We start from the raw sequence: 219873 nt of genomic DNA, 5'->3' as shown, positions 1-219873 counted from the left end.
TGGCCTTGATTCGGTCGGCCACCTCGCGCGGCATATAGTTCTCGTCGTGCTTGGCCAGGACCTGGCTGGCGTGGAAGGTGCGGTCCGGGCCGAACGCCCCCTGGGCCACGATCCCCTGCCCCTCGCGGAACAGGTCGGGCAGGTCGCCGTGATAGACGACGCGGGTCGCGCCGACGTTGTCGGTGACGGAAAAGGCCACGACGCCGTCGCCCGACCTGTGCACGCTGCCGACCTCGACCAGCCCTCCCAGACGGATGTTGCGTCCCTCCGGCGCCTTTTCGGCGGTGGCCTCTGACGGGGAATAGAAGAAGGTCACGCTGTCCTGCATGGCCCACAGCGACAGGCCGACGGCCAGCGCCAGGATCGGCGCCACGGCGGCGACGACCCACAGGCGACGGCGCGCCTTCGGCGATTTGGGCAGCCAGCTCATGCGACGGACCTTCGAGGTTCGACGGCGTATAGCCTCGCGGCCCCACACGACCAATGCGTCATTGAGCCATGCCTTTGGGCGGCCTCGCCTCGGGCAGGCGGCGCTCCAGGTCCTGGCGACGCGGATCGGCGGGATCGAGCGCCGCGATCAGGGGCGCCCACAGGCCGCGCGCCGCCGCCCGGTCGCCGCGTCGCAGCGCCGCCTCGCCCAAAAAGAAGCGCGCCCCCAGTTGGCCGGGGTCCAGGGTCAGCGCCTGGCGAAAGGCCGCCTCGGCGTCCCCGCCGATCTGGTTGTCATTGGCCACGACCAGGCTTTCGCCTAGCCGCGCCCAGGCCTGGGCGTCCTTGGGATCGAGGTCGATCAGCCGGCGAAAGGCCGAGGCCGCCCCCAGCGGATGGTCGGCGGCGAAGCGCGCGGCGCCCAGCATGGCCAGGGCCTGGCGATCGCCCGGCCGTTCCCGGGCGACGCGGGCGGCGACCGCCGCCAGCTGCGTCGGGGCCAGTCCCTCCAGATCGGCGGACCAGGCGTCGACCCGCCGCTCATAGGCCTGATCCGGCAGGCCGGGCGTTCCTGTCGCGACATAGAGGCCCAGGGCGCCGGCCACCGTGACGCCGATCCCGGCCAGCACCCACAGCCTGTCCCTGGCGCCCGCCACGGGCGCCGTCGTCGCGGCCGTGGCCAACAGCCGGCGTCCCGCCTCGGCCCGCGCCGAGGCATGGGCGTCGTCGTCCAGCAGGCCGCGCGCCTTCAGCCGATCCAGCGCCTCGATCTCGCGCGCGCCGGCTTGCGTCTCCACGCCCGACGCCGGTTCGGCGCCGCGCCGCGCGCCGGCCAGCACCAACAGAGCGGCCAGGGCCGCCGCCAGTCCCGTCATCATCCAGAAGGCGATCATGATCAGGGTCTAGCCGAACAACGAGCGTCGGGCGAGACGCTCCTTCGGCCCTCATTGCGGCAGCAGGGCCGTTTCCGCCGTCGCCGCCCGCCGCCGGATCGCGCGCGCCGCCTCCAGCGCCTCGATCGTCGTCAGGAACCGCGCCGCGATCCCGACCAGCCGCAGCGCATGGTCGGGATCGTCGACCTCGCCGTCCGCCACCCCGTCCAGCGCCTCGTTGGCCCAGGCGGACAGATAGTCGGTCATCTCGGTCTTCAGCGCCGCCCGGTCCGCCTCGCAGCCGAAGGTGACAGCCGCGCCGCGCAGGGCCGACACCGCCGCCAGCAGGGCCGCCGCCGCCTCGATCGGCTCGCCCTCCGCCGGCGCCTCCAGCCACGGGCACATCCGGGTCATGCGGCCGGCGATGGTGCGCCGTTTCATCGGCAGGGCGGCCTGCACCGCCGCCGCCGTCGACTTCATCAGGCCCGACAACTGGCCCGAGACCTGCACCCGCGCCATCCGCGCCGTCTTGCCCCAGCTGGAATCGGGCCGGATCTGCAGGGTCATGTCCATCTCGGCCAGGACGCCGGCGCACCAGCCGACCTGTTCGACAACCGTCCGCATGGCGTCCTCGGCCAGGGACGACCGAAGGGCCGCCACCTGCCGCACCCGCGCCTGGACCGAGGCCAGCAGCCGTTCGACGAAGACGCCCATCTCCGAATGGCTCAGCGTCACCTCGCGGTCGGCCAAACGGCTGGTGCGCGTCACCACCCGCAGCATCCGCTCGGCGTCCGCCACATGGGCGAACAGGATGTCGATCATCCGCCGCCCACCGTCGGGCGACACGGCCAGACTGTCCTGGATCAGCAGCCGCAGCCCGGCCAGTTGATTGTCGTCGGGCCGCTCCAGCCAGACCGACAGGCGCGGCAGAGCCGTGCGCGCCAGGGGCGTCAGGTCGAAACAGCCCGCCAGTTCGGACGGGGTGCAAGGCGGCGCCCCCTCTGGCGGGCGCTGAAAGTCGGGCCAGACATCGCGCGGGCGATCGCGCAGCACCGCCGCGGCCCGCGCGCACAGCCGGTCCGCCGCCAGGGTCCATTCGCCGTCCGCGGCGCCGGCCCCGTCCAGCAGCGGCAGGAATGCCTCTTCCCCGATCACCGCCTCGCGCCATACGCGCTTCAGCACCGCCGGCGGAAAGGTCAGGGCCGGCACGCCATCGGCGCGGGGCCGAAACAGCGGCGTCAGCGGCGCGAAGGCGGTGGCGCGTCGGGCGCGGTCGCGCGCTTCGTCGCCCACGATGACGGCCAGTTCCGACGCCTTGTCGCCCTGCAGCGCCGCCACCGCCCCGCCCAGCTGCGCCAGCGACGCATCGAGACAGGCCTCGACGACCGCCTTCAGGGCGGCGCGGTGGGCGGGGGACAGGGACGACACGCGAAGCTCCCGTCGATGAAATACAGACCGTCAGGGTGCGCCATTCGGGTTAACAACGGCTTGGCGGGCGCGCCTGCCCCTTGAGCGACGGTCAGGGCGCGCCATATTGCCGCCACGCCCGGCGACGCGCCTTGGCGCCCGCCACGCCAGGAGCCTTTATGCCCGTTATCAAGATCGACGGCCTGACCAAGACCTACAAGTCCGGGCTCCAGGCGTTGAAGCGCATCGACCTGAGCATCGAGAAGGGTGAAATCTTCGCCCTTCTGGGTCCGAACGGGGCGGGCAAGACCACCCTGATCTCCATCATCTGCGGCATCGTCACCCCCTCGACGGGCACGGTGGTCGCCGACGGTCACGACATCCAGTCCGACTTCCGCGCCGCCCGCACCAAGATCGGCCTGGTGCCGCAGGAACTGACCACCGACGCCTTCGAGACGGTCATGGCCACCGTCACCTTCAGCCGGGGTTTGTTCGGCAAGGCGCCGAATCCGGCCTTCATCGAACGCCTGCTGCGCGACCTGTCGCTGTGGGACAAGCGCGACGCCAAGCTGCGCACCCTGTCGGGCGGAATGAAGCGTCGGGTGATGATCGCCAAGGCGCTGAGCCACGAGCCGGACATCCTGTTCCTGGACGAACCCACGGCCGGGGTGGACGTCGAACTGCGCCGCGACATGTGGGCGATGGTCAGGAGACTGCGCGAACGCGGCGTCACCATCATCTTGACCACCCACTATATCGAAGAGGCCGAGGAGATGGCCGATCGCATCGGGGTGATCCTGAAGGGCGAACTGATCCTGGTCGAGGAAAAGACCGCCCTGATGAAGACGCTGGGCAGGAAGACCCTGACCCTTAACCTGGTCGAGCCGCTGGCCGCCCTGCCCGTCGAACTGGCCGATTGGGACCTGACGCTGAAATCCGACGGGGGCGAGCTGGAATACAGTTTCGACGCCAACGCCGACGATACGGGCGTGCCGTCGCTGATCCGCCGGCTCGAGGGGCTGAACATCGGGTTCAAGGATCTGAACACCCGCCAGAGCTCGCTGGAAGACATCTTCGTCAGCCTGGTCCACACCAACGGAGCCGCCGCATGACCTTCAACGCCTATGGGGTCTGGGCCATCTATCGTTTCGAGATGGCGCGGTCGCTGCGCACCATCTGGCAGAGCATCGTCACCCCGGTCATCACCACCGCCCTGTATTTCGTCGTCTTCGGCGGCGCGATCGGCAGCCGGATGCAGGAAGTCGGCGGCGTGCCCTACGGCGCCTTCATCGTGCCGGGTCTGATCATGCTCAGCCTGTTCACCCAGTCGATCTTCAACGCCTCCTTCGGCATCTACTTCCCCAAGTTCACGGGGACGATCTACGAGATATTGTCGGCCCCGGTGTCGTCGCTGGAGATCGTGCTGGCCTATGTCGGGGCGGCGGCGACCAAGTCGGCGGTGCTGGGCCTGATCATCCTGGCCACGGCGGCCTTCTTCGTGCCGCTGCAGATTCTGCATCCGGTCTGGATGATGGCCTTTTTGGTCCTGATCTCGGTGACGTTCAGCCTGTTCGGCTTCATCATCGGCGTCTGGGCCGACGGGTTCGAACAGCTTCAGATGATCCCGATGCTGATCGTGACCCCCCTGACCTTTCTGGGCGGGGCCTTCTATTCCATCGACATGCTGCCGGAGGGGTGGCGCGCCGTGACCCTGTTCAACCCGGTGGTCTATCTGATCTCTGGCTTCCGCTGGGCCTTCTACGGCCAGGGGGACGTGGCGGTCGGGATCAGCGTGGCGGCGACCCTGGGCTTCTTCGCCGTCTGCCTGGCCATCGTCATGTGGATGTTCAAGACCGGCTATCGGCTCAAGAACTGAGCCGTCACGAAACGGGCCAGATCGCCAGCGATTGAGGGACCATGTCCGACGACCAGAAGACCCCGCCCGAACCCGCCCGCCCCGAGCCCTTCGCCCGGAAGCCGGTGCAATGGGGACGCATGCCCGCGACCACCTTCCACGTCGGGCCGGTGCCGGTCGCGGCCAATCCGCTGGATCGCATCCCCAATCCGCCGCCCAAGGCGGCGTCGGCCCGACAGCCGCGCGACATCCGCGATCAGAGCCTGGCCTCGGGCGTCGCGCCCACGCCTGCCCGGCCCGCGTCGACGCCGCCTGCGCCCGCGGGGCCCAGGCCGCCGCGTCCGCAGACCGGAAGCATACTGGGCGGCTCGCTGATCCCGACCGCGCGCCCGGCCCAGCCCTCGACGACGCCCCGGCCCGCGCCGCAAGCCGCCCCGTCGCCTGACACAGATCTGACCGTGCGCCCGTTGCCGACGCCGCAGGCCGCGCCCGCCCCTACGCCGAAGCCCGCCGACGCCGCGCCGGTCGCGGGCAAACCCGTCGTCGCCCCGCCTGTCGCCCCGCGACCTGTCGTCGGGGCGCCTCCTCAAGCGACGCCCGGTTTCGCCCATGCGCCGGCCAGGCCTTCGCGCCTGCCGCTCTACGTCGGCGCGGGCGTCGCCGCCCTGCTGGCGATCGGCGGGGGCGTCTGGTTCGCCCTGCGCCCCGCCCAGCCGACCGCATCGGCCGAGACGGCCGCCGCGCTTGACGAAGCGCCGCTGACCACGCCTCCGGCCGAGACGGTCCCCACGGGCGCCGCCGGGGTTCAGGCCGAAACGCCGACGTCCGCCACCCCGGCGCCCGCCCCAGCGCCCGCAGCGGCCCCAGCCCTGACACAGACCGCTCCGACCCTGCGCGCGGCACCGACAGCGCCCCCGCCGGCCGCTCAGACTCGTCCGGCGACCGTTGCGCGGCAACCGTCGGCGGCTGCGGCCCAGCCTGCGCCGACGCCCGCTCCGACCGCCGCCCCCCCGCCGACGGTGATCGTGCCGACGACGCCGACGCCCGCCCCGACCGCCGCCCGCCCCACAAGCAGCGATCCCGACGCCCCGGTCGTGACGCGGCCGCAACCGCTGGATTGATCGCGACTTTCGCGCCGCCAGAGGTGACGAAACGGCCCGGAGCCCCTACCTAGCGTCCATGACCGTTCACGCCGCCCCGCCGCCCATCCTCGACGCCGCCGGCGTAGATGCCGACGAAGCCCTGTCGATCCTGAAGACCGCCCTGGCCGGGGCCGACGACGGCGAACTGTTTCTGGAGCGGTCCGAGAGCGAAAGCCTGGTCTTCGACGACGGGCGGCTGAAGTCCGCCGCCTATGACGCCACAGAAGGCTTCGGCCTTAGGGTCGTGGCGGGCGAGACGGCCGGATACGCCCACGCCAACGAGATTTCCGCCGCCGCCCTGCGCCGCGCCGCCGACAGCGCCGCCCTTGCGAAACAGGGCCACGCCGCCATGGTCGCCGACGGCCCGCGCGCCACCAATCAGAAACTGTATGGCGAGGTCGATCCCCTCGCCTCGCCCGCCTTCTCCGACAAGATCGCCCTGCTGGCCGAGATCGACGCCTGGGCGCGCGCGCGCGATCCGCGCGTGGTCCAGGTGTCCGCCTCCCTGATCGGGGAACGCCGGGCCATCGAGATCCTGCGCGCCGACGCGCGGGCGGTGCGCGATGTCCGCCCCCTGGTCCGGCTGAACGTCTCGGTTACGGTCGAGCAGAACGGAAAGCGCGAAAGCGCCTCGTCCGGCGCCGGCGGCCGGGCCGGATTCGAGGCCTGGATCGCCCCCGAACGCTGGCAGGCCCAGGTGGACGAGGCCCTGCGCCAGGCCCTGGTCAATCTGGACGCCGTCGACTGCCCGGCGGGCGAGATGGACGTGGTCCTGGGCGCCGGCTGGCCAGGCGTCCTGCTGCACGAGGCCATCGGCCACGGCTTCGAGGGCGACTTCCACAGGAAGGGCAGTTCCGTCTTCAACGGCATGATGGGCCAGCGCGTCGCCGCCCCCGGCGTGACGGTTGTCGACGACGGCTCCATCGCCGGGCGTCGCGGCTCCCTGTCGGTCGACGACGAGGGCACCCCGACCCAGCGCACCGTCCTGATCGAGGACGGGATAATGGTCGGACTGATGCACGACCGTCTGTCGGCGCGCCAGTTGGGCGTCGCCGCCACCGGCAACGGCCGCCGCCAGTCCTTCGCCCACATGCCCATGCCGCGCATGACCAACACCTTCATGGAGGGCGGCCGGGACTCCAAGGCCGACATGATCGCCAATACGAAGCGCGGCCTCTACGCCGCCAACTTCTCGGGCGGCCAGGTGGACATCACGAACGGCAAGTTCGTGTTCCAGTGCAACGAAGCCTATCTGATCGAGGACGGCGTCATCACCGCCCCGGTGCGGGGCGCGACCCTGATCGGGGACGGCGCCACGGCCCTGACGAAGATCCAGATGATCGGCGACGACTTCGCCTTCGATCCCGGCGTCGGCGTCTGCGGCAAGGCCGGCCAGGGCGTGCCCGTGGGCATCGGCCAGCCCAGCCTCAAGATCGGCGGCCTGACGGTGGGCGGCACGGCGGTCTGACCCGCTCGGAACCGGATCGCACGACCGGGTGTTTCTCCGCCACAACGGAGAGGAAGCCGCAATGCCCACCGAACGCACTGTCGAACACCCCGATGGCCGGGTCGAACGCATCACCGAAACCGGCGCCGCCCCGACCGTGGTCGAGCGTCGCGGCGGCGGCGCCGGCGCCGTCGTCGCGCTGATCATCGGCCTTTTGGCCGTGGTGGTGATCGGCTATTTCCTGATGAACATGAACCGCAACGACGCGGTCGAATCCAACGCCGTCGCGGGCGCGGCCGAAAGCGTCGGCAATGCTGCGGACAATATCGGCAAGGCGGCGCGCGACGCCGTGCCGGAACGCCCCTCGGCCCCGTAACGCCGAGCCGCGATACGATCAGGGCGGGGGCGCGCGCCAATCGGGGCCCAGCGGCTCCAGCCCTTGGGCCGCCAGTCGGTCCAGCACCCCGTCCGGTTCGGCCAGCAGCCTAAGCGGCGCGATGGCCACGGTGACGCCCGTCTCGGACAGGGCCTGGTCGGCCGCCTGGTTCCAGATGCCGCGCAGCCGTTCGCCCTGGCCCATCACCGACCAGTAGGAACAGGCGCCGACCGCCTGCTCCAGCGGCGAAGCCAGCACCGCCGGAATGCGCCTCAACCGCCAGTTCTCGGCCCGCCGGGCGCCGTCTTCCGGCCCCGCCTCGGCTGCGGTCGTGGCGGCCTCGATACAGTCGAGATAGGCCTGAGGCGGGGTCGTCAGCACCCTGTCGATCATCTCGTCGCCGCGATAGACCCCGACCGGCTCGGCCGCCTTCTTGTTGGCGCGGACGGCGCGCCGCACGATTTCGGAGACGGGCCGCGTCCGGCGGGCGTAGCCGCCATGCTCCATCAACTCCGCCGACAGCATCAGGAAACTTTTGCGGCTGGGACCCTCGCCGGTGATCCGCTCGACCCGCGCCTCCAGTTCCGGCGGCAGATAATCGGCGCTGGTCCGGCCGTCCGGCTGGCGCGTCAGGGTGCGAATGCGCCAGATCAGGCGGCCGACATCCGCCAGCGACGCCTGGCCCTGCACGGGGAACAACACCCGGTCCGCCCGTTCCACCGCCGAGACCAGGGCGTCGGTGCGCCATTCCATGTCGCGCGGCAGGCCTTCGATCGCCCCGACCAGGATCAGCACGCTGTCGCCGCGCCGCACCTCCCACATCGGCCCCTCGATGCGGCGGGCGGTGACGACGATGTCCTCGACCGCGTCCGAAGCCGCCGGCTCCTGCGCCGCCGCCGCCACGCCCGGCAGGACCAGAGCCGCAACCAACGACAAGATCAAGAAAGAAGAGCGCGCGTTCATTACAGCGTTATACACGCCTCTACTGTCATGAATGTAATGAAATCCCTGTAATGATGTCGCCGATTTAATCCACCTTGCCGCCTTGTAACTGGAGATGACGCAGGCGGATCGGCACACCTCTCGCCAACACACCGAGGGGAAGACCAATGACAAGAACCCTGCTGCTGGCCAGCACCGCCCTGCTCCTGACCGCCGTCCCCGCCTTCGCCGGCGACGGCCCCCAGGTCGCCGAGGCCCCCGTGCCGACCGGCCCGACCAGCCAGGCGCCCCTGGCCGACGCGACCCAGCGGGGCGTGCTGGTCTTCACGCCCGACTTCTTCGCCGCCCAGCGCCCGAACACGGCTCTGGACATGGTCAATCGGGTGCCCGGCTTCTCCATCGACGACGGCTCGGGCGCGCGCGGCTTCGAAGGCGCGGTCGGCAACGTCCTGATCAACAACGCCCGCCCCGCCTCCAAGAACGACGCCGGCTCCAGCGTCCTGAACCGCACCTTGGCCCGCCAGGTCGAGCGGATCGAACTGATCCGGGGCGGCGCGCCGGGCATCGACATGCAGGGCTTTTCCGTGGTGGTGAACGTGATCCTGAAAAAGGAAAGCACCCATCAGTCGATCCTGACCTGGAACACCACCCAGTTCGAGGGCGGCGGCCGCGACCTGCACGGCGGCAGCTATCAGTTCACCGCGCGCAACGGCGAGCGCAGCTGGGGCGTCACCCTGTCCGACGGGATCAGCATGAGCGATTCCAACGGGCCGGGTCACATCGTCCGCCGCAACGCCGCCGGCGCGGTGCTGCGCGACGAACAGACCGACACCGACGGCTATGGCGGGGGCGATTCGATCCGCGGCACCTATGCCGGCCCGCTCGCGGGCGGCAAGATCGACCTGACCGCGCGCTACGGCGTCAACGACTGGCAGGGCTATGACATCAACCGGTCCGCGACCGCCCTGCGGCAAAGCGCGGACGCCGAAGACAGCGACGGCGGCGAGTTCGGCGTCACCTGGGAGCGGCCTTTGAACGCACGCTTCAAGCTGGAAACCCGGCTGATGCACGAGTTCGGCAGTTGGGACGGCGCCTCGACCTACAATGTCGTCGACAACGGCGTGCAGGCCCCGGAACAGATCTTCGACTATTCGGGCAAGAGCTCCGAGACCATCCTGCGCGCCCTGATCCGCCACGAGCGGTCGCCCAAGCTGACCATCGAGACCGGCGGCGAGATCGCCTACAACATGCGCCAGACCGACCAGGCCTATACCGAGGGCGGCGTGGCCATTTCCCTGCCCAGCGCCTCGGTCAAGGTGGAAGAGACGCGCGGAGAGGCCTTTTCCAAGGCGACCTGGCGGCTGCACCCCGATTTGACGCTGGAGGCCGGCCTGCGGCTGGAAGCCTCCACCATCAGCCAGTCCGGCGACGCCGATCAGGAAAAGAGCTTCTTCTTCGCCAAGCCGCGTTTCCTGGCCACCTGGACGCCGATGCCCAACAACCAGCTGCGCCTGCGCTTCGAGCGCGAACTGGGCCAGCTCGATTTCTCGGACTTCGCCGCCTCGGCCGATCTGGAATCCGAGAACGTCTATGGCGGCAACGTCGATCTGGTGCCCGAGCAGCGCTGGATTTCGGAACTGATCTACGAGCGCCGCTTCTGGGGCGAGGGCGTCGTCTCCGTCGGCTATCGCCATGACGAGATCGTCGACGCGATCGACCGCATCCCCTTGACCGGCGGCCTGTCCGCCGTCGGCAACATCGGCGACGGCGCGCTGGACCAGCTGTCGCTCAACATCACCTTGCCGCTGGACAAGTTGGGCATGTCGGGGGGCCGCTTCACCTTCAAGAACGACTGGAACAAGACCGCCGTCACCGATCCCACGACGGGCGAGGAACGCGGCATCTCCGGCGTGCGCCCCACCCAGGCCAACATCGGCCTAGAACAGGACATCGCCAGCTGGAAGCTGCAATGGGGCGTCAACTGGCTGCCCTACCTGGGCCAGCCCAGCTATTCGCCGGACCAGGTCTCGAAATGGCGCGGCTCCGACTATTTCGAACTTTTCGCCGAGTACAAGCCGACCCCGACCCTGTCGATCCGCGGCCAGCTGAACCTGTGGGACGACTTCACCCAGACCCGCACGGTCTTCGCCGACCGCCAGAGCCGCGCGGTCGCCTTCACCGAGGACAGCACCATCGACCCGCGCACCTTCGCCTCGATCCGGGTGCGCAAGACCTTCTGACCGACGCTTCGGAGCCGAGAAAAAGGGCGGCGTCCGCGCGGACGCCGCCCTTTCTTCTGCTCGATCCGTTCGGGATCAGCCGGCGGTGGAGGTCCGGGGCGCGGCGACGTTGCCGTCCTCCTGGCCGCGATCGGTCAGCGCCGGACCGGGATGGTCGTCGCCGTTGTTGGCCCCATGCGACCAGCCCTTGATGAAGAAGCTGACGACGATGAAGGCGACGCCGATGCCCATGCCCCACAGGCCCAGCATATTGAACACCTCGAGCGAGGTGCGCAGCGCCAGGCCGGGGTTCAGCACCTGGCCGCCCACGGTCTCGGTTCCCGCCAGGCCGGCGATCCAGCCGCCGACGTATTGGGCGATGGAGCTGGCCAGGAACCAGACCGCCATCATGAAGCTGACCACCTTGGCCATCGACAGTTTGGTGATCTCCGACAGGCCCACCGGCGACAGGAACAGCTCGCCCGTCGTGTGGAACAGATAGAGCAGGCCCAGCAGCAGCAGCGGCATCTGGAAGGCAGAGTCGGCCATGCCGGCGCCCCACACCACCACCATGAAGCCCAGGCCCACCTGCAGCAGGCCAAGGCCGAACTTCATCGTCGGATTGGGGTCCAGTTTGCGCTTGGCCAGGAAGGCCCATAGCGCCGCCATGATCGGCGCGAAGATCAGGATGAAGCCCGCGTTGAACGACTGGGTCTGGGCGGCCGTGATGGTCGCGTCGATCCACAGACCGCTGGGCGTCAGGCCCGCCGCGGCCAACTGCGCGGGCGTGCCCACCGTCATGCCCAGGAACTGGAAGGCGTGCGGCGTGATGGACAGGTCCACGTTGCGGTCGGCGAACAGGTTCAGCGAGGTGCCGGCCTGTTCGAACAGGGTGAAGAAGACCACCGAGCCGAAGATCAGCACCAGGGCCAGCATCATCCGTTCGCGCTGGGCCTTGCTCTCGCAGACCTTGACGATGACGTAGAGGATGAACAACAGCGAGGCGACGGTGGCGGCGCCCAGCACCCAGCCGACCAGGGCGTTGCGCTGAACCATGAACCAGACCACGCCGACGCCCAGGATGCTGGCCAGATAGATCGACCATTCGCGGTTGATCGGCCCCAGCACGGGCTTCTTCAGATCGGCGCCGACCGGCGGTTCGCCCTTGCCCTGCAGCAGGGGCTTGCCCAGCACGAAGACGACCCAGCCCAGCGCCATGCCGACCCCGGCCAGGCCGAAGCCCGCCCACCAGCCGACGGTCTGGCCCAGCAGGCCGCAAAGGACGGCGGCCCAGAAGGCGCCCAGGTTGATGCCGTAGTAATACAGGGTGAAGCCGGAATCGCGTCGCGGATCGCCCTGCGGATACAGTTGGCCGACGATGGTGGAGATGTTGGGCTTCAGGAAGCCCACCCCCATGATGATCAGCGACACCGCCAGGTAGAAGACGTTCACCCCCGCCATGTCGCGGGTCGTCTCGATCCTGTAGTCGGCGGTCGGGATGACGGCCGGCAGGGTCGAGGTCGCGGGCAGGCCCTGGATGGCCAGGCCGTTCTCGGCGGGTTCGAACTTGTATTTCTGGCCGTCGACGACGATGGCGACATCGCGGGCCGCGCCGCGCCCTTCGGCGTCGATCTGATAGGTCTGGCCGGCATAGGTCAGGGTTTCCGTCGCCGGACGCCCCTCGAAGGCCATCATGCCGTGACCGGCGACCAGCAACAGGGCGCCGAAGGCCACGGCCTTGCGCGTGCCGATGAAGCGGTCGGCCATGATGCCGCCCAGCAGCGGCAACAGATAGACCAGCGAGGTGTAGGAGCCGTAGGTCGATCCCGCCGTCGCGTCGTCGAACAGGAAGTGCTGCGTCAGGAAGAAGATCAGGATGCCGCGCATGCCGTAGTAGGAGAACCGCTCCCACATCTCGGCGAAGAACAGGATGATCAGTCCGCGCGGGTGGTTCTTGAAGATCTGCATCATGACCGGCACGCCGGTCGCGAAGGTTATGATCAGCCCGAGGGCGACGACGATATTCATCCCGTCACCCCGCGTCCAAGCCCGTCAACCCGGCGCGCAAGTCGCGCGGCCCCCATGTCCGTCCTGATCAACGGCTCGCTCCCAACTGCTGCGCCCTCTCCGACGCACGAAAGGCGCATAAGCAGCACGGCCGGGAAATCCGAACAAGTGTTAAGGCCGTCGTGGGACAGCGTGCCGCGAGCGTCCGCCGGGACATGCAACCTATGATGATCATCCCTGGCGCCTGTCGTGCAATCGTCTTGGGCGAACACGGCGCCGGTTTCATTATGGGAAGGACCGTCCGATGGCTGTTCGGCCGATCATCCGATCCGATCACGACGACCTGAACCGGCTTCACCGCGAGGTGGGGTGGCCCGAGCGATCGGCCGCGGGCTGGCGCTGGCTGGAAAGCCATCCGGGACGCGCGGACATCGGGGCGCCCGCCGGCTGGGTCATCCCCGACGCCGACGACCGGCCGGCCGCCATGCTGGGCAACTTCGTCCAGCGGTTCCGCCACGGCCCGCGCGTCCTGCATGGCGCGACCGGCTTCTCGATCATCGTGCCGCCCCGCCTCAAGGGCGCCAGCCGCCCCCTGATCCGCGCCTTCCTGAAACAGCCCGGACTGTTCGCCCGCTATACGTTCAACGCCAATGCGCGATCGGCGCCGCTTTACGGCCTGTTCGGTCTGAAGCCGTGGCCGGAGCAGACCCATGCGTTGAAGCTGTCCTGGACCGCCGACCGTCTGGCCTGCGCCCAGGGGCGGGCGTTGCGGATGCTGCTGGGCCGCACCTCGGCCGAGACGGCGGCGCGGCTGGGCGAACGGCTGATGAACCCCAGGGTGTTCGGCCGCGCCGAACTGGCGCTGCCGGACGGCGTCGCCATCCTGCGCGACCTGTCGGACGCCTCGCCCTACGCCGCCTTCTGGACGCGCCTTCGCCAGGAGGACCGGCTGCTGGCGGATCGCAGTCCGGCCAGCCTGCGATGGCGGCTGTCGGATCCGGACCTGACCCTGGCGCCCCTGCTGCTGGCCTGCGTGCGCGGCGGCGACGTCGTCGGCGTGGCCATGGGGCAGATGACCAAGACCAGCCTGATCGAGCCGCCCTGCCTGGACATCGTCGATCTGGTCGCGCTGGAGACCGCGCAGGACGCCCTGCCCCTTCTGACGCGCGCCCTGATCGACAACGCGCGCAGCCTGGGCGCGGCCAAGGTGCGGCTGCAGATGACCACGCCGCGACTGCTGGCGGCGCTCGGCGATCTGGCGGGGACGGCGCGACGCGAGGGCGGCTGGGGGCACTGTCACGCCATCGTCGACGATCCGGCGCTGGCGGCCGCCTGGGCGCCGACGCCCTTCGACGGCGACTACGGCCTCTGCGCGCGCAATCCGCCCGCGCCCCACGCGCGTCGCCGCGTCGCCGCCGTCCGGCCCGCGTCGCGCGGGCGGGCGGCCAAGGCCTGATCAGCCGTTCGGCCGAGCCTTCAGTTCGTCGCGAATCTCGGCCAGCAGGGCCTCGGTCGCCGTCGGGGCGGCGGGCGTCGGATCGGGCTTCGCCGCTTCCTGACGACGCAGGACGTTGATGCCCTTGACCACTAGAAACACCACCCAGGCCACGATCAGGAACTGGATCACGGTGTTCAGGAAGGCGCCGTACTGGATGGAGACCTTCTCGACCGCCTCGGTCGCCGGGTTCTCGGCCCGCAGCACCCACTCCAGCTTCGAGAAGTCGATCCCGCCGGTCAACAGCCCGATGGGCGGCATCACCACCTGATCGACCAGGCTTTTGACGATGCCGTTGAACGCGGCGCCGATGATCACGCCGACCGCCAGGTCGACGACATTGCCCTTGACCGCGAACTCGCGGAATTCAGAGATCAGGCTCATGGATTCGTCTCGCTCTCGGGGGTTGGGCGGGGTCAGGCGTCGCCCGAAGCGTTCAGGCGCTCGCGCAGCTCCTTGCCGCTCTTGAAGAAGGGCACCGCCTTGGCCGGCACCTCGACCGCCTCGCCCGTGCGGGGATTGCGGCCCGCCCGCGCCGGGCGCGCCCGCACCGACAGGGCGCCGAAGCCGCGCAGTTCGACCCGCCCCCCGTCGGACAAGGCCGTGGTCATGGTGTTCAGGATGGCGTTGACCAGCCGCTCCACCTCCGCATGGGTCAGGTGGGTGTTCTCCATCGCCAGCTTTTCGATCAGCTCGGACTTGATCATCGGCGTCCCCGGTCAGGTCGTGAAGACGGGCCGCCTCGCCCGCCTCGGTCCAGATGCGGCACCCTAACCTCCGACCGGCGTTCTAAAAAGCCCTTATCCGCCAGGGAGACGGCGCGGACGCCGGAAATACGTCCGACAGCGGACACAGGGCCGTATCGGACAGAAAAAAGGGCGGCGGGATCGCGCCCGCCGCCCTTCGTCCCTGGCCGTGAGGCCGGGATTAGTCCTTGGAGCCCGCGTTCTTCAGCGCGGCGCCCAGGATGTCGCCCAGCGAAGCGCCCGAATCGGACGATCCGAACTGCTCGATGGCTTCCTGTTCGTCCTTCATCTCCAGCGCCTTGATCGACACCGAAATGCGGCGAGAGGCCTTGTCGACGGCGGTGATCATGGCGTCGACGCGGTCGCCGACGGCGAAGCGTTCCGGACGTTGCTCGTTGCGGTCGCGCGACAGGTCCGACTTGCGAACGAAGGCCGTGACCGGCGCGTCGTCCTCGCCGAACTTGACCTCGATGCCGCCCGACTCGATCGCCGTCACGGTGACGGTGATCTGCTGGCCGCGACGATAGGTGTCGCCCTCGCCGATCGGATCGCCGCCCAGCTGCTTGATGCCCAGCGAGACGCGCTCCTTCTCGACGTCGACGTCCAGGACCTTGGCCTTGACCATCTCGCCCTTGCGGTAGCGCTGGATGGCTTCCTCGCCCGACACCGACCAGTCCAGGTCGGACAGGTGGACCATGCCGTCGATGTCGTTGTCCAGGCCGATGAACAGGCCGAATTCGGTGGCGTTCTTGACCTCGCCCTCGACCGTCGAACCGATGGGGTGGTTGGCGACGAAGGCGTCCCACGGATTGTCCTGGGCCTGCTTCAGGCCCAGCGAGATGCGGCGCTTGGAGGCGTCGACATCCAGAACCACGACGTCGACTTCCTGCGAGGTCGAGACGATCTTGCCGGGGTGGACGTTCTTCTTGGTCCAGGACATTTCCGAGACGTGCACCAGGCCCTCGACCCCGGCTTCCAGCTCCACGAAGGCGCCGTAGTCGGTGATGTTGGTGATGCGGCCCGTGTATTTGGCGCCGACCGGATATTTGGCTTCCACGCCGTCCCAGGGGTCCGACTGCAGTTGCTTCATGCCCAGCGAGATGCGCTGGGTGTCCGGGTTGATCTTGACGATCTGGACCTTGACGGTGTCGCCGACGGCGAGGACTTGCGACGGGTGCGAGACGCGCTTCCACGACATGTCGGTGACGTGCAGCAGGCCGTCGATGCCGCCCAGGTCGACGAACGCGCCGTAGTCGGTGATGTTCTTGACCACGCCTTCGCGGACTTCGCCCTCTTGCAGCTGGCCGACCAGCTCGGTGCGCTGTTCGGCGCGGGCTTCTTCCAGGATGGCGCGGCGCGAGACGACGATGTTGCCGCGCGGACGGTCCATCTTCAGGATGGCGAAGGGCTGTTCCTTGCCCATCAGCGGGCCGACGTCGCGCACCGGGCGGATGTCGACCTGCGAGCCGGGCAGGAAGGCCGAGGCGCCGCCCAGATCGACGGTGAAGCCGCCCTTGACGCGGCCGACGATGGCGCCGTTGACCGGCTGGCCTTCGGCGAACACCACTTCCAGACGGGTCCAGGCTTCTTCGCGACGGGCCTTGTCGCGGCTGATGACGGCTTCGCCCAGGGCGTTCTCGACGCGCTCCAGGTAGACCTCGACGTTGTCGCCGACCTTGGGCAGCTTGCCGTCTTCGCCCTGGCCGAATTCGCGCATGGCGATGCGGCCTTCGGTCTTCAGACCGACGTCGATGATGACGATGTCTTTTTCGATGCCGACGACGCGGCCGTGGACGACCTGGCCTTCGCCGAAGTCGCGGCCCTGGAGCTGTTCGTCGAGCAGGGCGGCGAAATCGTCGCGGGTGGGGGTGAGGGTGTCAGTCATGGAGCGGTGAAGCTTCCTGTAGGGGCTATGGCGCGTGACCGGACGGTCCTCGCGCGGGGTGAAACCAAGGGATAGGCAGGTCATCAGGATGCGAGGGCGTTCAGAACGACCAGGACGCCCGCGGAAGCCGAGGGTCGGCGCGTTGGATTTGCGATGGCGGCCTCAAAGACCGTGTTTCGCGCGCGCCGCCTCGACGATACGGCGGGCCGCATCGAAGGCGGCCTCTATACCCATGTCGGTCGTATCCAGCAAGACCGCGTCTTCGGCCTGGGCCATCGGCGCGGCCCCGCGCCCGGCGTCGCGGTCGTCGCGCCGCTTGATATCGGCCAGCATGTCCTCGAACGATATGCCGATCCCGCGCGCGGTCAACTGTTTCCAGCGCCGCGCGGCGCGCACGTCCGGGGCGGCGGTGACGAACAGCTTGGCCTGGGCGTCCGGCGCGATCACCGTGCCGATGTCGCGCCCGTCCAGCACCGCGCCTCCCGCCTGGGCCGCGAACCTTTGCTGCAAGTCCAGCAGGGCCGCGCGGACGCCGGGATGCCCGGCGACGCGGCTGGCCGCCTCGCCCGCCTCGCCCGTGGTCAGGCCGGGGTCGTCGGACAGGCCCGACGCATCCAGCCCGCGCGCCGCCTCGGTCGCCGCCGCCTCGTCGTCCAGCGACCGGCCCTGCGCCAGCAGCCGCGCGCCCACGGCCCGGTACAGCAGCCCCGTGTCCAGATGCGGCAGGCCATAGGTCCGGGCCAGCCGCGCGGCGATGGTGCCCTTGCCCGAGGCGGCCGGGCCGTCGACGGCGATGATCAAGCTCATGCGATCCGTCCGCCCAGGCCGTTCATCATCTCCACGAAGCCGGGAAAGCTGGTGGCGATCATGCCCGGCTCGTCGACCGACACCGGCTGTTCGGCGGCCAGGCCCAGAACCAGATGGCTCATGGCGATCCGGTGGTCGTGGGCGGTGTGGACGGTCGCGCCGCCCCTCACCGGGCCGCCCGTCACGACGAAGCCCTCCGGCTCCTCCTCGACCTGGACGCCGCAGGCGCGAAGCCCTGCGACCATCAGGGCGATCCGATCGCTTTCCTTGACCCGCATCTCGCCCACGCCGCGCATGACGGTCGCGCCGTCCGCAAAGGCCGCCGTCGCCGCCAGGATCGGATATTCGTCGATCATGGAGGCCGCCCGCGCCTCGGGCGCCACCACGCCCCTCAGGGCGGAATGGCGGGCGGTGATGTCGCCCACGTCCTCGCCCCCGGCCTGACGCCGGTTCGTGATCGTCAGATCGGCGCCCATCTCGATCCAGGTGTCGAACAGGCCGGTGCGCAAGGGGTTCAGCATCACCCCCTCGACCGTCACCGCCGAACCCGGCGTGATCAGCGCCGCCGCCAGCGGAAAGGCGGCGGACGACGGATCGCCGGGCACGGCGACGACCGTCCCCGTCAGGGCCTGCCCGCCCTCGAGCGTGACCGTCCAGCCCTCGCCCCGGTCCTGCACCCGCACCTCGGCGCCGAAGGCGCGCAGCATCCTTTCGGTGTGATCTCGGCTCTTTTCCGGCTCGACCACCGTGGTCGCGCCTTCCGCGTTCAAGCCCGCCAGCAGGATGGCCGACTTGACCTGGGCCGAGGCGACCGTCTGCACATAGTCGATAGCCCTCAGCCCCCCGCCGGTCAGGGCGACCGGCAGCCGGTCCTCGGCCGTCGGCCAGCCGAACCGCGCGCCCATTTCGGCCAGGGGCCCCGTCACCCGCTTCATCGGCCGCTTTCTCAGCGAGGCGTCGCCGTCGAAGGTCGCCGTCAGAGGATAGCCGGCCGCCGCTCCCATCAGCAGCCGCACGCCGGTGCCGGCGTTGCCGCAGTCGATCACGGCCTGAGGGGTCGTGAACCCGCCCGCCCCCTCGATCCGCCATGTCCCCTCCCCGGTGCGCTGGACCTTGGCGCCGAACGCCTCGACCGCCCGGGCGGTGGCCAGGACGTCGTCGCCCTCCAGCAGACCCTCGACCTCGGTGGTCCCCGAGGCCATTCCGCCCAGGATCATCGCCCGGTGCGACATCGACTTGTCGCCGGGCGCGCGGACCTGTCCCGCCAGGGCGGAGGAACGGCTTGCGGTCAGTTGGGAAGGCATATTCACCCGCTTCAGGCTGCATTGGCGAAAGGGCCGCGCGGGCGGCGCGAAAGATCGCTTTTGACAGCGGCCCTAAGGGGTGGCAAGGGACCGCCCCGAATTCAACCCGTTGAAAGCATCCAACCGTGGCCAATCCCGAACTGGGCGCCAAGCAGGTCTGCCCCAACTGCCAGGCGAAATTCTACGACCTGAACCGCCGCCCGGCCCATTGCCCCAAATGCGGCGCGGACTTCGATCCCGAAGAAGCGCTGAAGCTGCGCAGCCGTCGCGCGCGTCCCGGCTATCCGGCCGACGACGAGGACACGGAAGATCAGGTCAAGGCCAAGTCGGCGGACGCCGACGACGAGGAGGAGGATGGCGAAGCCTCCACCCCCGAGATCGACGAGGAAGGCCACGAGCCGATCCTGACCCCCGACGACGACGACGATTCCCCCGCCGACGCCTCGGAAGAGCCGGGCATGGGATCGACGGACGGCGACGACGACGATCTGCTGGCCGACGACGATGACGATTCCGTGCCCTTCATCGAGGACGAGGACGACGACTCCATCGACGACGAGATCGCCAAGCCGTCGCGCGACGACGACTGATTTCCCGTTGCGCCCGCCGCGTTTCCCGATAGGAGAGGCGCGGCGGGACGGCCGTCATTTCAGCCGTTCGGGTTTGAAAAACCTGCGTATTTTCACTGTTGGGAACGCGGTGAAAATAAATCTCGAAACGGGCTTGATCGCAGAAAAGCCCTGACATAGTTTCCGCCGCCTCGCCGGGGGCCATCGCAAGATGAACCGGGCGGACCAGACCGACAGGTCCGGGGCTTTAGCTCAGTTGGTAGAGCGCTTGCATGGCATGCAAGAGGTCAGCGGTTCGACTCCGCTAAGCTCCACCAATCAGTCTCCCCCTTTCACCGGCCAGCCGGGGAAGGGGGAGACTGGCCACTCTTTTCAGACAGTTAGACGGTTAACCCGGACGCCAATCCCGCCGTGGAGAGGATTCCCGCGCGGTTTGGTCGGCTGTTCCCCGCCCCATTCTCCAGGCCCACATTTCCACTTCCGGGTTTGGCCGCCGGTGTTCGCGGAGAAAGGTTAGCCCGAACCGGGCCGCCGCCGGAGGACCGGCGGCGGGATTTAAGTCTCCGATCGTGAGGAAGGGTCGGGTCTAGCCGACCGCGCCGATGGCCATGAACAGCCTGCGCTGCTCGTTCCAGTCCATCGGGAAGGGGCGGGCGATCAAGGCGCCGAGTGACAGGGCCTGGGGCTGACGCCCCGCGACGATCTGCTCCACCAGGTCCGGCGCCATGTAGGCCAGGGGCAGGATCTGGCCGAGATAACGAACACAGAGATTCTCGGCCTTGGCCAGTTGGGCGGTCGATCCATGACGACCGGTCCTGAGGTCGGCCGTCCATCGCCTGGCCATGGCGACGGCCCTGACCAGGGCGCGATCGATCCGATTGGCCGCCGTTGGGGATTGTCCTTCCGCCTCGATCAGTACGGCGTTGTGCCGATGCTTCAGCCGCACGGGCAGGATCCATTCCGTCTCGCCATCGGCTCGCTCCTGTCGTTCAGCGCCCTGGATCATCCGGTCTCTGGGAATCGACCCCTTGGCCGTCAGGATACGAACCTGCGTCTCGCCGAGGGTGACCCTGGTTACGGCGCTCCTCAGTCGCTGGTCGGGATCGGCGTCCAGCCTCCAGGCTGGATCGAGCGCCGGTAGGATCCCGTTGGCGACAAAGGCCTCGATCACCCCGGCGGCGATTCGACCGACGCTGCCGACCTCGTCCTTCCTTCCATTTTCCAGGGCGACCGAGGAGTAAAACCGGTAACGCTGGCCAGCCTTGCCCTTGGTGTGGACCGGCCGCATCGTATGACCCCGGTCATCCTTCAGGATGCCGCAGAGTAGGCCGCTGGTTCCCCGGGCGCGATCCTCGGCGAGTGATTGGCTGCGCCGCGTCAAAGCCGCGTTCACAGCCTCCCAGGTCTCGGGAGGCACGATCGCCTCGTGCGCCCCCTCGACCAGCTTCTCCTTGTGCCTGAGCGCGCCCTTGTAGACGGGGTTCATCAGGATCAGCCGCAAGGCGCCGGGACTGATCACCGCCCCGCCCCGAACCTTGCCGGCCTTGGTCGTCCGGAGCTTGGATCGAACGCCCTGTCGCTTCAGTTCGGCCTGCAGTTCCAGGACCGAGCGCAGTTCGAGGTATCTCTCGAAGATCATCCTGACCGTGGGCGCCTCATCGGCGTTCGGGATCAGCCTGTGGTCCACGCCATCGTATCCCAGCGGCGGCGGCCCGCCCATCCACATGCCCTTGGCCTTGGACGCCGCGATCTTGTCCCGGATACGCTCCGCCGTGACCTCCCGTTCGAACTGGGCGAAGGACAGCAGCACGTTCAGCGTCAGGCGCCCCATGCTGTTGGTGGTGTTGAAGGCTTGGGTCACCGAGACGAAGCTGACGCCCCTGGTGTCGAAGGCCTCCACCATCTTGGCGAAGTCCGGCAGCGACCGGGTCAGGCGGTCCACCTTGTAGACCACCACGATGTCGATCTCGCCCTTGGCGATGTCGGCCATGAGTTGCTTCAGCCCCGGCCGCTCCATGCTGCCGCCGGAATAGCCGCCATCGTCATATTCCCTGGGTAGGGCCTGCCAGCCCTCGCCGGCCTGGGACAGGACATAGGCCTCGCAGGCCTCCCGCTGGGCGTGCAGGCTGTTGAAGCCCTGTTCCAGCCCCTCCTCGGTGGATTTACGGGTGTAGATGGCGCAGCGGAGGGCTTTCATGGCCGCCCCGCTTTCCTCTGACCGAAGAAGGCCGGTCCGTTCCACTTGGTGCCGGTGATGGCGAAGGCGACCTGACTGAGGGAGGCGAAATCCCGACCCCGGTAGTTGAAGCCTTCCTCCTTCACCCAGACCTCATGGCGTTCGCCTCGCCAGTCCTTCACGAAGCAGCTGCCGGGTTTGATCCTCGGAGCTTGGGACGGCTGGTAAGCCTCGTCCTCGGCGAACCGCTCGGCCAGCTTGGCCAGGCGCTGTTCCATCGTCCGGGACAGGCCACCCTCGCGGGCGACCTGTTCGCGATAGGCGATTTCCCGCGCCATCAGATCGCGGGATCGGAGCTTGGGTGGGGCGGTCATGAACTTCTCCCGCCACTCCGCCCGCAAGCCTTCCAGGGTCACTGTGTCTTCCGTCATCAGGCGGCCCTGATGCGATAGACGGTCAGGCCCTCGACCTTCTCGGTCGCGACCGTCAGGCCCAACTTCTTGCGAATCTGCCCGGCGATGGCGCCGCGCACGCTGTGGGCCTGCCAGCCGGTCGCCGCCATGATCTGAGCCGCCGTCGCGCCTTCGGGGCGGCGCAGAAGCGCGACCACCTGGCTGATCTTGCTGACGCGCGCGGGCTTCAATGCAGCTTCGCCAGCGGGTTTCACATTGTTCTCGTTCATCATTTCTCTCCATCCGCACCGTTGCGGTGGAGCGACCAACGCTTCCTTCCGCCGCCAAGTCCAATGGAAGAATGAGAAATCTCAGCCTTCGGATTCTGTCCGCCGGAGGAGTTCCAGGGCACGGGCTAATATGGCCGTCTCATCCGCGAGCGCCGCCACATCTGGCAGGGCGTCCATCACGTCGGAGGCCGTGGCCAGGTCCCCCGCCTGCTCCAGCCGCGTCCAGATCGCCGACAGCATGAGGTCTTCCAAATGCCGGGATCGGGGGTTCTCGTCTTCACTCTTGGTCATGGCCTCCACACGGCTTCCTTCGGTCAGGAAGTCGAGGGCGAGCCGCAGGGAAAGACGGGTTGGCGCCACCATCGGAAATTGGTGTCGCGATGCGAACCGGACCTTCAGACCGCGCTGTTGCCCATTAACCGGTGTAATCACCCCGGCGCTCTTCCTCCTGACGCAGGGTCTGCAGCGCGACCTTGTTCGATGTCGCCACAAATCGTTCGAAGAACCTCGCGCGACTCTGATCAACCGAGTCGTCCGGCGGTGGCGCCTCCGCCTTCAGAAAGGACCGAAGCAGCCGCCGAATGCTTGTGCCGTCGCGCTGGTCATGACGACGCAGCAATATCTCACGCGCCGCTTCTGACCCTGTTTCTTCCGCAAGTCGATTCGGCGCAAAAACCGGCGCTCGCCGTTCCGCGCTTCGCGCAATCAGGATCGTCCGAACGCACCACAACACTCTCTTGGCAAGTAGGGCTGAATTCAGATCATCCCCGAAATGCACCAAATACCAGCCGAGATCCGCCGCCCGTTGGATATCGTCTTGGTAACTCGCGCGAAAACTAAACGCCTGCTGGAGCTGCAGAAGATACCCGTCTGGATCGACGAGCGGCTTGGCTTCGTGAACGAGGTGGCAGACAAAAAGATCGCCCGTACGGGCGTCGTTTTCCAACTGGCGCCACGGATAGATGAAGAGCGAGAGATGCCCGGCTGACACATGGCGGGTCTCGTCTTCGAGATTGATCATCAACAGGTCGGTGTCGGAGCCCCCCGCGTGATCGGCACGCGCGAGGCTCCCGAACAATAGGGTGGCCGCTATCGCCATGACGGGCGAGTGACTGGTAGTTGGCGATCAGGCGTTCGTCGTTCTGCCATAGCGGTCAGTTCACCTGGGCCGCGCGAGCCAGCGCTTCGATCGACATTTGACGCGCCGAGGCCCGCGCTTGAGTTACCTCGTCTCGATTCAACAACACGATTTGTTGTTTTTCAGGTTTGAGAACGCCTGGCTCGACGTCGAGATTATACTCGCTCATCAAATAAAAGCTGAGGCTCAATCGACAAGGCCGCAACAGCCGACCGTCCGTCATGCCGTGCTCCGACGCCACAGCCGCTTGGCGCTCCGGTGACAGGTCTGGGTTGGGCCTGATGTCGAGGTTGATTTGATGCGCCCACTCGAAATCTAGGGTCGGGTCGATCATCGCAGGCCGCTGATCGCTGACGGTTTGGATCCGATTGAGATTGTAGTCCCGGAAATCATTGTGATCCTTCGACCAGGACCGGATGTACCAGCGCCCAGCGCTGTGGGCGAGCGCATGGGGAGCGATGGTCCTCGAGGGTTGCACTGAGCCGGTCAGGGAGGCGTAGGCGATATCGATTTCCTGTCGCTTGCGGATCGCGTCGAGCACGCGCAAGAGCACCGCCGGGTCCGTCGGGCGGCGTCCCAAGGTGACGACCTCCACCGGGGGTATGGTGTCGAACCAGGTGTCGTCCGGACGCACCCAGCGATTTTCAATCGCCACCAGCTGCAGCAGATAGCGCTCGATGGTGTCGCCGATGAAGGCTGGCGCGAAGGCCTTGGTGCGCGTGTAAGCCTTCTCGCCGCGATCATAGTGCAGATTGGCCGGCGCGATCTTCTCATATTGAGCGATATCGCCTGAGGCCTGCTGAGGCGAAATGCCGAAGGTGGCGGACAGGTCGCTCCGGTTGAACCGACCGTCCCAAAACAGCCGAAAATCGATGAACTCGAGCCTCCGACGCACGCCCCATCGCAGCCGCTCGCCGTCATTGTCCACAAAGAACTCTCCTACAAACTCGATTTTTCTGCCCATCTCACATCCAGTTACTTGACGCATGAGGGTACCATTCCCACATCTTATGGATGGACGGCGGCGGTAGCAACTTCGTCACAGCGGCGCGGATTGATGATGATTGAAAACAGCGAACAACAACAGAGACTTGGCCAACCCTACCGGGTACTGAGCCTAGATGGCGGCGGGATGCGGGGCATCTACACCGCCGCCTTTCTCGCGCGTCTCACCGACCAGTTCGCCAGAATCAGGGGTGAGAAGGCCCTCGATCTCGGCCGGGGGTTCGATCTGATCACCGGAACCAGCACCGGCGCGATCGTCGGTTGCGCGCTCGCGGTCGGTCGGCCGATGACCGAGGTGGTGACGCTCTACCGCGAACACGGCCCCAAGATCTTCCCGCACCGCATCGCGGGCAAACGCAGTGCGATCTACCGCGCCAGTCAGGGCGGCCGCTTCGTGCGCGAGGGTGATAAGGCGCTGCGCGAGGCTCTGCACGGCGTCCTCGACGATGTGACGATGCTGGACGTCTTCGAGGGGCGCGGGATTTCCCTCGCCGTCCCGACTGTGCTGATGAGCGAGCACCGGGCCTGGGTGTTCAAGAAGACGCCGAAGAGCGGGGTGCGTGATGATCGCTATGCGCTGGTGGACGTCTGCATGGCGACCAGCGCGGCGCCCATCTACCGTTCCCTGGCCGCCATCACTGACCCGAACGCGCCTGACGGACCCAAGCAGGTCTTCGCCGATGGTGGCCTGTGGGCCAACAATCCGATCATGGTGGGGCTCGTCGATGCGCTGACGGTTGCGCCGCCGGACCGCCCGATCGAGATCTATTCGCTCGGCACCTGTCCTCGGCCGGAAGGCGAGCATCTCGACGCCGAGAGCGCGCATCGGTCCATGCTCGACTGGTCTCTTGGCGCCGACGTCGCGCCGCTCAGTATCGCGGCGCAGGAGTTCGCCTTCGACCATATGGCGCGGCTTCTGACCAACGCCATCAGCAACTGCGGACGCTCGATCCGCCGGGTGCGGTTTCCCAACAAGCCCGTCCCCGCGAGCATGATGCCGTATCTCGCGCTCGACGACACCCGTCCCGAGGCGATGGATCGTCTTGTCGGTCAGGCCCACACCGACGCCGACCTGACCAAGAGCGCCTGCGACGATCCCAACAGCGAGGACGGCCGCATGATCTGCCGCCTCATGCATGACCTGCCGGCGATGCCGGCGACCGGCGCGGTCTGGACCCGCTCCGCCACCGACAACCAGAAAGGATAGGTGATGTTCGATTGTTCCAAAGACGTGCGTGCATATCACGATCAGGACGTGACGCTGCCGAAGACCGAGCAGGACGCCATGCGCGACCGCCGGGACTCCAACCGCAAGCGCCTGCGCGACGGGCTGGCGAAGGCCGGAAAGCCGAAGCCGATCGAGTTCGTCAAGCAGGGCAGCTACGCCATGAAGACGATGTGCCGCGACCCGGACAACGACTACGACATTGATGACGGCGTCTACTTCCACAAGGCCGATCTTGTCGGCGACCGCGGTGCCGAGATGACCACCTTGCAGGCCCGCCAGATGGTGCGAGACGCGGTCGATGACGGCCGGTTCAAGCGCGCCCCGGAGGTCCGCTCGAACTGCGTGCGTGTCTTCTACGAGAAGGGTTACCACGTCGATCTGCCCGTCTATCGGCGCGTGGTGACCGAAACCGCATTCGGCGAGGAGGTGCACTATGAGCTGGCGGCGAGCAGCGGCTGGAAGCGCTCGGACGCCCGCGATGTTTCGGACTGGTATGAAGACGAACGCGCGGCGTCCTCCGACGGGGTCCAGCTGCGCCGCGTCAATCGCGACCTGAAGAAGTTCGCCCGCAGCCGGTATAGCTGGCGCGGTTCGATCCTCAGCGGGTTCGGCATCTCGGTTTTGACGACCGAGAAGTTCCGGGCGAACACCAGCGAGGACCGCGCCCTCTACGACACCATGGTCGCCATCCGCGACCGACTGGACTGGAATCTCCAGGTGGCCCATCCGGTGACTCCCGGCGACTACATCACGAGCGGGCCCGACGACGCCAAAGCGCGCTGCTTTCGCGAGAAGCTGACCGAGGCGATCGACACGCTCGCCCCGCTCTTCGACGCCGACTGTACGCGCGAGAAGGCGCTAAAGTGCTGGGACAAGGTATTCGCCACCACCTTCTTCAGCGAGCGGCTGGAGGAGGAACAGCGCGCCTCCGTGGCCGCGCCGGCCATCATCAGCGCGGCCGCCTTGTTGAGCGCGACGGCGGGGGCGGCGCAGGCGGTGAGCAGCGCCGGCGGAGGTCGCCATGCCTAATGCGGCCCTTTCGCTGAGCTGGCGACAGGCGGCCCTTCGTCTTGAAACGGCGCTGCGCGAGCGTGCAGGCCAGGCGCCCGAGCGACTCGATCCGGCGACCATCGCCAGCGATTATCCCAGTCGCGACTGGATCGTCGCCGCCTGGCGCATCAACGTCCTCTTCTCCGACGGGGTCACGCGGCGCATCGATGTGGTGGCCGGCGCGAATTTCCCGACGACGCCGGTCAGGACCGCGCTGGTCGATCACCCCGAGCCGATGACCTGGCCCCATGTCGAGGGCGACGGCGTTCTGTGCCTCTTGCCGAACTTGGCGGAATGGGATCCTGACGACCCGTCGGAGGTCGCCATGGACCTTCTGAATCGCTCGGTCCGATTGGTTGAAGAGTTGCTGGAGGGCGCTATCGTCGAATGCGATTTCCGCGAGGAGTTCGTCACCTACTGGGGCTACAGGGCCCAGGATCGCGGCCAGACCCTGTTCAGCCTGATCACGCCCGGTCCGCCGTCGCGGCTCGTGCGGGTTTGGCGCGGCAAGGGACTTGAGGTCGTAGGCGAGGACCACGACGCCCTGGCCGAATGGGTGCATCGCCGCTTCGGCGACAAGGTGGCTGTAAAGACCGAGGCGGCCGCCTTCCTGTGGCTCGACCAGCCGCCGCTGCCCGCCGAATATCCGGAGACTGCGGAAGACCTCCACACGCTCGCCGGACGGATCGGCGAGGATACGAAGCAGGTTCTGGAGCAGGCTGCGATCGGCGAGCCCGACGAGGTGCTGGCGCTGCTGGGGGCCGTCGGACGTGGGGGCACCGCGCTGATCGGGGTGAAGGCGCCCAATCCAAAGCAGCGTAAGGGGCGGCCGCGCCCCCCGGCCGAGCCGCTTTCCGTGGGGTTCCGGCCGGGTCAGACGCCGCAGCCGCTCCTGTTGGGGCGCTTCTTCGGCGCCGTCCCGGTTGTTCGGGCCCTCGTGCAGCGCGCCGACGCCGCCTGGGTGCACGGACGCGGCCAGGATCCCCGCACGCGCCGGCTTCTCGGGGCGACGGTCGTGGTGGTCGGCTGCGGCTCGGTAGGAGGCCCGGTCGCCTGCGCTCTCGCCCAGGCGGGCGTCGGGCGCATCGTGCTGGTCGATCCGGAGCCGCTGAGCTGGCCGAACGTCGGACGCCATCCGCTCGGCGCGACCGACGTCGGACGCAATAAGGCCGAAGCCTTGTCCCAGCGCCTCCAAGCCGACTACCCGCATCTGCTCATCGAACATCGCGCCTGCACTCTGCATCACCTGATCTCGCACCACGCCGATCTGCTCGCTGAAGCCAATCTGATCGTCGCGGCGACCGGAAATTGGGTCGCCGAGAGCGCGCTCAACCGCTGGCATCTGCACCAAGGGCGCGTGCGACCCATCCTCTATGGCTGGACCGAAGCCCATGCTTGCGCGGGACACGCCGTCGTCGTCGGTAAAATCGACGGCTGCCTTCAATGCCATATCGGGCGCACCGGCGCCCCGGACCTCACGGTCGTCGAATGGCCGGATGGCGGTGACGCCAATCACGAGGAGCCGGCCTGCGGCGCCCACTATCAGCCTTATGGGCCGGTGGAACTGGCGTATGTGACGGCGATGATCGCCGAGGTCGCGCTCGATTCCATACTGCGTCCCCCGGAACAATCTTTCAGCCGGGTGTTTGTCGCATCGGAGCGACGCATCGCCGCCCTCGGCGGGCGATTGACCGCGGATTGGCAAGCCGCATTCGGCGGAACTGGCGACGGCGTTCGCACGGTCGACCGGCCCTGGTCCGCCTCAGCCTGTAAGGCGTGCGGAGATGCCGCTGAAAATGTGGCTGCTTAATCGCCTTAGTCAGTAGTTCTCTACGGGAGTTTGATTTGGCAACGCGGTCCGAGTTGCGGCCGTTGATGCAGGTGGGATAAGAGCGGCCTGCAAGCAGACCTATCCAACAGCCGCCACTAGGTGCCCATTCCAGTCGCCCTCACTGTCCAGAATCCGCAACCCTGCGTCACAGTCGGACGCACCGCCAGGCACGCCTCCCGGGTCCTGCTGGACTTCCACCGCGAATGACGGTCAGTGGCGGGCGTGGACACCCTTTCTCCAGCCCAGCGCTCCGAGCGCATGTCGCGGGTTCGATCGCGCGACACCAAGCCGGAACTATTGGTGCGCAAGCTGGTCCACGGCATGGGCTATCGATATCGACTTCATCGCAAGGACCTGCCGGGAAAGCCGGACCTGGTGTTCGGGCCCCGCCACAAGGTGATCTTGGTGCACGGCTGCTTCTGGCATGGCCACAACGATCCCAACTGCAAGCTGGCGCGAGCGCCCAAGTCCCGTGTGGAATTCTGGGGGCCAAAGCTCGCCCGGAACCGGGAACGTGACCGCGAGGTGGAACGACGGTTGAACGAATCAGGCTGGGAAGCTCTGATTCTCTGGGAGTGCGAACTGCGTGATCGTGCCGGATTGGAGCAGCGCATGAGGGCTTTCCTCGGATGAGATCGATCGAATTGTTCGCGGGAGCGGGAGGACTTGGCCTGGGCGTGGCCGGGGCCGGATTCGATCACGCGGCGGTGGTCGAGTGGGACCGCTGGGCCTGCGAGACCCTGAAGGACAATAAGCCCTGGCCCGTGACGCAGGGCGACGTGCGCCTGGTGTCCTATGACGGCCTGGGAACCATCGATCTCGTGTCGGGTGGTCCGCCGTGCCAGCCCTTCTCCCTGGGCGGCAAGCACAACGCCCACCTCGACCATCGCGACATGTTCCCCGAGGCCATTCGCGCCGTGAGAGAGCTCCGCCCCAGGGCCTTCGTCTTCGAGAACGTAAAGGGCCTGACGCGCGCGACCTTCCAGAACTATCTGAGCTACATCCGGCTGCAGCTCGCGCATCCCGAGGTTACGGCCCGTCCCGACGAGCCCTGGATCGACCACCTCGGCCGGCTCGAGCGTCACGAGACCAGCGGCTCCAACTCGGGCCTGCGGTATAATGTCGTTCTGCGCCTGCTCAACGCCGCCAACCATGGCGTGCCGCAACGGCGCGAACGGATATTCCTAGTCGGGTTCCGCTCGGACCTCGGCGTCGAATGGCGTTTCCCGGATGAGACCCATTCCTCCGCCGCCCTGGCCTGGTCCCTAACCCACGAGGACGAGTATTTCGACAGGCACCGCATTGGACGCACCGAGCGCCGACTGCTGCGAGACACCCTGCCCGCCATCAAGGGCGAGAAGCCGACCGCACGGCCGTGGCTCACCGTCCGCGATGCCTTCCTCGGCCTGCCGGACCCAGAGCTCGACCCAAGGGGAGCCAAGGGTATCCCCGACCACAGATTCATCCCCGGCGCTCGTTCCTATCCCGGTCATACCGGCAGCCCGCTGGATGCCCCGGCCAAGACCTTGAAGGCCGGCGTCCATGGCGTGCCCGGCGGCGAGAACATGTTGCGCCGTCCCGACGGCTCGATCCGCTACTTCTCGGTGCGCGAGGCCGCCCGGCTCCAGACCTTCCCCGACGACTTCCTGTTCCATGGGTCATGGACGGAGACCATGCGCCAACTTGGTAACGCCGTGCCCGTGCGCCTGGCCGGCATTGTTGCCCGGTCGGTGGCGGATCAGCTACATCGTTCGGATGAGCGCCCTGGTCCCCTACAATCCGCTGGAGAAGCGGCACCTGGCCGAAAGCGTGGCCAACGCCCTCCTGCACAGGCCCATTGAGCCGCTCGCGCCGGTCCAACCCTTCGAGGGTGCCGGCATCTACGCCATCTATTACACCGGCGACTTCCCGGCCTACTCCAAGGTCGCCGACAAGAATCGCGACGGCGCCTTCGCGCTGCCAATCTACATCGGCAAGGCCGATCCGATGGGTGGACGACGGGGCGGCGACTTCGACGCACCGCATGGGCGGGCGCTCTGGAATCGGCTGGCGGATCACGCCAAGTCCGTGGCCCAGGCCGACAATCTGCGATCCGAGGATTTCGCCTGCCGTTTCCTGGCCGTTGACGATGTTTGGATCCGGATGGCCGAGCGAATGCTGATCAGCTGGCATTTCCCGGTGTGGAACCTGGTGGTCGATGGGTTCGGCAATCATGATCCCGGCGGCCGACGCGCCACCCAGTATCGCTCACCCTGGGACGTGCTGCATCCGGGACGCACCTGGGCGGTTAAGCTGGCGGACAGCGGCGTCACGCCGGAGGATATCGCGGCCAAGGTCGCGGGACATCTCGAGACCCGAGAGCGCGCGGAACAGGAGCAAGCGGCGGCGAACGAGGCTTCCGCTCAAGCCTAAGGAAACGCCTCGAGCCTATCGACTGACGGGGATTCAGGCGCGACCATCTGGAGCGAAGGCCATGCGCGGTCGCCCTGGCGCTCCCCCGGGGGCCTTCGCGACGCGTCGGCTGCCTTGTATGTCGGGCATGATCAGCGGGTCGGGGGAAGAAAATGGCGACAGGTGGCAAGCTCGAGAATCTGACCCAGTCAGCCGCTGTCGAGAGAGCGATGGAGGAATTCCGCGTCCTGGGACGTGACGCCTTCATCGAGAAGTACGGCTTCAAACCTTCGCGCGATTTCTTTGTGATCCGTGAGGGACGTGCCTACGACAGCAAGCCCTTAGGCTCAGGACCCATTGATGTGAGGCGTGCGATCTGATTCAGGCTCCTGAGGAGTCTGGATCATGAGTGACCTGTATTGGCTGACGGACGAGCAGATGGCTCGGCTGGAGCCCTTCTTCCCCAAGAGCCACGGCAAGCTGCCCACGACCTACCTCAACGACGTGCGCTTCGATCTGCGTCAGGGCGCCGAGGGCGTCGCCTATATCACCGACAGCAACAACGAGGGGATCGGCGGCATCATCGTCATCGATATCGCAAGCGGGCGGGCGATCCGGCGCCTGTCGAACCATGCGACGACCAACCCCGAGCCCGGCTTCACCCCGGTTGTCGATGGCGCGGTGCTCATGAACCGCCCGGCTGACGGCCCCGCGACGCCGGTCACGATCGCAAGCGACGCGATTGCGCTCAGCGCCGACGGCAGCCTGCTGTATTACGGTCCACTGTCGGGCCGCACGCTGCACGCGGTGCCCACGGCAATGCTGCGCGATCCCGCGGTGTCCGAGGAGGCATTGGGCCGCGCGGTCCGCAGCCTGGGGCGCAAAGGCGCCTCGGACGGGATAGCCGAGGACGACAAGGGCCGCGTGTTCGCCGGCGATTACGAGAACAACGCGATCCGCGTGCTCGACCAGGGCAGCTGGACGACGGTGGTCAGCAACCCGCGCATCAGCTGGCCCGACACGCTGTCGATCGGCACCGATGGCTACCCCTACTTCACCGCCAACCAGCTTCACCGCCAGCCAGGCTTCCACGGCGGGCGGGACTTGCGCCGCAAGCCCTACGAGCTGCTCCGCATCAAGGTGGGCGCGGCTCCCGTCCTGTTGCGCTCGCGGTGATCCCGTCAGGCCGGGCTGGCTCGCGCGGGGCCGCGATCCGGCGAAAAATCAACAACTGACTTAAAGGAATACAGTCATGACCAACGGTATCGAAGGCAAAGTCGTTCTCATTACGGGCGGCAGCACCGGCATCGGCGCGGAAACCGCGCGTCTTCTCGCGCAACGCGGCGCCAAGGTGGCCATCGCCGCGCGGCGCAAGGATAGGCTCGACGAGGTCGTCGCGGACATCGCCGCAAACGGCGGCACGGCACGTAGCTACGCGCTGGACGTGACCGACAAATCGGCGGTCCAGTCCGTCGTCGCCGCAATCATTGCCGACTACGGCCGCCTCGACGTGCTGATCAACAACGCCGGGCTGATGCCGATCCGTCCGATGGCCGAGGTCAACACCGAAGAGTGGGACCAGATGATCGACGTCAATCTGAAGGGTACGCTCTACGGCATCGCGGCGGCCCTTCCCGGCTTTCTCGAGCAGGGCAGCGGCCACATCATCAACCTGAGCTCGGTTGCGGGCATCAAGGTCTTCGCACCGGGCGGCACGGTCTACTCCGGCACCAAGTTCGCCGTCAGCGCAATCAGCGAGGGCTTGCGCCACGAGGTGGGGGAAAAGGTCCGTGTCACGTCGATCGAGCCTGGAGCTGTCGAAAGCGATTTGAAGTTCACGACGTCTGGCACGGCTGCCGAGACGGTGCTCGACTTCTACAAGCAGGCCATCCCGGCGGCATCGGTGGCGCGTGCTATCGCGTTCGCTGTCGAACAACCTGATGACGTCGACGTCAACGCGATCGTCATCCGGCCGACCGCACAGCAGTTCTAATTTCGATGAGGAGGCGGGGCCGCGTGTGCTCTGCCTCATGGGGAACGTGCCGGCCGGCTCGTCCGTTACTCCGCCGAATGATATCTGTCCGTTTAACTTGAGGAGTCGATAATGCCCAAACTCGCGCTGTACGTGCCATTGAAGGCCAAACCCGGTAAAGAGAGCGATGTCGCCAATTTCCTGACCTCGGCATTGCCGCTCGTCCAAGCCGAGCCGGGCACTCTGACCTGGTATGCGATCGAGGAAGGTCCCGGTGCGTACGCGATCTTCGATACGTTCGACACAGAGGAGGATCGGCAGGCCCATCTTGACGGCAAGGTTGCCGCCGCACTGATGGACAAGGCAGAAGAATTGTTTTCTGAACCGCCGCAGATTCACAAGTTCACCCTGCTGGCCGCGAAGTAGCGGAGCGGTCATTACCTTAGCGCGTCGCTCTCATCGCCGCGTCCGGGGGAACTCGGGCGCGGCGGCGTGCATTGAACGGCTTTCCCCGAACTGCCACGGAGACACGCCATGCGCACCACCCAGACGCTCGACCTGAACGACGCGCGTACGATCATCGATGCGGGGATCGCGGAGGCCGAGCGGATCGGCAATCCGATGAACATCGCGGTGGTGGACGCGGGCGGCTGCCTCCTAGCGTTCGCGCGGATGGACGATGCGTGGCGCGGCAGCGTCGACATCGCGATCGGCAAGGCGTGGACGGCGCGCGCGTTCGACGTCGAGACCAAGGCGCTGGCGAAGCTCGCCCAGCCGGGCGCCGACTTCTACGGCATCCATGCCTCCAACGACGGCAAGGTGATGATCTTCGCCGGGGGCGTGCCGATCAAGGAGGGCGAGACGGTGATCGGCGCGGTGGGCGTGTCGGGCGGCACCGGCAAGCAGGACCAGGGCGTGGCCGAGGCGGCGGCGCAGGTGTTAGCGCGCGGCTGAGCCTTGGAGCGCGGTGCCGGGCGCGACGGACGGGCTCAGTCGACGGCGGCGGGCCCGTGCGCCAGGCGCGCCTCCCGCGCGGCGCTGGTCGTCTCCGTTTGGCACTTCATTCGGCCGTTCTGGCCCGGTCATTCAGAAAGCTGCGGTGAATCAATCCCAGGACGGCCCTACGGGACGGAACCTCTCAGGTAGCAGAAGGTTCAGTAAACTGAGATCACTTCGAAGGGTGCGATGTCCTCCGCCGTTGCGATAGACCGGATCATCACCAAGCTCTCGATTTGATGACGCGTTGAGAAGAGCTGCGAAAGGAAAAGATCCGTGAAAGCTGTCGTGTACAACGGGCCCAAAGATGTTTCCGTCAATACCATCGATGATCCCAAGATCGAAAAGCAGACCGATGTTATCATCCGGCTGACCACGACCAACATTTGCGGGTCCGACCTTCACATGTACGAGGGCCGTACCAGCTTTGAGAAGGGCAGGGTCTTCGGTCACGAAAACCTTGGCGAGGTCATCGAAGTCGGCGCTGCCGTAGATCGCATAAAAAAGGGCGATCGCGTGTGCATGCCGTTCAACGTCGGTTGCGGTTTCTGCGAAAATTGCGAACGCGGTTTGACGGGTTTCTGCCTCACGACCAACCCTGGAACCGCCGGCGCAGCGTATGGCTTTGCCGAGATGGGTCCGTGGCAGGGTGGTCAGGCCGAGTTGATGCGCGTTCCTTATGCGGACTTCAATTGTCTGAAGCTGCCTGAGGACGCTGAGGAGAAGGAGGATGACTATGTCATGCTCTCCGACATCTTCCCCACCGGTTGGCATGGCGTCGAACTGTCGGGTTTCCAGCCAGGCGAAAGCATCGCGATCTACGGCGCCGGTCCGGTCGGTTTGATGGCCGCGCACTCAGCCGAAATCCGCGGCGCCTCTCAGATCTTCGTGGTCGATTCTCACGATGACCGCCTGAAACTGGCCGAGGCGATGGGCGCTATTCCGATCGACATGCGCAAGGGCGATCCCGCCCAGCAGATCCTTGACGCGACGGGCGGCCTCGGGACTGATCGGGGGGTCGAGGCGGTTGGGTATCAGTGTTGCGATCGCCACGGCAAGGAGCGCAGCAATTACACGATGAACTGCCTCGTCAAAAGCACGAAAGCCACCGGAGGCATCGGCGTCGTCGGTGTGTTCATTCCGGAAGACCCGAACGCGCCCGACGATCTCCAGAAGGAAGGCAAGATGGCGTTCGACTTCGGCAACTTCTGGTTCAAGGGCCAGAAGATCGGCACCGGCCAGTGCAATGTAAAGCACTATAACCGGCGACTGATGAAGCTTATCGAGCAGGACCGGGCCAATCCTGCCCAAATCATCTCGCACCGACTGCCGCTTGATCAGGCGCCAGACGCCTATAAGCATTTCGATGCGCGCGATGATGGATGGACAAAGGTCGTGCTTAAGCCGACCACCTGACCGTAGTCTTCATCGGAATAGAGAATAGATTATGACGTTAGAAGGCAAATCAGTTGCCATTCTGATCGCACCTCGTGGAACGGAAGAACCAGAATTCTCGAAGCCCAAGCAAGCTGTCGAGGAGGCTGGTGGCAAAGTGACCGTGGTCAGTTTTGAACCGGGCGAGGCTCGCACGGTCAATAAAGATCTCGACGAGGGCGGCAGCTATACTATCGACAAGACGTTTTCCGATGTCAAAGCCGACGATTTCGACGGACTAGTTGTGCCCGGAGGGACGGTCGGCGCCGACAAGCTGCGCGGCAGCGCCGAGGCAATTGATTTCATCCGGGCTTTTTTCGATCAGAAAAAACCGATTGCCGCGATATGCCATGCACCCTGGACATTGATCGAGGCGGGCGTTCTTGAGGGTCGCACCTTGACGTCCTACCCGACGCTGAAGGTCGATATCGAGAACGCCGGCGCTATATGGACCGATGAGGAAGTCGTGGTCGACAACGGCCTTGTTACCAGCCGCGACCCCGATGATTTACCCGCCTTCTGTGCCAAACTCGTTGAGCAAATCGCGGAAGGTTCGGGCGCTGGGCCCGCGGCCGCGAACTAATATGGGACGGTTTCGACGAACCATGTGAGGGCGCGCTCCCTGGTGAAGGTCCACACAAAACAGGCGTAGCGGATGGCCGGCGATTGGCTGTCCGCTACGCCGCGTATCAGACGAAAACGGCGCACTTCAGAGCACTCGATCCCCAAGCCGCGTCAACCGCGGTGATACCTCGCCGGCTCCCGCTTCCAGATGCGACCCATTTCAGCGTGCGTGCGGTTGAGATACGCCTGATCGAACGTGCGTTCGGCCAGGTTTACGACCTACAGCGCCGCTTTGAGATAGGGGGCGGTGAGACTGCCTTCTGCTTCCGCAACGACGCCAGGGACGCCGCTGGCAACGATACGGCCCCCATCTTCCCCAGCCCCCGGTCCCAGGTCGATGATCCAGTCCGCCTGTGTGATGGCGCGCATGTCATGTTCGACGACGACGACCGTATTGCCGGCGTCGACGAGGCCCTGCAGGTGTTGCATTAGCCGGTCGCCATCGGAGGGGTGAAGCCCCGAAGTTGGCTCGTCGAGGATGTAGATCGTGTTGCCGCGTTGAGCGCGTTGCAGTTCAGTCGCCAGCTTGATGCGCTGCGCCTCCCCGCCAGACAGCTCGGTCGCCGGCTGACCGAGCCTCAGATAGCCAAGACCGATCTCCCGCAACACGTCGAGGGAGCGCATCACAGATGCCTCGCCAGCGAAGAAATCGCACGCATCGTCGACCGTCAGTTCGAGCACCTGGGCGATATTGCGCCCGTTCCATTCGACTTCGAGCGTTTGCGGGTTGTAGCGAGAGCCATGACAGGTCGAGCACGGGGCAAAAACGCTCGGCAGGAACAGCAGCTCCACCATGACGTATCCCTCGCCCTCGCACACAGGGCAGCGGCCTTGCGCGACGTTGAACGAGAACCTTCCCGGGCTGTAGTGCCGCCGGCGGGCGAGCGGCGTATCAGCGAAGATCCGTCGCACATGGTCGAACATGCCGCTGTAGGTGGATAGGTTCGAGCGCGGCGTGCGGCCGATCGGTTTCTGATCGACCCGCACCAGCCTGCGAACATGCTCCATGCCTGCGACAATGCGTCCTTCAGTGTCGTTCTGCGCAACATCGAGCAGCGGATCGATATCCTCCTCCTCGGCCACGGGGGAGCCGCCGAGGTGTTCCGTGACGAGCTCGGGCAGCGCCTGACTGACAAGACTGGATTTACCCGATCCCGAAACGCCGGTGACAGCGGTGAAGCAGCCGATGGGAAACTCGACGTCGAGACCATGGAGATTGTTCCGTCTGATCCCTTCCAGGCGTAGCCATGCCTTGGGATCGCGCGGTGTGCGCTCACTGCGGAGCGGCTCTGCGAACAGGTAGCGGCGGGTGATCGAATTGTCGACGTCGGCAAGCCCCTCTATCGGCCCGCTGTAGAGGACTTCACCGCCCTTTTCCCCGGCTCCTGGCCCGACATCAACGAGCCATTCCGCGCGGCGGATCACGTCGAGATCATGTTCGACGACGAACAGGGAGTTGCCCGCCGCCTTGAGACGCTCGAGGATGGTGAGCAAGGCTTCGCCATCTGCCGGGTGCAACCCTGCCGAAGGCTCGTCAAGCACATAGACCACGCCGAAAAGCTGTGACGACAATTGCGTGGCAAGCCGCAAGCGCTGCAGCTCTCCGGAGGAGAGCGTCGGCGTGCTGCGGTCGAGCGAAATGTAGCCAAGGCCAAGATCGATCAGCGGCTCTAGCCGCTCGATCAATTCGCAGGCAAGGCGTTGGGCGGCGATCCGCTTCTCGTCGGAGAGATTGGGCGTGCGGCGTACGTCGGGCGCGCTCTTGTGCGCAGAGCCGCCCGCCGCAACCCGTTGTTCAACCGCTGCATCGCGGGCTGCTTTTTCCAGAACATGGCCCTTTGAGGGGGCAGAGACCGCCCCATACGCGCCATGCGCGACGGGCATCAGCAAGTCCTTCAGCTTGAGCACCGTCAGGTCGCCGAACTCGGCAATGTCGAGGCCCGCGAATTTGACCGACAGGGCTTCGCGCTTCAGGCGCTTGCCGTCGCAGGTCGGGCACTCGCGGCCGATGATATATTGCGAGACGCGCTTCTTCATCAGCGCGCTTTTAGTGTTGGCGAAGGTTTCCAGCACATAGCGTCGCGCGCCGGTGAAGGTGCCTTGGTAGCTCGGCTCCATGCGGCGCTTGAGCGCCGTCCGGGTCTGTTCGGGCGTCAGGCCCGCATAGACCGGCACCGTCGGCGCCTCTTCAGTGAAGAGGATCCAGTCGCGATCCTTTTTCGGCAGGTCGCGCCACGGCGTATCGACGTCATAGCCGAGTGACACGAGGATATCGCGCAGGTTCTGGCCATGCCATGCCGCCGGCCAGGCGGCGACTGCGCGTTCCCGGATCGTCAGCGTGTCGTCGGGCACCATCGTCTCTTCGGTCGCGTCATAGACGCGCCCGATGCCGTGACAGGTCGGGCAGGCCCCCGCGACCGTGTTGGGGGAGAAATCCTCCGCATAGAGCATCGGCTGATGGCGCGGATATTCGCCGACGCGCGAATAGAGCATCCGCACCAGGCTGGAGAGCGTCGTCACGCTGCCGACCGAGGATCGCGCGTTGACCGATCCGCGCTGCTGCTGCAATGCGACCGCAGGCGGCAAACCGTCGATCGCGTCGACCTCCGGCACGCCGGCCTGGTCGATCAGGCGACGGGCATAGGGCGCAACCGATTCCAGATAACGCCGCTGGGCTTCGGCATAAAGGGTGCCGAACGCGAGCGATGACTTGCCCGAACCCGATATGCCGGTGAACACCACGAAGGCGTCGCGCGGTACATCGACGTCAACATTTTTGAGGTTATTGTGGCGCGCGCCGCGAACCTGCACGCAAGCGGGTGGCCCCGCATGCCCATGATCGGTGGCCGGCGTCGTCGCGTGTTTATCCTTGTCCTTCAATTCAGTCTTCCTGCCATATCCGCCCGTGCGGCCCGTGGTTCATTACGGTCGGGGTAACTGATGAATGCATTTCCGACTCAATACATCCAACGGTTAGGCTGGCCCGATGTTCGGCGCCTTTGAAATATTTTTCCAGCATCAGACAACGGTTACGACAAAACCATTTTCCCGTTGGGTCGCGCGACGAGGCCACACACACTCCGGTGGTAAGCGCTTGGGCCAGCCGGACTTGGCCCGTGCCGCTATCGGCATGTAACGACCGCACTTCGGCGCTTCTTACAGCATCGCGACGCGTTGCCCATTTGCCAGAGCGCGCGTCATCATGGCCGGGGTCGGGCCATGATGACGGCCGAGTTGTCGGTCCGAGCGCCTCGCGCTGCTTCGGATCGGCGGGTCAGTAGTGAATGACCGAGCGGATCGACTTGCCTTGATGCATCAGTTCGAAGGCCTCGTTGATCTCCTCCAAACCCATCGTGTGGGTTACGAACGGGGCCAGATCGATATCGCCTCTCATCGCGTCCTCGACCATGCCGGGGAGCTCAGTCCGTCCCTTGACGCCACCGAAAGCGGACCCCTTCCATACGCGGCCCGTGACGAGCTGGAATGGGCGGGTGGAGATTTCCTCGCCCGCGCCGGCAACGCCAATCACGATCGACTGACCCCAGCCACGGTGCGCTGATTCAAGCGCGGCGCGCATGACGTGGACGTTGCCGATGCACTCGAAGGTATGATCGATGCCCCAGCCCGTCATCTCGATCAGCACTTGCTGGATGGGCTTGTCATGGTCCTTGGGGTTGATGCACTCGGTCGCACCGAACTGGCGTGCCAGTTCGAACTTGGACGGATTGGTGTCGATGGCGATGATGCGACCCGCCTTCGCCTGGCGCGCACCCTGAATCGCCGCGAGGCCGATGCCGCCGAGACCGAACACGGCGACCGAGTCTCCGGGCTGGACCCTGGCGGTATTGTGGACTGCGCCGATGCCGGTCGTGACGCCGCATCCGAGCAGGCAGACATGTTCGGGGTTTGCCCCGGGATTGATCTTGGCGAGCGAGACTGCGGCGACGACAGTATATTCACTGAAGGTTGAACAGCCCATGTAATGATAGAGGGGCTGACCATTGTACGAAAAGCGGGTGGTTCCATCGGGCATCAAGCCCTTGCCCTGCGTTTCGCGGACAGCGACGCACAGGTTGGTCTTGCCCGACAGGCAGAAGTCGCACTTGCCGCACTCGGCGGTGTAGAGCGGAATCACGTGATCGCCCGGCCCAACGCTGGTGACGCCTTCACCGACCTCGACAACGATGCCCGCGCCCTCGTGGCCCAGAACCACCGGGAAAACACCCTCCGGATCACTCCCCGCCAGCGTGTACGCGTCGGTGTGGCACACACCGGTGTGCGTCACCCGTATGAGGACTTCGCCTTTCCGGGGTGGGGCGACATCGATCTCGACGATTTCGAGTGGCTTGCCTGGCTCGAAGGCTACAGCGGCGCGAGATTTCATGTTGGCATACCCTCGTTGATTGAAGCCGATTGCCGGTGCGAGGCCGTTGCGCCATCGCAAATTCGTCGACGTTCTCATACTGTCAGGGAGTATTTTTGTCATACTCCCTGCCAGTATACAAGAGGTGGTCGAGTGAGGATCTCGAACCAGAGAAAGCATGTAGGGGTGGCTTCGCTTCGCAGGCCCTAACCTCTGTGTGGCGCGGTGAAAAACGCCGGAGAAGGCGCTTGCTTCGCCACGCCGGCAACAAAATTCAAGCTCGGAACGCCGAAAGTCTGCGCTCTGATGACCAACAGTGGTTGGCTTGGATACGAGGCTTTTGCTCTAACTGCGGGAGAGCGCGGGCAAGAAGAGGAGCGCTGAAATCGTTACTTAAGATATGTACGCAGAATCTTCATTACGCCCTCCACGTCGTCCTCGTGATCGCTGCCCTCGCTTTTCACGGCCGGATCTGCACCGGCGCCGAATGTTTCCCTAAGGTGACTCTCCATCACTTCCGCCATCAGTCCATTTGTCGCGCCTCGCATTGCGACAATTTGCTGCAGGAGGGGGGCGCAATCGGCCCCGGCTTCGATCGCGCGTTCCAGAGCGTCCGCCTGGCCCTTGATACGCCGCAAGCGTGTGATGGCTCGCTTCTTGTCCTCTGATGAATGTGGCATCGCGCTTTCCCGAGAAATCGCTTCAGCATACTATACAGGGGGGGAGTTTCAATCCTGCGCAGAGACTGGCGCTTCTGCAATCAGGCGAGGTTCCCGGGTCGTTTCCAAAATTCGCGCCCCCCTGATGGCGCCAGACATGATAGAGAAAAAGGCCCGCCGCGCCGCAGGTCGCCCTCGCGCGTTCGACACTGACGCTGCGCTCGACAAGGCGGTACGGCTGTTCTGGCAGCGCGGCTACGAGGCGACATCGATGGCCGATCTGGTGGCGGAGACTGGAGTCGCCGCCGCCAGTCTCTATGCGGCGTTTGACAACAAGGCGGGGCTGTTCGCGGCGGTGATCGAGCGCTACGCCGCGACGTTCAGCGTCCATCTCTATGCGCCCATCAACGATCCGGCGTTGTCCACCTTCGAGGCCGTCAAAGGCCTGCTGGAACGAGCGGCGTCATCGTTTTCGGAACCTGGAACGCCGGCCGGCTGCTTCATGTATTCGGCAGCGGCAGCCGTTTCGCCGGCGTCCGCCGCCATCGAATGCCTGCGGCGCCACAAGCGTATCGCGGCGGAGGCTCTCCTGATCGAGCGTCTGCATCGCGGCGCCGTGCAGGGCGAGCTTGCGGCCGAAGTCGATCCGGCCGTCCTAGGCTCAGGACTCATAGCCAGAACAGGACGGTGGCGGCGAGGGCTATGGCGGACAGGAAGACGGTCGGACAGCGATCGTAGCGGGTTGCGACCCGCCGCCAGTCTTTCAGGCGTCCGAACATGATTTCGATCCGGTTTCGCCGCTTGTAGCGTCGCTTGTCGTAGCGGATGGGTTCGGTGCGGGTTTTGCGGCCTGGGATGCACGGCGTGATCCCCTTGGCCTGCAAGGCGTCCCCGAACCAGTCGGCGTCGTAGCCCCGGTCTCCCAGCAGCCACTGGGCGCGTGGCAGGCTGTCCAGGAGGGCGGCGGCGCCGGTGTAGTCGCTGACCTGACCCGCTGTCATGAACAGGCTGATGGGCCTTCCGTTCGCATCGGTCACGGCGTGCAGCTTGGTGTTCATGCCGCCCTTCGTGCGTCCGATCAGTCGCCCGAGACCCCCTTTTTTACCCGCAGGCTCGAAGCCGTGCGGTGCGCCTTGAGATAGGTCGCGTCGATCATGACAGTCCGACGTTCGGTCTGGGCGCCGGACAGCCCCTCCATCATCCGGATGAAGACGCCAGCCTCACTCCATCGCTTCCAGCGGTTGTAGAGGGTCTTGTGGGGTCCGTAGGCCGCCGGCGCATCTCGCCAGCGCAGGCCGTTGCGGTTGACGAAGATGATCCCGCTCAACACCCGGCGGTCGTCAACGCGCGGCTTGCCGTGGCTCTTGGGGAAGAAGGGCTCCAGCCGAGCCATCTGCTCGTCCGTCAGCCAATACAGGTCGCTCATATCCAGACTCCTCAGGAGCCTGAATCAGATCGAACGCCTCACATCAATGGGTCCTGAGCCTAAGCGAAGGATCAGAGGTTTTCGGGGCGATTTTCTTCAGCACGCGCTGCATTTGGTCGTTGGCGGACCACAGGTCTTTCAGCTCGTCGGTGTAGAGGCCTTTCAGATCTTCTGGCGTCGATATGGATGTTCCTGCTGGTTGAGTTGATTGGATGTCGTGCGGACGTTCGGAAAGCCGCTTCGGCCCCGTTAGCGATGAGCCAACCATCCGTTCCGGCGAATCCTCCTGTTAGCGCCGGAACAAGAACAGGCTCGATCGTGTTAGGCCCGCTGGAAACCCACGCGATCAGCGTCAGGGCTGAGGGCTGTATGCAAACGACAAACTACGAGTTCATCGGATGGGACGCGCTGCTCTATGAGTGGGCGCCCAAGGTGATCGGCGCTGTGCTGATCCTCTTCGCGGCTTGGTTTATCGGCAAGGCCGTGAAATGGGCCCTGGCGAAGGGGATCAATCGTATTCCTGGCGCCGCCAAGGCGAGCACCAGTGACAACCCGAAACACTCGATCGGCGCCAGCCTGGGAGATGTCGCCTTTTGGCTAATCCTCTTGTTCGGTGTCGTCGCCGCCCTCGGCGTCCTGAACCTGGGCCAGGTCGTCACGCCCCTGAACTCACTGCTCACGCAGGTCGCGTCCTTCGTGCCGAGCGTCCTCGGCGCGGTCCTGATCTTCTTCATTGGGTTTGTAGTCGCGACTTTGGCCAAGCGAGTCGTCGAGGCTGCACTGCAGGCCGCCAACGCGGATCGCTGGCTTGAGAAGGCCGGCCTGACCAAGGCGACGGGCTCGACTGGCGTCAGCACCGCGATCGGCACCCTGGTGTTCGTCCTGATTCTGATCCCCATCACGATCGCGGCGCTGGAGCAGCTGGGCATCGAGTCATTGACGGTTCCGGCGGTTGCCGTGCTGTCGACGGTCTTGGCTGCGATCCCGCATGTTCTCGCCGCTGCCATCGTTTTGGCGGTGGGTTGGTTCATCGGTCGCTGGGTCGCCCAGCTGATCGAACGCATCCTGCCGGCGACTGGGTTCGATCGCAGCATCTCGAGCCTGACGGCTCTGACCGCCACGACTCAGGCGCCGGCCGCGCCGAAGCCGACCACGGCTCCCTATGCCGGTGACGTGACACCGGCCACCGCAAGGGCTCTAGGTAGTGATGTGCCCAAGCCGATGACGCCGTCCAGCATCGTGGGCAAGATCGCAATGGCGGCGATCGTCGCCTTCCCGGCGGTCGAGGCCGCCAAGCTTCTGCAGTTCGGCACGATCGCCGTGACGCTGCAGGAAATCCTGGCCCTGGCCGGACATGTCATCGTCGGCGGGATCATCATCACCGCCGGCGTGCTGATCGGCGGTGTCCTCGCCAACCTGATCAACAAGGGTACTGGCGGCGCCGATGGCTTCGCCTCCACCCTGGTGCGTTGGGCCACGATCGCATTGGCGACGGCCATGGGCCTGCGCTTCATGGGCATCGCCGACGATATCGTCCTTCTCGCCTTCGGCCTGATCCTGGGGGCGGCTGCGGTGGCGGCAGCGCTAGCCTTCGGGCTCGGCGGGCGCGACGCCGCCAGCAAGGTGGCCCAGACGTGGGCCGACAAGGTCACGAAGACCCCGCCTCAGTGAGACCCGCGGCCGACGATCGACGAGATCGCCGGCCGCATTCTTTTCCCCATTTAACGACGAGTTCGACATGACCGATAACCGCGATCGCGACCCTCGCCTGACCCCAGTGGCCCCGGCCTGGCGCAAATACTTCCCCTGGATCATCGGAGCCGTCGTGCTCCTGCTGCTGCTACTCATGCTGACCCGCTGTGGCGACGACCGCGCCGCCATGGATCCCGCAGCGACTGACGACGCCGCCGTAGCTCCGACGACCGAGACGCCGGTCATGCCCCTCACAAATGCTTCCGTTGGGGTTTCGGGGCTGGACGCCTACCTCGCTGGCTCGGACGCCGCCCCGCGCACTTTCGCGTTCGAGCGCGTCAACTTCGACACCGGCAGCAGCACCATTCGGCCCCAGGATCGTCCCGAGATCGCGGCCGTCGCCGCTGTTCTGAGCCGCTACCCGAATGCCAAGATCCGCTTGTACGGCTATGCGGACGCGCGCGGCTCCGACGCCGCGAACCGAACCCTCGCCCAGGCCCGGGCCGACATCGTCCGTTCCGCCCTGACGGCAGCCGGCGTGGATGCCCGCCGGATCGAGGCGCTTTCAGGCGGGGAAACGAACCCCGTCGACAGCAACGCCACCGCCGGAGGACTGGCTGAAAACCGCCGCACGGAACTGGTCGTCGTCCAGCGCTAACCGCACAGGCCGGGGCTAGCGCCCGGGCCATCCACCTTCAGAGGAGATGTCATGAGCTTTTTCGGAAAAATTTGGGACAAGATCACCGGCCATAAGGCGCGTCCGACGACCCCTCAGGCCCAAGCGCCCACGAGCACCCCAGTCTCGGCACAGCCCGTTCCTGCGGCGCCCGCCACTCCCTTCACGCCTCAACCGGTCGATGTGGACCAGATACTCTCCCAAATGGCCGAGATGAAGGGCGGCGGCGGAAACTGGCGGACATCGATCGTCGATCTGCTCAAGCTGCTCGACCTGGATTCCAGCCTCGACGCCCGCAAGGACCTCGCCGAAGAGTTGGGCGTGCACGCTGGCTCTCATGGCTCGGCGGAACAGAACATCGCCCTGTCCAAAGCGGTCTGGCGAAAGCTTGCGGAGAATGGCGGCCAGGTTCCGGCCGGCCTGCGAGACTAATCGAACAGGTCGATGTCGGCTCAAGACACTGCTGCGATTCTCCTGCTCGCTCGCCACCTGGATGTGGAAGAGCCTTCGCCTGGGCAATCCAAATGGACGGGTATCAGGGCGGCCATCGATGGCCTGAGCGATGATCGCCTTGATGCATCGATCCGCTATTTCGGTCAGGCGGGCTCGCCAGTCACCGCCCGCGCGGCTGAGATGCTGACGGATTTGATGATGGCGAGGATGGTCCGCCTATTGGGCGTGTCGAGATCGGAGCGACAATAGCGCCTCGGACTGGCCGCGGCACAGAGGGTGTCAGTATCAAGAGCTTCTTGCGAGACAACGGCCTGACCCTAGGCTCAGGACCCATTGATGTGAGGCGTGCGATCTGATTCAGGCTCCTGAGGAGTCTGGATCATGAGTGACCTGTATTGGCTGACGGACGAGCAGATGGCTCGGCTGGAGCCCTTCTTCCCCAAGAGCCACGGCAAGCCGCGCGTTGACGACCGCCGGGTGTTGAGCGGGATCATTTTCGTGAACCGCAACGGTCTGCGCTGGCGGGATGCGCCGGCGGCCTATGGGCCGCACAAGACGCTCTACAACCGCTGGAAGCGATGGAGTGAGGCTGGCGTCTTCATCCGGATGATGGAGGGGCTGTCCGGCGCCCAGACCGAACGTCGGACTGTCATGATCGACGCGACCTATCTCAAGGCGCACCGCACGGCTTCGAGCCTGCGGGTAAAAAAGGGGGTCTCGGGCGACTGATCGGACGCACGAAGGGCGGCATGAACACCAAGCTGCACGCCGTGACCGATGCGAACGGAAGGCCCATCAGCCTGTTCATGACAGCGGGTCAGGTCAGCGACTACACCGGCGCCGCCGCCCTCCTGGACAGCCTGCCACGCGCCCAGTGGCTGCTGGGAGACCGGGGCTACGACGCCGACTGGTTCGGGGACGCCTTGCAGGCCAAGGGGATCACGCCGTGCATCCCAGGCCGCAAAACCCGCACCGAACCCATCCGCTACGACAAGCGACGCTACAAGCGGCGAAACCGGATCGAAATCATGTTCGGACGCCTGAAAGACTGGCGGCGGGTCGCAACCCGCTACGATCGCTGTCCGACCGTCTTCCTGTCCGCCATAGCCCTCGCCGCCACCGTCCTGTTCTGGCTATGAGTCCTGAGCCTAGGGAGCCATCACCGCAGGCTTCCTTGCCAAATCAATTCTGTAGCTGGCGGCGCCTACTGCGAGCGGAATCGGCTCGAAGCCATGCGTCTCCCATTCGGAAAGGAAAAGTTCAGCCGCCGCATCCCCTTGAATGCCGCCGTCGATCGGACAGGTGAAGTTCACCAGGAGACAGTCGCCTGACGGCGACAGGGCCTGCCCGACCCGCTCGGCCAGTTCCACGATTTCCCGGGCGCTCAGAAAGTAGAGGACTTCCGACAATACGATCAGATCGAACACGCCGTCAGGCCAGGCGGCGGGCAGTTCCGCCTGCTGATAGCTGATGTTCGGCAAATCCGCCGTGCGCCGGCGCGCCTCCTCAAGCGCGATGTTGGATACGTCGACACCCAGTAGGTGGTCGCAACGAGAGGACAGCAAGCGCGTCAGCTCGCCGATGGAACATCCGACTTCCAACCCGCTGTTGTAACGGTCTCGCGGGAGAGCGTTCAGCGTCGCCTGATACTTCTCCCGCTCATAGGCGGAGGCGGCGAAATTCCATGGGTCGATGTTCTCGGCATAAAGAGCATCGAACCGATCGCGGCGCTCAGACATGGCCGCCTCCTCGGATGAAAATTTCTGGGCTTTCAAGGAAGTGCTGCTGCGTAGAGGCGTCCATCACGAACCCGTCCGGATCGTCATGGATTAGGCGTGTCATCTGTGAGCGGTGCGCCGCCAGGGCGGCCCGCTTGCAGCGACCGAATTCCCCGACCTCGAAACGGCGGATCGCTTCGCCTCGTCGCAGGCCTCGCTGCGTGAATCGGCCCCAGACCGGAAACCGCCAGAGCCGCAAGCGGGGCCGCTCCGTAACCACATCAATGGCCAGCCGGGCGGCGCGGCGATGATCGACGTGAGGGTCGCCTTCCCACGTGGTCCACAGAGCGGAAACCGCTTCGTCATCGACAAGCCTCACCAGCTTGTCGGCATAGGCGCGGCGCTGGCCGACGCTCAGCGGACCCTGGTCGGGGTGATTGAGATGGACGACGCGGCCATGCCCCTGTGTGAGTTGGGACACCGCCTCGGCCACCTCTTCGCGCCGGAGGGCCGCGAGACGAATCCGGGGATAGGCGCGGGATCGAGGATGCGACCCCGCGCCATCGGTCAGAACGGCCACGATGACGCGCACGCCCGCGGCGCACGCCGCCGCGATCGCCGCGCCGCAGCCCAAGGTCTCGTCGTCCGGATGTGGGCTCAGCACCAGAACGGCGCCTGGCCCCGTCAAATCAGTCAGAGCAGCGGAGGGCGCATCCTGGGCGAGACGCAACACCTGCCCCTCGGCCAGCGGCGTCACCATGCCTGGGCCCAATGCCGGTCCATAATCCTCGCGGCGCGGATCAGCTTGGCGTCCGGAGCCGCCTGGCGGATGAACAGGGACAGATCGCGCCGCACCCGTTCGATGGGTGATCCTATCCCATGCGCCATCGTTCCCAGGCTCTTTTCGGCCAGCGCCAGCACCTCGACGCACGCCTCTTCGGTGAACTGACGTGCCAGCAGGACGTCGGCTACGGCGATCTCGACGGCGCTTTCGGAGCCCGGATCGCAGGTCTCGACCTGTTGGGCTGCGGCCCGGATGCACGCGGCCATGGCCCGGCATAGGGCGGCGGCGCGCCCCAGCCGCGTCAGCTGCAGGGGATCGTCCAGGCGCCCGCGCGAGGACAATGCGTCGCGCCACAGATCGACCAGGGCCTCTGCGCCGCCCAGATGCGCGGCGCAATACCGCCAAACGCCGCCCTCGAAATGCGGCTCGCGCTGATAGTCTCCGGCCTGGCCCAGGCGATGATCCGCCTCGATCCGCAACCCGTCGAACCGGAACCGGCCCGACGCCGTGGCCCGCATGCCGCTGGCCGTCCACAGTTCGGCGTCCTGGCGCACCGGGTCGGAGACATCGATCACGGCCAACTCGGCCGGACCCTCTCCGCTCCCCGCCTCGCGCAGCGTCACCACGGCGTAGCCAACCTGTCCCAGGCCCGACGCGAACAGCTTCTCGCCGTTCAGGACCAGGCCGACGCCGTTTCGCTCATAGGCAAGCGGGCGCGGGCCGTCGGCCCCCCACACGCCCATCAGGGCCCCCTGCCCCACCGCGCCGAACACGGATTCCTGAACAGCCGGCGCCCCATACAGATCCACCAGCCGCACTGCATTGACATGCCCCTCGAACAGTCGCGCGACCGAGAGATTGGCGCGGCCCAGCCGTCGCAGGATAGAGAACAGGTCTTCAACGCGCGCAGCATCAATCGCTAGACTCTCCCCGCCATACGCCCGGGGCAGGCAGGCCTGGGTCAGCCCCGCCTCGGCCAGCCACGCCATCTCCCAACTCAGCCCCTCTGGGTCGCTCTCCGCCGAGGCGGCGCGATCGGCGATGGCGCGGATCAGGCCCGTCAGACTGCAGGTTTCCGTCTCGGTCGGATGGGCAGTCTCGTCATGGGCCAGGCTCATGCGCGCAGCCCTTCCGGGTTACCGCCGGCCGCCGCCATATCCCGCAGCGCCTCCAGCCTCGGCGCTTCGGCCGCCATTTCGTCCCAGGTCATGCGACTGTGGCGCGCCAGTCGGGGCGCCGTGGCCTCCACGAAGGCCCACAGGGCGCCGAAGCCGGTGAAGATGGGCGCGGCATCGATCTCGGCGACCGTCATGCCCGCCTCGGCCATAAGCGCCGCCTGATGGGCGGGACTGGACAGCGCCCCGCGCAGCCGAGCCCGCAGCGATGCACGCAGCCACACCGTGTCGGCCGGCTCCACGGTTTCGTCGCACAGGTGCACGTCCCCCGCGATCCGGGCGGCGATGGTATCGGCCATGCCGCCCGCGGCTCGCCCCTTGATCCGACATGAGGTCACCACCCGCGCGGCGTCCGAGTAAATCACCGGCAGGTCGTGCTCGAGAAACAGCCGGACCAGGGCCCGATCCTCGCCGCAGGGCCTAAGCGGCGCACCCCCGACTCGTTCATAACCCTGCGCCGTCATGGCCAGGCTGGCGCCAGACTGCTGTCCGTGGAAAGGCCACGGGTTGAGCGGGTCCGGGTCCAGCAGACTGGTCAGTTCACGCGCCGTCTCGCCGTAGCGGGCCTCCACATCGCCGCGCCGCACGATGTCGGCGGGCAGTTGGGCGTATTCCGCGGCCTCCAGACTGACGGACCCGCACACCATCGCCGCCCGCCCGGACGTGAGCGGCGACAGGCTTTCGCGCACCCAATCGGGATGCGGACAGCTGTCCGCGTCGGTGGTCAGCATATAGCCCGCCGAGCCCACGATCTCACGCGCCAGGTCCAGAGCGCGCCGACGCGCCATGCCGGCATGGGCCAGTCCAAGGGGGAAAACAGTTTGGACGATCCGTATGTCCATTCCGGACTTCGCAGCCCAGGCCTGCGCCCCCTCAGCCGTGCGGTCCTCGCTGTTGTTGACCAACAGGACGATCACGCCCGGCTTGGGCCAGCCGCTCATGGCGACGGCGCAGGCCGTCAGGCAGGCGATGATGCGGTCTTCTTCATTCCGCGCCGGAATGGCGATGGCGTAACGCGCCGCGCCCGATGAACCCGACACGCGTCAACCCTTGGCGTCGAGATCAACCCCGGCCTCGCGCGGCCAGTGGCGCAACGCGCGGCAGGCCTTGAGGAAGGTCGCGGCGTCCGCCTTCGCCTTCAGCGGCACGCACGCCTCGTCCAGGTCGTCGGCCAGGCCGGTCTTGTCGAACAGCACCGCCGCCTCGGCCGAATAGCCGATGAACTTGCAGTGGGCGAAGGCGTCGGTGACGAAATCCTTGGCCGCGGCGTCCCCGGCCAGAAGCGCCGCGCCGTCCTTGGAGGCGATTACCGCAACGGCGTCGAACAGGACCGAAGGCCCGCCGTCGATCTTCTGCTGGGCGGGCACGTGGGTTCCGTCCGACAGGGTGACGCCTGCGATCTTGGGCGCCACCACCTCCAGCACGGCCTTCTCCTTCGCCACCGCCGTCTTCAGGGCCGTGAACAGGTCCGCGTCGGCGCCGTCCGTCAGCAGCACGCCGAGCTTGCGTCCCTCGAAACTGTCTGGCCCGTTCTTGAGGATGCTGAGGGCGTCGGACGGCGGCAGGTCCACAACCTTGGCCGCCGCCTTGGCGGGCTTGGGCACGTCGAGCCCCAGGCCGTCGGCGACCGTCGCGGCAAGACCCTTGTCGATATGGATCAGGTGCGACACTACCCGTGCGCGAATGTCCTCGCGCTCGCATTTGGACAGCTCGAACACCAGGGCGTCGCCGATGTGCTTCTGCTCGACCGGCGTCTGGCTGATGTAGAACTGCCGGGCCTGGCTGTAGTGGTCGGCGAAACTCTCGGGCCGCAGGCGGACCTTCGGGCCTTCGTCGGAAGCGGCGAAACTGCGGAAACCGCGCACCGGGTCCTCGCGCGGGCCGCCCTCAGGCCCCCAGCTGTTGGGTTCATAGTTGGCGCGGCCCTTGGGGTTGCGCATGGCCATGTGCCCGTCCTGCTGGAAATGGGCCATCGGACATTTGGGCGTGTTGATCGGGATGTGGGTGAAGTTCGGGCCGCCCAGTCGCTTCAGCTGGGTGTCCAGATAGGAGAAGTTGCGGCCCTGCAGCAGCGGATCGTTCGAGAAGTCGATGCCCGGCGGCACGTTCTGGGTCATGAACGCCACCTGCTCGGTCTCGGCGAAGAAGTTGTCGACCACCCGGTCCAGCACCAGCCGCCCGACGATCCGGACCGGAACCTCCTCCTCCGGGATGATCTTGGTGGGGTCCAGGACGTCGAAGGCGAACTTTTCGGCGAACGCTTCGTCAAACAGTTGGACGCCCAGTTCCCATTCGGGAAAATCGCCCTGCGAGATCGCGTCCCACAGGTCACGCCGGTGAAAGTCGGGATCGGCGCCGTTGATTTTCACCGCCTCGTTCCAGGCCACCGACTGCAGGCCCAGCTTGGGCTTCCAGTGGAACTTCACGAAGGTTGAGCGGTCGTTCGCGTCCAGGAAGCGGAAGGTGTGGACGCCGAACCCCTCCATGAAGCGGTACGAGCGCGGAATGGCCCGGTCCGACATGGTCCACATGATCATGTGGAAGCTCTCGGGCGTCAGGGAGATGAAGTCCCAGAAATTGTCGTGGGCCGATTGCGCCTGCGGGAAGGCGCGGTCGGGCGCCTCCTTCACCGAGTGAACCAGATCCGGGAATTTGATCGCGTCCTGGATGAAGAAGACCGGGATGTTGTTGCCGACCAGGTCCCAGTTGCCTTCCGTCGTATAGATCTTGACCGCGAAGCCGCGCACGTCGCGGGCCAGGTCGAACGACCCCTTGGCCCCCGCCACGGTTGAGAAGCGCACGAAGGCGGGCGTGCGCTCGTCGACCCGCTGGAATACGTCGGCGCGGGTGACGTCCGACAGGGATTTGGTCAATTCGAAATAGCCGTGGGCCGCATAGCCGCGCGCATGGACGACACGCTCGGGAATCCGCTCGTGGTCGAAGTGGAAGATCTTCTCTCGGAAGTGGAAGTCCTCCATCAACGCCGGGCCCCGCGCGCCGTGGCGCAAGGTGTTCTGGTCGTCCGCGACCGGCGCGCCCTGGGATGTGGTCAGGGTCTCAACGTCTGCGCTCGCCGTCTGATGAAGTTCGCCTGCCGCGCCGCGCGTTTCAGCAGAGTTAGCCTTATCAATCGGCCGATCTGTCGCTTTCGTCTTTCTCGCCACGGTTATTTCCTCTCCCAGCCCAGAACAGGAGGGCGACGGGAGGACTATTGTCTTTATTGTCCCCCAGAACGCGCTTCCGACAACTTATACGCGCCAGACAAGGCGAAGTTCCTGGACGGCTTCCGGGCGTTTCTCAGTCGCCCCCCGCCTGAAGCGTGTGACGATCCTGTTCTCGCAACCAATTGTGGGCGCGCGTCGCCGCAAGCGCGCCCTGGCCCATGGCCACGCTGATCTGGTCCAGGCCCTGGACCACGTCGCCGGCGGCGAAGAAGCCCGGCATGCCGCTGTCGGCCAGAGCCCTGTCCGGCACACACCCGCCCTCCTCAAGGTCGATCCCCAATTGAGCGGCCAGTTCCGAGCGCGGCCGGCATCCCAAGGCCGGATAGATGACATCGAACGACGAAGGCGCCTTATGGCCCCGCAAACGCACCTCCATACGATCCGAATGGGGCTCCAGCGCTTCCAGTTCTCCGGTGACGACCGTAATCCCTGCGCGGCGCATTTCTTCCGCCTGTTCCGACGTCAGCTCGGGGTGGCTGAGCGGCATGAGTGTGATGTGAGGCGAATACTGCCGCAGGAACAACGCCTCCGCCGCACCATCGCTGTCGCAGCCGATCACCCCGATTCTGGCGTCGGTATGCTCATAGCCGTCGCAGATCGGGCAATATCGCAGCACCCCGTCCTTGATCGCCTGTTCATGGACATCATGGTCCAGGTCGACGTGATTGAGCTGGATGCCGGTCGCCAGGATCACCGCGCGGGCCGTCCATAGACGCCCGTCCGAGGCGGTCAGCCGAAAACCGTCGCCGGACGTCTCCAGACGGGCGATCTCCGCCTCCTCGATCCGCGCCCCATAGCACGTGGCGTGGCGGGTCATCCGGTCGATCAGTTCCGGGCCGTCGACGCCGTCTGGAAAGCCCGGCGCATTGTGCGTCGTGGGAATCCTCAGGGCACGGCTGCAGCCGTCATGCACCACGACGACATCGCGATGATACCGCCCGAGATAGAGGGCCGCCGTCAGGCCGGCCGGACCTGCGCCGACCACAACCACCTCCGCCATTGCGCCCATACCTGCCATAAACAGCCCCACCCCGGATGATCGAAGACGACGGCTGTCGCTGGACAGCGGTCTGTGCCGGGCACAACGGCAGAGCCCTCCACGCGTTCCCGCTCTGGTCGTTGCTCCACCGGCCCGGCCGGCGCTCGACGCTCCGGCCGACAGGCGCGCCGCCCGCTGTCGATCAGGCCTTGTCGCGTATCCGCATAGAGCCCCCGCCGCCGGTCTGGACCTCGAACCGGCCCGTGGCGCGGATCAGGTCCGACAGCTTGGCGTGCCCATAGGTGCGCTGGTCGAAGTCGGGTAGGCGTTACGGAGGCGGTCGCCCAGACCGCCGACGGAAACCCATCCGTCGCTGTCCTCGTCCATGTCGGCGATGACGGTGGCGGCCAACCACTTTTCCACATGATCGGCAAACACCACGAGCAGACCGGCGACGTCATCACCAACAATCACGCGTGCGGGATTGGCCTGCGATGTTCAACGACCCACATCCTTGCACACCTGCTGGAGCTGGCGATACTCGTGGCCCAAAACACCCTCGCCGCTGAGCTGAGCGAGCGTCGCCGCGCATGACGGCTTGGGCTTAGGCCGAGTACAGGAATACACAGGCCACGCCACGAACATCAGGAGAAGTATGATTCCGACGATCGGGCCGCCGTTGTTTTGCTGCTGACTCATGTTTGCCGCTCCTGTTTTGAGACCGGAAAACCCTAACGCACACTTCCAAAATGCTACGTAAACGCTGTCGCCGTATATGCGTCATCCAGTCAGCTTTCGGAGATGGCGGCGAAGGCGGACAAACCCTTGCGGAAGGTGTTGGCGGAGAATCTCCGCCGCTATCGCGCCAATCGCGGGCTGAGCCAGGAAAGCCTCGCCGACGAGGCCGGACTGCACAGAACCTTCGTCGGCGCCGTGGAGCGATCCGAGCGCAACATCTCACTCGACAACATCGAGAAGCTGGCTGGAGCGTTGAAGGTCTCGCCCTATGAATTGCTCCGACCAAAGGCGGACCCATTGATCGTCCGCCCGACGCCCGGCTGAGTTGGCGGCTTAGCAGCCTAGCCGCAGGCCAACCGCGAACCCGGCCAAACCCCGCAGGATTTCGCCGCCCATGGCCCCAAGTCGACGACGCGCGACAGCGTGCTCGGCTTCGCCGATAGAGGCCCTCAGCTTGGCCATGTTCTCTTGGAACCGCGCCTCCAGGTAGGCGTCCTGGCGCGCGCGCCATGCTGCCCGCGCAGCTTCCTCGGCCTTTGCGACCAGCGCCGCCTTTTGCTCCGCTGTAAGGGGCGGAACGCGGCGCTTGCCGAAGGCGGGCGGGGTCGGTCGAGGTGTCGGTTGAAACGGCATGAGCCGACCAACGCTTCCTTCCACGGCGAAGTCCAGTCGTCACCAGGATCGCTGGACGACCGTCAGATCGGGCTTCGTCGTGATCCACCCCAGGAACTGGCTGGTGGCGTCGACTTGGTCATCATGCTTCGCGCGAGGGAAGGAGATGAGTTCCTTCACATACTCATCAAGCCATGGCGCATGATCCGGCAGGTGGACCGCCCCGCGTTGGAATATCGGTGTGGACGCCCAAAGCCGGGAGACCTTGCTTTGGACCGGCGGGACGAGCTCCAGATCAACATCGGGACAGGCCTGCCGGACCTGTTCCGCGACCAGCTCCATCCCATTGACCTTCTCAAGCAGGATGACCCGGCGAGTGATGGGATATTTGTTCCATAGATTCGCCATGGCGGTGACGAGATCTCCCCCGGAGAAACGGCCCCTGACGATGTCTCCAAGGTAGTAGTCCTTGCCGCGCACGATCCAAACCGTACCCACGGACCAGTCATTGTTGTCGCCTGTTCCGAATGCCGTGTCCCAACTGAACACAACCTCATCGTCCATCGTGGCCCTGAACGGCGCGCGGTACCGTTGCAGCCATTCGAGCTTGACGACGTTGCCGCCCGGCATGACGGGCGATTGCTGATATTGCGCCTGGAAGAAATCCTCGCCCATGCTTTCGCGGATCGCCGCCAGCGTCTCCATGGACTCGAACCGAGGATTTAGCGGCTCGCCAATCTCACGCGTCCAAGGCACCCCACGACCGGCGTCGAGCACCTGACGTTCCGTGGCGGTGGCGGGCAGATTGAGGTGTGTCCACCCGCCCGCCTCCAAAAGACGGCCCGACAGATCATCGACGTGCAGGCGTTGCATGATGACGATGATGCATCCGGTTTCCTTGCGATCCAGTCGGGACAGGGCAGTGCTTTCGAACCATTCGTTGACCCGCGTGCGAACTGTGTCGGACCGCGCGTCCTCGGGCTTGATCGGATCGTCGATGATTAAAAAGTCGCCGCCGAATCCGGTGATGGGACCGAAGACCGTGGTTCCGAACCGTTTGCCCCGGTGCTTCATCAGGGTGAAGTCGGCGTCCGCGTTGGCCCTCGGGTTGATCCGCGTGGCCGGGAACACCCGCTTGTAATCGGCCGTCTCCATCAGGGCCTTGGAGCCCCGGGCGAAATCCTTTGTCAGAGCCTCCGAGTAGGTGATGTTGATGATTTTGCGGCTGGGATCGCGACCGAGGAGCCACGTCGGAAAGACGATCGAGGCGAACTCTGATTTCAGGTTCCGCGGCGGCAGATTGATGATCAGCCTCTTGGTTTCGCCCGTGGCGCATTTGGTGAGCGCCGCCGCTAGGGCATGAAGATGCCAGCCGGATATGAGTTTCTGGCTGGGATGCAACTGGGACCACGCCCAGACGAAATAACCCATCAGGTCGGCTCGAAGGGCCGCGTCATACTCGGCGCGCGTGAAGGCCGGGACGCCCATCAAACGTCCTCCCCACGCTCTCCGCGCGCCATCAACATCTTACTGGCGATGGCTTCGAGAAGCTTGGCCTCATCGGTCGACAGCGCGTCGTCCGCCTCCTCGGCGAATTGTTCCGGCAGAGTGGTCTTGATCAGGCTGACGAACAGGGCAGCGTCTTGGGTCTTGCCCGTCAACGCCTGCGACATGAGCCGGGTCAGGACGGCCTCCTTGGCGGAGACCTGGCGCGGCACGCCCTTGATGGAGATGGTGACAGGCTGGTCCAGGATTTCCTGCAACAGCGTGCGCATGGAGCGCGCGCCCCTGGGACGTCCCGCCGGATTGCCGGACTTCCCCTTGGCGAACTGCGAAGCTCGCGGCGGTTTGCCGAAGCCGGCCACGTAATCGGCCTCGTCGGCGCGGGCCTTCTGCTCGTCGGTCATTGGACGGCGTTTCGCGGACCTCGCCATTAGAGGATCGCCCACATGCTGTCCGGACCGGGTTCCGAAACTGGATTCCCCGTTTCGCTTTGGCGTCGAGACCGAACTTCCGAAAAGGCTTCGCCGGTTTCCGCTAGCGTGGGCTCCTCGCCGGTCTCCGCGATGAACCGGCGCAGCGTCACATCGACATACTTCGGGTCGATCTCGATCAGGCGGGCGATGCGGCCCGTGCGCTCAGCCGCGATCAGGGTCGTGCCGGAACCGCCGAACGGATCGAGGACGATCTCTCCCTGATGGGTGACGTCCAGTATCGCATCGACGATCATGGGCAGCGGCTTGACGGTCGGGTGGAAGGACAATGCTTCAGCCCGACCGGCGCCCAGGCTGGCGTATCCCGGATAGTTCCAGACGTTCGACCTGTAGCGGCCATTGCTCCCCAGCCCGAAGGTGTTGACGTTGGGCGCGTCGCCGAGCTTCCAGATCGTCAGGAGTTCGTGCTGCGACCGATAGAAGGCTCCCATCCCGGCGTTGTCCTTGGCCCAGACTACAAGCTGCTTGAGCTCTCCGAAGACGGCCTCGCCGGCGGCGATCTGATCGGCGACATGGCGTCCGTCGATGAAGGCGTAAAGTAGGGCGCCGTCGACGCCGTGCTGCTTGCAATGGTCGAACACCTGGCGTTGGAACTCGATGAACTCCGCCCGCGTCATCTCTCCCGACGCCATGGCGAATTCGCCGTGCCGCACCTTGCCGAGCCCCGAGACGTTCCCGGAAATCCGGACATTGTAGGGCGGATCGGTCAGGATCAGCCTGACCCGCCCTCCGGCCAACAGCAGGACGTAAACGGCGCCGTCACGGCTGTCGCCGCAGACGATGCGGTGGTGCCCGCATAACCAAACATCACCCAGTTGCGTGACCGGAGCGCCGCCATCGTGGTCGGGAACTTCATCCTGCAGGGCGCCGACATCGTCGGCCAAGGTGACCCGATCCACGAAGACCTGGTCAAAGCCGGTGAAATCCAGCGAGAACTCGATGTCGGGATCGGCCAGGAGGGCGATGAAATCGGCGCGAAGGACAGCCTCATCCCACTGCGAATGTTCGCCGATCCGGTTCAGCGACATCTGCAAGGCGCGCAGTTCGTTCGGCGTATAACCGCTGACGCGGATCACGGGGATGGTGTCGTGACCGAGCCGTTTCGCCGCCTCCAAGACCGCGTTGCCGTCCAACACGATATTGTCGTCGGTGACCAGGATCGGCCTGACGACATCGAAGCGTTCGACCGCTCCGATCAGACTGGCCAGTTGGCGTTGACCATGTTTACGCTGGGGACGCGGGTCCGGCTTCAATGAACCCACGGCCACATATTCGATCGCCATGGTCTGATTCGTTCGGCGTGGACTGACCTTGCCGCCCACGCGCGTGACAGGAGCGCAATGCTTAGCCACGAGCGCCTCCTGTCGGCACGTTTCCCTGCTCAATAGACGTCAGCCAGGCTGGTCCGTTCGTTGTCTTCGACATCACATCTCTCCACGCTGCGGAGGGGCCTCCGCAGTTTCAAAAGTTTCAGTTTTGATGTGAGAGGGACCGGCGGTCCCTGAGCGTGAATGCCGAGGCGACGCCCCTGCGACATCAATCCTGCACGTGCGGATCGGCGGTTTTCAAGTCAGGCGGAAAACTTTCCGCCGGCTGCGGGCCGGCCCGATCAGGCCGGCCCCGGCCAATCCGATAGCGATCGGCCTGGTGAGCTTCATGCGGGTTCGCCGCCATCCCCACCACCGCGCTCGATCCGCCCCGGCGTGCGGCGTCTCCCGCGGTCCCCGCGCTTATCGGGTCCGGGTCCCCATCGTCGCAATCGTTCAGGCTGCCTCGGGCGGCAAGGTGGATGTCATCTCGGTGATTGTCTGGAACTCGGTCAGGAATTCGGGACGATGCTGCATGAGGTAGCGAACCACTCGGGCGTTCCCGAGTAACTTGACCAGATAGCCCTTGATGACAGTCAGATGCAGATGGTCCTGGCCGTAAGTCTCCTGAATCGACGTGATCGCCTCCTGGAGTCGCGCCAACTCATTTTCCATCCGAGCCACGGCTTCGGGAGTGATGCCCTTGATGTTTTTCGGTTTCGATCCATCCGCAAGCTGCGCCTGCGGCGTCCCGGCCAGGATCGCTGAGGCGTAGGCGACCGAATAATTGTTGGCGTTCACGAGGAGTTCCGCAGCCTCGATCTGCCGCAGAGGATTCATTTTTCGTAGAATTTCGAATACCGCCATCGGACAAGGTTTATCTTTGAGAATGGCGACCGTTTCGTCACAGATTCCGTTCAGCATCCGGACCTTGCGACGAATGGACTCTGGATTGACATCCAGTGCTTTGGCGATCTTTTCCTCCGGAACGCCACGCTCTATGGCTCGGCGGATCATCTTGTGCTCTTGAACCGATGACAACCGGCTGATCCGCTTGTTGTAGGTAAAGGCTTCGTCGTCAGTGGAAACCAGGCATTCGACCTGTTCGATGCCCAAATCCTTCAAAACCTCGATACGAACATGACCGTCCAGCAAGAGATAGGTGTCTGAATGTGCGAGATCTCGGGCCACCACAGGCGGCTCGACGAGACCGACTTCACGGATTGAGGCGGCGATCTGCTGATACTTCTTGCTGGATTTCGTGGACGTCCGAAGCACCCGTACAGGGAGAAGGGCGCTCACTGACAAGATCACGCAGTTGTCCTCAAAACCGTGCGTGACGATTTGCGAGGGGTCACGCTCTTTCCTCGTCATGGATCCGTCCTCGAACGTTCCTCAAGGTAGCCAGGCATTGCCTTGAGGTCTTCGGCGCGCAGCAACGTCAGGAAGTTCTCGTCGGTCCGAAGTGCGCGGAACGCCTCCGTGACGAAAAGGAGTCTTCCCTGGGTCAGTTCCGCCTTCTTGACGAGCAGCTTCTGGCGTTCCGCTTCCTGGCGTGACGTGCCCCTGAGAATTTCCTCCACGCGGAGCTAGAGTCCGGCCCTTGAAAGGACGGACGGAATGAAACGAGCGAGATTCACGGAAGAGCAGATCATCGGGATCCTGCGGGAGAACGAGGCGGGTGCGAAGGCGGGCGAGCTGGCGCGCAAGCACGGGGTATCCGAGGGCACGATCTACGCCTGTAAGGCCAGCGCCACGGCCCTGTCGGCCAGCTTCACCGATCCTTCCCTGTTCCGGTCGGGCTGGGAGTTCGCCGCCTTCTTGAGCCTGGTCCCGCGACAGAACTCCTCCGGCGGCAAGGACCGGCTGGGTCGCATCTCCAAGATGGGCGACGGCTATCTGAGGAAGCTGCTGGTGGTCGGGGCGACCTCGGTCATCCGCCGCGTGCGAACAGGCGTGTCCCTTGCCGCGGCCGACTGGGTGCGCACCCTGCTCGAACGCAAACCCGCCCGCGTGGTCACCGTGGCCATGGCCAACAAGACCGCCCGCATCGTCTGGGCGGTCATGACCCGAGGAGACGTCTACAGGCCGCCCATCGCGGTCTGAATGAGATCGCGGCGGCCACAAGGTCGTCGCCCCAACCTGCAGAGGGACGAATGAGAATGACGGTGACGATCTGAACGCGGCCGCAAGCCGGGAAAACCCGAGGTGCTGTCGGAGCTTTGTGCTCGCTTGCCTGAAAGGGACCCGATCCGCGGACTCCATCAGGGCCAGCGGTCATCCACACTGCGTCAACAGGCCGGCCAGATGACCGCACCCCGCAGATCACCCCCTCAAACTCAAAATTACTTCTTGCAGATCAGGGGCTGTCCGCAGGTGACGGCATCAATCTGTGAGATCGCAGGATCCGCTGCCCAGTCGAGCTTGCTCAAGGTCTTTGCCATCACACCAGCGCCGATTATGTGGTCACCTTCCTGTTCTGGGCCATCGGCTACGTGTGTGGAATTTGTCCGGCTGGTGCTATTGAGAGACGCGATGCTAAAGACTCCGCAGTGCGCCGACTGGCGGGCAAACCGATGACGAGTTTACGAGCGAAACTCCTGCTCGCAATCCTCCGTCTCGTGAACGCGCGAAAGGCGTTCACTGACGGCGAAAACTTCCTTGCAGATGCGCTGGAGAAGCAGAAGAACGGACCGGCGCTGCCTGGCCGGCGTCTGCGGCGCAAGTTCCTGATCCGGGACAAACAGATCGCGGGGGTGCGAAGCTTTATAGTGCAGCCGCGCGAGAACGCGTCGGCGCACCGGATCCTCTATCTTCATGGAGGCGCCTATGCGTGGGACCTGATTTCCCTGCACTGGACGATCATCGAAGACCTCATCGCGCTCACGGGGGCCAGCGTCACCGTTCCGATCTATCCGCTGACACCGACGACAGGCTGGGAAGCCGCGCATGATGCGGTCAGGCGCGTCTATGGCCATCTGGTGGATAAGAGCGCCGCCGGCACGATTACCATCATGGGCGATTCCGCAGGCGGCGGTCTCGCACTAGCGGTAACGATGGCCCTGCGCGACGATGCACGCCCGATGCCGGGCTCGTTGGTGCTATTTTCTCCCTGGCTCGACGTGACCCTGTCCGATCCGGAACAACGCGCGCTGGCTCCCCGAGATCCAATCCTCGCGCCGCCGGGACTGTTGGCGGCGGGAAGGGCCTATGCGAATGGTGTGTCCCCGCAGGATTCGCGCGTCAGCCCCCTGTTCGGTTCCTTCGACGGCCTGCCGCCCGTCGCCATTCTATCCGGCACACGCGATCTCCTAAATAGCGACGCTCGCCGTGTCGCGCGCCGCGCGCCAGGGGTCGTGCAGATGTTCGAGTATCCGGATATGCCCCATGTCTGGGTCGGCTTGCCCATTCCCGAGGCACATCAGGCCCTGCAGCAGGCCGCAAACTTCGTTAAGTTGAATACAGTCACTTCACACCGATTATACTCTGCGGCGAGTGAATAGGCGATTTCGACAGAGATTTTATATCGTCGGCTGCTATATCCTGACTTTTTATCCCGCCTCGGCTTTGCTCTGTCCGGGTTGCCAGCGGTGCGCTTCGCCTTGCCCAGGGCGGCCGCCGGGCGACATGCTTTGCCTTCCAGGACAGGCCATGTTGCACCTTCGGTTCAACACGTCGAACGAGAATGGAATTGTCGCGGCGGGGCCGCTCGGGCGGGCGAGCATGCCGCCACACCGGTGTGGTCGCTAACTTGACCTACTGGCCTGGCGTACATGTTGGTACTGCATCGGTCGCATAGGTTGCAGGGTCCAACTTATTGTCCGTGGTGGTCACCTGTTCTGGGGCCGGCGGAGGTCTAAAGGCTCTAGGAGCCTAAAACGGAACGCTTTCGGACCGTTTGCGTTAACAACCCATGATGAAGGCGGCGACCAACGATCTCGTGCTGCAACCGCGCCCTGCCCAAGGCGGTCGTCCGCCCCATGAGATTGCCGCCAAGCTTGAGACCCACATCCTGAGCATCGCGCTGCAACTCATGTGTGCGAACGATCTGGAAAGCGTCACGATCGACGCCGTGGCCCGGGCCGCCCACGTGTCCAAGCGCACTCTCTATGCGCGCTTTCCGACGCGACAGGCCCTGTTTCTGGCTGTGTTGAACCACGCTGTGGAACCCCGCTTGGCGCCGCTGCGTCGGCCGCTGCCGGATGAGGACTGGCGCAGCGGACTCGCCTCTCTGCTCTCTGAGATGCTCGAGGTCTCGGCAGGAGCCGAACTGCGGGCCATCGAGCGCCTGTTGCTGTGGGCGCGCGATCACGACCCCGATCTGGTGCGATCCATGTTCGCCCGTTCGAGCGGTCAGCCCGTGCGTGTCATCGCCGCGATCCTCGGCGGGGCGGCGGACCGTCATGAGTTGGAGGCGCCCGACATCGAGCGCATCGCCACTATTCTGTTTGAAGCCGCCGTCGTCGGCCCGCGTCGGCGGATGTTGTTCGGCGTCGACCCCCACGAGACCGCAGAGGACCGTCGCCGCCATGTGGCGGCGGTGGTCGAGCTTTTCCTCGGGGCCGCCTCGGCTCCTTCGCCTTTCCAACAGGAGTGTTCCGATGCCAACCTATGATGTCGCTGTCGTCGGCGCGGGCCATAACGCCCTGGTCAGCGCCTGCTATCTTGCCAAGGCGGGCAAGAAGGTGGCGGTGCTGGAACGCAGGCCGGTGATCGGCGGCGCGGCCTGCACCGAGGAAATGTTCGGCGGCTACAAGGTCGATATAGGCTCCTCGATCCATGTGCTTTTCCCGACCACGGGCATCATGGAGGACCTTGGTCTCGCCGAGCACGGTCTTGAATATATTGAGTTGGACCCATGGGGCTTTTACCCCATTCGGGGCACGGACAAGGCCATCACCTTCTACCGTAGCCTGGACAAGACCTGCGACAGCATTGCGGCGATCAATCCGCGCGACGCCGAAACCTATCGCGAGTTCATGACCACCTGGGCCGACGTCCAGCGGCTGATATGGCCGGCGATGTCGGCGCCGCCCCAGATGGGACAGACGATCGCCTCTGTGATCAAGGCGGCCTTCTCCCGACCTGGGGCGGTGCGCACCGCGCTCAAGGCCGACGACCTCGTGCGCCAGGTTCTGATCGATTCCACCCGGCTGCTTGAGGAACTGTTCGAGAGTGAGGAATTGAAGGCCGCCCTGGTCTGGCTGGGGGCGCAGAATGGCCCACATCCGGACGCGGCCTCCAGCGCCACCATCCTGGGCCACTACGGCATGATCCACGAGGACGGCGCCTATCGCGCCATCGGCGGCTCGGGCATGGTCTCGGTCGCCCTGGGCCGCGCCTTCGAAGCCATGGGAGGGACGATCCTGACCAATGCGGAGGTGGAAAAGGTTTCGAGCCTCTCCTCGACGGACGGCGCCCGCTTCGAGGTCCGCGCCGGCGACCAGACGGTTCAGGCCAAGACCGTCCTGTTTGGATGCCACGTCCAGACCGCCTTGTTGAAGCTGCTTGATCGCGATCTGGTCGAGCCGAACCTGGTGCGCCGGCTCGAGGCGCTGAAGGTGATGAACGGGTCGGGCTTCATGGTGCGCCAGGCGGTTTCGGAATTGCCGGCGTATGCGGGCCAGGCGCTCAACACCCGTGGGGTGGGCGAATGCCATCACGGCATGCAGTTGCTGTGTCCCACCGTCGACACCCTCACGCGATCGATGAACCTGGGCCGTGTTGGCCGCACGCCCGACTATCCGCCGGTGATGCAGATGAGCTTCACCGCCGTTGATCCGACCCTGGCGCCCGAGGGCAAGCACCTGCTCTACAGTTGGTCCTCCTATCATCCCTACCATCTCGACGGTGAGAACTGGGATGACATCGCCGAGCGCGAAGCCGACAAAATCTGGGACGTGGTCTGCGAATACACCCCCAACATGAAGGGCAAGCTGATCGATCGCTACATCCAGTCGCCGCTGGAGATCGAGCGCCGGATCGGCCTCGTCCAGGGCGACGTCACCCATCTGGAAATGAGCATGGACCAGATGTTCGGTTTCCGACCCCTGCCAGACCTGGCCGGTTATAAGACAACGATCGACGGCGTCTATCTGACCGGCGCCAGTACCCATCCGGGCGGCGGCGTCTGGGGCGCCAGCGGACGCAGCGCGGCCAAGGTCATGCTCAAGGATCTCCGATGAAGGTCGCCAAGACGAGCTGACGACGTCCTATCTCGGTCCCTCGGCACCTCGCATCGCACTTCGGTTCCGCAGTTGCTCAGCGAACAGGATGCCGGTGTCCGTAGGATCGTACACGTCTTGTAAGGCAAAAGCCTCTTGCAGATTTTTTGGAATCCACCAGGCGACTCGTCTGTCGGCCCCACCAACCTGTTGCGTGACGGCGAACTTGCTGGCGCGGTCGATCGGGACGAGCAGATAGAGCGTGCCTTTCGGCGGTCTGCGCCTCGGCGATATTCAGACCCTTAACACACGAGCCACGCTAAACTGGTCAGGCAAGCGGTGCGTGGCGTCGGCTCGTCGATCCGCCTGATGATTGACACGCCGCCTCGCCGTCAGTTTGAGCTTTGCGGGAGCAGATCGAGCCGGTAGGCAGGCTCGCCTCTCTTCACGCCGAGATCGCCCATGCACCTTCTCAAGTCCCGTGAGATGTTCGCTCGCTCCAAGGTCGAGCTTTGGGCCGGCGCGGGCCTGGCCGTGGTCCTAGCGTTCTTCCTGATCAGCGGCGTCATCGCCTACGCCAACATTCAGGACCTGCGCTCGAACAATCAGAGAGTCGTCCACACCCACTCCGTCCTGATCGGCGCCGACGATCTGCTGAGCGCGGTCCAAGACGCCGAGACGGGGCAACGCGGCTACATCCTGACCGGCGACGAGCGCTATCTGGAGCCCTACGACCGCGCCATGGCCGTCGTGGACGAGCGTTTGGACAGTCTGGCGGAGCTGACCCGAGCCAATCCGCGCCAGCAAGCCAATATCGCGCAGCTGCGCCGCAACGTCGCCGCCAAGACGGACGAACTGCGCGAGACGGTGGCGCTGCGCCGTAACAAGGGGTTCGCGCCCGCGCTGGCCGTCGTCGCGACCGATCGGGGCAAGACGGAGATGGAGGCCATCCGGGAGCGGGTCGCCGCGGTGCGGGCCGAGGGTCTGCGGCAGCGGCAGGACTGGCTTGCGCAGATGGAGGTCGCGTATCGAACGGCCGTCCTGAGCGGGATCCTGTCGGCGCTGCTGGGCGGCGTCCTGACCGTGAGCGTCTTTCTGCTGATTCGCCGCAGCGCCCGCGCGCGGGCGCGGCAGGATTGGCTGCGATCGGGCCAGGTCGGTCTGGCCGAGGCCGTCAGCGGCGACCTGACGCTGGAACAGCTGGCCGACAATGTCCTGGCCTTCCTGTCGCGTTACGTCGGCTCGCAGGCGGCGGTGCTGTTCGCCGGCCAGGGCGACCGCTTCCAGCGGGCCGGCGCGCTCGGCGTTCCCGCCGACGCGCCGACGCCGGAGACCTTCCGCCTCAAGGAAGGGTTGCTCGGCCAGGTCGCGGCCGACGGCCGTCCGGTGCTGCTGTCCGAGGTGCCGGAAGGCTATCTGACCATCGGTTCGGCCCTGGGCCGCGACACCCCGCGGCACCTGCTCATCGCCCCGGCCCGCGTCGACGGGTCGGTCAACGGCGTGATCGAACTCGGCTTCCTTCATCCGCCGGGCGCCCTCGTGAGGGAACTGCTTGAGGCGGCCGCCGACGCGGTCGGCGTGGCGCTGCGGTCCGCACGCTATCGCTCGGAGCTGCAGGACGCGCTGGAAGAAACCCAGCGCCAGGCCGAGGAGTTGCAGGTGCAGAGCGAGGAGCTGCGCGTCTCCAACGAGGAGCTGGAGGAGCAGGGCCGGGCGCTGAAGGAATCCCAGGTCCGCCTCGAACAGCAGCAGGTCGAACTCGAACAGACCAACAGCCAGCTCGAGGAGCAGGCCCAGACCCTCGAGACGCAGCGCGACGACCTGGAGAAGGTCGGCGCCGACCTGGCGCGTCAGGCCCGGGACCTGGAGCAGGCCAGCCAGTACAAGTCGGACTTCCTCGCCAATATGTCGCATGAGCTGCGCACGCCGCTGAACTCGCTGCTGATTCTGGCCAAGCTGCTGGGCGACAACGCCGACGGCAATCTGACGGAGGACCAGGTGCGGTTCGCCCGCACGATCCAGGCCTCGGGCGACGATCTGCTGACGCTGATCAACGACATTCTGGACCTGTCCAAGATCGAGGCCGGTCACGTCCAGGTGCGCGCCGAGGGCGTCTCCGTCGAGCGCGTGGCCGCCGACCTTCGCCAGCTGTTTCAGCCGGTGGCGGAAACACGCGGCCTGGCGTTCGCCGTCGAGGTCGACGAGGCCGTGCCGGAAATCGTGGAGACCGACCGGCAGCGGCTGGAGCAGATCCTCAAGAACCTGCTGTCGAACGCCTTCAAATTCACCGAGACAGGCGGCGTACGCCTCTCCATCCGGCCCGACGGCGACGGCGTGGCCTTCGCGGTGAAGGACACGGGTATCGGCATCTCGCGTGACCAGCACGCGAGCGTGTTCGAGGCCTTCCAGCAAGCGGACGGCACCATCAGCCGCCGCTATGGAGGCACGGGTCTGGGCCTGTCGATCTCTCGGGAGCTGGCGCGGTTGCTCGGCGGCGCCATCGCGCTCGAGAGCAAGCCCGGCGAGGGCAGCACCTTCACCCTGACGACGCCTCGGATGTACGACCCTGACGCCGTGGCCGCGCGTCCCGTCCCTGCCAAGGCGCCCTCTGCAGGCGAGGAGCCGTCGCCGACCTTGTCGCCTGCCGCGACGCGCCCGGCCATGCCGCGGGCCATCGAGGACGACCGCGAGCGGATCGCGGGCGCGCGGCGCCTGCTGCTGGTGATCGAGGACGACGACCGTTTCGCCGCCATCGTCCGCGACCTTGCGCGGGAGCTGGGCTTCCAGTGCCTGGTGGCGAGCACCGCCGAGGAGGCGCTGGCGCTGGCGCGACGTCACGGCCCCAGCGCCATCGTCCTCGACATCGGCCTGCCGGATCAGTCCGGACTGACGGTGCTCGACAGCCTCAAGCGCGACGACCGTACGCGGCACATTCCGATCCACATCGTTTCGGCCGACGATCACAGCCAGACCGCCCTCGCCTTGGGCGCGCGCGGCTATACGATGAAGCCGGTCCGGCGCGAGGACTTGGCCGAGGTGCTGACAGACCTGGAGGAGACCCTGGCGCGCACCGTCCGCCGGGTCCTGGTGGTCGAGGATGATCCGGTCCAGCGCGACGCGGTAGAACGGCTGCTGGGCTCGAGCCAGGTCGAGATCGTCGGCGTCGGCACCGCGGCGGAATGCCTGGAGGCTCTAGCGCGTCAGACTTTCGACTGCATGGTGCTGGACCTGACCCTGCCGGACGCCTCGGGGTTCTCTCTGCTGGAGACCCTGAGCCAGGACGGCGACCGCGCCTTCCCGCCGGTGATCGTCTACACCGGCCGGGACCTGTCGCCCGAGCACGAGCAGCAGCTGCGGCGCTATTCCAGTTCCATCATCATCAAGGGGGCCAGGTCGCCGGAACGGCTGCTCGACGAGGTGTCGCTGTTCCTGCACCAGGTGGTGTCGGACCTGCCGCCCGAGCAGCAGCGGATGATCCAGAAGGCGCGCAACCGCGACGCCGTGCTGGAAGGTCGTCGCATCCTCGTCGTCGAGGACGATGTGCGCAACATCTACTCCCTGACGCAGGTGCTGGAGCCCCGGGGCGCCGTGGTGGAGATCGCCCGAAACGGCCAGGAGGCGATCGACGCCCTGGCCGCGGCCGAGGCCGATCCGGCCTTGGCCATCGACCTGGTGCTGATGGACGTGATGATGCCGGTGATGGACGGCCTCACGGCGACGACGAAGATCCGCGCCGACGCGCGCTGGGCCCAGTTGCCGATCCTGATGCTGACCGCCAAGGCCATGCCGGACGATCAGGCGCGTTGCCTGGACGCCGGCGCCAACGACTACATGGCCAAGCCGATCGACGTGGACAAGCTGCTGTCGCTGGTGCGCGTGTGGATGCCCCGGTGAGCCCCCTGCCCGCGCCCGACAGCGTCGAGGACCTCGAGATCGCGCTGCTGCTGGAGGGCCTCTTCCAGCGCTATCACTACGACTTCCGCCGCTATGCGCGAGCCTCGATCAAGCGCCGCCTGGTCCAGGCCCGCGAGCAGATGGGCTATCCCACGCTGTCGGCGTTGCAGGACGCGGTACTGCATAATCCCGGCATGTTGCCGCGCCTGCTCGGCTATCTGACGGTGCAGGTCAGCGAAATGTTTCGCGATCCGTCCTACTTCCGGGCGCTGCGCGAGACGGTGCTGCCGCACCTGCGCACCTATCCGTCCCTGAAGGTCTGGGTGGCCGGCTGCAGCCATGGGGAGGAGGTCTATTCGCTGGCCATCCTGTTCCGCGAGGAGGGGCTCTACGATCGCACCCTCTTTTATGCGACCGACATCAATCCCGAGGCGCTGCGCATCGCGGAGGCCGGCGTCTATCCGCTCGACCGGATGCGGACCTTCACCGAGAACCACCAGAAGTCCGGCGGGCGCTCGTCGCTGTCGGACTACTACACCGCCGACTACGGCCGGGCGGTGTTCGACAAGAGCCTGCGGAGCCGGGTCGTCTTCTCCGACCACAGCCTGGTGACCGACGCCGTCTTCGCCGAGATGCAGCTGATCTCCTGCCGCAATGTCATGATCTATTTCGACCGGGCGCTGCAGGACCGGGCGATCGGCCTGTTTCGCGACGCCCTGCCCCGCAACGGCTTCCTCGGCCTGGGGGCGAAGGAAAGCCTGCGCTTCTCCGCCCACGCCGACGCCTTCGGCGAGTTCGTGCGCGAGGAGAAGATCTACAGGAAGCGCGCGGCATGACGACGAACGAGACACGCGCCGTCGTCATCGGCGCCTCGGCCGGGGCGGTCCAGGCCCTGCTGAAGATCCTGCCCGCCCTGCCGGCGGAGTTTCCGGCGCCGGTGTTGGTGGCGGTGCATGTCCCGGCCGACCGGGACAACGTCCTCGCGCCTCTGCTGCAGTCGCGCTGCCGCGTTCGCGTCAAGGAGGCCGAAGACAAGGAGCCGGCCGCGGCCGGCGTGGTCTATTTCGCGCCCTCGGACTATCACCTGCTGGTCGAACGCGACGGAAGCCTGGCCCTGTCGTCGGACGAGCTGGTCAACTATTCCCGCCCGTCGATCGACGTGTTGTTCGAGAGCGCGGCCGACGCCTATGGCGCGGGTCTGACCGGGGTGATCCTGACCGGCGCCAACACCGACGGCGCCGCGGGGTTGCAGGCCGTGGCGACGGCGGGCGGTGAAACGATCGTCGAGGATCCGAGACAGGCCTACGCCTCGACCATGCCCGAGGCCGCCCTGGCCGCCTGCCCCGCCCGGGTCCTCGATCTCGACGCCATCGCCGACCACCTTGCACGGATGCCCGGATGACCCAGACCGACGATCCCATCCCCGTCCTCCTGGTGGACGATCTGCAGGAAAATCTGCTCGCGCTCGAGGCCCTGCTTCGGCGCGACGGCCTGACGTTCCTCAAGGCCCGCACCGGCGACGAGGCGCTGGAACTGCTGCTCGCGCATGACGTCGCCCTGGCGTTGCTCGACGTGCAGATGCCCGGCATGGACGGCTTCCAACTGGCCGAATACATGCGGGGATCGACGCGGACGCGCCACGTGCCCATCATCTTCGTCACGGCGGGCAGCGCGGACCACCAGCGACGCTTCCGCGGCTATGAGGCCGGGGCGGTGGACTTCATTCAGAAGCCGATCGAAGCCGACATCCTGAGCAGCAAGGCCGAGGTCTTCTTCGACCTCTTCGATCAGCGCCGCCAGATGTTGCGCCAGCGCGACGAACTCGAAGCCTACGCCGCCCAGTTGAGGGCGGCCGACCGCCGCAAGGACGAGTTCCTGGCCGTCCTGGGCCATGAGCTGCGCAATCCTCTGATGGCGCTGAGGGCCGGGCTGCAACTTCTGGAGCGCGAGGCGGACGGGTCCAAGGCCGGGGTGATCCGCGAACGGATGGGCACCCAGGTGCTGCATCTGTCGCGCCTGATCGAGGATTTGCTCGACGTGTCGCGCATCGACCAAGGCAAGATCGCCCTGCGTCTGGAACGCGTGTCGCTGCAGGCCGTGCTGGAGTCGGCGATCGACACAAGCCGTCCGAAGATCGACGCCGGGCTGCATGCGCTGACCGTGGAGCTGCCGGACGAGCCGGCGTGGATCGCGGGGGACTTCACGCGACTGTCGCAGGTCGTCAGCAACCTTCTGACCAACGCCGCCAAATACACCCCCGCCGGTGGCGAACTCCGGCTGTCGGCGGGACTGGAGGCCGACTTCGTCCAGATCGAGGTCGAGGACAATGGCGTGGGCGTCCCACCCGAGATGCAGGAGAGAATCTTCGCCCTCTACACCCAGGTTCCAGGCCCCGACACGCGGTCGTCCGAGGGGCTCGGCATCGGCTTGGCCCTGGTCAAACAGCTGGTGGAGCTGCACCGGGGCTCCATCGCCGTCTCCAGCGAGGGCGAGGACCAAGGCAGCCGCTTCACCGTGCGCCTCCCTCGTTCGGTCTGAGGCGCGCCACGCCGAACACCATCGGCCAACCCGTACCGAGTCCATCCGGTATGACAGGCGTCGCTACAAGCGAAAACCGCATCGAGATCATCTTCGGTCGCCTAAAAGACTGGCGGCGCATCGGCACTTGCTATGATCGATGCCCGAAGGTCTCCCTGCCCGCCATAGCCCTCGCCGCAACCTTGCTCTTCTGGCTTTGAGCTCTGAGCCTAAGCCAAGGCGCCATCTAACTGTTTTATCAGCCTTTGCGCCTGCTCGCGCAGGTCATTGATTTGGGCCGGTTTCAAGCCCGCTTTCTTTGCAAGCTCCGCTGGAATGCTTCTGGCGCGATCATGCAGGGCGCAGCCACGCGACGTGAGAGTAAGGAGGACGCGGCGCTTGTCGTCGGCGTCACGCCGTCTTTTGATGCAACCGGCCCGCTCCATGCGCTTCAAAAGCGGGCTCAAGGTCCCAATATCGAGGTGAAGGCAGGCGCCCAGCTCTCCTACGGAAATCGGCGCCTGCGCCGATAATACGAGCACCACCAGATATTGCGCGTATGTCAGGCCAAGCGGCTCCAAAAGCGGCTTGTAGAGCCGTTGCAGCAGGTTCGTCGCCGCATAAAGCGGAAAACACACCTGCTGGTCGAGCCGGAGCGGGTCTTCCCCTCCTCGCCCGGCCGCATCGGCGCCGGAGTTCACCGGGTCTTCACCGAAAGCGCGACCTCGATATTGCCCCGGGTCGCGTTCGAATAGGGGCAGACCTTGTGCGCCTCCTCGACGATCGCTTCGGCCATCTCCTGATCGACGCCAGCGATGGTGACATCGAGCGCCACGGTAAGGGCGAACGCCCCACCGGCATTGGGCTCCATGCCCACGGTCGCGGTGACCTCGACGGCGTCGTCTCCGATTTTCCTTTCCCGATTGCGGGTGATGTGGATCACGGCGTTGCCGAAGCAGGCGGCGTAACCTGCGGCGAACAGCTGTTCCGGATTGGTCGCGTCTCCCTTGCCGCCAAGGCTTCGGGGCAGGGCGAGCGGAAGGGCGAGCAATCCGTCCTCGCTGCGAACAGAGCCGGCGCGGCCGCCGACCGCGTGTACCGTGGTCGTATAAAGAGCGCTCATCATTCCCTCCAACAGAAATATATGGCTAGCCATATATCTGCGCAGCCATGGATATCAAGCTTGCACCGAGAAACGCCGCTGCGGATCACTTTGCTGCAAGCTGCGCTCGGAGATAGGCGCTCCAGGACGCATCGTCAGGAAACTCCGACGGGGGTCGAACATCGGTTGGCAGGCTGCTGACCCGCGCCAGCGCATCGGCGGGGATGGTGTCGTCGACGAGACCCAGCTGCTGGAACAGCGGCAGGGCATAGCCGGGAATCCAGCGCCTCAAATCATACCATGGCACCGAGGCGAAACGTTCGGGCGCCAGGTTGATGAAGGAGGTCATGCAGCTCTCGGTCAGGGTCGAATAGAACTTGGGGCGCTCGTGAACCTGGGTCGTGAACCGCAGGATGCGCTCGAAATAAACGCGGACGACCTCAGGGCTCTGGCGGATCGGATAGATCTGGATCTCGTCCGGCGGCGTCCTGGCCAACCGCTCCCAGAACAGGTCGCGCTCGGTGGCCAGTTCCGGATAGATGGGGTCGCGCCGGAAGAAGCCCGCTAGGGGGTCGAACTCGGCGCCGCTCGCCTGGCGCGCCTCCATGGAGACGACGACGTGGCGGCCGTCGGCGAACCGGAACGACAGCATCACATGCTCCATCGCCTTCAGGTCGCCGAACGGCTGGAGGATCAGATCCATCCCCTCAAGGGTCGACAGATCGAAGGTCTGCGTCGTCCAGCGCGGGGTCGAGGCGACGCCAGGGTCGTGCAAGGCGTCGCGGAAATTGTGGATGGTCGCCCGGTCGCCGTCGATCACCGCCCAGGCTTCCTCGGCGTGCAGGTCACGCCAGTTCTGCGCGACCGGCGCCTTGGTCCAGTAGGCGCCCAACAGGACCGCCAGCAGGACCGCTCCCATTCCCCGCCGCGCGCGCCTCAACCGTCCTGGCGCGAACCACAGCCCCAGGACTGCGACCGGAAACAGCAGGGCGCCCACATCCCGCAGCCATGCCGGCCAAGGAATCCAGTAGCGGATCGCCAGGCCGCAGAAGACCGCCAGGACGACAATGAGAAGGCTCGCCGCGACGCGCGCTGCTCGATTCAACACTTGTTGCCCCGTGTCATCCTTGCATCGCTAGACACCCATAATCCGACTGGATCGGGGCAAATCCAAATGATACGTCGAGTTTCAATACTCGGTAGCGACATCCAGGCGTGTGATCAATGGTTCCCTTTCGAACGGTCGGGGCGATCTTAGGCTCCTTGCCCCTCCGCCGCGCCCTGGCGCTGGGCCCGCTGCTGTTTCTCGGCTTGGGGGTGCAGGCCTGCGCGACCGCACCCTCCGGCGTGCTGCTGCCGATCGCCACGCCCCCGCCGGGCGCCCAGGAGGTCAGCATGCTGGTCTATTCCACGCGCGCCCCAACCGAGGCGCCGGGCGTGGTCTATTCAGGCAAGAGGGGGGAACACCTGACGGCCATGGTGGTCGACGTCTCGATCCCTCCTGCCCACCAGATCGGCGCCGTCGAATGGCCGCGTCGGCGCGAGGCCGATCCCGCGCGGGAGTTCGCCACCCTCTCCATCGATCCGGTCGTCGACGACGCCTCGGCCGAGGCGTGGATGAACGCGCAGCTGAAGGAAGGCCGCCTGCTGATTTTCGTGCACGGCTTCAATGTGCCGTTCGACCGGGCCGTCTATTCCCTCGCCCAGCTGACGAATGATTCCGGCATCCAGGCCGCGCCGGTACTGTTCACATGGCCCTCGCTGGGCCGGATCTATGCCTATGTCTACGATAGGGAAAGCGCCAACTATTCACGCGACGCCCTGGAACAGTTGCTCCGGCTGGCCGCGCGCAATCCGAATGTGACCGAGGTCACCGTCATGGCTCATTCGATGGGCAGCTGGATCGCGGTCGAGGCGCTGCGCCAGTACGCGATCCGCGAGGGACGGGTCGACCCAAAGATCGAGAATGTGATCCTCGCCGCGCCGGACCTGGACGTGGACGTCTTCGCCCAGCAGGTCGCGGTTCTGGGCCCTGACCGGCCCCATTTCACCTTCCTGGTCTCGCGCGACGACCAGGCCCTGCGGGTTTCGCGCCTGCTTGCCGGAGGCGTGCAACGCGTCGGCGCCCTCGACCCGTCCGAGGAGCCTATCCGCAGCCAGCTGGAGCGGACCGGCGGCGTCACCGTCATCAATCTGGCCGATGTCCGCGGCCGTGACCGGCTGAACCATTCAGTCTTCTCAGAGAGCCCCGAGGTGGTCCGGCTGCTGGGCAGCAGCCTGGTGTCCGGCCCGGGCTTGTCGGGAAGCTCCGACCTGCCGCTAGGCGCCTTGGTTCTGGACGTCGCCGAGGCGATCACTTCCGACATCTCCCAAAAGGCTCCGGTGACGCGTCAGCCCCAGGCCGCCCCCGCCGAGGCGGTCGCGCCCTCGGACACGCGCACGATCGCAGATGACGCTCCGGACGTCACACCGCCGGGGCCGCCCGTCGAAGTGGACGAAGCGGACGCCCTCAGTTCTCCCCGACCGGTGATTGATCCACATCAAGGTGCATCCGTGGAGCGGGATTAAAAGATAAAATCCATATCAATCAGCCAGTCCCAGGCAGCCCCAACACACGGACCGCTTCGATGAACACGAACCAGCTGGCCGGCCAGTGGAGATCGTTTCGGGTCGCATCCAGCGCCTGTGGGCCGAAAGCCTCGATGACCAGACCGGCGCAGTCAAGGGCAACCTCAGGGAGATCGCGGGCTTGATCCAGAGGGGGTTCGGCCTCGCGACGGAGCAGGCCGAGAAAGCCGTGAACCGCTGGCAAAAGGAGCATCAACCGATCGCGACCCTCCACGCCCAGGGTGACCGTTTCAACGCCCTGATGGCCGATCACTGGGCGACCGCGAAGGCCCACATCGATGACGCCAGGGTGGACCTGGCCGACCGGCGCGAGGCGGTCGAGGCGGATATCGACCTGCTGATCTCGCGCCTGCAGACCCGGTTCAACGCCACGCCCTGGGCCGATTTCAACTGGCGCAACCGGGTCTACGGCAATCCGCTCGACGGGCTCGGCTACAATGTCGTGGCCGACGACGGGCTGAGGGCGGGCGCGCAGCTTCGGCCGCATTATTCCGGTCAGTCGGCCATCGAGGGGCTGGACCTGCCCGACCTCGGCGCCGACATGGCGGTCTATGCCTTCGTCGGGATTCCGGGGAACATCTCGGTCGGCGGACGTGTCATGCGTGACATCAGCAGTCAGACCGAGGGGACGACCTACTACGCCTCGGCCTCGCACCAGCGCCTGACGCGCATCGGCCTATTGCAGAGCACCCTCTATGAACGCGGCGGCGACGCCCGCAGCAACGACGCCTATTTCGGCGTCGATGCCGACGCGGCGAGTGTGACCGGTCTTACGCCCTATGCGCCGGGAAGCGGCGTCCGGAACGTCGGCGTCGCCTTCCTGATGCTGACGCCGATCGGCGACCACTGGGCCGTGGCGACTTTCGCCAACGCCGAGCGGGCCATGGGCGACGTCGCCGACAGCCCCCTGATCCAGGCTCGAGACGAACAGGGGGGATTCTGATCGTGCGCCGTTTCGGCGGCTGGTAGTTTTCCGGTCGGGCGATGACGCCCGGCCTCCACGCGGCGAATGACGCCGCAAATGACGGGGCTGAACTCATGGATACGCATTTCAATCCGCTTGGAGACTTTCTGAGCCGGGCCTGGTGGTTGCTTCTGCTGCGCGGCTTAGCGGCCATCGTCTTTGGCGTCCTGACCTTCGCTTGGCCCCAGGTGACGTTGCTGACGCTAGTGATCCTCTACGGAATTTACGCCATTCTGGACGGCGCGTTCGCCTTGCTCGGGGCCATCCGCGGGGGCGGCCTTGCGCCGCGCTGGTGGCTGGCCGTCGTGGGGCTCGTGGGACTGGCGGCGGGCGCGGTCGCCCTGGCCTTGCCCGGCGTGACCGCCGTCGCCCTTGTGGTCATCATCGGCGCGGCGGCCATCGCCCGCGGTATCTTCGAGATCGTCGGCGCCATCCAGTTGCGCAAGACGATCCGCAATGAGTGGCTGCTGATCCTCTCCGGCGCGATCTCTGTGCTGTTCGGTTTGGCCGTCATCGTCGTTCCCGGCGCGGGCGCCTTGGCCCTGGTCTGGCTGATCGGCGCCTGGGCCATCGTTTCGGGCCTCCTGATCGTCACCCTGTCGCTGAAGCTGCGGAAAATAGGGCGCTGAACGAGTCGTTCGGAAAACGGAGCCCCCGATCGCAGCCGCTCTGAAGGCCGCGGTCGAGGGGCTGCTTGCCGAACGCATCACGGCGCGGGCCGGGAATAACTGCCCCGAGGCGGACCGTATCCAAGATCGTGGTCTGCGCTCTTTGAAGTGATCCTATGTTGGTCTGCGGACCGGAATGGATGGAACCAAGGATGGCCGGGAAGCGCCACAAGCCCGGAGATCATAGCCAAGCTGCGCCAGGTTGAGGTGCTGACCGGGCAAGGCAAGTCGATCTCGGAGGGGTGAAGACGATCGCAGTGACTGAGACGACGTACTTCCACTGGCGGCGGCGTTCGGCGGGATGAAGACGGATCAGGTCAAACGGCGAAGGCGCTTTAGCTGGAGAACGCCCGGCTGCGTCGGGGGGGTGTCGGACCTGACGCTGGACAAGCTGATCCTGTGGGAGGCGGCCCCGGAAAACTTCTGAGCCCTGCCCGTCGCCGGACCTGCATCGACAAGGTGCGGGCCGAGTTGAACGTGTCAGAGCGGCGCGCCTGCGCGGTGCTCCACCACCATAGGCATATCGTGACTTTGGACAAGTGATCGTCGGCCGCCGACGATAGCTACGATGTTTATTTAGATTTGGCTCGAGTCGTTCCACGCTCTGCCTGAAATGACATGCGTTTCCCTGTATTTGGAACCGCATTTCTGGCGCGGGATCGTGAAAACCTTCTAAGAAGCATTAGCTTAAAGGCTCAGGTGTTCAGAGAGGATTTGGCTAAGTTTGAGCTATTCCCTGTTTAAGCGGCTCGATCAGGGAGTTAGCCGGCACATTTTGGAAGTGCCGGTCACGGAGAGAATGACCTCCGCTCCTTGGCACACCACCATCAGCCTCCCTCTTCCATCGGCGCGACCGAGGAAGAGGGAGACTGGCCATCCTTTTTCAGACATCCGATCATCTCGTCGCTGCAGCCTTCGCCGTGCGTCGGCGGGAACCTTGGCCGTTCCATCGCGCTCTCCTGCTGCAACCCGCTTCAGCCAGGAGAACGACGATGAGCGAGATCAAGGAAGGCATGGAGGTCATCGGCGCCGACGGCGTCCATGTCGGCACGGTGGACCGCCTGGACGGCGACCGCATCAAGCTGACGCGACGCGACGGCGGCGCCCACGGCGACCACCACCACTATATCGAAAAGGGCTTCGTCGCCGGCGTCGAAGGCGACAAGGTGCGTCTGTCGGCCAACGCCGACGTCGCCGTCACCCTGGAGGAGGAAAAGTCCGGCAAGCCGGTCGATCTCTGAACGGCTCGGCGGCGGCGTTCACAACAGCGCCGCCGCCAGATTGACCGTAAGCGCCAACACGACGGCGTTGAAGAACCAGGCGATGAGGCAGTGCAGCGTGGCCAGGGCGCGAAGCCGGCGGCTGGAGATCTGCACATCGGCCGTCTGGTTCGCCACGCCGATGATCAGGCTGAAATGCAGGAAGTCCCAGTAGTCGGCCTCTTCCTCGCCCGGAAACATCAGCCCGCCCCGGTCGCCCCGCCCCTTCGCCTTGGGCGCGTAGAAACCGTGGGCGTAGTGCAGGGCGAAGATGACGTGGACGTACAGCCACGACAGACCCACCGTCAGGATCGAGAAGCCGGCCTGGGCCGGGGACGGCTTGCCCCCGTTCATCATGACCAGGACCAGCACGACGATGCTGGCGAGCGCCGCCGCCAGGCTAAGCGGCAGAACCATCTTTCCGGCCTGGTCCATCTCGGCCGCCCGTCGTCGGATGGCGGCCTGCGAGCGCGAGCGCAGGATGTGGACGAAGCTGACGACCAGAAAGGCCGCCACGCCCGCGTCCCAGCCCGCCGCCAGCCTCAGCGCCGCCCCGGCCGATGCCGGCATCGCCAGGGCCACGCCCGCCAGCACCGCCAGCCCCAGCCAGAGCGAGAAATGCAGACGGAACACGCGCGTGAAAAAGCCCATGCCCAGAGATCGCCCATTTGCGGACGCGCGTCCACAGGTCGCATGGGCGACCGCCCGAACACCGCATCGGCGAGGCGTCGCCGCGGGCCGGAGCCAGTTACAGGGGCGTCAGTTCCGCGCGGTCGGCGCCATGCCGGGCGGACAGCCGCATCGGCCGGCCGCGCACCCACAGCCGCTCGATCTCGATCGCCCGCCACCCCGCCGGAAGCACGACGGGCCGGCGCGGCCAGGCCTGGGGATCGCCGTCGTCGACGACCACGCCGGTCAGGCCCAGCATGAGACCCAGCAGCATCCCACCGAGATTGGCGAAGAAGGGCCCGGCCGCGACCTGGCTGTCCGGGTGGTCGGGCCGGTATTCCAGACACTGGTGGAAGCGTCCCCGGTCATAGGCCGCATAGCCTTGCTCGAAGAGGCGCAGCGCCAGGTCGCGGTCCCCCGCCATCGCCGCCCAGGTCGTATAGAGGGCCGGAAACATCGGCGCCCCGACATAGGCCTCCCAATGCTTCAGATAGAATTCCAGCGTCCGCCGCCGCTCCTCGATCGGAGAGGGATGGTCATAGGGAAAGAACCCGGCCAGCGGCGAAGGGGTGGCTCCCTTCGGCTCCGAGACCCTGAAGCCGTCGTGGGCGGCGATGACGCCGTCCGACCGGATGGGAAGATACAGGCTCTCGGCGGCCTGCGCCCATTCCGGCGGCGGCGTCCGGCCGATCTGCTCGGCCGCCCGAACGGCCCGGCGCAGGATCTGCTTGGCCGCCATGACCGTGAAGGCGTCGTTGTCGGGGGGATCGGGCACCTCCGCCGGTCCCGTGGAGCGTTTGATCTCGAGACCGCGATCGGTGCGGGTCGCGCGGCTGACGATCCAATCGGCCACGCCGGACAGCACCGGCCAGGCGTCCTCCTTCAAAAAGGCCTCGTCCCCCGTGGCGTCGGCGTACAGGGCGAAGGCGCGCGCCGTGTGCAGCGAGCCGTGATCCTCGTGCGCGGCGCTGTCGCCCGCCCCCGGCGCGGCCTCCTGCCCTGACAACGGCGCCGCCTCCCACGGAAACTGCACGCCCTCGCGCCCCGACAGCCGCGCATTGGATCGGGCCGCCTCCAGCCCGCGCCGCCTAAAGTCCAGCATGGCCAGGGCCGCGTTCGGCTGCGACAGGATCAGGGGCGGCACGCAGAAGGCGTCCACGTCCCACATCACATGCCCATAGTAGTAGTGATAGTCGTGCCAGGTCGCGAGACCGAAGATGGAGGTCGCCGACGGCGAGGCGGCGTGGGTGGAACAGTTCAGATAGTAGAAGGCGGCGTCGATCAGGGCCTGGTGGGCGGGCGAGGCGCCCTCGACGACGATCCGGCCGCGCCAGAGTTCGGCCCATTCCGCCCGATTGCGGGCGCGCAGTTCGTCGAAGCCGGTGGCCTTGGCGCGCGCCACGCGGCGCACCGCTTCCTCGTCGGGGCGGTCATGAACGATGGACGGCACGGCGGCGACGATCTGGCGGAGCCGCACGCTCCGATCGGATCGGGCGCGAACACGGTATTCGCTTCGCAGCGGGCCGGCCGCGTCCCAGGCCTGGGTCGAAGGCTCGGCGTCGCCCCCTCCGTCCAACGCCGTGACCAAGGCTAAGCCGCACTGGCTCATCCCGCCTTCGGACTCCCACAGCAGCGACCCGTCGCACACAGGTTCGGGCTCGCCCGGCGTATCCGTGCGGCGGCGCGCGATCCGGCCTCTCAAGCCCCCGGTCTCGATGATGGCCCGCAGACCGACGTCGCAGGGCGCCGAGGGGCGAACCTCCACCTCCTGCAACACGACCGACGGCGCCGTGCGGCTTGCGAAGGTGACGACGGCGACGTCGGCGGCGACCCCAGCCGCCTCATAGCGGAACAGGCTTGTGAGTTCGCCAGCGGCGAAATCGTATCGCTGCACGAGTCGGGACACCGATGACGGCTGATCGCTCAGCCAGACGCCGTTCAGCGCCAGGTCGCCGGCCAGCGGATAGGGCGCCGGGGCCGCCGCCTCCACCCTTCGCTCGGGGTGTTCGCCGGCGAAGCCGTTGACGATCCCCATGCCGGGCTGCAACGGCTGCTCGCGAACACGCAGGCCGATGAGCCCGTTGGCGATGTAGGCCGGCAGGTCGCCGTCGCGAGGGCCCGCCTCTTCCGGCGGATTGATCGGAAGGGACGCCGGCCTAACCACGGAAACGCCGCGAAAGACCCTTGGAGACCAGGAAGGCCGGAGCGATCCGGCCGGAAGCGTAGCGTCTCATCGAACTCTCCGCATCGGTCGAACAAAGATATCGGCGGGCGCCCGCAGCCTTCCGCCGTCGCCGCATCAATGCACGACGCAGACGGAAGTTTCTGGCGCGCAAGGCAAGACTTCGTTGTAAATCTCTGCGGCAGGACTCCAACGTTTCGGCCGCATCTGCAAGCGTCAGGAACCAGTGAGCGTTCAGGCGCTCGGCCCGTAAGCTGCCGTTGAAGGCCTCGATGAAGGCGTTGTCCGACGGGCGGCGACACAAAAAATATTCCGGGTTGTGCACTTATACATCGATGCGGGTGGAGCCCGTCGGGTTTGCGAGCTTTGGCTTGACGCCGGGGGCGTTTTGGGGCCTTGGCACCGCATCAGATCTGACCGTAGGCCGAAATGAACGACGCAGTTGATCCCGTAGACATCGCAATCGGCGGACGCATCCGCGCGCGTCGAGAAGAACTTCGCATCACCCAAGCGCAGCTGGCCGCCGGCGCGGGCGTGACCTTCCAGCAGATTCAGAAGTACGAACGGGGCGTCAATCGCGTCTCGGCGGCGCGACTGCTGCAGATCGCCTCGGTTCTGAAATCGACCGGCGCGGCCCTGCTGGGTGAACTGGAGACGGCGGAGGGAGACGAGCTTGCGCTGGCCGCCCCGGGCGTCGCCGAACTGCTGGCCGCCTTCCGCGGCATTCAGGACCCCGCTCAGCGCGACGCCCTGCTGACCGTCGCCAAAGGACTGCACGGCTGATCGCCCGCCGTCCCCCAGGTCAGACCCGGGCGCGACGCAGCAGCCGTTCCACCGGCTGGCCTTCGGCTTCGTTCGTCGATTGATCGGCCAGCCAGCGCTGGACGGCGGCGACGGCGCGCAAATCCAGCCCGTCCGAACGGCCGCCGTCGCCCATGTTCTGGCGCACGACTTCCAGCATGCAGGCCGCCTCGGCCGCATTGGCGGGCGTGTGGTTGAGCAGGCGCAGCTCGGCCTCCACCATCGGCCCCAGGTCCAATTCGACCAGCAGGTTTTCGGGGCTGCCCGAAACGCCGACCTTTTCGGCCATGGCGGCGGTGTCGAACCACGAGCGGAAAAGAGGCAGGAAGCCTTCGAGGGGTTCGGTGATCATGGTTCAAGTCCTTTGAGTGCGAACGCCGCCGGGCTTGGCCCGCAGCGGTGAATGAGCGGGCGTAGGGCGCGGAACGCGCCTCCCACACCCCGAAGATCGCCAACAGCATGATCTCGACCCAGACGGTCATGCGCGCGGTGACGATGGACCAGGTCAGGGCGCCGGGACCGACCAGCGAGGACAGATGGGTGATGAAGGCCAACAGCTGGGCGCCGGCGGCCATCAGCAGCCACCAGCGATCGTAGCGAAGGGCCAGTCGGACCAGCAGGATCAGCAGACCGAGCGAGATCGCCGCGACCGCCCATCGAAACTGGCCGATGACCAGATGATCGACCCAGATCGACAGAAGCTGGGCCAGGAAGAGGCCCAAGGCGGCTTCGCGTTCCGGCCGCCGGCCCTTCCAGACCAGCAGACACAAGGCGACGACCGTCAGGCCCGTGCCGAATATCCAGAGCGGCGAAGGCACCCGGCCGCGTCCGATCAGGCGGCCAGCTTGACGATGTCGAGGCGGGCGGTCGGCTTGGGATCAGTCTTGGATTCGCCCATCCCCTCCATGCGCCAGCCGATGCCGTGGTCGTCGGCGACCGTCGCCAGCTCGGCGTGGCCGGCGACGACGCTGGCGCGCACCGTGGCCAGTTGGCCCAGGCCCGCGATGATGTGTTCGATGGCCGCCTGGCCCACCTCGGCGGCCAGGCGGCTTTCGACCCGGCCTTCCAGCGAGGTCTGAACCAGGCGGCAAACCTCGATCATGGCCCGGTCAATCGCGTGTTCCGCCGTGCGGACCTGCCGTGCGACCCTGACCCCAACCTGCATATTCTTCATTTGGTCCGATCCTTCAGAATGATATCCGCGTCAGCGGGTCCACTCGGGAGCGATCCGGTCGAACAGGGAGGGAACCACCATGCCTGCCGTCACGATCCCGATGGCGAGCAGCAGGGCGACGACGGCGGCGGCGGTCATGATCCCCAGCCGCGGGCCGATCCCGCGGGGCGGGGGCGGCAGCAGCCAGGACGCAGGGACATCGGCGCTGTCGTCGATCGACTGTTCGACCGACGCCGGATCAACAGACCCGGTTTCGACGGGTTCGGACATGAGTATCGACGCCTCTGAGTAGGCGCTACTCAGCCTGCGCGCAGCCAGCTTGCGGTCCGAGACGCCCAACTTGGCGTAGGCGTGATGCAGATGGTTTCCGACGGTGCGCGGCGAGATGCCGAGACGCGCAGCGATCTCCTTGTCCTCCAGGCCTTGGCCGGCCAGATGGACGCATTCGCTTTCTCTCGTCGTCAGGCTGTCAGGCATCCGATCCCCTCCGGCCCTCTTTACCGTATTTCCGGAAGGTGTCAGCCGCCTAGGCACGGCATGCGCAACGTAATGAAGCAGGACCATCGTCAGATCACTTGAAGATATAAGCATATCTTTATATGTCTGGCCCGCTGACACTGACAGGAGCCTCTCTTGGCCGCTCGTTCCTCCTTCCTCTTCACCTCGGAAAGCGTTTCCGAAGGGCATCCCGACAAGGTCGCGGATCGGATTTCGGACACCGTCGTCGACGCCTTCCTGGCCAAGGACCCCGAGGCCCGCGTGGCGTGCGAGACCCTGGTCACGACCCAGCGCATCGTCCTGGCCGGCGAGGTCCGGGCGACCCAGCCGGGAAACACCAGGGAACAGAACGAAGCCTTCACCCAGAGCATCATCGACAGCCTGGAGCCGCTGGTCCGCGCCGCGGTCAGGGATATCGGTTACGAGCAGGACGGCTTCCACTGGGAAACTGCGGAATACGCCTGCCACCTGCACGCCCAGTCGGCCGACATCGCCGTCGGCGTCGATTCGACAAACGAGAAGGACGAGGGCGCGGGCGACCAGGGGATCATGTTCGGCTACGCCTCCAACGAGACGCCCGAACTGATGCCGGCGACGCTGCAGTACAGCCACAACATCCTCAAGCGCCTGGCCGAGGTGCGCCACGCCGGCGGTTCGCAGCTGGAGCCGGACGCCAAGAGCCAGGTCACGATCGAGTACGAGGACGGCAAGCCCAAGCGCGCCGCCTCCATCGTTCTGTCGACCCAGCACGCCAAGGGGCTGAGCTCGGAACAGGTCGCCGAGATCGTGAAGCCCTACATCCTCGACGTGCTGCCGGAAGGCTTCACCGACGAGAACACCGTCTGGCACATCAACCCGACCGGCATCTTCGAGATCGGCGGGCCGGATGGCGACGCCGGCCTGACCGGGCGCAAGATCATCGTCGACACCTATGGCGGAGCGGCCCCGCATGGCGGCGGCGCCTTCTCGGGCAAGGATCCGACCAAGGTGGACCGTTCGGCCGCCTACGCCTGCCGCTACCTGGCCAAGAACGTGGTCGCCGCCGGCCTAGCGGACCGCTGCACGATCCAGATTTCCTACGCCATCGGCGTGGCCAAGCCCCAATCGATCCACGTCGATCTGCACGGCACGGGCAAGATCGCCGAAGCGGTGCTGGAGGACAAGATCCTGGACCTCATCGGCGGCGCGACGCCGCGCGCGATCCGCCAGCACCTAGGCCTGAACAAGCCGATCTACGCCCGCACCACCGCCTATGGCCACTTCGGCCGCGCGCCCGACGCCGATGGCGGTTTCAGCTGGGAAAAGACCGACCTGGTCGAAAAGCTGAAGGCCCTGGCCTGAAACCCGTCAGGCGGCCTGGTCGTCGAGGATCAGGCCGCGCACGCCCGTCAAATTGGCTTCGGTCAGGTCGATCTGGCGGGTCTGGGCGCCGTGCAGGATCGCCCGGCCCAGGTCGGCCCCGGCCAGCACCGCCCGCTTCAGGTCCGCGCCCGACAGGTCCGCGCCGCGCAGCACGGCCCCGGTCAGATCGGCCGGCATCAGACGGTCCGCCGCGATCAGAAGCGGCCCCAGTTGCGCCTCTCGCAGATCCGCGCCGTTCAGGCGCGCCCCGCGCAAACGGGCGCCGCGCAGGTCGGCGCGACGCAGCCGGGCCGAGCGCAAATCCGCGTTCTCGAGCTGGGCGCCCTGAAGTTGCACCCCCTCCATGTCCAGGCCGTAGAAGACCGCGCCCCTGGCCGACAGGGCCGTCAGGTTCAGTCCGGTGATGGATTTCAGCGGGCGCAGATCGACCCCGTCGAACACGGACGGCTGGCCCGCGACGCCGCCGGTCTCGCACCAGCGGGCGTGTTCGCGCAGCATTTCGGCCGCTGGCATCCGATCGACGGATTCACAGGCCGAACGCTTGTCCGTCAGCGCGCCCTGCATGTCCGCCCCGTCGGCGCGCCACAGGGTGGTCTTGCAGCCCACCAGGATGGCGTCGCGAAGATCGGCGCCCGACAGGTCCGCCCCCGACAGGTCGGCCCCGGCCAGGTCCGCGCCGCGGAAGTCGGCCTGTTTCAGATTGGCCCGCACCAATTTGCAGTCCTTCATCACCGCGCCGGAGAAGTCGGCCTTCATGGCGATGACGCCCGACATCTTCGAGCGTTGAAGATTGGCGCCGGCCAGACAGGCGCCGCTGGCCTCCGTTTCGTCGCGATGGCGCGGCTCGATGACCTTGAAGCCCAGCTTGGCGTCGGCGGCGGCGATCGCGCCTTCGCGCAGGTCCGCCTCGAACATGTCGGCGCCCGACAGGTCCGCGCCCCGCAGGCAGGCGCCACGCAGATCGGCCCGCCGCAGGCTGGCCTCGGCCAGGATGGCGTCCTGCATGTCCGCGCCGAAGAAGTTGGCGTTGTCCAGCTTGGCCCCGGTCAGGTCGCAGCCCTCCAGGCAGGCGGCGGCGAAGTCGGCGTCCGCCAGGTTGCGCCCCTTCAGGCTGAGGCCCGACAGGTCCATCCAGGCGAAGACCGCGCGGGCGCCGCCGGGGCGGGCCTGGAACAGGCGGTCGTGCCGGGCGCAGACCACGTCCAGCTCCGCCTGCGTCAGGCGTCGTCTCACGATGGGTTCCGCAGCCAGGGCCATCGGATCAGCTTAGGACGTTTCGCTTAAGAAAGCCTTGAACGACAGACGCTTGTCTCGACCGGACGTCCGGCCTCAGCGCGTCAGGAGCCCCTGCTCGGCCAGGGCGTCGGCCAGTTCGCCGGGGCCGGTCCACAGGCGGGTGTAGCCCGCCTCGCCCAGCCGCTTCAGCTCCGTGACCAGATCGGCCTTGGGCGAGGCGACGAAACGCCCGTCGAAACCCTCGCCGTCCTGGCTGACCCGCACCATCGGGCGGCCGGTTTCCAGCCGGTGCAGAAAGCCTTCGCACAGGGCCTCGCCCTCTTCGCACATCAGGCCGGTCTCGACCGCCAGCCCCCGGGCGCGCAGGCGTTCGGTGCCGCGTCCGGCGGCGAAAGGCGATGGGTCCAGGCAGGCGATGACCACGCGCGCAACTCCGGCCTCGGTCAGGAAATGGGCGCAGGACTTGCGGCCCGACGACCGCGCCCCGCACGGCTCTAGCGTGACATAGACGGTCGCGCCGACCACGTCGGGACCGGCCGCCGGCACGGCCTGCTCCTCCGCGTGGGGCCGGCCGCCCGGCGCGGTCGCGGCCTGGGCGACGACGCGGCCGTCCTTGACGATGACGCAGCCGACGGCGGGGTTGGGCCAGGTCTCGCCCATACGGCCCCGCGCCAATTCGATGGCCTGGGCCATGAAGCCGCGGTCGGCGTCGCTCCAGCTCATGACGCTTCGGGCAGGGCTTCGGCCCGATCCGCATCCAGATAGCGGGCGGCTGTCGGCTTCAGCGCCGCGTCCAGGTCGATCTCCAGCGGATTGCCGGTCGGAATCTCGACGCCGACGATCTTGTCGTCCGGCACATCGAACAGAAGCTTGACGATGGCGCGCAGGGAGTTGCCGTGGGCGGCGATCAGCACGTCCTCGCCGGCCTTCAGGCGCGGGGCGATCTCGGCGTCCCAATAGGGTTTCACCCGGTCCAGCGTGCTCTTCAGGCTCTCGGTGTCAGGGATGGCCTTGCCGGCGTAGCGGGGGTCGACGTTGAAATCGAACTCGCCGCCCGGCGCCAGCGGCGGCGGCGGCACGTCATAGCTGCGGCGCCAGATCTTGACCTGGTCCTCGCCATGCTTCTCGGCCGTCTCGGCCTTGTTCAGCCCCGTCAGCCCGCCGTAGTGGCGCTCGTTCAGGCGCCAGTCCTCGATCACGGGGATGTCCTTCAGGCCGGCCGACTCCAGGGCCAGGGCGCCGGTGCGCTTGGCGCGCGTCAGGACCGAGGTGAACATAACCGCCGGCTTGAACCCTGCCTGGGCGATCAGTTCGCCGCCCCGACGCGCCTGGGCCTCGCCCTCCGCCGTCAGGTCCACGTCGACCCAGCCGGTGAAGCGGTTTTCGAGGTTCCACTGGCTCTGGCCGTGGCGAAGCAGGATCAGGCGCGGCATTCGGTCGTCCTTGGGTCGTTCCGGGGCGGTCGGTCCCCTGCGGGGTAGGCCGCCGTCAGAAGTCGGTCAAGGTTCGCCGGCGCCGCGCGAACGGTCGCGCGGTTACTTGTCGCCGTCGCCGCGCGGGCGTAACCAGGAGCCATGTCCGACCGCACCTTCTTCGCCCTGGCCTTCGGCGCCGCCGCCGTCATGATCGCGGTCGCCGTCGTCTGGCCCTAGGCGGCTCCGGTCTGGATCAGAACAGGATCTTGCGCAGATTGATGCGGAAGACGCGGCCCTGCGGGTCCAGATAGTCGGACTGATAGTTGACCGGGGTCGATCCGTCGCTGCTGGTGACGGACACGCGGTCGTCGAAGATGTTCTGAATCCCGAAGCCGATGCGCGCGCCCTTCAGGATCGGGAAACGCTCGACCCAGGACGCGCGCTGGGTCAGATCCGCGAAGGCGAAGATGTTGACCGTCGTGCGGCCCGAGAAGTCCAGATCGGGCGAATCCACAGCGTCGCCATTCACCGTCGTGCCCGAGCGCCAATTGGCGTTGACGAAGGCGCCCAGGCCGTTCCTGAACAGTCCGGTCTGCAACTGGACCTCGTGACGCGACTGGCCGCCCGATCCCGAGATGGAATCGCCGTCCAGCAGGTCCAGCGGCGCCAGGCCGTCGCGGATCGTCACCTCGTCCTGGACGCGCCAGGTATGGGTCAGCGACAGGTTGAACATCCCCTGCCCCGGCTGCATTCCGGGTCCGCGCGAACCGCGCAGCCGGCCGCCGGGGCCGCCAGGTCCGCCCGGGCCAGGCCCCATCATCATCACGCCGCCGCCGGGCCGACCGCCGGGGCCGCTCGCCGCCGCTGGCGCGCTGGGTTGGCCGAACGGGCGCGAGAAGTTGAAGCCCCACTGAACGTCCTGCTGCTCGCGCTTGAAGAAGTTCAGCGGGCGGGCGTCGATGGACAGCAGATCGCCGTCGGCGTCGCGCACGAACCGATCCGGCAGGGCGGCCTCCAGGTCCGGCGTAATGGCGGGGAAACTGGCGATCTCGTTGTCCGCCTCGGTGCGGGTATAGGCCAGGTTCAGACGGAAGTCCTTGTCCGACACCGGCTGCCAGTTGACGCCCAGCTTCAGGATACGGCGATCCTCGGCCTTCAGATTGGGATCGCCGCCGGTGATCTGGGTGATTTCGACGGTCTGGCCGGTGTTGAAGTCGAAGACGGGCGTGTTGGGCGTGGCGACCGTCGGATCGTTCAGCTGCTGGACCGTGGGGGCCTTGCCTTCGTCCGAATAGTTGGCCGACAGCGCCAGCCGCTGGACCGGCGACCAATTCAGCCCCGCGCCCACCGTCGAGACGCCGCCGAAATCGGACAGCTCCTGATAGGCCAGGTTCAGATTGGCCGACAGATCGCCGATCTTGGGCAGGACGCCGCGTTCGACGCTGGAGATGGGCAGGTCGAAGTTGGCCTGGACGCTGCCCTGGTCGCGCGATTGGGACCGGTCGGTCGAGACGCCCGAACGCACGCTTTCGGAATCCAGCGATTGACGGCCCGCGCCGACCTTGAAGGTCGAGGTCGCTTCGCCCGCCGGCAGTTCGAATGGGCGACCATTCAGCACCAGTTCGGCGCTCAGGGTCTGGGCCGTCGAATGGGCGGTGTCGCGCGCCCGTTCGGTCACGCGGCCGTCGATGTCGGCGAACGGATTGACGCTCGGGTCGTTGGCCGTGATCGCCGCCTGCAAGACCGTGGCGTCCAGGCCGCGACCCGTCGAGGTGTCGGTCCGCACGCGGCTGTAGTCCCCCGTGGCGGTCCAGCGCCAGTCGCCGACATACCCGTCGAACACCGTGCCCAGGCCGATGGTGCGGGTGTCGGTCTGGCGTGTCAGGGCGTCGGGCCGGTCGACGTAACGATAGAGCAGGACGTCGTCGCCGAACGGCGAGAAGGGATTGGCGTCCGGCAGGGTCAGGGCGACGCCGGGCAAGCCCAGATAGCTGAAGCTGCTGGCGTCTTCGATGCTGCCGCTGAGGGTCATGCCGACCTTGTCGTTCAGGTCGTGCTTGTAGGTTCCGGCGATGGAGGCCTGATCGGTCTGGGGCGACAGGGTGCGGTAGGCGTTCAAATCGCCGGTGTTGGCCACCCCCGCAGTCGAGAGAAAGTCGGACAGGGTCGTCGCCCCACCCGCCGCGACGGCCGGCACGCCCGCGACGACGACGCTCGATCCCGCCAAGGCTGAAAGAGCCGGGTCGATCTGACCGCCGTTCAGGCCGCCGATGTTGCCGCGAAGATCGAACAGGGCGCCGGCGTTGGCGCGGTCGATGTCGCGCTCGGTCTCGAACAGGGTGTTGGCGGTCGTGCCGTTGATGTCCAGCGACCAGCGGTCCGCCCCGGCGATGCGCAGGACGTTGTTCTCGCTGGTGGTGGTCGTGCGACCGCCCTGTTCCGGCCGACTGACGTTGACCGAGGCGGTCAGCGACTTGAAGTCGGCCTTCAGCACGATGTTCACCACCCGCTGGTTGGCGCTGTAGCCATAGGACAGGGCGGTCTCTTCCGGCAGGATGTCGAAGCGTTCAATGGCCTCGGGCGGAATGCCGCGGATTTCCCGGAAGCCGGAGATGCGCCGGCCGTTGACCAGGAAGACCGGCGAGCCGCCCCGCGCGCTGCGGGTCTGGGCCTCCAGCAGCGTCACCAGTTCGCCGATGTTGGTCGCGCCGAACGCCTGGATCTGGGCGGTGTCGTAGGAGACGATCGGCTCCTGTCCGCCCAGGGCCACGCCGCGACGCGCCGCCGTGACCTCGACGTCGGGCAGGACGACCGTCGGCGTATCCTGCTGGGATTGGGGCGAGGCGGTCGATTGAACCGGCGTCGGTTCGGCGGCGGGCTGGACGGCGGCGGCGGGGGCCAGCGCAAGAAGCAGAAGCGCGGTCTGGGTCATGGAACGATGGTCCGGGAGAAGATTTCAGACCTCCGTGGGACGTGACAAACGTGGCCGGAAAACGACCGAATTCATGAAGTTTCAGAAAGCGTTGCCGGCTTTCAACACCCTCGAAAAAGCCGCGACGGAATGGGCGATCAGCCGCGTTGAACTGAGTTGGCGCGCGCCCTGCGGGTGATCGCGGCCGCCTTGCGGACAAGAACGGCGCATCCAACCCGAGAGACGGCGCGCGAAGACTCCGCGTTGACCGTCCGCGGGCTTTCCGCTATAGGCCCGCCCTCTTGAGATTTCCGCGCCGTGGACGTGTGCTCCGCGGCGTTTTCCGTTCGAAGGTTTGACATGGCCAACAACCCCGGCGCCCGCAAGGCGATCCGCAAGATCGAAGCGCGTACCGAAGTGAACAAGGCGCGCCGCTCGCGCGTCCGCACCTATCTGCGCAAGTTCCAGGAAGCTCTGGCCGGCGGCGACGCCGCGGTGGCCAAGGCGGCCTTCGTCGAGGCCCAGTCCGAACTGATGCGCGCCGTCTCCAAGGGCGTCGTTCACAAGAACACCGGCTCGCGCAAGGTGTCGCGCCTGGCCGCCCAGCTGAAGAAGCTGTCGGCCGCCTGAGCCCAAATTAATCCTACCGCGAACGGAACAGCTGTCGCTGTTTCGTTACGGGATTGCCAAGCGATTACAACGGCGAAGAAGCATCTGCTTCTTCGCCGTTTCGCGTTCCGGCGCTAAGCCACGAAAACCAGATCCGAGGTCGGCGAGCGGCGATCCGTCGAAAATTCCAAGCAGGATCAGGGTTTGACGGAGTCAAACAATTTAACTGCGAATCGACCAACGAATCAGCGTTGACCCACCCGGCTCTCGGCGTAAGTTTTGGCCTCTAACGCACTTCCATCCCAATACGGATGAAGACGGCGCGGGGCTTATGTTTCGCGTCGGCGGGAGATGTCTGTCCAGGAGTTCGGGCCCCGTCCGAAAAGCATCGCTTTTCGGCGCAGGAGAAGTCGTCCCTGAACCATCGCCCTGAAGCGCGAAAGGTCGGATTGGTTTGAACTGGGCGGGCAAGATGGTTGGGGGCGCAACGGCGATGACGGGCGGAACGAAGACGTCGGGACTGACGGACCCGGACCGCATCTGGAGCGAGGCCTCGGTGCGTCTGCGCGCCGAGATCGGCGACGGCCCCTTCTCGTCCTACATCGCCCCTTCGGCCGTACGCCTGGACAACGCCGGGCATCTGATCCTGGTCACGCCCACTGCCTATGCCCGCGACTGGGTGCGCAAGAACGCCCTGCGCCGCATGAACGAGCTGTGGCTGGGCCTGGACGGCCTGTCGCGCCGGCTGGAAGTCCGCTGCCGCGCCGAGGTGGGATCGGCCCCGCCGGCTTCGGCGCTTGCGGCCGGAAACGTGGTGGACGCCGCGCCGCGTCTGGCCGCCTTCGCGACGCCCGCTCCGGTGGGAGCCGTCTCGATCAGCGCCGACGGCGCCCGCGCCGTGCGCGCCGCCGGCCTTCAGGACCGGCTGACCTTCGACAGCTTCGTCGAGGGCCAAGGCAACGCCTTCGCCCTGGCCATCGCCAAACAGGTGGCCAGCTGGGCGGACGGCCACTTCAACCCGGTCTTTTTCTGCGGCCCCTATGGCTACGGCAAGACCCACCTGCTGAACGCCATCGCCTGGGAGGCTCAGCGCCTGCGACCCCAGGCCAAGGTGGTCTATCTGACCGCCGAACGCTTCCTGTCGACCTTCGTCAAGGCGATGCAGGACCGCTCGACCGCCGCCTTCAAGGAAAGCCTGCGCTCGGCCGACATGCTGCTGCTGGACGACGTGCAGTTCGTGGGCGGCAAGACCTCGACCCAGGAAGAACTGCTGTCGACCCTGACGGCCCTGATCGAGGACGGCAAACGGATCGTCTTCTCGGCCGACCGCGCGCCGATGGCCCTGACCGAGGTCGAGCCGCGCCTGCGCAGCCACCTCGCCGCCGGCCTGACCTGCCCGGTCGAGGCGGGCGACCGCGAACTCAAGATCGCCGTGGCCCGGAACCGCCTGAAGGCCCTGTCGGCCCTGGGCGTCGTCCAGGGCGAGGCCGCGCCCGAGGTGCTGGCCCAGTTGGTGGACCGCACGCCGGGCTCGATGCGCGAGCTCGAGGGCGCCGTGAACACCCTGGCCGCCGCGGCCGGCTCGCGCCTGTCGTCGGTGTCGGTGGACGAGGCCTCGACCCTGCTGGGGGCCGCCCTGCGGGGAGGCCCCGAGCGTCGCATCACGGTCGACGAGATTCAGAAGACGGTCGCCGACCACTTCAACATGAAACAGGCCGACCTGCTGAGCGAGCGCCGCACCCGTTCGGTCGCCCGCCCGCGCCAGATCGCCATGTATCTGTGCAAACAGCACACGACCCGGTCCTATCCCGACATCGGCCGCCGCTTCGGCGGACGCGACCACACCACGGTCCTGCACGGCGTGCGCAAGATCGAGGAGCTGATGCCCCAGGACGACCAGATCGCCCGCGACGTCGAGGCCCTGACCCGCAAGCTGCGAGGTTGATTTCGGGTGGCGAGCGGTTAGGGGCGAGTGGCGAGCGAGGAGAAACACTCTCGTCCTGCCGAATGGCCCCCAATATCCACTTGCTGCTCGTCACTAACCGCTCGCCACTTCCTTGCAGCCCGCGCCTAATCCGCTAGTGTCCCAGGTCACTTAACCGCGACCTGTCCGAGTCGGTCGCGCCGGGCGAGACGACATGCAACTGACCATCGAACGATCCGCGCTCCTGAAGGCCCTGGGCCATGTGCAGAGCGTCGTCGAACGTCGAAACACCATTCCCATCCTGTCCAACGTCCTGCTGAGCGCGGGCCGCGACCGTCTGGCCTTCGCGGCCACCGACCTGGACATGGAGATGGTCGACGAGGCCGAGGCCCAGGTTCAGGTCGAGGGCCAGATCACGGCGCCCGCCCACACCCTGTACGAAATCGTGCGCAAGCTGCCGGAAGGCGCCGAGGTCTCCCTACTCTATTCGGGCGACGATCCTCGCCTGGTCGTCTCGGCCGGACGGTCGCGATTCAACCTGCCGGTCCTGCCAGCGGGCGACTTCCCCGTCATGTCCGCCGACAGCGCCGGCGCCGCCTATGTCCTGCCCAAGGAGGACCTGGCCCGGCTGATCGACAAGACCCGGTTCGCCGTCTCGACCGAGGAAACCCGCTACTATCTGAACGGCCTTTATCTGCACACGGTCGCCGAACAGGGCATCCCCCTGCTGCGCGCCGTGGCCACCGACGGCCACCGCCTGGCCCTGGCCGAGACCCCGGCGCCCGAGGGTGCGGCCGGCGGCCCCGGCGTCATCGTGCCGAGAAAGACCGTGGATCAGGTCCGCCGCCTGCTGGACGACGCCGGCGGCCCGGTGGAAGTCACCGTCTCGGCCCAAAAGATCCGCTTCCAGATGGGCGAGGCCAGCCTGACCTCCAAGGTCATCGACGGCGCCTTTCCCGACTATCTGCGCGTCATCCCGCGCGGCAACGACAAACAGGCCGATATCGACAACGCCCTGTTCGCCAAGGCCGTCGACCGCGTCGCCACCATCTCGGCCGAGAAGAGCCGGTCGGTCAAACTGGCCTTCGACAACGACCGCGTGAAGCTGACCGTGCGCAACATGGAAGCCGGCCAGGCCGAGGAAGAGGTCGAGATCGGCTATTCCGACGAACCGTTCGAGATCGGCTTCAACGCCCGCTATCTGCTGGACGTCGCCGGCCAGATCACAGGCGAGAACGCCGCCTTCCGCTTCGCCGACCCGGCCAGCCCGACCCTGGTCCTCGATCCGGGCGATCCGGGCGTGCAGTACGTGCTGATGCCGCTGCGTGTCTGACAGCCATGAGCATGGCGAAACGGTGATCAGAAAAGCGAGGTGGAGGATTTGGGCTCCCCTCGCGATCTCATTCTTGGGCCTTGGCGCCTACATCGGTATTTTCGCTTGGCTTTCCAGCCTTGAAGGCCGCGAAGAGCTCCTGCGCGCCTTGACGGGTTCCATTTCCGACGCGGTCACAGCCGCTGCGCCCGGTTTGGTATTGCTCGCCTTATGCGGCGAAGCGATACGATCCCTATTCTGGGGAGATTATATCGTCCCCAATGAGCGCGGCCTCCGCTTTCGGATCAACGGCCGGAAGCATTTGCTTCTTTGGGAACGGGTGAGCAAGTTCCGTGTCGAAACACCCGTGATGGGGCAAGAAGGCGTAGTCGGATGGGACTACAGCGGCGATGTCCATACCGAAAGACGCGTAAAGAGTTCAGCCGCGACGACGATGGACGGCGATTTCGGCCGAGGCTGGCAAGGTGGGCCGGACGCCCTTTGCATCGCGCTGGAGGCTTGGAGATCTCGCCATTCCAGCACCTTCGTCTTCCCAGAAGAGGGAGGCGTGCCCCCTTCCAACATTCGTCAAGACGGACCAGACCTTCCGTCATCTTTGATAGTGCGTGCAGATACACGAAAGGCGGTTGGCCCTCTGATAGGGATTTGGTGCTGCTTCTTCGCGCTGTTCGCCTTTCCAATCTGGATCACGGCGCTAGCGAGTCCGAGCGGGCAGGCGCTGACGGTGTGGACGAGTGTGGCAGGCAACTGGTCGTTCTGGCTGGTCGCTCTGTTGTATGCCGCAATGGCGCTCTGGTTGGGCTATGTGGGCTATCTTCTGACGCGACGCTTTATTCTAAAGCCGACCATTGTGTTGGTCCCATCAGGCTTCACCATCAGTGATGAAGCGGGGGTCCGATTCATCCGTTGGAAAGATGTCGAGGCCTTCGGAATCGCTCAAGACTCGAACAACAATCGCGAACATGTCGGCTGGCGCTATCGACCCAGCGTGGCCGATGTCGAAAGTTGGCAAAAGCCATCGCTCGACATGGATGCGTCGCTAGGCATGGGGTGGCAAGGTTCCGTGCGCGACCTTCGCGATACGTTTGACGAATGGCTTCGTCGGTACGGCGCCGGCTGAGCAGACAGATTGATACAGTCTCTAACCCTCACGGACTTCCGCTCCTATGCGAGCGCGCGGCTGGAGATGACCTCCGGGCCGGTGGTGCTGCATGGGCCGAACGGGGCGGGAAAGACCAATCTCTTGGAGGCCATCAGCCTCTTGACCCCCGGCAAGGGGCTGCGCGGCGCGACTGCAGCCGAAATGGGCCGACGAGAACCGGGCGAGGCAGTGGGCCGCGCCTGGGCCGTCATGGTCGAACTGGACGACGAGACGCGGCTGGGCACGGGCGTCCAGACGGCGGGGGCGGCGCGGCGTATTGTGCGGATAGACGGCGAGACGGCGCCGCCGGGGCGGCTGCTGGATTATCTGCGTCCCGTCTGGGCGACGCCCGAACAGGACCGGCTGTTCTCGGACGCGCGCGCCGAGCGGCTGAGATTCTTCGACCGGCTGGTCTTCGCCGCCGATCCCGATCACGCCGCCAGCGTCTCCGTCTATGAAAAGGCCCTGCGCGAACGGCTGCGTCTGCTGAACGATGCGCAGGACGGGCGCGAGGCGGACCCCGTCTGGCTCGACGCCTTGGAGCGTCGTCTGGGCGAGGCGGGCGCCCGCGCCGCCCTCGCCCGCGTCACCGCCGTGCACGCCCTTCAGGCCGCCATCGACGCGCGCAGCGATCGCCCCTTCCCCCAGGCCGACCTGGGTCTGGACGGCGCCGCCGAACGGATGGCCGAAGCGGGCGCCGAGGAAGACGAGATCGCCGCCGCCATCCGCGAGGGTCTGTCCAAGGCCCGCGCCCGCGACGGCGCCGCCGGCCGCTCCCTGTTCGGACCGCACCGCACCGACCTGACGGCCGTGCACCGCGAGAAACGGCGACCCGCCGCCGAGGGCTCGTCGGGCGAGCAGAAGGCCCTGGTCCTGAACCTGATCCTGGCCCAGATCGCCCGCCTGTCGCACCAGGCCGCGCCGCCCGTCCTGTTGCTGGACGAGGCTCCCGCCCACCTGGACGAAACCCGGCGCGCGGCCTTGTTCGACGAGATCGCGGCCCTGAACCTGCAGGCCTTCATGACGGGCACCGAGCGCGACCTGTTCGCCGGTCTGAAAGGCCGCGCCCAGTTCGTCCGCGTCGCGGGCGGAACCTTGGCAGGCGACTAGGTTTCGACGCGGAAATCCTCGCTTTTTCGTCGAAATTTCCTATATGTTGGCGGCTTCGACGCGGTGCGATCCCGTGGTCGATTCGAGCGCCCAGCGCGGCCTCTTCTCCCCGTCCCGGTCGGGACTTCTGAGCCAACGATTTCATGACCGATCCGATTGCCGACCAGCCCGAATACGGCGCCGATTCCATCAAGGTTCTCAAGGGCCTGGACGCCGTGCGCAAACGCCCCGGCATGTACATAGGCGACACCGACGACGGTTCCGGCCTGCACCACATGGTCTATGAGGTGGTGGACAACGCCATCGACGAGGCCCTGGCCGGCCATGCCGACCTGGTCCAGGTCATCCTGAACGCCGACGGCTCTGTCACCGTGACCGACAATGGGCGCGGCATTCCCACCGGCATCCACGAGGGCGAAGGCGTCTCGGCGGCCGAGGTGATCATGACCCAGTTGCACGCGGGCGGTAAGTTCGACCAGAACTCCTACAAGGTCTCCGGCGGCCTGCACGGCGTGGGCGTATCCGTGGTCAACGCCCTGTCCGACTGGCTGCAGCTGAAGATCTATCGCGACGGCAAGCAGCACGAGATGCGTTTCGAGCGCGGCGACACGGTCAAGTCTCTGGAAGTCACCGGCGACGCCCCGATCCGCGAGACCGGCGACAAGGCGGGCCAGCCGCTGAGCGGCACGGAAGTCACCTTCTTCCCCTCGCTGACGACCTTCAGCCACATCGACTTCGACTTCAAGACGCTGGAACACCGCCTGCGGGAACTGGCCTTCCTGAACTCGGGCGTGGTCATCCGGCTGGCCGACCTGCGCGGGGCCGAGCCGGTCGATGTCACCCTGCATTACGAGGGCGGGGTCGAGGCCTTCGTGCGTCACCTGGACAAGTCCAAACAGCCGCTCTTGAAAGACGTCATCGTCATTCGCGGTAAGAAGGAGGGGATCGAGCTGGATCTCGCCCTGTGGTGGAACGACAGCTACCACGAGACCATGCTGTGCTTCACCAACAACATCCCGCAAAGGGATGGCGGCACCCACCTGTCAGCCTTCCGCGCCAGCCTGACCCGCGTCATGGGCGGCTATATCGAAAGCTCGGGCGCCGGCAAGAAGGAGAAGGTTTCGGTGTCTGGCGAGGACGCCCGCGAAGGCCTGACCTGCGTCCTGTCGGTCAAGGTGCCGGATCCCAAATTCAGCTCGCAGACCAAGGACAAGCTGGTCTCGTCCGAAGTGCGTCCGGCCGTCGAGGCCCTGTGCACCGAGGGCCTGTCGACCTGGTTCGAGGAACACCCGGTCGAGGCCAAACAGGTCGTGGCCAAGATCATCGAGGCGGCCTCGGCCCGTGAGGCCGCGCGCAAGGCCCGCGACCTGACCCGCCGCAAGTCCGCGCTGGAGATCTCGAGCCTGCCGGGCAAGCTGGCCGACTGCCAGGAACGCGATCCCGCCAAATCCGAACTGTTCATCGTCGAGGGCGACTCAGCCGGCGGCTCGGCCAAACAGGCGCGCAACCGCGAGAACCAGGCCGTCCTGCCCCTGCGCGGCAAGATCCTGAACGTCGAGCGCGCCCGCTTCGACCGGATGCTGTCGTCGGACCTGATCGGCACCCTGATCCTGGCGCTGGGCACCGGCATCGGCCGCGACGACTTCAACGCCGACAAGCTGCGCTATCACAAGATCATCCTGATGGCGGACGCCGACGTCGACGGCGCCCACATCCGCACCCTGCTCTTGACCTTCTTCTATCGCCAGATGCCGGAGCTGATCGAGCGCGGGCACGTCTATATCGCCCAGCCGCCCCTCTATAAGGTCTCCAAGGGCAAGCAGAGCCGCTACCTCAAGGATCAGGCCGAGATGGACGCCTATCTGATCGAGGAAGGCTCGTCCGAGGCGGAGCTGGACCTGTCCACCGGCGAGCGGCGCATGGCCCTGGACCTGCAGACGCTGGTGCGCGAGGCCAAGGCGTTCAAGGCGGGCGTGGATCGCCTCAGCCAGCGCGCCCCGGCCTTCGCCATCGAACAATCGGCACTGGCCGGCCTGTTCGCCGACGACGCTGACCTGGCGGCCGGCTCGATCGCGGCGGCTGCGCGTCTGAACCTCTATGCCGAGGAAGGCGACGGCGAATGGGCCGGCGCGCCGGGCGAACAGGGCGCCGTGGTGTTCACCCGCACCCGCCGCGCGGTGCAGGAGACCATCGTCCTGGAAGAGACCCTGATCCGCTCGCTGGACGCCCGTCGCCTGGCCGAACGCGCCGCCGCCTTCGACGGCGTCTTCGCCGCCCCGGCCGTCTATCGCCGCAAGGACAAGTCCACCGACATCCGCGGGCCGCTGGACCTGCTGAACGCCGTGCTGGACGCCGGCAAGAAGGGGCTGGCCATCCAGCGTTACAAGGGTCTGGGCGAGATGAACCCGGAACAGCTGTGGGAGACGACGCTGGACGTCAACGCCCGCACCCTGCTGCAGGTCTCGGTCGAGCACGAGGAGGACGCCAACGACCTGTTCGCCAAGCTGATGGGCGACGTGGTCGAACCCCGCCGCGAGTTCATCCAGGACAACGCCCTGGACGCCGCCGTCGACGTCTGAACCCCGAAAGGGCGCGGCCTATTGGCCGCGTCCGGCCGCGATGAAGGCCTGGATGGTGGGGAAGCGGGCGGCCTGAGGGCGCAGGTCTTCGCAGGCGAAGGATTTGATGGCGCCATAGACGCCGCCGGCCGGCGTCGCCTCCCATGGCGTGTCCTCGGAATAGCGGTCGGTCTCCGCCCCGTCGGCGCCATAGGCGACGGTCGCGCCCGAGCGGGACTGGCCGTCCGAACAGCGCACCATCACCTCTTCGGTTTCGTGGCTGAGGTCCGCCGCGTCGCCGCGCGCATGGACCCGCGCCATCCTGGTGGTCACGACGCCGTCCACAGGCGTCAGGGCGTCGATATCGAGCAGATAGACGGTGGCGTCGCTGCGCGAGAAGGCCGCCCAACTTTCCGCCCTCGCCGCCGACGCCAGCCCCAGCGCCGCACAAGCGGCCGCCGACGCGACAGCCGCGATCTTCTTGGTCCTGATCATCCTCTTTCCTCCCCAGGCAAGGCGATCATTTCATACCTGGACGCGGCGAATTTCAATCGCCGTCAAGCAGGCTTTCAGCGGCGCATCAGGGCCGGTTGCGCGACGGCAGGGCGGCGATGTCTTCCGCCGTCAGCTTGCGGGCGACGCGGACACGGCATGGCTCGGGCCTGATCGCGGGGCTGCGCAGGCGCGCCTGGTCGCCGACGCACAGCCGGCTGGTCCCGGCCATGGGCTCCAGGGCGATGGACAGGGCGCTGGGCAGATCGCGACAGACGGTCGCGTCGATCTGGAACACCTCCGTCGCGGATGTGCGGACATAGAGCGTCTGCTCGTTCGGGGCGCTGAAGTTTCGAACCAGATTGGGCTGGAAACAGGGATTGGCGGTCGTTTGGGCGACGGCGGGCGTCAAATCGGCCCCGGCGGGGGCGCACGCGGCCAGAGCCAGGGCCAGGGCCCCAACCACGGCCGAAAAAAGGACAAGACGCAGCATGGTGTTCTCCTGACGACAGCCCCGCCTCAACCCTCTCGCCGGGGCACGTTGGGCGCAAGCGAATTCGCCAGGACGGCGGAGCGCCGTGGCGAGACGCGGCCGGCCAGATCGCGCGGCAGGGGCGAGGGTCGGTTCAGGATCAGGGCCGCCAGATGCTCGCCCAACAGGGGCGCGACGCAAAAGCCGCGCGACCCCAGGCCGCCCAGGATATAAAGGCCGTCGTCCAGCGCCCCGGCCAGGGGCAGCCGGTCGGGCGTCGTGGCGCGGATGGCGGCCCGGCTGTGCTTCACCTTCGCCGAAGCGACGCGATCGGCAAACGCCGGCAGGCGCGCGCGCAGGGTTTCGAGGTTGCGCACGCTGTCGGCGGGCCGGGGCGTCACATCCATCTGGCCCCTATCATGGGTCGCGCCATACAGCAGGCCCGCGCCGGTGGGGGCGACATAGCCGCCCCACGCCACGGCCCGCGCCGCCCTTCCGTCCTCGACCCAGTCAGCTTGGCCGCGCACCGGCGACAGGCGCGGCGCGGCGGCGTGTTTCGCCAGCAGTTCGGCGGCGCCCCAACCGGCGGCCACGACCACTGCATCGACCTCGGCCAGGACGGCGCCGGCCTGATCCAACAACCGCCAACCGCCTTCCGCACGCGCCAGAACCGCAACCTGCGGCGAGTGGACCTCGGCGCCCGCCAGCCAGTCGGTCAGTATGGCGGCGGGGCGGACGGCGCAGGCGTCGACCATCCTCAACCCGTCCTCCCCGACCGGCTCGCCGGCCAGGGCGTCGGCAGCCTCGACCGTCTGCACCGCCATGGCGCCGGCGGGCCAGATCGGCTGGGCGGCGATTTTTTCGAAGCGCGCCCGGTCGCGCGGCGCCTGGGGCAATTGCAGCACCCCCTCGCCCACGACGGCGCCCGGCGTTCGGGCGTAGAGGGCGCGGGCGCGCGCCAGCGCCTGAGCGTGAAGCGCGGCGACGCCCATATCGCCGGCGTCCAGGCGCGGCGTGACCAGACCGGCGGGAAAGCCCGAGCCTCCGGCACCCGGCCGGTCCGCTTCGAACACCGTCGCCCGGACCCCTTGCGCCTTCAGGGCGCGAACGACGGACGCGCCGGCGACGCCCGCGCCGACCACGGCGACGCGGGGAAGGACCTCGGGTTCGGCGGCGCTGGACAGGCGGGCTTCCAGCCGCTCGCGCTTGCGGCCGTGGCCGGGGCGCTTGTCCACGACGAAGCCGCGCTCGGCCAGGGCGCGCCGCACCGCCCCCGCAACGGTGAAGGTGGCCAGCCGCGCGCCGGGCGCCGAGCGGGCGGCGATCCGGTCCATCACCTCCGGCGACCACATTCCGGGGTTCAGGGCCGGGGAAAACCCGTCCAGGAACCAGGCGTCGGCGGCGCCCGACCACTGTTCCAACGCCCAGGCCGCATCGCCGACGGCCAAGTCGACGACCGCCTTGAACCCCGGCAGGTCGATCCGGTGAAAACCAGGCGTCGGCGCCGGCCAGGCCTGGAACAGCCCCGAGGCGGCGTCGGCCAGTTCCGGCCAGTTCGCCAGGGCGCGCCCGGCTTCCGCGGCCGTCATAGGAAAACCCTCGACGGAGAAGACGTGCAACCGTCCGTCCGCCGGGCCAGTGCGTCGCCACAGGTCCAGCAGCGCCGCGATGTTCAGTCCGGTGCCGAAGCCCAGTTCCGCCACGGTGAAGGCGGCGCGCCCGTGCCAGGCGTCCGGCAGGCCGCAGCCGTCCAGAAACACCGCCCGCGTCTCGGCCAGGCCGTCGTCGCGCGAGAAATAGACGTCGCCGAACCGACCCGATCGCGGCTCTCCGTCATCGGTCCAGGTCAGTTGGGGCGAAACGTCGTGGGGGCTCATCCGCAGGGCCTTAGCATCTTCGCCGCCCGGACGAAAAAGGCCGTGCTTAACCCTGGGTGTCGGTCTTCCCTTCCAGCGTCAGCGGCGTCCCAGCTTCTGGCGACAAGATGCCGATAGAGGACGGTCGCAAGCAAAGCCCGCTGACGCGGGAAGCGAAGACGGCCACGGGTCGGATCAGTGACCCGACGGCGCGGGGGTCGGCTCCGGCGTGGTCGGCGTCGCGCCCTCGACCGGCGGGGTGGGAGGCGGGGCGGCGGCGGCGTCGTTCTGGATGGCCTGGTTGGCGGCGGCCTCGGCGTCGCGGGCGGCCTGATCGACCGTCAGGGCCGCTTCCTCGGCGCTGCCGGCGGCCTCGACCGCGTCGCTGGCGGGCGCCTCGGACTTGTCTTCCGGCGCCTTGCTGCAGGCCGCGACGGCCAGGAAGGCGGCTGAGGCGACGACGAGGGCGGACATACGCATGAGGGGTCTCCGAATAGGTTCGCGAGGCGGCGCGCCTCTGGCCCGCCGGACGATAGGACCGCGCCCCCGACGGGGGCAAGCCGGGATCGGTGCTGCGTCGATCCGGCTCAGTCGGCGGTGATGTTGTTCAGCGCCTCTTCCATCTCGCCGAACGAGGGCTGGGCGGTGGAGGGAATGTCGCCCCGGCCGATTTCGACCGAAATCTGGGCCGCGTTGCCGTGCAGGTGGGCCACCAGCACCGACTGGATGATCTTATAGTAGGCGGCTTCCTCGTCGATGATCGCCTTCAGGCGCGCGGCGAACGGGCCGACCAGCCCATAGGCCAGGAAGACGCCCAGGAAGGTGCCGACCAGGGCGCCGCCGATCATGCCGCCCAGAATTTCGGGCGGCTCGGTGATGGAGCCCATCGTCTTCACGATGCCCAGAACGGCGGCGACGATGCCCAGGGCCGGCAGGCCGTCGGCCAGGTTCTGCAGGGCGTGGGCGGGCTCGAGATGCTCGTGATGGTGCTTTTCCAGCTGCTTTTCCATCGCATCCTCGACCTGGTGCGGATCCTCCAGGTTCATCGTCATCATCCGCAGGGTGTCGCAGATGAAGTCGACAGCGAAATGGTCCTTCAGCACCTTGGGGTATTTCTGGAAAATCGGGGAGTCCTTGGGCTTTTCGATATGGCTTTCCAGCGCCACCACGCCCTTGGACTTCATCGTCTTGGTCAGTTGGAACAGCAGGCTGAGCAGGTCCTTATAGTCCTGCTTCTTCCATTTCGGCCCCGCGAACGCCTTGCCGAAGCCCGCCAGAGACGACTTGATGACCGGCAGGGAGTTGGAAATAAGAAAGGCCGCGACGCCGGCGCCCCCGATGGCCATCAGCTCATGCGGCAGGGCATGGGCGATGACGCCGAACTTTCCGCCCGCCAGGATATAGCTGCCGAACACCATGCCGAAGAGCATGACGATGCCGATGATCTGGAACATTGGGGCGGACGATCCTGACGCGAGAGGTCGGGATCATCCCCATTAATCATTAAGACCGCGTTTCGCGAACAGCGTCCGGCGACCGAAAACCAGTGATCAGAGACGCCCCTCGCCCTTCAGGATCGCCGTGCGCGCCGTCGCCGTCAGCTTCTGATAGCCGGACTTGCCGCCACGCACATAAAGCGCCGCTCCGGTCTTTTCGGGATCGAAGCCGTCGGCGACCAGATCGGCCTTTCGGTATTTGAAGGTGCCGGTCGTTTCCGCCGCCTTGATCAGCCGCAGGAAGACGGGCTGGGCGTAGGCGGGCAGCTTGGCCTCGACATGGTCGGAGAAGGCCTGGGCGTCGAACTTGCCCTCGACCACCAGGGCGGCCATCCCCGCCTTGCCGTCCTGGGCCGGAACCGGCACGCCATAGACGATGGCCTCGGTCACGCCCGGCGCATCCATCAGCACCTGTTCCACCTCGGAGGTCGAGACGTTCTCGCCCTTCCAGCGGAAGGTGTCGCCCATCCGGTCCACGAAGTAGAAATAGCCCTCGGCGTCCTGTTTCATCAGGTCGCCGGTGCGGAACCAGCGGTCGCCCTTCTTGAAGACGTCGGTCAGGATTTTCTTCTGGGACGCGGCCTTGTCGGCATAGCCCGAGAAGTCGTGGCGGATGTCGTTGCCGATCTCGCCGATGGCCTCGCCCACCTCGCCGATGCGCGCCAGACGGCAGAGGCCGTCAGGGCCGCGAATGGGCTGTTCGGTCTCGAGGTCGAACTGAACTAGGCGAATGTTGATCTGCTTCTTCAGATAGCTGGGCACCCGGCCGATGGCGCCCTGCTTGCCGTCGAAGTTGAACAGGGAGACGTTGCCTTCGGTCGAGCCGTAGAATTCCAGAATTTCGGGGATACGGAACCGAGACTGGAAATCGGGCCAGACGTCGGCGCGCAGGCCATTGCCGAAGGCCAGCCGCAGCTTGTGCTTGGTCTCGTCCTCGACCGAGGGGCTGTTCACCAGATACCGGCAAAGTTCGCCGATATAGACGAACATGGTGGCCCCCGACGACCGCACGTCGGGCCAGAAGCTGGTGGCCGAGAATTTCTTGCGGATGACCAGCCGCGCCCCGTTCAGCAGGGCCGCCCCCACGCCGACCAGGCCGCCGGTCGAGTGGTAGAGCGGCAGGACGTTGAAGATCCGATCCTCGGGCGTCGAGCGCGTGGCCCCGGCGAAGGCTCGCATATAGGTGCGGGCGCGCGAATGGGGGATGCGCGCGGCCTTGGGCAGGCCCGTCGTGCCGGAGGTGTAGATATAGAGCGCCGTATCCCGGTTGGTCATGCCCTCGCGCGCCGTCTTGGACGGGCGCACCGAAGAGCCGCCACGCACCGGCTTGTCCAAACCGCGCCGGTCGCTGGTCTCCAGATCGTCCGGCAATCCCAGCACCCAGAGGGCCAGGTTGTGGTCGACCATAGGCCGCGCCTCCTCGATCTGGCGCCAGCAATCCTCGTCGGCGACGACGTTGAAGGCGTTGGAGATGGCCAGACAGTGCGCCAGGCCCTGGCCGTTCAGATTGGTGTTGATCAGGGCCGTGGCGATGCCGACCTTCGAAAAGCCGATCCAGGCCGCCAGATATTCGATCCGGTTCGTCATCATCAGGGCGATGGTGTCGCTGCGGCGCAGGCCCCGGTTCTTGGCCCAGTGGCCGAAGCGGTTGGCCATGGCGTCCAGGTCGCGATAGGTCAGGGTGCGCTGACCGTCGTCGATAGCGATGTTGTCGGGGAATTTGTCGACCGCCTCCTCGAAGTCGTCGCAAACCAGGACATCGCTATCCAGTTGGATCGGCTTGATGCGCTTGAGCAGGCGGAACAGGCCGCGCGCGAACCGGACATCCCGACGGATATTCGCTACAAACCCCATACGCGCCGCAACTCCCATTATTCGTTATCCGCCCTATCCGGTGATGGACGATGGCGGGGCGTGCGGTCAACAGCCCGGTCCGCAAGGGCGCTGCGAACCCAGCCGATTGCCGCCAGCCGTGATCCATTTGTGCGGTTGACGCCGGGGAAATCCAGAGGCGCGCTGTGCTTTTTATCGCCGCAATTGGTCGATGCCGGATGCGTCGAGGCGCGCTCCCCCTGTCTCCGCCCAGCGAAAATGCGCGGATGTTCCGCTAGCGGTTCGGGCGCGGCGGCTGAAATTCTCACAGCCGGCGACAGTATCCATCGCTTGTCCCGTGCAGCGCCTTGGCGTTGTCAGATGGCGTTCGACGGAGACGCCCGGTGACGATCGCCACCCTGACCAGAAACCGCATCGCCCTGCCCGCCCCCACGCGCCTGACGCATCTTCAACGGCTGGAGGCCGAAAGCATCCACATCCTGCGCGAGGTGGCGGCCGAGGCCGAGCGCCCGGTCATGCTGTATTCGATCGGCAAGGATTCGGCCGTGATGCTGCATCTGGCCAAGAAGGCCTTCTATCCGTCCCGGCCGCCCTTCCCGCTGCTGCACGTCGATTCGACGTGGAAGTTCCGCGCCATGTACGCGATGCGCGAACGGGCGGCGGCCGATCTGGGCGTCGAACTTCTGGTGCATCGGAACCCCGAGGCCGTGGCGCGTGGGATCAACCCGTTCGACCACGGCTCGGCCCTGCATACCGACCTGTGGAAGACCGAGGGGCTGAAACAGGCCCTGTCCCTGCACGGCTTCGACGCGGCCTTCGGCGGCGCCCGGCGCGACGAGGAGAAGTCGCGGGCGAAGGAGCGGATATTCTCCTTCCGCACCGCCCAGCATCGCTGGGACCCGAAGAACCAGCGCCCCGAGCTCTGGCGGCTCTACAACACCCGCAAGCGGCCGGACGAGAGCATCCGCGTCTTCCCCATCTCCAACTGGACCGAGTTGGACGTCTGGCAATACATCCACCTGGAACAGATACCCATCGTGCCGCTCTATCTGGCCGCCAAGCGCCCCGTGGTCGAACGCGACGGCGCCCTGATCATGGTGGACGACGAGCGGTTCCGGCTGCGCCCCGGCGAGACGGCGCAGATGAGGTCCGTCCGCTTCCGCACCCTGGGCTGCTATCCCCTGACCGGGGCGGTCGAGAGCACGGCTGCGACCCTGCCCGAGGTGATCCAGGAAATGCTGTTGACCACCACCTCCGAGCGCCAGGGCCGGGTGATCGACCACGACCAGTCCGCCTCGATGGAGAGGAAGAAGCAGGACGGTTATTTCTGATGGCTCACCAATCCGACCTGATCGCGCGCGACATCGACGCCTATTTGGACGCTCACCGGCGCAAGAGCCTGCTGCGCTTCATCACCTGCGGCAGCGTGGACGACGGAAAGTCGACCCTGATCGGCCGGCTGCTCTACGATTCCAAGATGATCTTCGAGGATCAGATGGCGGCGCTGGAGTCGGACAGCCGCCGCGTCGGCACCCAGGGCGGCGACATCGACTTCGCCCTGCTGGTGGACGGCCTGGCCGCCGAGCGGGAACAGGGCATCACCATCGACGTGGCCTATCGCTTTTTCTCGACCGACCGGCGCAAATTCATCGTCGCCGACACGCCGGGCCATGAGCAGTACACCCGCAACATGGTCACAGGCGCCTCGACCGCCGACGCCGCCGTCATCCTGATCGACGCCCGGCGCGGCGTGCTGACCCAGACGCGGCGGCACGCCTATCTGGTCAGCCTGCTGGGCATCCGCCACGTGATCCTGGCGGTCAACAAGATGGACCTGAAGGGCTGGTCGCAGGCGGTGTTCGACGCGATCGTGGCGGACTTTCACGCCTTCGCCGGCCAGATCGGCCTGACGCGGTTCGACGCCATCCCCCTGTCGGCCCTGCGCGGCGACAACGTCACCGAGGCCAGCCCCCGCTCGCCCTGGTACGCCGGCCCGCCGCTGATGGGCCTGCTGGAAACGCTGGAGGTCGGCGACGATCTCCAGGCCGACCCGTTCCGCCTGCCGGTGCAATGGGTCAACCGGCCCGATCTCGACTTCCGCGGCTTTGCCGGCCAGATCGCCGCCGGGACCGTGCGGCCGGGCGATCCGGTGCGCGTCCTGCCGTCCGGAAAGACCTCGACGGTGGCCCGCATCGTCACCGCCGACGGCGACCTGGCCCAGGCCGTCGCCGGCCAGTCGATCACCCTGACCCTGGCCGACGAAATCGACGTCTCGCGCGGCGACGTCCTGGCCTCGGCCGACGCTCCGCCCGAAGCGGCCGACCAGTTCGAGGCGACGGTGGTCTGGATGGACGACGAGCCCCTGCTGCCCGGACGACCCTATCTGCTGAAACTGGGGGCGAAGCTGGTCGGGGCGACCATCACCGAGCCCAAGCACAAGGTGAACGTCAACACCCTGGAACAGCAGCCGGCCAAGCGATTGGAGCTGAACGAGATCGGGGTCTGCAACCTGTCGCTGGACGTCCCCGTCGCCTTCGCCCCCTACGTCCAGAACAAGGACCTGGGCGGCTTCATCCTGATCGACCGGATCTCGAACCGGACGGTGGGCGCGGGCCTGCTGAACTTCGCCCTGCGCCGCGCCCACAACATCCACTGGCAGGCCTTGTCGGTGGACAAGGCCGCGCGCGCCGCGATCAAGAACCAGCGCGGGCGGGTCGTCTGGCTGACCGGCCTGTCGGGCGCCGGCAAGTCGACCATCGCCGACCTGATCGAGAAGCGCCTGCACGCCGACGGCCGCCACACCTATCTGCTGGACGGCGACAACGTCCGTCACGGCCTGAACCGCGACCTGGGCTTTACGGAAGAGGACCGGGTCGAGAACATCCGCCGCGTGGCCGAGGTGTCGAAACTGATGGTCGACGCCGGCCTGATCGTCCTGGTCAGCTTCATTTCGCCCTTCCGGGCCGAACGCGGGATGGCCCGCGGCCTGCTGGACGAGGGCGAGTTCGTCGAGGTCCACGTCGACACCCCTCTGGCGGTTGCCGAGGCCCGCGATGTCAAGGGGCTGTATAGGAAGGCCCGCGCCGGCGAATTGAAGAATTTCACCGGCGTCGACAGCCCCTACGAGCCGCCGGAAAGCCCCGAGATCGTGGTCGACACCACCACCATGTCGGCGGAACAGGCGGCCGAACGGATCGTCGCCTGGCTGAACGGCCGCTTCTGGAACGAGGACTTCAGCATCTGACGCGGGGCATCGCAGTCCTCGCGCGGGAGCTTGGCTGTTTGCGGCGGGCTTCGGGACCGACATCCCTTCCGATCCAACCGGGCCTGTCCGCCGGATCGCCCCGCCTCGCTGGACCTGGAGCGGGCAGCGGGAATCGAACCCGCACGAAAAGCTTGGGAAGCTTTCAGGCTACCACTACATCATGCCCGCGATGGCCTGGACGGGGTCTAGCTCATGGCCGATCCGGGCTCAAGGCCGGCGTGGCGGCCGCGGCGTTCTCGCGCGCATAGCGCTGGGCGATCAGAGTGCAGGCGAACAGCTGAATCTGGTGGAACAGCATGATCGGCAGGACGATCAGCGGCACGGCGTGACCGGCGAACAGGATGCCGGCCATCGGTATGCCGGTCGCCATGCTTTTCTTGGAACCGCAGAACAGGATGACGATCCGATCCGGTTTTTCGAACCGCAACAGCCGCCCGGCCGCCAGCGTCAGGCTCAGCACCACGGCCAGAAGGGCGATGTTCAGCCCGACCACCTTCGCCAGGTCGGCCGGCGCGACTTGGGACCAGACGCCGGCGACCACGCCCTCGCTGAAGGCCGCATAGACGATCAGCAGGATCGAGCCGCGATCCACCAGGCCGGTCAGCCTGGCGCGGCGGCCCAGCCAATCCTTGAGCAGCGGACGGCATATCTGTCCCACGGCGAAGGGCGCCAAGATCTGCAGGCCGATGTCCAGGATGGATTGCAGATGAATCCCGCCCCCTGCGCCCCCGATCATCAGGCCGACCAAAAGCGGCGTGACGATCACGCCCAAAAGGTTCGACAGGCTGGCGCTGGTCAAGGCGCCGGCGACATTGCCGCCGGCGATGGAGGTGAAGGCGATGGACGACTGCACCGTGGACGGCAGCAGGCACAGATACAGCATTCCGGTCAGCAGGTCCGGCTGCAGCGATCCGCGCATCAGGAAGACCAGGCCCAGCCCCAGCAGCGGAAACAGGACGAAAGTGCTGAGCAGGACCGCGCCCTGGAGCCGCCAGTGCATCAGGCCCGCACCGATGGCCGCCGGCGACATCCGCGCGCCATACAGAAAGAACAGCAGGGCGATGGCCGCCGTGACCACCCCCTCCATCACTTCGGCCGCCTGTCCGCGCGCCGGCAGGATCGCCGCCAGCGCCACCATGCCGACCAGGGCCAGAAGATAGCGGTCGATCGGCAGGCGGCTCAAAAAACGAAGCATGGAGGACTCAAGACTGCGGCGGCGGACCCCACGATAGGGCGCGCCGCCGCCGATTGGGAACCCGGCTCGGGATCAGGCTCCGGCCCGGTTCCTGACCAGATCGTCCACCACCGACGGATCGGCCAGGGTCGAGGTGTCGCCCAGCGAGCCGATCTCGTTTTCGGCGATCTTGCGCAGGATGCGGCGCATGATCTTGCCCGAGCGGGTCTTGGGCAGGCCCGGCGCCCACTGGATCACGTCGGGCGCGGCGATGGGGCCGATTTCCTGGCGCACATGGGCGATCAGTTCGCGCCGCAGGTCCTCGGTGATCTCCACGCCCTTCCTGAGGGTGACATAGGCGTAGATGCCCTGGCCCTTGATGTCGTGGGGATAGCCGACGACCGCCGCTTCGGAGACGATGTCGTGCAGCACCAGGGCGCTTTCGATCTCGGCGGTGCCCATGCGGTGGCCCGAGACGTTGATGACGTCGTCCACCCTCCCGGTGATCCAGTAATAGCCGTCCTCGTCCCGACGGCAGCCGTCGCCGGTGAAGTAGCGGCCCGGATAGGTCGAGAAATAGGTGTCGAAAAACCGCTGGTCGTCGCCATAGACGGTGCGCATCTGGCCGGGCCAGCTGTCGGTGATGCACAGATTGCCCGACACGGCGCCCTCCAGAGGCTGGCCCTCGGCGTCCACGATCTGAAGCTCGACGCCGGGCAGGGGCAGGGTGGCCGAACCCGGCTTCAGGTCCGTCGCGCCCGGAAGCGGCGTGATCAGATGGCCGCCCGTCTCGGTCTGCCACCAGGTGTCCACGATGGGGCAGCGGCCGTCGCCGACGACCTCGTGATACCAGCGCCAGGCCTCGGGATTGATCGGCTCGCCGACGGTGCCGAGAATGCGCAGCGACTTGCGCGACGTGGCCTTCACCGGAGCGTCGCCTTCCCGCATCAGCGCGCGCAGGGCCGTGGGGGCGGTGTAGAAGATTTCGACCTTGTGCTTGTCCACCACCTGCCAGAAGCGGCTGGAGTCGGGATAGTTGGGCACGCCCTCGAACATCAGGGTCGTGGCGGCGTTCGCCAGAGGCCCATAGACCAGATAGCTGTGGCCCGTGACCCAGCCCACGTCGGCGGTGCACCAGAAGACCTCGCCGGTGCGGTAGTCGAAGGTCAATTCGTGGGTCCAGGCGGCCCAGAACAGGTATCCGCCCGTGGTGTGCAGCACGCCCTTGGGCTTTCCGGTCGAACCCGAGGTGTAGAGGATGAACAGCGGGTCTTCGGCGTTCATCGGCTCGGGCGGGCAGTCCGCGCTGACCTTGGCCGCCTCCAGACCATAGTCGAAGTCGCGGCCCTCGGTCATCGGCACGTCGCGGCCGGTGCGGCGTACGACCAGGACGGCATCCACCTTCACCTTCTTCAGCGCCTCGTCGACATTGGCCTTCAGCGGCACATGCTTGCCGCCGCGCAGGCCCTCGTCGGCGGTGATGATCAGGTTGGAGCCGCAGTCCTCGATCCGGCCGCACAAGCTGTCGGGCGAAAAGCCGCCGAACACCACCGAATGCACCGCCCCGATGCGCGCGCAGGCCAGCATGGCGTAGGCGGCCTCGGGGATCATGGGCAGATACAGGGTGATCCGGTCGCCCTTCTTGGCCCCGTGCGCCTTCAGCACATTGGCCATGCGGCAGACTTCGGCATGCAGCTCGCCATAGGTGATGCGGCGGCTGTCGCCCGGGTCGTCGCCTTCCCAGATGATCGCCGTCTCGTCCTTCCTGTGGGGCAGGTGACGGTCGATGCAGTTGGCCGAAACGTTCAGGACGCCGTCCTCGAACCAGCGGATGCGGAAATCCTCCTTCTTGAAGGAGACGTCCTTGATCCTGGTCGGGGGCGTGATCCAGTCCAGACGCCTGGCCTGTTCGGCCCAGAAGGCGTCCGGGGTCTCGCGTGCGGCGATCCGCGCGGCCTCGTAGGCCTCCCGGTTCATATGGGCCTTGGCGGCCCAGTCGGCGGGGACGGGATAGAGGTCGAGATCAGGCACGAAAGGCGTCTCCGGCGGAAATCAGAATCCGTATTTGGCGAACAGGATCAGGCGGGTCAGGTCGCCGCTGGCGCCGGTCTCGATCTCGCGGTCCGCAAACATCAGTTCGGCGCCCACGTCGAAGGCCGTGACGGGCGACCAGATCAAATTGGCGTGGATGCTTTGCGCCGAACGGTTCGCGCTCAGGCCGGTGAAGCGGGTGTCGTTGTCCACATTCTGGCCCGACCAGATCAGGCTGGAGCGCCAGCCAGGCGCCCAGACGTGGCGATAGGCGGCGAAGCCGGCGACCACGCCGATGGCGTCCAGTTCGCCCGAGGCGTCCAGCACGGCGTCGTTCGAGAAATTCAGACCGACATAGCGGCCGATCCCCTCGCCCCCCGTCACCATCAGGCGAAGGTCGTCCTTGGACCCGACCTTGATCTTGGTCGAAGCCGACAGGCCCCAGCCGGTCGCGGTGGAATCGATATTGCTCGCCGGATTCTGATATTTCAGCTGGCGCAGCAGGCCGGCGAACTGGAGATCGCCCCATGGCCTGGACACGGCGTAGCGGGCGGTGAAGTCCGGCAGGCTGTTGTCGTCGGCGACCACGCGCGTTCCGCCGCCGAACGGGGTCACGGTTGTCTCGGGATTCTCGACCGAGACCGAGAAGGGACCGCGCGTATAGCGGACCTGAACCTGACGGGCGAACACAGTGCCTTCGGCCGCGCCGATGAAGTCGGCCGATTCCGGCAGGACGGCGGTGTTCTGGAAGTTGGTCCACTCCTGACCGATCAGCCAGTTGTCGATGGTGATGAAGGCGCGGCGCAGAGCCGGATTGGCCGGGCTGGTGGTGCGCTGGTCGCCTGCGCCGGGCAGGGTCTGGAAGTCCATCTCCATCCGGGTGCCGATCTTGTGGCCCCCGACTATGCCGTCGGTGGTCAGCCAGAACCGGGTCTGGCGGGCGTTGAAGTCGGTCGCCGTATCCTCGTCGGCGCCGCCGATCGGGATCGAGCCGGGGATGTGGAATTCACGAAGCGAGTCGCCATTGGCCGGATCCCCGCCGGAATAGCGGGTGGCGTAGGCGTCGACCTTGACGAAACCGCCGAACTTGACCGTGTGATCGCCGATGCGGAAGCCTTCGCTCAACGAGGCGGGGGCGGCGGTCTGCTGCACCGGGGCGGGGGCCGGATTCGCTGGGCGGGTCTCCAGGCGAATGATGTCCTGGGCCTGGGCGGCCTGCTGGGTGCGGGCGGCGACGACCTCGCCCTTCAGGGCGTTCAGCTCGGCCTCCAGCTGAGCGATCCGAGCCTCCAGCGCCGCCTGGCTGGACTGGGCGGAGGCGATGTCGGGCGCGCACAGCAGAGCGGCCGAGGCGGCGCCGGCCGAAAGGACCGCCGATAGACGTGACTTGATCATGATGAAAATCCTCCCGCGCCCGTCTTATCGCGTGCGTCCCTATGAAAACCTTTCCGCCTGGGGGTCCGGCTGACCATTGGCCATTCGTCTAATTTCGACCAAAGTCGAACCGCGGCATGATAGGGCTGATGTGGCCGCCTAGACGCCGCGCGGGAAATCCCAAGGGAAGGACGCCTATGGATCGCATCGTCGTCGCCGACGACCATCCGCTGTTCCGCGCCGCCCTGCGTTCGGCGGTCGACAAGGCCGCGCCGGGGGCCGAGGTGATCGAATGCGCCAGCCTGGGCGAGGCGCGGGCCGCCTTGCAGGCGGGGCCGACGGACCTGCTGCTGCTGGACCTCAAGCTGTCGGACAGCGAGGGGATGGCGGGCCTTGCCACGGTTCGGGCCGAGCATCCGGCGGCCCCGGTCGCGGTCGTGTCGGCCAGCGAGGATGCGCCGGTGGTGCGAAACGCCTTGGGTCTGGGCGCGGCCGGCTTCATCCCCAAGTCCACCGCCCTGCCGCAGATGGTCGAGGCCATCGCCGCCATCCTGGCTGGCGACACCTGGGCGCCGGACGTGCCCGAGGCCGAGGACGACGACCTGGCCGAACGGGTGGCCAGCCTGACCCCCTCGCAGCTGCGCATCCTAGAAGGGCTGAAAGCCGGGCGGCTGAACAAGCAGATCGCCTTCGACCTGGGGGTGTCCGAGGCCACCATCAAGGCGCACCTGACCAGCGTCTTCCGCAAGCTGGGCGTCCACAACCGGACCCAGGCGGTGATCCTGGCCAAGCAGATGGACCCGGCGGGATAGACCCAGTCCTTGTCGTCATACCAGGGCGTCCGAAGGGTGACGCGAGACGGAGAGCGATGAACGCAGATCCAACCTAGCTGGACAGAAACGCTTTCAGGGCCGCCGGCCGGATCGGCTTTGGCAACAGGACTGCGCCGGCCGCCGCGGCCTGTTCGTTCAGGCCGTCGCGGGTGTCGGCCGTGACCAGGGCGATGCGGCGAACCCCCAGCGGCCGCAGCCAGTCGATCACGGCGAACCCTTCCGGCCCATCGCCCAGGTGAAGATCAACTACGGCGGCGTCGAACGGCCCCTTGGCCGCCCTGGCCGCTTCGACGCTGGACGTCAGGGTAGGACGCGCGCCCCAGCGTGTCAGAAGCGCGTTCAACGCATCCAGGATCACCGGCTCATTGTCCACGCACAACACCCGAAGACCCGCCAGCGGCAAACGCACGTCGCGCAACGGCGCGGCTTCGGTCGTCACGTCCGGGGCGCAGCGGGGCAGGACGATGCGGAAGGTGGTGCCGCGTCCGACTTCCGACTCCAGCGACAGCGGATGGCCCAGCAGGCTGGAAAGGCGTTTGACGATGGCCAGGCCCAGCCCCGCGCCGGGTTCGTCCACCGCCGCGCCAGGCAGGCGCACGAACTCGTCGAAGACGGTCTTCTGCTGGGCCCTGGGGATGCCGCGCCCTGTGTCGCAGACGAACACACGCGCTGTCTCGCCTTGCCTGAGCACGCCTACCAGGACCCGGCCCCGGTCGGTGTAGCGGATGGCGTTGCCCACCAGATTCTGCAGCATGGACCGCAGCAGATCGCGGTCCGACGTCACCCATAGCCGCGTCGGAGAAAGCGTCAGGCGCAGGCCCTTGGCCTCGGCCACGGGGGCGAACTCGCGCCGCAGATCGTCGAACAGGGCCCCCAGGGACAGCTGCGCCACATTCGTCCGCACCCCGCCGGCCTCCAGCTTCGACAGGTTCAGCAGGGCGGTCAGCAGGCGGTGGGCGCTGTCGATGGCGCGGTCGGCGTTGACGGCCAGGGTGCGGCTCGTCGGCTCGGACAGCGCCGGCTCCTCCTTCAGCGCCGCGATGAACAGGCGCGCGGCGTGCAGGGGCTGCAGCAGATCGTGGCTGGCGGCGGCCAGAAAGCGGGTCTTGGACGCCGTGGCGTCCTCGGCCAGCCGCCGGGCCTCGTCCAACCGCGCGGTGCGGTCGGCGACGCGGGCCTCCAGCCGCTCGTTGGCCTCTTCCAGCTGGCGCGCGGCGCGGCGCAGGGCGGTGATGTCGGTATAGCTGGTGGCGTAGCCGCCGCCGGGGATGGGCGCGCCGGACGAGCGCAACACCCGACCGTCGGGCTGCTCGCGTTCATGGTCGTGGGGGATGCGCCGGCTCAGAGCCTCCAGCCGTCGCTCGACCCAGGCTTCGATGTCGTCGGGGCTCTCGCCGCGCTCGGCGTTCAGGCGATAGATGGTGGCGATGGGCAGGCCGACGTGGACGAAGCCGACCGGCAGGTCGAACATGGCGACATAGCGCCGGTTCCAGGCGGTGACGCGCAGGTCTTCGTCCACCACGATCACGCCCTGGTCGATGTTGTCCAGCGTGGTCTGCAACAGGTCGCGGTTGAACTGGACCGCCTGGGAGGCCTCGTCCAGCATCCGCACCACGTCCTCGGGCGCGCGGCCGACCCCGGCCAGGGCGGCGGCGATGACCCGCCGCGCCGACGCCGCGCCGATGGCGCCGGCCAGCATCCGCTCCGCCGCCCGCGCCAGGGCCGCATCGGCCGGGTCGGCGTCGCGTAGCCGGACGGCCGTCTCGCGCCCCCAGGCGGAAAAGGCTCGCTCGGCCCGCTCGTCGCCGATGAAGCGGGCGACCAGGGCGCGCAGGTCGCCGACCGAGGCCCCGGACGGCGCGGGCCGGGCCTCCATCCAGTCCGGCCCCAGCCGATCCACGAAGGCGCGCGCCTGAACCCGGTCGATCAGTCGGGGCCGCGCGAACCGCGACACCCCGACATAGGCCGCCAGGTTCAGCCCCAGGCTGACGAAGACCCCAAGGGCCAGCGGATCCTTGATCCCCAGCATGACGTGGATATGCCACGCCGCGCCGGGGGCCAGTTGCGGCAGGGCCAGCATGACGATCCACACCAGGACGCCCACCGCCATGCCCGCCAGGGCGCCCTGGGCGTGCCCGCCCCGCCACAGGACGGCGCCGAACAGGGCGGGCGCCAGTTGGGACATGGCGGCGAAGGACACCAGCCCCATGGCCGCCAGGCCGCGCGACTGGTCCGTCGCCTGATAATACAGCCAGGCCAGCAGCAGGACGGCCACGATGGCCCCGCGCCGCACCTGCAGGATGACGCCCGCCATGTCCGAGGCGTCGCCGCGCACCCGCCAGCGGTCGCGCGCCAGGAACGGCAGGATCAGGCTGTTGGACACCATGGCCGACAGGGCCACCGCCTCCACGATCACCATGGCCGTCGCGGCCGAGAAGCCGCCGACGAAGACGATGGCGGTCAGCAGCGGCTCGCCGCGCTGGAACGGCAGGGCCAGCACCAGCAGGTCGGGGTTCACGGTCGGCGCGAACAGGGCGCCCGCCGCCACCAGCGGCAGGACCGCCAGACTGGTCAGCAGCAGATAGAGGGGGAATATCCAGCGGGCGCGTCTCACGTCCGACGGCTGGGCGCCCTCCACGAAGGCGACGTGAAATTGGCGCGGCAGGCAGAAGATGGCCAGCGTCGACAAGACAGTGATGGCGGTGAAGCGCGGGGTGACGTCCGGCAAGGCGCCCAGCGCCCCCAGCCCCTCGACGACGCGCGGCGGCGATCCCTGGTTCACCAGCAGCGCCAGGGCGAAGACGGCGACGAACAGAAGGGCGCCCAGCTTGACCATCGATTCCAGGCCGATGGCCTGGATCAGGCCGCGATTATGCTCGGTCAGATCGGGCCGGCGCGCGCCGAACAGGATGGCGAAGAAGGCCAGGACCCCGGCCAGGACCAGCACCGTCAGCCGTTCCGACCCCGCGACCGGCGTGCCCGCCGTCAGCAGTTCGCCCGCCATCGACAGGGATTTCAGCTGCAAGGCGATATAGGGCAGCGAGCCCAGGATGGCGACGACGGTGACGGCCGCGCCCAGGGTCTGGCTCTTGCCGTAGCGGGAGGCGACGAAATCGGCCATGGAGCCGACGTTCTCGCGCCGGGCCGCCGCCGCGATGCGCCGCCACAGCGGAAACAGCAGGGTCAGGCCGATGATCGGCCCGATATAGATGGGCAGATACTCCCACCCGTCGCGCGCGGCCGTGCCCACCGCCCCGTAATAGGTCCAGGAGGTGCAATAGATGGCCAGCGACAGCGCGTAGATCGACGGACCCAGCCCCTTGCCGCGCGCCCTTGCCGCCGGTCGTTCCTGATGCCAGGCGACGGCGAACAGCACCGCCATATAGGCGGCGACCAGGCCGAGGATCGTCAGGCTGAACATGACAGGCATCTGAACCGGCGTCGGGGTTTTCACAAGCGAAAGGCGGGCCGTCTCGCGACGACCCGCCTCACCGTTGCGCCTGAAAGCAGGATCAGGCGTTCAGATCGACGTCCTTGCCTTCCTTGACCAGCAGGAAGCCCAGGACGACCGTCCCCAGGGCCACCACGATCGGGTACCAGAGGCCGGAGTAGATATTGCCCGTCGCCGCCACGATGGCGAAGGCGGTGGTCGGCAGGAAGCCGCCGAACCAGCCGTTGCCGATGTGATAAGGCAGGGACATGGAGGTGTAGCGGATGTTGGTCGGGAACATCTCGACCAGGGCAGCCGCGATCGGTCCGTAGACCATGGTCACATAGAAGCCGAGGATGAACAGGATCAGCACCACCATCGGCTTGTTGACCAGGGCGCTGTCGGCCTTGGCCGGATAGCCGGCTGCGGTCAGGGCCTCGCCCAGGCCGGCGTCCCAGGTCTTCTTCTGTGCGGCGAAGTCGGCCGGGGCCATGGCGTCGCCTCGGAAACTGGGGATGACGACCTGATCGCCGATGCGGACCTGGGCCACCGTCCCGGCGGGCGCCGCCTGGTTGGTGTAGGTCACGCCCGCCTTGGCCAGGTAGGATTTGGCGACGTCGCAGGAGTGGTTGAACACCGTCTTGCCCACGGGGTCGAACTGCAGATTGCAGTCGGCCGGATCGGCGTAGACCACGACCGGCGCCGAGGCGGCGGCGGCGGCCAGGCGCGGGTTGGCGGCCTGGGTCAGGGCGTTGAACAGCGGGAAATAGGTCAGGGCCGCGATCAGGCAGCCGGCCAGGATGATCGGCTTGCGCCCCACCTTGTCGGACAGCCATCCCCAGAAGATGAAGAAGGGCGAGGCGGCCAGAAGCGCGATGGTCAGCAGGACATAGACCAGGGTGGCATCGACCTTCATGACCCGCTCCAGGAAGAACAGGGCGTAGAACTGGCCGGTGTACCAGATAACGGCCTGGCCTGCGGTCAGCCCCAGCAGGGCGATCAGCACCAGCTTCAGGTTCGGCCATTTGCCGAAGCTGTCCTTCAGCGGGGTCTTGGAGCCCTTGCCCTCGGCCTTCATCCGCTTGAACGACGGGCTTTCGGCCAGCTTCAGGCGGATCCACAGGGATACGCCCAGCAGCAGGATCGAGACCAGGAACGGAATGCGCCAGCCCCAGGCGGCGAAGGCTTCCTCGCCCACGGTGTAGCGGACGCTGAGGATCACCAGCAGGCTCAGCACCAGGCCGGCGGTCGCGGTGATCTGGATGAAGGAGGTGTAATAGCCGCGCTTCTTCCGCGGCGCATGCTCGGCGACATAGGTGGCGGCGCCGCCGTATTCGCCGCCCAGGGCCAGGCCCTGGATCAGGCGCATCAGAACCAGGATGATCGGCGCCGCGATGCCGATGACCGCATAGGGCGGCAGAAGACCGACCACGAAGGTCGACAGCCCCATCAGGAGCATCGTCACCAGGAAGGTGTTCTTGCGTCCCCAAAGGTCGCCCAGCCGCCCGAAGACCACGGCGCCGAAGGGCCGCACCGCGAACCCGGCGGCGAACGCCATCAGGGCGAAGATATAGCCGGTCGTCTCGTTGACGCCCGAGAAGAACTGGACGGTGATGATGGCCGCCAGCGAGCCGTAAAGATAGAAGTCGTACCACTCGATGACGGTGCCGACCGAAGAGGCGAGGATGACCAGCCGATCGCTGCGATCGACCTTGCGCTCCCCGTCCCCGGACGCAATTGAAGCGTCGGTTGCCATGATCCATTTCCTCCCAAGTCGCCGTTATCGGCCGTTCTGCACATCCTTCGGGATGCGTGGACCCCGACATTGACCGAGAGGGCCGCGGCTGGAGAGAGCGACTTTGGTCGAGGATCGATGGTCGCCCAAGGCGACGCGGCCAGGCGAAAACGATCAGCCGTCGATGGAGACGACCGGCCCCAGTTCGGGCTGCGGCTGGCCACGACGCGCGCTGCGTCGCTTCAGCCAGGCGCGGATGCGGGTCTGGATCGGATTGTCGACGGCGAAATGGAAGGCGAAAGCGAAGGCGACCGCCGCCAGGACGCCCAGGACCCACAACCCCCATTGCGCGCCGACGGGCAGGGCGAACTTGGCCGCAAGCGCGTTGACGACGCCGAACCAGGCGATGCGGACCACCTCGTTGGTGATGAACATGGAGAAGGACGCCATGGCGGCCGTCTCCACCAGCTTTGAAGGCTTCTTCACCGGCGCGGCGCCGGCCGCCAGGATGATGACGGAGATCAGGGCCAGGGCGATCAGGGCGTGCTTGTCGTGAAGCTCGAGCGCGAAGAAGCCGACAGCGGCCAGCACGCCCGCCCAGCCCGCCAGCCGCGGCGCGATCCAGACCTTCTGCGCGAACCAGGCCAGGCACATTCCCAGGAAGAACAGCGGCAGGGCGCGGATGATGCCGTAGCGCATCGGCATTTGATAGACGGGATAGCCCAGGAACGACCAGCACAGCTGGTTGGCGATCAGATAGACGCCGACGCCGACGGCCAGGGCCGACCATGGCCCCAGCCGCATCAGGCCGCGAATGATCCAGGGAAAGGCCAGATAGCAGCCGATCAGGGCCGAGATCGACCAGGTCGGGGCGTTCCAGCCCAGGCCGCCGTGCACGCCATAGGACTGCAGCAACAGCAGTTGCGCGGGCAGTTGGTCCCAGGCGAACCATTCGGGATTGCGCGGCGGCGCGCCGGCGGCGGTCGCCAGCAGCACCAGCCCGACCAGCGACAGACCCATGATCAGGTGGGCGGGGACCACGCGCAGGAACCGCTTCAGGAAGAAGTCGCCCGGCGACATCCGCCCCTTGTCCACAGCCGCGCCATAGACGCGCATCAGCACATAGCCGCTGTCGATCAGGAAGAAGTTGGTCAGCAGGAAGCCGCCGCGCTCGAAGATCGGATTGACCAGATGCGCCAGGGGCGCAGGGCCGGCCGCCTGGAAATGGTGCAGGATGATCAGGAAGGCGACGATGAACCGCAGCGCGTCCAGCCAGCCGCCGCGCGCGATCCGAACTGTCTCATTGCGGGTCGAAAACAGGGACCAGGGCATCGCAAACACCTCCTCCTCGCCGCTCAGCCGCAAAAGCCGGGCCAAGAGGGCGGCGTTCGAGCGACTTAGCTGCGAACGAGGCGCAGGAATTCCTCTCGGGTCCGGGGGTCGTCGCGCACCACGCCGATCAGGTGGCTGGTCGACAGGCTGGCGCCCGGCGCATTGACCCCGCGCAGGGTCATGCAGCTGTGCTCGGCCTCGATGACCACGCCGACGCCGTGGGGGCGCAGGACGGTCTGGATGGCTTCGGCGATCTCGGAGGTCATCTTCTCCTGGATCTGAAGACGCCGCGCGAAGCCGCGCACCACACGCGCCAGCTTGGAGATGCCCACGACCCGGTCGGTCGGCAGATAGGCGACGTGCGCCTTGCCCACCACGGGCAGCATATGATGTTCGCAGAAGCTGACGAAACGGATGTCCTTCAGCACCACCAGCTGGTCGTAACCGCCCGTCTCCTCGAAGGTCTTCTCGAGATAGGACAGGGGATCGACCTCATAGCCTTGGAACAGCTCGCGGTAGCTCCGGGCCACGCGGGCGGGCGTCTCCAGCAGCCCCTCCCGGTCGGGATCGTCGCCGGCCCATTCGATCAGGGTGCGAACGGCGGCCTCGGCTTCGGCCTGGGTGATCTTGGAGGAGCGGGCGTCTGTCATGGCGGCCTACATAGCGGGGCGGATGCGCGAAGGGGAGGCCCCCGTCGCCGAAGAGGATGTTAGCGGCCCGTTAACCATCCTCCCGGCATTTTCTGCCCAGTATCTGTTGGAGCACAGGCCGATGAACGGCGCGGAAGTTCTGGACGTCGGGCGCGACGCCATCTGGCTGACGATCCAGCTGTGCCTGCCGGTCCTGCTGGTCGGGCTGGTGGTCGGCGTGGTGATCGGCCTGTTCCAGGCCCTGACGCAGATCCAGGAACAGACCCTGATCTATGCGCCCAAGATCATCGCCATTTTCGTCAGCCTGATCCTGTTCCTGCCGCTGATGGGGGCCTTGCTGGGCGGCTTCATGCGTCAGATCGCGGCCCGCATCGCGGGAATGTAGGTGGAGGCTTACGCCACCGCCGATCAGGTCTGGGCCGGGGGGCTGATCTTCGCCCGGATCGCGGCGATCCTGATGCTGATCCCCGGCTTCGGCGAGGCCTATGTGCCGCCGCGCGTACGGCTGTCGCTAGCCCTGGTCATCAGCCTGGCGCTATGGCCGGTGGTGCGCGGCGCCCTGCCGGGCCTGCCCGACAGCCTGGGCCTGATGGTCGGGTGGATCATCCGCGAGGTGGTCGTCGGGTTGATGATCGGCCTGCTGCTGCGAATGTTCATGACCGCCCTGTCGACGGCGGGCGAGATCGTCTCGCTGCAGACCACGCTCAGCTTCGCCCAGACCGCCAATCCGATGCAGGCCCAGCCGGGCACGACGATCGCCGCCTTCCTGACCCTGCTGGGGGTGACGCTGCTGTTCGCCACCGACACCCATCACCTGTTCATCGCCGGCATGGTGGGCTCCTATCAGCTGATCGCTCCGGCCAAGCCGCTGATGATGGCGGACTTCACCCAGATGGCGGTCCGCACCCTGGGCGACAGCTTCATGCTGGGGGTCCAGCTGGCGGCGCCGGTCCTGGTGTTCGCCCTGATCTTCAACCTCGCCTCGGGCCTGGTGGCGCGGGTCATGCCGGCCTTTCAGGTCTATTTCGCCGCCGCCCCGCTCAGCGTGATCCTGGGCCTGTCGATCTTCGCGCTCAGCCTGGGCGCGCTGGGCACGGTCTTCATCGACCGCTACCGTCGTCTGGCGGAGTATTTCGTGTTCGGAGGCCCCGGTGGCTGAAGGCGCCGATCCCGAATCGAAAACCGAAGAGGCGACCCCGCGAAAGCTTGAGGACGCCCGAAAGAAGGGCGACGTCGCCAAGTCGCCCGACATCGCCCAGGTCCTGTCCCTGGCCGGGGCGGCGGCGGTGATCTTGACGACCGGGGGCTGGTTCGCCTCCTCCATCGCCGAACAGATGCTGCCCTTCATCGCCGCCCCGCATCAGATGCTGGGCACGCTGAACTCGGGCGCGGGCAATCAGATCATGGTGCGCGCGGTCTGGGCGGCGGCGCCGTTCCTGGGCGCGGTCATGCTGGCCACCATCATCGGCGGGGCCGGCGGCAATCTGGCGCAGTCGGGCCTGATCTTCACCGCCGAGAAGCTGAAGCCCAAATGGTCTTCGGTCAGCCCGTTGCAGGGATTCAAACGCATCTTCGGTCCCGACGGCCTGGCCCAGTTCGTCAAGACGCTGCTGAAGCTGGCGGCCGTCTGCGTGGTCTGCTGGATGGTGTTGAAGCCCCATGCGCGAGAATTCGAGAACCTGGTCGCGGTCAGTCCCCTGGCCATGCTGCCGCTGGCGCGCGACATGGCCATCTCGCTGTTCGTGGCCGCCATCATCCTGTTGGGCGCCACGGCCGGCGCGGACTTCCTGTGGCAGAAGATGCGCTTCGCCAAGCGGATGCGGATGACCAAGGAAGAGCTGAAGGAAGACTTCAAACAGTCCGAGGGCGATCCCCACGTCAAGGCCAAGCTGAAGCAGATCCGCATGCAGCGCAGCCGCCAGCGGATGATGGCCAATGTGCCCAAGGCCACCGTGATCGTGACCAACCCGACCCACTATTCGGTCGCCCTGCGCTACGAACCCGATCAGGGCGACGGCGCGCCGATCTGCGTGGCCAAGGGCGTCGACGCCCTGGCCCTGCGCATCCGCGAGGTCGCGACCGAGCACGGCGTACCCATCGTCGAGAACGTGCCCCTGGCCCGCGCCCTCTACGCCACGGTCGAGGTGGACGAAGTCATTCCGCGCGAACATTTCGACGCCGCCGCCAAGATCATCGGGTTCGTCTTCCAGTCCCGGGCGCGTCGATGAGGGCGCGCCGGTAAGGGTGCGTCAGGATTTGAGCGTATGATCGAACCGTTGATTCGCGAGGCTGTATGACGTCCACCCGGCGCCCATCGTTCGATCTTTTGTCGGCCGTGATGGCGTTCGGCGTCGTGACGGCGATCGCGGCCCTGGCCTATCCGGCGTTCCGCGGCAATCCGACCTCGGCGCCGGGGCTTGTGCTGATCCTGACCGTCGGGGCGATCGCCTTGATCGGCCTGTTCGGTTTTCGGCGGGCGACCAACGTCAGGCCCAGCAGCGACGCCGCCATCGAGGTGCTGGACGCCATGGCCGAGCCGGCGGCCCTGGTGTGGGATTCGGGTCAGATCCTGGCCTTCAACGCCGCCTGGGCCGAGGCGAACGGCGCGACCAACGCCCTGCCCCGCGGCAAGTCGGCCCAGGCCCTTTACATGGCCTTCGCCCAGGCGCGAAAGGGCGAGCCTGGCCGCGCCATCGTCATGATCGGCCAGCGCGAGGTCGAGGTGGTCATCGGCCGGGCTGGCGAGGGGCGGTTCCTGATGCGCGCGGCCCCCGACGCCGTCCTGCCCATCGCCGCCGCCCCCCTCCCCGCCCTGGTCCATTCCTCGGCGGCGGCCGCGACCGGAGAGGCGCGCGCCATGGCCGCCGGCGCGCCGTTCGGCTCGGCCGTCATCGCCGGCGACGACCTGTTCGCCGGCCGCGCGCAAGAGGCCAATCCGGCGCTGGCGGTGCTGACCGGCCCGGCCGCCGCCCGCGACGCCGCCTTCGGCGACCTGTTCGACCCGTCCGGCGTGGCCGAGGCGCGGGCCAAGCTGGCGGCCGGATCGTCCGGCCCCATCGAACTGGTCGCACGCGCCTATCCCGACAAGATGCTGCATCTCTATGTGGCGCCCGAGGGCGAGCGCCGCCGCATCTGGCTGTTCGACGTCTCGGCCCAGAAGTCGATGGAGCTTCAGCTCAACCAGGCCCAGAAGATGCAGGCCGTGGGCCAGCTGGCCGGAGGCGTGGCGCACGACTTCAACAACCTGCTGACGGCGATCCAGCTTCAGCTGTCGGGCCTTCTGGAACGGCACCCGGTGGGCGATCCGTCCTACGAGGGGCTGAACGAAATCCGCCAGACGGCCATCCGCGCCGCAGACCTGGTGCGCAAGCTGCTGGCCTTCTCGCGCAAGTCCACGGTGCGACGCGAACGGCTGGACCTGGGCGAACTGGTCGGCGAGTTCGCCATCCTGTTGCGCCGCCTACTGCGCGAGGACGTGCGGCTGGAGACCGACTACGGCCGCGACCTGCCGGTCGTCCTGGCCGACAAGAGCCAGTTGGAGACGGCGGTGATGAACCTGGCCGTCAACGCCCGCGACGCCATGCGCGGGGTGGTCGAGCCGGGGGCAGGCGTCGTGACCATCGCAACCCGGCGCCTGACCGCCGAGGAAGCGCGCGCCCTGGGCTGGGCCGAAGCCCCCACCAGCGAGGTCGCCTTGATCGAGGTGTCCGACACCGGCCCCGGCGTGCCGCCAGAACTGCTGGACAAGATTTTCGAGCCCTTCTTCACCACCAAGGCGGTCAACGAGGGCACAGGGATGGGGCTGGCCACCGTCTATGGCATCGCCCAGCAGGCCGGCGGGCATGTCGCGGTCAGCAATGTGGAAGGCGCCGGGGCGGCGTTTCGTCTTTTCCTGCCGGCTGCAGGCGAGGCCGAGCTTGCCGAGGTTCAGCCGGTCGAGGTCAAGGCCAAGGCGCCGCGCGACCTGTCGGGCGCGGGCCGCATCCTGTTCGTCGAGGACGAGGACGCCGTGCGCGGCATCGCCGCCCGCCTGCTGCGCCAGCGCGGCTACGAGGTGATCGAGGCGGCGGACGGCGAGGAGGCCCTGCTGCTGGCCGAAGAACACACCGGCCAGATCGACATGATGATCTCCGACGTCATCATGCCCGGCCTGGACGGACCGTCGCTGCTCAAGAAGGCCCGGCCCTATCTGGGCGACGCGCCGGTCATGTTCATCTCGGGGTACGCCGAGAGCGACTTCTCGGACCTGCTTCAGGACGAGACGGGCGTGTCCTTCCTGCCCAAACCCCTGGACATCAAGACCCTGGCGGAGCGGGTGAAGCAGGAATTGCACGCGGCCTGACCAGCCCCGCGGCGGGCGGTTCAGGCGGCGCGACGAAGCGCGGACGGCGCCTTCACATACAGGCCACGCCGGCCGTTGACGGGGCGGAAGGCCACCGTCTCGCCTTCCAGCCGTTCATCGGCCCCCAGGAACAGACAGCCGTCGTCGACCAGGCGCCGCTCCAGCCCGTCCAGCAATCGCGCGCGCCGCGTCGGCTCCATGTCGGTCAGCACGTTGCGGCAGAAGATGACGTCGAACCGTGCGCCGTCGACGGGTTCGTCCAGCAGATTGGCGCGGCCGAAGCGTACGGCGTCGGCCAGTTCCGCCTTGACGATCCACTGGTCTTCCATCGGCTCGAACCAGCGCAGCATGGCCTTGGCCGTCAGCCCGCGCTGGATTTCGAAGCCGGTGTAGAGGCCCGAGCGCGCCTTCTCGATGGCGCGCTGCGAAAGGTCGGTGGCGATCAGATCGGCCGAGGTCCCGGTCTCCAGGGCGGCCATGGCGATGGACCAGGCCTCCTGGCCGGTCGAGCAGCCAGCCGACCAGATCCTGACCCGGCCGTCGGGACGGGCCCGCGCCAAGGCGGGCAGAAGCTCGTTCTCCAGGATGCGGAACGGCGTCCGGTCGCGCCGAAACCAGGTCTCGGCGTTCAGCAACGCCTCGATCACCGCCCAGGCCAAGGAGGCGACCGGATGGGCCCACAGATTCGCCAGCAGCGCCTCGACATTGGCGTAGCCCTCCCGGCGCGCCACCGGCCCCAGCCGATGTTCGGCCAGATGGATGCGATCCCGCGACAGCCGATAGCCGGCGCGGGTGGCGAGCAGGGATTGCAGCCTGTCGAAATCGTCCGGCGTCATGCGGCGATCGCTCCGACCTCCGTCAGCTTGGATTGCAGGATTTCGCCATCGAAAGGCTTCATCACATAGTCGTCGGCGCCCGCGGCCAGAGCCTCGGCGATCCTTTCGGGCCGGGTCTCTATGGTGCAAAACAGCACCTTGGGCCGGTCGCCTCCGGGGGCGGTGCGCAGCCGGCGCAGGAAGGTGATCCCGTCCATCACCGGCATGTTCCAGTCGACCAGGACGACGTCGGGCATGGCGCCGACGCAATAGGCCAGGGCCTCGGCGCCGTCGGCGGCCTCGTCGACCTCGTAACCCAGCCCCTCGACGATCCGGCGCGCGACCTTGCGGATGATGCGGCTGTCGTCGACGATCAGGCAGGTTCGAAAATTCATGGCCCTCTTCTCGACATAGCGCCGGCTTTCGCCTTTGGATGCTTGGGCCGACTATATCCCTGATGCCAGTTAACGAGTCGTTTGGAAATGGACTCAGGCGGGCATGCGGGCCGCCAGGGCGACCTTTCCGTCGTCGACCTCGACGTGCAGCGCGCCTCCGGCCTCGGTCACGGTCAGCCATAGCCAATAGGGCTGGATCCACTGACCGGCCAGCCCCTCGGTCAGGCGCTCGCCCGCCAGGCCGACCACGGCCTCGGGCTTCAGCCGCGCGCGCCCCCCCTCGGCCAATCCTTCCAGATGGAGCCAGCCGGCCTCGGTCCGCGACCGGATCACGGCCGAGCCGCCCATCGGCAGGGTCCCGACGGCCAGATAGGCCAGGTTGGTCAGGGCGCGGGCCTGTGGCTTGGAGAACTCCCCATCCAGAATACGCCAGTCCAGGCTGGCGCGCCCGCCCTGGGTCATGCCGACCACCAGGCTTTCCAACTCGCGCGCCGTGAACCGTTCGCTGGTGGTCGCCGCGCCGAAGGCGACGCGGGCGTAATGGACCAGGGCGACCATCTTCCTGGCGCTCTGTTCGATCAGGGCCAGGGCGTCCTCGCGCATGTCCTGGGCGGCCGGATCCTGCATCAGGTCCAGGCCCGAGACGATGGCGCCCGACGGACTGATGAAGTCATGGCACAGCTTGGCCGCGACATAGGTGGCCAGTTCGGTCCCATCGACGGGAAGGTCGATCGGGGCGGCGTCTGCGTCGTGGGTCGATGTCATGGCGGCTGGAGCACTCAGGTCACAGTTCGTATCGCGCGGGACGTTGCCGTGATTTGCCGGTTCATGGAACCGCCCGGATGGTCTATCGACCCGCCAATGACGACCGCCTCCCCCTCCGTTGCCGCCGCCGCCGACCTCGAGCGCGACCTGAAGTCCGGCGCGCTCTCCCTGGCCATCGCCGAGATCGCGGAGGAGGCCGCACGGCTGATCCTGCCCTATTGGCGCACGGGGGCGGCGGTGGAGACCAAGGCCGATGACAGCCCCGTCACCCAGGCGGATCGTGCGGCCGAGGCCTTGATCCTGGACCGGCTGGCGGCGCTTTATCCCGGCGTGCAGACGGTGGCGGAAGAGGCGGTTTCGGTTCACGGCGCGCCGGCCGCCGCCGAGGACTGGTTTTGGCTGATCGACCCGCTGGACGGCACGCGCGGCTTCGTGCGCGGGGGCGAGGCCTTCACCGTCAACATCGCCCTGATCCATGCCGGTCGTCCGACGGCGGGCGTGGTGACGGCGCCGGCCACATCGACCACCTGGCGCACCGACAGACCCGGGGGCGGCGCCCATCGTCGCCAATTCGGCGCGCTTCAGGCCGGAGAGGCCCATGCGGGCGAGGACTGGCGTCCTATCCGCGTGCGCGACCGCCCCCAGGAGGGAATGGCCCTGCTGAGCCACAGCGTCACGGACGAGGAGGCGGCGCGCCTCGCCGCCCGCCACGGCTGCACCCGTTGGCAAGGCACGGATTCCTCGCTGAAATTCTGTCTGATCGCCGAGGGGCGTTTCGACGCCTATCCCCGCACCGGCCCGACCTCGGAATGGGATACGGCGGCGGGCCAGGCGGTGCTGGAGGCGGCGGGCGGCCGCGTCCTGGCCGACGACGGCCAAAGCCTGGCCTACGGCAAGCCCGGCTTCGTGAACGGAGCCTTCGTGGCCATGGGCGGCTGAAAGAAGCGTCTAGGCCCCGGCGCCGGCCAGCAGGCGTTCGGCCCGGTCGGCCAGGACATCCACGCCCCGTTCGCGCGCCGTCGCGGCCGCCTCGCCCAGGATCAGGCCCAGGTCCGCGACGGGCGCGGCCGTCAGGCGGCGGCGCGCCAGCAGGATTTCCGCCATGCCGATCTGGTCGGCGGACCAGTCCAACGGCGCGGCCTCGACCATCCGCGCGCGCAGCCGGGTCTCCAGCGTCATCAGGGCCGTCAGGTCGCCGACCGCCTCGGCCAAGGCGATCTCTCGCGTGATGCGCCGCTCGCGCGCGACGGCGCCCAGCACCAGTTCGCCGCCCTGGGTCAGAGCCTCGGCCTGGGCCAGCAGCATCAGCGGCTGCGCCTCCTCGCCGGCGCGCAGAATCTGGATGGCCACCCAATCCAGCGGGCTGTGATCGGGCGTGAACTGATCGGCCGCGGCGTCGAAGAGGGTCCGCGCCTGGCTCAGCGCCGCCTGGTGTCCCGCAATGGCCGCGAGCGCCGAAAGCCCGGCCCCGCACAGCGCCAGCGCCCGGGCGCGGGTCAGGGGCCTGTGGTCCGGCGAGGCGGTCTCGACCAGGGCGCCCAGGCTGCGTCCCGCCTGGTCCAGCAGGCGCACGTCGCGCCGCACCACGCCGGTCTCCAGGGCCAGGCCTGCGGCGTCCATGCGCAGATCCAGGTCGTCGGCCGCGTCGCTCTGGATCGCCGCATCCATCAGCCCGCCCGCCTCGGCCAGACAGTCGACATCGCCCGCTAGACGGGCCGTGCGCGCCTTCAGCCGGGCGTGGATCGCGGCCAGGCCCGAGGCGATTCGACGCCCGCGCGGCTGACGGACGCCGGCCAAGAGGGCCAGGGCGCGATCCAGTCGGTCCGGGCCGCCGCACAGGTCGAACCGCAACATCGCCACGGCCGCCTGGTCGATCGCCGCCAGGGCCGCCTGATCCTCGTTCGCCGCCGACCGCGCCAGGCTCGCGGCGCAGCGTTCCACCCGTTCCAGGCTTTCGGCCGCTCCCGTGCGCCGGGCGTGTTCGCGCCACAGGGCGGCGGCGCGGTGTTCGGTCTCGAACGGGCGGTTGCAGGACACGCGGCCCGCGTCGATGGATTCGCGCAGGGCCTCGGCCCGAAGCAGGTCAGGGCCGATCAGTTCGACCCAGCCCAGGTCTTCGCTCTCTCGCGCCTGGGCGAAGAGTTTTCGAAGATCGCGGCCGAATTCGAACATGCGCTGGACCTCTGTAATCCCGCTTCGAGACGCAGAGTGCGTCGCTTGCGGCGTCCAATGCAAACGCAGCGCCGGGAAAGCGGTTCGACCGCGCTTATCCTCAGGACTTGACCCGGACCTCAGCCCAGGTTCGGCGTCTTCTGCTGACAGCGTTGCAGGGCGGCCCTGGCCTGGGCGGCGTCGCCGTTCAACTGCCGCACGGCGGCGATGCGGGCGCGGGTCTGTTCGGCCTCTGCGGCGGAGGCGCTCTTGCCGGTGGCCGTGGCGGCCTGCATCGCCGCCAGCGACCAATAGAGCGCCGCGTCATACAGCCGCCGGCCTTGCGCGCTCTCGCCGCCCTCCAGTTCGGACGCCGCCTGGGTCAGGCCGGCGCAGCGCACGGCCTCCTCATACGAGACCAGCCCCGCGGACGGCGCGGCCTGCAGCATCAGCACGGCGCTGGATAGGGCGAACAGCAACGACATCGGTCCTCCGGCGCGATCGCGCCCGACGTCGGACCATGGCCCAGGCGCGCGGCCGAATAAAGTCCGAAGCGGCGCCGTTCGCCGCCACCTGCGCGTGATCCCTCCGCGTGAAGGCCGAAACGACACGCGGATTTCACCAAGGCTTCGTCGTTCGGCCACCGAATCGTGACGCTGCTGTCGTCGGCTACCCCTAGGGGCGCGGTCGTCGGATCGACATGGGGGGAACTGTCATGACCATCAGGATTTCGTCTCGCGCCTATGGGCCGCTGCTGCTCGCCACCACCGCCCTGGCCACCGCCGCCTTCGCCGCCTCGGCCCGCGCCCAGGCGGCGGATCAGGCCGCCGAGGTCGACGAGATCGTGGTCACGGGCCAGCGCGAAGCCCAGCGCGCCGCCATCGCTGTCAAACGCGCCGAATTCGAGGTGATGGACGCCGTATCCGCCGACGACATCGGCAAACTGCCCGACCACAACACCGCCGCGGCCCTGCGCCGCATTCCGGGCGTTTCGGTCATGGAGGACCAGGGCGAGCCGCGCTGGCCGATCCTGCGCGGCCTGGCTTCGACCTACAACCGCACCACCATCGACGGCGCCTTCGTCGGTTCGGTGGACGAGAGCGCCCGCACGGTGCCGATGGACATCGTGCCCTCGGTCATGGCCGGCCGGGTCGAGGTCATCAAGACGGTGACGCCCGAGAACGACGCGAACGCCATCGGCGGCGTCATCAACATCGCCACCCGCAGCGCCTTCGACGCCGCAAAGCCCTTCTTCAACGGCATGGCCTCTTACGGCGTTTATGAACAGCATGGCGACGTGCGCAACGACGACCCGTCCTATCGCCTGTCCTTCGCAGCCGGTCGCCGCTTCGGGGCCGCCGGCCAGTGGGGCGTGGTCGTGGGGGCCTCTCACGAGCAGCTCGACTACGACATTCCCCAGGTCGAATCCGCCGCCCCCTCGGTCCGCGAATACACCACCGCCGGCGCGCCGGTGAATTCGGGCGCCGCGAACGGCAACGGCATCCAGGTGCCGACCCAGTTGCGCCTGTTCTGGTACAACAACACCAAGCAGCGCTCGGGCGTGAACGGAAAGCTGGAATGGCGCCCGAACACGGACTTCCGCTGGGAGGCCTCGGCGCTCTACGCCCGCATGGAGGACGACGAGGAACGCACAGAGTTCCGCACCGAGCCGAACGGCAACGTCACCAATCAGACCCCCACCTCGGGAACCTTCGCCACCGGCCGCAACATCGTCGGTCTGAACCAGCCGATCACGCGGCGCGAAATCGGCCTGGGCCGCACCGCCTTCCGCTGGGACGCCACGCCGCAATGGCGGCTGGACGGCGACCTGGTCTATTCGCAGGCGGGGCTGGAGACGCCGAACACCTCGATGGAGTTCCGCACCGCCGCCAACGCCAACTTCGGCTTCAGCTACGACACGTCGGATTTCTTCCCGGTCTTCACCCCGGCCAATCCGGCGGCCTTCAGCAATCCGGCCCTGTTCAACCTGCAGCAGCGCCGCGTGTCGCTGGTCGAGACCGACGAGGACACCACCCAGGCCCGCTTCAACGTCGCCTTCGACGACGGCGGCGATACGCGCAATCTGAAGGCCAAGTTCGGCGCCGTGCTGCGCTCCAGCGACCGCAGCTACAGCTCCAGCCGCACGGACTATACGGCCAAGAGCGGCTTCCTCTATACGCTGGACCAGGTCGATCGTCCGGGTCCGGACAAACTGATCCAGGGCAAGTACCGGCTGACGCCGCGCATCGACGTGGCGACCGCCGAGGCCTTCTACGAAGCCAACACCGCCAACTTCAACCTCGCGACCGCCCTGCCGACCGGCGACTACGACGTGACCGAAGACGTGTTCGCCGGCTACGCCCAGGCCAGCTACCGGATCGGCGACCTGACGCTGCTGGGCGGGTTGCGCTACGAAAAGACCGACATCAGCTCGGACGCGGTGCGGGCGACGGGCTCGACCCTGACGCCGGTGTCGAACGGCGGCGACTACGACAACTGGCTGCCCAGCCTGCACCTGCGCTGGGACGTTCGCGACGACGTGGTGGTGCGCGCCGCCTGGACCAACACCATAGGCCGCCCCGACTTCGGCTCGCTGGCGGCCAGCGAGAACGTGACCTTCGACGGCTCCCAGGCGACGCTGTCGCGCGGCAATCCCGGCCTGAAACCGCGCGAGAGCGAAGGATTCGACCTGTCCTTCGAATACTATCCGGCCGACGGCCTGATGTCGGTCGCCCTGTTCAGCAAGAGCATCGACAACGAGATCTTCACCCTAAGTTCGGTCCAGAATCTGGACGTGGGCCGGGGCGTGGAGGCGGTCATCGTCTCGACCCCGACCAACGCCGAAACCGCCAAGATCCGGGGCGTCGAGGTGGCCTTCCAGCAGGCCCTGTCCATGCTGCCGGCGCCGTTCGACGGTCTCGGCGTCAGCGCCAACGCCACCTTCCTGGACACCGAGTTCACCTTCCTGACCACGGCCGGAAAACGTCACACCGGCCTGTTCCAGCAGCCGTCCACCACCACCAATGAATCGCTCTGGTATCAGCACGGTCCGCTGGAGGCGCGGGTTTCGCACAACTACATCGGCGGCTTCCTGGAGACGATCAACGACACCATCCCGAACGCCGACCAATACTGGAAGGGCCGCCACGTCTATGACGCCTCGGTCAGCTGGCGCTTCGCCAACGGCGTCACCGTCTTCGTCGAGGGTCAGAACCTGTCGGACTCGGGCCGTCGCGAAATGACCGGACCGGGCCGGGCCTATCTGCAGGAATCGGCCAACTACGGCCGAACTTTCTGGGTCGGCCTGTCCGCCAGCTTCTGATCCGGCTCCAAACGGCCGCTTCCTTTCGAGGCGGCCGTTTCGTCTTCGAAAGTTTCGCCATGTCCGTCGTCCTCCTGTCCGCCCTGATGCTGTCGACCGCCCAGGCGGCGCCCGCCGCGCCGGACCATGCCGCGCTCCCGCCCATCGCCCTGGCCGGTCAGGCCCAAACCGTCCGACGCTACGCCGCCGACGCGCGCCAGGGCGTGGCGGTCGGGCCGGACGCCGTCTACGCCGTGTCCAACTGGTCCATCGTCCGCTACGACAAGACCAGCGGCGAAAAACAAGCCGAGTGGACCGGCGATCGCGCGCGATTCCCGCACATCAATTCGTGCAATCTGATCGCGGACGAACTGGTCTGCGCCAGCTCCAACTTTCCGGCCACGCCCCACGTCAGCACGGTCGAGACGTTCGACCCGGTCGATCTGCATCACATGCGCAGCATCGCCCTGGGCATGGGAACCGGGTCGATCACCTGGGTCGACCGTCACGACGGATCGTGGTGGGCCATGTTCGCCAACTACGACGGTCGGGGCGGAGAGGCGCCGCGCGACCATCGCCACACCACCCTGGTCCGTTTCGACGATCAGTGGCGACGGCTGGAGGCCTGGGCCCTGCCGCCCTCGATCCTCGAGCGGATCGCCCCGATGAGCGTTTCGGGCGGCGGCTGGGGCCCGGACGGCCGCCTCTATCTGACCGGCCACGACCTGCCGGAGCTTTATGTCGTGGCCCTGCCGATGGGCGGCGGCGTTCTGGATCACGTGGAGACCCTGGGCGTGGAGGCCGAAGGCCAGGCCGTGGACTGGGACGAAAGCCAGCCGGGCATGCTGTACGGCATAACCCGCCGCACCCGCGAAATCCTGGCCATGAAGGTTCCGCAGAAGCTGCCCTGACGGTCAGCCGCGTTCCTTGGTCTTGGTGAAGGCCACCTTGGGGAAGCGTTCGCCGACATAGCCGGTCTCCCAGCTCGACTTGGCCAGGAAGACCGGCGCCTGGTCGATGTCGCGGGCCATCTGCGGGCGGTATTTGCCCATGAAATCCTCCAGATCGGCCTCGCCGCCCCCGGGCGCGGGCGCGATCCAACGCGCCTCGGCGTAGGGGCTGGGTTCGAACACCACGTCCAGCCCGTATTCCTCGCCCAGACGGTCGGCCATAACCTCGAACTGAAGCTGGCCTACGGCGCCGACGATGAAGTCCGCGCCGATCTCGGGCCGGAACAACTGGGTCACGCCTTCCTCGGCCAGACCCTCCAGCGCCTTCTTCAGGTGTTTGGCCTTCAGCGGATCCTTGACCCGAACCCGTTGCAAGATTTCCGGCGCGAAATTGGGCAGGCCGGCGAAGCGGACCACGCCGCTTTCGGACAGACTGTCGCCGACGCGCAGCACGCCGTGGTTGGGAATGCCGATCACGTCGCCGGCGAAGGCGTCGTCGGCCAGTTCCCGGTCCGAGGCGAAGAACATGATCGGCGCATTGACCGACAGCGACTTGCCCGTGTTCTGGACCTTCAGCTTCATGCCGCGCTTGAAGGCGCCGGACGCCATGCGGAACATGGCGATGCGGTCGCGGTGGTTGGGGTCCATATTCGCCTGGACCTTGAAGACGAAGCCGGTGACTTCGTTCGATCCGGGTTCGACCTCGGTCTCGACGGACGCGGGGGCGTTGCGGGTCTCGGGCGGGGCTTCTTTCCTGGCCTTCATGACCTTGGGCGCCGGGGCCCAGTCGCCGATGGCCTTCAGCAGTTCGTCGATGCCGAAATGGCGCAGGGCCGAACCCCACAGCACGGGCGTCATGTGGCCTTCGAGAAAGGCCTGGCGGTCGAAGGCCGGATAGCCGCCCTCGACCAGTTCGACGGCCTCGGTCAGAGCGTCCTGCTCGCCTGCCTCGAAATATTGCGCCGCCTGGTCCAGGGGAAGGGCGGCGGGGTGTTCGGGATCCTCGGCGGCGCCGGCGGCCTTGCGGGTATAGGGCTGGAACCGGCCGGTCCCGACTTCGACCATGCCGCGCAGGCGATTGCCGCTCTCAGCCGGCCACCAGATTGGCGCCGGGTCCAACTGAAGGCGCGAGGCGATGTCGTCCAGCAGGGCCATCGGGTCCTGGGCCTCGCGATCCAGCTTGTTGATGAAGGTGATGATCGGGATGTCGCGCAGGCGGCAGACCTCGAACAGCTTCAGCGTCTGCGGCTCGATCCCCTTCGCGGCGTCCAGCACCATGATGGCGCAGTCGGCGGCGGTCAGGGTGCGATAGGTGTCTTCCGAGAAGTCCTCGTGCCCGGGCGTGTCGAGCAGGTTGAACATCTTGCCGTCGTGCTCGAACGTCATGACCGAGGCGCTGACGGAAATCCCGCGCTCCTTCTCGATCTTCATCCAGTCCGACCGGGTGCGCCGGTTCTCGCCCCGCGCCCGCACCGCGCCGGCCGCGCGGATGGCGCCGCCGGCCAAGAGGATATGCTCGGTCAGGGTCGTCTTGCCCGCATCCGGGTGGGCGATGATGGCGAAGGTCCGGCGGCGCGCCGCTTCCGCTGCGACAGTTCTGGAAGACAGGGCGTTTTCCGGCTGGTGCGAGTTCGACATGAGCTATCCTTGGGCGCGCGGGGTAGCCCGCCACGCTGCCGGTAGCAATGGGGAAAGCTCGAGATATGCGCGGCGTCGCTTTCTAGCCTTCGCCAGCCCCGGGATCGCCGGATGTCGTCGTTGAATCCTCATCCGCCTTCGGTTCTTCTTGGAAATTGACGGCGGCTTGGCCTTCCGCAGCGCGGGCTTGGTTTATCATCGTTCGGGCCTGTCTCTTGTAACCACTGCCGTGCGGGCTGTTGGAAACGGGGGTGAGGACATTGATCGCTGCGGCGTTCATGCCCCGCGCGAGGTAGGCTTCTCCCAGGCGCAGTCGCGTATCGAACGACTGAGGCGCCAAGGCATAGGCCACCTCGAGGGTGGAGAGATCGTTCGGCGTCGGATACTGGGCCTGTCCCCGGCGCGTGTCGTTCAGGCCGAGATAGATGCGGAAGTCGAGCGGATCGGCATCCATCGCTCGCGCGAGATAGGCGCTGGCTCGACGGCGAAGAGCCTGCGATGCGTCCGGATCCTGTTCGGTGCGAACCTGATCCAACAGCGCCATGGCGGCGACACGCAGGATGTCGGCGTCGGCCAGTTCGTCGTTGATCAAGGGAGTCAGCGCCGCCAACGCCAGGTCAGGTCGTCCCATAAGGCGTTGAGCACGCGCGGTCAGCAGTGCGCCGACCCGATCATTCCCATGCTCGCTCGCCAGCGCCAGGGAGGACCGTATCAGTTCGGCGCGATTCTCGATCTCTTCACGCTTATCGCGCGCTTGTTGCGCATCGTCCTTTTTATGGTCGTCGTCTTCATCGTCTTCTCCCGTGTTCTGAATGACGGGTTCGTTGTCCAGGCGGACATCAAGCCAAATGGCGTCCGCCTCGGCCTTTGTTAGTCGCGAGATCGACACAGTGGGGGCGACGATTTCGATCTGAGGCGTGAGGACGGAAATGCTGCCGGATATATATCGCCAAACGTCAGCCTGAAGTTGTGCTGCAGTGCGGCCTGTCGCGGCCTGCATGGCGACGACGGAGTCCTCGCCGTTCGCCACGGCGGCGAGATAACGGCCAAGCATTTGAGTGCGCTCCGGCGTGCTCATGAAATAATGAGTCATAGCCCAGGCCTGAGCGTAATACTGATGGGCTGGATAACGGCCGTCTGAACCCGTTCTCCATTCGAGAACGTCTTCCATCTTGGCCCAAGTGTTAGCCCCTGACGTCAGAGAATTCATGCGGCCTGGATTGTGGCGGCCAAATTTTATCTGGCGACCGCTTATTTCCGTTGTGGAATAATACTCGGCAAAACCTTCGATGAACCAGGATGGATAGGCCCCAGATCGCATCTGAAACATGAAGTGGTGGGCGTATTCGTGGTAAGCGACCACGTCGCCCATTGGGCTTCTGGTGTTTACAACGGTGTATATTCTTCCGCTATTGGGCGAGTAATAGCCTGCGATGCTTTCGTCTATTCCTGGCGCTATGCTATTCATGTCGCGCCTGCCATTCGCCATGAATATTTCAAGCTTTGGAATTTCGTATTCCGTCTTGATCGGGTAATAGGCGCGAAGCAGCGCGTCAAAGCGTTCGATACGTCCCGCATACCGTCGCAGGCTCGATTCCGAAGTATCGCCATAGACGACGAAATGGTCGGTTTCGGCTCGTAACCATTCCGCGCGCGCGCTGCCGACGCCGATCAAACTGGTCATCAAGACCAAGAACGCGGCCAGGCCGTGATGAAAGCGTTGAAGTCCAAACATAGTGCCCCCCAAAGACTGTTTGGTATCGAACTAAGATTTTCAACGGAAGCGTCTTTGGCGATGTTTCGCACAATTGCGTGAAAACCCCTTCGCGCAAAGGGGTTTTCGGGCGCATGGTAAGATCGTGAGACGTCAGGTTGTGAGCTTGGCGCCGCAAGGGAAAGGAAACGAACGATGGCTGTGATCCATCCTGACGACCGCATCGCCCACCCGCGCGCCGACGCCGGGCGCAGGCCGCTTCATCCCGCCCTGGGCCTGATGATCGGGTTCGGCTTCATCGTCGCGGTGGCGACGATGGTGCACGTCGTGTTCAATACGGTGATGTGACGCGAAGCCTCAAGGCCGTCCGACCTCAGGCGGCCATTCGGTTCCAGACAGCGCGGTCGGCGGCGACGGCGTCGAGGCGACGGCCCTTGGCCTGGAGTTGGCGCATGACGGCGTCGGGCAGGGCGCAGAAGCGCGGCTCGACCAGATCGGGGTCGCAGGCGACGGCCGGGGCGGCGAACAAGGCGGCGTTGACGTCCGGGCTGCGTTCGGCGATCAGCCAGGCCAGACGGCGCGCGCGCTCGGGGTCGTTCCTGTGCAGCAACGGATTCTCGGCGAACAGTTCGCAGCCCAGTTCCAGCACGTAGTCGAAGGACAGCTTCTCGAACCGGCGCGTGTCGGCGGGCGTGACCGGGCAGGCCTCGTCCAGGTCGAACACCACATCGTTCAGAAGAAACAGCATCGGGAAACGCTCGACCGGACCGGACGCCATGTCGTCCGTAAGGCCGACCATAGGCGCCGCCGCTTGCGGTCTCGTTCACGGACGCGGTTAAGGGTTTCTGACCAGGCGGCGCGGCCGTCAGACGAAAAGCGACCCCGGTGACGCGACGTGACCCTTGCGCGGGCGGGCGGGCTCCGCTTACCTCATCACGCATTGTTACAGGCCGGCCGCGCCGGAGGAGACGCCGTGATGACGACCCATGAAGATCGCGCCGGACTGAAGGTGGCGGGCGAGTTGATCGCCCTGATCGAGCAGGACGTTCTGCCGGGGCTGGGTCTGGATGCGGCGTCTTTCTGGATCGGCGCGGCGGACATCTTCGCCCGGTTCGCGCCGGAAAACCGCGCCCTGCTGGAACGACGCGACGCCCTGCAGGCTCAGATCGACGACTGGCACAGGGCGCGGCGGGGTCAGCCCTACGACGTCGGGGCCTCCGAAGCCTTCCTGCGCGAGATCGGCTATCTGGCCGAGGAGCCGCAGCCTTTCACGATCACGACCGAAGGGGTGGACGCCGAGATCGCCGGCATGGCCGGGCCACAGCTGGTCGTGCCCGTCCTGAACGCGCGCTTTTTGCTCAACGCCGCCAATGCGCGCTGGGGCAGCCTGTACGACGCCCTGTACGGCACGGACGCGCTGGGCGACCTGCCGTCGGGCAAGGGCTATAATGCGGGGCGAGGCGCGCGGGTGGTGGCGCGGGCCAAGACCCTGCTGGACGAGGCGACGCCCCTGGCCCAGGGTTCGCATGCCGATGTCGCCGGATGGTCGGTCGTGGACGGCGCCCTGTCGCCCGCGCTGAAGGATGCGGCGCAGTTCGTCGGTTTCCGCGGCGAGGCGGCGTCGCCGTCCTCGATCCTGCTGGTTCACAACGGCCTGCATATCGAACTGGTCATCGACCGGGATCATCCGGTCGGGCGCGGCGATGCCGCGGGCCTGGCGGACGTGGTGCTGGAATCGGCCCTGACCACCATCGTCGATCTGGAGGATTCCGTCGCCGCCGTCGATGCGGCGGACAAGACCGAGGCCTATCGCAACTGGCTGGGTCTGATGCGCGGCGACCTGTCGGCGACCTTCGACAAGGGCGGAGAGACCCTGACACGGGCGCTGGAGCCGGATCGTCACTGGACGGCCCCGGACGGATCGACGGTGACGCTGAAGGGGCGTTCGCTGCTGTTCGTGCGCAACGTCGGTCATCTGATGACCACCCCCGCCATTCGTCTGGCCGACGGGTCAGAGGCGCCCGAGGGCATCATGGACGCCATCGTCACCAGCCTGATCGCCCTGTACGATCTCAAGGGACTCGGCGGATTCGGCAACAGCGCGACGGGCTCGGTCTATATCGTCAAACCCAAGATGCACGGGCCGGACGAGGCCGCCTTCACCGATCGGCTGTTCGACGCCGTGGAGGACCTGCTGGCCCTGCCGCGCCATGCGATCAAGGTCGGGGTGATGGACGAGGAGCGGCGCACCTCGGCCAATCTGGCGGCCTGCATCCAGGCGGTGAAGGACCGGATCGTCTTCATCAACACGGGCTTCCTGGACCGCACCGGCGACGAGATTCACACCGTCATGCAGGCGGGACCGGTCGTGCGAAAGGCGGACATCAAATCCAGCGCCTGGATCGCCGCCTATGAGGCCAGAAACGTCGCCATCGGCCTGAAATGCGGCCTGTCGGGCCGGGCCCAGATCGGCAAGGGGATGTGGGCGGCGCCCGACCGGATGGCGGACATGCTGGAACAGAAGATCGGTCATCCCCGAACCGGCGCCAACACCGCCTGGACCCCGTCGCCGACGGCGGCGACCCTGCACGCCCTGCACTATCACGCCGTCGATGTTTTCGCGGTTCAGAAGGAGGTCGCACGCCAGCCGGCACCGGGGCTGGAGGCCCTGCTGACCCCGCCGCTGGCCAACGGGGCGAACTGGTCCGAGGCCGAGGTGGCGGCCGAACTGGACAACAACGCCCAGGGCATCCTCGGCTATGTCGTGCGCTGGATCGACCAGGGCGTCGGCTGCTCCAAAGTGCCCGACATCCACGACATCGGCCTGATGGAGGACCGGGCGACCCTGAGGATCAGTTCGCAGCACATCGCAAACTGGCTGCTGCACGGGGTCTGCACGCCCGAACAGGTCGAGGCGGCCTTCCTGCGCATGGCGGCCAAGGTGGACGGCCAGAACGCCGGCGATCCTCTCTATCGGCCGATGGCTCCCGCCCCGGAGGCCAGCCTGGCCTATCGGGCGGCGCGCGCCCTGGTCTTCGAAGGGGCGGCGCAGCCGAACGGCTATACGGAGCCGCTGCTTCACGCTTGGCGGCTGAAGGCGAAGGGCCGCGTCTAGGCTTGGTCGCTTCAGCCGGAACCGCTTTCGCGGTTCTGGCTGAAGCGTGAATCAGACCATCGCTTTCATCAGGACATCGCCGGTCCAGACATCACTGTTTCAGGCGGGCCGCAGGAGACCTTTTCACGGCCTGGAATAATGAGACTGGAGGGCGCTGATCGGCTTCACTCCACCGTTTCGACCGTGACGCCGCGCTGTTTCAGGATCGCCTGAACGCTGTCGTCGCCCGTCAGGTGCCCGGCGCCCACGGCGATGAAGGCCGTGCCGGAGCCTTGCAGCAGGGTCTGGATCTGGTCAGCCCAGTCGCTGTTCCGGTCGACCAGCAGCGCCTGATACAGGGCCGGCGAGGCGTCCTTCAACTCGGCCACCATGATGCGGTCGATGGCGCCGATGTCGCCGCTGGCCCAGGCCGAGACCATTTCGTCCAGCTGGGTCGCGGCCTTTTCATAGTCCTTCAGGGTTTCGCGCAGGAAGGCCATCTGCACCTCGTCGGGCAGGTTCGCCAGAATGCCGACCTGTTTGTCGATGGTCTCGAAGGCGTGGATCGGCTTGCCCGCCGCCTCGGCCCGCGCCTTCAGCACCAGCTCCACGCCGGATTTGGGATCGTAGCCCGCCTTGACGAGAGGGGCGACCGACAGGGTGAGGGCCGCCAACCAGGGCTTGAACGGCTGAAGCTGGGCGGCCGACGACCCCATGGCGCCGGCGGCCGCCTCCAGTTCGGCGTTCTCCTCCGGCGTCAGGCGGCTGGACAGGGGCGTGTCCAGAGACAGGCCGTGCTGCTGGATCAGCGGCATGATGGCCGCCTGATCGTCGGGGTTGCTGATCTCGAACCAGATATCGGATGCGCTGTCGAAGGCGGCCTGGACGCGCGGGCTGGCCCAGCCGGTCGTCGGACGCAGCACATGGACCGAGCCGAACAGATAGAGGGTGGAATCGGCGTCTCTGACCACCCATAGCGCCGGACCGCGCCCCTCGATCGGCGCCGGAGCCGGCGCGGGCGTCGCTGACGGCTGGACCTGGGGCTGGGCCTGGGCCTGGGCCTGGGCCTGGGCCTGGGCGTCGAGAGGCGAACCGGCGACGGCGCAGAACAGGGCCAGGCCGGCGGCGGCGCCCAGCGCGCCGCGCGCGAGGGTGGAGGCCGAGGTCTTGAGCAAACGGGCGAAAGTCATGGTCGATCCTTGTGGCGAAACGAGATTGAAATGAAGCGGCCTGGACCGCCGACTATTCCGAGAAGATGGATTCGATGGGCTGGCCGAAGATGCGGGCGATCCTGAAGGCCAGCGGCAGCGAGGGGTCGTAGCGCCCGGTTTCCAGCGCATTCACGGTCTGGCGCGACACGCCCAACTGTTCAGCCAGCTGCGCCTGGCTCCAGTCGCGTTCGGCGCGCAGCACCTTGAGACGGTTGTTCATGGCTCAGGCTCGCATCCGCGCCAGCCACCACCAGGCCCAGACTACGACATAGCCGATCAGCATGGGGGCGATCATCAGGGCCGCGCCGGCGGACAGATAGTCGATCGGCGCCGCCCCCGACCCGACATGGCGGGCGATGACGTCGCGCCAGGGCCCGGCGGAGGAGAGGATCAGGGCGACGCCGCTGACGCACATTCCCGCGGTTCCGCCCCAGTACCAGGCGGCCTTGTGCGCCTCGCGCGCGGCTTCGTCGATGACGCGCATCCATTCCGCTCCGACCCACAGGGCCCCGATCATGATGGCGACGGCGAAGATCGCCGTTACGATCAGTTCGGCCAAGTCGCCGTCGACCCAGCCGCTGGATGTGGCGTAGCCGGCCACGACGCCGCCCAGGAAAGCGAACAACAAACCGCCGCCGAACGTGATCGCGGCCGCCCTGATCACCGCGCCCCACTTGCCCATCAGTCAACACCCCTTGTCCATTTGACAAGGGACATTGTCATACTCGAATAGAATTAGTCAAGTGACCTTTCCATGATTTTGGAATCAGTCCGAGGATGGGGAGGCGATCAGTTCGGAGCGGCTGAGAACGCGAGGCGCAGTCTCGACCGGCGCCAGGTCGGGCAGGGTCTTGCCCTCATGGTCCACCTGCAGGTCCTCGAACCGTCTGGCCGAGACCATGACCTGGCTCTCCAGGGAGCCGACGAACTGATTGTATTTGCCGACCGCCTGGTCCAGCGCCCGGCCGACCGCCGAAGCGTGGCCGCCCATGACCGACAGCCGTTTGTAGAGCTCTCGGCCCAGGGCGGCGACCTTGTCGGCGTTGGCCGCCTGCTCTTCCGCGCGCCAGCCATAGGCCACGGCCTTGCACAGGGCGAACAGGGTGGAGGGTGTGGCGATGACGACGCGCGATTCCATCGCATCGGACAACAGGTCCGGCGCATGGTCCAGCGCGGTGGCCAGGAAGCTGTCGCCCGGCACGAACAGGACGACGAAATCGGGGCTGGGCTTGAACTGGTCCTGATAGGCCTTGGACGACAGCTGGCGCACATGGGTCTTGAGGCTGGCGGCGGTGCGCAGGCCCACGGAGCGGGCGCGCGCCTCTTCGTCCTCGTCCTCGTCGGCGAAGGCCAGGGGCACCTTGGCGTCGATCACGAACATGCCGCCGCCGGGCAGGCGCACGATGAAGTCCGGCCGGTTCTGACGGCCCTCGTCGTCGGCGCTGGAGGTCTGTTCGGTGAAGTCGAACCGGCCGGCCATGCCGGCGGCCTCCAGCACGTTTCGGCAGGTCTGTTCGCCCCAGCGTCCGCGCCGTCCGGTATTGCCACGCAGGGCCTCGGTCAGTTTGCGCGCCTCGTCGCGCGTGGCCGACGAGGCCGCCATCAGGGCCGCCAGCTGTTCGCGCAGGCCGCCGGTCTCCTCCGACCGGGTCTTCTCCAGCGCGGCGACATGTTCCTGGAACTTGGTCAGGGTGTCGGCGACCGGCTTCAGCTGAGCGGCTATGCGCTCTCGCGCCAACAGGTCCTGGGCGCGGAAGGTTTCGGTGGCGCGGTTGACCATCTGGTCGGCGACGACCTGGGCCGACTGGGCGGCCTGGGCCTTGAGCAGTTCGGCCATGGTGACGCGGCTGTCCTCGACCGCCTCGACGCGCGCCTCGGCGGCGGCCAGCGCGCCGCGCGTCCGCTGCCAGCCCATGAAGGCCCACAGGAAACCGCCCCCGAAGGCGGCGGCGACAAGGGCGAGAACGACCACGATCATGTTCATGCTCCGTTCCTAGCGGGAGTCGCCCGTCATGAGAAGCGCGGCCCGCGTAGGCCCGCGCGTTCAGGAACGCAGCCGTTCCCATCACGTTGGTCTGACTGGAACGGAGGAGGACCAAACCATGAAGCCGCAAGAACCCCGCCGCCACGATCAGGCCGCAGACGCCGTGCGCCAAGGCCGCCCGGTCGACGCCGAATATGTGAGGGCCGGCCGCAAGAGCCCGCGGATTCTGGTGCTGCTGGTGGTGTCCACCCTTGCGGCGGCGATCCTGTTGCTGGGGTTCTGGTTCGTGTCGAACGGCGCCTTCCAGGCGCAGAACCCGACGACCGGCAAGCAGGCCGCCGACGCCCGCGCCTTCGATGCCGACAGCCGCACGCCCCCCGCCGCCGACGCCCCGACCGATTCCACCGGCCGCGCACAGCCTGCGCCGACCGGCGAGGCGCCCAACGTCAACGCGCCGACGCAGCCGTCGAACTGATCCGTCTCAAGTCGGGCGGCGCGCCTTCAGGGCCTGGACGATGGTGCCGTCGTCCAGCCAGTCCAATTCGCCCCCGACCGGCACGCCGCGCGCCAGGGAGGTGACTTCGACCCCCTGGCCGGCGATGCGCTCGGCGACATAGTGGGCGGTGGTCTGGCCGTCGACGGTGGCGGGCAGGGCCAGGACGACCTCGCGCACGCCGCCCCTTGCGCGCCCGACCAGTTCGGCGATGCGCAGATGCTCCGGCCCCACGCCGTCCAGCGCAGACAGCAGGCCGCCCAGCACATGATATTTGCCTCGAAAGGCGCCGGACCGTTCCATGGCCCAAAGAGCGCCCGCTTCCTCCACGACGCAGAGCAGGCCGTTGTCGCGCGCGTCGTCCGCGCAAATGGCGCACGGGTCGCGAGTGTCGGGCGCGCCGCACACCGAGCAGGAGACGACCTTCTCGGCGGTCTCGACCAGAGACGCCGCGAGCGGGACCAGCAGTTGCTCGCGCCGCTTGAGCAGGGCCAGGGCCGCCCGCCGCGCGGACCGCGGTCCCAGTCCCGGCAATTTGGCGAGTAGCGAGATCAGCCGTTCGATCTCCGGCCCGGCGGAGGCGGCCATCAGAACAGTTTCGGCATTCCGGGAATGTTCATACCGGCCATGGGGCCGGCGGCCTCGCGCATCAGGGCGTTGTTCTGGTCGTCCAGCTTGCGCTTGGCGTCGGCGTGGGCGGCCACGATCAGATCGGCCAGTATCTCGCCTTCGCCGGGTGTCAGCAGGCTGTCGTCGATCCTAATCGCCGTGATCTCGCCCGGCCCCTTCAGGGAGACGGACACGAGGCCGCCGCCCGACGAACCATCGGCGGCGGTGTCGGCCATCTTGGCCTGGGCGTCCTGCAGCTTTTGCTGCATCGCCTGGGCCTGCTGCATCAGTTGGGTCAGATCTTTCATGCCTCTTAGATAGGGGCAAGACCGCGCCCGTGACAGGGGTTTTAACCCCCTGCCCGCCGCATCATGTCGATTTCGGAAACCCAGCGGCGCCGGATCCGGTCTTGCGGCCGCCTTCAGAGAGCTTAATTAGCATCCGCACTCGTTGCTGTTATTCAGGAAGGCATCCTCCCCATGGCTTACGACGCCATCACCCAACGCGACGTCCCGCTGTCGGACGCCGCCCTGTCGCAACTGTTCACCGAGGCGCGCACCCGCAACGCCTGGACCGACCGTCCGGTGCCGCCCGAACTGCTGCGCAAGCTGTACGACCTGACCAAATTCGGCCCGACCGCCGTCAACGCCGGCCCCGCCCGCTTCGTCTTCATCACCTCGCCCGAGGCCAAGGCCCGGCTGGTCCCCCTGATGAGCGAGGGCAATCGCGCCAAGACCCAGCAGGCCCCGGTTAATCTGATCCTGGCCCAGGACATCGACTTCCACGACCATCTGCACGCCCTGTTCCCGCACGCGCCGGGCGCCCGCGACTGGTTCGCCGACGAGGCCGGCCGCCGCGAGAGCGCATTCCGCAACGCCTCGCTGCAGGGCGGCTATCTGACCATCGCCGCGCGCGCCCTGGGCCTGGACGTCGGCCCGATGTCCGGCTTCGACGCCCCAGCGGTCAAGGCCGAGTTCTTCCCCGACAGCAATGTCGAGCCGAACTACATCCTGAACCTGGGCTATGGCTCGGACGAGAACCTGTTTCCCCGCTCGCCCCGCCTGAGCTTCGACGAGGCGGCGCAAATCCTCTGAGGTCAGTGGTTCGGCGGCGCCGCGCTGGTCGCGGCCGGCGGGGCGGCCGGCGTCGCCTGGGCGGCGGCGGGCGCGGCGGCGGCGGGCGAGGTTCCGGCGGACTCGGTCGCCGCCGCGCCTTCCGTCACCGCCGGTTCGCCGCCCTCGGACGGCGCGCCGGCCGGAGCCGCGGCGCCCGGCTGACGTGCGGGATCGGGCGCGGGAATGGCGTAGCCGGTCGACCCTTGAGTCCGCAACCAGGCGATCAGATTGATGCGCGTCTGGGTGTCGCGAATGCCGGCGAAGGACATCTTGGTGCCCGGAATATAGCGCGCCGGGGCGGTGATGAAGGCGTTCACCGCGTCATAGGTCCAGGTCGGAACCTCGGCCTTGTGCTTGGTCATGGCGTCCGAATAGGCGAAGCCGGGGCGGTGCTCGACCGGACCGCCGATCACGCCGTACAAATTCGGACCGATCTTGTCGGCGCCGCCCTGGTGGCCGTCATGGCAGGCCTGGCAGCGCGCGAAGGCCGCTTCGCCCGCCGCCAGGTCGGCGGCGGGCAGCACCGTGCCCCAGTCCGGCGGCAGCTCGGCCTGTTCGGCGCCGGCTGTCTCGTCCGGGGCGTCGACGAAATAGCCCATCTTTTCCGGCGGTTCGGAGTGATAGATCAGGCCCGACGCCTGCTGCACGACCAGGATGACGAACGCCGTCCCCAGGGCCGCGCCGAAAATCTTGTTCCACTTCAGATCGCCGCTCATGCGCCCCGTCTCTCCCCTCCGCCGCTTCCAGGCTGTTGAACCGCGCCTGGTCATAGTCTTGCCTTGCCGTGTCTGGCACGCTAGCGCGGCCTTCGCAACCGGCCCGGCAGACGCCGGCTCGGTATCGCGCCAGGGAAGCCGATGAACCCTTTAATAATGATACCCGCTCGTATGGCGGCCACCCGTCTGCCCAACAAGCCTCTGGCCCTGATCGGCGGCGTCCCCATGATCGTGCGCGCCTATCGCCAGGCCGAGGCCTCGGGCCTGCCGGTGGCGGTCGCCGCCGGCGATCCCGAGATCGTCGAGGCGATCGAGGCCGGGGGCGGACGCGCGATCCTGACCGACCCGGACCTGCCCTCCGGCTCGGACCGCATCCGCGCTGCTGTGGACGCCATCGATCCGCAAGGCGATTTCGACGCCGTCATCAACGTCCAGGGCGACATGCCCTTCGCCAGCCCCGGCCTGGCCACCGCCTGCGCGGCCATTCTGCACGGCGAACCGGCCTGCGACATCGCCACCCTTGTCGCGGCCGAGGCCGATGTGTCGGACCGGACCAATCCCGACGTGGTCAAGGCTGTGCTGGCCCTGAAACAGAACGACCGGGGAGAGGCCGAACGCCAGGGCCGCGCCCTATATTTCACCCGCTCGACCCTTTACGGCGACGGTGCCGTGTGGCGCCACGTCGGCGTCTACGGCTATCGCCGCGAGGCCCTGAACCGCTTCTGCGCGGCGCCGCAGTCGCCGCTGGAGAAGCGCGAAAAGCTGGAGCAACTGCGCGGGCTTGAACTGGGGATGCAGATCTGGGCCGCCGTCATCGACGAAGCCCCCTTGTCGATCGACAACCCGACCGACCTGGAGGCGGCGCGGGCGCGTTCCTTCCAATAGGGATGCACGACGGTTTCCACTCCGCGCTTCCCTCTAGGACGGTCGAGCGAGGTCAGCGACCCGGAATCCAGGGCGCCCGTTCGGCGCCGAACAGGGTGGCCAGGTGGATCAGCAGCAACAAGGCCGCGGCGGCGGCGGCGATCATCAGGAACCGCCAGGGCGTCAGGCGCGGTCCCTTCAGGGGGTCGGGCGGCAGCGTCCCGCGCCAGCCGGTGAAGATCATGACGACCAGGGCGACGCCCAGCAGGCCGAGGGTGACGGTCAGGCTCATGGGGTCGCAGGTGACGAAACCCGCCGCGCTTGGCAAGCGAAACCCTTGCCCGGAAGTTAATCTTCACCGCGCGTTAACCGTGATGGCTCACTAATCAGAGAAGACGACGACGCTGTCCACAGGATAGGCGGATCGCCGCTAGATATTGCGGTTAACCATCAGTTTACATGCTCGATATGGACGGTATAGCCTTCATCGCATGGGCCGGGAGACGAATCAGTGAGCGCAGCGGCGCCGTGGAGCGTTAAGGGGATCGATCCGAAGGCGCGCGAAGTCGCCAAGGATCTGGCGCGCCGTTCCGGCATGACGCTGGGCGAATGGCTCAACTCCATGATCATGGAGGACGAGGAAGAGGGCTACGCCACCCTGCCGCGTCGCGGCCCGGCCTCCGACGCCTATGAGCGGCGCAGCCGCAGCCGCCGGCTGGACGACGCCTACGCCCTGCCCGAGACGGACGGACATCGGATCAGCGCCTCCATCGACGCCATCGCCGCGCGGCTGGAAGCCGCCGAGCGCCGCTCGACCGCGGCCATCCAGGGCGTGGACCAGGCGGTCGCCGGTCTGATGCGGCGTTTGGACGGCCAGGATGTCGAAACCCAGGCTCACGCCCGCCGTCTCGACGACATCGCCGAAGAGCTGCGCGAAGGGCATCGGCGCCTGCGCGCCTTCGAGCGCGACACCGGCCCGGCGACGCAAGAAGGCTTCGCCAAGGTCGAGACCGCGCTGGGCGCCCTGTCGGGCCGGCTCTACGAAATCGAGGAACGCCAGCGGCTGGGCGTCAACGACCTGCGCGAACGGATGGAGGCGGTCGAGAAGGCCGCCGGCCCCGGCGTCGGCGCCGAGCTGATGGCTCAGGTCGGGGCGCGGCTGGACGCGGCCCAGAACCGCACGACCGAGGCGCTGAGAACGCTGGAACGCTCTTTCGCCGAACTGGACCGGCGGATGCGGACGGCCGAGAGCCGGGTCGAGCCGGAAGGCGCGCGCGACGCGGCCCGGTTCGAAAAACTGGCCGAGAGCCTGTCGCGCCAGATCGACAACAATCGCGCCGAGATGATGCAGCGTCTGGACGCCGCCGAGACCGGCGCGCGGATCGACCGGATCGAGCGCGCCGTCCGGGCCGTAGGCGAGCAGCTCAAGGCCTCGGAACAGAAGTCGGCCGTGGGCCTGGAGGCGATGGGCCGCGAGGTCATGCGCATCGCCCGCAACCTGAGCGCCCGCGTTCAGAAGGTCGAGGGCGACGCCGACGGGCGCGCCGACGCGATCGGCCGGGCGGTCACCGAGGCGGTCGGCCAGACCATCGAGGCCGAAGTGGCGCGTCGCGCCGCCCGCCTGGACCAGGACTTCGCCCGCCATCTCGACCGCGTCGATCAGCGTCTGACGGCGAGCGACGACCGCCACGCCCTGGCGCTGGAGAAACTGGGCGGCGAGATCACCCGCATCTCCGACCAGCTCAGCGACCGCATCGCCCAGTCCGAGCGCCGCTCGCAACAGGCGCTGGAGGACATCGGCCGCCGCCTGTCGGAAAGTTCGGAGAAGATCGAGCAGCGCTACGACCGCGCCTCGGGCGAACTGGCCGAGCGGATGCGGATGAGCGAGGAACGCACCGCCCGCCTGCTGGCCGAGGCACGCGATAGCATCGAGACGCGCGGCCCGACCCCGATCCGCGACAAGCCGCTGGACAGCGCCCATTCGCGCGCCGTCGCCGAACGCGCGGCGGCCGCCCCGATCCTGTCCGCATCGCTCGAAAGCGACTGGCGCGCCGCCGCCTTCCCCGACGAGACCTTCGCCGACCAGAATGTTTGGTCCAGCGATCCGGTGACGCCGGCCGTGGCCGCCGCCGCGCCCTTCCCGTCCAGCGTCTTCGCGGAGCCCGAACCAGCCGCCGCACCCGCGCCCGTCGAAACCGCGCCGGTCGACAACGAACCCGTCATCCAGCCCTTCAGCGGCTTTGGCGGGGCCGATGTGGAGGATGCGCTGGAAGCCACTTCGCCCGGCTTCTCCACCGCCGCGTCCGCTCCCGAACCGCGCCCCGCCTCGGCGCTGGACGACGACGATTTCGGCGGCGAGACCGAATTCGTCGATCCGCGCCAGTTGCGGGCCAGCATGGGCGCGGCGGCTGCGGCCGGCCGAGCCTCCTCGACCCGCTCGACCATCGACGCCGCCCGCGCCGCCATCACCGCCCCGGCCGAGCCGGAGCCGGCCCCGCGCCAAGGCTTCGGCCTGAAGCGCGGCGGCAAGTCCAAGCTGCAGGAGCGGCTGGACAAGCAGGCGGCCCGCGACGGCTCGACGGTCAAGAAGACCTTTCTGGCCTCGGTCACGGCCGTGGCCCTGACGGGCGGGGTGTATGGCTATCTGTCGCTGACCGACGGCGGCACGCCGGGCTTCGACCTGCCCGACCTGATCGGCGGGTCGTCGGCGACGAGCGGCCAGAAGGCGGCCGACGCTCCCTCCGCCCTGCCCCTGGCCGCCTCGGCCGTGACGCCGACCGGACCGCGCGCCGCCTTCGACATCGCCGGACCCGGCGCCGCCGACTACGAGGCCGCCATCGGCAAGCTGGACGGCGGCGACATGTCGGGCCTGGCGGGAATGACGCGCGCCGCCGACCTGGGCTACGCCCCGGCCCAGACCTATCTGGGTCAGCTGTATCTGGACGGCGCCGCCGGCGTTCCAGCCGATCCGGCCAAGAGCCGCCAGTGGGGCCGTCGCGCGGCCGAAGGCGGCGATCCGCGCGGGATGCATCTGTATGGAATGCAGTTGTACGAAGGCGACGGAGGCCCGGCCAACCAGGCCGAGGCCCTGGCCTGGCTGCTGAAGGCCGCGCAGGGCGGCCTGCCCGACAGCCAGTACAACGTCGCGCGCATCTACGAGACCGGCGCGGACGGCGTGGCCAGGAATCCGACCGAGGCCTTGAAGTGGTATATGATCGCCGCGCGTGGCGGCGACAGCGAAGCCCAGGCCGCCGTGACGCGGCTGCGTCCCCTGGCCAGCGCCACGGACCAGCGCGCGGCCCGCGCCGCCGCCGACGCCTTCGTCGCCCAGTCCCGACCTTCGTCGCAGACCGCGTCGCAGGCGACGGGCTAGAAAGACCGCTTCCGCCCCGCCTGACGGCGACCCTGTAAACGCTCCAGCCGAAGGCCTGTCCTTTGGACATCTATCTGCCGATCGCCGAGGTTTCGGTGAACTGGCCGACCCTGGTGATCCTGGGGGCGGTGGTCGGGTTCGTCTCGGGCCTGTTCGGCATCGGCGGCGGCTTCCTGATGGCCCCGATCCTGGTCTTCCTGGGCATTCCCCCGACGGTGGCCGTGGCCAGCCAGGCAAGCCACGTCGTCGCCTCCTCGACCTCGGGGGTGATCCGCTATGCCGGTCAGGGCGCGGTCGATTTCAAGATGGGGGCGGTGATGGCGACCGGCGGGGCGGCAGGGGCCCTGGCGGGGGTCGAACTGTTTCGCTACCTGCGGCTGGTGGGTCAGGCCGATCTGGTGGTGGCCCTGTCCTATCTGGTCTTCCTGGGCGCCATCGGCGTCCTGATGCTGAACGAGAGCCTGACCGAGATCCTGCGCCGCCGCCGGGGCGTCCCCGCGCCGCGCAAGGAGCGGCGGCGGCCCATGTGGCTGTACGGCCTGCCGCTGCGGATCAAGTTTCCCAAGTCGGGCCTCTACATCAGCGCCCTGCCGCCGTTCGGCCTGGGCGTCTTCGCCGGGGTGCTGTCGGCCATCATGGGGGTGGGCGGCGGCTTCATCCTGGTGCCGGCCATGCTCTATGTCCTGCGGATGCGCGCCGGCGTCGTGGTGGGCACCAGTCTGTTCCAGATCATCATCACCACCGCCATCACCACCATCCTGCAGGCCGGACGGAACCAGACGGTCGACATCGTGCTGTCCACCATCCTGCTGCTGGGCGGGGTGGTCGGGGCCCAGATCGGCGCCCGGTTCGCTGGTCGGTTCCGCGCCGAGGAACTGCGTGCGGCCCTGGGGCTGATCGTCCTGCTGGTCGGCATCCAGATGGGGCTGGAGCTGTTCGTGCGGCCCGCCGACATCTTCATGATCGCGCCGGGGGTTCCCGAATGATCCAGGCCCTGCCGCCGCCCGATCCGGCGCCGCCCGCCGCGACGGCCGCCGCGCCCGACCGTTCGCAGGCGACCACCGGTGCCCTGCGCGTCGCCGCCGCCCTGACAGACGCCCAGGTCAAGGTCGATTCCAGCTTCCGGGGCGCCTCCATCGTCCTGTACGGCGCCGTGTTCAATCCGACGCCCGAGCCGGCGGATGTGGTCGTGGTGGTGCGCGGGCCAGACGCCCCAATCCGCCTGGTCAAGAAAGTTCGCACCTCGGGCGTCTGGCTGAACAGCCGCCCGGTGCTGTTCGAGGGGGCTCCCGGCTTCTACATGACCGCCTCCACCCGGCCGCTCAGCGACATCGCCGACTTCGGCCAGTTGCGCCGCCTGGGCGTCGGGGTCGATCACCTGCGCATCGACGCGCCCGAGGAAAGCCGCACCGTCACCCGCTACGGCGTGCGCGACGTGGTGGTCAGTCGGCTGGGCGACGATTATCTGGACTGGCGCCGCGCCGTGATCCGGTTGAAGGAGGCGGCGGCCCTCTACGACACCGATTCCCAGGGGGTGGAGTTCGTAGACCGGGGCCTGTTCAGGGCCGAGGTCAAGCTGCCGACCGTGGCTCCGACCGGAAAATACTACGCCGAAGTCTGGCTGTTCCAGGACGGAGAGCCGCAATCGGTCTCCAACCTGACGCTGACGGTCGAAAAGGTGGGGCTGGAGCGCGACATCTACGAGTTCGCCCATCGTCGTCCGTGGCTCTATGGCGTGTTGTGCGTCGTCCTGGCGGCCCTGACGGGCTACGGCGCCTCGCGCATCTTCAGCCGCCGCGACTGAAGCCCAGTTCGGCGCGCAGAACTTCGGGCGTCATGCCGCCGGCCCTCAATTCGGCCAGGGTGACTGAGCGGTCCCGCTTGGCGTAGCGCCGCCCGTCCGGTCCGGCCAGAAGCCGATGGTGGCGATAGACGGGGGCCGGCCAGCCCATCAGCGTCTGGATCAGCCGCTGCACCGAGGTCGCGGCGAACAGGTCTTGGCCCCGGACCACATGGGTCACGCCCTGCAAGGCGTCGTCGTGGGTGACGGCCAGATGATAGGCGACGCCCGTATCTTTTCGCGCCAGAACCACGTCGCCCCCCGCCGTCGGATCGACGGGCAGGACGCCAGTTTGGCCGTCGGGGCCCGCCCCTTCCTCTGTGAAGCTCATGCCGGTCCAAATCGTCTCGCCCAGGGCCTCGCGCGCCCGATCCAGCGACAGCCGCCAGGCGAACGCCGCCCCGTCCGCAAGCAGCCGCGCCTCCTCCTCCGCCGGATGCGGGCCGGGCCGCACGGCCTCCATCGCCCCGTGCGGCGCATCGCCGATGGCCTTCAGGATGTCCTTGCGGGTGCGGAAACACCGGTAGAGCAGACCGCGCGCCCGCAGGCTTTCGACGGCGGCGGCATAGCCGCCCAGATGATCGGACTGGCGACGTGCGGGTCCATCCCAATCCAACTCCAGCCAGGTCAGGTCCTCCAGAATCCCAGCCTCGTATTCAGGCTTGCAGCGGGTCGGGTCGATGTCCTCGATCCGCAGCAGGAACCGCCCGCTCGCCGCCTTCGCCGCCGACCAGGCGGTCAGGGCCGAAAAGGCGTGGCCTTTATGCAGGCGGCCGGTGGGGGAGGGGGCGAAGCGGGTTATGAACACGGCTCAGTCGTCGTCCGTCGCCAGCAGGTGGGTCCAGTCGCGCGCGGCGTGAAGGATGCGGACGATCTCAACGTCGCCCGTGACGCGATAGAGATCAGATACGATCGATGCGGCCGTCGGCGAAGGCCGGTGATCGGCGTTGTAGGATAACGCATCGGATTGTGCGCCAGGTTGTGGCAGCGGTCGAACAATGCGGCGACCTGACGACGAGCGGCGGCAGGGTTGTCCCGGCTGATATGCCGTTCGATCTCGACCAGGTCATTGATCGCCGCTCGCGCGATGCGGACCTTCATCCGCCGTCGGCAGCCCAGCGCGCCTCGAACGCGGCTCGCGCGTCCTCGAGAGGAGTCAATCGACCTGCGTCGGCGTCGGCGATACCCTCTTCCAACTTTCCCAACAGGGCCGCCAGGCGCGCCTCGTGCTCCTGAACCAGACGAACCCCCGTGCGCAGCACCTCGCTCTTGGAGCCGTAGCGGCCGTCGCGGACCAGCCTGTCCACCACCTGTTCCAATGCGCCCAGTTCGACGGTCATGGTCATGACGACCTCCTCGATGTCTTAAGGCAATAATAGTTATTAATCCTGGCTGTCGCCAGCCGGAATCCGCCATCGTCGCCATTCCCCTGAACGACCGGGCGCGGCATAGAGGGGCCATGCCGCTTCAACCCACGCCCGATGATATCGCCGCCGCGCGCGAGGCGCTGGTCGCCGCCGATCCCGTCCTGGCGGCGGTGCACGCCCAGACGCCGCCGTTCGAATGGCGGCTGCGGGTCGGCGGGTTCGAAGGCCTGTTCCGCATGATCGTGGAGCAGCAGGTGTCGGTGGCCTCGGCCGCCTCGGTCTGGGCGCGGCTGCGCGAAGGTCTGGGCGAGATCACGCCCGAACGTCTGCTGGACCACGACCTGGAGCAACTACGCGGCATGGGCCTGTCGCGGCAGAAGGCGACCTATGGCCAGGGGATGGCGCGCGCCCAGATCGCCGGGGAGATCGACCTGGAGCATCTGTCGAACCTGGACGACCAGTCCGCCATTGCGGCCCTGACCGCGCTGAAGGGCGTGGGCCTATGGACGGCCGAGGCCTATCTGCTGATGTGCGAGGGGCGACTGGACGTGTTCCCGGGCGGGGACGTCGCCCTGCAGGAGGCGATCCGCTGGGCCGACGGAGCCGATGCCCGCCCCGATCAGAAGGCGGCCTACGCCCGCGCCGAAATATGGCGGCCCTATCGCGCCGTGGCGACCCATCTGCTGTGGGCGTGGCACACTGGCGTCAAGCGCGGCGAGATCCTGCGGGAGACGACGGCATGACCCCGCTCGACCCCGTCCTGAGCGAACCGCTGCGCAATCCCCAGACCGTTCTGTCGGCGCTGGATTTCGCGGGCGTGGCGGTGTTCGCCGCCACCGGCGCCCTGGCCGCCGCGCGCGAGAAACACGACGTCGTCACCTTCGCCTTCTTCGGCGCCATCACCGGCGTCGGGGGCGGCACGCTGCGCGACCTCTTGCTGGGTCTGCCGGTCTTCTGGGTCCAGGACTGGCGGTATGTCGCCGTCTGTCTGATCGCCTCGACGATCCTGTGGCTGATCGGCCAGCGGGACTGGCGGTTCCGGGCGCTGCTGTGGCTGGATGCGGTCGGGCTGGCGGCTTACGGCGTCATGGGCGCGGCCAAGGCCGAGGCGGCCGGCGCCCCGGCCCTGATCTGCATCGTCATGGGCACGCTGACCGCCTGTTTCGGCGGGGTGGTGCGCGACACCCTGGCGGGCCAGCCCTCCATCCTATTGCGGCGCGAGATCAACGTCACGGCGGCCATCCTGGCGGCCACGGTCTATATGGTCCTGCGGGCGCCGGGCGTCGGCGTCTGGCCCGCCGCGATCGCGGCCGCCCTGTGCGGCTTCATGCTGCGGGCGGCGGCCCTGCGGTGGGGATGGACGCTGCCGGGTTTCCCCGTTCGAAATTGAGGCGCGAACGTCGCGTCTTCGTCATGGCGACGTCTTCGAATCGCGCGTAGTCTTGGGCCGTCAGACTAGGGAAGGAGCCGCGTCTTCAGTCCTGTCGCCTCCATAACCTCCGCCGTCGGCGGGAGGGCCTGATGCAGGTTCTCCATCGACCCCCGTCCGGGTGGCCGGCCCTGGTGCTGAACGCCGACTTCCGACCCCTGTCCTACTATCCCCTGTCGCTGTGGCCGTGGGAGGAGGCCGTCAAGGCGGTCTATCAGGACCGGGTGGACGTGGTGTCCCTGTACGACAAGGTGGTGCGCTCTCCCTCGATGGAGATGCAGCTGCCCAGCGTGATCGCGCTGAAATCCTATGTCGATCAGGATCGCAGCCCCGCCTTCACCCGTTTCAATGTCTTTCTGCGCGACGGTTTCGCCTGCCAGTACTGCGGCCAGTCGACCGAACTCACCTTCGACCATGTGGTCCCGCGCTCTCAGGGCGGGCGCACGACCTGGGACAATATCGTCGCCGCCTGCAGCCCCTGCAATCTGGCAAAGGGCGGCCGCACCCCGCGCCAGGCCATGATGCCGATCCGCCGCGATCCCTATCGCCCAAACGCCTGGCAGCTTCAGGACGCGGGCCGCCGCTTCCCGCCGCATTACCTGCATCAGAGCTGGCTCGACTATCTCTACTGGGACATAGAGCTCGAACCTTAGGGTTCTTTTCAGTTGCTCGAAGTGCCTCAACGAAGGCGCCCTCGGCCGCAACCGGCGCTTGGGCTTGACGGGTCATGGAGTGGAAGAGTTGATTTGCCCGCGATTCGCTCCCACATCTGCCAGCGAACCCGGACAGGCCGGACAACCCCTATCGCGCTCGAGCCGCTCGACTCCGCGAGCCGAACGACAGCGTCCCAAGGAGCCACTTATGGCGACGGTAAAAGTTACCGACGAAAGCTTCGACGCCGACGTCCTGAAGGCCTCGACCCCGGTCCTGGTCGATTTCTGGGCCGAATGGTGCGGCCCGTGCAAACAGATCGGTCCCGCGCTGGAGCAGATCGCCGACGAACTGGGCGGCCAGGTCACGGTGGCCAAGGTCAATATCGACGACAGCCCCATGACCCCGTCCAAGCTGGGCGTGAAGGGCATCCCCACCCTGATGCTGTTCAAGGACGGCCAGATGACCTCGATGAAGGTCGGCGCCATGCCCAAGGGCAAAATCGTCGAATGGCTGGCCGAGGCCGGCGTCAAGGCCGACGCCTGATCCCCCTCCGCCGGAGATAAGATCGCGCCCGCCGGTTCCGACCGGCGGGCGTTTTTCATGCTAAGGATACCCCATGAGCGACCAGGACACGCCTGACGACATCCCCGGCGAAACGCCGGTGCAAAAGGCTCTGCGCCTGAAAAACGCCAAGCTGGCCGGTCGCCCCAAGCCGCCGCGCGGCGGCCGTTTCCAGCGCGAGCAGAACGCCCGGATCGAGGCCGGAAAGTCCCGACCCTGGATGAGCAAATAGCCCGCCTATTCTCAATCCCCGTTCCGGGGAGGGAAGGTCGGCGCTAATCCGGCCAGGTCGCTTGGCTGGCGCCCAGCACCTCGCCCGCCAGATACAGGGAGCCGCAGATGGCGACGCGGCCGGCGCCCAGGCGCAGGGCCAGGTCCAGCGCCTCGCCGACCGATCCGGCAGGCGTCGCCGCAAGCCCGTGACCGCGCGCCACGGCGGCCAGGGCGGCAGGATCGGCCGCCGCCCCGTCGAAGCCGACGGTGAAGACCGTGGCGTGACTGTCCTTCAGGGCCGCGAAGAAGCCGCCCGCGTCCTTGTTGGCCAGCATGCCGCAGATCAGGGCCAGGGGACGCGCCGCCCGCGCCTGCCGCTCGGCCAGGAAGGCGGCCAGCGCGCGTCCGGCGTGGGGATTGTGCCCGCCGTCCAGCCACAGTTCGGCCTCCGCCGCCCTGGCCGCCTCGCCATAAGGACCGGCCGAAAGCCGTTGCAGCCGCGCGGGCCAGCGCACGGTCCGCAGCCCCTCGGCGATCGCGGCTTCCGGCAGGTCCAGTTCGATGGCCGCCGCCACGGCCAGGGCCGCATTGTCGATCTGGTGCGCCCCCGCCAGGACCGGCGCCGGCAGGTCCATGAACAGGTCCGCCGTCTGGAAGGCCATGCCGCCCCGCTCGGCCCAGGCGTCGAAATCGACCCCCAGCACCGTCAGCCGCGCATGGACGTCGGCCGCGCGCCGTTCGATGGCCGCCATCGCCTCTTCCCGCTGTCGCGCGATCACCGCCGGCGCCCCGGCCTTCAGAACCCCCGCCTTCTCCGAGGCGATGCCGGCCAGATCGGTCCCCAGGAACTCGGCGTGGTCGTAGTCGACCGGCGCGATCACGCTGAGCAGCGGCCGTTCGATGACATTGGTGGCGTCCAGCACCCCGCCCAGGCCCACCTCGATGACGGCCAGATCGGCGGGCGTCTCGGACATGGCCAGGAAGGCGGCGGCGGTGGTGCTTTCGAACACCGTGGCCTCGCTGTCGGTCGCGGCCATGACCGCCTCGATCCGGTCCAGGATGGCGTTCAGAGCATCGTCTTCGATCAACCGGCCCGCCAGCCGTATCCGCTCGTTGAACCGCACCAGATGGGGCGAGGTATAGGCATGGACCCGCAGACCCGCCGCCTCGGCGATGGCCCGGATCAGGGCCACGGTCGATCCCTTGCCGTTGGTGCCCGCCACATGAACCACCGGCGGCAAGCGGTGCTGCGGATCGCCCAGGGCGGCGCACAGCGTCCTCATCCGGTCCAGGGACAGGTCGATCCGTTGCGGATGCCGCGCCCGCAGGCGCTCGGAGATCGGGTCCACGGCGGTCAGGCCGCCTGGCGCGTCCCGCCCATCAGCATGGACAGAATCTGGCCCAGGGTGCGCGGCAGGTCGGCGCGCGTCACCACCCTGTCCACCATGCCCTTTTCCTGCAGATATTCGGCGCGCTGGAAGCCGGGGGGCAGTTTCTCGCGGATGGTGGCCTCGATCACGCGCGGGCCGGCGAAGCCGATCAGGGCGCCCGGCTCGGCCAGATGCACGTCGCCCAGCATGGCGTAGGAGGCTGTCACCCCGCCCGTCGTCGGGTCGGTCAGGACCACGGCGTAGGGCAGTTTCGCTTGTTTCAGCTCCTCGACGGCCAGGGTGGTGCGCGCCATCTGCATCAGCGACAGGGCGCCCTCCTGCATCCGCGCGCCGCCGGCGGCGGTGAAACAGACCAGCGGCAGCTTGCGGGCCACGGCCTCGCGCGCGCCCTTGATGAAGGCCTCGCCCGCCGCCATGCCCAGCGACCCGCCCATGAAGGTGAAGTCCTGGACGATCACCACCGCCATCTGGCCGCCTACGGGGCCGACGCCGATGGCCATGGTGTCCTTGCGGCCCGCCGCCTTGCGCGCCGCGTTCAGCCGGTCCTTGTAGGATTTGCCGTCCGAGAATTTCAGCGGGTCCTCGGGCACGTCGGGGCTGTCGACGGCTTCGAACACGCCGCCGTCGAAGGTGGCCTTCAGCCGCGTCGGCGCATCGATCCGCATATGGCGGCCGGACGGCGTGACCCACAGGGCCGTCTCCAGGTCCGGCCGATACAGCATCTCGCCGCTGTCGGGGTCCTTGACCCACAGATTGTCGGGCGTATCTCGGCGCGAGACGATCTTGCGCACGCCGGGGGCGAAGCGGCTGAGCCAGCCGACGCGCTTTTCCTGAGGCTTGGTCTTGTCGTTCATCCGCGCGCTCTTAGACGGTTTCCGCCACGGAAGCACTAGTCACGACAGACCGCACGGCGTCGCCCAGGGCCTTGACCCGGGCCAGAACGCGCGGGGCGGCCGCTTCGTTCGCCTCCAGCGCGGCGGCCACCTCGTCCACCAGGGCCGAGCCCACCACCACCGCATCGGCCACCCTGGCGATGGCGGCGGCCCGTTCCGGCGTCTTGATGCCGAAGCCGACCGCGACCGGCAGGCCCGAGGCCGCCCGCACCCGCGCCACGGCCGGGGCCACTATATCGGCGTCCGCCTCCTTGACCCCGGTCACGCCCGCCACGGCGACATAATAGACGAAGCCCGACGTCCCCTGGACCACCACCTTCAGACGCGCGTCGTCCGAGGTCGGCGTCGCCAGGCGGATCAGCGCGATCGAAACCTTGTCCAGCGCCTGAACCAGCGGCCCGGCCTCTTCCGGCGGGCAGTCCACCACGATCAGCCCGTCGATGCCGCAGTCGGCCGCATAGCCGGCGAAAGCGTCGTAGCCCAGGCTCTCGATCGGGTTCAGATAGCCCATCAGCACGATCGGGGTGGCGTCGTCGCCCTTGCGGAACTCCCTGGCCAGATCCATCGTCGAGCGCAGGCCGAAACCGGCCGCCAGCCCCCGGATCGCCGCCTTCTGGATCGGCGGCCCCTCAGCCATCGGATCGCTGAACGGAAAGCCCAGCTCGATGATGTCCGCCCCGGCGGCCGGCAGCCCCTTCAGGATCGCCAGCGCCTCTTCGCGCGACGGATCGCCCCCCATCACATAGGGAATGAAGGCCGCACGGCCCTCGGCCTTCAGCGCCTTGAAGCGCGCCTCGATACGGGCGGTGGTCATTGGCTAACTCCTTGGCACCGCTCGTTTTCGACCATCATTCCGATGAACACCTTGTCGTTGGGGGCGGGCGCTTCGACGCGGCTGGTATCCCAGAACGCGACAAGCGTCAGACGCTCTGCACAGCGGTCCGCAGTCGCAGGACGTGTGAAGAACAGAGCGCTGGCGGCGCCGCCGGCTTCCTGCCAGCCGTGGCTCTGCGCATATCGGCTATATTCCCACATGATGTCGTTGGCGCGACGCATGGGCGCCGACACACAGGTCAACGGCGGCTGCTCGGGATCCGCAGGCATGACCTCAAGGCATTCCGGCGCCAGGCGCGCGCCACGCAGAATGGGGAAGTCCGCTTGGCCCGGCAGCAAAACGTCCGGTCCCATCGACGCCAGGAGATAAGCGCTCAGCAGGCTGGCGATCATTGCTGCGGCGATCCGCCGGCGGCAGGCGGCGGGGCGGCGGCGGCCGCGCACACGTCGCCGGGAATGGTGGCGAAGCCCAGATAGGCAGGCAGTTCGGCGACGGCGGTCTTGGTCGTGTCGTAGAAGGCGACCATCTGCATGCCGTCGCAGCCGCCGGCCACGCGGCGCTTGACGAAGACGACGCGGTTCTCGTCGCCGCCGGCCGCCAACCAGCCCTTGCTCGCCAGGTCGGCGATATAGCCGTCGGCCAGGGCGCCGATCTGGCCGAGTTGAGCCGTCACGCACCAGGCGCGCCCGGTCAGATTGTTCAGCGCCCCGCAATCGGGCGACAACTCGGCGCCGGGCAGCAGGCCGACACCGGCCGGCCCGCCCTGCGGCGCCGGCTGGGCCCCAGCCGGCGGCGGCGTCTGGACGGCGGCCTGGGCCTGGACGGCGGCGACGGACAGGGCGAGCGCGGCGCTCGCGGCCAGAAGAACAGACTTCACAATTCCACTCCCAGGTGTTTGGCGACTTGGAAGATGTCCTTGTCGCCGCGTCCCGACATCAACAGCACCACATCGCCGTTCTTGCCGACTTCCTTGGCGATCTCGCCAGTCCGCGCCAGGGCGTGGGCGGGTTCCAGGGCGGGAATGATCCCCTCCAGTTTGGAGCACAGCTGGAACGCCTCCAGCGCCTCGTCGTCTGTCGCCGACCGATATTCGGCCCGGCCGATGTCGTGCAGCCAGGCGTGTTCCGGCCCGATGCCCGGATAGTCCAGACCCGCCGAGATCGAATGCCCCTCGACGATGTTGCCGTCGTCGTCCTGAAGCAGATAGGTCCGGTTGCCGTGCAGCACGCCGGGCCGCCCGCCCTTCAGCGACGCCGCATGGTCGGGCGTGTCCAGGCCGTAACCCGCCGCCTCGACCCCGATCAGCCGCACGCCCTCGTCCTCGATGAAGGGGTGGAAGGCGCCGATGGCGTTCGATCCGCCGCCGATGCAGGCCACGACGGCCTGGGGCAGCTTGCCCATCTGGGCCAGCGACTGGGTCTTGATTTCCTTGCCGATGACCGACTGGAAGTCGCGCACCATGGCTGGGTACGGATGCGGCCCCGCCGCCGTGCCGATGATGTAATAGGTGTCCGAGACGTTCGTGACCCAGTCGCGCATCGCCTCGTTCATCGCGTCCTTCAGGGTCGCGGCTCCGGCGGTGACGGGAAAGACCTCGGTCCCCAGCAGCCGCATGCGGAAGACGTTCGGCTGCTGCCGCTCCACGTCCACCGCCCCCATATAGACGGTGCAGGGCAGGCCGAACCGCGCCGACACGGTCGCCGAGGCCACCCCGTGCTGACCCGCGCCGGTCTCGGCGATGATCCGGGTCTTGCCCATGCGACGGGCCAAGAGGATCTGGCCCATGCAGTTGTTGATCTTGTGCGCGCCCGTGTGGTTCAGGTCCTCGCGCTTCAGCCAGATATTGGCGCCGCCGAAATGCTCGGTCAGCCGTTCGGCGAAATACAGCGGGCTTTCGCGGCCGACATAGTGGGTCAGGAAACCGTCCAGCTCGGCCTGGAAGCTCGGGTCCGCCTTGGCCGCCTTATAGGCCGCATCCAGCTCGTGGATCAGCGGCATCAGGGTCTCGGCGACGAACTGCCCACCATAGGGACCGAACCGTCCCTTCGCGTCGGGCCAGGCGTAGGCGTTCGCCAGCGGGGCGGAATCGGCGGCTTGGAGAGGCGTCTGAGCGTTCACGGTTTCGACTTTCACGCGGGGAGGCGTCGCAATTACGACCGGCGCGCGTTTCGGATGAAGGCTGCGATCCGGTTGGCGTCCTTAACACCCGGCGCGCTTTCGACGCCAGAGGACACGTCCACCATCGGCGCCCCCGTGATCCGCAGCGCCTCGCCCACATTGTCGGGGTTCAGCCCGCCCGCCAGGAACCACGGATGGCGAAACGCCCGATCCGCCAGCAGGGTCCAGTCGAAACGATGTCCCACTCCGCCTGGCAGGGTCGAACCCTGGGGCGGCCTGGCGTCGAACATCAGATGGTCGGCGTGATAATCCCATTCGTCGGCGGCGGCGAAGTCGTCCGCCTGCCGGATCGGCAGGGCCTTGATGACCCCCGCCCCCGTGAGGGTCCGCACCCGTTCCGCCCGCGCCGGCGTCTCCGATCCATGCAGCTGGACGAAGTCGGGCCTCAGCGTCCGCGCGATCTCGTCCAACAGCGCGTCGTCGGGATCGACCGTCACCGCCACGATCCCGGCCCGCCCCCGCGCCCGCGCGAACAGTTCGGCCGCCGTATCGGGCGCGAGATGGCGCGGGCTTTTCGGGAACACCACCGCCCCGACGAAATCGGCCCCGCCGTCCAAGGCGGCGTCCAACGTCTCGCCCGTGGTCAAGCCGCAGATCTTGATCTTGGTGGTCATCCCTCGACCTGCGCGTCCGATCCCGCAGGCGTCAAGACCTTCAGCCCACGCTCTCGGGCGCCGCGAAAATCGAGGCGACCTCATCCGCCGTCGCCAGCCGCCACTGTCCGGGCGCCAGATCGGCCGGCAGGACCAGCCCGCCCAGCCGCTCGCGATGCAGGGTCTCGACGTGGTTGCCGACGGCGGCGAACATGCGCCGGACCTGATGATAGCGGCCCTCCGTCACCGTCAGCAGGGCCTCGGTCGGCGACACCACCTCCAGCACCGCCGGCGCTAGCGGCTTGTCCTCGCCCTCAAGCACCAGTTCGCCCGAGGCGAACAACGCGCCTTCCGTCCCCGCCAGCGGCCGCGCCAGCCCGGCCCGGTAAACCTTGGCCACATGGCGTTTGGGGCTGATGACCCGGTGCAGCAGGTCGCCGTCGTCGGTCAGCAGCAGCAGGCCCGTCGTCTGCTTGTCCAGCCGCCCGATGGTCGAGATCGCGGGATCGCGCCGACGCCACCGGTCGGGCAGGATGTCATAGACCAACGCCCCCTCCTCCTTGTGCGAACAGGTCATTCCGAGGGGCTTGTTCAACAGGATCACCAGTCCCGGCACGGGGTCCAGCGGCTCCCCGTCGATCTCCATCCGCGTCGGCAGGTCGGGCGTCACGGCGATCCGCCTGGACACGTCGGTCAGGTCCGCCCCGTCCAGCACGATCCCGCCCGCCCTGGTCATCCGCGCCATCTCGGCCCGCGAGCCATAGCCCATCGACCCCAGCAGGCGGTCGATGCGGGATGTGGGGGTCCTGCTCATGCGCCCACGCCCACACCCGTCATCCTAGGGCTTGTCCCTAGGATCCAGACTCCCGGTCTTTCCGCAGAGTACGCCGACTTCGACCACCGGGAGTCTGGATCCTCGCCACAGGGGCGAGGATGACGGACGTGGAGACACGCGCTCACTTCACCGCCTCGAAAAGCTTGTAGCCGCCCTCATCGGCGACGACGCGCACCCGCTTGAACGCCGCGTCCAGCTCCGCCTCATAGGGCAGGTGGCGGTTGGCCACGATCCAGGCGACGCCGCCCTTCTTCAGCAGGTCGGCCGCCTTGCGCACGAAGGCCTGGCCCAGCCGTCGGTCCTCGGCCCCGCCGTCGTGGAAGGGCGGATTGCTGACCACGAAATCCTTGTCGCCCTTGGCCTCCAGGGTGCGGGCGTCGGCCCACCAGACCTTGGCCCGTTCGTCCTTGACGTTCTCGCGCGCGGCGCGGATGGCGCGACGGTCCACGTCGACCAGTTTCAGCTTCGTCACCGCCGGCGAACGCAACACCACAGTCGCCAGGGCACCGTAGCCGCATCCCAGATCGACCCCCTCGCCCTTCATCGGCGGCAGATGCCGGGCCAGAAGCGCCGAGCCCGGATCGATCCGGTCCCAGGCGAATATCCCCGGCTGCGACCAGGCCTCCAGCCCCGGCGCGATCTGGGGTCCGCCCGCGGCGATGGCTTCGTCCAGCCCCGCGACCGTCTCTGGCCGAATGACGACGCAACGCCGGTGATGCGCCTTGGCCGTTTCGGCGACCTCCAGGCCGAAGCCCTTCAGCTCCTTGCCCAGGCGTGCGCCGCCCCGATCCTTGGGCGCCATGACGTCCAGCCGCCCGCCGACCTTCAGCGCCCTCAGCGCCAGGGCCAGCACATAGCGCCGCTCCAGCACGCCGGGCGGGGCGTAGATCATCGCCGCATCGGCCGATCCGGGCGCCTGCGCCTCCAGCGCCGCCGAATCCGGGATCAGGGGCGAGGTCTGGATCGCGTCGCCGGGCGGATCGAAGACGGCCGGCGGGCGGCCATAGAGCAGCGTGGTCATGGCCTCAGAACCCGGCTTGCAGCAGCACCAACCCCACGACCCCGACCACGATCCGCCACCAGGCGAAGACGCCGAACCCGCGCCTGGACACGAAATCAAGCAGGAACCGCACCACCGCCAGGGCCGCCAGGAAGGCCGTCACGAAACCGACCGCGATCAGGCCGACGTCGCTGAAGTCCAGCGTCCTGTGGTTCTTCAAAAGGTCATAGGCCACCGCCGCCCCCATGGTCGGCAGGGCCAGGAAGAAGCTGAACTCGGCCGCCGACCGCTTGTCGGTTTTCAGCAGCAGGCCGCCGGCGATGGTGGCGCCGGATCGCGACACGCCGGGGATCATGGCCAGGCACTGGAACAGGCCGATCAGGAAATAGATCCGCATCGGATAGGCCTCGGCGTCCAGCCACCGCGGCGTCTTGTCCATCCGGTCCAAGGCCAGCAGGATCACGCCGCCCACGATCAGGGCGATGCAGATCACCTGGGGCGTCTCGAACAGCACCTCCTTGATGAAGTCGTAGGCGGCAAAGCCGATCACCATCGCCGGCAGAAAGGCGACCAGGAGCCCGATCAGGAACCGCCGCGCCTCCGGGTCGAACGGCCAGCGCGTCGCCAGCGTCCACAGCTTCCTGAAATAGACGCTGACGATGGCCAGCAGCGCCCCCAGCTGGATGACGATCTCAAACGTTTTGCCCGCGCTCTCGAACCCCATGAAATGGCCCAGCAGCAGCATATGGCCGGTGGAGGACACCGGTATGAACTCGGTCAGCCCCTCGACCAGACCCAGGATGATGGCCGCCAGCCAGTCCGACATGAGAACCCCGAAAACACATGAACCCAAACGCCGCGCGCCCGGCCTGCCTGCCTTTAGCGCAATCGCCCCCGATTAGGCGAGCGGTTGGCTTTCCGCCACGATTGCGCGAGAAGAGGCGTCAAATGACGACGCCCGCCCCCGCCCCCGCGCCCCTGGAAGACGCCCATCTCGCCACGCGGCGCATCACCCGCCTGTCGGTGGGGGTGGCGGTGGCGCTGATCGCGCTCAAGGCGTTCGCCCTGGGCGCCTCCGGCTCGGTCTCCATCCTGGCCAGTCTGGCGGATTCGGCCCTGGACCTGGCGGCTTCCCTGACCACCTTCTTCGCCGTGCGCTGGGCCGCCGCCCCGCCGGACGAGGATCACCGCTACGGCCACGGCAAGGGCGAAGCCCTGGCCGCCCTGGTCCAGGCGGGTCTGGTCTTCGCCTCGGCCGTCTTCATCGGCTGGGAGGGGATGCAGCGCATCTTCGATCCCCGCCCCGTCACTGCCGGCGTCTGGGCGACCGGCGTCGTGGTCGCAGCCATCGCCATCACCGGCTGGCTGGTGTGGATGCAGACCCGGGCGCTGAAGAAGACCGGCTCCCTGGCCGTGGCCGGCGACCGCGCCCACTACGCCGCCGACCTGGCCGCCAATGTCGTGGTTCTGATCGGGGTGGCGTCGGGCGCCTTCCTGGGCGCGCCGGGGCTGGATGCGGCGGCCGGCGTGGTCGTCGCCGTCTGGCTGTTCTGGGGCGCGACCGGCATGTTGAAGGCCGCCGCCGATCACCTCCTGGACCGCGCCGCGCCAGAGGCCGACCGCGCCGCCGTCGCCCAGGCCGTCCTGGCCGACCCGCGCGTGTCGGGCGTGCATCAGTTGCGCACCCGCATGGTCGGGCCGGTGATGATGGTCCAGATGCACGTCGATCTGGACGGCGCCCTGACGCTGGACGCCGCCCACGCCATCGTGGTCGAGGCCGAACGCCGGGTGTTGGAGCGGTTCCCCGCCGCCGACATCCTGATCCACGCCGATCCGCGCGGCCTCGCCCGCCCCTCGGCCCCGGCCGCCGAACCGGCCGCCGCCGCATCGCCGACCGAGGCCTTGACCGAAGCCCCCTCCGCCCCCGTCGCCAAGGGCCCCTGGTCCTGACGCGGTAAACGGCGATTTAACGGGTCGGGGCGCATCAAGCCGCGATGGCCGATCCTTGCGTTCTCTTCCACTTCGCCTTCCAGCCCGCCTCGCGCGCCGCGCGCCTGGCGCTGGGCGAGGCGCGGATCGACTGGACCGATACGCCCGTCCGTCCGTGGGAGGACGACTGTCCGGTCAACGACTTCAATCCTTCGGGCCTGCCGCCGGTGATCCAGACCAGCGACCGGGGCCGCCCCCTGACCCTGTGCGAACTGCCCGCCGTCCTGGGCTGGGTCGAGGATCAGCAGAAGGGGCCGCTGCTCCTTCCCGCCGACGCGGGCGAACGGGCCGAGGCGCGCCGCCTGACCGGCTGGTTCGAGCGCCGGTTCACCGATGAGGTCGACGCCGTTCTGCTGCACGAGCGGATGGAGAAACCCCTGCTCAAGCTCGGCCCGCCCGAGGCCCGCGCCCTGCGCGACGGCCGCGACGCCCTGAAATCCCACCTGGCGATGCTGGAAGACCTGGTCGCCGCCCGCGACTGGCTGGCCGGGCGCCGCCTGTCCCAGGCCGACCTGATCGCCGCCGCGCATCTGTCGGTGCTGGACTACTTCGGCGAAATCCCCTGGCAGACCTGGCCCGCGCTGAAGACCTGGTACTCCAAGCTGAAATCCCGCCCCTGTTTCCGCCCCCTGCTGGCGGATCGGTTCGTCGGCGTGCCGCCGTCGGGGTGGTATGCGGATCTGGATTTCTAAAGCGCCTCGGCGTTCAGCCGCGCGATCCACAGCCTGGCGCGTCCCGCCAGTTCGTCCTTGCGTCGCAGATCGGAAATGTCCTCGGGCAGACGGTCCAGCTGTTCGAAGCGGAAATCCTCGGGCGAATGCGCCGTCCACGCCGCCTGAAGCGACCGGTACGGGCTGCCGCCGTGGCGCAGCGCAAACCACAGGCCGTTCTGTTCGGTGTCGATGTGGCGGCTCTTGCCGACCCAGACCTGGCCCGTCGCACTGCAGATCACGGCGTAGATTCCGGCGATGGTCGGCCGCTCCTTGTATTCGGCGATCAGGGCCTTGCGGCTTGTGGTCATGGCGGCTTTCCCTATTATCCGGGTATTATCCTAGGCATTAAATTTATCCGGGTAAATATATGGACGACGAAATTCGCCAGCTGGTCCTGTTCGACGGCCCGGAGCGGATCGCCAAGGGACCGGAAGCGGCGGTGTCGGCCGCCTTCCAGACCGCCCTGTCGGCCTCGCCCCAGGCGTCGCTGCGCGTCTTCGACCTGGGGACCGGCCGTCCGGTCGATCTCGATCTGCGGCCGACGCCCCCGCCCCGACGCGGCCGCCCGCGCCTGGGCGTCGCCGCGCGCGAGGTCACGCTTCTGCCCCGGCATTGGGACTGGTTGGCGACCCAGCCGGGCGGGGCCTCGGCCGCCCTGCGTCGGCTGGTGGAACAGGCGCGCAAGATCGGCGCGGACGACGATGCGCGCCGCCGACGCACCGACGCCGCCTATGGCTTCATGGTCGAAATGGCCGGCGACGCCCCCGATTTCGAAGAGGCCAGCCGCGCCCTGTTCGCCGCCGACCGCGAGCGTCTGATCGCCCTGATCGCGCCCTGGCCTGCGGATGTCCGGGCGCAGATCATCGAACTGTTCGACGGCGCGGCCCCGCCGACTGACGCCTGTTGCGCGTAAACGCCGAGATCGAATTCTGTGCTATCCCCCGCCCCGTGTCCGACCGCCTGAAAACCTTCATCCGCCAGCGCGCGGCCGAGCTGGGCTTCGATGTCTGCAGGTTCGCCTCGGCGGCCGACGCCTGGCCGGCGGGCGAGCGGTTGCGCGCCTTCGTGGATGCGGGCCGGCATGGCGACATGGACTGGATGCAGACCACGCTGGATCGCCGCCAGCACCCGACCGCCATGTGGGACGGGGCCAGGACCGCCATCGTCCTGGGCATGAACTACGGCCCCGAGGAGAACCCGCTGGATCAGCTGGCCGACCGCTCGGCCGGCTATATCGCGGTCTATGCGCGCGGCGACGACTACCACGAGGTCATCAAGGGCCGGCTGAAACAGCTGGCGGGCCAGATCGCGGCCCGCAACGGCGCTGACATCAAGGTCTTTGTCGACACCGCCCCCCTGATGGAAAAGCCGCTGGCCCAGCGCGCCGGCCTGGGCTGGCAGGGCAAACACACCAATCTGCTCAGCCGCACCCACGGCAACTGGCTGTTCCTGGGGACCATACTGACCGCCGCCGAGATCGAACCGGACGAGGCCGAGACAGAACATTGCGGCCGCTGCACCGCCTGCCTGGACGCCTGCCCGACCAACGCCTTCCCGGCCCCCTTCCAACTCGACGCCCGGCGCTGCCTGTCCTATCTGACCATCGAATTCGCCGAGCCTTGGCCGGTCGAGTTCCGCACCCTGACCGGATCGCGCATCTATGGCTGCGACGACTGTCTGGCCGTCTGTCCCTGGAACAAGTTCGCCCAGCAAGCGCGCGAAATCCGGCTGGCGTCCCGCCCGGCCTTCGAAAGTCCGCGCCTGCATGACCTGCTGGCGCTGGACGACGCGGCGTTTCGCGCCCTGTTCGCCAAAAGCCCGGTCAAGCGGATCGGCCGCGACCGTTTCCTGAGAAACGTTCTCTACGCTGTCGGCAATTCGCAGGACGTGGCCCTGATCGCCCCGGCGCAGGCGCTCTTGGCCGACCTCTCGCCCCTGGTGCGCGGCGCCGCCGTCTGGGCGCTGTCGCGGCTGATGACGGGAGAGGCTTTCGCGGCCCTGTCCCAGACGACGACCGAGGCCGACCCCCAGGTCCTGACCGAATGGCGACGGCCCCGACCTGCATAACCGCCGCGAACCGCGGATCCTCAGCCCATGCCGATTCCGACGCCCGATCCGCCGCCGGGCGCCTTGGCTACGTCCAGCAGTTTCAGCCGGAAGATCAGCACCGAATTGGCCGGAATCTTGGGATTGCCCTGTTCGCCATAGCCCAGTTCGGGCGGCACATAGAGCAGCCATTCGTCGCCGACGCGCATCTTCTGCAGCGCCTCCGTCCAGCCCTTGACCACCTCTTCCGGGGTGAAGATCGCCGGCGCCCCGCGCGCGAACGAGCTGTCGAACACGGTGTTGTCGACCAGCTTGCCCTCGTAATCGACCTTGACCAAGTCGTTGCGGTCCGGGCTGACCCCGCCGGCAGGGCCGGACTGGATCACCTTGTACTGCAGGCCGCTGGGCAAGGTCTGGACGCCCTCCGCCTTGGCGTTCTTCGCCATGAAGGCGGCCGCCTCGGCCTTGCCCGCGTTGGGATCGACCGGCTCGGCCCGGCCGCAGCCCGCCAGCAGCAGGCCGCCCAAAAAGCTGGAGAGCAGCGCCGCCCTAACCCATCCGAAGTTCATAGCCGCGTTCCTTCAAGGCCTCGCCGATCTCGTCGGCGTGGGCGCTATCGCGCGTTTCGACCATGATGTCGAACTCGGCGCCCTTGGCCGGCACGTCCAAAGCCAGACGGTTGTGGACCACGTCGATGATGTTGCCGCCCAGGCCGCCGATCACCGCCGCCATCGCCGACAGCATCCCCGGCCGGTCGTCGCCCAGGATGCGATAGACCAGCAATCTCCGTTCACGGACCATCTCGCGGTTCAGCACCACCGCCAGCATCCGCGCATCGATGTTGCCGCCCGTCAGTTCGATCCCGACCTTCATCCCCTTGAACCGCTCGGGATTGCGCAACAGCACGGCCAGCCCCCCGGCCCCGGCGCCCTCGCACACAGTCTTCTCCAGCGTGGCCATGTAGGAGACGCCGCGTTCGAAATCGGCCTCGTCCGCCACGAAGACCTCGTCGATCAGCGGGTCCGCCAGGGCGAAGGGGATGTCGCCCACCGCCTTGATGGCGATCCCTTCGGCGATGGTCTGTCCGGTGCAGACCGGCGGCAGCCCCGCCCGCTTGGCGGTGAAGGAGGGATAGCGCGCAGCCTCCACCCCATAGACCTGGATGTCCGGCTTGATCGCTTTGGCGGCGATGGCGCAGCCCGCGATCAGGCCGCCGCCGCCGATCGGCACGATCAGAGCCTCGATTTCGGGCGCGTCCTCCAGGAACTCGATGGCGCAGACGCCCTGGCCCGCCACGATCCCCTCGTCGTCGAAGGCCGAGACGAAGACAAAGCCCTTCTCGGCCTCCAGCCGCTTGGCCTCCTCGGTCGAGCTGGTGAAGTCCAGGCCGTGGATCACCACCGTCGCGCCGTGCGAGCGGGTGCCGTTGATCTTGGCGAAGGGGGTGCCTTCGGGCATGACGATGGTGACGGGCACGCCCAGCCGTCCGCCGTGATAGGCCAGGGCCTGGGCGTGGTTGCCGGCGCTGGCGGCCACCACGCCGCGCCTGCGCTCGTCCTCGCTCAGCAGCAGCAGGCGGTTCAGCGCCCCGCGCTCCTTGAAACTGCCGGTGAAGTGCAGATTGTCGAACTTGACCCAAACCTCGGCCCCGGTCAGCTGCGACAGCCGGCGGGAGTAGCGGGTCGGGGTGTGGTCGACCTGGCCGGCGATCCGGGCGCGGGCGGCTTGGATATCGGCGAAGGCGACGGTCATGCGGCGGTTTCCGGACTATCGCCTCGAAGGCGGGCGAGTTGATCGGCGCCTGTTTCGCGCGTTGTCGCCTTGCGGTCCAGAGCCAGGCGATCTTGGGCGTGGAAGTCCCCGCCGCGCCTGTGCGATAGTGGCGACGGTCGTCCCCTGCGACCCCGAAACGCACGCCCCTCGAACGGCCGGATCGAACGGCCGTCCCATTGCCCGGAGGAACGCCCATGTCGATTCGCTCTCTCGCCGCCCCCAGACCGGCTCTTGCCCTGGCGCTTGTCCTGTCGGCGGCGGCCCTGTCCGCCTGCGCGCCCACGGCGGGAAGCGGCGCCCTGCCGACCGCCGGCCCGGCCGCCTTCGACGAAGCCGACTTCGCCTGGTCCCAGGCCGCTGGCCGCAACAGCATCCAGGGCCGGATCGCCTTCGCCCAGGACGGCAAGGCCTTTTCCTGCGTGGCCAACGTCGGCCTGACGCCGGACACCCCCTACACCCGCGCGCGCTTTCGCACCCTGTACGGCTCGACCGAGCGCGCGGCCGTGCCCGCCGCCGTCGTTCGCGCCCGCACCGTGGCGGACGCCAACGCCAACTATTCGACCTACGTCCGCGACACGCGTTGCCAAGACGGCCGATTCCAGTTCGACGGCCTGCCGGACGGCGGCTGGTTCGTGATCGCCCCGGTCAAGGCCGATGGCGACCCCATCGTCCTGATGCGCCATGTGCAGACGCGCGGCGGACGTGTCGTCGCCCTGACCCTGTGACCCGCCTATTACTGTGACTCCGGCGCCTGGGGGGCGCAAAGATGCGACCCCGGTAACGCGGGTCGCCATCTTCTGGCCGCGAGCGCCCCGGAGTGATCGGGCGATCTGCGGCAGTTCGGGGAGCGTTTCTTGTCCCAACACAACATCATCGGGTCCGAGGCCTTCACCCGCGGGCCTTCGGTCATCATCCGCAAATACAAGTCCGGCGGCATGCGCCGGCGGCGCGTCAGGACGGCGGCTGCCTTCATCGCCGGCGCCGGCGTCATGTTGGCGGCCGGCCTGATCGCCGCCGTGGCGATCTATGGGCCGGCCCTGGCCAGTTAGAGGCCCCCAGCAGGCCTTAGGCCAGCCAGACCATCATCCGCGTATCGGCCTGGGCGCCCCGGGCCAGGCTCCACGCCCGGCGCGTCTCGCCGGTGTAGAGGAAGCCGGCCTTCTCCAGAACGCGGCCGGACGCCGGATTGTCGGCGAAGTGTCCGGCGACCAAGGCCCGGCGCTTCCACTTGCGGCTGGCCCAGACCAGAGCGGCGTCCAGCGCCTCGGTGGCGAAACCCCGACCCCAGTAGTCCCGACCGATCCAGTAACCCGTCTCCGGGACCCGATCCTCGCCCTCGAACAGGCCGATCACGCCGATTGGACCGACGTCCTCGTGGTCGATGACGAAGGTGTTGGCGCGCGCCGGATCCTGCGACGCGACCTGCAGCACGAAGTCGTCGGCGTCGCGGACCTGAAACGGGTGAGGCATCCGCTTGGTCATGCGCGCGATGTCCAGGTCGTTGGCCAGGGCGGCGATGCGCGGCGCATCCTGGGGCGCGGGCGCGCGCAGCACCAGACGCCGCGTCTCGACGACGGGAGAGGTTTCAATGACGCACATGGCGATCGCCTCGTTCTTCGACCATCTCCTTGAAGGGCTCGGACGGTCTTCGAGGCGGGGAACGCAAACGGGGAGCCTGGTGATCCAGACTCCCCGCGGAATATTTCCCTGGTCCGGATCGGCTGCTGTCGTGAGCAACGCGATCCGGTGAAATCCAGACTGCGTTACTCGGCGGCCATCGCCTGAGCGGCGTCGTCGTTGGCCGCGAGGATCGACACGTAACAACGGCCGCCGCGCTTGGTGGTGAACTTCACGGCGCCCGGCGTCAGGGCGAACAAGGTGTGATCGCGGCCCATGCCGATGTTCTCGCCAGGATGGAAGGTGGTGCCGCGCTGGCGCACGATGATGTTGCCGGCCAGCACGCGCTCGCCGCCATACTTCTTCACGCCCAAGCGCTTCGACTCGGAGTCGCGACCGTTACGCGACGAACCACCGGATTTCTTGTGAGCCATCTTGCCGCTCCTTCTTGGTGCGCTACCGGCCGTTCGGCCTGCTTGAGCGCGTCCATGATATCATATGGCGCCATGAAGCGCCGGTGAATGTCTTAGGCTTCGTCGCCGGCGGCTTCCGCCTTGGGCGCGGCCTTCTTCTTGGCCGGGGCCTTTTTGGCGGGAGCCGAGCTCTCGACCACGGCACCCTTGACCTCGGCGCCGTCCACGTCCGTCACGACCGTCTCAGTCGAACCCAGCGAGGAGGTGTCGCCGCGCGCAGCCAGGTTGCGGGCCCGCATGTTGATCTCGGCCTTGGTGGTCAGTTCGACCTTGCCGTCCCATTTGGCGGTTTCGCCGGCGCCTTCGATGCCGGTGATGCGAAGGACCGATTCCATCTGGCGGTGGCCGTTGGTGCGGCGATAGCCCTGGCGACGGGTCTTCTTGAAGATCTTGATCTTCTCGCCCTTGCGGGTCTCGACCAGGGTCGCGCCGACGAAGGCGCCGTCGATCAGCGGGGCGCCCAGGGTCACGCCCTTGTCGCCGCCCAGCATCAGGACGCTGTCGAACTTCAGCTCGGCGCCGGCGTCGCCGTCGAGCTTTTCGACGACGATGGTGTCGCCCGGTTGAACCCGGTACTGCTTGCCGCCGGTCTTGATCACCGCGTACATGTTGAAGCCTCAGCGCAAACGCAAAAAAGAATGCGCCCGCTGGAGTGACCCCCGCGGGCGAAGAGCGGCGACATATACGGAAGGCCGCCGCAGAGTCAACGCCGAACCCGGCGGAAATTGAGCGCCCGCCGGATTACGCGCCCCGACGGCGCGCCTCAATCCAGGGCGCAGACGTCCGGCAGGCCGCGCAGGGCGCCGGCGTGGTCCAGGCCATAGCCGACCAGGAAGCGGTCGGGAGCCTCCCAGCCGACGAAGTCGGGTTCGGGCGCGCGGGGCCTGGGCCAGGGCTTGCGGGCGAAGACGCAGGTCAGAACCTCGGACGCGCCGGCTTCCCTCGCGATGCGGACCGCCTCCGCCAGGGACAGGCCGGTGTCGAACACGTCGTCCAATATAAGGACGCGACGGCCGGCGATGGGGCGCTGGAACGGGGCGTAGACGTCGATCCGGCCCCGGCTGGACTGTTCGTCGCCATACGAGGCCAGCCACAGGGCGTCGAAGCGGACGTTGCGGCCGACGCGGGCCAGGGCGCGGGTCAGGTCGGCGGCGAACCACAGGCCGCCGGTCAGCAGGACGGCGGCGACCGTCTCGTCGTCGATCGCGGGCGCGATGCGCCGGGCCAGCTCGGCGACGATGCGGGCGACATCGGCCTCGGGCAGGAGAACGGTCGGCGTCGGGGAGGGATCAGCCATGATGCGAGGCCGATACCGCCTTGCCGCGGGGCTTGTCCACCGTCGCCTTGCCTACCGTCGCCTTGGCCGGGGCGGCGTTCGCCGGCCGCGCCTCGACCGGGGCGGCGTGGGACGTATCGGCGCCGGGCGCGGTCGCCGAGCGCAGGCCGTGCGCGGCGGCCTGGCCCACCTGGCCCGCAGGCGCTGCCGGGGAGGCCGCAGACGAAGGGGCGTGATCGGCGCCGGGGGGCGTCGCGGGCTTTTCCCCATTACCGATCGAAGCCTTGGCGCGCGCGGGCGGCGCGGGCGCGAAGTCCACGCCGATGCCGGCCCCGTGCCCGCCGGGATCGGGGATCAGGGCGGCGAACCCCTGGACCTTGCCCGGCAGGACGGGCGGTCCGTCGATCCTGACGATCTTGAAGCCGACCTCGGCGCCCTGGGCGTCCAGCAGGGCGACGCGGATGGGCGGCGACACGATCTCGGCGTCGCGCCCATTGCGCACGGCGCCGGACACCAGGACCATGCCCGGCCGGTTCGGCGCCGACTTGGCGGTCAGGGCCTCGAAGTCCAGACCCACGACGTTCACCGGCGCCCCGACCATCGCATAGGCCGACGCCGCGCGCGGGAAGGCCCGGACGATCTCCACCCGAAAGACGAAGGCGGCGACGACCAGTCCGATGAAGACCGCCGCCAGCGCGGCCCAGACCACGCCCTGGGCGGCGGCCCGCCGCAGCTTCTTCTGGCGCTCGGCGCGGGCGCGGAAGGCGCGGGGCAGTTCCGGCGCCGGGGTCTCGGCCAGGCTGGCGGCTTCGGGTTCCGGCTCTTGTGGCGCCGGCTGCGCAGCGGGCGTCGCCTCGGGCGTCAGGATCAGTTCCAGCGGCTCGTCGGGGGTCGCGCGCCACACCTCGCCGCAGGACTGGCAGCGCACCTTGCGTCCCTGCGGCCCCACGGCGTCGTCGGGAATGAAATAGCTGGTGGCGCAGGCGGGGCAGGTCAGTATCATGTGGCTGACTGCGAGGCTGTCGCCCCCTCCCGCGAGGCGCGACGTCGCGCCCCCTATTTCCTGAACCCTGTCCATGCCGTCCGCCGAACCCGCCGCCATGACCGAGACCATGACCGAGACCGCGCGCCTGTCGGGCGTCGGCTTCGGCTATGCAGGCGCGCCCGACGTGCTGCGGGACGTTAACCTCATTCTGCCCCGCGGCTCTTTCCACTTTCTTACCGGGCCTTCCGGGGCTGGCAAGTCCTCGCTGCTGCGGCTCCTGACCCTGGCGGACCGGCCGCTGAGGGGCGGTCTTTGTCTGTTCGGGGCCGATGTCTCGCGGATCGACCGGCGCGACATCCCTGCTTTCCGCCGGCGGATGGGGGTGGTGTTCCAGGACTTCCGCCTGCTGGACCATCTGTCCGCCTTCGACAACGCCGCCCTGCCGCTGCGGCTGGCGGGCGGACGAGAGGCCGACTACGCCGCCGACGTCGAGGAGATGCTGAAATGGGTCGGGCTGGGGCGGCGCATGGACGCCCTTCCCCCCGCCCTGTCGGGCGGCGAGAAGCAGCGCCTGGCCATCGCGCGGGCCGTCATCGCCCGCCCCGGCCTGATCGTGGCGGACGAGCCGACCGGCAGCGTGGACGCGGTCATGGCCGACAAGCTGCTGCGCCTGTTCCAGTCGCTGAACAGGCTGGGGGCCACGGTCCTGATCGCCAGCCACGACGAGGCCCTGGCCCAGCGGTCGGGCGCGCGCGTCCTGCGGCTGGAGGGCGGTCGGCTGCACGCGCCGGGACCGGCGGCCGCATGATCCGCCTTTCGGACTTCACGCCTCGCTGGGCCCTGCCGAAGCTGCGTTCGCCGTTCGGGCGGGGGCGGGCCGGCCTGTTGCCGCCGGCCGCGGCCGGCGAGCCGTGGCTGATGACGGTGATCGCGGTCCTGTGCTTCCTGGCCTGCCTGGCCGCCGTCGCCGCCTCCGCCGCCGACCGCGCCGCCCACGGCTGGGCCAGGCAGCTGGGCGCCGAGGCCACGGTCCAGGTGCGCCCCCGCGTCGGCGAGACCGGCGACACCGCCGCCGGTCGCGCGGCCGAGACCCTGGCCGGCGTCGAAGGGGTCGAGGAGGCCGCCGCCCTTGACCGCAAGGCGGCCGAAGACCTGCTGCGCCCCTGGCTGGGCGATGCGATCCTGCCCGACCTGCCGCTGCCCCACCTGGTCACGGTTCGGCTGGACCCCGAGGCGCCGGCCAGCGCCGTGACCCTGAGCCGCGCCCTGGCCGAGGCGGGGCTGGACGCCACGGTCGACGACCACAGCCTGTGGCGCGGCGAGGTCGAGCGCTCGGCCAATCTGATCACCGTTCTGGCCGGTGCGGCCTTCCTGGCCACGGCCTTCGCCGCCGCCGCCGCCATCGCCTACGCCACCCGCGCGGGACTGGCCGCCGGACGCGGCGTGATCGAGACCCTGAGCCTGAACGGGGCGACTGACGGGCGGATCGCCGGCCTGTTCCAGCGCCGATTCGGTGGGCTTGCGGCCGGCGCTGGCGTGATCGGGGCGGGGTTGGCCGCCGTCCTTGTCGCCGGTCTGCGCCTGCTGGGCGGATCGGGCGGTCTGACGGCGGCCCTGCCGGTGGCGTGGGGCGACCTCCTGCTGCTCTCGCCATGCCCGCTGCTGGCCGCTACGGTCGCGGTTCTGGCCGCGAGATTCGCCGCCATGCGGGTATTGGCCTCGGATGCGGGCGGGGGGGACGCATGAGATTGTTGAGCGTCGTCTTCATCGCCGGCCTGATCTGGCTGGTCGGCCTGTTCGCCTTCGCCCATCGGGTGCGCGAACTGACGCCGGCCGAAGACCCCGCCCGCGCCGACGCCATCGTGGCCCTGACCGGCCCCTCGTCCGAGCGCGTCAACGCCGCCATCCGCCTGTTGGAACAGGGCAAGGGCGAGCGGGTGCTGATCTCGGGCGTCAACCGCGAGGTGCGCCGCCGCGAACTGCGCGAACTGACCCCCGGCTCCAGTCGCCTGTTCAACTGTTGCGTCGATCTGGGCTTCGAGGCCGAGGACACGGTGGGCAACGCCCAGGAGATCGCCGCCTGGGCGCGGTCCAAGGGCTATCGCAGCCTGATCGTCGTGACCTCCGACTATCATATGCCGCGCTCCCTGGTGGAGATCAGGGGCCAACTGCCGGGCGCGACCCTGACGCCCTACGCCGTCTCGACCCCCTCGCTGGACAATGCGCGCTGGTGGCGGGCGGCGGTGACGGCGCGGCGGATGACGCTGGAGTATATGAAGTATCTCGCCGTGCTGGGCCGCGAGGGCGTGCGCCGCCTGACCGGGGACCGGCCCGTCCCTTCCGTTTCCGCCGAAAAGGCCCCGCCTAAGTGAATATGCTGCGTTCCCTCCTGTTCGCCGCCTGGCTCTATCTGTCGATGCCGATCTTCGCCATCGGACTGTCGCCGGCGCTTGTGATGCCGCATCGGTTCGCCATGGGCGTCGTCAAGCTGTGGGCCAGGACGGTGCTGTTCGGCCTGCGCCGGATCGCCGGCGTCAAGGTCGATTTCCGGGGTCTGGAGAACCGGCCGTCCGGGGCCGCCCTGGTCGCGTCCAAACACCAGGGGATGCTGGACATCGTGGCTCTGCTGGCGGTGCTGCCCGACGCCTGTTTCGTGATGAAGAAGGAGCTGATGCCCTTGCCCTTTTTCGGCTGGTTCGCCTGGAAGACCGGGATGATCGCCGTAGACCGCGCCGGCCACGCCAGGGCGCTGAAGGACATGACCCGCCAGGCCCGGGCCCGCCTGTCCCAAGGCCGCCAGATCGTGATCTTCCCCGAGGGGACGCGCAACGATCCGGGCGTGCCCGGCGACTACAAGCCCGGCGTCGCTGCCATCTACCGCGACCTGGAGGGGCCGTGCTGGCCGGTGGCCACCAACTCGGGCCTCCATTGGCCCGCCCATGGCTTCCGCCGCCGCCCCGGCGTGGCCGTGTTCGAATTCCTGGAGCCGATCCCCGCCGGGATGAAGCGCGGGGCCATGATGGCGTTGCTGGAAAGTCGCATCGAGACGGCTTCGTTGGCGCTGTTGGAGCCAAAGGCGGCGCTTGTGCACTCTGACCCGGCCTGACCTGTCGGATCGGGCGCCGCCAATGGAAACGCCCGTGCTTCGTCCCCTGCTGCTCTCCGTCGCCTTCGCCGCCGTCGCCGGTTCCGCCTTGGCCCAGTCCCAACCCTATGAGCAGGTCGAGGCGCCCAAGACCTGGCGCGTGGATGTCGGCGGGGGGATCACTCACGGCTTCAGCGCCACGGGAAATACGGGCGACGACGTCAACTACACCGCCTGGGGTTCCGCCAGCTACAAGGACGTCGTTTACGCCAACGGCCTGGACGGCGTGGGCTGGAACGCGCTGAAGACCGACGACCTGCGCGCCGGGGTGCAGATCCGGCCCCGCTTCGCCGCCGGCGACATCGAAGGCTCCAGCCTGGATCGCCCGGGCCTGGGGGCCGACGCGGCCCTTTACGCCTACAAGCGGTTCGGCGGAATCGTCGTCGGCGGCCGGATATCCCAGGATGTCTCGGGCGACGACGCCGGGACCCAGTATTTCGCCTCCGTCGGTCATCAGCGCGTCACGCCCGTCGGCCTGCTGCGCGTCAGCGGCTATGTCACGGGCGGCAGCGACGAACGCATCCAGCGCTACTACGGCGTAACCGCCGAACAGGCGCCGGGCAGCGGCTACCAGCCCTATGAGGCCTCGGGCGGCCTGTCGGGCGCCGGCGCCGTCGCCTTTTTGGCTGTTCCGGTCGGCAAGCGTTTCGGCGTCGGCGGCTTCGTCAACTACGAGCAGCGGCTGGGGGACGTCAAGGACAGCCCCCTGGTCAGCGACGACCACGTGTGGCGCGCCGGCCTGATCGGCGTAATACGCTTCTCCAGCGCGGATTGACCGCCCTTTTTGAGAAGCATGACGGCATGACCGAAGACCCGACCAAGGATTCCAACGGCAACATCCTGGCCGACGGCGACAGCGTGACCCTGATCAAGGACCTCAAGGTCAAGGGGTCGGGCGGGGTGACGCTGAAGCGCGGCACGATGGTCAAGAACATCCGCCTGACCGGCGATCCCGACGAGATCGAGGCCAATGTCGAGAAGGTGCGCGGCCTGGTTCTGCGCACCGAGTTCGTCAAGAAGGCCTGACCCTCTTCCCAAGCGCTGCGTCAGCCGCCATCTAGCGGCCATGACCGACACCCTCGCCGCCCCCGCCCCCGCCCCCGCCGCCACGCATGGCAAGATCCCCGTCACCGTCCTGACCGGCTATCTGGGGGCGGGCAAGACGACCCTGCTGAACCGCATCCTGACCGAGGACCACGGCAAGCGCTACGCCGTGATCGTCAACGAGTTCGGCGAGATCGGCATCGACAACGACCTGGTGGTCGGCGCCGACGAGGACGTGTTCGAGATGAACAACGGCTGCGTCTGCTGCACCGTGCGCGGCGACCTGATCCGCGTCGTCGCCGGCCTGATGAAGCGCCAGCGCCCCGGCAAGCCCGCCTTCGACGCCATCATCGTGGAGACGACGGGCCTGGCCGATCCCGGCCCGGTGGCCCAGACCTTCTTCGTCGACGAGGACGTCAAGGCCAAGACCCGGTTGGACAGCGTCACCGCCCTGGTCGACGCCAAACACGTCATGGCCCGTCTGGACGATTCCAAGGAGGCGCGCGAACAGGTGGCCTTCGCCGACCGGATCATCCTGAACAAGGTCGATCTGGCCACGCCCGAGGAGCTGGACGCGGTCGAGGCGCGTCTGCGGGCGCTGAACCCCTTGGCGCCCATCGTGCGGGCCGAACGGTCGAACGTGCCGCTGGACCAGGTGCTGGGCGTCCACGCCTTCGACCTGGAGCGGATTCTCGAGGTCAAGCCGGACTTCGTGAACCCGCCGCACGGCGCGGACGGCCATGTCCACGACGAGCACTGCGGCCACGACCACGACCATCATGGTCATGACCATGACCACGGGCACGGCCACCACGACCACGCTCACAGCGCGCGCGGACACGCCCACCAGGACGACATCAAGGGGATATCCCTGTCTCTGGACCGGCCGCTGGACGGCGCCAGGTTCACCGCCTGGCTGGACAGACTGCTGGGCGAGCAGGGCCAGAACATCCTGCGCGCCAAGGGCATCATCGACGTCAAGGGCGAGGACCGCCGCCTGGTCTTCCAGGCCGTTCACATGATCCTGGAGGGCGATCTGCAACGCGAATGGGGCGCCGCCGAGCGCCGCTGGAGCCGGGCCGTCTTCATCGGCCGCGATCTGGACGAGGCCGAGTTGCGCCGCGGCTTCGAGGCCTGCGCGGCCTGAGCGGGCCGACGGCAGCCCCCACAACAGCACCCGATAACGGCCCTGGACAGCGTTTCATGAGCATCGACATCCTGGTGATCGGCCTGCCGGCCCTGGCCGACGACATCCTGACCCGACAGGCGACGGAGCGGGGCTGGACCCTGCATCATCCGGGCGCCGACGGCCTGGCGCCGCCCGAGATCGCCCAGCGGATCGTCGCCGTCGCGGCCTCGGGCGCCGTCAGCGTGGACGCCCGGCTGATCGACGCCCTGCCGGCATTGAAGATCATTTCCGTCCACGCCGTCGGCTACGACCTGACCGACGTCGCCCACGCCCGGTCGCGCGGCGTGGTCGTGACCCACACGCCCGACGTTCTGAACGACGACGTTGCGGACATGGCGCTATTGCTGGCGCTGGGGACGCTGCGGCGCCTGCCGGCGATGGATGCCTATGTGCGCGCCGGCCGATGGGCGTCGGAGGGGCCGCCGCCGCTGTCGCGCCGCGCGACAGGTTTGAAATACGGGCTTCTGGGTCTGGGCCGCATCGGCCGGGCCATCGCCGAGCGCCTGGCGCCCCTGGCCGGAGAGATCGCCTATCACACCCGTCGCCCGGTCGGAGACGCGCCATGGCGGCACGTGCCGGACCTGGTGGAACTGGCGGGCCAGGTCGATGTGCTGGTCGTCATCGTGCCCGGCGGCGCCTCGACTCGCGGCCTGGTCTCGGCCGAGGTGCTGGACGCCCTGGGACCGAACGGCGTGCTGATCAATGTGGCGCGCGGCGAGGTGGTGGATCAGGACGCCCTGATCGCGGCCCTGGCCTCGGGCCGACTAGGCGGCGCCGGCCTGGACGTTTTCGCCGACGAACCGAACGTCCCCCAGGCCCTGATCGACAGCGACCGTTGCGTCCTGGCGCCCCACGTCGCCTCGGCCACTGTCCAGACGCGCCAGGCCATGGCCGATCTGATGATCGCCAATCTGGAGGCCGTTCTGTCGGGCCGCCCGGCGGTCAGCCCCGTTCCCGACTGATCAACGCCTCGAGGGCGCGCGCAGCATAGGCGTCGGCCGCGCTGGATCGGACGAAAGCAGGTTGCGCCCCAGCGCCCGGCCCTGCCCGGGCACGTCATAGCTGATCGGCGTCGGACAGTTGTTCCGGTCGCGCAGGTCGAACAGCAGATAGCGTCTCGCCTCGCCCTCGTCCCGAGACAGAGGACCGGGGCGATCGGTCGCCGCGCCGGCCCGGCGCCGTTCGGACCCGCAGACCGGCATGGCCCGGCCCACGACCGGCGACGGCCTGACCATCGCCGGATCGACGACAGGGGCCGAGTGAAGGATGGCCGCGCCATCGACGACGATCCGCATCAGCAGGGACAGCATCGCAAACCTCCAACCTGAGGCGACAGATTACATCCACAACCTGCGATCGCCTAGATCGACTTGACCGCCCCGCCGTCCAGCCGGATCAGCGAGCCGGTGATATAGGCGGCCAGGGGACTGGCCAGAAAGGCGGCGGTCGCGCCGAACTCCTCGGTCGAGCCTATGCGGCCGACGGGGATGGACTTGACCGAGTCCGCGCGCGCCTGCTGCGGCGTCATGCCTGTCCGTTCGGCCGCCGCCCGGTCCAGACGGTCGATGCGCGGGGTGTCGATCCGGCCGGGCAGCAGGGTGTTGACCGTCACTCCGTCCGGCCCGACCTCGTTCGCCAGGGTCTTGGCCCAGGCCGCCACCGAGGCCCTGAGCGTATTGGACACCCCCAGAGCCGCCGACGGCTCGACCACGGTGATGGAGGCCACGTTCAGGATCCGCCCCCAGCCGGCCGCGCGCATGGCCGGCAGAACCCGGTCGGTCAGGCGGAAGATCGACAGCACCATGGATTCGAAATGATCGCGCCACACCGCCGGCTCCAGTCCCGACACGCCGGACGGTGGCGGGCCGCCGGTGTTGTTCAGCAGAATCTCTACCGGCCCGCCCAGTTGCGCCTCGGCCTGGTCGACCGCCTTAAGGAGCCCCTCGTGATCGGCCAGGTCCGCCGTCACGAAGCCGGCGCGGCCCGGCCCCATGGCGTTCAGCGCTTCGGCCGCCTCCGAAAGGGAAGCGGCGTGGCGCGACAGCAGGATCACATGGACGCCCTCGGCGACCAGAGCCGTCGCCACCGCCCGCCCCAGGCCGGACGATCCGCCGCAGATTAGGGCGCGTCTACGCTGAAGTTTCAGGTCCATCGTCGTCTCCGAACAAGAAGGCGATCCCGATATCGGGCGCCCGGCCCGCCGAGGCAACGGCGCGTTAACCGATGCGGCGCAACCCTCGTCCCCGAGCGGCCCGCGACGGCCGCCGGGACAGGCCGGGGAGGGCTTAGCCCCATGTCGACCAAGATGACCTCGGGCGTCCGCCGCCACAGCGATCATTTCGAGCCGCAGGACGCCGACCCGCAGGAGCAGCGCCGCCTGCGCGGCCAGCTGGAGCAGATCGACTACGCCGCCTATGTCGCCAACAAGGAGGTGATCGGCCAGGCCCTGACCGGGGTCGACGCCGCCTCGCTTCAAAAACTGGCGGTCATGACCGCCGCCGCCCGCGCCAAATGGGTGGCGGAATCGCTGCGCTTGGCCCAGTCCGGCTCGGCCGCGACCCCCGACCAGATCGCCCGCCTGACCGGGGCCCGCACCGCCTTCGACGAATTGGCAGAAGCCTACGAGGCGCTGCGCCGCATGATCGAACGCGGCTACGTCGCCCTGCGCTGAGACGCCGCGCGCCGCACCGCCCCTGACCCATCGCTCAGAAAACGCCTGGTGGAGCCGAGGGGAGTCGAACCCCTGACCTCGTCATTGCGAACGACGCGCTCTACCAACTGAGCTACGGCCCCGTCCGGCTGGATCGGGTTTCACAGGCGAGGGCGGACATAGAAGGCGGGCGGCCGTGGTGTCAACGGACTTGTGCGCGCAATCGGCGCAGGGGCGACACGGGCGTTGTCGGGCGGGGCGCGAACAGGCTAGAAGCGCCGTTCCGGCAAGGAGGCACGGTTCATGGGTTACGCGATCGTCTGGTTGATCAACACCGTCGTCAGTCTGATGATCTGGCTCATCATCGCCCAGGCCATTCTGAGTTGGCTGGTGGCGTTCGACGTCGTCAACTATCGCAACCGCTTCGTCTATTCGGTGGGGACTTTCCTGGACAGGATCACCGCCCCCCTGCTGGAGCCGTTCCGGCGCATCATTCCCAACCTGGGCGGCATCGACATCTCGCCCATCGTGGTGATCCTGCTGCTGCAGTTCCTCAGCGTGCTGTTCAACCGCACGGCGGCGCCGGCGCTGATCCAGCTGTTGGGCTGAGGCGACACGGGGGGCGGAATCTGGCCTTCGAGCGTCGATCCGCTCTTGCGCCGCGCGCCGTCCTTCCTAAAGGTGCCCGCCCGACCACTTTCGACCACGGTTCATGAGCACGATCTCCACAGTCGCCATTCTGGGCGCCGGACAGATGGGCGCAGGCATCGCCCAGGCCGTCGCGCTGGGGGGCTATTCGGTGCGGCTGTACGACGTCGCCTCCGGACGTCTGCCGCTGGCCCAGGGGGAGATCGCCGCCAGTCTGGCCCGGCAGGCGGGGCGGGGCCTGGTGGATCGGGCGGCCGCCGACGACGCCCTGGCCCGCATCGTCCTGACCGGCGGGATCGCCGAGGCGGTCGCGGGCGCCGATCTGGTCATCGAGGCGGCCCTGGAGGACGAGACGGTCAAGAAGGCCATCTACGCCGAGGTCGTGCCCCACCTGAGGCCCCAGACGCTGATCGCGTCCAACACCTCCTCCATCTCGATCACCCGTCTGGCGTCCGCGACCGACCGGCCCGACCGGTTCGTGGGCCTGCATTTCATGAAGCCGGCCCCGACCATGAAACTGGTCGAGATCGTGCGCGGCATCGCCACCTCGGCCGAGACCCATTCCGCCGCCGTCGCCTTCGCCGAGAGCCTGGGCAAGACGACCACGGACGCCGAGGATTTCCCCGCCTTCATCGTCAACCGCATCCTGGTGCCGATGATGAACGAGGCGATCTTCGCCCTGTACGAGGGCGTCGGCAACGTCGCCTCCATCGACAAGGCGCTGAGGCTGGGGGCCAACCATCCGATGGGTCCGCTGGAACTGGCGGACTTCATGGGGCTGGACGTCGTCCTGGCCATCATGAACGTGCTCTACGACGGCCTGGCCGACAGCAAATACCGGCCCTGCCCGCTGCTGGTTAAATATGTCGAGGCGGGCTGGCTGGGACGCAAGAGCGGGCGCGGCTTCTACGACTATTCCGGTTCGACGCCGGCGCCGACGCGATGAGCCGGTTCGAGACCTATTCCGACCTGCCGGGACAGGCGGTCATCGCGGCGCGCCCGGCGCCGCTGTATCCCATCCTGGCCTGTCTGGCGGGGGCGGCCTGGCCGCCCCTGTGGGCGACGCTTCTGGTCTGGCCGCCGCATGCGGTCCTGCCGGGACGTGACATGGACTGGCGGCTGGTGGTGCTGCTGATCGGGCTGATCGCGGTTCCCCTGGCCCTCTATCGCATCCTGGCCGAGCGCCGGCGCGACGGACGGCCGGGCACGCGGCTGGGCGTGGTGTGGCGCTTCATGCTGTACGGCGGCCTGGCGGCGGCCGCGGTGCAGATCGTCATGGCCGTGGCCATGAGCGTGATGGGCTGGTTCGAGGCCGGCGACGTCATGCAAGCCCTGGGGGCTACGGAGACGACCCTGCTGATCTTCGGCGTCGGCGGCCTGCCCATCGCCATGGTCGTGGGCGTCAGCTACGCCCTGTGGGCCGGCCTGTGCGCGGCCTTCATCGCCTTCGAAACCCGACCTGCGGTCAAGGATCGCCTGGGCTTGATGCCCAAGGGTTGATCGCCGGCGCCCGGCGTTGCGCCGGGAATCGACGCGGGGATTGACGGGAAGGCGTGGCGCGCGGAAAGCTGGAGCCGATCGAGGATCGGGGGGTCCGCAGAATGCCGCAGTCGCAAACCCGGCCGGATGCGCAGGCCGAGCCCGCCGCGGAACGCATCGCCACTCTGGACCTGGTGCGCGGACTGGCGGTGCTGGGCATATTGGCGGTCAATGCGGACGGCTTCGCCGTCACCCTGTCGGCCTATGGAAATCCGGGACTGTGGCCCTTTCCAGAGACAGGCGTCTCGGCGGCGGCGCAGTGGATCGTGGACGCCCTGTTCCACCAGAAATTCATCTCCCTGTTCTCGATGTTGTTCGGCGCCTCGCTGTTTCTGGTCGGCGGGGAGCGCGGGGACGTCCGGCGCGGGCGCCTGTTGCGGCGACGGCTGTCCTGGCTGGTCGCGATCGCCCTGATCCACGGGCTTGCGATCTGGTGGGGGGACGTGCTGCTGCTCTACGCCTGGTCGGGGCTGTTCGTGATGCTGGCGCGGTCGTGGCGGCCGGTCGTTCTGTTTCGGGTCGGGCTGGTGTTGTTCGGCCTCTTTTCCCTGGTGCAGATCGCCGGGCCGCTCAGCCTGCAGTTCGCGCCGGCCGATGTGCAGGCGCGGATCGCCGCTCAGATGACCCCCGCCGCCGCCCAGATCGCCCAGGTGAAGGCCGACATCGCCGATGCGGCCGGATCCCTGGCCGGCGCCTATCGCCAGAACTTCAAGGCCTGGACGCAGTTGCAGCTGTCCAGTCTGACGATCTTCGTCTTTCCGACCGTGGGGCTGATGATGATCGGCCTAGGGCTGTTCAAGACCGGATTTTTGAGCGGCGCCCTGCCCGCGCGCCTGTACCGCCGGGTCGCGGCGGCGGGGGCGGCGGCCCTGGTCGTGATCTGCGGCCTGACCTGGACGGACGATGTGGCGCGTATGGAGATGATGTGGACGGCCGGGGTCGAGGGGCTGCTGAACCCGCTGATCGGCCTGGCCTACGCCTCGGTCCTGATCCTGATCTGGAAGGCGGGACGGGCGGGGGCGCTTAGGCCGCTGGCGGCGACGGGGCGGATGGCCCTGACCAACTATCTGGCCCAGTCGATCATCATGACCAGCCTGTTCTATGGGGGACGGGGGCTGGGGCTGATGGGACAGGTGGATCGGCCGATGCTGTGGGCCGTGGTTATCGGCGTCTGGGCCCTGCAGTTGACCTGGTCGCCGCTGTGGCTGTCGCGCTTCCAGATGGGGCCGGCCGAATGGCTGTGGCGCAGCCTGACCCGCGGGCGGCGGCTGCCGCTGCGAAAACCGGGCTGACGATGCTTTTATCGCCGGCGCGAACCGACTAACTGAAGGGCATGGCCGCCCCGGACACCCCCGCCGAAACCTTCAAGCGCGCGCTGGGCCAGACCGCGCGGGCCCTGGCCGAACAGCCCGAGCTGGAGGTGGCCTTCGGTTCGGACGGGCCGCGCCTGGCGAACGGCGTCCTAACCCTGCCCCATCCGCCGCGCGACCCGTCCGGCCCCGAAAGCGCGTCCCTGCGCGGCCAGGCCGACAGGCTAACCCTGCGGCTGGCCAACCACGACACGGCGGTCGACGGCCGGATGCGGCCCGCCGACGCCAAGGCGGCCGAGGTGTTCGATGCGGTTGAACAGGCCCGCATCGAGGCCGTCGGATCGGAGCATCTGGCCGGGGTGCGCGACAATCTGGGCGCCGCCCTGGCGACCCGGCTGGAAAAGACCGGCGCCCTGAGAATCAACGAGGCCGAGCGGGTGCCCATGTCCGAGGCCGTCGCCCTTCTGGTGCGCGAGCGGCTGACCGGGCGTCCGGCGCCCGACGGGGCCAAGCCCATGCTGGACCTGGTGCGCGCCGGGATCGAGGCCAAGGCCGGCGGCCGTCTGGACGCTCTGACCGGGATTGCGGACGACCAGGAGGCCTTCGCCCGCAAGATGCACGAGGTGCTGCGCGCGCTGGACCTGGACCCAGGCGACGGACGCGGCGAGGACGCGGCCGAAGACCCCGGCGACGAGGAGCCCGATCCCCAGGACCCCGCCGCCGACGACGATCAGGACCAGGAGGAGGAAGAGGACGGCGGCGAAGGCTCCCAGTCGATGGAGGGCGACGCCGACGATCAGTCTTCGGATGATGAGCGCGAAAGCCGCCCCGACGGCGCCCCCGCCGACCCCGACGGCGAAGGCTCGGACGAAGGCCCCGAACTGCAGGAGGGCCAGCAGCCCAACCGGCAGCAGACCGCCGACGACGGCCGCGCCGTCGACGTCTACCGCGTCTTCACCACCGCCTTCGACGAGGTGGTGGACGCCGCCGACCTGTGCGACCCGGTGGAGTTGGACCGGTTGCGCGCCCTGCTCGACGGCCAGCTGGCCATCCTGTCCAGCGTCGTGTCGCGGCTGGCCAACAAGCTGCAACGCCGCCTCCTGGCCCAGCAGAACCGCGCCTGGATCTTCGACCTGGAAGAGGGGATGCTGGACACCGCCCGCCTGACGCGGATCGTCACCGACCCGACCGCCCCCCTGTCCTTCAAGGCCGAGAGCGAAAGCCCGTTCCGCGACACCGTCGTCACCCTGCTGCTGGACAACTCCGGTTCTATGCGGGGACGGCCGATCATGGTGGCGGCGGTCTGCGCCGACATCCTGGCGCGCACGCTGGAGCGATGCGGCGTCAAGGTCGAGATCCTGGGATTCACCACTCGCGCCTGGAAGGGCGGACAAAGTCGGGAAGCCTGGATCAGCGCCGGCAAGCCCCCCAATCCGGGGCGGCTGAACGACCTGCGCCACATCATCTACAAGGCCGCCGACGCGCCGTGGCGCCGCGCCAAGAAGAGCCTGGGCCTGATGATGCGCGAGGGCCTGCTGAAGGAGAACATCGACGGCGAGGCCCTGCAATGGGCGCATGGCCGCCTCTTGGCCCGCTCCGAGCAGCGCCGCATCCTGATGGTCATCTCCGACGGATCGCCGGTCGACGATTCGACCCAGTCGGCCAACGCCGCGCTTTATCTGGACAAGCACCTGCGCCAGGTCATAGCCGAGATCGAGAACCGATCGCCGGTCGAACTGCTGGCCATCGGCATCGGCCATGACGTGACCCGCTGGTATCGCCGCGCCCTGACCATCGTCGACGTCGAACAACTGGCCGGGGCCATGACCGAGAAACTGGCCGAACTGTTCGAAAACGAAGGGGCGGCGCCCGCGCGCCGGTCGCGCCGCAAGGCGGCAGCATGAGCCGTTTTCGTCGTCTGGCGGTCCTGTGGGCCGCCCTGTCGCTGACGGCCTGCGCCGCGTCCCTGGGCGCGCCGCGTCCCTATCCGCTGGCGGCGGACGGCTGGACCCCGGCCGCGGCGGAACTGCGAAGCGTCGGCCTGGGTCTGCCCGGCGGTGCCAAGCTGGCGCCCGGCGTGCATTTCGCGGGCGGGCTGAACATCCTCGCGGCGCCGACCTCGCCTCTGCACAGCCTGTCGGACCTGAAGCTGACCGGCGACGGCGGCCTGATTTCGGTGTCGGACGTGGGCGACCTGGCGCGCGCCGACATCCGACTGGATGGGCAGGGGCGTCTGATCGGGCTGGACCGTCTGCGCACGCGCCGGCTGACGCTCCAGAACGGCCAGCCGATTTCGGACAAGTCGGACGGCGACGCCGAGGGTCTGGTCCTGACCGAATCCGGCGATCTGCTGGTCAGTTTCGAGCGGCGTCACCGAATCTGGAACTATGGTCCGCTGACCGGGCTGAGCGACCGGCCGACGTCGGTGCGGTCGCCCGACTTCGCCTTCGCCGAGAACGACGGGATGGAAGGGCTGGCGGCGGCGCCGAACGGCTGGCGGGTCGCGGGCGAGGCCGGCGGTCTGTGGGACTGTTCGCCCGCCCGCTGCGTCGTCGTGACGCCGCCGCCCGGCGCCCCGATCCCCGACAGCGAATACCGCATCACCGGTATCGACCGCGATCCGTCGGGGCGGGGATGGTTCGTCGTCCAGCGCCGCTATCGCGCGCCCATCGACGCCCGCGCCCATGTGCGTCGCCTGGCCCCCGACGGAACCCTGGGGCCGGTGCTGATCGAATTGAAGCTGCCCGGCGTCACCGATAATTTCGAAGGGATCGCCGCCGAGACCAGGAACGGCAAGACGCGGCTCTACATCCTGTCGGACGACAACTTCAGTCCGGCCCAGCGCACCCTGCTGCTGGCGTTCGACCTTGGCTGACGATCAGGCGGCGCCCGCCAGGGGTTCGGCCGCGACCTGAACGCCCTGCAGCGCCCGCACGAAGTCGTCGCGCCAGATGCCGACGTCGGTGTCGCGCACCACCTGCATCAGGGCGTCCCATTTCCGTATCCGCTCGGCCTTGGGCATGGTCAGGGCCTTCTGGATGGCGTCGGACAGCTCCTCGCGGCTGTAGGGATTGACCAGCAGGGCCTCGCCCATCTGCTCCGCCGCGCCGGCGAAGCGCGACAGGATCAGCACGCCGGGATCGTCCGGGTTCTGGGCGGCGACATATTCCTTGGCCACCAGGTTCATGCCGTCGCGCAGCGGCGTCACCAGCCCGACCCGCGCCGCGCGATAGATTCCCGCCAGCTGGTCGCGCCGATAGGTGCGGTTTAGATAGCGGATCGGCTGCCAGTCCATGTCGGCGAAGGCGCCGTTGATCCGCCCCGCCAGGGCGTCCAGCCGCGCGCGGATGTCCTGATAGCTGTCCACGTCGTCGCGCGAGATCGGCGTGACCTGCAACAGGAAGACCTCGCCGCGCATCGAGGCGTTGTCCTGAAGAAACTGCTCATAGCCCAGGAGCCGCTCCTCCAGCCCCTTGGAATAGTCCAGCCGGTCCACGCCCACGATCATCGACCGAAACGCCGCCGAGGCCGCCATCCGGTCATAGGTCCGCGCCCCCAGGGTCGAATTGCGCGCCGCCAGGAAGCCGTCCACGTCGATGCCGATGGGAAAGACCCCGGTCTGGACGCGGCGGCCGAAACACTCCAGCCCGCCGTGGCCGAACAGCTCGCCCTGCGCCTCAGACACGACATAGTCGGTGAACAGATCGCTCCATTCGCGGGTGTGGAAGCCGATCAGGTCGAAGGCGAACATCGATTCCACCAGGCGGCGGTGGTGGGGCAGCGTCACCAGGAGCTGGCGCGCCGGCCAGGGCGTGTGCAGGAAGAAGCCGATCCGGTTCTTGACCCCAAGGCGGCGCAGATCCCGCGCCATCGGGATCATGTGATAATCATGGATCCAGATGATGTCGTCCGGCTGGATCAACGGGACCAGCACCTCGGCGAAGCGGCGGTTCACCCGCTCGTAGCCTTCGCCATAGGACCGTTCGTACTGGGCCAGGTCGATCCGGTGATGGAACAGCGGCCACAGCGTCTTGTTGGCGTAGCCGTTGTAGTATTCATCGACGTCCTGGGCCTCCAGATCGACCAGGCCCACGGTGACGCCGGCGCGATCCTCGATCTTCACCTCGCCGGTCCATTGCTCGACCGTTTCGCCGGACCAGCCGAACCACAGGCCGTCGTATTTTCGCAGCGCCGCGGACAGGGCCATGGCCAGGCCGCCGGCCGACCCGGCGGCAGGGTCCGTCGGGGCGGACACCCGGTTGGAAACGACGATCAGTCGGCTCATGATTCCACTTCGTTCGGCGACCCCGGGCCCGGGGCCAGACAAATCAACGCACGTCGGTCCAGGATCGGCTCAACAACACGGCGCAATTGATGATGCCGACCAGGGAATAGGTCTGGGGATAGTTGCCCCACAGTTCGCCGTCCTCGATCGAAATATCCTCGCTGAGCAGGCCGGCGACGGTGCGACGGTTCAGCATCTCCTCGAAGATGGCGCGGGCCTCTTCGATCCGGCCGTTCTGATGCAGCGCCTCGATGAACCAGAAAGTGCAGAAGTTGAAGGCAGTCTCCGGTTCGCCGAAGTCGTCCGGCTCGACATAGCGGAACAGAAACGGCCCCTTCTTCAGATCGCGCTCGATGGCGTCGAAGGTGGCGACCTGACGGGGGTCGTGCGCCTCCAGGAAGCCCAGGTCGGTCATCTGCAGCAGAGAGGCGTCCAGCTCGCGCCCACCGAAGCTGGCGGCGAACCGGCCTTCGTCGGGCAGATAGGCCTCGGCCTCGATCCGTTCGCGGATGAGGCGCGCCCGCTCGCGCCAGACCTCGGCCCGGTGCGGCAGGCCCAGATGCTCCGCCGCCTTGGCCAGCCGGTCGCAGGCGGCCCAGCACATCACCGACGAATAGGTGTGGACCCGCGCGATGGTGCGGAATTCCCACAGGCCGGCGTCGGTCTGGTCATGCATGGCGAAGGCCCGCTCGCCGACCTTCTCCAGCGCATGGAAGTCGTCGATGGTGCCGGGCCGCAGCAGCCGCTGGTCGTAGAAGGCCTGAACCAGTGGCAGGACGATCTGTCCGTATACGTCGTGTTGCAGATGCTCGTGGGCCTGATTGCCGATCCGCACCGGCTTCATGCCGCGATACCCCTCGACCGTCTCGACGATGCTTTCGCCGATGCCCGGCTCCAGTCCCACGCCATAGACCGGCTGGACGTGGCCGCCTGCGGAATCGTCGACCAGGTTCCTGAGATAGACGAGATAATTCTCCAGGATGTCCACAGCGCCCAGCCGGTTCAGCGCCCGCACCGTATAATAGGCGTCGCGGATCCAGCAGTAGCGATAGTCCCAGTTGCGCCCGCTCTCCTTGAACTCGGGCACCGAGGTCGTCATGGCGGCGACGATGGCCCCCGTCTCCTCGTAGGCGCACAGTTTCAGGGTGATCGCCGCCCGGATCACCGCCTCCTGATAATCCAGCGGCAGATAGAGTTTGCGCACCCAATCCTGCCAATAGGCGACGGTGCGGTCCAGCGCCGCCTGGACGCCATGACCCACGTCCTGATCGTAACCCTCGTCCGGCCCCAGGAAGAAGGCGTGCGGCCGTTCCAGGCGGAACACCCTTTCCTCCAGAACGTGCGACACCGGACAGTCGGTGGTCAGGCGGAACGTCACCTCGGCGCACCGATAGCGGATGTGGTTGGAGCCTGAGGTGTGGGGCGCGGGCCGCGCGCCCCAGTCGGTCGCGGGCCGCAGCCGGACGCGGATGCGCGGCGTGCCCGACAACGGCCGCACGATGCGCGCGAAGGCCAGCGGCCGATAGGTCCGCGAATGTTTCGGATGGCGGGGGGCGAAGTCGATGATCTCGCACGACGACCCGTCCTTGGCCCTCATCACGGTGCGCAGGACGGGGGTGTTGCGGACATAGGCCTGTTCGATCGCGGCCATCCCGTCCATCTCGATCGCCCAGAAGCCGTGGTCGGGGTCCGATCCGTCCATCAGGGCCGAAAAGACCGGATCGCCGTCGACCCGGGGCGCGCAGGCCCAGACGAAACGGCCCCGGCGGTCGATCAGGGCGCTGACCGCGCAATTGCCGATGGGAAAGAGGTCCAGGTTGGGCGTCATCGGATCAGGCCTCCGCTACGGCTTCGAGCCAGGTCAGGACATCATCCACGTCGTCCAGGCGGTATCGCGCCGCCGTATCTCGCTCGGGGCCGACCAGAACGCCGTAGCCGCCCAGCGCCGCCGCGGCCTCGAATCCGTATTCGTCGGTCAGGTCGTCGCCCAGCATGACCGGGACCGCACCCTGGAACGGCGCCTCGTGCATGAAGGCGGTTACGGCGGCGCCCTTGTCTGCGCCGGGGGTCTTAAGCTCCACCACCATATGCCCAGGCTGGCAGGCCAGGCCCGTCTGGTCGACCAGTGCCCGCGCCAGCGCCTTCGCCGGGCCGGCGGCGTCGGGGGCCAGGCGATAGTGCAGGCCGACCGACACGCCCTTGTCCTCGACGATCACCCCCGGATGGTCGGCGGCGAAGACCCTGAAGGCGGCGAGCGCGCGCGCCACGCCCGGGTCGGCGACGCGTCGCTGGATCGAGCCGTCCTTCAACCGGCGCTCCAGGCCGTGAACGCCCGAGCCGGACACTAGGGCGTTATCGGAAATCCGGTCGATCTCCGCGATGGTGCGGCCGCTGACGATGGCCACGCGCCCGTCGAGTCGGGCCTCGACCGCCTTCAGCGCCGCGGTGCGCCGCGCGACCGGCCCGACCGCATCGGGCGTCGGGGCCATCGGGGCCAGCACCCCGTCCATGTCGAGAAACAGCGCGATCCCGTCGGCGACGACAGGGGGGCGCGCAAGCAACAGTTCGGCGGCTCCGGCGTGAGACGGCATGGATCGTCAGACTCTTTAATCAACTTCCCCAGCAACGCTAACACGCCAGGGCGGCAAAGGTTGACCCGAAACCGACAAAGTCGTCTGAAAGGGAGACGCGCGCCGATGTCCGCAACTCTCGCGGAGCGCGCGCCGCGTAAACAAGGAGCGCCCGGTTGCGGGCCGCTGAGACAATGACCGAGATCGTCCATTCCGCCCCCCAGGACATCGCCGCCATGACCGATCGCGCCCGCGAGGTCGTCCGGCTGAACGTCGAAGCGCTGGAGGCGCTGGAGCGGTCCATCGACGTGTCCTTGGCCCGCGCCGTCGACGTGATCATGAGCCGGCCGGGCTATGTGGTGGTCACGGGCATGGGCAAGTCGGGCCATATCGGCGGCAAGATCGCCGCGACCCTGGCCTCGACCGGCACCAGCGCCTTCTTCGTCCACCCGGCGGAAATGAGCCACGGCGACCTGGGGATGCTGCGGCCCGACGTGACGCTTCTGGCCATTTCCAACTCGGGCGAGAGCCGCGAACTGCGCGATCCGCTGATCTATTGCCAGCGCAACGACATTCCAGTGATCGCCATCACCCAACGGCCGGCCAGCTTCCTGGGCCGCAACGCCGCCGTCTGCCTGACCATGCCGCGCGTCGCCGAGGCCTGTCCCAACGGCCTGGCGCCGACCACATCGACCTTGATGACCCTGGCGCTGGGCGACGCCCTGGCCATGGTGCTGATGGACCGGCGCCAGTTCACGGCCATGGATTTCGGCCTGCACCATCCGGGCGGCGCCCTGGGCATGAGCCTGCAGAGCGTGCGGGAATGGATGGGCGACAACGCCGCCGCGCCGGCCAGCGTGCCGCTGAACGCCGATTTCGGCGAAGTCGTCTCCGCCATCACCGAGGGACGCAAGGGGGCCGTGGCAGTGCTGGACGAAAACGGCGCCCTGGCCGGGATCGTCACCGACGGCGACCTGCGCCGCGCCTTCCAGCGCGACACGACCAATCTGAAGGCGTCCGACATCATGGGCGCCAATCCGATCACCGTCGATCCCGACGCGCGGATGAGCGACGTGGTCGACCTGCTGACGGCCAACAAGATCGCCAATCTGTTCGTGGTCGAGGACGGTCGGCCAACCGCCATCGTCCATATCGCCGAACTGATGCAGGCCGGCTACGTCGCCTGATCATGCGTATTCTCTATGACGCCAGCCGGCTGATGAGCCGGGCCGATCGCTCCGCCCCGACCGGCGTGGACCGGGTCTGTCTGGCCTATGCCGAATGGTTGCTGGGAGCGCCCGGCGTCGCCGTCCTGCCGGTGCGGGGCCGCAAGAACCGGCTCGCGCCGGTCGATCCGGCTTGGTTCGGCCGTTTCGTCGCCGATCTGCGCAGCCGCTGGAACGGCGCCGCCGCTGCGCCGGCCGACCGGGCGCACGAGGCGCGGCTGCTGGACGCGCTGACGGCGCCGACGCGCCCGGCTGTCTCCGTCATCGGGGCCCCGCCGGCGCCGGTCCAGGACAGGCCCGCCGACAAGGGGCGGGTGCTGAAGCAATTCTTCCGCTCCCGCTATGTCTCGCCCCTGCCCGACGCCGACCTCTATCTGAATGTCGGCCATACCACCTTGCACGAGCCTACGGCGCTGAAGGCCCTGGAGGCGGCGGGGATCGAACGCGTCGTGCTGATCCACGACCTGATCCCCATCACCCATCCCGAATTCTGCCGACCCGGCGACGGCGACAAACACCACGCCCGCGTCGCCAACACCCTGCGCCACGCCAGCCGGATCATCGTCAACTCGGCCTATACGCGCGAGGAGTTGCAGGCCTTCGCCAGAAGGGAAGGCCTGCCTCGGCCGCCGATCCACGTCGCCCACCTGGGCCTGGAGCCGGCCTTCGGCGCCGGCGACGCGATCGCAGCGCCCCGGCCCTATTTCGTCCATGTCGGCACCATCGAGGCGCGCAAGAACCTGGCGCTGCTTCTGACCCTCTGGCGGCGGCTGGAGGAACGGCTGGGCGAGCGGACGCCGTCTCTGGTCCTGGTCGGGCGCTATGGCTGGGAGAACGAGGCGGTTCTGGACCACCTGCAACGCTCGCCCAATCTGCAAGGGGTGGTGCACCAGGCGTCCAACCTGTCGGACGCCGCCCTGGCCCGGTTGATGCGCGGCGCGCGGGCGGTCCTGGCGCCTTCGTCTGTCGAAGGGTTCGACCTGCCCGCGGTGGAGGCCTGCGCCATGGGGCTGAGGCTGATCGCCTCCGATATTCCGCCGCACCGCGAGCTGACGCCGGACGCCGAATTGATCGACCCGCTGGACGGGCTGGGCTGGATGGAGGCGATCGAGCGCGCGACCCTCGCGCCGGCCGGCCCCGCCTCGGTCTACGCCGCCCCGGCCTGGAGGGGGCATTTCCGCATCGTCGCCGAGGCCATCGGACTTGAACGCGCTTCGCCTCTGGCGAGCGCGGTCAAAGGCTTGTAATCAATCCGCGAACAAGGGCTTTCCCGCTTCATGACGCGCATCATCCTGCCGCTTGCCATCGTCGCCATCCTGGGCGGCTGCTCCACCCTGCCGCGCGACGGGCCGTCGGGCGGCTCGGTCAACGCCGGGGCCACCACCGCCTCGACCCCTGGCAGCTACGCCCTGGTGCCGCTGACCTATGAAGTGACCGAGCGGATCAAACAGGTTCCGCCGCAGTTCTTCGGCTCCCTGGCCGCCGGCTCCAGCGACCAGCCCGCCGATGTGATCGGCGAGGGCGACACCCTGGCCATCTCCATCTTCGACCCGTCCGGGTCGCTGTTCGGCGGAAGCCTGGGGGCCGGCTCGACGTCGGGCCGCAGCGCCGCGACCCTGTCGGGCGGCAATCAGGCCTTGCCGGGGGCGACGGTCGACCGCAGCGGATCGGTGACGATCCCGTTCGGCGGCCAGGTCCGCGTCCAGGGCCTGACCTCCACCCAGGCGGCGGCGGCCATCCGGCGCGCCCTGGTCGGCAAGGTCGCCAATCCTCAGGTGCTGGTCTCGATCGTCGGCAATGCTTCGAACACCGTCAATGTGCTGGGCGACGTGCGCCAGCCGGGCCGCGCGCCGCTGGGCGTCAACAGCGACCGCATCCTGGACGTCATCGCGGCGGCCGGCGGATCGGCCCGCACCACCGACGACCTGATCATCAGCATCCAGCGCGAAGGCCGCACCTACACCGCCCCCTTGTCGGCGGTCACGACCGAGTTCGGCGAGAACGTGCGCCTGCAACGCGGCGACGTGGTCAACGTCCAGTACAAGCCCCGCCGCTTCTCCACCTTCGGCGGTCTGAACGCCGTGACCCAGGTCGACATGCCGGCCGGTCCGATGACCCTTACGGGGGCCATGTCCAAGGTCGGCGGCTTGAACACCAATACGGCCAATGCGCGCCGGGTGCTGATCTTCCGTTTCGAACGCCCCGAAGTGGCCCAGGCCCTGGGGATCAGCCAGCCCGCCACCCCGCGCGGCGTGCCGGTGGTGTATCAGCTGGACTTCGCCGACGCCGCCAATGTCTTCGCCGCGACCAATATGCAGGTCATGCCCGAGGACGTGATCTACGTGCCCCTGGCCGGCGCCGCGGAGATGCGCAAATTCTTCGAAGTGGTGCAGAGCCTGACGCGCGTGGTCTACGACGTGTCCGTGACCAGCACGCTGAACAACAACTGAGCCCGTGGCAGGCGGGCGACTGTCGATCCGTGGCCTGTTTCGACAAAGGCCCGCCGACGTCCCGCCCGCCGATCGGGTCGATCCGTTCGAGCGGCCGGAGGCGGCGGCGCCGGCCGAGCCCGATCCGCTCAGCCTTGCGCTGGACGAGATCGAGGCCGGCGCTTTGGACATCTACGCCAAAGGGGGGCTGCCCACTCAGGGCGGCCACTACCGACGCGGGACGGACGGCGACGGCTGGCGTTTCGTCGCCGCCGAACTGACGCCCCAGGAGCGGTTCGCCCTGGCGCTGGAGCACCCGCCGGAGCAGGGCTGGCGCTTCGCGCGCCTTCAGGATTTGGGCGCGCGATCCGAACGCGAGGATTTGCGCGCCGCCTCGCGTCTGCTGGGCGAAATCGCCCGCCTCAGGGCCTCGCGCCGCGAGGTCCTGACCCGGGATCATCTGCTGACGGCGATGGAACTGGGGGCCGCCTGGCGGGCGCTGCGCGACGCCCAGCCGATCCGCGCCTCGCGCCTGTCGCTGTCCGTCCCGGATGCGCCGGAACCGCCGGCCCCGCCGAGGCCGACCGCACGCGACAAGCGGCGAAAGCCGCGTTAAGGACCCCGTCTCCCCGATCACAAGGCTTTTCCCCGATGCCCGACGCCCCCGAACAGCCGCCCGCCTTCCAGCCCGTCGGCCGCATCATCGCCATGCCCGCCGACACCAACCCCGAAGGCGACATCTTCGGCGGCTGGCTGCTGGCGCATATGGACCTGGCGGGGGCGACCCCGGCGTTCGAACTGGCCTGCGGGCGCTGCGCCACAGTGGCGTTGGACAGCATGGTCTTCCACCAGCCCGTCTCGGTCGGCGACGAGGTCAGCATCTACGCCCATGTCATCGGCTCGGGCCGCACCTCGATCCGCGTCCATGTCGAGGCCTGGAAGCGCGCGCGGGGCCAGCCCCAGGCCGCCTCGGCGCGCGTGACCCAGGGCGTCTTCACCTATGTCGCCATCGACGAACACCGCAAGCCGCGCCCGCTTCCCGGCAAAGACTGAACCGGTCTACTCGGGTTGACAGTCACGCAACCTCGATGAAATACATCGGTTTGAGGGGGCTCCATGATCTTGATTGCATTGTACGCGGCAGGTCTTTTCCTGCTGTTGCGTGAAGCCTTGCCTTGGCTGCGCGCAAAATCGTCTGGGATCGTGCATACGCGCGGACATCGCCGAACGGCAGTCCAGCGTGACGTGGAACCCGAAAGGTATGCCGTCCTCATGCACAATCGCTTCAAGGCGATGCTGCCGGGTGGAATGTTGCTGATCATCGCTGCGGCCTGGACGATCTGGACGATCATCGGCCTCATGCTTACGGTTCCCGAAACTTGACCAAGGCTCTGTGCGACGGCCAGAAATCTTGACCTGAAGCCGGGGCGCGCCTACGTCCCGGCCATGGCCCTCCGACGCATCCTCACCATCGACAACGCCGCCGACCTGGCGATCCTGAAGCAGGTCTCCAAGCCCGTGGCGGCCGTGGACGACGCCGTCCGCGCCCTGATGGACGACATGCTGGAGACCATGTACGACGCGCCCGGCATCGGCCTGGCCGCCGTGCAGATCGGCGCCCTGGACCGGGTCATCGTCATGGACCTGGGCGACAAGGACGGCGTGGTCTGCGAGACCGAGGAAGAGGCCGCCGAAAACGCCGAGGCGCGCAAGAACCCGCGCTTCTTCGCCAACCCCGAAATCCTGTGGGCTTCGGAAGAGCTCTACACCTACGAGGAAGGCTGCCTGTCGATCCCGGAGTATTTCGACAAGGTGGAACGCCCCGCCCGCGTCCGCATTCGCTATCTGAACCGTGACGGTCAGTCGGTGGAGGAGGAGGCCGAAGGTCTCTACGCCGTCTGCATCCAGCACGAGATGGACCATTTGAACGGCGTGCTCTTCATCGACCACCTGTCGCGGTTGAAGCGGGATCGCGCCGTGACCAAGGTCAAGAAGGCCGCCAAGGACAGGATCGCCGCCTGATGAAACGCACCGCCCGCCCCCTTCCGCGCCGCGGCCAGTCGCTGGTCATCGACACCGAAGGCCGTCGTCGCCTGACGCGCAGCCAGAAGGTCGGCGTCGCCGGCGTGGCGACCCTGGCGGGCGTGGCCCTGATCGGCGTGGTCGCGGGCCTGCTGCTGGACCGGCTGCTGGACTTCGACGACGCCCTGGACGCGGGCGGCGAGTGGGACGAAGGCGGCGGCGTCTTCACCCGCTGGCAGTAAGCGCCGCAACGTTCTAAAGGCGTGCCCATGCGCCTTGCCTTCATGGGAACTCCCGACTTCGCCGTGCCGTCCCTGGCCGAGTTGATCGCCTCGGGCCACGAGATCGTCGCCGTCTATTCGCAGCCGCCGCGCCCCAGGGGCCGGGGCCAGAAGCTGACGCCGTCGCCGGTCCACGCCTTCGCCGAGACCATGGGCCTGCCCGTCTTCACGCCGGAATCGATGAAGGCCCGGGAGGTGGTCGAGACCTTCCAGAGCCTGGACCTGGACGCCGCCTGCGTGGTCGCCTACGGCCATATCCTGAAGCCTGCGGTCCTGGAGGCGCCGCGTCTGGGATGCCTGAACCTGCATGGCTCCCTGCTTCCGCGCTGGCGCGGAGCGGCCCCGATCCAGCGGGCCATCATGGCCGGGGACAGGCAGACCGGCGTCCAGATCATGCAGATGAGCGAAGGGCTGGACGAGGGTCCGATCCTGCTCAGCGAACGGATGGACATTCATCCCGACGACACGGCCGCGACCCTGTCCGAGCGCATGGCCCATGTCGGCGCCGCGCTCTGGCCCCGCGCCCTGGCCGCCATCGAACGCGGCGGGGTCACGCCGTCGGATCAGGTCGGCGAGCCGACCTACGCCAGGAAGATCACGCCGGCCGAGACCCGGATCGACTGGACCCGCCCGGCGGCCGAGATCGACGCCCATATCCGCGGCCTGTCGCCCTTCCCCGGCGCCTGGTTCGAGGCGCCATCCGCGACGGGTCCGGTGCGGATCAAGGCCTTGCTGTCCGCCCTGGCAGCCGGCTCAGGCGCTGCGGGAACGGCGCTGGACGACGCCCTGACCGTGGCCTGCGGCGACGGCGCCGTGCGCCTGATCCGCGTCCAGCGCGAGGGCAAGGCTGCGCAATCGGCCGAGGAGATGCTGCGCGGCTTTCCCCTGACGGCCGGGACCGTGCTCGGCTGATGCCGCGCTACAAGCTGATCCTCGAATACGACGGCACGGCCTACAACGGCTTTCAGGCCCAGGACGGCCAGCCGACGGTGCAGGGGGCGATCGAGGACGCCGTCCACGCCTTCTCCGGCGAACGCATCCGCATCGCCGCCGCCGGCCGCACCGACACCGGCGTCCATGCGACGGCCCAGGTGATCCACGCCGATCTGGAGCGCGACTGGCCGCCCGCCACGGTCCTGAACGCGATGAACGCCCATCTGGCGCGTCAGGACGTCTGCGTGCTGACGGCCGAATACGCCCCCGATCCCGACTGGCACGCCCGCTTCTCGGCCACCGGACGGGGCTACCTGTATCGCATCCTGAACCGCCGCCCCCAGCCGGTGCTGGAGCGCGACCGGGTCTGGCACGTCAAGAAGCCGCTGGACGCCGAGGCCATGCATCATGCGGCCCAGGTCCTGGTCGGCCATCACGACTTCACCACCTTCCGCGACGTCGCCTGTCAGTCGAAGTCCCCGATCAAGACGCTGGACGTGGCCCGCGTCAGCCGCTTCGGCGAGGAGGTGCACCTGGTCTTCCAGGCCCGCAGCTTCCTGCACCGCCAGGTCCGCTCGATGGCCGGCACCCTGGTCGAGGTCGGCCTGGGCCGCTGGAGCGCCCACGACGTCAAGACCGCGCTGGAGGCGAAGGACCGCGCCCGCTGCGGCCCCGTCGCCCCGTCGGCAGGGCTCTATCTCAGCGGCGTGCGCTACGATTGAACCCCGCCTGTGGATGCGTCAGCCGCGCTTCCGCGCCAGCACCTCGGCGATCGGACCCGCGTTCAGGGCCGCGTTCTCCCTCAGGATGTCGCTGGAGACGAATACGCCCGGTCTATCCAAAGGGTGCGCCGCCGTTACGCGCCCGGGGAGTCTGGATCCGAGGACAAGCCTTGGGATGACGTAAAATACGCAGGCGGCCTCAAACCTTGGACAGGATCAGCGTGCCGTTGGTGCCGCCGAAGCCGAAGCTGTTGGACATGACGTGGGTCAGTTCGCCGTCGTGGCGCTGGCGCAGGATCGGCATCCCCTCGAAGGCCGGATCGAGGTTTTCGATATGGGCGCTCTCGGCGGCGAAGCCGTTCTGCATCATCAACAGGCAGTAGATGGCTTCCTGCGCCCCCGCCGCGCCCAGGCTGTGGCCCGTCAGCGACTTGGTCGAGGAGATCATCGGCGTCTGGTCGCCGAAGACGGCCCGGACGGCCTCCATCTCCTTGGCGTCGCCCACGGGGGTCGAGGTGCCGTGCGGGTTCAGATAGTCGATCTTCGGATTGCCGGCCTGTTCCAGCGCGATCTTCATGCAGCGCCGGGCGCCCTCGCCCGAGGGGGCCACCATGTCGTAGCCGTCGGCGTTGGCGCCATAGCCGGTGACTTCGGCGTAAATGGTCGCGCCGCGCGCCCTGGCCCGGTCGTATTCCTCCAGCACCACGATCCCCGCGCCGCCGGCGATGACGAAGCCGTCGCGATCCTTGTCATAGGCGCGCGAGGCGACCGACGGGGTCGCGTTGAAGTCGGACGACATGGCGCCCATGGCGTCGAACATGTTGGACATGGACCAGTCGATGTCCTCGCAGCCGCCGGCGAAGACCACGTCCTGCTTGCCCCACTGAATCTGTTCGACCCCGGCGCCGATGCAGTGGGCCGAGGTCGCGCAGGCCGAGGAGATCGAATAGTTGATCCCGCGCATCTGGAACCAGGTCGACAGCACCGCCGAAGGACCGCTGGCCATGGCCTTGGGCACGGCGAACGGGCCGATGCGCTTGGGCGAGGACTTCTCGACCGTGGTCGCCGCCGCCTGCAGGATCACCTGGGTCGAGGGGCCGCCCTCGCCCACGATCAGGCCGATGCGGTCGTCCTTGATCTCTTCGGCCGTCATGCCCGACGACTTCAGCGCCTCTTCGAAGGCGATGTGCGCCCAGGCCGTGCCGTTGGCCAGGAAACGGGCGGCGCGACGATCGACCAGTTCTTCCCACGGACCGATCCTGGGCGGCGCCCAGACCTGGCTGCGGAAGCCGTATTTGGCGTGATCGGAGGCGTGGACGACGCCCGACCGCGCCTCCCGCAGCGATTGGGTCACTTCCTCGGCGCCATGGCCGATGGAGGAGACGATGCCCAGGCCGGTGACGACGACACGACGCATGGTGTTTCCTTCTGAATGCTTTCGACCCGAAGGTCCTCCGCCTCGCGACGGAATATAGGGGCTCAGCCGCCGATTGGCTCATCCTTGGCGGCGCCAAATAGTCCTACCCGCATGTCGTTGCAGGTGTAGATGACCTGGCCGTCGGCCTCCAGCACGCCATCGGCGATGCCCATGACCAGCTTCCTGTTGATGACGCGCTTCAGGTGGATCCTGTAGACCACCTTCTTGACGTCCGGCGTCACCTGGCCGGTGAACTTGACCTCGCCGACGCCGAGCGCGCGCCCGCGGCCCGGCCCGCCGATCCAGCCCAGATAGAAGCCGACCAACTGCCACATGGCGTCCAGGCCCAGGCAGCCCGGCATGACCGGATCGCCGATGAAGTGGCACTGGAAGAACCAGAGCTCCGGATTGATGTCCAGTTCGGCCTCGACATAGCCCTTGCCGTGGTCGCCGCCGTCCGCATTGATCGTGACGATCCGGTCGAACATCAGCATCGGCGGGGCGGGCAGCTGAGCATTGCCCGGACCGAACAGTTCGCCGCGGCCCGAGGCGAGCAGGGCCTCGTGATCGAAGGACGAGGGATATTGGGACTGGGTCAAGGCGCTTCCGTTTCTTAAGACGTTGCGCGCGGGTTACACGACCGCGCCGCTTCGCTCAACAGCGGGGCGTCAGTTGCGGCCGGCGCCTGCCGGCCGGTTGGCGTTGCACAGGGCCCGTTCCTGGGTGCCGAACACCGCGCGCTGGGGCGTCCAGCCTTCCATCCGACGCGCCCGGACCTTGCACCAGCCGTCCTCGCATTCGTCCAGGGCGATCAGGGCGCGCGGCGACAGCCGGGCGCGGACGGAAGCGGTCTCGGACCGGCCCGAGCGGATGGGGATTTCCTGGGCCGTCGTGTTGAAGACATAGCGCCGCCCCGAGGACACGGTGCGGTGGATCCAGGCCACGGCCCCGTCGGGGTCGCAGATCTTGCGCCACTCGCTAGTCTCGGCGACCACCTGCACCGGCAGACCTGCGGCGCGGTATTCCCACAGGATCGGATAGTCCAGACCCGGTCCCTGGCGCGCGCGCACGTGCGACGACTTCAGCGAGATCCAGCGCGGCACCTGAAGTCCCGTGGGCGTGGGGCGCCCGTCGGGCATGGTCGCGCCCGCGCCGGTTCCCACGCCGAGCAGGACGCCCAGACCCAGAACGGCGAGAACGGCGGCGATGCGGCGTCGCAGACTTTGGAAGATGGCGGCGGCTTTGCTAGACACTGGATGGAACGACCCGTCGCGCGGGCTTTCGTCCCTTAAGAACCGCCGCCCGCAAACCAAGGCCCAGAATGTCCGCCCGCAAGCTTAAGGTCGTATTAACCAGACGTCTGCCCGACGCCGTCGAGACGCGGATGCGCGAGCTGTTCGACGCCGAGTTGAACCTGAAGGACCAGCCGATGGACCGCGCCGCCCTGGCGGCCGCCGTCCAGCGCGCCGAGGTTCTGGTGCCCACCATCACCGACGTCATCGACGCCGACCTGATTAATGGGGCGGGCGAGCAGTTGAAGATGATCGCCAACTTCGGCGCGGGCGTGGACCATATCGACGTCGACGCGGCGGTGGCGCGCGGCGTCATCGTCACCAACACCCCCGGCGTCCTAACCGAGGACACCGCCGATCTGGCCATGAGCTTGATCCTGGCCGTCAGCCGCCGCATCGTCGAGGGCGCCCAGGTCGTCGCTGAGGGCCGGTTCGAGGGCTGGACCCCGACCTGGATGTGCGGGCGCAAGCTGTGGGGCAAGCGGCTGGGGATCGTGGGCATGGGCCGGATCGGCCAGGCCCTGGCCCGGCGCGCCAAGGCCTTCGGCCTGCAGGTCCATTATCACAACCGCAAGCCCGTCCCGGCCCTGACCGAGGAAGAGCTGGGCGCGACCTATTGGGACGATCTGGACCAGATGCTGGCGCGGATGGACATCGTGTCGCTGAATTGCCCGGCGACCAAGGACACGCATCACCTGCTGTCGGCCGCACGGCTGTCCAGGCTCCAGCCCCACGCCATCCTGATCAACACGGCGCGCGGCGAACTGATCGACGAGGCGGCCCTGGCCCAGGCCGTGGCCATGCGGGCGGTCTCCGGCGTGGGACTGGACGTGTTCGAGAACGAGCCGGACATCCATCCCGGCCTGTTGGGCCAACCGAACGTGGTGCTTCTGCCCCACCTGGGTTCGGCGACGCTGGAGGCGCGTCAGGACATGGGCGACCGCGTCATCGCCAATGTCATGACCTATCAGAACGGCCACCGCCCGCCCGACCGCGTCATCCCGGCGATGCTTTAGGCCGAGGCCAGCAGCCGCTCGGCGGCCTGGGGGTATTTTTGCCCCAGCCGCGCCGCCCAATCGGCCTTGAGGGGCAGAGGCGCGCGCACCTCCCCGATCCGACGCTCGACCAGGGCGGCGGCCTCGCGGTGGGCGGGCCAGTCCATCAGAAACCCGAGCGCCGTCTCGAAATCCGCATAGGCGGCAGCATGGGCCAGGGCGCGATCCAGCGCCTCCACGTCGTCGAAGTCGGGCAGGCGGGCCAGATAGGCCCGCAGCGCCGGGGCCGACAGGTCGCGTTCGAACAAGGCCCAGCGCAATTCCTGCGCCTCGTCCTTGCGGCCCTCCGCCTCCATCAGGTCGATGGAGGCGGCCTCCCACGCCGGGGTCAGGCGCGGGGCGCCGCTTGGCGAGCGGCCGAAGGTCCAGCGGCGATTGGCCGGCGACGGTTGCAACGCGGCCTCCAGCGCCTTGCGCGCCTCGGCGACACGGCCCGCGATCAGCAGGCGTCGCGCCATGACGGCGGCGAAGTCGGGCGATCCGCGCTCCTCTGGCGTGACCAGCGACAGCCACAGATCCAGGTCGTCCGCCCGGTCGGCCAGGCGCCGCAGGACCGTGCGAATCCCGCGCGCGCCGGACGCCGTGTCCAACCCCTCCAACAGACGACGCGCCACGGCCGGGGCCAGGGCCTCGCCGCCCGCGCCGATCCAGCGGGCGTAGTCCAGCGGATGGTCCTGGATCGCCTGGACCAGGCGTTCGGCGACCCCGGAATCGCCCTCGATGGCCGCCTCGGCCGCCCGCCAAAGCGCCGGCGCGGCTGTTTCGAAGGCGTCCGCCAGCTCGCCGCGCGGATCCTTGACCCGCATCGACAGACTGCGGAACAGGTCGAACCAGGCCAGACGACGCTCCAGCCCCTCGGCGGGCGACAGGCGGCTCAGGGTCTCGACGCCTTCGTTCAGGACCGCCAGATCGCGCAGCAGGTCGGGCCGCTTGCGCCACGACACCCGCGCCCGGCCGGCCGCCAGGGTCGCCAATCGTTTGTCCAACTCCAGCGCCAGGGCGTCCGCGCCCGCCTCTCCCGCCAGGATCAGCCGCAGACGACGTTTCAGGATCGGGTCCGCATCGGCCGCCTGCATCAGCAGCTCGCCCAGCCGGTCCGCCCCCAGTCCGCTCAGATTGGCGGCGTTCAGACGTTTGGGCGCGGCGGGTCTGCGGGCCATCGGGCCTCCTCTTTTCACACGTCTGTCGAACGCGCCTTATACGGCTGTCGAAAACCGCAGGCATGAGCGGAACCGCCGCGGACGGACTTCGTTTCCGGCGTCCTGTTCAAGGAAGCATCGCGTTGGATTCCTACTATTGCATCGTCAATCTGCCCGGCGCGCCGGTCAGGGACATCTGCGTTCTGGACGCCTCGGACGATCAGTCGGCCAATCGGGCGCTCGAGGACGTGGCGCGCAACTGGGCCGGGTTCGAGACCCTGTATCTCTATTGCGGCGAGCGGCTGGTCACGGTTCTGAGCAATCCCGCCCTAGGGTTCGCCGCGCCGCTGAACGATCTGGACCTGGCCGACGTGCGCTTCCTCAACGCCGCCTGACCGGTCCGCCGCCGCAGACCGAACAGGTCGGATCGGCCGCGACCCGGACCGTGCGCCCCGCGCCCGCCAGGCCGTCGTAGAGCATCAGCCGCCCCGTCAGCGTCTGGCCCGCCCCGGCGATCAGCTTGATCGCCTCCAGGGCCGCCATGGACCCGATCACCCCGGCCAGGGCGCCGACCACCCCGACGCGGGCGCAAGTCTCCGCATCCGGCGGAATATCGGGAACCAGACATTGATAGCAGGGCCGGCCGGCGAACACCCCGACCTGTCCGCTCCAGCGCCCCAGGGCGCCCGACACCAAAGGGCGGCCCGCCGCCACGCAGGCGGCGTTGACGCACAGCCGCGTCTGAAAATCGTCGGTTCCGTCCAACACCAGGTCGTAGGCCGCGATCCGCTCGGCCGCATTGGCCGGGGTCAGGCGTTCGGCGTGGGTTTCGACGGCGACATGAGGGTTCAGCCGCGTCAGCCGATCCGCCGCCGCCGCGACCTTGGCCTGCCCGACCTCGGCGGTCGAAAAGGCGATCTGGCGCTGAAGATTGGACAGGCCCACCGCATCGTCGTCGATCAGCCCCAGCGTCCCCACGCCCGCTGCCGCCAGATAGAGGGCGGCAGGCGAGCCCACGCCGCCGACGCCGACGATCAGCACGCGCGCGCGCTTCAGCGCCTGCTGCCCCGGCCCGCCCACCTCGGACAGGACCAGGTGGCGCGCATAGCGTTCGACTTCGTCTTCGGAAAAGATCACGCCCCCATCTAGCGATCCCGGCGACGGATCGCGAGGGGCGACCGTCACACGGCGCTCGCCGCCGCAGGCGCGATCTCGGCCAGCAGTCGGTCCAGCGCGGCCTCCCCGTCGGTCCCTTCGAAGTCCGACGCCAGGAAATGCGCCATGCCCGGCGTCGCCTCGACGCGCGCCATGGCCCAGTCGGGGAACATCCGCGCGGCGACGGCCCGGTCATCGACAATGCGCAGGCCGGAATGGCGGCCGTCCGCCCGCACGCGCGCAAGCGTCCGGTCCAGGTCGACGCGGGCGCCTTCCAGCACCTGCAGGAAGCGGCCGTCGTGGCGCATCAGGACGCCGGTCAGCTGATCGCGCCGGTTGTTGCGGTCCGACACGCCGATGATGTCGACCAAGGGCATCAGGCCGGACGCGGCCGGGCCGGCGGCCTCGCTGACATAGACGACGCGGAACAGGGCCATGGACTCACTCATACGCAACTGTGGGCCGCGGCCCGGCCGCAGAGTGCTAGGCCAAGAGCGTTAATAGATTGCAGCAGGGGTCCGGCGTCCAGCGATCGTCCTGGCGGGCCCCCGACCCGAGCCATCAGGCGCGCGTCGGCATCGGTTCCGAGGCCCGGGCTTGATCGGCCGGGCCGTCCTGTCCATCTGTCGGACATGACCCGATCCTTCGACCCGACCGCATCCGCCTTTCCCGACTGGCACGGCACGACCATTCTGGCGGTGCGCAAGGACGGCCGCACGGTGATCGCCGGCGACGGCCAGGTCTCAATGGGCCCGACCATCGTCAAGGGCGCCGCGCGCAAGGTGCGCACCCTGGCCGGCGGCAAGGTGGTGGCCGGTTTCGCCGGCGCCACGGCCGACGCCTTCACCCTGATCGAACGGCTGGAGGCCAAGCTGGAGCAGTATCCAGACCAGTTGGCCCGCGCCTGCGTCGACCTGGCCAAGGACTGGCGCACCGACCGCTATCTGCGCCGCCTGGAGGCGATGCTGCTGGTGGCGGACAAGTCGTCGATCTTCACCGTCACCGGCGTCGGCGACGTGCTGGAGCCGGAATACGGCGTCGCGGCCGTCGGCTCGGGCGGCAATTACGCCCTGTCGGCCGCCCGCGCCCTGATCGAGGAAACCGACCTCGACGCCGAACAGATCGCCAGGAAGGCGATGAAGATCGCCGCCGAAATCTGCGTCTACACCAATGGCAATCTGACGGTGGAGACGCTGGAGTCCTGACGCGCGCCGGCCTCGCCTGGCTCATCGCGCGTCGTCCTGCGCCCCTTCGTCGGCGACCGGATAACCCTGGGCCGAGGCCCAGGTCTGGGCTTCGCGTATCGAAAAGAAGGCGCCGTCATGACGACGCCGCGCCCCGCCGTCCTCCACCAGTTCGCACTCCCACCATCGGATGGTGCGGCGATCGGAGGTGTTGCAGGTTCGGGCGACGAGAAGGGCGTGGGGCGTCATGCCACGCTTCAACGAAGGGCCTCGGGGCCGGTTCCTCCGGCGCGCCGATTTATCGTTTCCAGCCAAGCCCTTGCGCCGAAAAGGCCCGGCGGAGCGGGCCGAGCCTGGCCGGCGCAATTTGCGGTCGCCCTCCCCTTGGCTTAAGCGCGCGCCATGAGCAAAGCCGACATCCCTTCGTCAGCCTCGGGTCCGACCCGCCCCCTCGCGCGCAATCCTCGCGGTTTCGCCGACAAGCGCGGCCGCGACCTGACCGCCGAGCGCCGCATCGTGGCGCGCGTGTCCCAGGTCTACGAGCGCTGGGGTTTCGAGCCGCTGGAGACGCCGGCCTTCGAATACGCCGATGCGCTCGGCAAGTTCCTGCCCGACGCCGACCGTCCCAACGAAGGCGTTTTCGCGCTTCAGGACGACGCGGGGTCGGACGAGCCAGGCGAGTGGATGGCCCTGCGCTACGACCACACCGCGCCCCTGGCCCGGTTCGCGGCCCAGACCTGGGAGACCCTGCCCAAGCCGTTCCGGCGCTACGCCTATGGCCCCGTCTGGCGGAACGAGAAGCCCGGCCCCGGCCGCTTCCGCGAGTTCTGGCAATGCGACGCCGACACCGTCGGCTCGGATCGGCCGGAAGCGGACGCTGAAATCATCGCCATGGCCTGCGAGGGCCTGGGCGGCGCCGGGCTCGACGCCGGACAGGCCCAGATCCGCGTCTCCAACCGCAAGCTGTTCGACGGCCTGTTCGACGCGGGCGGCGTGACCGAGGCCGGTCAGCGCCTGACGGTCCTTCGCGCCATCGACAAGTTCGACCGCCTGGGCTGGGCCGGCGTGGTCCAGCTGCTGGGCGAAGGCCGCCTGGACGAGTCCGGCGACTACACCAAGGGCGCGCAACTGCCCGCCAAGGTCACGGCGGCTATCGAAGCCTTCCTGGCCTCGGCCAATACGCCGGGCCTGTCGCGGGCCGAGACCCTGGACGCCGTGGCCCGCTCGGGCGACCTGGGCGCGGCGGGCGAGGCGGCGCTGAACGAACTGGCCGCCATCGACCGGGCGCTGAACGCCATGCGGGTGGATCAGGGCGCGGTGAAGTTCGATCCGACCATCGTGCGGGGCCTGGAATATTACACCGGGGCGGTGTTCGAGGCCGAACTGCTGCTGGACACCGTCGACGACAAGGGCCGGCCGGTGCGGTTCGGCTCCATCGGCGGGGGCGGCCGCTACGACGACCTGGTCGCCCGCTTCACCGGCCAGAGCGTGCCGGCGACCGGCTTCTCCTTCGGCGTGTCGCGTCTGGCCTCGGCCCTGCGCGCTGCTGGTCGCGGCGCCGAGGATGCGACGCGGGGCCCGGTCGTGGTCATCGTCTTCTCGGAGGACGATATGTCCCACTATCTGGACGCCGTCGCCGAACTGCGCGCCGCCGGCGTTGCCGCCGAGCTTTATCTGGGTCGGGCCGGCATGAAGGCCCAGATGAAATACGCCGATCGGCGCGGCGCCCCGGCCGTGGTCATCCTGGGCGGAGACGAGATCGCGGCGGGCGAGGTCACGATCAAGGACCTGGACGCCGGGCGCGCCGCCGCCGCCGCCATCGCCGACAACGACGCCTGGAAGGCCGCGCGTCCGGGCCAGATGACGATCCCGCGCGACGGGCTGATCACGGCGATCAAGGGTATTATCGAATAAGTTTCGATAATACTGGGCGGCGAAAATGGGTTATCAGCGATAAGTCGAAGAAAGTTCGACTTTGGTGAAACGGGCCGTTGACGACCGACCGGCCCTTGCGTCAAATGAACTCACTCGAGAGCAAGCGTTGCTCAAGCGCGCAGCACTCGAAGGCGTTTCGGGGAGGAAACGTCCGCTCTTTAAAGAGCAAGATAGCCCGCTGCGATGTATCCCCCGCAGCGGGCTTTTCTATGCCTGAAATCCAGTTGCGACCTTGGGGTTGAAGGCCCGTGGAGCCTTGGGCCAGCGACGGGGCAGGCAAGAAAAAGGCCGGGGCGAACCCCGGCCTTTTCCGTCTATAGAAGACCCGTCGCCTACCAGATGCGAACGCGCTGGTCCGGCGTCAGATAGTATTTGGTTCCCGGCTGGACGTCGAAGGCGTCGTACCAGGCGTCCACGTTCCGCAGCGGGCCGATGACGCGGAACTGGGCGGCCGAGTGCGGGTCGGTGGCGACCTGCTGCTTCAGCGCCTCGTCGCGATACTTCGACTGCCAGACCTGGGCCCAGCCGTAGAAGAAGCGCTGGTCGCCGGTCGTGCCGTCGATCACCGGCGCGGGCTGGCCGTTCAGCGACAGGTGGTAGGCTTCCAGGCCCACGGCCACGCCCGAGGCGTCGCCGATGTTTTCGCCCATCGTAAGGCCGGGGTTGATGTGATAGCCGGCGATCGGCTCGTAGGTGGCGTACTGCTCGCCCAGGCGCGCGGTGAGGGCCTCGAACCGGGCCTTGTCCTCGGCCGTCCACCAGTTGCGAAGCACGCCGTCGCCGTCGGACTTGGAGCCCTGGTCGTCGAAGCCGTGGCCGATCTCGTGGCCGATCACCCCGCCGATGCCGCCATAGTTGACCGCCGCATCGCCGTTCGGATCGAAGAAGGGCGGCTGCAGGATCGCGGCCGGGAAGACGATCTCGTTGTTGGCCGAGTTGTAGTAGGCGTTGACCGTCTGCGGGGTCATGCCCCATTCGGACTTGTCGACCGGCTCGTTCAGGCGCGACAGATCGTAGTTCCACTCGAACAGACCTTTGCGCTCGGCGTTGCCGACCAGGTCGTCGGCGCGGACGTCCAGGCCGGAATAGTCGCGCCACTTGTCGGGATAGCCGATCTTGACGGTGAATTTCCGCAGCTTCTCCTGGGCCGCCGCCTTGGTCTCGGCCCCCATCCAGGTCAGGTTGTCGATCCGGTGCGACAGGGCGGTGCGCAGATTGGCGACCAGCTCTTCCATCTTGGCCTTGGATTCGGCCGGGAAATACTGGGCGACGTACAGACGGCCCGTCGCCTCGCCCAGCGAGCCCTCGGCGAAGGAGATGGCGCGTTTTTCGCGGGTGCGCTGCTCGGGCTGGCCCGACAGGTCGCGCGAACGGAACTCCCACTGGGCGTCCGAGAACCGCTTGGACATCAGCGGCGCCATGTCGTCGGCGGTGTGGAAGGCCTCCCACGCCTGCAACAGGGCAACTGGCGTCTCGGCGTAGAGGGCCGCGATCTTGGGCATGGCCGTGTCCTGGCGCACGATCAGGCGCGGCACGCCGCCCAGCTTGGCGGCGTCGTAATAGGCCTGCCAGTCGAAGCCCGGCGCCTGCTGGACCAGCTGGGCGATGGTGAACTCGTTATAGGTCTTGTCGCGATTGCGGTTCTCGACCGGGCTCCAGTGGGCCTGGGCGATCTTCTCTTCCAGGGCGACGATCTGGGCGGCGGTCTCGGCCGGATTGTCCCAGCCGATCATCGTCAGCATCCGGCCGACATAGGCCTGATACTTCTCCTTCTTGTCCGCATAGCGGGCGTCCAGATAGTAGTCGCGGTTCGGCAGGCCCAGGCCCGACTGGCCGGTCGAGACGACGTAGCGGTTGGGCTGTTTCGCGTCGATGGTGATGCCGGTGCCGAAGAAGGACGCGCCGAAACGGCCGACCGTCTGGCCCATGTAGACGGCCATCTTCTCATGGCTGTCGGCGGCGCGGATGGCCGCCAGATAGGGTTGCAGCGGCTGGGCGTCCAGCTGTTCGATGCGCGCCTCGTCGATGTAGGAGCGGTAGGCGTCGGCGATCTTGGCCTCGTCCGAGCCGGGGGCCAGGTCGGTGCGCGCGGCCAGGCCCGTGACCAGTTCCTTCATCCGGTTGTCCGACAGTTCGCGCAGCAGGGCGAAAGAGCCGTAGCTGGTGCGGTCCGACGGAATGACCAGCTTCTCCAGCGCCTTGCCGTTGGCGTACTGGAAGAAGTCGCCGCCCGGCTTGACCGACGTATCGCGGCCCGCCAGGTCGAAGCCCCAGGTTCCGTAGCGGGGCGCCTGGGTTCCCTGCCAGCCGGCCGCCGTCTCTTCGCCCGAGAACAGCGAGACGATCGAGCAGGTCTCGTCGATGCAGGCGTGGTCGTGATCGGCGTCCTGGGCGAAGGCGGCGCTGGCGGGCAGCAGAAGGGCGCCGACGGCGGCGCCGATAAGCAGTCGTTTCATCACGGGATCCTAGGCTCCGCCCCGGAAATGGACGGTTCGGCCGGGACCCTAGCCCCGGAGAGGGGGCTGTCGCCTTAAAAAAAATTCATGAAAGCGCTGCGACATCTCGCCACCGTCGCCGGTTCGGGTTCAGATGCGGCCGGACGGAGGGGCGATGCACGGGCACGGCGGCGACTACAAGGATCTGGTGGTCTTCTTGGCCGCCGCAGGCGTGATCGTGCCTCTGGTCAACCGGCTGAAGATCAGTCCGGTGCTGGGTTTCCTGGCTGCCGGCGTGCTGCTTGGCCCCGACGGCCTGGGTCGCTTCGCCGCCGCGCTGCCCTGGCTGTCGTGGCTGACCATCGGCGACCCGGCCCAGTTGGCGCAACTGTCCGAACTGGGGGTGGCCTTCCTGCTGTTCATGATCGGGCTGGAGCTGTCGTGGGAGCGGCTGCGGGCCATGCGCCGGCTGGTCTTCGGTCTGGGGCTGATGCAGGTCGTGGTCTGCGCGGCCGTGATCGGGGCGGGCTTCCTGCTGATCGGCCAGACCTTGGCCAGCGCGGCCGTCCTGGGCATGGGCCTGGCTCTGTCCTCGACCGCCGTGGTCATGCCGGTCCTGGCCGAGCGCGGGCGGCTGAAGGGGGTGGTCGGCCGCTCCACCTTCGCCATCCTGCTGGCCCAGGACCTGTCGGTCGCTCCCATATTGATCACGGTGACGGTGCTGGCCGCCGTGGCCCAGCAGGGCGGCGCCCCGGATCCGGCGATCCTGGGCCGGTCGCTGTTCACCCTGGTTCCGGCGGCGGTGGGGCTGGGCCTGCTGGTGGTGCTGGGCCGGGTCGTGCTCAGACCCATGTTCCGCTCGGTGGCCAGGGCGCGAAAGGCGGCCCAGGGCGGGGAGCTGTTCGTGGCCGCCAGCTTGCTGGTGGTGGTCGGCGCCGGGCTGGCGGCCCAGGCCAGCGGCCTGTCGATGAGCATCGGCGCCCTGGTCGCCGGCGTCCTGCTGGCCGAGACCGAGTTCCGGCGCGAGGTCGAGGTCTCGATCGAGCCGTTCAAGGGGCTGCTGCTGGGCGTCTTCTTCGTCGGCGTCGGCCTGGGGCTGGACCTGGACGCCATCGCCGCCGATCCGGCCGGGATCTTCGGCCTGGCCCTGGCCTTGACGGTCGTCAAGGCCGGCGTCGTCTTCGGCCTGACCCGGCTGTGGGGCCTGGGCGCCCGCCCGGCGCTGGAGACGGCCCTGGTGCTGGCCCCGGCCGGGGAGTTCGCCTTCGTCGTCTTCGCCACCGGCATGGTCGAGGGCCTGGCCCCGCCCGGCCTGACCAACACCGTGGCCCTGGCGGCCACCGTCAGCATCTTCTCCATCCCCCTGCTGGCCATGATCGGCCAGCGACTGGCCCGAAGGGCCGGGCCGGACGCGGCCCTGCCGGACATCCCCGCCCCGGCGACGGCGGACGGCGCCGTCATCGTCGTCGGCTTCGGGCGGGTGGGGCGCCTGATCGGCGAGATGCTGAAGGAACACGCCCAGCCCTTCATCGCCCTGGACACCGACGCCGGCGCGGTCGCCGCCGGCCGGCGCGACGGGTTCGAGGTCTTCTATGGCGACGCAGGCCGGCGCGAGATGCTGCAGCATTGCGGCGTCCAGTCCGCCCGCGCCCTGGTCGTGACCATGGACGCCCCGGCCAAGGTGGACGAGGTGGTCCAGGCCGCCCGGGCGATGCGCGACGACCTGATCCTGATCGCGCGCGCCCGCGACGACCAGCACGCGGTGCGCCTGTACGGCCTGGGCGTCACCGACGCCGTGCCCGAGACGACCGAGGCCAGCCTGCAGCTGGCCGAGAACATCCTGGTCGATCTGGGCGTTCCGATAGGCCTGGTCCTGGCCTCGATACACGAGCGGCGCGACCGATTCCGCAAGGCCTTCCAGGCCGCGACGCCGGCCGAGCGCCGCAACCGCCCCAGCCGCGCCCTGCGCCGCACGGTCCGCAACCCGCGTTCCGAGACCGGCGGGCGCTAGGCTTGTGCCTGCGGTCGGCGGCGGACCCATTTTCGTCATGGTTCCGTGATGCAAGCGGGGTCCGCCTGTTGCTGCGCCGGGAGCGGAAAGCGCCTGTACGTCCCGGTGTGGGCCGCGGTCTTCACCTCAAGTCGCCTTCGAACCCGTCCGCGGCGTTCGGGACTCAAAGTAGAGTAAAAGTCTGATTTCATGACCGATACCGTCGCAAGCCTCGCCGTCGAACCCCGCTTGAACCGCCGCCAGGCCGCCAAGATCCGCACACGGCAGAAGGTTCTGGACGCCGCCCGCTCCCTGTTCGCCGAGCGGGGCTACGAGCCCGCCACGATCCGCGACATCGCCAAGGGCGCGGGCATGTCCACCGGCGCCGTCTTCGCCAACTTCCAGGACAAGGCCGAACTGTTCGAAGCCGTTCTGACCGAGGACATGACGCGCCTGGCCGAGGTCGTCGAGGCCGCCGCGCCCGAGGGCGAACCGGTCCGCCAGCGCCTGGTCAGCGCCCTGACCGCCGGCTATCAGTCCTCGCTGGACCAGCTGCCGCTGTTCCAGGCCATCGTCGCCCGCTCCTGGTTCCAGCCCTTGGCCGCCGAGATGCGCGCGCGCGCCGCGACCAAGAACCTGCTGCTGGCCATCGGCGGCATCCTGCAGGAGGCCGTGGCCAAGGGCGAACTGAGCAAGGACGCCGACATCCGCCTTTTGGTCGAATTGATCTGGGACGCCTATCTGTCCAACTATCGCCGCGCCGCCTATGACGAATGGGACGCTCAGGCGCTGTCGGACCATATGGGCAAGCAGATCGACGTGATCCTGGCCGGCGCCCTGGCGACCAGATAGGTCGTCGTCCAAGCCATGCGAAGAGGCCGGGCTCGCTGCGCGCGCCCGGCCTTTTTTCCATCAGACGCGCCGCTTCAGGGTGACGTAGAAGGCGCCGTTCCCGCCATGCCTGCGATGGGCGGCGGTGAAACCGGACACCACGCCGCGCAGGGCCGGCGCCTGCATCCACTCGCCGAACGCCTGGCGGATCACGCCGCCCCCCATCCGCCCCTGGCCGGTGATGACCAGCACCGCCCGCATCCCGCGCGCCTGGCACGATGTCAGGAAGCCGCGCAGTTGATCCTCGGCCTCGAACCGGCCGAAGCCGTGCAGGTCGATTCGCGCCTCGATGGGATCGCGTTCACGCGACAGCCGCTGCTTACGGCGCGGCTCCAGGTCTTCCGGGGGGGGCTTGGGACGCGGCGACGGAGCGGGACTCTTGTGCGGCGACGGCGGCGGGACCAGGCGGGGCGTCGGCTTCGTCGACGCCGGTTTCGGCGAAAGGCGTGCAGGCGCTTGCGGCGAAACCGCGATCTCGGTCGGCGTCTCGGCGCCAGGCGTGACGCGGGCGGCCTTTCTCACGCGGGGCGGGGCGACGGAGCTGGAGACGCGGGTCCAGATGCGCCGATCCTCGGGCGTCAGTCCGTTCTCGTCGCGCCCCGGCCCCTTTCGTCTCATGGCGCCTCGTCGTCCTCCAGGACGTCGGCCGGGCCCGGCTCGTGGACCAGCAGGTCGCCGGGTTGGCAATCCAGTTCGCGGCACAGGGCGTCCAGGGTCGAGAACCGCACGGCCCGCGCCTTGCCGGTCTTCAGGATCGACAGATTGGCCACCGTCACCCCGACCCGATCCGCCAGTTCGGTCAGGGACATGCGGCGCTCCACGAGAACGCGGTCGAGCTGGACGCGAATGGCCATGCGGAAATCCTAGTCTAAACGGCTCAGATCGTCAGTTCGGATTCGCGGCGGAGACGCGCGCCCTCGCGGAACACCTCCGCCAAAACGAAGACGATCAGGACGGAGAAGATGGGGGTCAGCAGTTCGCCCAGCCCCTGGGGGTCCATGACGCCGGGCGCCAGCCGCTTGGCCACGAAGCCCTGCGCCAGCCAGACGCCGCCGGTCACGACCGCCAGGGTCAGGCCGATCTGGCGCAGCCGGCGTACATTGCCCGGCTGGAAAGGGTCGCCCAGGGTCAGGGTGCGGATGATGCGACGCAGGCTGCGCAAAATCAGCATGAAGCCGCCGAAATAGGCCGTCGCGGCCCCCAGGCCGAACAGCAGCAGGGCGCGCGTCAGCGGCAGCTGCTTGCCGCCCGCATCGCTGCTGACGGTGATGTTCACATTGTCCAGGGGAATGAAGATGGCCGCGATCACCAGCAGCAGCAACAGCCCGGTGATCAGCCACAACAGCACATAGGCCACGTCCAGCACCACCTTCAGCGCGCTGGACACCGACCCCGGCCCCATGGCCCGCAGCCATGTCAGGGATCGCGTCTCGCCTCGCTTCGTCGGATGTCGCGGGCTCGGCAGGCGCATGGCGGGTCAGGTCTCAGGCCGGAGGAAGGCCGGCGATGGCCACGCGGGGTCCGGCGAACCCGCGCGCGGCTCTATACATCGCGGTCTTCATGCAGATCGTCAAAACTCTCGTGATCGAAATGGCGTATGGATCACAGGGCCGGTTCAGAAGGCCTGGATCAGCACGGTGAAGAAGGCGGTTGGCAGGGCCGCGATCAGGACCGTGCTGACGAAAGCCGCGCCGACCTTGTCCAGCCACATCGAGGTGTTCATCGTATGCATCATGTTTCTCCGTCTCTCCTGAAGGGCGATTATCGCCCGTTTGCTTTTGTCGTCGCACGAACGTTTCGGCCTTGACCGAAATCAAGAACGTGGCGACCTCGTTCTCGATGTTCAGAAGATAGGTCGTGCGAAGCGGAAAGACACGTTACATATCGTTTAACGATATTAAACTTTGGCAATAGACTGGTCGATGCGAAAGGCCGCCGATGAATCTCAAGCTTATCAAGGGGATGCGGATCGTCGTCGCGACCCACAATCCGGGCAAGGTCCCGGAAATCTCGGCGCTTCTGGGCGGAGATTACGAGATCGTCACCGCCGGCCAGCTGAATCTGCCCGAACCGGACGAGACGGAGACCACCTTCGCCGGCAACGCCATGCTGAAGGCGCGCCACGCGGCGGAACGATCGGGCGAAGTCTCCCTGGCCGACGATTCCGGCCTGTCGGTCGCCGCCCTGGACGGGGCTCCGGGCATTTTCTCGGCGCGCTGGGCCGGCCCCGGCAAGGATTTCGCCGTCGCAATGGCCAAGGTCGAACAGCGTCTGGAAGAGATCGGCGCGACCGACCGCACCGCCTGGTTCACCTCGGCCCTGGCCGTGGCCTGGCCCGACGGGCCTTGCGTCGTGGTCGAAGGGGTGATCGACGGCGGCCTGACCTTCCCGCCGCGCGGCGACCGGGGTTTCGGCTATGATCCGATATTCATACCCCAGGGCGGGACGCTGACCTTCGGCGAGATGGAGCCGACGGCCAAGGACGCGATCAGCCACCGAACCCGCGCCTTCGAAAAGCTGAGGGCCGCCCTGATTGACTGATCCGCCAACGCCCGATCAGGCACCGCCCGACCCGGGGTCCGACGTCGCCCTGTACGTCCACTGGCCCTATTGTTCGCGCATCTGCCCCTATTGCGATTTCAACGTGGTTCGCGACCGAGGCCGCGAGGCCGAGCAGACCGGGCTTGTCGCCGCCATCCTGGCCGACCTGGAGGCCCAGCGCGCCCTGACCGGCCCGCGGCGGCTGGCGTCCCTCTTCTTCGGCGGCGGCACTCCGTCGTTGATGTCGCCCCAGGCCGTGGCCCGCATCGTGGAGGCGGCCGAACGGCTCTATCCCCCGGCCGGTGCCATCGAGATCACCCTGGAGGCCAATCCCACCGACGCCGAGGCCGCCCGGTTCGCCGCCCTGGCCCAGGCCGGGATCAACCGCCTGTCGATGGGGGTCCAGGCGCTGGACGATGCGGCCCTGCGCTTCCTGGGGCGGGACCATTCGGCGGCCGAGGCGCGGCGCGCCGTCGATCTGGCGCGCCGTGCGTTCGGACGTCTGTCCATCGACCTGATCTACGCCCGACCGGACCAGACGCCGCAGGACTGGGCCGCCGAACTGGGCGCGGCGCTGGACCTGGGGTTCGAACACGTCTCGCCCTATCAGCTGACCATAGAGCCGACGACCGCCTTCGGCCGGGCCTCGGCGCGCGGAACCCTGGTCCCGCCGGACGAGGAGGCGGCCGCCGCCCTGTACGAAACCACCCAGGCGGTCCTGAGCGCCGCCGGTTTCGACGCCTATGAGGTGTCCAACCATGCGCGCGGCCCGGCGGCGCGGTCGGCGCACAATCTGCACGTCTGGCGCGGCGGCGACTATCTGGGCCTGGGGCCCGGCGCCCACGGTCGGCTGACGCTGGGCGGGGTCAGGACGGCCACCGTCGCCCACCGCCGCATCGCCGACTATGTCGCAGGCGTCGAAGCCGGCGCGCCCTGGTCGGATCGCGAGGACCTGACGCCCGCCGACGCCGCCGAGGAACGGCTTCTCCTGGCCCTTCGCACGACGGAGGGCGCGCCGGCCGATCTGTTGTCGGCGCTGGACCTGTCGCTGGAGACCGCGCCGGTCTTGGACCTGATCGCCGACGGCTTCCTGACGCTGCGTCGCGGCCGGCTGATCGCCACCGAGCGGGGACGGCCGGTTCTGGACGGCGTGCTGAAGGTCCTTCTGACCTAACGCTTCTTCAGGCCCAGCATCCCAAGCCAGCCGCCGCTGGTCAGAAGCGCCACATCCAGCAGCGCCAGGGGCAGGGGGGTCGAAACCGGCGCGGCGATGAAGCGGGGCCGCCAGTCGGGTGCGAATTTGGCCTTGTAGCTGCGCAGGCCCTGAAAACCGTAAAGCGCGCCGCCCTCGTCGAACACCAGGGCGCCGACGCGGGCGAACACTGGGGCGATCCGCCGGTCCTCGAGCCCCGCCAGCGGCGCCATGCCCAGGTCGAAACTGGCCAGCCCCTGGCCCTTTGCCCATTGGGCGCAGCGGACGAACAGATAGTCCATCACCCCGTTCGGGGCGTCGGGATGATGGCGCATCAGATCGACCGCCGCCTCGTCCGGCGCCGTCAGCAGATTGGCGAAGGCCACGATCCGCCCGCCCTCGCGCACGACGGCCAGGGGGGTCAGGTCCAGATAGGCGGCGTCGAACCGGCCCAGGGAAAAGGCTTTCTCCGTCCCCTCGTGCATCGCCAGCCAGGCGTCGGACACCGCCTTCAGCTCGTCCGCCACGGCCGTCGCCGATCCGGGCGGCAAGACCTCGAAGGCCGCGCCCTCGCGCTCGGCCCGGTTGACCGCCGTGCGCAGGTTCTGCTTGGACCGGCCCTCCAGCGAGAAGGCGGCGGTGTCGATCACCGCCGTCTCGCCCACCTTGCGCACCGCCAGACCCATGGTGGCCAGGTCGCCCAGCACCTCTTCGCCGACGGAATAGAAGACGGCCGCCCCGCCGTAGCTGTCGGCCATCTCGGCGAAGGACCACAGCAGTTCCCGCCGCTCGACCCTCAGGCCCGCCGGCTCGCCCATGGCGATCCAGCGCCGCCCCCGAACCCGATAGGCCAGGAAGCTGGCGCCCGACGGGCTGAACATCAGCGCCTTGTCGCCCAGCATGGCCAGCCAGGCCTCCGGCGTCGCCGAATCCGCCGCCGCCAGCGCCTCCCGCGCGCGCGCGATATCGGCGGGACTGGCCGGGCCGTGGCTGTGGGCGCCCGGCGAACTGAGCAGCGACCGGCCCGCCACCACCAGCGTCAGGATGGCCAGCACCAGGCCGGCGCGCAGGAAGCCCGAGGCCTGGCGGTCGCTGATGAACCGCCACCACAGCTCGTCGCTATAGTCCACGTCGCGATAGGCGAAGAAGCCCAGCCACAGCATGGACGCCACCACCGCCGTCAGCAGCAGCAGCCAGCTGGGCCGCAGTGGCTCGCTGAGCCGCGAACGCCGGTTGAAGGCGGAACGACACGGCGCCAGCAGGGCCGCGACGATCACGAGGTCCGCCGCCTGCTGCCAGTCCAACCCCTTCAGCACCGAAAACACCGCCCCGATCCCCAGCACCGCCAGCGCCGCCCAATAGGCGCCCCGCCGCCGCCGCCACAGGCCCGCCGACAGCATCAGCAGCAGAAAGCCCGCGATGCTGCCGACGAAATGCGACAGGTCGATCAGGATCGGCGACACCACCCCGGTCAGCCGACGCAGCCGGTCGTCGAACTCGGGCGTCACGGCCGAGAGCAGCATCAGGGCCCCGGCCCCGAAG

Annotated in this window: 223 protein-coding genes, 3 tRNA genes and 4 pseudogenes (2 of these 230 running past the window's edge); 115 read left to right on the top strand and 115 right to left on the bottom strand. The window is 67.7% G+C overall.

Annotated elements, in window-relative coordinates:
* The 3 genes in view from ccmE to AC0L6G_RS14835 are tightly spaced (at most 58 nt apart) and all read right to left on the bottom strand, a layout consistent with a single transcriptional unit that may run on beyond the window.
* Positions 1 to 430, bottom strand: the 5' portion of a protein-coding gene (ccmE, locus tag AC0L6G_RS14845; RefSeq protein WP_291538074.1) for a cytochrome c maturation protein CcmE. It extends 68 nt beyond the left edge of the window; only the first 430 of its 498 coding nucleotides appear in the window; it begins with the start codon at positions 428 to 430; its stop codon lies beyond the left edge, outside the window.
* A gap of 58 nt (positions 431 to 488) precedes the next feature.
* Entirely contained in the window at positions 489 to 1322 is an 834-nt protein-coding gene (gene ccmI, locus AC0L6G_RS14840) for a c-type cytochrome biogenesis protein CcmI (protein WP_473252543.1), read from the bottom strand.
* Positions 1323 to 1373: 51 nt separating this feature from the next.
* A complete protein-coding gene (locus AC0L6G_RS14835; protein ID WP_473252542.1) occupies positions 1374 to 2729 on the bottom strand; it encodes a hypothetical protein in 1356 nt (451 codons plus the stop codon).
* 158 nt (positions 2730 to 2887) lie between these two features.
* On the opposite strand from AC0L6G_RS14835, the gene AC0L6G_RS14830 reads away from it, so the two are divergent.
* The 5 genes from AC0L6G_RS14830 (at position 2888) to AC0L6G_RS14810 (ending at position 7528) form a co-directional block, all read left to right on the top strand.
* Positions 2888 to 3820: an ABC transporter ATP-binding protein gene (locus AC0L6G_RS14830; RefSeq protein WP_293825188.1), complete on the top strand. Its 933-nt coding sequence runs from the start codon at positions 2888 to 2890 to the stop codon at positions 3818 to 3820.
* Positions 3817 to 4584, top strand: coding sequence for an ABC transporter permease (locus tag AC0L6G_RS14825; RefSeq protein ID WP_293825186.1), 768 nt, complete (start codon positions 3817 to 3819; stop codon positions 4582 to 4584). Before AC0L6G_RS14830 ends, AC0L6G_RS14825 begins: the two co-directional genes overlap by 4 nt.
* 41 nt (positions 4585 to 4625) lie before the next feature.
* Complete coding sequence (locus AC0L6G_RS14820) at positions 4626 to 5684, top strand: hypothetical protein (RefSeq protein ID WP_473252541.1); 1059 nt, start codon at positions 4626 to 4628, stop codon at positions 5682 to 5684.
* A gap of 58 nt (positions 5685 to 5742) precedes the next feature.
* On the top strand, positions 5743 to 7173 hold the full coding sequence (tldD, locus tag AC0L6G_RS14815) for a metalloprotease TldD (RefSeq protein WP_473252540.1): 1431 nt from the start codon (positions 5743 to 5745) through the stop codon (positions 7171 to 7173).
* A gap of 61 nt (positions 7174 to 7234) precedes the next feature.
* A complete protein-coding gene (locus AC0L6G_RS14810; protein WP_293828434.1) occupies positions 7235 to 7528 on the top strand; it encodes a hypothetical protein in 294 nt (97 codons plus the stop codon).
* A gap of 18 nt (positions 7529 to 7546) precedes the next feature.
* On the opposite strand, the gene AC0L6G_RS14805 is transcribed toward AC0L6G_RS14810, so the two are convergent.
* On the bottom strand, positions 7547 to 8458 hold the full coding sequence (locus tag AC0L6G_RS14805) for a TraB/GumN family protein (protein WP_473252539.1): 912 nt from the start codon (positions 8456 to 8458) through the stop codon (positions 7547 to 7549).
* 179 nt (positions 8459 to 8637) lie between these two features.
* Between AC0L6G_RS14805 and AC0L6G_RS14800 the strand changes: the two genes are divergently transcribed.
* Entirely contained in the window at positions 8638 to 10710 is a 2073-nt protein-coding gene (locus tag AC0L6G_RS14800) for a TonB-dependent receptor plug domain-containing protein (RefSeq protein WP_293828438.1), read from the top strand.
* 75 nt (positions 10711 to 10785) lie between these two features.
* Here AC0L6G_RS14800 and AC0L6G_RS14795 read toward each other — a convergent pair whose 3' ends face one another.
* Positions 10786 to 12717, bottom strand: a complete 1932-nt coding sequence (locus AC0L6G_RS14795; protein ID WP_293828439.1) for a peptide MFS transporter — start codon at positions 12715 to 12717, stop codon at positions 10786 to 10788.
* Between the two features lie 283 nt (positions 12718 to 13000).
* Between AC0L6G_RS14795 and AC0L6G_RS14790 the strand changes: the two genes are divergently transcribed.
* Positions 13001 to 14152 (top strand): N-acetyltransferase, encoded by a 1152-nt coding sequence (locus AC0L6G_RS14790; RefSeq protein WP_473252538.1) that lies wholly within the window; start codon positions 13001 to 13003, stop codon positions 14150 to 14152.
* Here AC0L6G_RS14790 and mscL read toward each other — a convergent pair whose 3' ends face one another.
* From mscL to aroA, 5 genes are all read right to left on the bottom strand, one after another.
* Positions 14153 to 14575 (bottom strand): large-conductance mechanosensitive channel protein MscL, encoded by a 423-nt coding sequence (gene mscL, locus AC0L6G_RS14785; protein ID WP_473252537.1) that lies wholly within the window; start codon positions 14573 to 14575, stop codon positions 14153 to 14155.
* A gap of 32 nt (positions 14576 to 14607) precedes the next feature.
* Positions 14608 to 14898 carry an integration host factor subunit beta gene (locus tag AC0L6G_RS14780; RefSeq protein ID WP_291540503.1) on the bottom strand — a complete coding sequence of 97 codons (291 nt, stop codon included), beginning with the start codon at positions 14896 to 14898 and terminating at the stop codon, positions 14608 to 14610.
* Between the two features lie 220 nt (positions 14899 to 15118).
* Positions 15119 to 16822, bottom strand: a complete 1704-nt coding sequence (gene rpsA, locus AC0L6G_RS14775; protein WP_314187360.1) for a 30S ribosomal protein S1 — start codon at positions 16820 to 16822, stop codon at positions 15119 to 15121.
* Positions 16823 to 16984: 162 nt separating this feature from the next.
* Entirely contained in the window at positions 16985 to 17629 is a 645-nt protein-coding gene (cmk, locus tag AC0L6G_RS14770) for a (d)CMP kinase (protein ID WP_291539925.1), read from the bottom strand.
* Positions 17626 to 18933, bottom strand: a complete 1308-nt coding sequence (aroA, locus tag AC0L6G_RS14765; protein WP_473252536.1) for a 3-phosphoshikimate 1-carboxyvinyltransferase — start codon at positions 18931 to 18933, stop codon at positions 17626 to 17628. Before aroA ends, cmk begins: the two co-directional genes overlap by 4 nt.
* A 125-nt stretch (positions 18934 to 19058) precedes the next feature.
* On the opposite strand from aroA, the gene AC0L6G_RS14760 reads away from it, so the two are divergent.
* Positions 19059 to 19523: a TIGR02300 family protein gene (locus AC0L6G_RS14760; RefSeq protein WP_473252535.1), complete on the top strand. Its 465-nt coding sequence runs from the start codon at positions 19059 to 19061 to the stop codon at positions 19521 to 19523.
* 220 nt (positions 19524 to 19743) lie between these two features.
* A tRNA-Ala gene (locus AC0L6G_RS14755) sits at positions 19744 to 19819 on the top strand.
* Between the two features lie 269 nt (positions 19820 to 20088).
* Here AC0L6G_RS14755 and AC0L6G_RS14750 read toward each other — a convergent pair.
* From AC0L6G_RS14750 to AC0L6G_RS14725, 6 genes are all read right to left on the bottom strand, one after another.
* Positions 20089 to 21699, bottom strand: a complete 1611-nt coding sequence (locus AC0L6G_RS14750; protein WP_017504359.1) for a recombinase family protein — start codon at positions 21697 to 21699, stop codon at positions 20089 to 20091.
* Entirely contained in the window at positions 21696 to 22109 is a 414-nt protein-coding gene (locus AC0L6G_RS14745; protein WP_017504358.1) for a DUF2924 domain-containing protein, read from the bottom strand. Before AC0L6G_RS14745 ends, AC0L6G_RS14750 begins: the two co-directional genes overlap by 4 nt.
* Entirely contained in the window at positions 22109 to 22360 is a 252-nt protein-coding gene (locus AC0L6G_RS14740) for a DUF3489 domain-containing protein (RefSeq protein WP_234287969.1), read from the bottom strand. The genes AC0L6G_RS14745 and AC0L6G_RS14740 overlap by 1 nt, the downstream gene beginning before the upstream one ends.
* A gap of 81 nt (positions 22361 to 22441) precedes the next feature.
* Positions 22442 to 22792 carry a hypothetical protein gene (locus AC0L6G_RS14735; RefSeq protein ID WP_200216358.1) on the bottom strand — a complete coding sequence of 117 codons (351 nt, stop codon included), beginning with the start codon at positions 22790 to 22792 and terminating at the stop codon, positions 22442 to 22444.
* Positions 22776 to 23381 (bottom strand): hypothetical protein, encoded by a 606-nt coding sequence (locus tag AC0L6G_RS14730; protein WP_155965882.1) that lies wholly within the window; start codon positions 23379 to 23381, stop codon positions 22776 to 22778. Before AC0L6G_RS14730 ends, AC0L6G_RS14735 begins: the two co-directional genes overlap by 17 nt.
* A gap of 133 nt (positions 23382 to 23514) precedes the next feature.
* Positions 23515 to 24462 (bottom strand): helix-turn-helix transcriptional regulator, encoded by a 948-nt coding sequence (locus AC0L6G_RS14725; RefSeq protein WP_473252534.1) that lies wholly within the window; start codon positions 24460 to 24462, stop codon positions 23515 to 23517.
* Between the two features lie 93 nt (positions 24463 to 24555).
* On the opposite strand from AC0L6G_RS14725, the gene AC0L6G_RS14720 reads away from it, so the two are divergent.
* From AC0L6G_RS14720 to AC0L6G_RS14660, 13 genes are all read left to right on the top strand, one after another.
* Positions 24556 to 25710 (top strand): patatin-like phospholipase family protein, encoded by a 1155-nt coding sequence (locus AC0L6G_RS14720; RefSeq protein WP_200216360.1) that lies wholly within the window; start codon positions 24556 to 24558, stop codon positions 25708 to 25710.
* Positions 25711 to 25713: 3 nt separating this feature from the next.
* Entirely contained in the window at positions 25714 to 26760 is a 1047-nt protein-coding gene (locus AC0L6G_RS14715) for a cyclic GMP-AMP synthase DncV-like nucleotidyltransferase (RefSeq protein ID WP_017504352.1), read from the top strand.
* On the top strand, positions 26753 to 28591 hold the full coding sequence (locus AC0L6G_RS14710; RefSeq protein WP_473252533.1) for a ThiF family adenylyltransferase: 1839 nt from the start codon (positions 26753 to 26755) through the stop codon (positions 28589 to 28591). The genes AC0L6G_RS14715 and AC0L6G_RS14710 overlap by 8 nt, the downstream gene beginning before the upstream one ends.
* A gap of 243 nt (positions 28592 to 28834) precedes the next feature.
* On the top strand, positions 28835 to 29245 hold the full coding sequence (locus tag AC0L6G_RS14705) for a very short patch repair endonuclease (RefSeq protein WP_081600460.1): 411 nt from the start codon (positions 28835 to 28837) through the stop codon (positions 29243 to 29245).
* A 44-nt stretch (positions 29246 to 29289) separates the two neighbouring features.
* On the top strand, positions 29290 to 30453 hold the full coding sequence (locus tag AC0L6G_RS14700; protein WP_313014914.1) for a DNA cytosine methyltransferase: 1164 nt from the start codon (positions 29290 to 29292) through the stop codon (positions 30451 to 30453).
* A complete protein-coding gene (locus AC0L6G_RS14695) occupies positions 30368 to 31024 on the top strand; it encodes an Eco29kI family restriction endonuclease (protein WP_017504348.1) in 657 nt (218 codons plus the stop codon). Before AC0L6G_RS14700 ends, AC0L6G_RS14695 begins: the two co-directional genes overlap by 86 nt.
* A gap of 152 nt (positions 31025 to 31176) precedes the next feature.
* Entirely contained in the window at positions 31177 to 31383 is a 207-nt protein-coding gene (locus tag AC0L6G_RS14690) for a ScoMcrA-related endonuclease (RefSeq protein WP_017504347.1), read from the top strand.
* Between the two features lie 25 nt (positions 31384 to 31408).
* Positions 31409 to 32179 (top strand): L-dopachrome tautomerase-related protein, encoded by a 771-nt coding sequence (locus AC0L6G_RS14685; RefSeq protein ID WP_017504346.1) that lies wholly within the window; start codon positions 31409 to 31411, stop codon positions 32177 to 32179.
* 76 nt (positions 32180 to 32255) lie between these two features.
* Entirely contained in the window at positions 32256 to 32996 is a 741-nt protein-coding gene (locus AC0L6G_RS14680; RefSeq protein ID WP_017504345.1) for an SDR family oxidoreductase, read from the top strand.
* Positions 32997 to 33107: 111 nt separating this feature from the next.
* Complete coding sequence (locus AC0L6G_RS14675; RefSeq protein ID WP_017504344.1) at positions 33108 to 33401, top strand: putative quinol monooxygenase; 294 nt, start codon at positions 33108 to 33110, stop codon at positions 33399 to 33401.
* 108 nt (positions 33402 to 33509) lie between these two features.
* Positions 33510 to 33929 (top strand): GlcG/HbpS family heme-binding protein, encoded by a 420-nt coding sequence (locus AC0L6G_RS14670; RefSeq protein ID WP_017504343.1) that lies wholly within the window; start codon positions 33510 to 33512, stop codon positions 33927 to 33929.
* Between the two features lie 318 nt (positions 33930 to 34247).
* Complete coding sequence (locus AC0L6G_RS14665) at positions 34248 to 35387, top strand: glutathione-independent formaldehyde dehydrogenase (protein WP_026108303.1); 1140 nt, start codon at positions 34248 to 34250, stop codon at positions 35385 to 35387.
* A gap of 31 nt (positions 35388 to 35418) precedes the next feature.
* Entirely contained in the window at positions 35419 to 35988 is a 570-nt protein-coding gene (locus AC0L6G_RS14660; protein ID WP_200216366.1) for a type 1 glutamine amidotransferase domain-containing protein, read from the top strand.
* Between the two features lie 260 nt (positions 35989 to 36248).
* On the opposite strand, the gene AC0L6G_RS14655 is transcribed toward AC0L6G_RS14660, so the two are convergent.
* The 3 genes from AC0L6G_RS14655 to AC0L6G_RS14645 form a co-directional block, all read right to left on the bottom strand.
* Entirely contained in the window at positions 36249 to 38909 is a 2661-nt protein-coding gene (locus AC0L6G_RS14655) for an excinuclease ABC subunit UvrA (RefSeq protein WP_026108301.1), read from the bottom strand.
* Positions 38910 to 39303: 394 nt separating this feature from the next.
* Positions 39304 to 40413, bottom strand: a complete 1110-nt coding sequence (locus AC0L6G_RS14650; RefSeq protein ID WP_026108300.1) for an S-(hydroxymethyl)glutathione dehydrogenase/class III alcohol dehydrogenase — start codon at positions 40411 to 40413, stop codon at positions 39304 to 39306.
* Between the two features lie 368 nt (positions 40414 to 40781).
* A complete protein-coding gene (locus AC0L6G_RS14645) occupies positions 40782 to 41072 on the bottom strand; it encodes a metal/formaldehyde-sensitive transcriptional repressor (protein ID WP_017504337.1) in 291 nt (96 codons plus the stop codon).
* 124 nt (positions 41073 to 41196) lie between these two features.
* Between AC0L6G_RS14645 and AC0L6G_RS14640 the strand changes: the two genes are divergently transcribed.
* A complete protein-coding gene (locus AC0L6G_RS14640) occupies positions 41197 to 41832 on the top strand; it encodes a TetR/AcrR family transcriptional regulator (protein WP_473252531.1) in 636 nt (211 codons plus the stop codon).
* Here AC0L6G_RS14640 and AC0L6G_RS14635 read toward each other — a convergent pair.
* Positions 41720 to 42477, bottom strand: a protein-coding gene (locus AC0L6G_RS14635) for an IS5 family transposase (protein ID WP_155965879.1) whose coding sequence is annotated in 2 segments (ribosomal slippage) — positions 41720 to 42156 and positions 42156 to 42477 — 759 coding nt in all. Because the reading frame shifts where the segments join, the coding sequence is not laid out codon by codon here. The two genes, AC0L6G_RS14640 and AC0L6G_RS14635, sit on opposite strands and share 113 nt — an antisense overlap.
* 369 nt (positions 42478 to 42846) lie before the next feature.
* Between AC0L6G_RS14635 and AC0L6G_RS14630 the strand changes: the two genes are divergently transcribed.
* The 5 genes from AC0L6G_RS14630 to AC0L6G_RS14610 all read left to right on the top strand — a co-directional run bounded on the left by AC0L6G_RS14630 (position 42847) and on the right by AC0L6G_RS14610 (position 46437).
* Entirely contained in the window at positions 42847 to 44148 is a 1302-nt protein-coding gene (locus AC0L6G_RS14630; protein WP_473252530.1) for a mechanosensitive ion channel, read from the top strand.
* Between the two features lie 67 nt (positions 44149 to 44215).
* Positions 44216 to 44827, top strand: coding sequence for an OmpA family protein (locus AC0L6G_RS14625; protein ID WP_017504332.1), 612 nt, complete (start codon positions 44216 to 44218; stop codon positions 44825 to 44827).
* Between the two features lie 51 nt (positions 44828 to 44878).
* Positions 44879 to 45277, top strand: a complete 399-nt coding sequence (locus tag AC0L6G_RS14620; protein ID WP_026108299.1) for a DUF3597 domain-containing protein — start codon at positions 44879 to 44881, stop codon at positions 45275 to 45277.
* Positions 45278 to 45289: 12 nt separating this feature from the next.
* Positions 45290 to 45547, top strand: coding sequence for a hypothetical protein (locus AC0L6G_RS14615; RefSeq protein ID WP_017504330.1), 258 nt, complete (start codon positions 45290 to 45292; stop codon positions 45545 to 45547).
* Between the two features lie 132 nt (positions 45548 to 45679).
* A protein-coding gene (locus tag AC0L6G_RS14610) for an IS5 family transposase (RefSeq protein ID WP_155965879.1) occupies positions 45680 to 46437 on the top strand; the annotation gives its coding sequence in 2 pieces (ribosomal slippage) (positions 45680 to 46001 and positions 46001 to 46437; 759 coding nt in all).
* A gap of 9 nt (positions 46438 to 46446) precedes the next feature.
* On the opposite strand, the gene AC0L6G_RS14605 is transcribed toward AC0L6G_RS14610, so the two are convergent.
* The 7 genes from AC0L6G_RS14605 to AC0L6G_RS14575 form a co-directional block, all read right to left on the bottom strand.
* Entirely contained in the window at positions 46447 to 47037 is a 591-nt protein-coding gene (locus AC0L6G_RS14605) for a class I SAM-dependent DNA methyltransferase (protein WP_017504327.1), read from the bottom strand.
* A complete protein-coding gene (locus AC0L6G_RS14600; protein ID WP_017504326.1) occupies positions 47030 to 47776 on the bottom strand; it encodes a PIG-L deacetylase family protein in 747 nt (248 codons plus the stop codon). Before AC0L6G_RS14600 ends, AC0L6G_RS14605 begins: the two co-directional genes overlap by 8 nt.
* Complete coding sequence (locus tag AC0L6G_RS14595; protein WP_017504325.1) at positions 47770 to 48918, bottom strand: acyl-CoA dehydrogenase family protein; 1149 nt, start codon at positions 48916 to 48918, stop codon at positions 47770 to 47772. The genes AC0L6G_RS14600 and AC0L6G_RS14595 overlap by 7 nt, the downstream gene beginning before the upstream one ends.
* A complete protein-coding gene (locus AC0L6G_RS14590) occupies positions 48915 to 50015 on the bottom strand; it encodes a glycosyltransferase family 2 protein (RefSeq protein ID WP_017504324.1) in 1101 nt (366 codons plus the stop codon). Before AC0L6G_RS14590 ends, AC0L6G_RS14595 begins: the two co-directional genes overlap by 4 nt.
* Positions 50016 to 50018: 3 nt before the next feature.
* Positions 50019 to 52139, bottom strand: a complete 2121-nt coding sequence (gene katE / locus AC0L6G_RS14585; protein ID WP_017504323.1) for a catalase — start codon at positions 52137 to 52139, stop codon at positions 50019 to 50021.
* Between the two features lie 133 nt (positions 52140 to 52272).
* The gene (locus tag AC0L6G_RS14580; RefSeq protein ID WP_200216375.1) at positions 52273 to 53199 is read right to left on the bottom strand and encodes an NAD(P)/FAD-dependent oxidoreductase; all 927 of its coding nucleotides are present in this window, start codon (positions 53197 to 53199) and stop codon (positions 52273 to 52275) included.
* 181 nt (positions 53200 to 53380) lie between these two features.
* Entirely contained in the window at positions 53381 to 53455 is a 75-nt protein-coding gene (locus AC0L6G_RS14575; RefSeq protein WP_234287979.1) for a hypothetical protein, read from the bottom strand.
* Between the two features lie 146 nt (positions 53456 to 53601).
* Between AC0L6G_RS14575 and AC0L6G_RS14570 the strand changes: the two genes are divergently transcribed.
* Together AC0L6G_RS14570 and AC0L6G_RS14565 are read left to right on the top strand one after the other, a co-directional pair.
* Complete coding sequence (locus AC0L6G_RS14570) at positions 53602 to 53772, top strand: hypothetical protein (protein WP_017504320.1); 171 nt, start codon at positions 53602 to 53604, stop codon at positions 53770 to 53772.
* Positions 53773 to 54012: 240 nt separating this feature from the next.
* On the top strand, positions 54013 to 54240 hold the full coding sequence (locus AC0L6G_RS14565) for a helix-turn-helix domain-containing protein (RefSeq protein ID WP_313015197.1): 228 nt from the start codon (positions 54013 to 54015) through the stop codon (positions 54238 to 54240).
* Between the two features lie 9 nt (positions 54241 to 54249).
* On the opposite strand, the gene AC0L6G_RS14560 is transcribed toward AC0L6G_RS14565, so the two are convergent.
* The 6 genes from AC0L6G_RS14560 to AC0L6G_RS14535 form a co-directional block, all read right to left on the bottom strand.
* Entirely contained in the window at positions 54250 to 54549 is a 300-nt protein-coding gene (locus AC0L6G_RS14560) for a hypothetical protein (protein WP_017504318.1), read from the bottom strand.
* 39 nt (positions 54550 to 54588) lie between these two features.
* Positions 54589 to 56016 (bottom strand): phage terminase large subunit, encoded by a 1428-nt coding sequence (gene terL / locus AC0L6G_RS14555; protein WP_473252528.1) that lies wholly within the window; start codon positions 56014 to 56016, stop codon positions 54589 to 54591.
* Positions 56016 to 56435 carry a DUF5681 domain-containing protein gene (locus AC0L6G_RS14550; protein WP_017504316.1) on the bottom strand — a complete coding sequence of 140 codons (420 nt, stop codon included), beginning with the start codon at positions 56433 to 56435 and terminating at the stop codon, positions 56016 to 56018. Before AC0L6G_RS14550 ends, terL begins: the two co-directional genes overlap by 1 nt.
* 26 nt (positions 56436 to 56461) lie before the next feature.
* Positions 56462 to 57805: a DNA modification methylase gene (locus AC0L6G_RS14545; protein ID WP_051034346.1), complete on the bottom strand. Its 1344-nt coding sequence runs from the start codon at positions 57803 to 57805 to the stop codon at positions 56462 to 56464.
* Between the two features lie 480 nt (positions 57806 to 58285).
* Complete coding sequence (locus AC0L6G_RS14540) at positions 58286 to 59203, bottom strand: plasmid partitioning protein RepB C-terminal domain-containing protein (protein ID WP_026108293.1); 918 nt, start codon at positions 59201 to 59203, stop codon at positions 58286 to 58288.
* Positions 59200 to 59412, bottom strand: a complete 213-nt coding sequence (locus AC0L6G_RS14535) for a hypothetical protein (RefSeq protein WP_017504313.1) — start codon at positions 59410 to 59412, stop codon at positions 59200 to 59202. The genes AC0L6G_RS14540 and AC0L6G_RS14535 overlap by 4 nt, the downstream gene beginning before the upstream one ends.
* A 49-nt stretch (positions 59413 to 59461) precedes the next feature.
* Between AC0L6G_RS14535 and AC0L6G_RS14530 the strand changes: the two are divergent.
* The 9 genes and pseudogenes from AC0L6G_RS14530 to AC0L6G_RS14490 form a co-directional block, all read left to right on the top strand.
* Positions 59462 to 59935 (top strand): annotated as a pseudogene (locus AC0L6G_RS14530) (transposase); the annotation flags it as partial.
* A gap of 356 nt (positions 59936 to 60291) precedes the next feature.
* A complete protein-coding gene (locus AC0L6G_RS14525; RefSeq protein WP_017504311.1) occupies positions 60292 to 61332 on the top strand; it encodes an alpha/beta hydrolase in 1041 nt (346 codons plus the stop codon).
* Positions 61333 to 61742: 410 nt separating this feature from the next.
* Complete coding sequence (locus tag AC0L6G_RS14520) at positions 61743 to 62444, top strand: TetR/AcrR family transcriptional regulator (protein ID WP_017504310.1); 702 nt, start codon at positions 61743 to 61745, stop codon at positions 62442 to 62444.
* Positions 62431 to 64014 (top strand): phytoene desaturase family protein, encoded by a 1584-nt coding sequence (locus AC0L6G_RS14515; RefSeq protein WP_017504309.1) that lies wholly within the window; start codon positions 62431 to 62433, stop codon positions 64012 to 64014. The genes AC0L6G_RS14520 and AC0L6G_RS14515 overlap by 14 nt, the downstream gene beginning before the upstream one ends.
* Positions 64015 to 64455: 441 nt before the next feature.
* Positions 64456 to 67887 (top strand): response regulator, encoded by a 3432-nt coding sequence (locus AC0L6G_RS14510; protein WP_168189888.1) that lies wholly within the window; start codon positions 64456 to 64458, stop codon positions 67885 to 67887.
* Positions 67884 to 68723 (top strand): CheR family methyltransferase, encoded by an 840-nt coding sequence (locus AC0L6G_RS14505; protein WP_246846106.1) that lies wholly within the window; start codon positions 67884 to 67886, stop codon positions 68721 to 68723. The genes AC0L6G_RS14510 and AC0L6G_RS14505 overlap by 4 nt, the downstream gene beginning before the upstream one ends.
* Complete coding sequence (locus tag AC0L6G_RS14500) at positions 68720 to 69289, top strand: chemotaxis protein CheB (protein WP_017504306.1); 570 nt, start codon at positions 68720 to 68722, stop codon at positions 69287 to 69289. The genes AC0L6G_RS14505 and AC0L6G_RS14500 overlap by 4 nt, the downstream gene beginning before the upstream one ends.
* Complete coding sequence (locus tag AC0L6G_RS14495) at positions 69286 to 70425, top strand: hybrid sensor histidine kinase/response regulator (RefSeq protein ID WP_017504305.1); 1140 nt, start codon at positions 69286 to 69288, stop codon at positions 70423 to 70425. Before AC0L6G_RS14500 ends, AC0L6G_RS14495 begins: the two co-directional genes overlap by 4 nt.
* Before the next feature lie 49 nt (positions 70426 to 70474).
* A pseudogene (locus tag AC0L6G_RS14490) lies at positions 70475 to 70625 on the top strand (IS5/IS1182 family transposase); the annotation flags it as partial.
* A 9-nt stretch (positions 70626 to 70634) separates the two neighbouring features.
* Here AC0L6G_RS14490 and AC0L6G_RS14485 read toward each other — a convergent pair.
* The 3 genes from AC0L6G_RS14485 to AC0L6G_RS14475 all read right to left on the bottom strand — a co-directional run bounded on the left by AC0L6G_RS14485 (position 70635) and on the right by AC0L6G_RS14475 (position 72614).
* Positions 70635 to 71105, bottom strand: coding sequence for a MarR family winged helix-turn-helix transcriptional regulator (locus AC0L6G_RS14485; RefSeq protein ID WP_017504304.1), 471 nt, complete (start codon positions 71103 to 71105; stop codon positions 70635 to 70637).
* Positions 71102 to 71527 (bottom strand): organic hydroperoxide resistance protein, encoded by a 426-nt coding sequence (locus AC0L6G_RS14480; protein ID WP_026108292.1) that lies wholly within the window; start codon positions 71525 to 71527, stop codon positions 71102 to 71104. Before AC0L6G_RS14480 ends, AC0L6G_RS14485 begins: the two co-directional genes overlap by 4 nt.
* 85 nt (positions 71528 to 71612) lie before the next feature.
* Positions 71613 to 72614 (bottom strand): lipoprotein N-acyltransferase Lnb domain-containing protein, encoded by a 1002-nt coding sequence (locus AC0L6G_RS14475; protein ID WP_137720902.1) that lies wholly within the window; start codon positions 72612 to 72614, stop codon positions 71613 to 71615.
* A gap of 155 nt (positions 72615 to 72769) precedes the next feature.
* On the opposite strand from AC0L6G_RS14475, the gene AC0L6G_RS14470 reads away from it, so the two are divergent.
* From AC0L6G_RS14470 to AC0L6G_RS14450, 5 genes and pseudogenes are all read left to right on the top strand, one after another.
* Positions 72770 to 74074 (top strand): alpha/beta hydrolase, encoded by a 1305-nt coding sequence (locus tag AC0L6G_RS14470; protein ID WP_137720901.1) that lies wholly within the window; start codon positions 72770 to 72772, stop codon positions 74072 to 74074.
* A gap of 85 nt (positions 74075 to 74159) precedes the next feature.
* The gene (locus AC0L6G_RS14465) at positions 74160 to 75077 is read left to right on the top strand and encodes a MipA/OmpV family protein (protein ID WP_017504300.1); all 918 of its coding nucleotides are present in this window, start codon (positions 74160 to 74162) and stop codon (positions 75075 to 75077) included.
* 95 nt (positions 75078 to 75172) lie between these two features.
* A complete protein-coding gene (locus AC0L6G_RS14460) occupies positions 75173 to 75727 on the top strand; it encodes an HdeD family acid-resistance protein (RefSeq protein WP_026108291.1) in 555 nt (184 codons plus the stop codon).
* A gap of 191 nt (positions 75728 to 75918) precedes the next feature.
* A pseudogene (locus AC0L6G_RS14455) lies at positions 75919 to 76285 on the top strand (IS3 family transposase); the annotation flags it as partial.
* Between the two features lie 473 nt (positions 76286 to 76758).
* Complete coding sequence (locus AC0L6G_RS14450) at positions 76759 to 77007, top strand: DUF2171 domain-containing protein (protein WP_473252527.1); 249 nt, start codon at positions 76759 to 76761, stop codon at positions 77005 to 77007.
* Positions 77008 to 77025: 18 nt separating this feature from the next.
* On the opposite strand, the gene AC0L6G_RS14445 is transcribed toward AC0L6G_RS14450, so the two are convergent.
* From AC0L6G_RS14445 to AC0L6G_RS14435, 3 genes and pseudogenes are all read right to left on the bottom strand, one after another.
* Entirely contained in the window at positions 77026 to 77676 is a 651-nt protein-coding gene (locus AC0L6G_RS14445) for a DUF1345 domain-containing protein (protein ID WP_473252526.1), read from the bottom strand.
* Between the two features lie 97 nt (positions 77677 to 77773).
* Positions 77774 to 79858 (bottom strand): glycoside hydrolase family 65 protein, encoded by a 2085-nt coding sequence (locus AC0L6G_RS14440; RefSeq protein ID WP_293827268.1) that lies wholly within the window; start codon positions 79856 to 79858, stop codon positions 77774 to 77776.
* 190 nt (positions 79859 to 80048) lie between these two features.
* Positions 80049 to 80171 (bottom strand): annotated as a pseudogene (locus tag AC0L6G_RS14435) (integrase core domain-containing protein); the annotation flags it as partial.
* A gap of 134 nt (positions 80172 to 80305) precedes the next feature.
* Here AC0L6G_RS14435 and AC0L6G_RS14430 point away from each other — a divergent pair.
* Positions 80306 to 80659, top strand: coding sequence for a helix-turn-helix domain-containing protein (locus AC0L6G_RS14430; protein ID WP_291539937.1), 354 nt, complete (start codon positions 80306 to 80308; stop codon positions 80657 to 80659).
* 19 nt (positions 80660 to 80678) lie between these two features.
* On the opposite strand, the gene AC0L6G_RS14425 is transcribed toward AC0L6G_RS14430, so the two are convergent.
* On the bottom strand, positions 80679 to 81029 hold the full coding sequence (locus AC0L6G_RS14425) for a hypothetical protein (RefSeq protein WP_293827267.1): 351 nt from the start codon (positions 81027 to 81029) through the stop codon (positions 80679 to 80681).
* Positions 81030 to 81136: 107 nt separating this feature from the next.
* Here AC0L6G_RS14425 and AC0L6G_RS14420 point away from each other — a divergent pair, with 107 nt between their 5' ends.
* Complete coding sequence (locus AC0L6G_RS14420) at positions 81137 to 81274, top strand: hypothetical protein (protein WP_293827266.1); 138 nt, start codon at positions 81137 to 81139, stop codon at positions 81272 to 81274.
* A 235-nt stretch (positions 81275 to 81509) separates the two neighbouring features.
* Here AC0L6G_RS14420 and AC0L6G_RS14415 read toward each other — a convergent pair whose 3' ends face one another.
* A complete protein-coding gene (locus AC0L6G_RS14415; protein ID WP_473252525.1) occupies positions 81510 to 81851 on the bottom strand; it encodes a hypothetical protein in 342 nt (113 codons plus the stop codon).
* Between the two features lie 30 nt (positions 81852 to 81881).
* Positions 81882 to 82328, bottom strand: coding sequence for a helix-turn-helix domain-containing protein (locus tag AC0L6G_RS14410; RefSeq protein ID WP_473252524.1), 447 nt, complete (start codon positions 82326 to 82328; stop codon positions 81882 to 81884).
* A 156-nt stretch (positions 82329 to 82484) separates the two neighbouring features.
* On the opposite strand from AC0L6G_RS14410, the gene metK reads away from it, so the two are divergent.
* Complete coding sequence (gene metK, locus AC0L6G_RS14405; protein ID WP_473252522.1) at positions 82485 to 83690, top strand: methionine adenosyltransferase; 1206 nt, start codon at positions 82485 to 82487, stop codon at positions 83688 to 83690.
* Positions 83691 to 83696: 6 nt separating this feature from the next.
* Here metK and AC0L6G_RS14400 read toward each other — a convergent pair whose 3' ends face one another.
* The 4 genes from AC0L6G_RS14400 to AC0L6G_RS14385 all read right to left on the bottom strand — a co-directional run bounded on the left by AC0L6G_RS14400 (position 83697) and on the right by AC0L6G_RS14385 (position 89294).
* Positions 83697 to 84968, bottom strand: coding sequence for a pentapeptide repeat-containing protein (locus tag AC0L6G_RS14400; RefSeq protein ID WP_473252521.1), 1272 nt, complete (start codon positions 84966 to 84968; stop codon positions 83697 to 83699).
* A gap of 72 nt (positions 84969 to 85040) precedes the next feature.
* The gene (locus AC0L6G_RS14395; protein WP_473252520.1) at positions 85041 to 85670 is read right to left on the bottom strand and encodes a bifunctional diaminohydroxyphosphoribosylaminopyrimidine deaminase/5-amino-6-(5-phosphoribosylamino)uracil reductase RibD; all 630 of its coding nucleotides are present in this window, start codon (positions 85668 to 85670) and stop codon (positions 85041 to 85043) included.
* Positions 85667 to 86380, bottom strand: a complete 714-nt coding sequence (gene gpmA, locus AC0L6G_RS14390) for a 2,3-diphosphoglycerate-dependent phosphoglycerate mutase (protein WP_473252519.1) — start codon at positions 86378 to 86380, stop codon at positions 85667 to 85669. Before gpmA ends, AC0L6G_RS14395 begins: the two co-directional genes overlap by 4 nt.
* Before the next feature lie 235 nt (positions 86381 to 86615).
* Positions 86616 to 89294, bottom strand: coding sequence for a TonB-dependent receptor (locus tag AC0L6G_RS14385; protein ID WP_473252518.1), 2679 nt, complete (start codon positions 89292 to 89294; stop codon positions 86616 to 86618).
* Positions 89295 to 89633: 339 nt separating this feature from the next.
* Here AC0L6G_RS14385 and rpsT point away from each other — a divergent pair, with 339 nt between their 5' ends.
* From rpsT to gyrB, 6 genes are all read left to right on the top strand, one after another.
* Complete coding sequence (rpsT, locus tag AC0L6G_RS14380; RefSeq protein WP_087120755.1) at positions 89634 to 89903, top strand: 30S ribosomal protein S20; 270 nt, start codon at positions 89634 to 89636, stop codon at positions 89901 to 89903.
* A 451-nt stretch (positions 89904 to 90354) separates the two neighbouring features.
* Positions 90355 to 91827, top strand: a complete 1473-nt coding sequence (dnaA, locus tag AC0L6G_RS14375) for a chromosomal replication initiator protein DnaA (protein ID WP_473252516.1) — start codon at positions 90355 to 90357, stop codon at positions 91825 to 91827.
* 193 nt (positions 91828 to 92020) lie between these two features.
* A complete protein-coding gene (gene dnaN / locus AC0L6G_RS14370; protein ID WP_293827259.1) occupies positions 92021 to 93139 on the top strand; it encodes a DNA polymerase III subunit beta in 1119 nt (372 codons plus the stop codon).
* Positions 93132 to 94259 (top strand): hypothetical protein, encoded by a 1128-nt coding sequence (locus AC0L6G_RS14365; protein WP_293827258.1) that lies wholly within the window; start codon positions 93132 to 93134, stop codon positions 94257 to 94259. The genes dnaN and AC0L6G_RS14365 overlap by 8 nt, the downstream gene beginning before the upstream one ends.
* 9 nt (positions 94260 to 94268) lie before the next feature.
* Complete coding sequence (gene recF / locus AC0L6G_RS14360) at positions 94269 to 95390, top strand: DNA replication/repair protein RecF (protein ID WP_293827256.1); 1122 nt, start codon at positions 94269 to 94271, stop codon at positions 95388 to 95390.
* Between the two features lie 143 nt (positions 95391 to 95533).
* Positions 95534 to 97969 carry a DNA topoisomerase (ATP-hydrolyzing) subunit B gene (gene gyrB, locus AC0L6G_RS14355; protein ID WP_473252515.1) on the top strand — a complete coding sequence of 812 codons (2436 nt, stop codon included), beginning with the start codon at positions 95534 to 95536 and terminating at the stop codon, positions 97967 to 97969.
* An 18-nt stretch (positions 97970 to 97987) separates the two neighbouring features.
* On the opposite strand, the gene AC0L6G_RS14350 is transcribed toward gyrB, so the two are convergent.
* From AC0L6G_RS14350 to AC0L6G_RS14325, 6 genes are all read right to left on the bottom strand, one after another.
* Entirely contained in the window at positions 97988 to 98443 is a 456-nt protein-coding gene (locus AC0L6G_RS14350; protein ID WP_293827253.1) for a hypothetical protein, read from the bottom strand.
* An 85-nt stretch (positions 98444 to 98528) separates the two neighbouring features.
* Positions 98529 to 98933: a DUF6491 family protein gene (locus tag AC0L6G_RS14345; RefSeq protein WP_293827251.1), complete on the bottom strand. Its 405-nt coding sequence runs from the start codon at positions 98931 to 98933 to the stop codon at positions 98529 to 98531.
* 26 nt (positions 98934 to 98959) lie between these two features.
* Positions 98960 to 100789 (bottom strand): FAD-dependent 5-carboxymethylaminomethyl-2-thiouridine(34) oxidoreductase MnmC1, encoded by a 1830-nt coding sequence (gene mnmC1 / locus AC0L6G_RS14340; RefSeq protein ID WP_473252514.1) that lies wholly within the window; start codon positions 100787 to 100789, stop codon positions 98960 to 98962.
* Positions 100790 to 100963: 174 nt separating this feature from the next.
* Complete coding sequence (locus AC0L6G_RS14335; RefSeq protein ID WP_293827248.1) at positions 100964 to 101248, bottom strand: hypothetical protein; 285 nt, start codon at positions 101246 to 101248, stop codon at positions 100964 to 100966.
* A 107-nt stretch (positions 101249 to 101355) separates the two neighbouring features.
* A complete protein-coding gene (motA, locus tag AC0L6G_RS14330; RefSeq protein WP_291538532.1) occupies positions 101356 to 102222 on the bottom strand; it encodes a flagellar motor stator protein MotA in 867 nt (288 codons plus the stop codon).
* Positions 102223 to 102318: 96 nt separating this feature from the next.
* Positions 102319 to 104118 (bottom strand): long-chain-acyl-CoA synthetase, encoded by a 1800-nt coding sequence (locus AC0L6G_RS14325; protein WP_293827247.1) that lies wholly within the window; start codon positions 104116 to 104118, stop codon positions 102319 to 102321.
* Positions 104119 to 104480: 362 nt separating this feature from the next.
* On the opposite strand from AC0L6G_RS14325, the gene cysD reads away from it, so the two are divergent.
* Together cysD and cysN are read left to right on the top strand one after the other, a co-directional pair.
* Positions 104481 to 105428, top strand: coding sequence for a sulfate adenylyltransferase subunit CysD (gene cysD, locus AC0L6G_RS14320; RefSeq protein ID WP_293827246.1), 948 nt, complete (start codon positions 104481 to 104483; stop codon positions 105426 to 105428).
* Complete coding sequence (gene cysN / locus AC0L6G_RS14315; RefSeq protein WP_293827245.1) at positions 105428 to 107341, top strand: sulfate adenylyltransferase subunit CysN; 1914 nt, start codon at positions 105428 to 105430, stop codon at positions 107339 to 107341. The genes cysD and cysN overlap by 1 nt, the downstream gene beginning before the upstream one ends.
* Before the next feature lie 115 nt (positions 107342 to 107456).
* Here the strand turns inward: cysN and AC0L6G_RS14310 are convergent.
* The 4 genes from AC0L6G_RS14310 to AC0L6G_RS14295 all read right to left on the bottom strand — a co-directional run bounded on the left by AC0L6G_RS14310 (position 107457) and on the right by AC0L6G_RS14295 (position 111962).
* Positions 107457 to 107530: transfer RNA gene (locus AC0L6G_RS14310), tRNA-Gly, on the bottom strand.
* Between the two features lie 22 nt (positions 107531 to 107552).
* Positions 107553 to 108557, bottom strand: coding sequence for a bile acid:sodium symporter family protein (locus AC0L6G_RS14305; protein ID WP_293827244.1), 1005 nt, complete (start codon positions 108555 to 108557; stop codon positions 107553 to 107555).
* Positions 108558 to 108629: 72 nt separating this feature from the next.
* Positions 108630 to 110567 carry an acetate--CoA ligase gene (gene acs / locus AC0L6G_RS14300; protein ID WP_293827242.1) on the bottom strand — a complete coding sequence of 646 codons (1938 nt, stop codon included), beginning with the start codon at positions 110565 to 110567 and terminating at the stop codon, positions 108630 to 108632.
* Positions 110568 to 110588: 21 nt separating this feature from the next.
* Entirely contained in the window at positions 110589 to 111962 is a 1374-nt protein-coding gene (locus AC0L6G_RS14295) for a DcaP family trimeric outer membrane transporter (RefSeq protein WP_473252513.1), read from the bottom strand.
* A gap of 176 nt (positions 111963 to 112138) precedes the next feature.
* Here AC0L6G_RS14295 and AC0L6G_RS14290 point away from each other — a divergent pair, with 176 nt between their 5' ends.
* Complete coding sequence (locus AC0L6G_RS14290; protein WP_293828485.1) at positions 112139 to 112753, top strand: response regulator; 615 nt, start codon at positions 112139 to 112141, stop codon at positions 112751 to 112753.
* Positions 112754 to 112826: 73 nt separating this feature from the next.
* Here the strand turns inward: AC0L6G_RS14290 and AC0L6G_RS14285 are convergent, their stop codons facing one another.
* The 4 genes from AC0L6G_RS14285 to folE all read right to left on the bottom strand — a co-directional run bounded on the left by AC0L6G_RS14285 (position 112827) and on the right by folE (position 119921).
* Complete coding sequence (locus AC0L6G_RS14285) at positions 112827 to 116195, bottom strand: hybrid sensor histidine kinase/response regulator (RefSeq protein ID WP_293828487.1); 3369 nt, start codon at positions 116193 to 116195, stop codon at positions 112827 to 112829.
* 91 nt (positions 116196 to 116286) lie between these two features.
* Positions 116287 to 117960: an MFS transporter gene (locus AC0L6G_RS14280; RefSeq protein ID WP_291538512.1), complete on the bottom strand. Its 1674-nt coding sequence runs from the start codon at positions 117958 to 117960 to the stop codon at positions 116287 to 116289.
* Between the two features lie 153 nt (positions 117961 to 118113).
* On the bottom strand, positions 118114 to 119271 hold the full coding sequence (locus AC0L6G_RS14275) for an acyltransferase family protein (RefSeq protein WP_473252512.1): 1158 nt from the start codon (positions 119269 to 119271) through the stop codon (positions 118114 to 118116).
* Between the two features lie 65 nt (positions 119272 to 119336).
* Positions 119337 to 119921, bottom strand: a complete 585-nt coding sequence (folE, locus tag AC0L6G_RS14270; RefSeq protein ID WP_291538506.1) for a GTP cyclohydrolase I FolE — start codon at positions 119919 to 119921, stop codon at positions 119337 to 119339.
* 121 nt (positions 119922 to 120042) lie between these two features.
* Between folE and fliQ the strand changes: the two genes are divergently transcribed.
* The 4 genes from fliQ (at position 120043) to cckA (ending at position 124263) form a co-directional block, all read left to right on the top strand.
* A complete protein-coding gene (fliQ, locus tag AC0L6G_RS14265; RefSeq protein ID WP_017505641.1) occupies positions 120043 to 120306 on the top strand; it encodes a flagellar biosynthesis protein FliQ in 264 nt (87 codons plus the stop codon).
* Positions 120307 to 121080 carry a flagellar biosynthetic protein FliR gene (fliR, locus tag AC0L6G_RS14260; RefSeq protein ID WP_473252511.1) on the top strand — a complete coding sequence of 258 codons (774 nt, stop codon included), beginning with the start codon at positions 120307 to 120309 and terminating at the stop codon, positions 121078 to 121080.
* Positions 121073 to 122149, top strand: coding sequence for a flagellar biosynthesis protein FlhB (gene flhB, locus AC0L6G_RS14255; RefSeq protein WP_293828495.1), 1077 nt, complete (start codon positions 121073 to 121075; stop codon positions 122147 to 122149). The genes fliR and flhB overlap by 8 nt, the downstream gene beginning before the upstream one ends.
* 65 nt (positions 122150 to 122214) lie before the next feature.
* Positions 122215 to 124263 (top strand): cell cycle histidine kinase CckA, encoded by a 2049-nt coding sequence (cckA, locus tag AC0L6G_RS14250; RefSeq protein WP_473252510.1) that lies wholly within the window; start codon positions 122215 to 122217, stop codon positions 124261 to 124263.
* A gap of 20 nt (positions 124264 to 124283) precedes the next feature.
* On the opposite strand, the gene AC0L6G_RS14245 is transcribed toward cckA, so the two are convergent.
* The 3 genes from AC0L6G_RS14245 to chpT form a co-directional block, all read right to left on the bottom strand.
* On the bottom strand, positions 124284 to 125099 hold the full coding sequence (locus tag AC0L6G_RS14245; RefSeq protein ID WP_293824535.1) for a CheR family methyltransferase: 816 nt from the start codon (positions 125097 to 125099) through the stop codon (positions 124284 to 124286).
* Entirely contained in the window at positions 125096 to 125473 is a 378-nt protein-coding gene (locus tag AC0L6G_RS14240; protein WP_291538495.1) for a response regulator, read from the bottom strand. Before AC0L6G_RS14240 ends, AC0L6G_RS14245 begins: the two co-directional genes overlap by 4 nt.
* 93 nt (positions 125474 to 125566) lie before the next feature.
* Positions 125567 to 126238 carry a histidine phosphotransferase ChpT gene (gene chpT, locus AC0L6G_RS14235; protein ID WP_293824537.1) on the bottom strand — a complete coding sequence of 224 codons (672 nt, stop codon included), beginning with the start codon at positions 126236 to 126238 and terminating at the stop codon, positions 125567 to 125569.
* 96 nt (positions 126239 to 126334) lie between these two features.
* Here chpT and cysQ point away from each other — a divergent pair, with 96 nt between their 5' ends.
* Positions 126335 to 127177 carry a 3'(2'),5'-bisphosphate nucleotidase CysQ gene (gene cysQ, locus AC0L6G_RS14230; protein ID WP_473252509.1) on the top strand — a complete coding sequence of 281 codons (843 nt, stop codon included), beginning with the start codon at positions 126335 to 126337 and terminating at the stop codon, positions 127175 to 127177.
* A gap of 9 nt (positions 127178 to 127186) precedes the next feature.
* Here cysQ and AC0L6G_RS14225 read toward each other — a convergent pair whose 3' ends face one another.
* Both AC0L6G_RS14225 and AC0L6G_RS14220 read right to left on the bottom strand, forming a co-directional pair.
* Entirely contained in the window at positions 127187 to 128410 is a 1224-nt protein-coding gene (locus AC0L6G_RS14225) for a hypothetical protein (protein WP_473252508.1), read from the bottom strand.
* 119 nt (positions 128411 to 128529) lie between these two features.
* Positions 128530 to 128874 carry a hypothetical protein gene (locus AC0L6G_RS14220; RefSeq protein ID WP_293824543.1) on the bottom strand — a complete coding sequence of 115 codons (345 nt, stop codon included), beginning with the start codon at positions 128872 to 128874 and terminating at the stop codon, positions 128530 to 128532.
* A 230-nt stretch (positions 128875 to 129104) separates the two neighbouring features.
* Between AC0L6G_RS14220 and AC0L6G_RS14215 the strand changes: the two genes are divergently transcribed.
* Together AC0L6G_RS14215 and AC0L6G_RS14210 are read left to right on the top strand one after the other, a co-directional pair.
* Complete coding sequence (locus tag AC0L6G_RS14215; RefSeq protein WP_293824544.1) at positions 129105 to 131711, top strand: TonB-dependent receptor; 2607 nt, start codon at positions 129105 to 129107, stop codon at positions 131709 to 131711.
* A 59-nt stretch (positions 131712 to 131770) separates the two neighbouring features.
* The gene (locus AC0L6G_RS14210) at positions 131771 to 132601 is read left to right on the top strand and encodes a hypothetical protein (protein WP_366098480.1); all 831 of its coding nucleotides are present in this window, start codon (positions 131771 to 131773) and stop codon (positions 132599 to 132601) included.
* A gap of 3 nt (positions 132602 to 132604) precedes the next feature.
* On the opposite strand, the gene AC0L6G_RS14205 is transcribed toward AC0L6G_RS14210, so the two are convergent.
* Both AC0L6G_RS14205 and AC0L6G_RS14200 read right to left on the bottom strand, forming a co-directional pair.
* A complete protein-coding gene (locus AC0L6G_RS14205; RefSeq protein ID WP_293824546.1) occupies positions 132605 to 134278 on the bottom strand; it encodes a peptide chain release factor 3 in 1674 nt (557 codons plus the stop codon).
* An 82-nt stretch (positions 134279 to 134360) separates the two neighbouring features.
* Complete coding sequence (locus AC0L6G_RS14200) at positions 134361 to 136013, bottom strand: DUF1570 domain-containing protein (protein ID WP_293824548.1); 1653 nt, start codon at positions 136011 to 136013, stop codon at positions 134361 to 134363.
* A gap of 174 nt (positions 136014 to 136187) precedes the next feature.
* On the opposite strand from AC0L6G_RS14200, the gene AC0L6G_RS14195 reads away from it, so the two are divergent.
* A complete protein-coding gene (locus AC0L6G_RS14195; protein ID WP_293824549.1) occupies positions 136188 to 136340 on the top strand; it encodes a hypothetical protein in 153 nt (50 codons plus the stop codon).
* A 25-nt stretch (positions 136341 to 136365) separates the two neighbouring features.
* Here the strand turns inward: AC0L6G_RS14195 and AC0L6G_RS14190 are convergent, their stop codons facing one another.
* Complete coding sequence (locus AC0L6G_RS14190; RefSeq protein ID WP_074291612.1) at positions 136366 to 136740, bottom strand: hypothetical protein; 375 nt, start codon at positions 136738 to 136740, stop codon at positions 136366 to 136368.
* A gap of 228 nt (positions 136741 to 136968) precedes the next feature.
* Between AC0L6G_RS14190 and AC0L6G_RS14185 the strand changes: the two genes are divergently transcribed.
* Positions 136969 to 139107 (top strand): malate synthase G, encoded by a 2139-nt coding sequence (locus AC0L6G_RS14185; RefSeq protein WP_293824550.1) that lies wholly within the window; start codon positions 136969 to 136971, stop codon positions 139105 to 139107.
* 164 nt (positions 139108 to 139271) lie between these two features.
* On the opposite strand, the gene AC0L6G_RS14180 is transcribed toward AC0L6G_RS14185, so the two are convergent.
* The 4 genes from AC0L6G_RS14180 to AC0L6G_RS14165 form a co-directional block, all read right to left on the bottom strand.
* The gene (locus AC0L6G_RS14180; RefSeq protein ID WP_473252507.1) at positions 139272 to 140276 is read right to left on the bottom strand and encodes a TraB/GumN family protein; all 1005 of its coding nucleotides are present in this window, start codon (positions 140274 to 140276) and stop codon (positions 139272 to 139274) included.
* Between the two features lie 52 nt (positions 140277 to 140328).
* On the bottom strand, positions 140329 to 140517 hold the full coding sequence (locus tag AC0L6G_RS14175; RefSeq protein ID WP_220675691.1) for a helix-turn-helix transcriptional regulator: 189 nt from the start codon (positions 140515 to 140517) through the stop codon (positions 140329 to 140331).
* A 3-nt stretch (positions 140518 to 140520) separates the two neighbouring features.
* Positions 140521 to 140979, bottom strand: a complete 459-nt coding sequence (locus AC0L6G_RS14170; protein WP_473252506.1) for a hypothetical protein — start codon at positions 140977 to 140979, stop codon at positions 140521 to 140523.
* A gap of 84 nt (positions 140980 to 141063) precedes the next feature.
* Positions 141064 to 142281, bottom strand: a complete 1218-nt coding sequence (locus tag AC0L6G_RS14165; protein WP_293824553.1) for a DNA recombination protein RmuC — start codon at positions 142279 to 142281, stop codon at positions 141064 to 141066.
* 118 nt (positions 142282 to 142399) lie between these two features.
* On the opposite strand from AC0L6G_RS14165, the gene AC0L6G_RS14160 reads away from it, so the two are divergent.
* Positions 142400 to 142756 (top strand): hypothetical protein, encoded by a 357-nt coding sequence (locus AC0L6G_RS14160; RefSeq protein WP_473252505.1) that lies wholly within the window; start codon positions 142400 to 142402, stop codon positions 142754 to 142756.
* A gap of 6 nt (positions 142757 to 142762) precedes the next feature.
* Here AC0L6G_RS14160 and recR read toward each other — a convergent pair whose 3' ends face one another.
* Together recR and AC0L6G_RS14150 are read right to left on the bottom strand one after the other, a co-directional pair.
* Positions 142763 to 143362 carry a recombination mediator RecR gene (recR, locus tag AC0L6G_RS14155; RefSeq protein WP_293824555.1) on the bottom strand — a complete coding sequence of 200 codons (600 nt, stop codon included), beginning with the start codon at positions 143360 to 143362 and terminating at the stop codon, positions 142763 to 142765.
* Positions 143362 to 143691 carry a YbaB/EbfC family nucleoid-associated protein gene (locus AC0L6G_RS14150; RefSeq protein WP_291537182.1) on the bottom strand — a complete coding sequence of 110 codons (330 nt, stop codon included), beginning with the start codon at positions 143689 to 143691 and terminating at the stop codon, positions 143362 to 143364. Before AC0L6G_RS14150 ends, recR begins: the two co-directional genes overlap by 1 nt.
* Before the next feature lie 171 nt (positions 143692 to 143862).
* On the opposite strand from AC0L6G_RS14150, the gene AC0L6G_RS14145 reads away from it, so the two are divergent.
* Positions 143863 to 144477, top strand: coding sequence for a malonic semialdehyde reductase (locus tag AC0L6G_RS14145; protein ID WP_291537181.1), 615 nt, complete (start codon positions 143863 to 143865; stop codon positions 144475 to 144477).
* A 2-nt stretch (positions 144478 to 144479) separates the two neighbouring features.
* Here the strand turns inward: AC0L6G_RS14145 and AC0L6G_RS14140 are convergent, their stop codons facing one another.
* Positions 144480 to 145214: a c-type cytochrome gene (locus tag AC0L6G_RS14140; RefSeq protein ID WP_473252504.1), complete on the bottom strand. Its 735-nt coding sequence runs from the start codon at positions 145212 to 145214 to the stop codon at positions 144480 to 144482.
* Between the two features lie 141 nt (positions 145215 to 145355).
* On the opposite strand from AC0L6G_RS14140, the gene AC0L6G_RS14135 reads away from it, so the two are divergent.
* The gene (locus tag AC0L6G_RS14135; protein ID WP_293824560.1) at positions 145356 to 146099 is read left to right on the top strand and encodes a 3-deoxy-manno-octulosonate cytidylyltransferase; all 744 of its coding nucleotides are present in this window, start codon (positions 145356 to 145358) and stop codon (positions 146097 to 146099) included.
* Between the two features lie 52 nt (positions 146100 to 146151).
* Here the strand turns inward: AC0L6G_RS14135 and AC0L6G_RS14130 are convergent, their stop codons facing one another.
* The gene (locus tag AC0L6G_RS14130) at positions 146152 to 146370 is read right to left on the bottom strand and encodes a hypothetical protein (RefSeq protein WP_293824562.1); all 219 of its coding nucleotides are present in this window, start codon (positions 146368 to 146370) and stop codon (positions 146152 to 146154) included.
* Between the two features lie 219 nt (positions 146371 to 146589).
* On the opposite strand from AC0L6G_RS14130, the gene AC0L6G_RS14125 reads away from it, so the two are divergent.
* From AC0L6G_RS14125 to AC0L6G_RS14115, 3 genes are all read left to right on the top strand, one after another.
* Positions 146590 to 149451 carry a tetratricopeptide repeat protein gene (locus AC0L6G_RS14125; protein ID WP_473252503.1) on the top strand — a complete coding sequence of 954 codons (2862 nt, stop codon included), beginning with the start codon at positions 146590 to 146592 and terminating at the stop codon, positions 149449 to 149451.
* Positions 149452 to 149513: 62 nt separating this feature from the next.
* Positions 149514 to 150437, top strand: coding sequence for a sulfite exporter TauE/SafE family protein (locus AC0L6G_RS14120; RefSeq protein ID WP_293824565.1), 924 nt, complete (start codon positions 149514 to 149516; stop codon positions 150435 to 150437).
* Positions 150434 to 151255: a TIGR02186 family protein gene (locus AC0L6G_RS14115; RefSeq protein WP_291537172.1), complete on the top strand. Its 822-nt coding sequence runs from the start codon at positions 150434 to 150436 to the stop codon at positions 151253 to 151255. The genes AC0L6G_RS14120 and AC0L6G_RS14115 overlap by 4 nt, the downstream gene beginning before the upstream one ends.
* Here the strand turns inward: AC0L6G_RS14115 and gluQRS are convergent.
* From gluQRS to AC0L6G_RS14100, 3 genes are read right to left on the bottom strand one after another with little or no spacing between them, the layout of a single operon-like run.
* Positions 151239 to 152099 (bottom strand): tRNA glutamyl-Q(34) synthetase GluQRS, encoded by an 861-nt coding sequence (gene gluQRS / locus AC0L6G_RS14110; RefSeq protein ID WP_293824567.1) that lies wholly within the window; start codon positions 152097 to 152099, stop codon positions 151239 to 151241. The genes AC0L6G_RS14115 and gluQRS overlap by 17 nt on opposite strands.
* Positions 152090 to 152392, bottom strand: a complete 303-nt coding sequence (locus AC0L6G_RS14105) for a type II toxin-antitoxin system RelE/ParE family toxin (RefSeq protein ID WP_473252502.1) — start codon at positions 152390 to 152392, stop codon at positions 152090 to 152092. The genes gluQRS and AC0L6G_RS14105 overlap by 10 nt, the downstream gene beginning before the upstream one ends.
* Positions 152389 to 152637, bottom strand: a complete 249-nt coding sequence (locus tag AC0L6G_RS14100) for a type II toxin-antitoxin system ParD family antitoxin (RefSeq protein WP_293824569.1) — start codon at positions 152635 to 152637, stop codon at positions 152389 to 152391. The genes AC0L6G_RS14105 and AC0L6G_RS14100 overlap by 4 nt, the downstream gene beginning before the upstream one ends.
* Before the next feature lie 113 nt (positions 152638 to 152750).
* Between AC0L6G_RS14100 and AC0L6G_RS14095 the strand changes: the two genes are divergently transcribed.
* The 5 genes from AC0L6G_RS14095 to AC0L6G_RS14075 all read left to right on the top strand — a co-directional run bounded on the left by AC0L6G_RS14095 (position 152751) and on the right by AC0L6G_RS14075 (position 155534).
* Positions 152751 to 153401, top strand: a complete 651-nt coding sequence (locus AC0L6G_RS14095) for a DNA-3-methyladenine glycosylase family protein (RefSeq protein ID WP_293824571.1) — start codon at positions 152751 to 152753, stop codon at positions 153399 to 153401.
* Positions 153398 to 154048 (top strand): trimeric intracellular cation channel family protein, encoded by a 651-nt coding sequence (locus tag AC0L6G_RS14090; protein ID WP_291537166.1) that lies wholly within the window; start codon positions 153398 to 153400, stop codon positions 154046 to 154048. The genes AC0L6G_RS14095 and AC0L6G_RS14090 overlap by 4 nt, the downstream gene beginning before the upstream one ends.
* A gap of 131 nt (positions 154049 to 154179) precedes the next feature.
* Positions 154180 to 154740 (top strand): HNH endonuclease, encoded by a 561-nt coding sequence (locus AC0L6G_RS14085; RefSeq protein ID WP_293824573.1) that lies wholly within the window; start codon positions 154180 to 154182, stop codon positions 154738 to 154740.
* A gap of 208 nt (positions 154741 to 154948) precedes the next feature.
* The gene (gene trxA, locus AC0L6G_RS14080; protein WP_292073037.1) at positions 154949 to 155284 is read left to right on the top strand and encodes a thioredoxin; all 336 of its coding nucleotides are present in this window, start codon (positions 154949 to 154951) and stop codon (positions 155282 to 155284) included.
* Between the two features lie 73 nt (positions 155285 to 155357).
* Positions 155358 to 155534 (top strand): hypothetical protein, encoded by a 177-nt coding sequence (locus tag AC0L6G_RS14075; RefSeq protein ID WP_291537160.1) that lies wholly within the window; start codon positions 155358 to 155360, stop codon positions 155532 to 155534.
* Positions 155535 to 155577: 43 nt separating this feature from the next.
* Here AC0L6G_RS14075 and AC0L6G_RS14070 read toward each other — a convergent pair whose 3' ends face one another.
* The 10 genes from AC0L6G_RS14070 to AC0L6G_RS14025 form a co-directional block, all read right to left on the bottom strand.
* Entirely contained in the window at positions 155578 to 156864 is a 1287-nt protein-coding gene (locus AC0L6G_RS14070; protein WP_293827892.1) for a bifunctional folylpolyglutamate synthase/dihydrofolate synthase, read from the bottom strand.
* Between the two features lie 5 nt (positions 156865 to 156869).
* Entirely contained in the window at positions 156870 to 157760 is an 891-nt protein-coding gene (locus AC0L6G_RS14065) for an acetyl-CoA carboxylase carboxyltransferase subunit beta (protein ID WP_293827894.1), read from the bottom strand.
* A 10-nt stretch (positions 157761 to 157770) separates the two neighbouring features.
* A complete protein-coding gene (gene trpA, locus AC0L6G_RS14060) occupies positions 157771 to 158613 on the bottom strand; it encodes a tryptophan synthase subunit alpha (RefSeq protein WP_293827896.1) in 843 nt (280 codons plus the stop codon).
* Positions 158610 to 159026 (bottom strand): hypothetical protein, encoded by a 417-nt coding sequence (locus tag AC0L6G_RS14055; RefSeq protein ID WP_293827898.1) that lies wholly within the window; start codon positions 159024 to 159026, stop codon positions 158610 to 158612. The genes trpA and AC0L6G_RS14055 overlap by 4 nt, the downstream gene beginning before the upstream one ends.
* On the bottom strand, positions 159023 to 159511 hold the full coding sequence (locus AC0L6G_RS14050) for a hypothetical protein (protein ID WP_293827900.1): 489 nt from the start codon (positions 159509 to 159511) through the stop codon (positions 159023 to 159025). The genes AC0L6G_RS14055 and AC0L6G_RS14050 overlap by 4 nt, the downstream gene beginning before the upstream one ends.
* Positions 159508 to 160710: a tryptophan synthase subunit beta gene (gene trpB / locus AC0L6G_RS14045; RefSeq protein WP_293827910.1), complete on the bottom strand. Its 1203-nt coding sequence runs from the start codon at positions 160708 to 160710 to the stop codon at positions 159508 to 159510. Before trpB ends, AC0L6G_RS14050 begins: the two co-directional genes overlap by 4 nt.
* A gap of 74 nt (positions 160711 to 160784) precedes the next feature.
* Positions 160785 to 161426: a phosphoribosylanthranilate isomerase gene (locus AC0L6G_RS14040; protein WP_293827902.1), complete on the bottom strand. Its 642-nt coding sequence runs from the start codon at positions 161424 to 161426 to the stop codon at positions 160785 to 160787.
* A gap of 40 nt (positions 161427 to 161466) precedes the next feature.
* Positions 161467 to 162219, bottom strand: a complete 753-nt coding sequence (locus AC0L6G_RS14035) for a pseudouridine synthase (RefSeq protein WP_293827903.1) — start codon at positions 162217 to 162219, stop codon at positions 161467 to 161469.
* A gap of 142 nt (positions 162220 to 162361) precedes the next feature.
* Positions 162362 to 163261 (bottom strand): class I SAM-dependent methyltransferase, encoded by a 900-nt coding sequence (locus AC0L6G_RS14030; protein ID WP_293827905.1) that lies wholly within the window; start codon positions 163259 to 163261, stop codon positions 162362 to 162364.
* Between the two features lie 4 nt (positions 163262 to 163265).
* Positions 163266 to 164066: an undecaprenyl-diphosphate phosphatase gene (locus AC0L6G_RS14025; protein ID WP_293827906.1), complete on the bottom strand. Its 801-nt coding sequence runs from the start codon at positions 164064 to 164066 to the stop codon at positions 163266 to 163268.
* Between the two features lie 122 nt (positions 164067 to 164188).
* Between AC0L6G_RS14025 and AC0L6G_RS14020 the strand changes: the two genes are divergently transcribed.
* Both AC0L6G_RS14020 and fzlA read left to right on the top strand, forming a co-directional pair.
* Positions 164189 to 165190: a cation diffusion facilitator family transporter gene (locus AC0L6G_RS14020; protein WP_291537147.1), complete on the top strand. Its 1002-nt coding sequence runs from the start codon at positions 164189 to 164191 to the stop codon at positions 165188 to 165190.
* A gap of 44 nt (positions 165191 to 165234) precedes the next feature.
* Entirely contained in the window at positions 165235 to 165921 is a 687-nt protein-coding gene (gene fzlA, locus AC0L6G_RS14015; protein WP_291537146.1) for an FtsZ-binding protein FzlA, read from the top strand.
* On the opposite strand, the gene AC0L6G_RS14010 is transcribed toward fzlA, so the two are convergent.
* Positions 165918 to 166250 carry a GIY-YIG nuclease family protein gene (locus AC0L6G_RS14010; protein ID WP_291537145.1) on the bottom strand — a complete coding sequence of 111 codons (333 nt, stop codon included), beginning with the start codon at positions 166248 to 166250 and terminating at the stop codon, positions 165918 to 165920. The genes fzlA and AC0L6G_RS14010 overlap by 4 nt on opposite strands.
* Before the next feature lie 59 nt (positions 166251 to 166309).
* Here AC0L6G_RS14010 and AC0L6G_RS14005 point away from each other — a divergent pair, with 59 nt between their 5' ends.
* Both AC0L6G_RS14005 and queG read left to right on the top strand, forming a co-directional pair.
* Positions 166310 to 166855, top strand: a complete 546-nt coding sequence (locus AC0L6G_RS14005) for a DUF2239 family protein (RefSeq protein ID WP_293827967.1) — start codon at positions 166310 to 166312, stop codon at positions 166853 to 166855.
* A 35-nt stretch (positions 166856 to 166890) separates the two neighbouring features.
* Positions 166891 to 168009: a tRNA epoxyqueuosine(34) reductase QueG gene (gene queG / locus AC0L6G_RS14000; protein ID WP_293827969.1), complete on the top strand. Its 1119-nt coding sequence runs from the start codon at positions 166891 to 166893 to the stop codon at positions 168007 to 168009.
* A gap of 20 nt (positions 168010 to 168029) precedes the next feature.
* On the opposite strand, the gene AC0L6G_RS13995 is transcribed toward queG, so the two are convergent.
* Positions 168030 to 168557: an FKBP-type peptidyl-prolyl cis-trans isomerase gene (locus tag AC0L6G_RS13995; RefSeq protein ID WP_293827970.1), complete on the bottom strand. Its 528-nt coding sequence runs from the start codon at positions 168555 to 168557 to the stop codon at positions 168030 to 168032.
* Complete coding sequence (locus AC0L6G_RS13990) at positions 168538 to 169740, bottom strand: threonine ammonia-lyase (protein WP_293827971.1); 1203 nt, start codon at positions 169738 to 169740, stop codon at positions 168538 to 168540. Before AC0L6G_RS13990 ends, AC0L6G_RS13995 begins: the two co-directional genes overlap by 20 nt.
* 215 nt (positions 169741 to 169955) lie before the next feature.
* Between AC0L6G_RS13990 and AC0L6G_RS13985 the strand changes: the two genes are divergently transcribed.
* Positions 169956 to 170486 carry a hypothetical protein gene (locus tag AC0L6G_RS13985; RefSeq protein WP_293827972.1) on the top strand — a complete coding sequence of 177 codons (531 nt, stop codon included), beginning with the start codon at positions 169956 to 169958 and terminating at the stop codon, positions 170484 to 170486.
* 129 nt (positions 170487 to 170615) lie between these two features.
* A complete protein-coding gene (locus AC0L6G_RS13980; protein ID WP_291537137.1) occupies positions 170616 to 170810 on the top strand; it encodes a hypothetical protein in 195 nt (64 codons plus the stop codon).
* A gap of 16 nt (positions 170811 to 170826) precedes the next feature.
* Here the strand turns inward: AC0L6G_RS13980 and AC0L6G_RS13975 are convergent, their stop codons facing one another.
* From AC0L6G_RS13975 to AC0L6G_RS13955, 5 genes are all read right to left on the bottom strand, one after another.
* The gene (locus AC0L6G_RS13975) at positions 170827 to 171360 is read right to left on the bottom strand and encodes a GNAT family N-acetyltransferase (protein ID WP_293827974.1); all 534 of its coding nucleotides are present in this window, start codon (positions 171358 to 171360) and stop codon (positions 170827 to 170829) included.
* 164 nt (positions 171361 to 171524) lie between these two features.
* Positions 171525 to 171812 (bottom strand): 50S ribosomal protein L27, encoded by a 288-nt coding sequence (gene rpmA / locus AC0L6G_RS13970; protein ID WP_291537135.1) that lies wholly within the window; start codon positions 171810 to 171812, stop codon positions 171525 to 171527.
* A gap of 92 nt (positions 171813 to 171904) precedes the next feature.
* Positions 171905 to 172459 (bottom strand): 50S ribosomal protein L21, encoded by a 555-nt coding sequence (gene rplU, locus AC0L6G_RS13965; protein ID WP_293827976.1) that lies wholly within the window; start codon positions 172457 to 172459, stop codon positions 171905 to 171907.
* Between the two features lie 155 nt (positions 172460 to 172614).
* Complete coding sequence (locus AC0L6G_RS13960) at positions 172615 to 173148, bottom strand: phosphoribosyltransferase (protein ID WP_291537133.1); 534 nt, start codon at positions 173146 to 173148, stop codon at positions 172615 to 172617.
* Positions 173141 to 174130: an MJ0042-type zinc finger domain-containing protein gene (locus tag AC0L6G_RS13955; protein WP_473252501.1), complete on the bottom strand. Its 990-nt coding sequence runs from the start codon at positions 174128 to 174130 to the stop codon at positions 173141 to 173143. The genes AC0L6G_RS13960 and AC0L6G_RS13955 overlap by 8 nt, the downstream gene beginning before the upstream one ends.
* Before the next feature lie 73 nt (positions 174131 to 174203).
* Here AC0L6G_RS13955 and AC0L6G_RS13950 point away from each other — a divergent pair, with 73 nt between their 5' ends.
* From AC0L6G_RS13950 to AC0L6G_RS13915, 8 genes are read left to right on the top strand one after another with little or no spacing between them, the layout of a single operon-like run.
* Positions 174204 to 174920, top strand: a complete 717-nt coding sequence (locus AC0L6G_RS13950) for a cell division ATP-binding protein FtsE (protein ID WP_473252500.1) — start codon at positions 174204 to 174206, stop codon at positions 174918 to 174920.
* Positions 174917 to 175858, top strand: a complete 942-nt coding sequence (locus AC0L6G_RS13945; RefSeq protein WP_473252499.1) for a cell division protein FtsX — start codon at positions 174917 to 174919, stop codon at positions 175856 to 175858. The genes AC0L6G_RS13950 and AC0L6G_RS13945 overlap by 4 nt, the downstream gene beginning before the upstream one ends.
* Positions 175855 to 176484, top strand: a complete 630-nt coding sequence (locus AC0L6G_RS13940; RefSeq protein WP_473252498.1) for a YdcF family protein — start codon at positions 175855 to 175857, stop codon at positions 176482 to 176484. Before AC0L6G_RS13945 ends, AC0L6G_RS13940 begins: the two co-directional genes overlap by 4 nt.
* Positions 176481 to 177218, top strand: coding sequence for a lysophospholipid acyltransferase family protein (locus tag AC0L6G_RS13935; protein WP_473252497.1), 738 nt, complete (start codon positions 176481 to 176483; stop codon positions 177216 to 177218). The genes AC0L6G_RS13940 and AC0L6G_RS13935 overlap by 4 nt, the downstream gene beginning before the upstream one ends.
* A 34-nt stretch (positions 177219 to 177252) precedes the next feature.
* A complete protein-coding gene (locus tag AC0L6G_RS13930) occupies positions 177253 to 178032 on the top strand; it encodes a MipA/OmpV family protein (protein WP_291537123.1) in 780 nt (259 codons plus the stop codon).
* Between the two features lie 26 nt (positions 178033 to 178058).
* Positions 178059 to 178283: an alkylphosphonate utilization protein gene (locus AC0L6G_RS13925; RefSeq protein ID WP_473252496.1), complete on the top strand. Its 225-nt coding sequence runs from the start codon at positions 178059 to 178061 to the stop codon at positions 178281 to 178283.
* 40 nt (positions 178284 to 178323) lie between these two features.
* The gene (locus AC0L6G_RS13920) at positions 178324 to 179448 is read left to right on the top strand and encodes a CobW family GTP-binding protein (RefSeq protein ID WP_473252495.1); all 1125 of its coding nucleotides are present in this window, start codon (positions 178324 to 178326) and stop codon (positions 179446 to 179448) included.
* A gap of 56 nt (positions 179449 to 179504) precedes the next feature.
* Positions 179505 to 180452: a 2-hydroxyacid dehydrogenase gene (locus AC0L6G_RS13915; RefSeq protein ID WP_293827989.1), complete on the top strand. Its 948-nt coding sequence runs from the start codon at positions 179505 to 179507 to the stop codon at positions 180450 to 180452.
* Here the strand turns inward: AC0L6G_RS13915 and AC0L6G_RS13910 are convergent, their stop codons facing one another.
* Together AC0L6G_RS13910 and AC0L6G_RS13905 are read right to left on the bottom strand one after the other, a co-directional pair.
* Entirely contained in the window at positions 180453 to 180800 is a 348-nt protein-coding gene (locus tag AC0L6G_RS13910; RefSeq protein ID WP_293827990.1) for a hypothetical protein, read from the bottom strand. It lies immediately after the preceding gene.
* Between the two features lie 50 nt (positions 180801 to 180850).
* Positions 180851 to 181642 (bottom strand): SDR family oxidoreductase, encoded by a 792-nt coding sequence (locus AC0L6G_RS13905; protein ID WP_293827991.1) that lies wholly within the window; start codon positions 181640 to 181642, stop codon positions 180851 to 180853.
* A gap of 141 nt (positions 181643 to 181783) precedes the next feature.
* Here AC0L6G_RS13905 and AC0L6G_RS13900 point away from each other — a divergent pair, with 141 nt between their 5' ends.
* Complete coding sequence (locus AC0L6G_RS13900) at positions 181784 to 182161, top strand: hypothetical protein (RefSeq protein WP_293827992.1); 378 nt, start codon at positions 181784 to 181786, stop codon at positions 182159 to 182161.
* Between the two features lie 46 nt (positions 182162 to 182207).
* Here the strand turns inward: AC0L6G_RS13900 and AC0L6G_RS13895 are convergent.
* Positions 182208 to 182283: transfer RNA gene (locus AC0L6G_RS13895), tRNA-Ala, on the bottom strand.
* A 160-nt stretch (positions 182284 to 182443) separates the two neighbouring features.
* Here AC0L6G_RS13895 and AC0L6G_RS13890 point away from each other — a divergent pair.
* The 6 genes from AC0L6G_RS13890 to AC0L6G_RS13865 all read left to right on the top strand — a co-directional run bounded on the left by AC0L6G_RS13890 (position 182444) and on the right by AC0L6G_RS13865 (position 188512).
* On the top strand, positions 182444 to 182749 hold the full coding sequence (locus AC0L6G_RS13890; protein WP_293827993.1) for a YggT family protein: 306 nt from the start codon (positions 182444 to 182446) through the stop codon (positions 182747 to 182749).
* Between the two features lie 103 nt (positions 182750 to 182852).
* On the top strand, positions 182853 to 183734 hold the full coding sequence (locus AC0L6G_RS13885) for a 3-hydroxybutyryl-CoA dehydrogenase (RefSeq protein ID WP_473252494.1): 882 nt from the start codon (positions 182853 to 182855) through the stop codon (positions 183732 to 183734).
* Complete coding sequence (locus tag AC0L6G_RS13880) at positions 183731 to 184288, top strand: phthalate transporter (protein ID WP_473252493.1); 558 nt, start codon at positions 183731 to 183733, stop codon at positions 184286 to 184288. Before AC0L6G_RS13885 ends, AC0L6G_RS13880 begins: the two co-directional genes overlap by 4 nt.
* Positions 184289 to 184389: 101 nt before the next feature.
* Complete coding sequence (locus AC0L6G_RS13875; protein ID WP_473252492.1) at positions 184390 to 185619, top strand: DUF418 domain-containing protein; 1230 nt, start codon at positions 184390 to 184392, stop codon at positions 185617 to 185619.
* Between the two features lie 41 nt (positions 185620 to 185660).
* Positions 185661 to 187541: a cobaltochelatase subunit CobT gene (gene cobT, locus AC0L6G_RS13870; RefSeq protein ID WP_473252491.1), complete on the top strand. Its 1881-nt coding sequence runs from the start codon at positions 185661 to 185663 to the stop codon at positions 187539 to 187541.
* Positions 187538 to 188512: an esterase-like activity of phytase family protein gene (locus AC0L6G_RS13865; protein WP_473252490.1), complete on the top strand. Its 975-nt coding sequence runs from the start codon at positions 187538 to 187540 to the stop codon at positions 188510 to 188512. The genes cobT and AC0L6G_RS13865 overlap by 4 nt, the downstream gene beginning before the upstream one ends.
* 3 nt (positions 188513 to 188515) lie before the next feature.
* Here AC0L6G_RS13865 and AC0L6G_RS13860 read toward each other — a convergent pair whose 3' ends face one another.
* From AC0L6G_RS13860 to otsB, 3 genes are read right to left on the bottom strand one after another with little or no spacing between them, the layout of a single operon-like run.
* Positions 188516 to 189922 (bottom strand): alpha,alpha-trehalose-phosphate synthase (UDP-forming), encoded by a 1407-nt coding sequence (locus tag AC0L6G_RS13860; protein WP_473252489.1) that lies wholly within the window; start codon positions 189920 to 189922, stop codon positions 188516 to 188518.
* Between the two features lie 43 nt (positions 189923 to 189965).
* Positions 189966 to 191750 (bottom strand): glycoside hydrolase family 15 protein, encoded by a 1785-nt coding sequence (locus AC0L6G_RS13855; RefSeq protein WP_473252488.1) that lies wholly within the window; start codon positions 191748 to 191750, stop codon positions 189966 to 189968.
* 4 nt (positions 191751 to 191754) lie between these two features.
* Positions 191755 to 192513 carry a trehalose-phosphatase gene (gene otsB, locus AC0L6G_RS13850; RefSeq protein WP_291537086.1) on the bottom strand — a complete coding sequence of 253 codons (759 nt, stop codon included), beginning with the start codon at positions 192511 to 192513 and terminating at the stop codon, positions 191755 to 191757.
* A gap of 173 nt (positions 192514 to 192686) precedes the next feature.
* Between otsB and AC0L6G_RS13845 the strand changes: the two genes are divergently transcribed.
* From AC0L6G_RS13845 to truA, 10 genes are all read left to right on the top strand, one after another.
* On the top strand, positions 192687 to 193679 hold the full coding sequence (locus tag AC0L6G_RS13845; protein ID WP_291537085.1) for a KpsF/GutQ family sugar-phosphate isomerase: 993 nt from the start codon (positions 192687 to 192689) through the stop codon (positions 193677 to 193679).
* Between the two features lie 2 nt (positions 193680 to 193681).
* Entirely contained in the window at positions 193682 to 194965 is a 1284-nt protein-coding gene (locus AC0L6G_RS13840) for a glycosyltransferase family 4 protein (RefSeq protein ID WP_293827318.1), read from the top strand.
* A gap of 30 nt (positions 194966 to 194995) precedes the next feature.
* Positions 194996 to 196168: a polysaccharide biosynthesis/export family protein gene (locus AC0L6G_RS13835; protein ID WP_293827317.1), complete on the top strand. Its 1173-nt coding sequence runs from the start codon at positions 194996 to 194998 to the stop codon at positions 196166 to 196168.
* 4 nt (positions 196169 to 196172) lie between these two features.
* A complete protein-coding gene (locus tag AC0L6G_RS13830; protein WP_293827315.1) occupies positions 196173 to 196763 on the top strand; it encodes a hypothetical protein in 591 nt (196 codons plus the stop codon).
* A 35-nt stretch (positions 196764 to 196798) separates the two neighbouring features.
* Positions 196799 to 197200 carry an acyl-CoA thioesterase gene (locus tag AC0L6G_RS13825; protein ID WP_293827313.1) on the top strand — a complete coding sequence of 134 codons (402 nt, stop codon included), beginning with the start codon at positions 196799 to 196801 and terminating at the stop codon, positions 197198 to 197200.
* Between the two features lie 63 nt (positions 197201 to 197263).
* Positions 197264 to 197530 carry a hypothetical protein gene (locus AC0L6G_RS13820; protein ID WP_293827312.1) on the top strand — a complete coding sequence of 89 codons (267 nt, stop codon included), beginning with the start codon at positions 197264 to 197266 and terminating at the stop codon, positions 197528 to 197530.
* A gap of 63 nt (positions 197531 to 197593) precedes the next feature.
* Positions 197594 to 198169 carry a peptide deformylase gene (gene def, locus AC0L6G_RS13815; RefSeq protein WP_293827311.1) on the top strand — a complete coding sequence of 192 codons (576 nt, stop codon included), beginning with the start codon at positions 197594 to 197596 and terminating at the stop codon, positions 198167 to 198169.
* Positions 198169 to 198411, top strand: coding sequence for a hypothetical protein (locus AC0L6G_RS13810; RefSeq protein WP_291537078.1), 243 nt, complete (start codon positions 198169 to 198171; stop codon positions 198409 to 198411). Before def ends, AC0L6G_RS13810 begins: the two co-directional genes overlap by 1 nt.
* Before the next feature lie 27 nt (positions 198412 to 198438).
* Positions 198439 to 199362 (top strand): methionyl-tRNA formyltransferase, encoded by a 924-nt coding sequence (gene fmt / locus AC0L6G_RS13805; RefSeq protein WP_293827310.1) that lies wholly within the window; start codon positions 198439 to 198441, stop codon positions 199360 to 199362.
* Positions 199362 to 200105, top strand: a complete 744-nt coding sequence (truA, locus tag AC0L6G_RS13800; RefSeq protein ID WP_293827309.1) for a tRNA pseudouridine(38-40) synthase TruA — start codon at positions 199362 to 199364, stop codon at positions 200103 to 200105. The genes fmt and truA overlap by 1 nt, the downstream gene beginning before the upstream one ends.
* A gap of 199 nt (positions 200106 to 200304) precedes the next feature.
* Here the strand turns inward: truA and fabB are convergent, their stop codons facing one another.
* From fabB to AC0L6G_RS13785, 3 genes are all read right to left on the bottom strand, one after another.
* Positions 200305 to 201522, bottom strand: coding sequence for a beta-ketoacyl-ACP synthase I (gene fabB / locus AC0L6G_RS13795; RefSeq protein ID WP_293827308.1), 1218 nt, complete (start codon positions 201520 to 201522; stop codon positions 200305 to 200307).
* A 62-nt stretch (positions 201523 to 201584) separates the two neighbouring features.
* A complete protein-coding gene (gene fabA / locus AC0L6G_RS13790; RefSeq protein ID WP_291537074.1) occupies positions 201585 to 202121 on the bottom strand; it encodes a 3-hydroxyacyl-[acyl-carrier-protein] dehydratase FabA in 537 nt (178 codons plus the stop codon).
* 69 nt (positions 202122 to 202190) lie between these two features.
* Positions 202191 to 202775: an SH3 domain-containing protein gene (locus AC0L6G_RS13785; RefSeq protein WP_291537073.1), complete on the bottom strand. Its 585-nt coding sequence runs from the start codon at positions 202773 to 202775 to the stop codon at positions 202191 to 202193.
* A gap of 68 nt (positions 202776 to 202843) precedes the next feature.
* Between AC0L6G_RS13785 and AC0L6G_RS13780 the strand changes: the two genes are divergently transcribed.
* Positions 202844 to 203830, top strand: a complete 987-nt coding sequence (locus AC0L6G_RS13780; RefSeq protein ID WP_293827307.1) for a 2-hydroxyacid dehydrogenase — start codon at positions 202844 to 202846, stop codon at positions 203828 to 203830.
* Here the strand turns inward: AC0L6G_RS13780 and AC0L6G_RS13775 are convergent.
* Positions 203827 to 205029, bottom strand: coding sequence for a DUF6880 family protein (locus AC0L6G_RS13775; protein WP_293827306.1), 1203 nt, complete (start codon positions 205027 to 205029; stop codon positions 203827 to 203829). The genes AC0L6G_RS13780 and AC0L6G_RS13775 overlap by 4 nt on opposite strands.
* Before the next feature lie 122 nt (positions 205030 to 205151).
* Here AC0L6G_RS13775 and AC0L6G_RS13770 point away from each other — a divergent pair, with 122 nt between their 5' ends.
* Positions 205152 to 205403, top strand: coding sequence for a hypothetical protein (locus tag AC0L6G_RS13770; protein ID WP_291537069.1), 252 nt, complete (start codon positions 205152 to 205154; stop codon positions 205401 to 205403).
* Here the strand turns inward: AC0L6G_RS13770 and AC0L6G_RS13765 are convergent.
* Both AC0L6G_RS13765 and AC0L6G_RS13760 read right to left on the bottom strand, forming a co-directional pair.
* A complete protein-coding gene (locus AC0L6G_RS13765; RefSeq protein WP_293827304.1) occupies positions 205390 to 206145 on the bottom strand; it encodes a HesA/MoeB/ThiF family protein in 756 nt (251 codons plus the stop codon). The genes AC0L6G_RS13770 and AC0L6G_RS13765 overlap by 14 nt on opposite strands.
* Before the next feature lie 44 nt (positions 206146 to 206189).
* The gene (locus AC0L6G_RS13760) at positions 206190 to 206600 is read right to left on the bottom strand and encodes a BLUF domain-containing protein (RefSeq protein ID WP_293827303.1); all 411 of its coding nucleotides are present in this window, start codon (positions 206598 to 206600) and stop codon (positions 206190 to 206192) included.
* 195 nt (positions 206601 to 206795) lie between these two features.
* Here AC0L6G_RS13760 and hslV point away from each other — a divergent pair, with 195 nt between their 5' ends.
* Positions 206796 to 207368 carry an ATP-dependent protease subunit HslV gene (hslV, locus tag AC0L6G_RS13755; RefSeq protein ID WP_473252487.1) on the top strand — a complete coding sequence of 191 codons (573 nt, stop codon included), beginning with the start codon at positions 206796 to 206798 and terminating at the stop codon, positions 207366 to 207368.
* Positions 207369 to 207389: 21 nt separating this feature from the next.
* On the opposite strand, the gene AC0L6G_RS13750 is transcribed toward hslV, so the two are convergent.
* The gene (locus AC0L6G_RS13750) at positions 207390 to 207596 is read right to left on the bottom strand and encodes a hypothetical protein (protein ID WP_473252486.1); all 207 of its coding nucleotides are present in this window, start codon (positions 207594 to 207596) and stop codon (positions 207390 to 207392) included.
* A 153-nt stretch (positions 207597 to 207749) separates the two neighbouring features.
* Here AC0L6G_RS13750 and hisS point away from each other — a divergent pair, with 153 nt between their 5' ends.
* Positions 207750 to 209261 carry a histidine--tRNA ligase gene (gene hisS / locus AC0L6G_RS13745; RefSeq protein ID WP_473252485.1) on the top strand — a complete coding sequence of 504 codons (1512 nt, stop codon included), beginning with the start codon at positions 207750 to 207752 and terminating at the stop codon, positions 209259 to 209261.
* A 353-nt stretch (positions 209262 to 209614) separates the two neighbouring features.
* On the opposite strand, the gene AC0L6G_RS13740 is transcribed toward hisS, so the two are convergent.
* Positions 209615 to 211738 carry a M13 family metallopeptidase gene (locus AC0L6G_RS13740; protein ID WP_293827301.1) on the bottom strand — a complete coding sequence of 708 codons (2124 nt, stop codon included), beginning with the start codon at positions 211736 to 211738 and terminating at the stop codon, positions 209615 to 209617.
* Between the two features lie 154 nt (positions 211739 to 211892).
* Here AC0L6G_RS13740 and AC0L6G_RS13735 point away from each other — a divergent pair, with 154 nt between their 5' ends.
* Complete coding sequence (locus tag AC0L6G_RS13735) at positions 211893 to 213728, top strand: cation:proton antiporter domain-containing protein (RefSeq protein WP_293827300.1); 1836 nt, start codon at positions 211893 to 211895, stop codon at positions 213726 to 213728.
* Positions 213729 to 213917: 189 nt separating this feature from the next.
* Positions 213918 to 214559 carry a TetR/AcrR family transcriptional regulator gene (locus AC0L6G_RS13730; protein ID WP_293827299.1) on the top strand — a complete coding sequence of 214 codons (642 nt, stop codon included), beginning with the start codon at positions 213918 to 213920 and terminating at the stop codon, positions 214557 to 214559.
* A 60-nt stretch (positions 214560 to 214619) separates the two neighbouring features.
* Here the strand turns inward: AC0L6G_RS13730 and AC0L6G_RS13725 are convergent, their stop codons facing one another.
* Genes AC0L6G_RS13725 through AC0L6G_RS13715 form a run of 3 tightly spaced genes read right to left on the bottom strand, consistent with a single transcriptional unit; the run spans position 214620 to position 216069 of the window.
* A complete protein-coding gene (locus AC0L6G_RS13725) occupies positions 214620 to 215216 on the bottom strand; it encodes a Smr/MutS family protein (protein WP_293827298.1) in 597 nt (198 codons plus the stop codon).
* Positions 215213 to 215452, bottom strand: a complete 240-nt coding sequence (locus tag AC0L6G_RS13720; protein WP_291539532.1) for a helix-turn-helix domain-containing protein — start codon at positions 215450 to 215452, stop codon at positions 215213 to 215215. The genes AC0L6G_RS13725 and AC0L6G_RS13720 overlap by 4 nt, the downstream gene beginning before the upstream one ends.
* Positions 215453 to 215475: 23 nt before the next feature.
* Entirely contained in the window at positions 215476 to 216069 is a 594-nt protein-coding gene (locus tag AC0L6G_RS13715; protein WP_291539534.1) for a DUF2975 domain-containing protein, read from the bottom strand.
* A gap of 467 nt (positions 216070 to 216536) precedes the next feature.
* Between AC0L6G_RS13715 and rdgB the strand changes: the two genes are divergently transcribed.
* Positions 216537 to 217139 (top strand): RdgB/HAM1 family non-canonical purine NTP pyrophosphatase, encoded by a 603-nt coding sequence (gene rdgB, locus AC0L6G_RS13710; protein WP_293827297.1) that lies wholly within the window; start codon positions 216537 to 216539, stop codon positions 217137 to 217139.
* Complete coding sequence (gene hemW / locus AC0L6G_RS13705) at positions 217132 to 218313, top strand: radical SAM family heme chaperone HemW (protein WP_473252484.1); 1182 nt, start codon at positions 217132 to 217134, stop codon at positions 218311 to 218313. Before rdgB ends, hemW begins: the two co-directional genes overlap by 8 nt.
* On the opposite strand, the gene AC0L6G_RS13700 is transcribed toward hemW, so the two are convergent.
* Positions 218310 to 219873 carry the 3' portion of a GNAT family N-acetyltransferase gene (locus tag AC0L6G_RS13700; protein WP_473252483.1) on the bottom strand. Its footprint extends 92 nt past the window's final position, so 1564 of the gene's 1656 nt are visible here — the last part of the coding sequence; its start codon lies beyond the right edge, outside the window; its stop codon occupies positions 218310 to 218312. The two genes, hemW and AC0L6G_RS13700, sit on opposite strands and share 4 nt — an antisense overlap.

This window comes from Brevundimonas sp. D3-1P (assembly GCF_055809335.1).
This window is presented reverse-complemented; position numbering and strand designations above follow the sequence as displayed.

Excerpts from the sequence above, each read along its gene's own strand:
- ccmI (WP_473252543.1), bottom strand. The coding sequence starts at position 1,322 with ATGATCGCCTTCTGGATGATGACGGGACTGGCGGCGGCCCTGGCCGCT.
- AC0L6G_RS14830 (WP_293825188.1), top strand. The coding sequence starts at position 2,888 with ATGCCCGTTATCAAGATCGACGGCCTGACCAAGACCTACAAGTCCGGG.
- AC0L6G_RS14825 (WP_293825186.1), top strand. The coding sequence starts at position 3,817 with ATGACCTTCAACGCCTATGGGGTCTGGGCCATCTATCGTTTCGAGATG.
- AC0L6G_RS14820 (WP_473252541.1), top strand. The coding sequence starts at position 4,626 with ATGTCCGACGACCAGAAGACCCCGCCCGAACCCGCCCGCCCCGAGCCC.
- tldD (WP_473252540.1), top strand. The coding sequence starts at position 5,743 with ATGACCGTTCACGCCGCCCCGCCGCCCATCCTCGACGCCGCCGGCGTA.
- AC0L6G_RS14810 (WP_293828434.1), top strand. The coding sequence starts at position 7,235 with ATGCCCACCGAACGCACTGTCGAACACCCCGATGGCCGGGTCGAACGC.
- AC0L6G_RS14800 (WP_293828438.1), top strand. The coding sequence starts at position 8,638 with ATGACAAGAACCCTGCTGCTGGCCAGCACCGCCCTGCTCCTGACCGCC.
- AC0L6G_RS14795 (WP_293828439.1), bottom strand. The coding sequence starts at position 12,717 with ATGAATATCGTCGTCGCCCTCGGGCTGATCATAACCTTCGCGACCGGC.
- AC0L6G_RS14790 (WP_473252538.1), top strand. The coding sequence starts at position 13,001 with ATGGCTGTTCGGCCGATCATCCGATCCGATCACGACGACCTGAACCGG.
- mscL (WP_473252537.1), bottom strand. The coding sequence starts at position 14,575 with ATGAGCCTGATCTCTGAATTCCGCGAGTTCGCGGTCAAGGGCAATGTC.
- AC0L6G_RS14780 (WP_291540503.1), bottom strand. The coding sequence starts at position 14,898 with ATGATCAAGTCCGAGCTGATCGAAAAGCTGGCGATGGAGAACACCCAC.
- rpsA (WP_314187360.1), bottom strand. The coding sequence starts at position 16,822 with ATGACTGACACCCTCACCCCCACCCGCGACGATTTCGCCGCCCTGCTC.
- cmk (WP_291539925.1), bottom strand. The coding sequence starts at position 17,629 with ATGAGCTTGATCATCGCCGTCGACGGCCCGGCCGCCTCGGGCAAGGGC.
- aroA (WP_473252536.1), bottom strand. The coding sequence starts at position 18,933 with ATGCCTTCCCAACTGACCGCAAGCCGTTCCTCCGCCCTGGCGGGACAG.
- AC0L6G_RS14750 (WP_017504359.1), bottom strand. The coding sequence starts at position 21,699 with ATGAAAGCCCTCCGCTGCGCCATCTACACCCGTAAATCCACCGAGGAG.
- AC0L6G_RS14745 (WP_017504358.1), bottom strand. The coding sequence starts at position 22,109 with ATGACGGAAGACACAGTGACCCTGGAAGGCTTGCGGGCGGAGTGGCGG.
- AC0L6G_RS14740 (WP_234287969.1), bottom strand. The coding sequence starts at position 22,360 with ATGAACGAGAACAATGTGAAACCCGCTGGCGAAGCTGCATTGAAGCCC.
- AC0L6G_RS14730 (WP_155965882.1), bottom strand. The coding sequence starts at position 23,381 with ATGATCAATCTCGAAGACGAGACCCGCCATGTGTCAGCCGGGCATCTC.
- AC0L6G_RS14725 (WP_473252534.1), bottom strand. The coding sequence starts at position 24,462 with ATGGGCAGAAAAATCGAGTTTGTAGGAGAGTTCTTTGTGGACAATGAC.
- AC0L6G_RS14720 (WP_200216360.1), top strand. The coding sequence starts at position 24,556 with ATGATGATTGAAAACAGCGAACAACAACAGAGACTTGGCCAACCCTAC.
- AC0L6G_RS14715 (WP_017504352.1), top strand. The coding sequence starts at position 25,714 with ATGTTCGATTGTTCCAAAGACGTGCGTGCATATCACGATCAGGACGTG.
- AC0L6G_RS14710 (WP_473252533.1), top strand. The coding sequence starts at position 26,753 with ATGCCTAATGCGGCCCTTTCGCTGAGCTGGCGACAGGCGGCCCTTCGT.
- AC0L6G_RS14695 (WP_017504348.1), top strand. The coding sequence starts at position 30,368 with ATGAGCGCCCTGGTCCCCTACAATCCGCTGGAGAAGCGGCACCTGGCC.
- AC0L6G_RS14690 (WP_017504347.1), top strand. The coding sequence starts at position 31,177 with ATGGCGACAGGTGGCAAGCTCGAGAATCTGACCCAGTCAGCCGCTGTC.
- AC0L6G_RS14685 (WP_017504346.1), top strand. The coding sequence starts at position 31,409 with ATGAGTGACCTGTATTGGCTGACGGACGAGCAGATGGCTCGGCTGGAG.
- AC0L6G_RS14680 (WP_017504345.1), top strand. The coding sequence starts at position 32,256 with ATGACCAACGGTATCGAAGGCAAAGTCGTTCTCATTACGGGCGGCAGC.
- AC0L6G_RS14675 (WP_017504344.1), top strand. The coding sequence starts at position 33,108 with ATGCCCAAACTCGCGCTGTACGTGCCATTGAAGGCCAAACCCGGTAAA.
- AC0L6G_RS14670 (WP_017504343.1), top strand. The coding sequence starts at position 33,510 with ATGCGCACCACCCAGACGCTCGACCTGAACGACGCGCGTACGATCATC.
- AC0L6G_RS14660 (WP_200216366.1), top strand. The coding sequence starts at position 35,419 with ATGACGTTAGAAGGCAAATCAGTTGCCATTCTGATCGCACCTCGTGGA.
- AC0L6G_RS14650 (WP_026108300.1), bottom strand. The coding sequence starts at position 40,413 with ATGAAATCTCGCGCCGCTGTAGCCTTCGAGCCAGGCAAGCCACTCGAA.
- AC0L6G_RS14645 (WP_017504337.1), bottom strand. The coding sequence starts at position 41,072 with ATGCCACATTCATCAGAGGACAAGAAGCGAGCCATCACACGCTTGCGG.
- AC0L6G_RS14640 (WP_473252531.1), top strand. The coding sequence starts at position 41,197 with ATGGCGCCAGACATGATAGAGAAAAAGGCCCGCCGCGCCGCAGGTCGC.
- AC0L6G_RS14630 (WP_473252530.1), top strand. The coding sequence starts at position 42,847 with ATGCAAACGACAAACTACGAGTTCATCGGATGGGACGCGCTGCTCTAT.
- AC0L6G_RS14625 (WP_017504332.1), top strand. The coding sequence starts at position 44,216 with ATGACCGATAACCGCGATCGCGACCCTCGCCTGACCCCAGTGGCCCCG.
- AC0L6G_RS14620 (WP_026108299.1), top strand. The coding sequence starts at position 44,879 with ATGAGCTTTTTCGGAAAAATTTGGGACAAGATCACCGGCCATAAGGCG.
- AC0L6G_RS14615 (WP_017504330.1), top strand. The coding sequence starts at position 45,290 with ATGTCGGCTCAAGACACTGCTGCGATTCTCCTGCTCGCTCGCCACCTG.
- AC0L6G_RS14605 (WP_017504327.1), bottom strand. The coding sequence starts at position 47,037 with ATGTCTGAGCGCCGCGATCGGTTCGATGCTCTTTATGCCGAGAACATC.
- AC0L6G_RS14600 (WP_017504326.1), bottom strand. The coding sequence starts at position 47,776 with ATGGTGACGCCGCTGGCCGAGGGGCAGGTGTTGCGTCTCGCCCAGGAT.
- AC0L6G_RS14595 (WP_017504325.1), bottom strand. The coding sequence starts at position 48,918 with ATGAGCCTGGCCCATGACGAGACTGCCCATCCGACCGAGACGGAAACC.
- AC0L6G_RS14580 (WP_200216375.1), bottom strand. The coding sequence starts at position 53,199 with ATGGCGGAGGTGGTTGTGGTCGGCGCAGGTCCGGCCGGCCTGACGGCG.
- AC0L6G_RS14570 (WP_017504320.1), top strand. The coding sequence starts at position 53,602 with ATGATCGGCAAACACCACGAGCAGACCGGCGACGTCATCACCAACAAT.
- AC0L6G_RS14560 (WP_017504318.1), bottom strand. The coding sequence starts at position 54,549 with ATGCCGTTTCAACCGACACCTCGACCGACCCCGCCCGCCTTCGGCAAG.
- terL (WP_473252528.1), bottom strand. The coding sequence starts at position 56,016 with ATGGGCGTCCCGGCCTTCACGCGCGCCGAGTATGACGCGGCCCTTCGA.
- AC0L6G_RS14550 (WP_017504316.1), bottom strand. The coding sequence starts at position 56,435 with ATGACCGACGAGCAGAAGGCCCGCGCCGACGAGGCCGATTACGTGGCC.
- AC0L6G_RS14545 (WP_051034346.1), bottom strand. The coding sequence starts at position 57,805 with ATGGCGATCGAATATGTGGCCGTGGGTTCATTGAAGCCGGACCCGCGT.
- AC0L6G_RS14540 (WP_026108293.1), bottom strand. The coding sequence starts at position 59,203 with ATGACGAGGAAAGAGCGTGACCCCTCGCAAATCGTCACGCACGGTTTT.
- AC0L6G_RS14520 (WP_017504310.1), top strand. The coding sequence starts at position 61,743 with ATGATGAAGGCGGCGACCAACGATCTCGTGCTGCAACCGCGCCCTGCC.
- AC0L6G_RS14515 (WP_017504309.1), top strand. The coding sequence starts at position 62,431 with ATGCCAACCTATGATGTCGCTGTCGTCGGCGCGGGCCATAACGCCCTG.
- AC0L6G_RS14510 (WP_168189888.1), top strand. The coding sequence starts at position 64,456 with ATGCACCTTCTCAAGTCCCGTGAGATGTTCGCTCGCTCCAAGGTCGAG.
- AC0L6G_RS14500 (WP_017504306.1), top strand. The coding sequence starts at position 68,720 with ATGACGACGAACGAGACACGCGCCGTCGTCATCGGCGCCTCGGCCGGG.
- AC0L6G_RS14495 (WP_017504305.1), top strand. The coding sequence starts at position 69,286 with ATGACCCAGACCGACGATCCCATCCCCGTCCTCCTGGTGGACGATCTG.
- AC0L6G_RS14480 (WP_026108292.1), bottom strand. The coding sequence starts at position 71,527 with ATGAGCGCTCTTTATACGACCACGGTACACGCGGTCGGCGGCCGCGCC.
- AC0L6G_RS14460 (WP_026108291.1), top strand. The coding sequence starts at position 75,173 with ATGGATACGCATTTCAATCCGCTTGGAGACTTTCTGAGCCGGGCCTGG.
- AC0L6G_RS14450 (WP_473252527.1), top strand. The coding sequence starts at position 76,759 with ATGAGCGAGATCAAGGAAGGCATGGAGGTCATCGGCGCCGACGGCGTC.
- AC0L6G_RS14445 (WP_473252526.1), bottom strand. The coding sequence starts at position 77,676 with ATGGGCTTTTTCACGCGCGTGTTCCGTCTGCATTTCTCGCTCTGGCTG.
- AC0L6G_RS14430 (WP_291539937.1), top strand. The coding sequence starts at position 80,306 with ATGAACGACGCAGTTGATCCCGTAGACATCGCAATCGGCGGACGCATC.
- AC0L6G_RS14425 (WP_293827267.1), bottom strand. The coding sequence starts at position 81,029 with ATGATCACCGAACCCCTCGAAGGCTTCCTGCCTCTTTTCCGCTCGTGG.
- AC0L6G_RS14420 (WP_293827266.1), top strand. The coding sequence starts at position 81,137 with ATGATCTCGACCCAGACGGTCATGCGCGCGGTGACGATGGACCAGGTC.
- AC0L6G_RS14415 (WP_473252525.1), bottom strand. The coding sequence starts at position 81,851 with ATGAAGAATATGCAGGTTGGGGTCAGGGTCGCACGGCAGGTCCGCACG.
- AC0L6G_RS14410 (WP_473252524.1), bottom strand. The coding sequence starts at position 82,328 with ATGCCTGACAGCCTGACGACGAGAGAAAGCGAATGCGTCCATCTGGCC.
- AC0L6G_RS14400 (WP_473252521.1), bottom strand. The coding sequence starts at position 84,968 with ATGGCCCTGGCTGCGGAACCCATCGTGAGACGACGCCTGACGCAGGCG.
- AC0L6G_RS14395 (WP_473252520.1), bottom strand. The coding sequence starts at position 85,670 with ATGAGCTGGAGCGACGCCGACCGCGGCTTCATGGCCCAGGCCATCGAA.
- gpmA (WP_473252519.1), bottom strand. The coding sequence starts at position 86,380 with ATGCCGCGCCTGATCCTGCTTCGCCACGGCCAGAGCCAGTGGAACCTC.
- AC0L6G_RS14385 (WP_473252518.1), bottom strand. The coding sequence starts at position 89,294 with ATGACCCAGACCGCGCTTCTGCTTCTTGCGCTGGCCCCCGCCGCCGCC.
- rpsT (WP_087120755.1), top strand. The coding sequence starts at position 89,634 with ATGGCCAACAACCCCGGCGCCCGCAAGGCGATCCGCAAGATCGAAGCG.
- dnaA (WP_473252516.1), top strand. The coding sequence starts at position 90,355 with ATGGTTGGGGGCGCAACGGCGATGACGGGCGGAACGAAGACGTCGGGA.
- dnaN (WP_293827259.1), top strand. The coding sequence starts at position 92,021 with ATGCAACTGACCATCGAACGATCCGCGCTCCTGAAGGCCCTGGGCCAT.
- gyrB (WP_473252515.1), top strand. The coding sequence starts at position 95,534 with ATGACCGATCCGATTGCCGACCAGCCCGAATACGGCGCCGATTCCATC.
- AC0L6G_RS14350 (WP_293827253.1), bottom strand. The coding sequence starts at position 98,443 with ATGATCAGGACCAAGAAGATCGCGGCTGTCGCGTCGGCGGCCGCTTGT.
- AC0L6G_RS14345 (WP_293827251.1), bottom strand. The coding sequence starts at position 98,933 with ATGCTGCGTCTTGTCCTTTTTTCGGCCGTGGTTGGGGCCCTGGCCCTG.
- mnmC1 (WP_473252514.1), bottom strand. The coding sequence starts at position 100,789 with ATGAGCCCCCACGACGTTTCGCCCCAACTGACCTGGACCGATGACGGA.
- AC0L6G_RS14335 (WP_293827248.1), bottom strand. The coding sequence starts at position 101,248 with ATGCGTATGTCCGCCCTCGTCGTCGCCTCAGCCGCCTTCCTGGCCGTC.
- motA (WP_291538532.1), bottom strand. The coding sequence starts at position 102,222 with ATGTTCCAGATCATCGGCATCGTCATGCTCTTCGGCATGGTGTTCGGC.
- AC0L6G_RS14325 (WP_293827247.1), bottom strand. The coding sequence starts at position 104,118 with ATGGGGTTTGTAGCGAATATCCGTCGGGATGTCCGGTTCGCGCGCGGC.
- cysN (WP_293827245.1), top strand. The coding sequence starts at position 105,428 with ATGGCTCACCAATCCGACCTGATCGCGCGCGACATCGACGCCTATTTG.
- AC0L6G_RS14305 (WP_293827244.1), bottom strand. The coding sequence starts at position 108,557 with ATGCTTCGTTTTTTGAGCCGCCTGCCGATCGACCGCTATCTTCTGGCC.
- AC0L6G_RS14295 (WP_473252513.1), bottom strand. The coding sequence starts at position 111,962 with ATGATCAAGTCACGTCTATCGGCGGTCCTTTCGGCCGGCGCCGCCTCG.
- AC0L6G_RS14290 (WP_293828485.1), top strand. The coding sequence starts at position 112,139 with ATGGATCGCATCGTCGTCGCCGACGACCATCCGCTGTTCCGCGCCGCC.
- AC0L6G_RS14285 (WP_293828487.1), bottom strand. The coding sequence starts at position 116,195 with ATGTTCAGCCTGACGATCCTCGGCCTGGTCGCCGCCTATATGGCGGTG.
- AC0L6G_RS14280 (WP_291538512.1), bottom strand. The coding sequence starts at position 117,960 with ATGGCAACCGACGCTTCAATTGCGTCCGGGGACGGGGAGCGCAAGGTC.
- AC0L6G_RS14275 (WP_473252512.1), bottom strand. The coding sequence starts at position 119,271 with ATGCCCTGGTCCCTGTTTTCGACCCGCAATGAGACAGTTCGGATCGCG.
- folE (WP_291538506.1), bottom strand. The coding sequence starts at position 119,921 with ATGACAGACGCCCGCTCCTCCAAGATCACCCAGGCCGAAGCCGAGGCC.
- fliQ (WP_017505641.1), top strand. The coding sequence starts at position 120,043 with ATGAACGGCGCGGAAGTTCTGGACGTCGGGCGCGACGCCATCTGGCTG.
- cckA (WP_473252510.1), top strand. The coding sequence starts at position 122,215 with ATGACGTCCACCCGGCGCCCATCGTTCGATCTTTTGTCGGCCGTGATG.
- AC0L6G_RS14245 (WP_293824535.1), bottom strand. The coding sequence starts at position 125,099 with ATGACGCCGGACGATTTCGACAGGCTGCAATCCCTGCTCGCCACCCGC.
- AC0L6G_RS14240 (WP_291538495.1), bottom strand. The coding sequence starts at position 125,473 with ATGAATTTTCGAACCTGCCTGATCGTCGACGACAGCCGCATCATCCGC.
- chpT (WP_293824537.1), bottom strand. The coding sequence starts at position 126,238 with ATGACATCGACCCACGACGCAGACGCCGCCCCGATCGACCTTCCCGTC.
- cysQ (WP_473252509.1), top strand. The coding sequence starts at position 126,335 with ATGACGACCGCCTCCCCCTCCGTTGCCGCCGCCGCCGACCTCGAGCGC.
- AC0L6G_RS14225 (WP_473252508.1), bottom strand. The coding sequence starts at position 128,410 with ATGTTCGAATTCGGCCGCGATCTTCGAAAACTCTTCGCCCAGGCGCGA.
- AC0L6G_RS14220 (WP_293824543.1), bottom strand. The coding sequence starts at position 128,874 with ATGTCGTTGCTGTTCGCCCTATCCAGCGCCGTGCTGATGCTGCAGGCC.
- AC0L6G_RS14215 (WP_293824544.1), top strand. The coding sequence starts at position 129,105 with ATGACCATCAGGATTTCGTCTCGCGCCTATGGGCCGCTGCTGCTCGCC.
- AC0L6G_RS14210 (WP_366098480.1), top strand. The coding sequence starts at position 131,771 with ATGTCCGTCGTCCTCCTGTCCGCCCTGATGCTGTCGACCGCCCAGGCG.
- AC0L6G_RS14205 (WP_293824546.1), bottom strand. The coding sequence starts at position 134,278 with ATGTCGAACTCGCACCAGCCGGAAAACGCCCTGTCTTCCAGAACTGTC.
- AC0L6G_RS14200 (WP_293824548.1), bottom strand. The coding sequence starts at position 136,013 with ATGTTTGGACTTCAACGCTTTCATCACGGCCTGGCCGCGTTCTTGGTC.
- AC0L6G_RS14195 (WP_293824549.1), top strand. The coding sequence starts at position 136,188 with ATGGCTGTGATCCATCCTGACGACCGCATCGCCCACCCGCGCGCCGAC.
- AC0L6G_RS14190 (WP_074291612.1), bottom strand. The coding sequence starts at position 136,740 with ATGCTGTTTCTTCTGAACGATGTGGTGTTCGACCTGGACGAGGCCTGC.
- AC0L6G_RS14185 (WP_293824550.1), top strand. The coding sequence starts at position 136,969 with ATGACGACCCATGAAGATCGCGCCGGACTGAAGGTGGCGGGCGAGTTG.
- AC0L6G_RS14180 (WP_473252507.1), bottom strand. The coding sequence starts at position 140,276 with ATGACTTTCGCCCGTTTGCTCAAGACCTCGGCCTCCACCCTCGCGCGC.
- AC0L6G_RS14175 (WP_220675691.1), bottom strand. The coding sequence starts at position 140,517 with ATGAACAACCGTCTCAAGGTGCTGCGCGCCGAACGCGACTGGAGCCAG.
- AC0L6G_RS14170 (WP_473252506.1), bottom strand. The coding sequence starts at position 140,979 with ATGGGCAAGTGGGGCGCGGTGATCAGGGCGGCCGCGATCACGTTCGGC.
- AC0L6G_RS14165 (WP_293824553.1), bottom strand. The coding sequence starts at position 142,281 with ATGAACATGATCGTGGTCGTTCTCGCCCTTGTCGCCGCCGCCTTCGGG.
- AC0L6G_RS14160 (WP_473252505.1), top strand. The coding sequence starts at position 142,400 with ATGAAGCCGCAAGAACCCCGCCGCCACGATCAGGCCGCAGACGCCGTG.
- recR (WP_293824555.1), bottom strand. The coding sequence starts at position 143,362 with ATGGCCGCCTCCGCCGGGCCGGAGATCGAACGGCTGATCTCGCTACTC.
- AC0L6G_RS14150 (WP_291537182.1), bottom strand. The coding sequence starts at position 143,691 with ATGAAAGATCTGACCCAACTGATGCAGCAGGCCCAGGCGATGCAGCAA.
- AC0L6G_RS14145 (WP_291537181.1), top strand. The coding sequence starts at position 143,863 with ATGGCTTACGACGCCATCACCCAACGCGACGTCCCGCTGTCGGACGCC.
- AC0L6G_RS14140 (WP_473252504.1), bottom strand. The coding sequence starts at position 145,214 with ATGAGCGGCGATCTGAAGTGGAACAAGATTTTCGGCGCGGCCCTGGGG.
- AC0L6G_RS14135 (WP_293824560.1), top strand. The coding sequence starts at position 145,356 with ATGAACCCTTTAATAATGATACCCGCTCGTATGGCGGCCACCCGTCTG.
- AC0L6G_RS14130 (WP_293824562.1), bottom strand. The coding sequence starts at position 146,370 with ATGAGCCTGACCGTCACCCTCGGCCTGCTGGGCGTCGCCCTGGTCGTC.
- AC0L6G_RS14115 (WP_291537172.1), top strand. The coding sequence starts at position 150,434 with ATGATCCAGGCCCTGCCGCCGCCCGATCCGGCGCCGCCCGCCGCGACG.
- AC0L6G_RS14105 (WP_473252502.1), bottom strand. The coding sequence starts at position 152,392 with ATGAAGGTCCGCATCGCGCGAGCGGCGATCAATGACCTGGTCGAGATC.
- AC0L6G_RS14100 (WP_293824569.1), bottom strand. The coding sequence starts at position 152,637 with ATGACCATGACCGTCGAACTGGGCGCATTGGAACAGGTGGTGGACAGG.
- AC0L6G_RS14095 (WP_293824571.1), top strand. The coding sequence starts at position 152,751 with ATGCCGCTTCAACCCACGCCCGATGATATCGCCGCCGCGCGCGAGGCG.
- AC0L6G_RS14090 (WP_291537166.1), top strand. The coding sequence starts at position 153,398 with ATGACCCCGCTCGACCCCGTCCTGAGCGAACCGCTGCGCAATCCCCAG.
- AC0L6G_RS14085 (WP_293824573.1), top strand. The coding sequence starts at position 154,180 with ATGCAGGTTCTCCATCGACCCCCGTCCGGGTGGCCGGCCCTGGTGCTG.
- trxA (WP_292073037.1), top strand. The coding sequence starts at position 154,949 with ATGGCGACGGTAAAAGTTACCGACGAAAGCTTCGACGCCGACGTCCTG.
- AC0L6G_RS14075 (WP_291537160.1), top strand. The coding sequence starts at position 155,358 with ATGAGCGACCAGGACACGCCTGACGACATCCCCGGCGAAACGCCGGTG.
- AC0L6G_RS14065 (WP_293827894.1), bottom strand. The coding sequence starts at position 157,760 with ATGAACGACAAGACCAAGCCTCAGGAAAAGCGCGTCGGCTGGCTCAGC.
- trpA (WP_293827896.1), bottom strand. The coding sequence starts at position 158,613 with ATGACCACCGCCCGTATCGAGGCGCGCTTCAAGGCGCTGAAGGCCGAG.
- AC0L6G_RS14055 (WP_293827898.1), bottom strand. The coding sequence starts at position 159,026 with ATGATCGCCAGCCTGCTGAGCGCTTATCTCCTGGCGTCGATGGGACCG.
- AC0L6G_RS14040 (WP_293827902.1), bottom strand. The coding sequence starts at position 161,426 with ATGACCACCAAGATCAAGATCTGCGGCTTGACCACGGGCGAGACGTTG.
- AC0L6G_RS14035 (WP_293827903.1), bottom strand. The coding sequence starts at position 162,219 with ATGAGCAGGACCCCCACATCCCGCATCGACCGCCTGCTGGGGTCGATG.
- AC0L6G_RS14030 (WP_293827905.1), bottom strand. The coding sequence starts at position 163,261 with ATGACCACGCTGCTCTATGGCCGCCCGCCGGCCGTCTTCGATCCGCCC.
- AC0L6G_RS14025 (WP_293827906.1), bottom strand. The coding sequence starts at position 164,066 with ATGTCGGACTGGCTGGCGGCCATCATCCTGGGTCTGGTCGAGGGGCTG.
- AC0L6G_RS14020 (WP_291537147.1), top strand. The coding sequence starts at position 164,189 with ATGACGACGCCCGCCCCCGCCCCCGCGCCCCTGGAAGACGCCCATCTC.
- fzlA (WP_291537146.1), top strand. The coding sequence starts at position 165,235 with ATGGCCGATCCTTGCGTTCTCTTCCACTTCGCCTTCCAGCCCGCCTCG.
- AC0L6G_RS14010 (WP_291537145.1), bottom strand. The coding sequence starts at position 166,250 with ATGACCACAAGCCGCAAGGCCCTGATCGCCGAATACAAGGAGCGGCCG.
- AC0L6G_RS14005 (WP_293827967.1), top strand. The coding sequence starts at position 166,310 with ATGGACGACGAAATTCGCCAGCTGGTCCTGTTCGACGGCCCGGAGCGG.
- AC0L6G_RS13995 (WP_293827970.1), bottom strand. The coding sequence starts at position 168,557 with ATGAACTTCGGATGGGTTAGGGCGGCGCTGCTCTCCAGCTTTTTGGGC.
- AC0L6G_RS13990 (WP_293827971.1), bottom strand. The coding sequence starts at position 169,740 with ATGACCGTCGCCTTCGCCGATATCCAAGCCGCCCGCGCCCGGATCGCC.
- AC0L6G_RS13985 (WP_293827972.1), top strand. The coding sequence starts at position 169,956 with ATGTCGATTCGCTCTCTCGCCGCCCCCAGACCGGCTCTTGCCCTGGCG.
- AC0L6G_RS13975 (WP_293827974.1), bottom strand. The coding sequence starts at position 171,360 with ATGTGCGTCATTGAAACCTCTCCCGTCGTCGAGACGCGGCGTCTGGTG.
- rpmA (WP_291537135.1), bottom strand. The coding sequence starts at position 171,812 with ATGGCTCACAAGAAATCCGGTGGTTCGTCGCGTAACGGTCGCGACTCC.
- rplU (WP_293827976.1), bottom strand. The coding sequence starts at position 172,459 with ATGTACGCGGTGATCAAGACCGGCGGCAAGCAGTACCGGGTTCAACCG.
- AC0L6G_RS13960 (WP_291537133.1), bottom strand. The coding sequence starts at position 173,148 with ATGGCTGATCCCTCCCCGACGCCGACCGTTCTCCTGCCCGAGGCCGAT.
- AC0L6G_RS13955 (WP_473252501.1), bottom strand. The coding sequence starts at position 174,130 with ATGATACTGACCTGCCCCGCCTGCGCCACCAGCTATTTCATTCCCGAC.
- AC0L6G_RS13950 (WP_473252500.1), top strand. The coding sequence starts at position 174,204 with ATGCCGTCCGCCGAACCCGCCGCCATGACCGAGACCATGACCGAGACC.
- AC0L6G_RS13945 (WP_473252499.1), top strand. The coding sequence starts at position 174,917 with ATGATCCGCCTTTCGGACTTCACGCCTCGCTGGGCCCTGCCGAAGCTG.
- AC0L6G_RS13940 (WP_473252498.1), top strand. The coding sequence starts at position 175,855 with ATGAGATTGTTGAGCGTCGTCTTCATCGCCGGCCTGATCTGGCTGGTC.
- AC0L6G_RS13925 (WP_473252496.1), top strand. The coding sequence starts at position 178,059 with ATGACCGAAGACCCGACCAAGGATTCCAACGGCAACATCCTGGCCGAC.
- AC0L6G_RS13920 (WP_473252495.1), top strand. The coding sequence starts at position 178,324 with ATGACCGACACCCTCGCCGCCCCCGCCCCCGCCCCCGCCGCCACGCAT.
- AC0L6G_RS13915 (WP_293827989.1), top strand. The coding sequence starts at position 179,505 with ATGAGCATCGACATCCTGGTGATCGGCCTGCCGGCCCTGGCCGACGAC.
- AC0L6G_RS13910 (WP_293827990.1), bottom strand. The coding sequence starts at position 180,800 with ATGCTGTCCCTGCTGATGCGGATCGTCGTCGATGGCGCGGCCATCCTT.
- AC0L6G_RS13905 (WP_293827991.1), bottom strand. The coding sequence starts at position 181,642 with ATGGACCTGAAACTTCAGCGTAGACGCGCCCTAATCTGCGGCGGATCG.
- AC0L6G_RS13900 (WP_293827992.1), top strand. The coding sequence starts at position 181,784 with ATGTCGACCAAGATGACCTCGGGCGTCCGCCGCCACAGCGATCATTTC.
- AC0L6G_RS13890 (WP_293827993.1), top strand. The coding sequence starts at position 182,444 with ATGGGTTACGCGATCGTCTGGTTGATCAACACCGTCGTCAGTCTGATG.
- AC0L6G_RS13885 (WP_473252494.1), top strand. The coding sequence starts at position 182,853 with ATGAGCACGATCTCCACAGTCGCCATTCTGGGCGCCGGACAGATGGGC.
- AC0L6G_RS13880 (WP_473252493.1), top strand. The coding sequence starts at position 183,731 with ATGAGCCGGTTCGAGACCTATTCCGACCTGCCGGGACAGGCGGTCATC.
- AC0L6G_RS13875 (WP_473252492.1), top strand. The coding sequence starts at position 184,390 with ATGCCGCAGTCGCAAACCCGGCCGGATGCGCAGGCCGAGCCCGCCGCG.
- cobT (WP_473252491.1), top strand. The coding sequence starts at position 185,661 with ATGGCCGCCCCGGACACCCCCGCCGAAACCTTCAAGCGCGCGCTGGGC.
- AC0L6G_RS13865 (WP_473252490.1), top strand. The coding sequence starts at position 187,538 with ATGAGCCGTTTTCGTCGTCTGGCGGTCCTGTGGGCCGCCCTGTCGCTG.
- AC0L6G_RS13860 (WP_473252489.1), bottom strand. The coding sequence starts at position 189,922 with ATGAGCCGACTGATCGTCGTTTCCAACCGGGTGTCCGCCCCGACGGAC.
- AC0L6G_RS13855 (WP_473252488.1), bottom strand. The coding sequence starts at position 191,750 with ATGACGCCCAACCTGGACCTCTTTCCCATCGGCAATTGCGCGGTCAGC.
- otsB (WP_291537086.1), bottom strand. The coding sequence starts at position 192,513 with ATGCCGTCTCACGCCGGAGCCGCCGAACTGTTGCTTGCGCGCCCCCCT.
- AC0L6G_RS13845 (WP_291537085.1), top strand. The coding sequence starts at position 192,687 with ATGACCGAGATCGTCCATTCCGCCCCCCAGGACATCGCCGCCATGACC.
- AC0L6G_RS13840 (WP_293827318.1), top strand. The coding sequence starts at position 193,682 with ATGCGTATTCTCTATGACGCCAGCCGGCTGATGAGCCGGGCCGATCGC.
- AC0L6G_RS13835 (WP_293827317.1), top strand. The coding sequence starts at position 194,996 with ATGACGCGCATCATCCTGCCGCTTGCCATCGTCGCCATCCTGGGCGGC.
- AC0L6G_RS13825 (WP_293827313.1), top strand. The coding sequence starts at position 196,799 with ATGCCCGACGCCCCCGAACAGCCGCCCGCCTTCCAGCCCGTCGGCCGC.
- AC0L6G_RS13820 (WP_293827312.1), top strand. The coding sequence starts at position 197,264 with ATGATCTTGATTGCATTGTACGCGGCAGGTCTTTTCCTGCTGTTGCGT.
- def (WP_293827311.1), top strand. The coding sequence starts at position 197,594 with ATGGCCCTCCGACGCATCCTCACCATCGACAACGCCGCCGACCTGGCG.
- AC0L6G_RS13810 (WP_291537078.1), top strand. The coding sequence starts at position 198,169 with ATGAAACGCACCGCCCGCCCCCTTCCGCGCCGCGGCCAGTCGCTGGTC.
- fmt (WP_293827310.1), top strand. The coding sequence starts at position 198,439 with ATGCGCCTTGCCTTCATGGGAACTCCCGACTTCGCCGTGCCGTCCCTG.
- truA (WP_293827309.1), top strand. The coding sequence starts at position 199,362 with ATGCCGCGCTACAAGCTGATCCTCGAATACGACGGCACGGCCTACAAC.
- fabB (WP_293827308.1), bottom strand. The coding sequence starts at position 201,522 with ATGCGTCGTGTCGTCGTCACCGGCCTGGGCATCGTCTCCTCCATCGGC.
- AC0L6G_RS13780 (WP_293827307.1), top strand. The coding sequence starts at position 202,844 with ATGTCCGCCCGCAAGCTTAAGGTCGTATTAACCAGACGTCTGCCCGAC.
- AC0L6G_RS13775 (WP_293827306.1), bottom strand. The coding sequence starts at position 205,029 with ATGGCCCGCAGACCCGCCGCGCCCAAACGTCTGAACGCCGCCAATCTG.
- AC0L6G_RS13760 (WP_293827303.1), bottom strand. The coding sequence starts at position 206,600 with ATGGCCCTGTTCCGCGTCGTCTATGTCAGCGAGGCCGCCGGCCCGGCC.
- hslV (WP_473252487.1), top strand. The coding sequence starts at position 206,796 with ATGACCCGATCCTTCGACCCGACCGCATCCGCCTTTCCCGACTGGCAC.
- AC0L6G_RS13750 (WP_473252486.1), bottom strand. The coding sequence starts at position 207,596 with ATGACGCCCCACGCCCTTCTCGTCGCCCGAACCTGCAACACCTCCGAT.
- hisS (WP_473252485.1), top strand. The coding sequence starts at position 207,750 with ATGAGCAAAGCCGACATCCCTTCGTCAGCCTCGGGTCCGACCCGCCCC.
- AC0L6G_RS13740 (WP_293827301.1), bottom strand. The coding sequence starts at position 211,738 with ATGAAACGACTGCTTATCGGCGCCGCCGTCGGCGCCCTTCTGCTGCCC.
- AC0L6G_RS13735 (WP_293827300.1), top strand. The coding sequence starts at position 211,893 with ATGCACGGGCACGGCGGCGACTACAAGGATCTGGTGGTCTTCTTGGCC.
- AC0L6G_RS13730 (WP_293827299.1), top strand. The coding sequence starts at position 213,918 with ATGACCGATACCGTCGCAAGCCTCGCCGTCGAACCCCGCTTGAACCGC.
- AC0L6G_RS13725 (WP_293827298.1), bottom strand. The coding sequence starts at position 215,216 with ATGAGACGAAAGGGGCCGGGGCGCGACGAGAACGGACTGACGCCCGAG.
- AC0L6G_RS13720 (WP_291539532.1), bottom strand. The coding sequence starts at position 215,452 with ATGGCCATTCGCGTCCAGCTCGACCGCGTTCTCGTGGAGCGCCGCATG.
- AC0L6G_RS13715 (WP_291539534.1), bottom strand. The coding sequence starts at position 216,069 with ATGCGCCTGCCGAGCCCGCGACATCCGACGAAGCGAGGCGAGACGCGA.
- rdgB (WP_293827297.1), top strand. The coding sequence starts at position 216,537 with ATGAATCTCAAGCTTATCAAGGGGATGCGGATCGTCGTCGCGACCCAC.